Genomic DNA, 230,686 nt, shown 5'->3' on the forward strand with positions numbered 1-230,686 from the left:
GGCAACACCCGGTGCTCGGTCCGATTGGCCCAGACGAATTCATTCCGCTTGCCGAGCATTCCGGCGTGATCCATCCGCTGACCCGTTTTGTGCTGGATGAGGCGCTGCGCTGCCAGGCGCAATGGCGCAGGCAGGGCTTGGAACTGGGCATGGCGATCAATCTGTCCGCACTCGACCTCTCCGACCCTGGCTTGCCCGATTTCGTGCGTGACCGTCTGGAACAACACGCAGTGCCGGCGCAATCGATCACGCTGGAATTGACCGAAAGCGCCTTGATGCGCGATATCGAATCCGCGCTGCACATGTTGCACCAGTTGCGCAGTGTCGGTGTGCGCTTGTCCATTGATGACTTCGGCACTGGCTATTCCTCGTTGGCCCAACTCAAGCGCATGCCGGTAAACGAATTGAAGATCGACAAGAGCTTCGTCATGCAATTGGCCGAAGGCACTGACGATGCATTTATTGTGCGCAGCACGATTGATCTAGGCCATAACCTCGGCCTCAGCGTGATCGCTGAAGGTGTCGAGAACGCCACCGCGTTGGCGCTGTTGCGCACCTATGGCTGCGACATGGTGCAAGGCTATCTGTACGCGCCGCCGTTGGAAGACGCACCGCTGGTAGCCTGGTGCATGCGCCAGCTGGGAATGCCACCGGCAGCACAGGTAGGAGCGCAACGATGAAGTACTACCTACGCGTCGCGCTGGTTGCCGCGGTATTGGGCGGGGTGAGCACACCAACGTACGCAATTGCCGGGGACGGGCGTCTGCTCGCCACTGCCGGCGTATCGATGATTGAAGGCAGCAGCGGAGGTGGCATCGTGCCCTGGGCCACGTTGTCCGGCTATGGCACGCGCGATGAACTCGGCACCGTGCTGTTCGCCACGCATGTGGATAGCGGCGATTACCGGCTTGACGTGCAAGGTGCCGCGCTCACCGTCGGAAATCGGCTGGAACTCTCGCTTGCGCGTCAGCGTCTGGACCTGGGCACATTGCAGGATCGGCTTGGACTGCCGTGGAATGCGCTCGGCCAGGATGTAGTCGGCGCCAAGCTGCGTCTGTACGGTGATCTTGTGTACGGGCACGCGCCTCAAGTCAGTCTCAGCGTGCAGTACAAACGCCTGCGCGACGGCACGCTGCCCTTGGCCATCGGTGCGCGCGACGATCACGGCACCGATGTCTTCATCAGCGCCAGTCGATTGTTCCTGCAGGGGGCTGGCAGTTATCAGTTGCTGCTCAATGGCACGCTACGCGCAACGCGCGCCAATCAGACCGGCTTGCTGGGTTTCGGTGGCGATCGTCGCAACAGCTATCGGTTGGTGGCCGAAGCCAGTGCTGCCGTCATATTGTCGCCCTCCTGGGCGGTGGGCGTTGAATATCGCGACAAGCCCAATAATCTTGGCTTTGCGGGCGAACAGGCCTGGGCGGATGCCTTCGTAGCCTGGTTTCCCAGCAAACATGTGTCGTTGACCGCAGCCTGGGCCGATCTTGGCGATGTCGCTACGCTCAGTGATCAGAGCGGTCCTTATCTTTCCCTGCAGGTAGCGTTTTGATGAATCGATGGCTGCGCTGGTCTTTGTCGTGCGTGCTGGGTCTGATGAGCGCCTGCGCCACCACGCCACCGCGCCAGACGCTCTATGACGAGCTCGGCGGGCAGGCCGGGATCGAGTCGCTGGTGGAAACCATGTTGTCGCGCATTGCCGACGATCAACGCATCGTCGACAAGTTCGCGCGCGTTAACATCGTCATGCTCAATGAGCGCCTGGTGCAGAAGTTCTGCCATGTCGCCGATGGGCCGTGCCCGGATACCGCCAAGTCGATGAAACAGGCGCATGCGCATCTGGCGATTCGCGAGGGCGACTTCAACGCATTGGTCGAGGATCTGAACTGGGCGATGGATCAGCGCCACATCCCTCGTCGCACGCAGAATCGCTTGCTGGAGCGTCTGGCGGCCATGCATGGCGAAATTGTCAATCATTAACGTCGCCTGCGTGCGCGTTGTGCGATCACGCGTGCGCGACGTGCATGTCGAACTGGCTCAATTCAGCGGCCGGACGCGATGCGATGCGCGTGCCATCAGCCGCAGCGCAAACGCATGCGGCAACATGCGCAGCGCGGCGTTGACCAGCCGATAGCGCCAGCCCGGCACGGCCAGCACCTGGCCGCGTTCCAGTGCTTGGATGCCGTACTCGGCAACGTTATCGGCCTGCAACCACGCCCAGCGGGGCAGGGAGGTCATCGATGCGCGGGTGCCGGTCACGTCGTGAAATTCCGACCACGCAAATCCAGGGCACAGCGCGCAAACCTTGACCGCGCAATCGGCGTTTTCCAGCGCCAGCGATTCGCTGAAGCGCAGCATGAAACTCTTGCTGGCCGCGTATAGGGTTTGTCCATCGGCACCCGGTGTCAGCGCGGCAAACGAGGCTACGTTGAGAATGCAGCCCTGGCCACTAGCGCGAATCATCGGCAACAGTCGCCAGGTCAGCTCGCACACCGCGCCCACCATCACCTGCAGAAAGCGCGCATGCGTTGTCCAATCGTTGCGCTGGTAGCGGCCGGGAACGCCATAGCCAGCGTTGTTGACCAGGGTCCCGACCGTCCAGCCATTGCGCTGGATCTGCGCCACCAGAGCTTCCACCGCGGCTGGGTCGGCTAAGTCGGCCGGTAGCACTTTCACGAGGACCCTAGCACCCAATTCCTCAGCCAGCGCTTGCAGCCGGTCCACCCGGCGCGCGGTCAGGATCAGCGGTACGCCGCGCCTGGCGTAGGCACGCGCGATCTCGCGGCCAATGCCACTGGAAGCACCGGTAACCAGCGTGAAGACAGGCGAAACGGACATGGCAGGTTCCTGTTAAGTGAGAGATGGGACGCGCGGTGTACACAAGTGTGCCGGTTGCCGACAGGGCATGGGCTATCCTGTCTGCTGTCTTCAACTCAGGAGCCTGCGCCTGATGCGTCGAAAGATCGTTGCTGGAAATTGGAAGCTGCATGGCAGCCGCACCTTCGCCACCGAACTGGTGGCGAAGGTCGCCGCGCACATGCCCCTGGAGGGGGTCGATGTCGTCATCTTGCCGCCACTGCCTTACCTCGGCGACCTGATCGAGGATTTCGAGGCACATCACCTGTCATTCGGAGCCCAGGACGTCAGTAGCAATGAAAAAGGCGCCTACACCGGCGAGGTCTCGGCCTCAATGCTGGTGGATGTCGGTGCCGAGTACGGACTGGTCGGCCACTCCGAGCGCCGCCAGTATCACCAGGAGACCAGCGAACTGGTGGCGCGCAAATTCGTCGCCGCCATGCATGCAGGGCTGATCCCGGTGCTGTGCGTGGGCGAATCGCTGGAACAACGCGAGTCTGGTCAGACTGAGGCAATCTTACGTGCCCAGCTCGAGCCGGTGCTGGCGCTAGTGGGCAGCGAAGGCTTCGCCCGTGCCGTGATTGCCTACGAGCCGATCTGGGCCATTGGCACCGGCCGCTCCGCCAACCCGGAGCAGGCTCAGGCCGTGCATGCCTTCCTGCGTGGCGAAGTCGCGAAGGCGGATGCTAGAATCGCCGATCGGTTGCCCATCCTGTACGGGGGCAGTGTCAAGCCCGATAACGCCAGCGAGCTGTTCGCACAGCCCGACGTCGATGGCGGGCTGGTCGGAGGCGCTTCGCTGGTCGCCGAAGACTTCCTGGCTATCGCACGCGCGGCGGCCGCTTGCTAACTCATTAAGTTTTGTCCGGGGACGGATTTAGAAATGCTGATGTTGATCCTCAATGTGGTCTACGTGCTGGTCGCGCTGGCGATGATTGCGCTGATCCTGATGCAACGTGGCGCGGGTGCGGCAGCCGGTTCCGGCTTCGGCGCCGGCGCGTCCGGCACCGTGTTCGGTTCGCAGGGTGCATCGAACTTTCTGTCCAAGTCGACGAAGTGGTTGGCCGTTGTGTTTTTCAGCATCAGCCTGTTCATGGCGTGGTACGCCACACACGGTGCGCGTCCCACCGACCAGAACCTGGGTGTGATGTCGCAGGTGGCCACACCGGCGCCTGCTGCTGCCGGCGAGCTGACTCAGCCGCAAGCGCCTGCTGCCGGTGCTGTGCCAACCGCTCCGTCGCAGCCACCGCCTGCCGCCGCGCCAGCGCAGGCCGCACCCGCGCAACAAGCGCCTGCGGCGCGCGAAGAAAACGCTTCGGAACCGGCACAAAAACGCTGAAGCCGGTTACAATACGCCGCGCACTGGGATGCCCAGCGGCGCAAAGTATGCCCAGGTGGCGGAATTGGTAGACGCACTACCTTGAGGTGGTAGCGGCTTAGGTCGTAGGGGTTCGAGTCCCCTCTTGGGCACCATTGTTTGGCTGCAGTTCCTGCGCATCGCGACATGCCGCGCGCAGGGTCTGCCTATACCCCATCCGGCACGCGACGCGTGCGGGCAGAGGCAAGAGAGAATCGCTGTGCTGGCCGAATATTTGCCGAGTCTGCTGTTTCTGATCGTCGCCACCGGCATCGGCATTGCGTTGATGCTGATCGGTCGATTCCTCGCACCGCGTAGTCCGGATGCGCGCAAGCTCTCGCCTTACGAGTGCGGCTTCGAAGCGTTCGAAGATGCGCGCATGAAGTTCGACGTGCGCTATTACCTGATCGCGATCCAGTTCATCGTGTTCGATCTGGAAATCATCTTCATCGTTCCGTGGACACAGGTGTTCATGGAGATTGGCGCACGCTCGCTGGTCACCATGGGCTTGTTCGTCGGCATGTTGTTCCTCGGCTTTATCTACGTGTGGAAGAAGGGAGCGCTGGAATGGGAGTGATTCAGACCCTGGACCGTCTGATGACCAACCCGATGCCGGAAGGCCGGGTAGAAGACATCCTGCGCCCCGACGGCGAAAACCCGCTGCTCGAAAAGGGCTACGTAACCACCAGTGTCGATGCGCTGCTGAACTGGGCACGGACCGGCTCGATGTGGCCGATGACCTTCGGGCTTGCCTGTTGTGCGGTCGAGATGATGCACGCTGGTGCTGCGCGTCTGGATCTAGACCGTTATGGTGTGGTGTTCCGCCCGTCGCCGCGCCAGTCCGACGTGATGATCGTGGCCGGCACCCTGGTCAACAAGATGGCGCCTGCGCTGCGTAAGGTCTACGACCAGATGCCGGATCCGAAGTGGGTCATTTCGATGGGCAGCTGCGCCAATGGCGGCGGCTATTACCATTATTCGTATTCGGTGGTGCGCGGTTGCGATCGCATCGTGCCGGTGGACATCTATGTCCCTGGCTGCCCGCCGACCGCCGAGGCGCTGGTCTACGGCATCTTGCAGCTGCAGAAGAAGATCTGGCGTACCCAGACGATCGCGCGCTGACACCCGTCTTCTTCTACCGAGAGCAGCCAAGCCCCCATGGCAGAGCAAGCATCTTCCTTCACTGATCGACTTGCGGCACGTTTCGCCGGTGCGCAGATTGCCGTGGCACTGCCGCGCGGCGAAGTGACGCTGGAAGTCGCTGCGGCCGATTGGCACGCCACCTGTCTGGCCTTGCGCGACGAGTTCGGTTTCGAGCAGCTCAGCGATCTGTGCGGAGTCGATTACCTGGGCTACGGAAGCGGCGAATGGGACACCGCCGACGTGTCGTCGCAGGGTTTTAGCCGCGGCGTCGAAGGTCAGGCCGTCGGTCGTTTCGCCTGGGGCGAATTTCCCAGCCAGGAAACCTCCGATGGCGCGCAGCCGCAGCAGCTGCCGAAGCAACGCTTCGCAGTAGTCGCCCAGCTGATTTCTTATCGCCACAACCAGCGTCTGCGGGTACGTTGCTACGCGCCGGACGAACAGGTACCGGTAGTGGCGTCGGTGACCGATATCTGGCCGGGCGTGAACTGGTTCGAGCGCGAAGCATTCGATCTGTTCGGTATCGTATTCGATGGCCACCCGGATCTGCGCCGCATCCTGACCGACTACGGATTCGTCGGCCACCCGTTCCGTAAGGATTTCCCGCTGATCGGCAACGTCGAAGTGCGTTACGACGACGAGCGCAAGCGTGTGGTGTACGAGCCGGTGACGTCGGTCGAGCCGCGCGTTGGTGTGCCGCGCGTGATTCGCGACGACGCCCGTTATGAGACTGCCGCTGGTGAAGTGGGCAAGTCGGAGACTGCCAAGTGAGTGAGTTCCGCCAGGCAACCGATGCCTTCGCGAGCAATCCTGTCGAAAGCAAGCAGGAAATCCGCAATTACACGATGAATTTCGGTCCGCAGCATCCTGCGGCGCACGGGGTGCTGCGTCTGATCCTGGAAATGGACGGCGAAACCGTGGTGCGTGCCGATCCGCATATCGGTCTGCTGCACCGTGGCACCGAGAAGCTGGCCGAGTCCAAGCCGTTCAACCAGTCGATTCCGTATATGGACCGCCTGGATTACGTGTCGATGATGTGCAATGAACACGCCTACGTGCGCGCGATCGAGTCCCTGATGGGAATCGAAGCGCCCGAGCGTGCGCAGTACATTCGCACGATGTTCGACGAGATCACCCGCATCAAGAACCATCTGATGTGGGTTGGCTCCAACGCGCTCGACCTGGGTGCGATGGCGGTGATGCTGTACGCATTCCGCGAACGCGAAGAATTGATGGACGTTTACGAGGCGGTCAGTGGCGCGCGCATGCACGCAGCTTACTATCGCCCCGGTGGTGTGTATCGCGATCTTCCGGACTTCATGCCCAAGTACAAGGAATCCCGTTGGCACAAGGGTGGGGCATTGAAGAAGCGCAACGCTGCTCGCGAGGGCACGATGTTGGACTTCCTTGAGGATTTCACCAACACCTTTCCATCGCGCGTGGACGAGTACGAAACGCTGCTGACCGATAACCGTATCTGGAAGCAGCGTACCGTCGATGTGGGCATTATCAGCACGGATCTTGCGCGTGCCTGGGGCATGACCGGTCCGATGCTGCGTGGTTCGGGCATCGAATGGGATCTGCGCAAGAAGCAGCCGTATGCTAAGTACGACGTGGTGGATTTCGATATCCCGGTCGGCACCAACGGCGATTGCTACGACCGCTACCTGGTGCGTGTGGCCGAGATGCGCGAATCCAATCGCATCATCAAGCAGTGCGTGAAGTGGCTGAAGGCTAATCCTGGCCCGGTAATGGTGACTAATTTCAAGGTCGCTCCGCCAAGCCGCGAAGGCATGAAGGACGACATGGAAGCGCTGATCCATCACTTCAAGCTGTTCAGTGAAGGCTACTGCGTGCCGGCGGGCGAGACCTACAGCGCGGTCGAGGCGCCCAAGGGCGAGTTCGGCTGCTACTTGATGTCCGATGGCGCTAACAAGCCGTTCCGCGTGCATCTGCGCGCACCGGGCTTTGCGCATCTGTCGTCGATGGACGCGGTGGTGCGTGGCTATTTGCTGGCCGACGTCGTGGCGATGATCGGTACTTACGATTTGGTTTTCGGTGAGGTTGACCGATGAAGGCGACAGGTAATTTCGAGGCGGCGCGCGATGTCGATCCGCAGGTAGTGCTGAGCGAGAAGACGCGCGCGCACATCGATCATTGGTTGAGCAAGTTCCCGCCTGATCGCAAGCGTTCGGCAGTGCTGCAGGGCCTGCATGCTGCGCAAGAGCAGAACCAGGGTTGGTTGACTGACGAATTGATCGTTGGCGTCGCCAAATATCTGGAACTGCCGCCGGTGTGGGCTTACGAGGTCGCCAGTTTCTACTCGATGTTCGAGACCGAGCGCGTCGGCCGCCACAACGTGGCGTTCTGCACCAACATCAGCTGCTGGCTCAATGGCGCCGAAGATCTATTGGCGCACGCGGAAAAGAAACTAGGTTGCAAGCTGGGGCAATCGACGGCCGATGGCCGCGTCTACCTCAAGCGCGAAGAAGAGTGCCTGGCGGCCTGCTCTGCAGCGCCGATGATGGTCATCAACGGCCATTACCACGAGCACCTGACGAAAGAGAAGGTCGACGCGCTACTGGACGGGCTGGAGTAAGGCATGGCACATCATCACGCCTCCTCAGGCCCGGTCGGTTCGGCGCCGTTGCCGCATCAGGTCGTCTACACGACGCTGCATTACGATACTCCGTGGTCGTATGAGAGCTATCTGAAAAGCGGTGGCTACGCTGCGCTGCGCAAGATTCTCGAAGAAAAGATCGCGCCGGCCGATGTCATCGAGATGGTCAAACAGTCCAACCTGCGCGGCCGCGGGGGCGCAGGCTTTCCGACCGGTCTGAAGTGGTCGTTCATGCCCAAGGGCACGATGCAGAAGTACATCCTGTGCAACTCGGATGAATCCGAGCCGGGGACCTGCAAGGACCGCGACATCCTGCGCTACAACCCGCATTCGGTAGTAGAGGGCATGGCGATCGCCTGCTACGCCACAGGCTCGACCGTGGGTTACAACTACCTGCGTGGTGAATTCCACCACGAGCCGTTCGAAAACTTTGAACTGGCGTTGGCCGATGCCTATGCAAACGGCTGGCTGGGCAAAAACATTCTCGGCAGCGGCGTGGATATCGATATCTATGGTGCGCTGGGCGCTGGCGCCTACATCTGCGGCGAAGAAACTGCGCTGATGGAATCGCTGGAAGGCAAGAAGGGACAGCCGCGTTACAAGCCACCGTTCCCGGCCAACTTCGGCCTGTACGGCAAGCCGACCACAATCAACAACACCGAAACCTATGCGTCGGTGCCGGCAATCATTCGCAACGGCCCGGAGTGGTTCCTCGGGTTGAGCAAGACCAAGAATGGCGGTCCGAAGATTTTCTCGGTTTCTGGCTGCGTGCAGAAAGGCGGCAATTTCGAAGTGCCGCTCGGCACCACCTTCGACGAACTGCTAGAGATGGCCGGTGGCCTGCGTCCGGGTCGCAAACTAAAGGCCGTGGTGCCGGGTGGCGTGTCGATGCCGGTGCTCAAAGCTGAGCAGGTCGCCGATCTGCAGATGGATTACGACACCCTGCGTGCGCTGGGTACCGGCCTGGGTTCTGGAGCGATCGTGGTGTTGGACGACAGCGTCTGCTGCGTGCGTTTCGCTTGCCGCATCTCGCAGTTCTTCCACAAGGAATCCTGCGGTCAGTGCACGCCATGCCGCGAAGGTACCGGCTGGATGCATCGCGTGCTGGAGCGCATCGTCGCAGGCAAATCCACGATCGAGGATTTGCACCAGCTGCGCACCGTCGCCGGCCAGATCGAAGGGCACACCATCTGCGCCTTCGGTGAGGCAGCAGCGTGGCCGATCCAGGGGTTCTTGCGCCAGTTCTGGGACGAGTTCGAGTACTACATCGTCAACGGTCGTTCGATCGTCGACACGCAAGTCGGAGTGGCCGCATGAGCGCCCAACCAGTGAACCCGAACGTGCCACCAGACCATGTCACCGTCGAAATCGACGGGCAGTCCCTGGTAGTGCCGAAGGGCTCGATGATCATCCAGGCGGCAGACAAGGCTGGCATTCCGATTCCGCGTTTCTGCTATCACGAGAAGCTGCCGATCGCTGCCAATTGCCGCATGTGTCTGGTCGATGTCGAAAAGTCCTCGAAGCCTTCGCCTGCCTGCGCGACCCCGGTGATGGACGGCATGAAAGTCACCACGCGTAGCGAAAAAGCCCTGAAGTATCAGCGCAGCGTCATGGAATTTTTGCTGATCAACCATCCGCTTGATTGCCCAATCTGCGATCAGGGCGGCGAGTGCGAGTTGCAGGACGTCTCGCTCGGTTACGGCCGTTCGGTTAGCCGCTTCAACGAGCGCAAGCGCGTAGTGCCGGACGAGGACATCGGTCCGCTGGTCGCCACCGAAATGACACGCTGCATCCAGTGCACCCGCTGTGTGCGCTTCACTGCTGATATCGCCGGCACCTACGAGCTGGGTGGCATGTATCGGGGCGAGAACCTGCAGATCGGCACCTATGATGGTAAGCCGCTGACCACCGAAATTTCCGGCAACGTAATCGACGTTTGCCCGGTGGGCGCGCTGACCAACAAGGTGTTCCAGTTCCGTGCCCGCCCGTGGGAGCTGACCGCGCGCGAGTCGCTTGGCTATCACGATGCGATGGGCTCGAACCTGTTCCTGCACGTGCGTCGTGGCGAAGTGCTGCGCACCGTGCCGCGCGAGAACGAAGCGGTCAACGAATGCTGGCTGTCCGATCGCGACCGTTATTCGCATCAGGGCTTGTATTCGGAAGACCGTGCGGTCAAACCACTCAAGAAGGTCAACGGCGAGTGGACCGAGGTGAGCTGGTCTGAAGGGCTGGCTGCCGCCACTCAGATCCTGCGCGAGAATTCTGGTGATGCGCTCGGCGTGTTGGTGCATCCGTCCACCTCCAATGAGGAGGGCGCGCTGTTGGCACGCCTGGCCGAAGGCCTGGGCAGTGGCAATCTGGATCATCGCCTGCTCAATCGCGACTTCTCCGATGCTGCGGTGGCCGAAACTTTCGCCACGCCGCTTGCTGAAATCGAGCAAGCCGATGTAGTGGTGCTGTTCGGCACTAACGTGCGTCACGAGCTTCCGTTACTGCACGCGCGTTTGCGTAAAGCGCATATCCAGAACCGCACGCAGATCCATTCGGTCAATCCGGTCGATTTCGATTTTGCCTTTACCCAAGCGAGCCGTACGGTGGTAGCGCCGTCGCAGCTGGCTGGCGCATTGAACGATGCGTCCCTGCGCGATGCGGTCAAGGGCGCTACGCGCGCAGTGATCGTGGTCGGCGCACTGGCCGAAAATCATCCGCAGGCGGCCACGCTGCGTACTGCTACACGTGACTTTGCCGCCGCAACCGGTGCGTCTCTATGCCGGATTCCGCAGGGTGCCAACGCGGTGGGTCTAGTGTCGCAGGGTGTGCTGCCGACCGCCCGCGACGTCGCTGGCATGCTGGCGCAGCCGCGTCAGGCCTATGTGCTCTATGGCATCGAGCCGGGTCTAGATTTCGCCGATGCCGCCGCTGCACGCAGCGCGCTGGCCGGTGCCAAAGTGGTCGCTTTCAGTCAGTTCGCCTGCGCATCGACGCGCGATGTGGCCGACGTGATTCTGCCAATTGGCGCATTGCCGGAAATCGACGCATCGCTGACCAATCTCGATGGTCGCGTGCAGACCGCACGTGCCGCAGGCCGTTTGCCGGTCGAGGCGCGCGAAGGTTGGCGCGTACTGCGCGCGCTTGGTGGTGAGCTTGGTTTGGCCGGCTTTGAATTCATCGATCTGGTCGGCCTACGTGCCGGCATGCAGAACCGCAGCGTCAGCCCCGTAATGTCGGCACAGCCGGTGGCAGCGGGCGACGGACTGGAAGTGGCCGCAACTGTTGCGATCTACCGCACCGATGCCGTCGTACGTCGCGCTGCTGCGCTGCAGTCGCATCCGCTCAATATCGCGCCGTGTGTGGCAATGCACCCGGAGCAGGCTGTGCAGTTGCAGGTTGGCGAAGGCCAGATCGTCAAGATCGGTACCGATGTCGGTCGGGCGACGCTGCCGGTGGTGCTGGACAAGCGCGTCGCACCGGGCACGGTGTGGATTGAATGCGGCCATGGCGCAACCGCGCCGCTAGGTGCCGGTCGTGTAACGGTGGTGGCTGCATGAACGAATTGCTGTTGAACGTGGTCGACCCCCTCCACCAGTGGTTCCTCGGACTGGGCGATGGCGGCGTACTGCTTTGGACTGTATTGAAGATACTGCTGATTGCCGTGCCGGTGATCGTAACGGTTGCCTTCTATGTGGTCTGGGAGCGCAAGCTGATCGGCTGGATGCACGTGCGTCACGGGCCGATGTACGTGGGTATGGGTATTTTTCAGGCCTTCGCCGACGTGTTCAAACTGCTGTTCAAGGAGATCGTGCAGCCCAGCAGCGCGCATAAAGCGATGTTTATCATCGCGCCGCTGCTGACCCTGGCACCAGCCTTCGCGGCTTGGTCGGTGGTGCCGTTCGATGCGAAACTGGTGCTGTCAAACGCCAATGTCGGTTTGCTGTATCTGCTTGCGATGACCTCGCTGGGCGTATACGGCATCATCCTGGCCGGTTGGGCCTCCAACTCCAAGTACGCGTTCCTGGGCGCTATGCGCTCGGCTGCGCAGGTTGTGAGCTACGAAATTGCCATGGGTTTTGCGCTGGTAGGCGTGATGATCGCCTCCGGCAGTGTCAACCTTAGCCAGATCGTATTCGCGCAGGCAGGCAGCTCGGGCTTCTTCGACTGGTTCCTGATTCCGCTATTCCCGTTGTTCATCGTGTACTGGGTCTCCGGCGTCGCCGAAACCAACCGCGCGCCGTTCGACGTCGTGGAAGGCGAATCGGAAATCGTCGCCGGCCACATGGTGGAGTACTCGGGCGGTGCGTTCGCGCTGTTCTTCCTGGCCGAATACGCAAACATGATCCTGGTGAGCTTTCTGATCTCGATCTTCTTCCTCGGTGGCTGGCTGAGTCCGATTCAGGGCTGGGTCACTGCAGATATCTCGCCATGGATCGATTGGTTGTGGAACGGCGGTTGGCCTTGGTTGCTGATGAAGGTGTTCTTCTTCGCCAGCGCCTACATCTGGTTCCGGGCCAGCTTTCCGCGCTACCGCTATGACCAGATCATGCGTCTGGGCTGGAAGGTGTTCATTCCGCTCACGATCGTGTGGATCGCAGTGACGGCGTTGATGGTGTTTTACGGCGTGATCCAGAAGGGCGTGTAACTGATGAACAAGATCACCCATTACTTCAAGAGCTTGCTGCTGCTCGAACTGCTCGGAGGCTTGTGGCTGACGTTGAAATACACGTTCAAGCCCAAGTACACCGTGCTGTATCCGATGGAGAAGTTCCCGCAGTCGCCGCGCTTCCGTGGTTTGCACGCGTTGCGTCGCTACCCAAACGGCGAAGAGCGCTGCATCGCCTGCAAGCTGTGCGAAGCAGTGTGCCCGGCGCTGGCGATCACCATCGACTCAGCCAAGCGCGAGGATGGTTCACGCCGCACCACACGCTACGACATCGATCTGTTCAAGTGCATCTTCTGCGGCTTCTGCGAAGAAAGCTGCCCGGTGGACTCGATCGTCGAGACGCACATCCTCGAGTACCACTTCGAGAAGCGTGGCGAGAACATTGTCAACAAACCGCAGCTGCTGGCGATCGGGGACCGGTTCGAAACCGAGATCGCCGAACGTCGTGCTGCCGATGCTGCCTTCCGTTGAGGTCATGATGGACTGGGTTACTATTGCTTTTTACGCCTTCTCCGCCGTCTCGGTCGTGTCCGCCGGCGCGGTGATCAGCGTGCGCAACCCGGTGTATGCCGTGTTGTGCCTGATCCTCACTTTCTTCTCGATGGCGTGTATCTGGTTGCTGGTTGGCGCCGAGTTCCTCGGTGTCACACTGGTGCTGGTTTACGTCGGCGCGGTGATGGTGCTGTTCCTGTTCGTTGTGATGATGCTGGACATCGACACCAGCCGCCTGCGCGAGGGTTGGGTCAAGTACATGCCGGTCGGTGTCATCGTGGCGGTCGCCATGTTGGCGCAGATGGTGACCTTGATCGGCGTCAAGTCGCGCAGCGCTACGCCGTTCCCGGTCGACAACCCTGCTGCGCGAGCTGCCGATGTTTCGAACCTGACCTGGCTGGCCAGGAGCCTGTATACCGAGTTCCTGCTGCCGTTCGAGTTTGCTGCGGTGATCCTGACCGTAGCCGTGGTGGCTGCGGTGATGCTGACCCTGCGCAAGCGCACCGGCATCAAGATTCAGATTGCCAGTGAGCAATCCCGTGTGAAGGCTGGCGACCGCTTGCGCATGGTCAAAATGGCGGTTGAAAAGCCGGTACAGGTTGCGCCGCAGATTGATGCGGCGGACGGACAGGAGGTTAAGTCTTGATTACCTTGGGCCACCTGCTTGGACTTGGCGCGGTGCTGTTCTGCATCTCCTTGGCCGGCATCTTTCTCAACCGTAAGAACATCATCGTGTTGCTGATGTCGATCGAGTTGATGCTGCTGTCGGTCAACGTCAACTTCATTGCGTTCTCGCGCGAGCTCGGCGACACCGCCGGTCAGTTGTTCGTGTTCTTCATCCTGACCGTTGCCGCCGCGGAGGCTGCGATCGGCCTTGCGATCCTAGTGACTCTGTTCCGCACGCGCCGCACGATCAATGTGGCCGAAGTCGATACGTTGAAGGGCTGACCTGTAGATGGAAATCACTCTCTCCAAGAGTCTGTTGATTGCGGTGGTGCTTGCGCCGCTGATCGGCAGCATCATCGCCGGCCTGTTCGGTCGCCAGATAGGGCGTAAGGGCGCGCAATACGTCACCATTTTCGGTGTGTTGGTCGGCTGCGTACTGTCGTGCCTGACGCTGTATCAACTGGTGAAACAGGGCGCCAGCCCGTTCAACCAGAACCTGTACACCTTCTTCGATGTCGGTAACTACTCGGCGCATGTCGGCTTCATGGTCGACCGCCTGACCGCGATGATGATGGTGGTGGTGACCTTCGTGTCGTTGCTGGTGCACATCTACACCATCGGTTACATGGAAGAAGACCCGGGTTACCAGCGCTTCTTCAGCTACATCTCGCTGTTCACCTTCTCCATGCTGACGCTGGTGATGAGCAACAACTTCCTGCAGCTGTTCTTCGGCTGGGAAGCGGTGGGTCTGGTGTCGTACCTGCTGATCGGTTTCTGGTTCAAGCGACCGACTGCCGTGTTCGCCAACATGAAGGCGTTCCTGGTCAATCGCGTCGGCGACTTCGGCTTCATTCTCGGCATTGCCGGCGTGCTGTTGTGGTTCGGTTCACTGGATTACTCCACCGTGTTCGCCAACGCGACCACCTTGGCCGGTGCAAAGGTGCAGCTGTTCGCAGGCCACGAATGGAGTGTAATGACGCTGATCTGCATCTGCCTGTTCATCGGCGCGATGGGCAAGTCGGCGCAGGTGCCACTGCACGTGTGGCTGCCGGACTCGATGGAGGGACCGACTCCGATTTCGGCACTGATCCACGCCGCAACGATGGTGACCGCAGGCATCTTCATGGTCGCGCGCATGTCGCCGCTGTTCGAGCTGTCGGAAACAGCGCTCAATTTCATTCTGTTCATCGGTGCCACCACGGCCTTCTTCACCGGCCTGATCGGCATCGTGCAGAACGACATCAAGCGCGTGGTCGCTTATTCGACGCTGTCCCAGCTCGGCTACATGACCGTGGCGTTGGGTGTGTCGGCGTACTCGGCAGCCGTGTTCCATCTGATGACGCATGCCTTCTTCAAGGCGCTGCTGTTCCTAGCGGCTGGATCGGTCATCATCGGCATGCACCACGAGCAGGACATGCGCAAGATGGGCGGCCTGCGCAAGTACATGAAGGTGACCTACTGGACCAGCGTGATCGGTACCTTGGCATTGGTCGGTACGCCGTTCTTCTCCGGTTTTTACTCGAAAGACACCATCATCGAGGCGGCCACGCATCATGCTCATGAGTCGCATAGCTGGATCGCGACTTACGCTTACTGGGCTGTGCTCGGCGGCGTGCTGGTGACCAGCTTCTACAGCTTCCGTCTGCTGTTCCTGACCTTCCACGGCAAGGAGCGCTTCCGCGACGCCCATGCGCACGATTCGCATGGCCATCATGGCGGCGACAGCGTGCACATCGATGCCGAAGTGCAGGTCCACGCGCACGACAGTCACTTGTATGATGATCATGCACACGACACGCATGGCCACGATGATCACGGCCATGGTCACCACGGTGCCCACGAGCCGCATGAGTCCAAGTGGGTAGTGACGCTACCGCTCATCCTGTTGGCGATCCCCTCGATGGCCATTGGCTTCTTCACCATCGGTCCGATGTTGTTCGGTACCGATTGGCAGGGTCACCATGCGGCGCACGCGCTCAAGGGGCAGGCCGTGTCATTCTTCACCGGTATCGTCGATTTTTACGACCCGGCACGCGATACCGTTGGTGCGCTGGCCGAAGAGTTCCATGGCCCGGTCGCCTTCGCGTTGCACGGCATGATGGCGGCGCCGTTCCTCCTGACTGTTGCCGGTCTCTTGCTGGCCGCGCTGTTCTACCTGTGGAAGCCGGAGCTAGCCACCAAGTCGCGCAAGGCGTTCGCGCCGATCGTGTGGCTGCTGGAAAACAAGTACGGTTTCGACAAGCTCTGGATCAATGGCTTCGCCGGTGGCGGTGTTGTCCTTGGCAAGGCGTCACGTGCAATCGATACCTATGTGGTCGACGGCGTTGTCGTCAATGGTTCTGCCCGACTGATCGACCTGGCTGCAAATCTGCTGCGTCGCACGCAATCCGGTTTCCTCTATCACTACGCCTTCGCAATGATCATCGGTTTGATCGCCTTGTTGGCGGTACTGATGCATTTCTGGCGTTGACCTGTACGGAATAAGAAAACGTGTCGAACTGGCCTTTACTGTCTATCTTGATCTGGCTACCGATTATCGGTGGCGCCCTGATCCTAGCGTTGCGCAACGCCGAGACTGCCCGCTGGGCATCCCTGGCGGTGGCGGTGGCGACCTTTGTGCTGAGTCTGCCGCTGTTGGGCTACGACACCGCCAATGACGCCATGCAGTTCATCGAACTGCATGCCTGGATCCCGGCCTATAACATCGGCTACAACCTGGGCGTGGATGGCATCGCGGTCGCGTTGATCGTGCTGACCACGCTGGTGACGGTGCTGGCCCTGATCGGTGCCTGGCGTTCGATCGACAAGCGCGTCAATCAGTACGTGGCCGCTTTCCTGATCCTCGAAGGTGTCACGGTCGGTATTTTTGCTGCCACCGACGCGATGCTGTTCTACGTCTTCTTCGAAGCCATGCTGATCCCGATGTTCTTGATCATCGGTGTGTGGGGCGGTCCGCGGCGTATCTATGCGGCAATAAAGTTTTTCCTCTACACCTTCCTCGGCTCGGTGCTGATGCTGGTGGGCCTGGTCTACCTGTATTTGAAGTGCGGCAGCTTCCAGCTGGACGATCTCTACGCACTGCAGCTGACCACCAAGGAACAGACCTGGATCTTCTTCGCTTTCCTGATCGCCTTTGCGGTCAAGGTCCCGATGTTCCCAATGCACACCTGGTTGCCGGATGCGCACGTCGAGGCGCCGACTGCCGGTTCGGTGATTCTGGCCGCGATTGCGTTGAAGATCGGTGGCTACGGCTTCCTTCGCTTCAACCTGCCGATCGTGCCGGATGCGAGCCATGAGTTTGCCTGGCTGGTCATCGCGTTATCGCTGATCGCGGTGGTCTACGTCGGTCTGGTGGCGTTGGTACAGGAAGACATGAAGAAGCTGGTGGCGTATTCGTCCATCGCACACATGGGCTTCGTCACCCTCGGTACCTTCATCGCTTTCACGCTGGTGCGCGAGTACGGCAGCACCGACGCAGCTCGCCTGGGCTTGCAGGGTGCGATGGTGCAGATGATTTCGCACGGTTTCGTGTCAGGCGCAATGTTCTCCTGCATCGGCGTACTGTACGACCGCATGCATACGCGCCGCATTGCCGATTACGGCGGCGTGGTCAACGTGATGCCTTGGTTTGCCACGTTCGCCATGTTGTTCTTCATGGCCAATGCCGGTCTGCCGGGTACCAGTGGTTTCGTTGGCGAATTCATGGTGATCCTTGCCAGCTTCCAGAAGCATCCGTTGGTCGCCTTCGCTGCCGCCACCACGCTGGTAATCACTGCCGCTTACACGCTATGGCTCTACAAGCGCGTGTTCTTCGGCGAAGTGGCTAACGCACATGTGGCCGAGCTGAAGGACATCAATGGCCGTGAAGCCTTCGTGTTGGGGGTGTTCGCCGCTGGCGTACTGGCCCTGGGCCTTTACCCGAAGCCGCTGACCGACTTGATGGAACCATCTATCGCCAAGCTGGCTACCCAGATTGCCGCGACCAAGCTCTAACAGCTTGCCGTATGTTTTGATTTCCAGGATTTGATGATGACCACGCCAACGCTCGCGCCGTTGACCACCGCTGACCTTGCTCCGCTTGTTCCGGAGCTGGTGCTGATCGGCGGCGCCTTCGCTCTGCTGATGCTCGACCTGTTCGTGAGCCAGCGGAACAAGATCTGGACCCACCTGTTCTCTGTCGCCGTGCTCGCCGTGATGTTGGTGTTGTTGGCAACCGGCAGAGGTGGGCAGGGCGAAATCTTCCACGGCATGTTCGTGCGTGACACCGCTGCGGATGTCATGAAGACCGTGATCGTTCTGGTCAGTGGGTTAAGCCTGGTTTACGGCTGGACTTATCTGCGCGAGCGGAATCTCTATCAGGGTGAAATTCCGGTACTGGTGCTATTCGCGACCGCCGGCATGATGCTGCTGGCATCGGCCGGCAGCCTGCTGGTGGTTTACTTGGGCTTGGAACTGCTAGCGCTGTGTTCTTACGCCCTGGTCGCCTCGAACCGCGATAATGGCTTGGCCACCGAAGCTGCGATGAAGTATTTCGTGCTTGGCTCGCTTGCGTCGGGGTTACTGCTGTACGGCATGTCGCTGGTGTATGGGGCCACCGGCACCTTGAGCCTGTCTGGTATCCACGAGTCGATCGAAGGCACCAGCGAGCGCACGCTGCTGCTCACCGGCACCATCTTCATGATCGCAGGGGTTGCCTTCAAGCTGGGCGCTGCGCCGTTCCACATGTGGTTACCCGACGTCTATCAGGGTGCGCCCGCGCCGATTGCCTTGTTTATCAGTTCCGCACCCAAGTTGGCTGCTTTCGGTATGGCGTACCGCCTGCTGGAAGTGGGCATGGGGCCGCTATCGCCGCAGTGGCATTTGTTGATTGGCGGTTTGTCAGCATTGTCGCTGGTGGTCGGCAACCTGATGGCCATTGCGCAGAGCAATCTCAAGCGCATGCTTGCGTACTCGACTGTTTCGCACATCGGCTTTTTGCTGATGGGCATGGCTGGTGGTGGCGAAGAAGGCTACGCCGCTGCGATGTTTTATGCGGTCAGCTACACCATCATGTCCACCGCCTCGTTCGGCGCCATCATCGCGTTGTCGCGTAATGGCTTCGAAGCCGAGAACATCGACGATTTCAAGGGCCTCAGCGCGCGTAATCCGTGGATGGCCGGCCTGGTGCTATGCATCATGGCCTCGCTTGCCGGTATTCCGCCGTTCCTTGGCTTCTGGACCAAGCTGGCTGTGCTGGGCGCTGCGGTGAAGGGCGACATTCTGTGGTTGGCGCTGGTCGGCGTGATTTGCGCTGTAATCGGTGCCTACTACTACCTGCGCATCATCAAGGTCATGTATTTCGATGAGCCGGTGGGTGAGCCGTTGCCGGCCAATAACGATCGCGTGCTTGGCACCGTGCTCTGCGTCAATGCGCTCGCACTGCTCGCACTCGGTCTGGCCTGGAGCCCGATCATGGTGTGGTGCCAGCGCGCGTTTGCGGGCCTTGCGTAGGACCTGGGTCATGCATGATGTTGCATGCGTGCCTTACAGATCGCGCGTGACTGCATACTGAAATAAACTTGTGATTGGTGTTTCGTTTTTGTTGCACTGCGGTTATAATTTGCCGCTGCGTTGAGCAGCTTCAAGGGTTTCAACAGATGAAAAAACTAGGGCTTGCAATTGTTGCTCTAGTTCTTCATAATTTCGCTTCTGCTGCGGGGTGGAGCAGTCTGGCAGCTCGTCGGGCTCATAACCCGAAGGTCGCAGGTTCAAATCCTGCCCCCGCTACCAAGTTTTGAAGTATTGATTTAACGCGATCCGTTAGGGCATTACTTAAGATTCTTGGATCGCAAAGATGCATGTTCCCGTCTTTGTGCCGACCCTGAGAGGTCGGGCTTTTTAACGCAAGGGGCCCACTGGGCCCCTTGCTTTTTCCGGAACCGGAAAGTTTGCTGCCGGTTGCCGGGGTATTACTGGCAATCATCTGATCAGGGCAGTCTGTGAGCGAAAAAGCGACCGAAATCGCGCATCTGCTGAGTCCAACGGTTGAGTCCTTGGGCTTGAAACTGCTGGGTGTGGAATATCTTCCCGCTCCAGGTGGCGCCACTTTGCGCCTCTATATCGATGTGCCTCTGGCCGAGCATCCCGAGCGTGTCATCAACGTTGACGACTGCGAGCGCGTGAGCCGCGAAGTGTCGGCCCAACTCGATGTCGAAGACCCCATCACCGGCAACTACACGCTTGAGGTGTCCTCGCCGGGTGTAGATCGTCCGTTGTTCACACTGGAACAGTTCGCCCGTCATGCTGGCGAGTCCGCAAAGATCGTGTTGAAGCTGGCGCAAGAGGGGAGGCGCCGCTTCCAGGGTCAGATCCTGCGCATCGAATCCGAGGCCGACGCTGTGGTGTTCGCGATCGATGGCAACGACGTGCAGATCGGCTTCGACAACATCGACAAGGCGCGCATCCTGCCGGATTGGGTTGCCCTGGGCCTGGCTCCGCAGAAACCGAATAAGCCCGGCCCGAAAAAACCCGGGTACGAGAAGAAGAAACCATCCAACGAGTCGGCGGCTGGCAAGCTGCGCGCGGAGTGACGAAATGAGCAAGGAACTTTTGCTGGTAGTGGATGCTGTAGCCAACGAAAAAGGCGTGCCGCGCGAAGTGATCTTCGATGCGATCGAGGCCGCGCTGGCTTCAGCAGCGAAGAAGCGCTATCCCGACCAGGACGTGCTGACGCGCGTGACTATCGATCACAAGGACGGTAACTACGAAACCTACCGTCGTTGGGAAGTGGTGGCCGACGATGTGGTGATGGAATCGCCGGATCGCCAGGTGCGTCTGATGGATGCCATCGACGAAGCCGACGGCGTGGATGTGGGCGACTACATCGAAGAACAGATCGAGAACCCGGATTTCGGTCGTATCGCTGCGCAGGCTGCCAAGCAGGTGATCGTGCAGCGTGTGCGCGAAGCTGAGCGTCAGCAAGTGGTCGATGCGTGGAAGGATCGCGTCGGTGAGTTGATCACCGGTGTGGTCAAGCGCGCCGAGCGCGGCAATATTTTTGTCGACCTAGGTGGCAATGCCGAAGCCTTTATTCCGAAGGACAAGGGCATTCCGCGCGATGCGCTGCGTTCGGGCGACCGCGTCCGTGGCTATCTGGCTGAAGTGCGCTCGGAGCCACGTGGCCCACAGCTGTTTATCAGCCGCGCCGCACCGGAATTCATGATCGAACTGTTCAAGCTCGAAGTCCCGGAAGTCGGTCAGGGCTTGGTCGAGATCAAAGCCTGCGCACGCGACCCGGGCGACCGCGCCAAGATCGCCGTGATCGCGCACGACACCCGTACCGATCCGATCGGTGCATGCATCGGTATGCGTGGTTCGCGCGTGCAGGCGGTGTCCAACGAGCTCAATGGCGAGCGCGTGGACATCGTGTTGTGGAACGAGAACCCGGCCAACTTCGTCATCAATGCGATGGCGCCGGCCGAAGTGCAGTCGATCATTGTCGATGAAGACAAGCATTCGATGGACCTAGCGGTGGCAGAAGATCGCCTGGCCCAGGCGATCGGCAAGGGTGGTCAGAACGTGCGTCTGGCCAGCCGCCTGACCGGGTGGCAGCTCAATGTAATGACAGCCGACCAAGTAGCCGCCAAGTCCGAGGCCGAACAGGCATCGGCGCGCCAACTGTTCATGGATCGCCTGGAGGTGGACGAAGAAATCTCCGCGATCCTGGTGTCGGAAGGCTTCAACACGGTGGAAGAAATCGCCTACGTGCCGGTCGGCGAGTTGCTGGCAGTGGAAGGCTTCGACGAAGACATCGTCGAAGAGCTGCGTGCCCGTGCTCGCGATGCGCTGCTCAATGCCGCGCTGGCCGAGGAAGAAGGCCTGGAAGGAACTCAGCCCACCGAGGACCTGCTGGCGCTGGAGGGGATGAACGAGGAAACGGCCTTCGCTCTGGCCGAGCACGGCGTGCGCACCAGCGAGGACTTGTCCGACCTGGCAGCGGACGAGATCGTCGACTTCGGCATTGAGGGCATGACTCAGGAGCGCGCCTCGGCGCTGATCCTGGCGGCCCGCGCCGAGGAGATCGCCCGTTTGGAGCGCGGCGAATGAGCCGGCAATGAACCGCGCCCTGAACCCATCAGGGCTTAGAATCAGCGTTTCCCTTGCTCTGGGCGAGGGGAGCGCCAACCAGATCATAGGATCCGAATGTCGCAGCAAACCACCATCCGCAAGCTTGCCGAACTGGTCAATACGCCGGTCGATAAACTGCTGGTTCAACTGGCCGAGGCCGGAATGAAGTTCAGCGGTCCCGACCAGGTCGTGACCAGCACCGAGAAGATGAAACTGCTTGGCTTCCTGCGTCGCACGCATGGAAAGGCCGAGACGCCTGCCGAAGCGGCGAGCGAAGCAGCCAAGAAGATCACGCTCAATCGGCGCAAGCTGCAGGAAGTCACGGTCAGCGCCGGTCGCACCAAGACCACGGTCAACGTGGAAGTGCGGCAGAAGCGCACCTACGTGAGGTCCGAAAACGAAGGCAGCGGTCGTCCTGAGCGGATGACGCCGGACGAAGAGCGCGCCGATATCCTGCGCAAGCTCGCCGCTTCGCGTCAGCGTAACCTCGACGAGCAGCAGGCGCTGGCCGAGAGCGACCGCGTGCGCGACGAAGCGATTCAGCGCAAGCGTGACGAAGAGCAAGCAGCACGTGATCGTGTCCAAGCCGAGCGCAAGGCTGCCGAGGAAGCCACTGCGGCTGCCAGCGCGCCGGCGCCGGTCGCCGCTACTCCTGCTCCGTCTGCGGCACCTCCTGCCGCACGTGCGCCGTCGTCGCCATCTTCTGCTCTGCGTCCGGCCCGTCCGGGCAGCGCTTCGCCCGCATCGCGTCCGGCTACGCCGGCCCGTCCAGAGGACCGCTCCAATGCAGCCAAGCACAAGACGCGCGGTTCGCACGCCATGGTGGCCGGCGTCGAAGACGACGATGCGACCAAGCGGTTCGCCGGGCAGTTGCATCTGTCCGCGGCTGACCGTGCGCGTCGTTCCAACGTGCGCGGCAAGCCGACCGGTCGTCCGGGTTCGTCCTCCTCGCGCCGTGGCAACGATAGCGGCCGTGGCAACCAAGGCAATAGTGGTCCGCATGGATTCGAGCGTCCGACCGCGCCGGTGGTGCGTGAAGTGGCGATCGGCGAAACGATCACCGTGGCCGACCTGGCGCAGAAGCTCGCGCTCAAGGGTGGCGACGTGGTCAAGGCGCTGTTCAAGATGGGCGTCATGGCGACCATTACCCAGAGCATCGACCACGACACCGCAGCGCTGGTGACCGAAGAACTCGGCCACAAGGCCCTGCGTGCCGACAATGCCGACTTCGAAGATGCGCTGTTGGCGCATGCCGAAGTCGCGCAGGGCGACACCACGCCCCGTCCGCCGGTGGTGACCATCATGGGTCACGTCGATCACGGCAAGACCTCGCTGCTGGATTACATCCGTCGCACCAAGATCGCCTCGGGCGAAGCCGGCGGCATCACCCAGCACATCGGTGCGTACCACGTCGAAACCGGTCGTGGCGTCATCAGCTTCTTGGATACGCCCGGCCATGCCGCGTTTACCTCGATGCGTGCACGTGGCGCAAAGATCACCGACATCGTGGTGTTGGTCGTTGCCGCCGATGACGGTGTGATGCCCCAGACCAAAGAAGCGGTGGCGCACGCCAAGGCGGCGGGCGTTCCGTTGATCGTGGCAGTCAACAAGATCGACAAGGCCGGCGCGGATCCGTTGCGGGTCAAGAACGAATTGCTGGCCGAAAACGTGGTGGCCGAAGAGTTCGGTGGCGATACTCAGTTCATCGAAGTGTCGGCCAAGGTCGGTACAGGTGTGGACACGCTGCTGGACGCGATCTCGCTGCAGGCCGAAGTGCTGGAACTCAAGGCTCTGCCCGAAGGCCGCGCCAGCGGTACCGTCATCGAGTCGTCGCTGGACAAGGGCCGTGGCCCGGTCGCAACGGTGCTGGTGCAGCAGGGCGCGCTGAAGAAGGGCGACTACCTAGTGTGCGGCATTCAGTACGGTCGCGTGCGCGCGCTGTTCGATGAAACCGGCCATCAGCCAGCCTCGGCTGGCCCGTCGATCCCGGTGCAGGTGCTTGGCTTGTCAGGTGTGCCGGAAGCTGGCGATGACTTTGTGGTCGTCGACGACGAGCGTCTTGCCAAGGACGTGGCGCAGCAGCGCGAAACCAAGCGTCGCGAGTCGCGTCTGGTCGCCTCGGCCAGCAACCGCATGGAAGACATCCTGTCCCAGATGGGCAAGGGCGAAGGCCAGCAGGTTTTGAACCTGGTGATCAAGGCCGACGTGCAGGGTTCGGTGGAAGCGCTCAAGCAGTCGCTGGTGGCGTTGTCCAACGACGACATCCGCATCAACGTGATCCATTCCGGCGTTGGCGGCATTACCGAGTCCGATGCGAATTCGGCGGCGGCCTCCAAGGCCACGGTGATCGGCTTCAACGTGCGTGCCGATGCGTCGGCGCGCAGAATCGTTGAGTCCAACGGTATCGATCTGCGTTACTTCTCGATCATCTATGACGTGATCGACCAGGTGAAGCAGGTGGCCTCCGGTCTGCTCGGCGTGGAAATCCGCGAAGAGATTATCGGTATCGCGCAGGTTCGCGACGTGTTTCGCAGTTCGAAGTTCGGTGCGGTTGCAGGCTGCATGATCATCGAAGGCGTGGTGAAGCGCAGTAAGCCGATCCGCGTGCTCCGCGACAGCGTCGTGGTGTTCGAAGGCGAGCTGGAATCGCTGCGTCGTTTCAAGGAAAACGTCGAGGAAGTGCGCAACGGTACCGAGTGCGGTATCGGCGTGAAGGCCTACAACGACGTCAAGGCCGGCGATCAGATCGAGTGCTTCGAGCGTATCGAAGTCGCCCGTACGCTGTAACGGCTGCCGGAGCCTGCGGGCCCCGGTCTTCCGCACAGCGGATTCTGTAACGCAAGTTCTGCGAGGCAAGGGCAGCATGGCCGCTCGCGTTCGTTTTTGGCTTCGGTGCCATCTGGCCCTCCGAATCAACTAGGTCCACGACCATGCCAACCAAATCATTCCATCGCACCGACCGCGTTTCGGCGCAGGTGCGTCGCGACCTCGGCACCATCGTGCACGCGGCCGTGCGCGACCACGGCTTGCCGTCGGTCAGCGTTTCCGATGTCGAAATCAGCCGCGATCTGGCGCATGCCAAGGTGTTCGTCACCGCGCTGCAGCAGGAGCGTTCGGTCGAAGCGATCAAGGGGCTCAAGGAAATTGCCGGTCAGCTGCGTACGCAGTTGGCGCGGGCCATGAAACTGCGTCACGTGCCTGAGCTGCACTTCCATTACGACGATTCGGTCGATCGCGGCGAACGCATCGACAACCTGTTGCGTGATCTGAATGATGTCCGCCCCGAGGCTGCTTCCAGCGACGAAGACGCCGAACAGCGCTGAGCGCTGTATCGGGCTTGCCGCCTGCGGCCTCCGTTGCGGCCCTGATTCCCGCGGGCGCGTACAGCGCCCGATTCGAGCACTGATCTTTTGAAACCCCGCATCGTCTATCGCCCGTTGCATGGCATCCTGTTGCTGGACAAGCCAGCCGGACTCAGCTCCAACAACGCGTTGCAGGCCGCACGCCGTTTGTTGCGGGCAGAAAAGGGCGGCCATACCGGAAGCCTGGATCCGCTGGCCACCGGCTTGCTGCCGTTGTGTCTGGGCGAAGCTACCAAGATCGCCGGTCTGCTGCTTGGCTCGGTCAAGGCATACGACGCTGAGGTCGTGTTGGGCATGACCACCGAGACTGACGATGCCGATGGCGAGCGGTTGCGCGAGCGTGCGGTGCCGGAACTGAGCGAAGAAGCACTGCGTGTGGCGCTGGCGTCGTTTGTCGGCCGTATCGCGCAGCAGGTACCGATCTATTCTGCGCTCAAGCAGGGGGGCGAGCCGCTGTATGCCAAGGCGCGGCGTGGCGAAGCGATCGACGCGCCGGTGCGCGAGGTCGATGTGCATGCGATCGAACTGATCGGCTACAGCGCGCCGCGCCTGCAATTGCGCGTGACCTGCGGCTCGGGCACTTATATTCGCAGTCTGGCGCGCGATTTGGGCGAATTGCTCGGATGTGGTGCGCATATCGCATCGTTGCGTCGGCTGTGGGTCAAGCCGTTTCATGCTCCGCAAATGATCACGCTCCAAGCGCTGTCCACAGCGCTGGACGCAGGCATCGATGCGCAGGAGTTGTTGTTGCCGATCCAAGCCGGTCTGGCCGATTTTGCGCGGATCGTACTCGACCAGGCCCATGCGACCCGTTTCCGGATGGGCCAGCGCTTGCGCGATGCAGCATTTCCAGTCGGCCAGGTGGCGGTGTTCGGGCCCGATGGAATCCCTTCAGGCTTAGGCATGGTGGACGCGGAAGGGCGTTTGTCACCGCAGCGTTTGTTCAATGGACTGAACGAAGTTCAGGCTTATTAATTTTTAGTCAACTTGTTCTCGGGGCCGCGCGACGTTACAATTTTGCGGCCCTGATCGTGGCACATTCAGCGCCAAGCGCGCTCATCCCTAGCAAACGGCGAGTCCGACGGTGCGTCACGCACGTTCCTGTCCACTACGCATCTCTTGAGAAAACACAATGTCTGTCGACACCCAGAAAGTTATTGAGAACAACAAGCGCAGCGCCCAGGACACCGGTTCGCCGGAAGTGCAGGTCGCTCTGCTGACAGCGCGCATCGAACTGCTGACCGGTCACTTCAAGACCCATAAGAAGGATCACCACAGCCGTCGTGGTCTGCTGCAGATGGTCAACCGTCGTCGCAGCCTGCTCGACTACCTGAAGAAGAAGGACAACGAGCGTTATAAGTCCTTGATCGAGAAGCTCGGCCTGCGCCGCTAATCGAGTCCTACCGCCGCGGCGCAGCGATGCGCCGCGGTTTTGTTTTGGTCAGTCGCACTACGTCATTTGCACCATGTAGTTAATGGCCCGGAGCATCCCGGCCGCCCGTTCTCGGCATGGGTCGACGACGGTCCATTTGAAGACAGCAACACCTAAGGGAAAAACCTCCGTGGCAAAAATCACCAAAACCTTCCAGTACGGCAAGCACACCGTCACCCTCGAGACCGGCGAAGTCGCTCGCCAGGCGAGCGGCGCGGTCATCGTCAAGATGGATGACACCGTACTGCTGGTCACCGCCGTCGCCGCAAAGACCGCGCGCGAAGGTCAGGACTTCTTCCCACTGACCGTTGATTATCAGGAGAAGTTCTATGCCGGCGGCCGCATCCCAGGCGGCTTCTTCAAGCGCGAAGGACGTGCGACCGAGAAGGAAACGCTGATCTCTCGCCTGATCGATCGTCCGATCCGTCCGCTGTTCCCGGAGGACTATAAGAACGAAGTACAGATTATCGCGACCGTGATGTCGATGAACCCCGACATCGACGGCGATATCGCCGCGCTGATCGGTGCATCGGCTGCGCTGTCGTTGGCCGGTACGCCCTTCAACGGCCCGATCGGTGCCGCCAAGGTAGGCTACAAGAACGGTGAGTACATCCTCAACCCGACCATCGCCGAGCTGAAGGATTCGCAGCTGGAGCTGGTGGTTGCCGGCACCGCGAACGCCGTGCTGATGGTGGAGTCGGAAGCGGCGCTGCTGTCCGAAGAAGTGATGCTGGGCGCGGTCACCTTCGGCCATCGCGAACTGCAGAAAGTCATCAACGCGATCAACGAGCTGACCGTCGAAGCCGGCACCAAGCCCAGCAGCTGGGTTGCGCCTGTCAAGAACACCGCGCTGATCAACGCGCTCAAAGAAGCCGTCGGCACACAGCTGGCAGATGCTTTCCAGGTGCGCGACAAGTTGCAGCGTCGCGACGCGATCTCCGCGATCAAGAAAGACGTGCTGGACTCGCTGGCCGGCCGTGTTGCCTCCGAAGGCTGGAGCGCTGCTGAGTTGTCGAAGGAATTTGGCGAGCTGGAATATCACACCATGCGCGACTCGGTCCTAGAGACCAAGGTGCGTATCGATGGCCGTGCACTAGATACCGTGCGTCCGATCGATGTGCAGGCCGGCGTGTTGCCACGTACCCATGGCTCGGCACTGTTCACCCGCGGCGAAACGCAGGCTATTGTGGTTACCACGCTGGGCACCGCCCGCGACGGCCAAGTGATCGACGCGGTCAGCGGCGAGTACAAGGAAAATTTCCTGTTCCATTACAACTTCCCTCCGTACTCGGTAGGCGAGTGTGGTCGTTTCGGTGCACCGAAGCGTCGTGAAATCGGCCATGGCCGTCTGGCCAAGCGCGGCGTGCTAGCCGTGATGCCGAGCCTGGAAGAATTCCCGTACACCATTCGCGTGGTCTCGGAGATCACCGAGTCCAATGGTTCTTCCTCGATGGCATCGGTCTGCGGCAGCTCGCTGGCGCTGATGGACGCCGGTGTGCCGATCAAGGCGCCGGTGGCAGGTATCGCCATGGGCCTGGTGAAGGAAGATGATCGCTTCGTGGTGCTGTCCGACATCCTGGGTGACGAAGATCACCTGGGCGACATGGACTTCAAGGTGGCCGGTACTGCCGAAGGCGTGTCCGCGCTGCAGATGGACATAAAGATCGAGGGCATCACCGAAGAGATCATGAAGCAGGCATTGCAGCAGGCCAAGGCGGGCCGTCTGCACATCCTCGGCGAGATGGCGCATGCCCTGACCACGCCGCGTCTGGAGCTGAGCGATTACGCGCCGCGTCTGCTGACCATCAAGATCCACCCGGACAAGATCCGCGAAGTGATCGGCAAGGGTGGCTCGACCATCCAGGCGATCACCAAGGAAACCGGCACGCAGATCGACATCCAGGACGACGGTACGATCATCATCGCCTCGGTCAATGCCATCGCCGCACAAGCTGCGAAGTCGCGCATCGAGCAGATCACCTCGGACGTGGAGCCGGGCCGCATCTACGAAGGCAAAGTCGCCAAGATCATGGACTTCGGCGCGTTCGTCACGATCCTGCCGGGCAAGGACGGTCTGGTGCACGTCTCGCAGATTTCCAGCGAGCGCGTGGAGAAGGTTGGCGACAAGCTGAAGGAAGGCGATCTGGTCCGCGTCAAGGTACTGGAAGTGGACAAGCAGGGCCGCATCCGTCTGTCGATCAAGGCAGTGGAAGAAGGCGAGGGCGTGCCGGCTTCGGCCGAGTAAGCGCTGCTGTTTGATGCGTTACGAAAAAGCGGGCTGCGGCCCGCTTTTTTGTTGTCGGCTGGTAATCAGTCGTGCTTTATTCCTTCTTTCTTCGGGACATTGTCCCCTTTATGGGGATAAGGGTGCGCACAGCGCGGGTTGAAGGGTACGATCAAAGCCGCGCATTCTCGACCGCCCGTAAATGAATTCCCAACTGATTCTCTGGTTAAGAGTTTCTATTAAGAACGTCTAACAAAACCCCTTGAATCTTGTCTCGCCGGTGGCAAAATTGCGGACATGACACGTCGCAAAGAGATCCCCATTGCGCTGTGGAAGCGCATCGAGCCGCTGATTCCGCAAGTGAAGCGTTCGCCCAAAGGTGGACGGCCGCGTATCAGTGATCAGCAAGCCCTCAACGGCATCGTCTATGTCCTGCGCACGGGCGTGCCGTGGGAAGACCTGCCTATGGAGCTGGGCTACGGCAGCGGCATGACCTGCTGGCGTCGGTTGCGTGATTGGCAGGCCGCCGGTGTGTGGCATCGTCTGCATCAGGTGTTGCTGGCCGAGCTATGTCGCGCTCAGACGCTGGACCTGAGCCGAGCTGGTCTGGACGCCGCTAGCGTAGCCTCCCCCCGGGGGCCCATACACCGGGCCGAACCCGACCGATCGCGGCAAACTCGGCAGCAAACGGCATCTGATCGTCGATCGCAACGGCATCCCCTTGGCGGTGTGCGTCACCGGCGCCAATCGGCACGACTCGGTCGTGTTCGAGGAGTTGATCGACGCCTTGCCGCCAATTGGTGGCAAACCAGGGCGCCCGCGACGTTGGCCAGACAAATTGCACGCCGACAAGGCTTACGACATCGACCGCTGTCGCGCCTTCCTCAAGCAGCGCGGCATCATTGCGCGGATCGCACGCAAGGGGATCGCGCGCAACCACCGGTTGGGCCGTCATCGCTGGGGCGTCGAGCGCACCCATGCCTGGTTCGCAGGCATGGGCAAACTGCGCATCCGCTTTGAACGCCGCATCGATCTCCACTTGGCGTTGCTCTCGCTTGCTTGCTCCATCATCTGCTTACGGCTTCTTCCTGGGTTTTGTTAGCCGCTCTAAGCCTCCTGCACTCACCGCCAATTGAGCGCGGCCGGTGCTCGGAATCGGCATGTGCCACGCGTACATGCCGATTCCTTCGCGCCGTCCGCACCCACTTGGCGACTGCTTTAGATCCTGTTAACACACCGAAGCCCATCAGCGGCGAGTACGAAGTTGAGGAATCCACGGAACATGACGTCCAGCTTCTCAAAGGGAGTGAAAATGCGGCGATCGCCTTTCAAGCAACGGAACAACCTCCTGCCAGCAACAGACAGATCCACGACCAATGTGGTGTTGCAGTGAGCGCAGATCCCGCACACAAACAATCACAGCAGGCTGCCAGAGCTGCTGTTCGCACGCGTGAAATCAGCGCGGTGGCGGCGGGCCGAGTTTGAGCGACAGGTCCACCGCCTGCACGTGTTTGGTCAACCCGCCGATGGAAATGCAGTCCACGCCGTCTTCGGCAATTGCGCGAATGCCAGCCAGATCCACGCTGCCAGAGACTTCGAGCGGAATGCGTTGGTCGTGCGGCAAAGCGGCAACGAGACGGACTGCTTCGCGACGCATCGCCTGATCGAAGTCGTCGATCAGGATGCGCGTGCAGCCGACCTGCAATGCCTCGCGCAGTTGCTCCAGCGTTTCCACTTCGACCACCAGCGGCAACTGTGGTTGCTGCGCGCGTGCGGCATGCACGGCTGCGCTCAGCGATCCGGCTGCGCGGATGTGGTTTTCCTTGAGCATCACCGTATCGAACAGCCCGATGCGGTGATTGTCGCCACCACCGCAACGCACCGCGTATTTCTGTGCGGCGCGCAGGCCCGGCAGCGTCTTGCGCGTGTCCAGGATGCGGGTGTTGGTGTCAGCAACTGCAGCGACGTACGCAGCCGTAGTAGTGGCCGTGGCCGAGAGCGTCTGCATGAAGTTGAGCGAGGTGCGCTCGGCACTGACCAGACTGCGGCTGCGCCCATGCAGCAGGGCCAACACAGTGCCGGCGCTGACGTGCTGACCTTCGTGCACGTGCCAGTCGATGCGCACCTGCACATCGAGTGCACGATGCGCCGCGTCGAACCAGGGGCGGCCTGCGATCACCGCATTCTGCTTGCACAGCAGGTACGCGCTGTCGGCCTGATCGGGCAACAGCGCTGCGGTCACATCGCCAGTGCCGATGTCCTCGGCCAGTGCGCGTGCCACGTCGGCGTCAACCAGCGCGCTCGGTGGCGCCTCCGGCACGGTCGTGCGCACAGGAAGACTCACTTCTCGGGGAGGTCGGCGATCTGCTCAGTGCCGATGGCTTCTTCGGCCAGCAGCACTGGAATGCCATCGTCGACGCGGAAGATCTGCTTGCGGTCGCGGGTGATCAGCGCCTCGCGCAGCGGCTGTGCCTGCAAGGTGCCATCGGCACGCTGCAGGTTTCCGCCGGCAATGGCGGTGTTGAGTGCTTCCAGGCCTTTGCCGTCGAGCAGCGAAAGCGGCTGGCGGGTGTCGGGCGAGCACAGCAGGTCGAGCAATTTGCGATCCATCGAAGTCTTGTCTTGCGTGGAAGTTGGCTAGAATACGTCTTTACCGCAAGGCAGGGCCATGACCTCCAACCACTCCGCGCCGCTGGTCGGCATCGTGATGGGCTCCCGTTCGGATTGGGAGACCATGCAACACACAGCTCAGAAGCTGGATGCGCTGGGCGTGCCTTACGAAGTCAAGGTGGTCTCGGCGCACCGCACGCCCGATGTGTTGTTCAGCTATGCCGAGCAGGCTGGCGAACGCGGCTTGCGCGCAATCATCGCCGGTGCCGGCGGCGCGGCGCATCTGCCGGGCATGCTCGCCGCCAAGACCGCGGTGCCGGTGCTCGGCGTGCCGGTGCAGTCCAAGGCGCTCAACGGCATGGATTCGTTGCTATCGATCGTGCAGATGCCAGCCGGGATTCCGGTGGCTACGTTTGCGATCGGCAATGCTGGTGCGGCAAATGCGGCGTTGTTCGCGGCAGCGATGGTGGCACCGGAACAGGCGCAGATCGGCCAGGCACTGGCACAGTTCCGTGCCAAGCAGACTGACGATGTCATGGCTAGCGACGACCCGCGGCAATGACCACCGTCGGTATTCTGGGCGGTGGCCAATTGGCACGCATGTTGGTGTTGGCCGGCGCGCCGTTGGGCTTGCGTTTTGCGGTATTCGACCCGGCGGTTGATGCCTGTGCAGGTCAGGTGGCGCCGCTGCAGGTCGCTGCCTTCGACGATGCCGCTGCGCTTGACGCATTCGCCGCACAGGCGGATGTGCTCACCTTCGATTTCGAGAACGTGCCGGCTGCCAGTGCGCAGCAGCTCGCCGCACAGGTGCCGGTCTTTCCGAGTCCCGCTGCATTGGCGGTGGCACAGGACCGGCTCAGCGAAAAAACCTTGTTTCGCGAGCTCGGCATTCCGGTGCCGGAGTTTGCGGCCATCGACGACCGCGCCGGGTTGGATGCGGCGCTGGCGCGTATCGGTACGCCGTGCGTGCTCAAGACGCGTCGCTTCGGCTATGACGGCAAGGGTCAGTTCCGCATCAAGACGCTCGCCGATGCCGATGCGGCATGGGACGCGCTCGGCGCGCAGGCGGCCAAGGTCGGGTTGATCGTGGAGGCGTTCGTGCCATTCCAGCGCGAGGTCAGCGTGGTGGCAGTGCGCGGCCGCGATGGCGAGTTCCGCGCCTGGCCGTTGACTGAAAACTGGCATGTGGACGGCGTGCTGTCGGCCAGCCTCGCGCCGGCAACTGGGGATGCCGGGCTGCAGTCTGCCGCAGCGGCGCATGCGCGCGCGATTGCCGAGCGCCTGGAGTATGTGGGCGTTTTCGCACTTGAGCTGTTTGTGCGCGAAGGCCAATTGCTCGCCAACGAAATGGCGCCGCGCGTGCATAACTCCGGACATTGGACTATCGAAGGCGCAGAGACATCGCAGTTCGAAAATCACGTGCGTGCCGTACTCGGCTTGCCGCTCGGCAGCACGGCGATGCGTGGGCATGCCTGCATGCTCAATTGGCTGGGCGCTGTGCCGGAAGCTGCCGCATTTCTGGCGGTACCGGGCGGACATTGGCACGACTACGGCAAGCAATCGCGTGACGGGCGCAAGGTCGGCCACGCAACGTTGCGCGCAGACACCTCGCAAAGGCTGGCACAGGCACTGAACGATGCGGGCACTGCGTTGCTGCGTGGCACCCAGGTTGAGCCGGTGGTCGCGCGCTTGAGCGAAGGGTGATTCGCAAGACGCATTAACGCGGATGCGGCTACATGGCCGAGGCGCTAGTCCTTGATGAAGCCTTATCGCAGCGCTTGACTGCTTTCCGATGCTTACTTGCAGCAGATGAGCGATCTCTCCTTTGCTGCAACAACGGCGTGGTTAGCCCAACCGGCTAGCCACAAAATCCCAGTTGATCAGTTTCCAAAACGCGTCCACGTACTGCGCGCGATCGTGCTGGTAATCCAGGTAATACGCATGCTCCCATACGTCGCAGGCGAGCAGCGGCGTGTCCGCCCCGGTGACCGGAGTGGACGTGTTCGGTGTGGCGACGACCGCTAGCGTGCCGTCCGGGCGCTGCACCAGCCACACCCAACCCGAGCCGAAGGTGCCCAAGGCGACGCGGTTGAATTCCTGCTTGAAGTGCACGAAGTCGCCGAACGATTTGGCGATGCTGTCGGCCAGCCGGCCAAGCGGCTCGCCTCCACCGCGTGGACGCAGGCATTGCCAATAGAAATTATGGTTCCACACCTGCGCGGCCAGATGGAACAGCGTGCCTTGCGCTCGCGCGATGATCTCTTCCAGCGTCAGCTCGGCAAACTCGGTGCCTTCGATACGCACATTGAGCCGTTCGACCTCGTTGCGGTCGTAGACGCCGTGATGCGCTTCCAATGTCGCGGACGACAAATGCGGCTCAAGGGCGGCGCGGGAGTAGGGCAGTGCAAGATGTTCGATCGGCATGATGGCAAGGGCAGCGAAGGGAGTGCGGCGATAGGTCGCGCTGAAGGCTTACAATGCGCGCCTTTGCGGAAGTCTATCCGACTCGGCGGTCGGGCTTGCCGCTCCCAGTCAGGAGAGTCCAATGCCGGAAATGGAACGGATCCAGGCCGAAGTCGAACACCACCCGATCGTGCTGTTCATGAAAGGCACCCCGCAGTTCCCGATGTGCGAATTTTCCAGTCGTGCGGTGCAGGCATTGGTCGCGGCAGGTGCCGACCAACTGCGCACCGTCAACGTGCTGGAAGAACCCGAGGTGCGCGCGAATCTGCCGCGTTATTCCAACTGGCCGACCTTTCCGCAGTTATTCATTCATGGCGAGCTGATCGGCGGTTGCGACATCACGCTGGAATTGTTCGAGGCCGGTGAGCTCAGGCGTATCGTCAGCGAGGCCTATCAGCCGTGAGCGCGTTGCAGGACCAGTCGGACGCGGCTGCGCTGGCCGGTCGAGTGGTATTGATCACAGGCGCCGGCGGCGGCCTGGGCGCTGCTGCTGCACGGGCGTGCGCGTCTGCCGGCGCGACTTTGGTGTTGCTTGGCCGCAAGCTGCGTCCGCTGGAGCGTATTTATGATGCAGTCGCCAAGCTGGGGCCGGAACCGTTGCTCTACCCACTGGACCTGGCCGGCGCCACCCCGGACGATTATGCTGCGCTCGTGCAGCGGTTACAGTGTGAGCTTGGTAGGTTGAATGGCCTGCTGCATTGTGCGGCCGACTTTGCCGGCCTGACTCCGGCCGAGCTCGCAGCGCCTGCGGACTTCGCGCGCACCATCCATGTGAATCTCACCGCGCGTGCTTGGTTGACCCAGGCCTGTTTGCCGCTGTTGCGCCAGCAACACGATGCGGCAGTGGTCTTCGTCGTGGATGATCCAGCGCGGGTTGGGCAGGCGTATTGGGGCGCCTACGGCGCAGCTCAGTATGCGCAGCACGGCTTGCTCACCAGTCTGCATCACGAAACCGTCGCCGGCACGGTGCGCATCAGCGGCCTGCAGCCCGGACCGATGCGTACCGCGCTACGCGCACGTGCCTTCACGCACCACGAAGACCGCGACGCGGTCGATCCCGCGCGCGCTGCGTTGGCCTGCGTCGCCTTGCTGTCCATGGCGGGTGCCGCGCACCGCGGTGCGATCTGGAGTCCTTCCGCATGACCATCATGTCGGCAGCCTTGCTGCTGTTCCTGATCCTCGACCCGCTGGGCAACATCCCGGTGTTTCTCAGCGTGCTCAAGCCGCTGCCGCCGCGTCGCCAACGCTTCGTGCTCGCGCGCGAGTTGCTGATCGCATTGTTCGTGTTGATGGGGTTTCTGTGGGGCGGCAAATACGCGCTGGAGTTGATGCATCTGCGTCAGGAATCGGTGGCGATCGCTGGCGGCATCGTGCTGTTCCTGATCGGCATCCGCATGATTTTCCCGCGCCCAGAAGGCCTATTGGGCGAGATCCCCGATGGCGAGCCCTTCATCGTGCCGCTGGCGATCCCTCTGGTGGCCGGCCCGTCCGGCATGGCTGCGGTGATGCTGATGGGCAGCAATGAACCGACCCGGCTATGGGATTGGAGCCTGGCACTGATGATCGCCTGGATTGCTGCATCCACGATCCTGGCGTCGGCCCCGCTGCTGTACAAACTGCTCGGTCATCGTGCACTTACCGCGATCGAGCGCCTGATGGGCATGTTGCTGGTGGCTATCTCGGTGCAGATGTTCTTGGATGGCTTGGGGACCTACTTCAAGTTGCCGGTGTCGATTTAAGTCGTTTTTCGGTGCAGGGCGGTCTGGTGCACGAGAGGTGGGAACCGAGAGTTGGCAGCGGCCCGCGGCGTCAGTCGGATGGTGCTTGGGCGTGCTTTACGATCCTGCTTCCAGGTCCCAATCCTGTCCCTGCTGATCCGAGACATATGTCTTCTTTTGCCTGCGACTTTGCGCAGCATGGCGTTTACGGCGGCACATGCGAAGTGCAGGTTGCACTGCGCGAACGTTGTCACGTTTCCGTCACAACCGGGCCTTAGCGTGTTAATCTGTTGTTAACCGTTGCGGCAGCAACCGGCCGCGCGGCTAGGGACCCCAGATCATCTGCAGCCCACCCCCGGCAACGGTTGGGCTGACTGCGCCTCTTTGTCACAGCCCAACCTGTCTCAAGGCTACTGAAATGATCCATTCCAGTTGTCTGCGCATGTCCAAGCTGACTCTCGGCCTTGTTGCCGCACTTGCCGCCGCCCCCGTGTTCGCTCAGAGCACCTCTGCCGGGGTCGCTGGCGTGGTCACTAGCCGCGGCGGTCAGCCGGTGCCGAATGCCGACGTGACGATCATCCATGTTGAATCGGGCACCGTCAGTCGCGTCACCACCGATGCCAGCGGACGCTACAACGCGCGCGGTTTGCGTGTGGGTGGGCCGTACACCATCACCATCACCGCTTCTGGCGCGGGCAACACCACGCGCGAGGGCGTCTACCTGAACCTGGATAAGGTCAATCAGGTCGATGCGGCCCTTGGCGGCGACCTGGCCACTCTGGGCATTGTGCAGGCGATTGCCGGCAACTACGGCTCGGCCATCCTCAGCGCCAACAAGATGGGCACTGGCACCAACGTGACCCGCGAAGAAATCGAATCGCTGCCGTCGATCAACCGCAACCTGCAGGACTACGTGCGTCTGGATCCGCGTGTCGCGCAGACCGACAAGGCGCGCAACGAAATCTCCATCGCCGGCCAGAACCCGCGCTACAACGCGATACGCGTCGACGGCATCAGCACCAACGACGCTTTCGGCCTGGAATCCAATAGCCTGCCGACCCCGCGCCAGCCGTTCTCGATGGACGTCATCGACGAAATCTCGGTGGATGTGGCGAACTATGACGTCACTATCAGTGGTGGTACCGGTGGTGTGATCAATGCGGTCACCAAGTCGGGCACCAACGAATTCCACGGCTCTGTCTATGGCACCTATCGCAAGAACGATTGGTCCGGCAAGAACCAGAACGACATCCGCCCGCACTTATTCGATAACGAAGCGACCTATGGTTTGACCCTGGGTGGCCCGATCGTCAAGGACAAGTTGTTCTTCTTCGCCAATTACGAAAAGTACAAGGGCAAGGGTGTATTTACCGGTAATAGCGGTTACGGCCCGGTGGGTTCTGGTGCGAGCAATGAAGTCGGCATCACCCAGGCGCAAGTCGATCAGGTCATCGATATCTCGCGCGACGTCTATGGTTTCGATCCCGGCACCTTGACGCTACCAGCGCTGGACTCCGATTTGGAAGAGAAGGGCTTCAAGTTGGATTGGAACATCAGCGACAAGCATCGTGGTTCGTTCCGCTACGGCAAGTCCGAGCAGAGCACGGCCAACCTCAACGGGTTCGGAAACAATACGCTGGCGTTGAACTCGTACCATTACGTGCGCGACTTTGAACTTGAGACCTACACCGGCCAGTTGTTCAGTGACTGGACCGACACGTTCTCGACCGAAGCCAAGGTGTCCTACCGCGATTACTCGGCCGTACGTACCGCCGCATCGCAGCTGCCGGCAATCGCCGTGCGCTTCGGCAACAACACCTTGAACCTTGGCACCGAGGCCAATACGCAGGCCAACGAGCTGCGTACCGAAACCTGGAATGCGTTCTTCGCTGGAACGCTGTTCTTGAATGACCACACGGTCAAGTTCGGCTTCGATTACGAAGACAACGACATCTATAACCTGTACGGACCGCGCGTCTTCGGTAACTACACGTTCAATTCGATTGCCAATTATCAGGCCAATCTGCCGAACGCATATCGTTATTCGTACTCGGCCACCGGTATTGACGACATTGCTGCAAAGTGGGGCATGCGCAACGTCGGCGTGTTCCTGCAGGATTCGTGGGCTGTCAACAGCAACCTGACCTTGAACTTCGGACTGCGCTATGACGAGCCGATGGTGAAGAATTCGCCGCAATTCAACCAAGCTGCCTTCAATGCCTTCGGCGTGCGCAACGATGAAACGATCGATGGCAGTGGTCTGTGGCAGCCGCGCTTCGGTTTCAACTACACCTTCGACGCAGATCGTCCGACTCAGTTGCGTGGTGGCGTCGGCCTGTTCCAGGGTGCGGCTGCCTCGGTGTGGTTGTCCAACCCGTATTCCAATACCGGCCTTGCGTTCATCGATTATAACTTCCCGAATGCGTCCAACAGTGGCATCCGCTTCACGCCGGATATCAAAAATCAGCCGCGCGGCGTGTTGGGTCAAACGCAGTCGGTCGACTTCGTCGACAAAGACCTTGGCCAGCCTGCGGTGTGGAAGGCAAATCTGGCATTCGATACCGAGTTGCCGTGGTACGGCATCGTCGCGTCGATAGAAGGTGTAGTTACCAAGGTCAAGGAAGCGATCTATTACCAGCAGCTCAATCTGGGCGCCGCGACTGCAGTTGGCCAGGATGGACGCAATATCTATTGGAATCCCAACGGCCTTAACCCGGAAAACTGGAACGCCCTCGGTAACGCATGTCTTCGCGAAACCGGTGTGGCGCTGGATTCGTCATGTGAAAACAGCCGAACGGATATCCGCGCGCTGCGTGACGACCCTAACTTCAACGATGCCATTATCGCGCGTTCGACTGATCAAGGTGGCACGCAGAGCTTCACTGTTGGCCTGAGCAAGCCGTTCAACGACAGCGGCTGGTCTTCGAGCCTGGCGTATACCTATTCGAATGCGAAGGAAGTTAGTGGCCTGACCAACTCCACATCGAGCTCGCAGCTGCTCAACATGGCGACTTTCCAAGCCAACGAAGAAGTCAACGCGACGTCTGCATACCAAATCAAGGACAGCATCCTCGGTACATTGCAGTGGAAGCACAACTTGGTTAGCGACTACGCAACCAAGCTTGGCCTAATCTACCAGGGCCGCAGCGGTCGCCCGTACAGCTATACCTTCGACAACGACGCCAATGGCGATGGTCGCGCAAACGACCTGCTATACATTCCGGCAGTACGCGGCGATGTGTTGTTCCGCAATGCGGCCGAAGAAAATGCGTTCTGGAACTACGTCACTAACGACCAGTACCTTTCTACGCACAAGGGCCAGGTTGCGGGCCGTAACGCGGTGCGCAATTCGTGGGTCAACCAGTTCGATCTACACCTGGAACAGGAGCTTCCGGGCTTCTTCGACGGCAACAAGGCGCAGATATGGGTTGACGTGATGAATGTGGGCAACCTTCTCAACAAGAAGTGGGGCCGTGTCGACGAATACGCGTCCCCGGGCTTCAAAGGTGTGGCCGAGTACGGCGGTATCGACGCAGCGACGGGCAAGTACGTGTATCGCTTCAACCAGCCGGATGCCGCGACCGTCTACGACGACAAGGGCATCTCCAGCTGGGCGCTGCAGTTGGGCTTCCGCTACCAGTTCTAATCTCATTGGCGCGTCGAATGTTGCAAAAACGGCTGGGTTCTCCGTGCCGTTTTCTTTTGTGCGGGTGAGTACGCTAAAGTCCTGCAGACAAGACAGGAGCAAACTATGGAACTCAGCAGTACGGCAGCACGGGCGCTGCCGGTGGTGGATGCACGGATCTACCCACGTGGTGGTCTGGACGTATTGTCCAAGGCGGAAGTGGCCCGGTTGCGCGATGCATCCGGTGGCGGCATGCACGAACTGTTGCGCCGTTGCGCATTGGCGGTGCTCACTAGTGGCAGCGCCTCGGACGACCCGCGCGCCGCGCGCGATCTGTATCCGGATTTCGATATTCAGGTAAACCAGCAAGACCGCGGCATCCGCATCGATCTGGTCAATGCGCCGGCCATGGCGTTCGTTGATGGCGACATCATCCGTGGCGTGGCCGAACTGCTGTTCGCCGTCGTTCGCGACTTGGCCTACATGGCGATCGAGCTTCAAGCGCAGCGCGCCGATCTCGACACTAGTGAAGGCATTACCAATGCGGTGTTCGGTCAGTTGCGCAACGCGCGCATCCTGCAGCCGTCCGACCCTAATCTGGTCGTGTGCTGGGGTGGTCATTCCATCTCGCGCGACGAATACCTTTACACCAAGCAGGTGGGCTACGAGCTCGGTCTACGTGGCCTGGATATTTGCACCGGCTGCGGCCCGGGTGCGATGAAGGGGCCGATGAAGGGGGCCACGATTGCCCATTCCAAACAGCGCAAGCACCATACGCGCTACATCGGCGTCACCGAGCCGGGCATCATCGCTGCCGAGTCGCCCAACCCGATCGTCAACCACCTGGTAATCATGCCGGACATCGAAAAGCGCCTGGAGGCCTTCGTCCGCATCGGGCACGGCATCCTGGTGTTCCCAGGTGGCGTCGGCACGGCGGAAGAAATCCTCTACCTACTCGGCATCCTGCTACGCGAAGAAAACGCCGACCTGCCGTTCCCGCTGATTCTCACCGGCCCGACCATCGCCGCGCCGTACTTCGAGCAGATCGATCGCTTCATCCGGCTGACGCTGGGCGAAGCCGTCGCATCGCGCTACGAGATTATCGTTGGCGACCCGGTCGCGGTGGCGCGTCGCATGGCTGAAGGCATCAACGGAGTGCGCGCGCACCGTAAAGATCAGAAGGACTCGTACTACTTCAACTGGTCGGTGCACATCCCGCTTGAATACCAGCAGCCGTTCGAACCGAGCCACGAGGCCATGTCCGCGCTGGACTTGCACCATGGCCGCCCCGCACCTGCCCTGGCCGCCGACCTGCGCCGCGCGTTCTCTGGCATTGTCGCCGGCAACGTCAAGGAAGACGGCATGCGCCGCATCGAAGAGCTCGGCCCCTTCGAGATCCACGGCGACCCGGACATCATGCGGGCCTTGGACGAACTCCTGCGCGGCTTCGTCGAACAACGCCGCATGAAGATTTCGGGAGACTACCGGCCTTGTTATCGGGTGGTGACCTGACTGGAGGCCGCTTTGAGCGGCTATCAAAACGACTGCGCTCACCGCCAAGGCGGGCGCGGCCGGTGCTCGGAATCGGCATATACCATTCGCACATTGCGGTTGCTCCGCGCCGTCCGCACCCACCTGGCGAATGCTCGCTACGTGTGGTTGGCCACTCTTAATGCTTGGCGATGATCGGCAACTCCAAGGTACTGATGAAAGTTTCATCGGTCCGTTGGGTTGTCAGGCGTCCGCGGCCGGCTTCCTGGGTTTCCAGCCTGGCCTGCACGGCTCGCAGACCAAGGTGATGACCGCGATGTGCGTTTTCTTGACTCGGAGGGAGAGGGTTGGCGATTTCTACTAGTATCCTTTTTTCTTCCAGAACTACTTTGATGGAAAGGCGGCCACCATCAACCCGAGGCTCGATTCCATGCCGGATTGCGTTTTCTACCAATGGCTGAATCGATAGGGTTGGAAGCTGGATTGCCGGCAATGAAGAAGGCGCCTGCCAGTCGATTGTCAACCGACGTCCCAGACGCATCTGCTCGATTTCCAGATACCGCCGTGTCAGTCCCAGCTCTTGATTTAGGTCGATGTAATCCGAACTGCCCAACGCCGCGCGGAACAGGTCTGAGAGATCCAATAAAAGGCGTTCTGCTTGCTCTGGATGTACATGGACTAAAGCCGCTCCTGTATTCAATGTATTGAAAAGAAAATGTGGTCGGATGCGTGCGCGTAGCGCATCCAGCTGCGCCTGTTTCGCCTGCACAGCTAATTGTCGCGCTCTCCAGTGGTTGTGAAAGGCTAGCAAGCCCAAGGTCCCCACGGTCAAGGCAGTTCCTGTAATGCGGAGGACGCTCAACATCCACTCGCGCGAAGACATATTCCATGCCTCGTGCAACGCTACCCAAGAGGCGGCACATACCGCCCAGGTGCAGGCCAGCATGAGGCCGATTGAGAGTGTGGCGATATGAAGTGGCTTGAGATTCGTCAAGCGACGTCGCAACCCATAAAGGCATGCCAACGTCAATAGAGCGACCCATTGCACGGCCAATGAAGCAAGCCCGAAATAAACCCAGCGATTGCCGTCCAGCGTGGGCGCCAGAGCGAGCACGATCGCTACTCCCTCCCCGGCTAGCAGGGTCCAGACAATGACCGATGCTTGCCACAAGGTATCGAGAGGCTGCACGTGGGTGGGCGGACTAGACATTCGCTCGAAGACTCATGTTAAGGCGTGCGGACATGATGCACCGGTTCCATGGACGGCGGAGTGTCGTCCTTTCATTCCCCCATCGGTACCGTCCATCGGCCATCCGTTGCGTAACTCGATGACGGCCACTAGCGTTGGTCTGGGGAATAGAGAAGGCAGTCACAATGTGTGCGTCACGACGTAATCTGGGAGAAGTGCTGCGCCACGCTCGGTACAATGGCTTCAGTCTGATCGAATTGATGGTCACCGTGGCCGTGATAGCGATCGTAGCCGCGATTGCTATTCCAAGTTTCACGGGGTTGATCAACAGTAATCGGCTGACTGCGTCTGCAAACGAGGTGCTGGCATCGCTACAAATGACCAGGTCCGAAGCTGTGCGACGCAACCAGACAGTGCTCATGTGTCCCAGCAGCGACGCGTCCAGCTGCAGCAGCGGTTCATGGAATCAGTGGATCGTAATGGTCAAGGCAACCAACGAGGTCCTGCGAGTTGGCACAGCGAAGGCGCCAATGCTTGTGCAGGCCAGCCCTGCGATCGTCAGTAACGGAAACGCAATTGAGTTTCGGGCAGATGGCCTTGCACGCAGCGCGACAGGTGCCTTGCTCGTTGCTGCTGTTAGCTCCTGTCTGGTAACAACCAATCCTCCACAAAATGTCCGGATGGTTGTAATCGTCAGCGGAAGCCGTGCTTCGGTGCGTAGCAGTACCGGCGATGCTACGTGCGCAGCTCCGGTCGACACACCCACTACGCTGTAAAGCGGGGAAAATATGGAACTTAAACGTAAGTCGATGGCAGGCATTGGTTTGATCGAAGTACTGATCTCAGTCGTGGTCTTGGGGGTTGGTATGCTCGGTATCGCCGCAATGCAAGCAACAGCTCTGCGCAATAGTCAGAGCTCGCTGGAGCGGAGTCAGGCTGTAATACAGGCATATACCATCTTCGATGCAATGCGTGCCAATTCGGAGGTGGCGATATCTGGGGGCTACAACACTGCATCCTGTAGTGCATTCGCTGGGTCTAGCCTCGTCTCCAATGATATCAGTAGCTGGTTGCAAGGGTTAAAGGATTCAATTAACTCAACAGCATGCGGAACCATAACGTGCAGTGCTACGACCTGCGAAGCGATAGTCAAATGGGACGATAGTAGGGCAAAAAATGGAAGTGCTGTCCAGCAGTTTTCAATCAAGACAAGGCTATGAAAATAAATGTGCAAATGAACGCCAGACGCTCGAACATGCATGGCGTGACATTGATTGAACTGATGATTGCATTGGTACTGGGTTTGCTGGTTGTCGGTGCGGCTATTGGTATTTTTATTTCAAATCGACGCACTTATAGTGCGACAGAGGGGTTGGGCCGAGTTCAAGAAAACGTGCGAATAGCATTTGAGTTAATGGCGCGCGATGTACGCGAGGCATCTGGAAATCCATGTCTAAATAACGTGTCAATTGCAAACGTGGTGAATAACAAGGCTGCTAATTGGTACACGAATATCGATAATTGGACTTCTGGGATAACGGGGGTGGATGGTGCTTTTTCTTCTGGTTCGCCAAGTAATGGCACATCGGTGGGCGCGCGCGTCACTGGTACCGACGCGCTACAGATTCTTGGGGCTGGCTATGAAGTTGCGACAATCGCTTCGGATAACACCTCTGCTGCAACGCTGACGCTAAATATGACGGCTGCTGCCGCGGGAATTGGTACGGGCGACGTTGTTGTTGCCTGCAACGCACGACAATCTGCGATTTTTCAGGTCAGTTCGGTTGCTGGCTCAAACGTTGTGCACGCCGTCAGTGGTGTTTCTCCAGGTAACTGCTCTACAGGCTTGGCCATGCCGGTTTGTGCTGGCTCGCAGTTTGCATTCGTTGCTGCGGGTTCGGTGATTGCGAATCTGCATGCTGCTCGTTGGTTCATTGGGACTAATGCGCGCGGAACAAGATCTTTATATCAGTCGCAAATGATTTATTCGGGGGGAAGTCTGGCACAACGCAACGACGAAGTGCTGGAAGGGGTCAACAATATGCAGTTGCGGTATTTGATCAAAGGTCAAACGTCTTATGTGGACGCCAGTGCAGTCAGCGACTGGTCGAAAGTTACCGCCATCAGCATTCGCTTGGAGATGCTCGATTCAACTCGCGTCGGTGCTGGCGGCGAAACCATTAGTCGTACACTGAATCACGTTATTGCACTTCGGAACCGCAACGCATGAGGACTATCGGCCATACGCGCCAGCGCGGCGTCTCGCTCATCGTCGTTTTATTGCTTCTTTTGGTAATGACATTATTGGGATTGGCGGTACTGCGTAGTACAGTTCTTGAAGAACGAATGGCATCCAACTTGGTTGATCGCGGCCGAAGCTTCCAAGCTGCGGAAGGTGCGTTGCGCGAAGCCGAAGAACGTATCAAGGCCACAAAAACGCTAAGTGTGCCCAATAATGGATGCACAGATGGGATTTGTTCAACGCCGGTTTCTACAACCGCTGATCGCTGGCTTGTGGCGGATAGAGCCGGCTGGCGTACTGCCACACTGACGGTGACCTCAACAGCCTCACCGCAGTACATAATAGAGTATATGGGCGATGCACCTACTTGGCTTGCATGCGACCGCATTTCGCCAATACCGGCATTGTGCTTGGCACCAAGGTATCGCATTACCGCCGTCAGCGAAGGAGCTGGGCGTGCCCAAGTGCTTCTGCAGACCAACTACATTAAGCAGTAGGGCTTTAGCCATGAATACTCTCAAACATCCATTCCGTCGACGCCTGCATGCGTTGCACCAGATGCTCAGGGTGCCCATGTTGTCCATGGTTGCAACTCTACTTTCGTTGCCGGCCAATGCCGGCATTACATTGCCCACCGATCCGTTGACCACGGTAAGTCGCGTGCCTCCCAATATCATGTTTATTCTTGATGATTCCGGTTCAATGGCATTCGGGGATCTGGCCAACCCGGAGGTATCCGAAATCTGCCGACGTGGATCAGACGGTGCTTGCTTGACGAGTAATCGACAGGTGGTCTTTGACATTACCGACAGTGCTTATGTTGGAAATACTATTTACTATAACCCTGCTGTTGATTATAAACCCTGGATCAACGCTACGGGCGCATTGATGACTGGAGGTACCTCCTATGGAGCAGTCTACGGAGACTTTAATAAAGCCAGTGGAACGACAATCGATCTATCCAATAGCGCTAGTTGCGGAAGATTTGATCAAAACGGTAATGACAAAGGTACCGGTGCCAATGTGAATGTGTGTGGTGGTGTCCAGACATTCTATGTTCCAAAGGATGTCGGCAACAAGGCAATAAGCTATCTGGCTAATGCAGACAATTATTACCGGTATCAAATTTTTGATGCTAATACTGTCACTCGCAGCGAATTTGGTCCCGTTGGTGTGGTTGCCTCGGTGCCTGGATATCCTGTCTCTGATTCGGTAGCGTCAAATGCAGCCAAAACTTACAGAATTACAGTGCCGGCCAACGGGACTCTAACAGTTAATTTAAATACAACATCAAGTCGCGGCGTAATTTTGAGTGTTCGAAACATCTCTAATTCGATATTTGATTGCAATTCGGCCGTGGCGGGAAATTCATCTCAGTCATGCTCCGTTACTCCTGCATCAAACAGTACATATGAGGTGCGCGTTTCATTAATCTTCGGAGCGGCGACCTACTCTTTGTCTGCAAGTATCAATCGAGATAATAGATGCGTGTCAGGACCTTCTGCCGAAAATGATTGGATTAACTGCACTGCAGTAACTCCCACAGGCAGAAGCGCTTCTTTAGAAGCATCCAATTACGCTACGTGGTTTTCTTATCAGCGTACCCGCATCAAGGCGGCCAAGGCAGGTGCTGGCCTGGCCTTCAGCGATCTTGGCGCTAACGTGCGCGTCGGGTTCAGAACCATTTGGTCCAGAAATAACCTGGATATACCGGTAAATGACGGTAATCAAGGTCTGTTCATGGATCGCGCTGCTACCGGCGGCGGTGCAGTAATCAATGCGCGCACGAATTGGTATAACCGACTTTACGATGCGACTGGCTACAACGGTACGCCCTTGCTGAGTGCCTTGAACGGGGTTGGTCAGTATTATCAAAGTTCCGATGCGGCCGGTCCTTATGGCCCCGAAGCCGGTGTAGACCAGTATGCGTGCAGGCAGAATTTTGCGATCATGACAACCGACGGTTACTGGAACGGCGCTACCTCTGTCAATCCCGGTAACCAGGATGGAACCAATGGAGCCTCTTATAGCGGGCCCAACGGTGTGCCAGCTTCCTACGGTTACACGGCGAGTGCCCCGTATTCTGATTCTTACTCCAATACTTTGGCGGATGTCGCCATGTCCTATTGGAAAAGTGATCTGCGTGCAGATCTAGACAATGCTGTTCCTACGAGTAATGCTGATCCAGCGTTTTGGCAACACATGGTCACCTTTGGTATCGCCATCGGCGCGCGAGGCGTCCTCAATCCAGCGACCGATCTGGCGCGTTTGATGGCAGGGACTATCGGGTGGCCGGATCCCCAGCCATCTTATACGGGTAATAATGATATTTTGGCCCGAGTCGATGATCTGTGGCACGCTGCCATCAATGGGCGTGGAACATTTCTTTCAGCTGCCGATCCCAACGCATTCAAGGTTGGGCTGACTGCTGCGTTGTCAACGATTACCCAGCGCATTGGTTCTTTTTCAAATGTCTCTGCGACATCTAGCAGCCTTGATGGGGGAACACTTGTCTTTAGCGCCAGCTATGTTTCTGGAATTTGGACTGGTGAGTTAAGTGCTTATCCAGTAGTCGATGGGGCAGCGACGAGTGTTGCTACGTGGAGCGCCTCGCAAGGAATCCCTACTACCAACCGAAAAATATTTACCTGGAATGGCACAGCTGGCGCCGCTTTTCCGACGGCAGGTCAGATCACCTCATTGGCGCGTACCTCTGCGCCGGTTGTGACCGGTGAGGAGAATGCTGCCTACATTGCCGGCGATCGCAGCAAGGAGCAGATCAATAACGGTAATTTGCGTAATCGAACGTCCCTCTTGGGGGACATCGTGAATTCGTCGCCAGCGTATTCTTCGGAAACTGGGACGGTTTATGTCGGCGCAAATGACGGCATGTTGCATGCTTTTAACGCTACCACTGGAGTTGAACAATTTGCGTATATCCCGTCCTCAATCAACTTTCCCGACCTGGGGAGCCTAAGCACGCCCGCCTATAGCCATCGATATTTTGTTGATGGGCCTATCGTTCTTTCTACGCGCGCGCAAACGCCGGATAAGACAGTCTTGGTTGGAAGTCTCGGCAAAGGTGGAAAAGGTCTTTATTCCTTAGATGTGACAACGCCTGGCGGTTTCTCTGCAAATAGTGTGAAGTGGGAGCGCTACGGCGCGTCGGGTGATGCCGAAGCGGCAAATATTGGATTGGTCCAGTCCCGTCCTTTCATCGCCAAGCTTAACAACGGGTCCACCGCGCTGATCGTCGCCAATGGCATTAACAGCACGAACGACCAAGCGGTGATTTTGGTCTATAACCTGGAAACTGGTGCCCTTATCAAGCAAATCACTACTGCAGTGGGTTCATCCAGTGCGCCTAACGGGCTCTCCGGGGCAACAGGTTGGGATGCCGACGCCAATGGTTCTATAGATTATGTGTATGCAGGCGACGTGCGGGGCAACGTCTGGAAGTTTGACCTTTCTGGAGCTGCCGCGGCGGGTTGGGGCGTTGCAAACTCGGGTAGCCCAATTTTCACTGCGTCGTATCCCGTGGGTACGGGTAGTACGTTGCAGCCGATTACCGCCGACATGACGGTGGCATTGAATCCGCGGACCTATGAAACTTGGTTGTTCTTTGGGACCGGCCGTTTTATGACTGTTGGCGATCTGACGGATAAAAGTGGGCAATCGCTTTATGGAATCATAGATGCGACAACCTCCAATAGCTCTGCGACGTTGGCTCGAGCATCGCTGACAGCACGCTCTGTTAGGGTGGTGGGGACACAAAATGGATTTCCAGTGCGCGGCTTCGAGCGGAATTCGATCTTGCCGACTGGCTCCAAAGGTTGGTACATCGATTTGCTGAAGCCTGCTGCAAACGCCGGGGGCGTCGGAACCTTGGAGGGTGAACGGATCGTTAGCGAAGCGCAACTGTTCAGCAACACGCTAGTGGTGAGCAGCATTATTCCGACGGCGAGTGCATGTCAGGCCAATGGCATTGGTTATATCAACGCGTTGGATGCTTTCACCGGTACAAGCGGTACCGAGTCGTTCTTCGACCTGAATGGAGACGGCAGCTTCAGCGATGAGACGGTGGGCGGGGGCCCGGTGGGCTCGGTCAACCTGGGCGTGGGAATGCCGACGCTCGGGAAGGTCTTGCGCGGTAAGGTGGTTGTTGGTGGCTCAAGCGGAGGATTGGGTAGCCTGGACATTGCAGACAACCGCAATACGGGTCGGGTGTCATGGCGCGAAATTATCAAGGATTAATCCATGTATACGATGAGTCGCAAGTCTTACAAAATCGATTTTCCAAAATGTTCCGGTTTCAGTCTCATAGAGCTGATGATCGCTGTGGTAATTGTCGGCATTCTTGCAACGATAGCGATGAGCAGCTATCAATCATCCGTTATCAAGTCTCGCCGTGCAGTAGCGGCTGCTTGTCTGCAGGAGGGCGCCCAGACAATGGAGCGTTACTACACGATCAACACTACTTACGTTGGAGCCAGCATGGGCACCTGTAGTGCCGACGTCGCAAATTTCTATACGTTCTCTTCTGGTACGCCTACAGCGACAGGTTTTACACTGAGCGCGGCACCGGGTACACGGCAAAATGATTCTGCGTGCGGCACGCTGACGATCAATCAACTCGGTGTGCGGGGCGCTTCGGGCGCCGCCGGTGCAAGCCAATGTTGGTAATGAGTCGCCCCTGAAAAACCCCAACCACCCAACGACCGCAAGGCCTTGATGTCTGCACCGGCGTGCCAAAACTACCGGTGTTCGCTACGCTGAAGGCTGGTTTCTTGCAATTTTCAGTCATGCGTACACGCCGTCCTGCTGCCGAGCACATGCCTGCCGACGAGTTGTTTCGTTCGCGGCTGGAGAACCAGATCGATCTGCGTCATCCGCTGGCGCGGCTGAGCCAACGGATGCCGTGGACGGCGTTGGAGCAAGCACTTTCATCGCGCTTGCCGGCCACCCAGGCCGGTGGCGGTCGGCCGGCATTGCCGGTGCGGCTGATTGCCGGTTTGCTCTACCTCAAACACGCCTACGACCTGTCCGATGAAGCGGTGTGCGAGCGCTGGCTGGAGAATCCGTACTGGCAGTTCTTCACTGGTGAGGTCGTGTTCCAGACGCGTTTGCCGTGCGATGCCAGCTCGCTGACGCGCTGGCGGCAGCGCCTGGGTGAGGCCGGGATGGAAGAGCTGCTGGCGCACACCATCAACGCCGCGCATGCGATGCAGGCGGTGGACGCACGCGAGTTGTCGCGGGTGATCGTAGACACCACGGTGCAGGAAAAGGCGATCGCCTATCCGACCGACAGCCGTTTGCTGGAGGTGGCACGCAAGAAGCTGGTGTTACTGGCCAAGCGGCACGGCATCGGATTGCGGCAGAGCTACGCGCGGCAAGGCCCGGCCCTGAGCCGCAAGGCAGGTCGGTATGCGCATGCGCGCCAGTTCAAGCGGATGTGGCGCATCCTGCGACGTCAACGCACAGTGCTGGGACGGCTCGTGCGCGACATCCAACGCAAACTCGATCAGGTAAACACCGGCGTGCGCGAGCGCATCGCTGTCTGGCTGGAACGTACGCAACGGCTGTACACGCAGCGTCCGAAGGACAAACAAAAACTGTACGCATTGCATGCCCCGGAAGTGGAATGCATCGGCAAGGGCAAGGCGCGTCAAGCGTACGAATTCGGCGTCAAGGTCGGCATTGCAGTCACTGCCTGCAAGGGATTGGTCGTGGGTGCACGCAGCTTTCCGGGCAACCCGTACGACGGCGATACCTTGGCCGAGCAGCTGGAGCAGACACGCGGGTTGCTGCAGGATGTGAGCGTAGAACCGACGGTGGCGATCGTGGACCTGGGCGATCGCGGGCGCGAGGTCGATGGCGTGCAGGTCCTGCATCGCGGCAAGGCCAAGACGCTGACGCGACGGCAATGGCGCTGGATCAAGCGACGGCAGGCGGTGGAGCCGGTGATCGGACATCTGAAAGACGACTGCCGGTTGCGTCGCTGCAGGCTGAAAGGTGTCCAAGGCGATGCGCTGCACGTGCTCGGCTGCGCCGCCGGCTACAACCTGCGTTGGCTGCTGCGCTGGATCGCGTTTTTGCGTGCCTGGATACGGGCGATGGGATGGTCATCCTTGAGTGCCGTGCCGCTGTCACCGACGGCACTTGGCGGTTGAAGGGGATTTTTCAGGGACGACGAAAGAGTCATGGGCAACGTGTGTCCCGGTGGGAGTAGGGGGGCATCAGGCCGGGTCGCCCGAAAAATCAGCGCGGCGCGGCCGGGCTCTCCCAGGCGTCCTTGATCTGCAGGATCTGCGGCAATGCTTGGCGGAAATGCTGCACTAGGCGTGGTTCCAGCTGCTTGCCGGACATGCTGTCGAGCTTGCGCATGGCGTCTTCCACCGTCCACGCTGCCTTTGATGCGCGCCGCCCGCACAGCGCATCGAACACATCGGCCACCGCGACGATGCGCGCTGACTCGGGAATGGCGTCGCCGACCAAGCCGTTCGGATAGCCGCTGCCGTCCCAGCATTCGTGGTGATGCAGTGCGATTTGCGCGGCAAGTTGGAAGACCGGTCCGCGTCCGTGGCGCAGCAGGTCGTGGCCGACCTGGGGGTGCTGGCGCACCACCGAGCGTTCGTGTTCGTCCAGCGAATCGGACTTTTGCAAAATGCTGCCGGGCACTGCGATTTTGCCGGCGTCGTGCAAGGGTGCGGCGTCTTGCAGGGTTTGAGCCTGCTGCGGCGACCAACCTACTGCCTCTGCCAGGATGCGCGCATACACGGCCATGCGCCAGATATGCGCGCCGGTGTCGGCGTCTTGACCCTGGCCGGCGGTGCCGAGCAGATGGATCGCGTCGCGGTATTGCTGCGCCAGGCGCGCGTTTTCGGCCAGCTTCAACTGGGTGGCAATACGCACCTTGAGCAGCGCAGGCGAATAGGGCTTGCTTACATAATCGGCCGCGCCCGCTTCCAGCCCGGCGCGTTCGTCGTGCTCGCTGTTGCGCGAGGTCACGAACAAGATCGGGATGTTGTTGCTGGGCGGCTGCTGTTTGAGCGTGCGCGCCACCGCGTAGCCGTCCATGTCCGGCAATTCGACATCCAGCAGGATCAGTGCCGGCGTGTGGCGCGTCACTGCGTCCAGCGCTTCACCACCGGATTTGGCGAACACCAGCGCGAAATCGTCGCGCAGCAGCTGGCGCAGGGTCGCCAGATTGCTGGATTCGTCGTCGACACAGAGCAGGGGACGGGGTGGCATGGGTCGATCCTTGCCGATCGGCTCGGGGAGCGCGGTCAGCGTGGGTGAGTGGCTTGCCAGTCTCGCAGCGAGGCTTCGGCGCGACGGAAGTCGAAATCTTCGACCGCGCGTTGCAGTGCTTCCTGCAAGTTGCGCGATAAACGGGGCGCGCAGATCAGCAGCGCTTGGTCGATTTTGTCGGCATCGTCGCTGGCGAAGGCCGCTTCGAGAATCTGCACGCTGTCGGCGTCCAGTGCGATGCCCTGGTCTTCGGTTGCCTCGTCACTGTCGCTGCTGTGCAGAAACGCGTGGATTGCCTCGGCGGTGCGCTGCATGGTGTCCTTCAACGCAATCAATGAGCTGGTGATGTCCTGGCCTTCGTCGATACGTGTTTCCAGATCGCCGGCCGCACCAGCCAGCGCCGGTAGCGCCAGCGTGCCGGCGCCACCACGCAGCTTGTGCGCCATGGCGCCGATGGCCGATAGCTCGTTATTGCGTAGATGCTCGGCCGCCACCTCGGCTGGGTCCGGATTGTCGCGCAGCAACTTGAGCAGATAACGCGCGTAAGGCTCGCGTTCGCGCCACAGGCTGCGCGCACGTGTGGCATCCAGAAGTTCCGGATCGCTGTGCTCCCACTCCGGGCCGGCGTACCCCTCGGTCTCGTGGGGGAGCGACGGAATACGCGGCATGCCCGGTTGCAAAAAGTGGCGAATGGCGGTCACCAGTTCTTCGACGTTGAATGGCTTGGCGATAAAACCATTCATGCCGGCTTCCAGCGCTTTTTCCTGCTGCGGCCGGAACGCACCGGCGGTCAACGCGATCACCGGAAGGCTGGCCAGGGCAGGGATCTGCCGTAGCCGGCGCGTGGCCTCGTAACCATCCACCACCGGCATTTGTACGTCCATCAATACCAGATGGAACAGGTCCGGAGCGCGTTTGAGCGTGCTGACCGCCTGTTCGCCATCGTGCGCGACGGTGACCATGGCACCTTCGCCTTCGAGAATGCGCTGTGCTACTTCGCAGTTGATCTCGCTGTCGTCGACCAACAGCAGATGCGCGCCTTCCAGGCGACGCGCGGCAAAGGTGGGCGTGGCCAGCCGCGCGCCGGGGCGCTCGTCGACCAGTTGTTCGACCAGGCGATGCAACGCGGCGCTGGTCACCGGCTTGGTCATCACCGCATCCAGATCCTGTTGCTCGGGATGCTGTTCCAGCAGGCGGCGCTCGTAGGCAGTGACCATCACGATCACCGGATGCGGCCTCGGTACGGCACGTGCGCGGATCTGGCGCGCAATCGCCACGCCGTCGATGTCCGGCATGCGCCAGTCGAGCAGGAAGATGTCGTAGGGCTGGTTGGCCTGTTCGATCGCCTGCAACGCGGCCTGGCCGCTGGCCACTGCATCCACGCGCCAGCCGAGTTCGGTGGCGATCCTCACCAAGTTGTGGAGCGCGGCATCGTGGTCGTCGGCAATCAACGCACGTGGCATCGCTTCGGGCGGCAGCGCGGGCAGGTCGCGTTGTGCCTGCGGCGGCGCGGATTTTTCCAGCGTCACTACAAAATAGAACTCGCTGCCGCGGCCGGGCACGCTTTCTACTTCCAGCTCGCCGCCCATCAATTCGATCAGGCGCCGGCTGATGGTCAAGCCCAATCCGCTGCCGCCGTAGTGCCGGCTGGTGGAGGTATCGGCCTGAAGAAACGGGGAAAAGATCAGGCTCTGCTTTTCCTTGGAGATGCCGATGCCGGTGTCGCGCACCGAGAACAGCAGCTTGAGTTTGTTGGGATCGCCACTGGGGAAACGCCGCACCGACACCACCACTTCGCCTTGCTCGGTGAATTTGATCGCGTTGCCGACCAGGTTGACCAGCACCTGATTGATACGCAGCGCATCGCCAAGCAGCCAGCGGCTATCGCGCGGCAACGGTTCGACGATCATCTCCACCGGCTTGGCGCTGAGCGAGGAACGCATCAGGTCGGCGATGTTGTCGAACAGTTGATTGAGATCGAACGGTGCACGTTCCAGATCGATGCGGCCGGCTTCGATCTTGGAGAAGTCCAGGATGTCGTTAATGATTTCCAACAGCGTGCGCGCGGAGCGATCGATCTTGGTGACCATGTCCTGGGCGGCGCCGGGCAGTTCGCTACGCTGAAGCAGATACAGCATGCCCAGGATGGCGTTCATCGGCGTGCGGATCTCGTGGCTCATATTGGCCAGGAAATCGGACTTTGACTGGTTGGCGCTCTTTGCCGCATCCATTGCCAGACGCAGCTGTTTTTCGTGCAGCTTCTGCTCGGTGAGATCCACTGCCATGCCCAGGTAGCCGATTACCTGATCGTGATCGTCGCGCAAGGTGCTCAAGGTCAGCAGAACCGGCAGGCGGCGACCGTCCTGGCTGACATACGTCCACTCGCTGGTGTCGCTGCGGCCCAGGCTGGTCAGCGCGGCGACCGCTTCCAACGTATGCGCCACCGGGGTGCCGGTCTGGTCGGAGAGCATATGCGCGCGCTCCTGCAATTCTTCCGGCTCGACAAACTGGCTGGCCTTGCGCCGGCCAATGACGTCTTCGGCGTTGTAGCCCAGCAGTTTTTCTGCGGCGGGATTGAACAGTGTGACAAAGCCGCTGGAGTCGGTGGCGATGATGGCGTAACCGGCATGCGCCAGAATCGCGCGCTGCAGCACCGAAAACTTCACCAGCTCGCTGGTGCGTTCGGCCACCTGGTGTTCGAGTGAAGCGTTGAGATCGATGATGCGCTGATGCGAGCGCAGGCGTTCGGAGATGTCGCGGAAGAAATGCGAGTGCCCACTAAGCGTGCCTTCGCGTTCTATTATGGGCGCTTTGCTCGCTAGCACGTAGACTTGGTGGCCATTGCGATGACGCATGCTCTGCGCCGCAGCCACAGTCGCCGGATGCGCATCGTCGGCGTGGTCGATCTCCGGCACTGCATACGGTTGCGGCGAGAGTAGCGTCGTCAGGTCCTGGCCGATCGCTTCCTCGCAGGTGTAACCGAACATTGCCTCGGCAGCCGGGTTCCAATGTGTGATGCGCCCGTCCGGGGTTTCGGCAACGATCGCCTCGCTGGAATGGCTGACCAGTGCGGCCAGTTCCATCTGCTTGCGCAGCACTTCTTCGCGGCGCAGTCCGTTACTGAAATACAGCGCCAGCAAAGCGGCAAACAGCACCGATAAGGCCATCACCAACCCGCCGATCAGCCAGGGCGAAGTTTGATTGAGCGAGGCGACGAAGCTGGCGGTGGGGTGGGCGGTGATGACCCAGGTACGGCCGTAGATCCGCAACAACCGCACCACCGGCGGACGCCGTGCACTGTCGCTTGCCGGGGTGCCGCTGCGATAGAAATTGTGGGTCGGCTCGTTGCGGTCGGACAGATCCAGCGCCACATCATTGCGCTCGCCCAGCGCGCTTTGCACCATCTGCTCGACGCTGAAAGGCGCATACACCCAGCCGGTGGTGGCGACCATGCGGTTTTGCGGCGTCTGCAGCGGCATACCTTCGCGGTAGACCGCCAGCAACACCAGAAAGCCGGTCTCGCTGGGAACGCGGTAGCTAGACAGCGAGATCGGCGAGGTCATGATCGGCTCGCCGCTACGTGAGGCCTGCAAGGCCGCAGCGCGACGTCGGGGTTCGGAGGCGATATCCAGACCGAGCGGGTGGTTGCCCGAAGATTCCGGCTCGAAATACAACACAATGTAACGCTCGCCATCCCACGGCGCCAACGGACGCCGATGGATGTCCGGCGCGCCGTCGGCACGCGCGGCCTGCAGAAACGCCGCTTCGTCGGCGGGTGCGACACGATGGATATAGCCGTAACCCAACACCCCGGGAAACTCGCGCGGATAATCCCGCGAGCGGCTGTACAAGGTGAAGCGCTCTCGACTGATGACCCCGCTGCCGGCACCGATCACTGCACCGCGTGCGCCGCGCAAGCCGTGCTCGAACGTATACATGCGCTCGCTGATATTACGCGTCAGAGTGAGCACGACACGTTGAAAACGTTGCTCGCGCTCGAGCTCGTTATGCCGCTGCAGCGAAACCCCGGTGACGATGGCGGCAATCAAACCTGCGGTCAGGACCAGCAATGCACCAAAAAAAGACCGGCGCCCGTACTTCCTGTGCAGATCCCAGCTGCCATTCGGCATGTTCGATCCTTTGCCTTGCCTGTTGCGTGCCCAGTGCCTTGGCCGACAGTGATGTCGGCCTCGTGGTACCGCTTGACGATGATCTGTATGTGCGCAGCTTCCCCTATGCCTGCACACTAACCCGGTGTGCGATCAACGTCTTCAGTGAATCAGAACGACAGCCAGATCGACAGTGCGTGAAGAACAAGGCCAATCAATCCACCGACCAACGTTCCATTGAAGCGAATGTATTGCAGATCGCGTCCGACACCCAATTCCAATTGTTCGACGAGGTGACGTTCGTCCCAACTTTTCATCGTCGATGCAATATGTTTGGTCACCGATGTACGCAATCGTGCAGTGAGCTTGTCTGCGGCCTGCAACATATGCTGGTTAAGTGCTTCACGTAGAGACGGATCCTGCGACAAGGCCTGACCGAGCGATTGCATTGAGCGCTCCATGTGCGCGGCCATCGACGATTGTTCGCGCGCCAGGTCATTGCGCAGTGCGTCGCGAATCTCGCCCCACAGTCCTTGCACATACTCCTGCAGTGCCGGATGTTCGATCGCGCGTTGCTTGAGCTCTTCCACCCGCACGGCCATTTCCGGCTCATCGCGCAGGCGCGCGATGTAGCGCTGCAACCACGCTTCATAGTCGAGCCTGATCGGATGCTCGGGCGTTTTAAGGATGTCCTGCAGCTCTTCGATCGCAGCGCGCGCCATGCGATCGGCCAGGCTGTCGCCGATCTCTTCGATCGGCTTGACCCAGTTCACCGTGCCGACCAACTTGGGCCACTCGCGCCGCGCGTAACGCACGATCAGCGCAGAGGCGCGTGTCTTGACCTGTTCCTGGTCCAGCCATTCGCCCAGGCGCAGCAACACTTCGTCCAGCAGTTTCTGATGGCGCCCGTCAGTGGTGAGTAACGCCATGACATCGCCGACGGTGGCGGCAGCATTCCATTTGCGCAGACGGTCGACCACGAAGCTCTGAATGGCGCGCCGCACCGCCGCTTCGTCCAGCAGCTCCAGTGCCTGCAACATCCAGCTGCGTGCCATCTGCGCGAGCATGCGCGCCTGCTCGGGCTTTGCCAGCCATTCGCCCAAGCGGCTGGCTGGGTCGAAGATGCGCAGCTTTTCCATTAGTGAAGCCGGCGCCAGGAACTGGTCGCGCACGAACACGGCCAGGCCATCGGCAAGACGGTCCTTGCCACGTGGCAGGATCGCGGTATGCGGAATCGGCAAGCCCATCGGCCGGCGGAACAGCGCCACCACTGCAAACCAGTCGGCCAGTGCGCCGACCGTGGCCGCCTCGCAGAAGGCCGACACCCATGCCCACACGCCTTGTTCACCCATCAGGTGACTGACGACAAAGCCGGAGAACATCGCTTGCAGCAGAGCGACCGCCAACAGCTTCATGCGCTGCAGCTGGGCACGACGCGGATCGATGGGACTGGGAGTGCTAACGCTTGGTTCCATGCGCTAAGTGTACCTAGTCGCGTGCAGGCGGTATGTCCACGGCAGCGCGTTGCGCTGCGGGCAACACCCAACGGAAGCATGCTGTTGCCTCGCAGGAGCGCCCGTGACGCGATGGGGTGACCGAGTCGGCCTGGCAGCGGCTAGATGCGCTCCTACGAGCAGCTGCGTTGCTTGCGCCAGGCAGGCGATCGGTCGTGCCTAGCTGCGCAAACGCTCCAACTGCGATTGCAGCGCAGCAACGTTGGAGTGCAGTGCGGCGTTTTCATCTTCCAGCTCGGTGATGCGGCGCTGCAGGGCTTTCACGTCACAGTGTTCGGCTTCGCCACCGTCGGCCTCGTCCGGCTTGTCAGCGCCTCGTGCTCGTCGGGCGTCAGCGGGTCGATGTAGGCCTTGAGTTCTTCTTTGACAACGCTGTTCATGCGGCAACTGCGGTAAGTGCGGGGCGGGCATTGTAGTGAGCCACTACTTGATCCTGTCAGCTTCGGCGCGCATGCCGTTTGCGATGCGCTGGCGTCGGAGCCAAGCGGCGGTTCGGCTAGACTGGCGCCGGAACGTTCCATTGCGTTGCGCGAGGATGATGTTGGTATGGCAGACCCGTTCGATCAGGCAGTTCTCGACTATTGGCACAGCGTCGAATTTTTCAACGTCTACGATCTCGACGAGCAATTGGAGGAAGCCCGCAAAAGAGGGCCTGTGCATCTGCTTGGACCGGAACAAATGGTTGACGGCACGTGGCAATCGGCGAGCGATGCGCCGCGGCTGCTGTATCTGCTGCCTTTCCGCGCGACGGAAGCAACCCGGATTGTCGCAGCACAGCTTTCGGGGCCGGCACTGTCGTCCATTGCCCATGCGCGCGATAGTGAATTGTCTGCGGATGGCTACACATGCTTTGCGAAACTCAAGCTCAGTGCCGATGGGCGTCCGAACGTTGACGGAATCAGCTTTTCTGCATTGCCATGGGCCATGGGCCAGCTGCAGGCAGGATCGCTGGATCGTCTGTCGATGGATCAGTTCAAAACCGCCGCTGACGCGCTCACGTTCGAGCTGAAGCAGGTGCTCTGTGCCGGCACGGCGGTATTCGATGCGGCTGCGCTGTCGGCGTTGGTGGAGCGGCTGGTGCAGTGGGCGGGCTACCGGCCGCCCGCCGGCAGTGCATGGGCGTGGATTGTGGTGTTGCAGAAGCCGGCCCGGCCTGCCTCGTCCGCACCTCAGGCCGACTCCGCCGCTAACGACGACGATGCCTCGGGCGAAGACGAAGGTGAGGATCTGCCGATACTCAACAGTTTCTTCGTCCACGACCTCAATCAGGCCATGTGCGCGCTCAGGCAACCGGCGCCGCCGCGTGCATTGCGGGCCTATCTGGCTGATACCGATGTGCAAAAGCTGGATCTGGACAGTCCACAGGGGCAGTCGCACGTTCTGGAAACGCTGCGACCAGGCAATGCCATCGGCGGCCGTTGGCCATCGCTGCCGGGCCAATGCCAGTCGCTGATGCAGCAGTTCGCCTTGAACAAAATGAAGTCGCTCGAACCCGGCCAGATTCTGGCGGTCAACGGGCCGCCGGGAACCGGCAAGACCACGTTGCTGCGCGATCTGGTCGCGCATCTGGTGGTGGAGCGCGCCGGTGTGCTGGCAGGGCTGAGCAATGCTAGGCAGGGATTGTCGACCGAGACGTTGGAGATGGATGTGTTTGGCAAGCGCGCGTACAAACTGGCGCCCGCGTTGACCGGCTATGAAATCGTGGTCGCCTCCACCAACAACGGCGCGGTCGAGAATCTATCGTTGGAGCTGCCGCAATGCAGCGGCATCGATCCGGCGTTGCTTGACTCCTTGCGCTATTTTCAGCCGGTTGCCACCAAGTATGCCGGCAGTCATGCCAGCAAATGCTGGAAGGCTCCGCAGCCGTCGGTGTGGGGCCTGATTTCCGCTGCGCTTGGCAAGAAAGCCAACTGCGCGCGCTTCGAGGATATTTTCAGTTACCGCTCGGTCAAGCCGGACGAGCGGCCGCATAGCTATGTGCCAAAAGCCGCTGTGGATCATGCTGCCTGGGAGAAAGTCGATGCCCAGACCTATTGGCGCTACCGCAAAAAGCTCACTGCGCCAACGAGTTTCAGGGCTGCGCAGAAGAAATTCACCGACGCGCGGGCTGCATATGAGAAAGAACATGCAGCGCTCGTGCGCCTGGAAGCGGCACTGCGTCAGGTGCAGGCCGACTGGGAGCACGTGCGCGTTTTATGCGACGGTCTGCCAGAGTTTGATCCACTGCGCTTGACCGAACTCGCAGCAGCGGCAGGCGGTCTGGCGCAACGCGCGCAGGAAGACGCAGACAGTCTTGAGCGCCGCATGCCGCCGAAATGGTTGCGCTGGCTGTTGCAGATCTTCAACGCCAAGCGCTACCGGCAGTGGTGCGCGTATCGCGATCTTGCGCTGGCGCTGCGCCGGCTTGCGCAGGACACCGAGGTAGTGGCGCAGCAATGCGCAGCTGCCGATGTTGCAATCTGGGATGGCAATGCCCTGGACAGTCATGCCAATCAGGCCAACGCGTTCTGGCAAGGACCGCGCCTGAATCGGTTGCGCAATGCACTGTTCGCTGCTGCCATGGCCTTGCACGAAGCGTTCTTCCTGGAGGCGCAGCCATACATCGCCTCCGCGATTTCCGATCTTCCGTCACACCCGGCCGCATCCGGCAACGATGCAAAGGCGCTGTGGCAATGGTTGTTCATGCTGACACCGGTGGTGTCGACCACGTTTGCCTCGGTGCGTCGCCAGTTCGCCGGCATCGGCAGCGAAGACCTGGGCTGGCTGATCGTCGATGAAGCAGGCCAGGCGCCACCGCAGGCTGCGGTGGGCGCCATCATGCGCGCGCAGCGTGTGGTGGTGGTGGGCGATCCGCTGCAAATTCCGCCAGTGGTGACCCACAGCACGCGTTTGTTGCAGGTGCTTGGCGATCATTGGCTGAAGCAGCGGCATGCGCGGTATGCGATGGACAAGCATTCGGTGCAGACCTTGGCCGATCGAGGCTATGCCTTTGGCGTACGCCATCCCAACAGTCCGGAGAGTTTCATCGGCGTGCCGTTGGTGATGCATCGTCGCTGCGACGCGCCGATGTTCGGGATCGCCAATCAGATCGCCTATGCCAACCGGATGAAGCATGCCAAGAACGGCGGTGCCGCCGACCATCCGACGCTGGGGCCGAGCAGTTGGTGGCATGTCGATGCGATGAGCGAGGACGGCAGCAAATTCGTGCTTGCGCAGGCGCAACGACTGTTCGCTGCGCTGGTGGATCTGTACATCAGTCAGGCGACCACGCGCGATCAGCGCATACCGGATGTCTTCGTGATTACACCATTTCGGGAGGTCAAGCGAGGCCTGTGCGCGCTGCTCTGCGAGCGGGCCAACTGGGTCCAGGCGCTTGCCGGCAGATCGCTGCCGGCGCCGACGAAAGCAAATCTGGAGCAGCTGGCCTCTAACATCGGCACTGTGCACACCTTCCAGGGCAAGGAGCGCGACATCGTGTTCTTCGTGCTCGGCTGCGATTCAAGCCATTCCGGGGCGATCGATTGGGCCAGCAACGAGCCCAATATTCTCAATGTCGCAGTCACCCGGGCCAAGAAACATTTGTATGTGATCGGCGATCGCAAGCTTTGGGGCAATAAACGCTATTTCGATACCGCACTGGCCATGTTGAAGGACTTCCACGCTGGGTGTGCCGTTTGATTGCGGCATGCTGAACAGCAAGATCTGTTCGCAATCAAGTCCCTGCAATCGGAGCAAATTCAAACGGTCCTGCGCAGGATGGTGCTCAGCGTCTGGACCATCTGCCCGATCTGCTCGGGTGTGACGATCAGCGGGGGTGACAGCGCGATGACATCGCCAGTGACGCGCACCAGCAGGCCGCCGTCGTGGAAGCAGCGCTCGAACACCTCGTAGCCGCGTGCACCGGGTGCGCCGTCGCGTGGCGCCGGTTCGATCGCACCGATCAGGCCGATATTGCGGATGTCGATGACGTGCGGCAGGCCGCGCAGGCTGTGCAGCGCATCTTCCCACTGCGGGCCGAGCGAGATCGCGCGCGCGAACAGATCCTCTTCGGCATAGGTGTCCAGCGCGGCGATCGCCGCAGCGCAGGCCAGCGGGTGACCGGAATAGGTGTAGCCGTGGAATAGCTCGATTGCGTTCTGCGGCCCGTGCATGAAGGCATCGTGGATCGCATCGGCCACCAGAACCGCGCCCATCGGCACGGTGCCGCTGGTCAGCCCCGTGGCGGCGGTGATCAGGTCCGGCGTGACGCCGAAACGCTGCGCGGCGAAGGCCTCGCCAACCCGGCCGAAACCGGTGATCACCTCATCGAACACCAGTACGATGCCGTGGCGGTCCCAGATGGCGCGCAGCCGCTGCAAATAACCTTCCGGCGGCAGGATCACTCCGGCCGAGCCAGACACCGGTTCGACGAACACCGCCGCGATGGTGGACGCATCGTGCAGGGTGATCAGCCGTTCCAGACCTTCGGCCAGTTCCGCGCCATGGGTGGGCAGGCCGCGTTAGTAGGCATTGCGTTCGATGTCAGCGTGTGGCGCAGATGGTCGGTGCCGGCCAGCAACGCGCCGAACCACTTGCGGTTGTTGGGCAGCCCGCCGATTGACATGCCGCCAAATCCCACTCCGTGATAGGCCTTCTCACGGCCGATGAAGCGGGTGCGTTGCCCCTCGCCGCGCAGACGGTGATAGGCGAGCACGATCTTCATCGCGCTATCCACCGCCTCCGAACCGGAGTTGGTGAAGAACACATGGCCCCGGCCGGGTGGTGCGATCGCGGCCAGCCGCTGCGCCAGTACGAACGGCAACGGTGAGCCCATCTGGAAGATCGGGGCGAAATCCAGCGTGCCGGCCTGCGCGCGGATCGCCGCCACGATGCGTTCGCGGGCATGCCCGGCGTTGCAGCACCATAGCCCGGCGGTGCCATCCAGGATCTGGCGGCCGTCGACATCGCGGTAGTACATGCCGGCGGCCGAGGCCAGCAGGCGAGGGCGCGCCTTGAACTGGCGGTTGGCGGTAAATGGCATCCAGAACGCATCTAATTGCGCGGGTGTCTGCAGCGCGTGCGCTTCATCGTTGGGAAGGTGGTCGTGCATTGCAGACTCCATCGCTTGGGATGGCCCGACTGTACGGCAGCCATCGTGTCGGCTGTCACCACGGTGGACGCTGATTGCAGGTGCCGGTTTCGAGACGTATCTGGCGGGGTATGCGAGAACGCGTCAATGCATCGCAGCGTCGGCCGCTAACCTCAAGGAACGCTTGTGTAACGTGGGCTGTGGCAGTGCGTGCAACGCTGCGAAGCGGTGCCGAGCATTGCAAAGATGCGGGGATGGCCGATGATGCACCAGACCGCTGCCGGTCGGCGGCCGGTCGGGTCTGGTAGTCGCCGCTGCAGACGCGCAACACCTCGTTCGATCGCAGCTGCCAATCGTATCTAGAGCGACTGACAGCCCGTTGCCAGCGCCCGTGGGGCGGTCGCGTAGCCAAGGATGTCAGTTGCGATTATCGAAGTTCATTTTAGTTTTTTGGGGAATCACGAATGACGCAAGGGTCCACCGTTGCGACAGCCAACGGCACAGACGCCGGGTTGCTGTCCAAGGAGCGCATCATCGCGCGGCCGGGGTTCAATCGGTGGTTGGTTCCGCCGGCAGCGCTGGCGATCCACCTGTGTATCGGCATGGCTTATGGCTTCAGCGTGTTCTGGCTGCCGTTGTCCAAGGCGCTGGGTATCACCAAGGCGATTGCCTGCCCGGCCGATATGGGTTTGTTCGCGCGCATGGTCGCTACCACCTGCGACTGGAAGATCAGCGAGTTGCAGTGGATGTACACGCTGTTCTTCGTGCTGCTTGGCTGCTCGGCGGCGATCTGGGGCGGTTGGTTGGAACGTGCCGGCCCGCGCAAGGCCGGTGTGGTTTCGGCGATGTGCTGGTGCGGCGGTCTGGTGATTTCGGCGGCAGGCATCCACTTCCATCAGATCTGGATGCTGTGGCTGGGCTCGGGCGTGATCGGCGGCATTGGCCTGGGCCTGGGCTACATCTCGCCGGTGTCCACGCTGATCAAGTGGTTCCCCGACCGTCGCGGCATGGCGACCGGCATGGCGATCATGGGCTTCGGTGGCGGCGCGATGATCGGTAGCCCCTTGGCCGATGCGCTGATGCGCCACTTCGCTACGCCGATCTCGGTGGGCGTGATGGAAACCTTCCTGGTGATGGCGGCGCTGTATTTTGTTTTCATGACGGCCGGCGCGTTCGGTTACCGGGTGCCGCCAAGTGGTTGGACGCCGGCTGGCTGGACCGCGCCGGTGGCCAGTGGCAACGCCATGATCACCACCAACCATGTGCATGTGAGCAAGGTCTGGGGCATTCCGCAGTTCTGGTTGCTGTGGGGCGTGCTGTGCTTGAACGTCTCGGCCGGTATCGGCGTGATCGGCATGTCCTCACCGATGTTGCAGGAAGTGTTCGGTGGCCGTTTGATCGGTGTGGATGTGGGCTTCGGTAGCCTGGATCCGACCCAGCTGGCCAGCATCGCGGCGATTGCGGCCGGCTTCACCGGCCTGCTCAGCCTGTTCAACATCGGTGGCCGATTCGTCTGGGCCAGCATTTCCGACAAGCTCGGTCGCAAGAACACCTACACGCTGTTTTTTATGCTCGGCATCTGCCTGTACGCTGCGGCGCCGTCGGCTGGTGGCGTGGGCGGCATTGCGCTGTTCGCGGGCATCTTCTGCCTTATCCTGTCGATGTACGGCGGCGGCTTCGCCACCATTCCGGCGTATCTGGCCGACCTGTTCGGCACCCAGATGGTCGGCGCCATCCACGGCCGCCTGCTGACCGCCTGGGCCACAGCCGGCATTCTCGGCCCGGTGGTGGTGGGCTACATGCGCGAGTACCAGCTTGCTCACGGGAGCCCGCCGTCACAGGTCTACAACACCACCATGTACATCCTCGCCGGCCTGCTCGTGCTTGGTCTGATCTGCAATCTGCTGGTGCGCCCGGTTGCCGCGCGTCACTTCATGACGCCGGATGAGTTGGCGCGCGAGAAGCAGCTGGCTCACGAGAAGGTGGACCGCAGCGGGCATGGCGTGTTGCTACCGGAGCAACTGGCACGCATTGGGCACGGCGTCAATCCCGCATTGCTCGCGTTTGCTTGGTTGGCGGTGGGCATCCCCATGTTGTTCGGTATCTGGGTGACGCTGCAGAAATCCTTCGTGCTGTTCCATTGAGATGACCAGTCTGTCTTCCCGCTCCATGCGCCCCGGCAGTGTGCTGCGCACGGTTCGCCGCCATCGCGCAGGCCGTAGCACCACGGTGCAAGACATGGTGGCGGCCGAAATGCCGGTCGCCTTTATCTATAACGGTGTGCCGTTCGCGGTAATGATGGCCACCCCGGAGGACCTGGAGGATTTTGCACTGGGGTTCTTGTTGAGCGAGGGTATCGTCGATCACCCGCAGGACGTGCGTGTGATCGCGGTGGAGACGTTTCTGGAAGGTGCTTCGTTGCAGATCCAGATTCCACCCGAGCGTGCCGCCGTCTTGGACCAGCGGCGGCGCAATCTGGACGGACGCAGCGGCTGCGGGGTGTGCGGCAACGAATCGATCGAAGCGGTGCTGCGTGTGCCGCCGGTGGTGCAGTCGTCGCTGCAGATCGATGGAGATGCCTTGGCGCGAGCGCTGGATGCCTTGCACGCGCAGCAGCCGATTGCTGCGCAGACCGGCGCGGTGCATGCCGCCGGCTGGGCCGATGCGCGCGGTGTGGTGCAAGTGGTGCGCGAAGACGTCGGTCGGCATAACGCGCTGGATAAATTGATTGGTGCATTGGCGCGCAAACGTGTCGATGCATCGCAAGGGTTTGCGGTGGTTACCAGCCGCGCCAGTTACGAAATGGCCATGAAAGCCGCGCAGGCCAGGATTCCGCTGCTTGCAGCGATTTCGGCACCTACCGCGCTTGCGATCAGCCTGGCCGACAGTGCGGGACTGACCCTGATCGGGTTTGCCCGCGATCGCGATTGTGTTGTTTACAGCCATCCGCAACGCCTGAATCTGGGTGTTGCCGTGGGAGAGCCCGCATGAGCAAGAAAACCATCGAGCAGTACGACAATCCCGCGGGCGGCTGGGGCGCATTGCGCTCGGTGGCCAAGCACCTGATGGAACAGGACATCGCAGTGCAGGGCGCCAAGACGCTGCTGCACGCCAATCAGCCGGACGGCTTCGATTGCCCCGGTTGCGCATGGCCGGATCGCGATCACACCTCCACCTTCGAATTCTGCGAAAACGGCGCCAAGGCCGTGGCGGCCGAATCCACCGCGCGGCGTGCCGGGCCGGAACTGTTCGCCTCGCACAGCGTCAGCCTGTTATCGCAATACAGCGATTACTGGCTGGAAGGGCAGGGTCGCCTGACTCACCCGATGCGTTACGACGCAGCCACCGACCATTACGTGCCGGTGAGTTGGGATGACGCATTTGCGCAGATTGCCGGGCATCTCAACGCACTGGCGTCGCCGGACGAGGCGATCTTTTACACGTCCGGACGCACCAGCAACGAAGCGGCATTTCTGTATCAGTTGTTCGTGCGCGCGTTCGGCACCAACAACTTTCCCGATTGTTCCAACATGTGCCACGAGCCGTCCGGCATCGCGCTGCGTTCGCAGATCGGCGTCGGCAAGGGCACCGTGTCGCTGCACGATTTCGAACTGGCCGATGCGATTTTCATCTTCGGTCAGAACCCGGGCACCAATCACCCGCGCATGCTCGGCGAGTTGCGTCAGGCTTCCAGGCGCGGTGCGGCGATTGCCGCGTTCAATCCGCTGCGCGAGCGCGGGCTGGAGAAGTTCGCCGACCCGCAGGACACGCTGGAGATGCTGCATAACGGCTCCACGCGCATCGCTTCGGATTATTTTCAGCTCAAGATCGGCGGCGATCTGGCAGCGGTCAAGGGCATCATCAAGCACGTGCTGGAGCGCGACGCGCAGGCGCAGCGCGACGGTACACCGCGGCTGCTGGATCTGGAGTTCATCGACGCTCACACCGCCAATTTCAAGGCGTTTGCCGCCGATGTTCAGGCCGAAGCCTGGGACACCATCGTCGAGGAATCCGGTCTGGACGGAGCGGTATTGCGCAAGGCCGGCGAACTCTACCTAAACGCCGAGCGTGTGATCGCCTGCTGGGGCATGGGCATTACCCAGCACAAGCATTCGGTGGCTACCATCCACATGATCACCAACTTGCTACTGCTGCGCGGCCATCTGGGCCGGCCGGGCGCGGGCGTGTGCCCGGTGCGCGGTCATAGCAACGTGCAGGGCGACCGCACGATGATGATCTACGAAAAACCGCCGGCTGCGTTTCTGGACAAGCTGCAGGCGGTGTTCGGTTTTGCACCGCCACGCGAAGATGGCTTCGATACCGTCGGAGCGATAGAAGCGATGCTGGACGGGCGCGGCAAGGTGTTCTTCGCGATGGGCGGCAACTTCGCCGCGGCAACGCCGGATACCGATGCCACCCACCGCGCGCTGCGCAATTGCGAACTCACCGTGCATGTCACCACCAAGCTCAATCGCAGCCATCTGGTGCACGGGCGCGATGCGCTGATCCTGCCGTGCCTTGGGCGCACCGAAATCGACATCCAGGACGCTGGCTCGCAAGGGGTGACGGTCGAAGATTCGATGAGCATGGTGCACCTATCAGCCGGCATCAATCCGCCGGCTTCGCCGTACCTATTGTCCGAACCGGCGATCGTGGCACGCTTGGCCGAGGCGACGTTGGGCGCACGCAGTGCGATCCGCTGGCGTTGGCTGGTGGGCGATTACGGCCGCGTGCGTGACCTGATCGCGCAGGTGTTCCCTGACTTTGCCGACTTCAATGAGCGCGTGCGCACGCCGGGGGGCTTTCGTCTCTCCAACACCGCCCGCGATCGCCAATGGGTGACGCCGGAGCAACGCGCGGTGTTCAAACCGCATGCGGTGCCGACCGACAACCCGATCCACCGCGCCCGTCGCAGCCGCACCGATCAAATGGTATTCACGCTGGCCACCACGCGCTCGCACGATCAGTACAACACCACCATCTACGGCCTGGACGACCGCTACCGCGGCGTGTTCGGCGAGCGCCGCGTGCTGTTCATCAATGGCGCCGATATCGCGGCATTGAACATGAAGGCAGGCGATTGGGTGGACCTGGAAAGCCTGTGCGAGGACGGCGTGCACCGCGAGGCGCGGCGCTTCCTGCTGGTGGACTACAACATCCCGCGTGGCTGTCTGGCGGCGTATTACCCGGAAACCAACGCATTGGTGCCGCTGTCCAGTTTTGCAGACGAAGCGCGCACGCCGACTTCCAAGTCGATTCCGGTGATCGTGCTGCCGCATCGCGCCGAAACCGCCGACGCGGCGCCGCGCGACATCGGAGCGGTACTTGTCCGCTGACCCGCAACTCACCGCGCAGCTGCTGCGCGCGCTGGTCGACGCGCCTGGTGGCGTGTCGCTGCCGCGGCTGTGCAAAGAACTGGGCGTTCGCATGAGCGTGCTGCTGCGCACACTGGCCTGGCTGGGCGCTGCAAACCTGGATGGCCAACCTGGCCTGGACTGGATCCGGGTGGAAGAGCGCTGCGATCGGCAATTTGCGCTGCTGACGCCTGCCGGCGTGGCGGCGCATGTGCAGCGTGTGGCGAGATCGGAGCAGTCGCGCGGCTGAGTGACGCGTGCCGGCTGCGTGGTGCGCGCAAACCGCTGCGGTGATCTGCCAGAATCAGCCGCCTTGTTCTGGGATGCCGACCAACGATGACTGCCGACGCGCCGTTCGCCACTGCCACCAATTCGCCTGCGCGCGTGCTATTTGCCAGTCTGAATCTACGCCACTGCCGCGGTGTTGGTATTCCCCACGTTGTTCTTTCCCACAGGCGCTGGCAGTGCAGCGATGCTGCAGTCGTTGGCGACGTTTGCGGTGGCCTTTATCGCGCGGCCGGTCGGCTCGGGGGTATTTGGTCGCTTCGGCGATCGTGTCGGACGCAAGGCCACGCTGGTGGCGGCGCTGCTGACAATGGGCGTGTCCACGGTGGCGATCGGGCTGCTGCCCAGCTACGCACAGATCGGCGTGTTTGCGCCTGCGTTGTTGGCGTTGTGCCGCTTTGGCCAGGGTCTGGGGCTGGGGCTGCGAATGGGGCGGGGCGGTGTTGCTGGCCGCCGAAAACGCGCCGCCCGGCAAACGGGTCTGGTATGGCATGTTTCCGCAATTGGGCGCGCCGTTGGGCTTTTTGCTGTCTACCGGCACCTTTCTGGGCATGGGCGCGGTGCTTGACGATACTCAGTTCATGCAGTGGGGCTGGCGGGTGCCGTTTCTGGCCAGCGCGTTGCTGGTGCTGACCGGTCTGTGGGTGCGCCTGAGCATTACCGAAACACCGGATTTCCAAAAAGCCCTGCACCGCAAGACGCGCGTGCGGCTGCCATTGGCTACGGTAATTTCGCAACACTGGCCAGCATTGATTATCGGCACCTTGGGTGCACTCGCCACCTTCGTGCTGTTCTATCTGATGACCGTGTTCGCGCTAGGTTACTGATACGCCCAGGGTTTCCTAGACATCTCAAGGCCATGGAAAATGGTCAATTCGGAGGTGTCCATGAGCAGCAAGCGGTATACGGATGAATTCAAGATCGAGGCGGTCCGGCAAGTGACCGATCGTGGTTTCAAGGTGGCAGAAGTCGCGGAGCGACTAGGTGTCACCACGCACAGCCTCTACGCCTGGCTGCGCAAGTTCGGCAAGCCTGGCGTGGTGCAGCGCGCCGAGGTGGACCAGAGCGCCGAGGTTCGGCGGCTGAAGGCAGAGTTGCGTCGAGTGACCGAGGAGCGCGACATCCTAAAAAAGGCCGCCGCGTACTTTGCCAAGGGGTAAGGGCAAAGTACGCCTTCATGCAAGCCCACTGTGGGGAATTCAGGGTGTGTGCGATGTGCCGGGTATTGCGGGTCAACCGGTCGGGCTATTACGCCTGGTTGTGCTCGCCCAACAGTGAGCGCGCCAAGGAAGATGAGCGCTTGCTTGGACTGATCAAGCACCACTGGCTGGCCAGCGGCAGTGTCTGTGGGCATCGCAAGATCACCAGGGATCTGCGCGATCTGGGTGAGCGTTGCAGTCGCCATCGGGTGCATCGGCTGATGCGCACCGAGGGACTGCGTGCCCAGGTGGGCTATGGTCGCAAACCGCGCTTCCATGGAGGAATGCAGTGCAAGGCGGCGGCCAACCTGCTTGACCGACAGTTCGACGTGACTGAGCCGGACACAGCCTGGGCGAGCGATTTCACCTTCATCCGCACGCATGAAGGCTGGATGTACCTGGCTGTTGTGATCGATCTGTTTTCCCGGCAGGTCGTCGGCTGGGCGATGCGCGATCGGGCCGACACCGAGTTGGTCGTGCAGGCCTTGTTGTCTGCGGTGTGGCGGCGCAAACCCAACGCTGGTTGCTTGGTTCATTCGGACCAAGGGTCTGTCTACACCAGCGATGACTGGCGCAGTTTCCTGGCGTCCCATGGCGTGGTGTGCAGCATGAGTCGGCGTGGCAACTGCCACGACAACGCACCCGTGGAGAGCTTCTTCGGCCTGCTCAAACGCGAGCGGATCAGGCGGCGGACCTATTCCACCAAGGACGCCGCTCGCGCCGAGGTATTCGACTACATCGAGATGTTCTACAACCCCAACCGCCGCCACGGTTCAACTGGCGACCTGTCCCCTGTAGAGTTTGAACGGCGCTACGCGCAACGAGGGTCTTGAGTGTCTACGGAACCCTGGGCGTATCACCAGCCCCGATACCAGCAAGCAGAATTCTTCGCCGCCGAACCGCGCCACCAGATCCTGCGGCCGCGCATGCCCGGACACCGAGGCGGCCACCGCACGCAGCGCCTGGTCGCCTGCTTCATGGCCCCAGGTGTCGTTGATGTGCTTGAAGTGATCGATATCTACCATATCCACCATCGCCGCGGTGACCGTCTGGTCCTGCGTCAGCAATTCGGGGATCACCCGCTGACTCTGTTCCAGAAAGTAACGTCGATTCGGCAGGCCGGTGAGGAAGTCGCGGGTGGCCAGATCCTGCAACGTGCCGATCAACTCCAACTGGTCCACGTTTTGCGAGACGCGGCAGAAAAATTCTTCGCGCGAGAAGGGCTTGCGCAGGAAGTCGTTGGCGCCATTCTTCAAAAAGCGCGGGATCAGCGACGAGTCGCTGCTGCCGGAAATCCCAATCACCGCAACCTTGTCGCGTGAGCGGATCGCACGCAGCCGGCGGGTGAATTCCACGCCTTCCATGCCAGTCATTTCCTGATCGACGAGGGTCAGGCGGATGTCGGGGTCGCGTTCGATCGCCTGCAATCCGGCGGCACCATCGGCGGCGAGCACTACGCGGTAGCCATACATCGACAACAACGCCGCGGCATAGGTACGTGCAGACAGCGAGTCGTCCACCACCAGTGCAGCGATACTGCGATTGCGTTCCAGACGCTGTACCAGCCAGGCCAGATATTTGACGCTGCCCGGCGCGTTCTTGAGCACGTAGTCGATGATTTGTTGCTGCAGCACGCGCTGGCGTAGGTTCTCGTCATAAACGCCGCTGACCACCACGGTGGGCAGTTTGCGCGCCAGGAAAAATTCGACCACCTTATCGCGGTCGCCGTCGACCAGGACCAGGCCAGTCAGGACCAGGAACCAGCCATCTTCTTCGTCCAGCACGCGCGCCGCTTCGGCCAGGGTCGAAACGACCGTGACCGACAATTTCACGCGTTGCTCGATGGCTTCGCGCAGCATGCTAGTGAACGTGCGCGAGTTCTCCACCAGTAATACGCGTTGCGGCAGGACTGCGCTTTCACTGTCGCGGTGTAGAGGACCTGGGAATATCGGCTGGCCGTCTGAGTCGGTCTGTCAGGAGACTTAACTGCTTTGCTCGCCAAAGCTTGGGCACTTCATGGCAACGTGCGCAGAGCACGCACCGCTCACCACAGCGCATCACGCAGCCGATACCAACTCATCGCGGCCACCAACAGCGGCGTGCGCAGCCGCCGCCCGCCCGGGAAGGACCGGTGCGGGATGCGCTCGAATACGTCCAGCCGCCGGCTCTGGCCGCTGATGGCCTCGGCGATGACATGGCCGGCCAGCCCGGTGGCGGCGACGCCATGGCCGGAAAATCCTTGTGCGAAATAGACATTGGACGCCAGCCGGCCCCAATGCGGGGCCCGGTTGCGCGAGATATCGACATAACCGCCCCATAGCGTTTCCAGCGGCACCTCGTGCAGTTGCGGGAATACGCTGTGCATGCGCCGGGTCATCAACCGGTCCAGGCCGTGCGGCGGACGCGATGAGTAGCTGGCGCGGCCACCGAACAGCAGCCGGTGGTCGGCGCTGAGCCGGTAATAGTCCAGCGCCCAATTGGTGTCGGCGACCGCCATGTCGTTGGCGATCAACGCGCGTGCGCAGGACTCGCCCAACGGCGGCGTGGCGCCGACATAGGTGCCGACCGGCATGATGCGCTGCTCCAGCGGCGCGGCGATGCCCTGCAGCAAGGCGTTGCCGGCGATCACTCCGAAGTCGGCCGCGACACTGCCCTGGGCGGTGTGCATCACCACCGGCGTGCCGTCCTGCAGCCGGGTCACCGCCGAGTCTTCATGGATGCGCACGCCGGCCGCCAGTGCTGCACGTGCCAGGCCCAGCGCATAGGCCAGCGGATGCAGGTGGCCGCTGGCCGGGTCGAACATCGCGCCCAGATACAGCGGGCTGTCCAGCACTTGCCGGGTGCGCGTGCGGTCCCACCATTCCAGCGGGTAGTCGTAGCGCTCGGCCATGCGCACGATGCCGTGCTGCAAGGCCTGCACATGGCGCTGTTTCAATGGCACGTGCGCGTGCCCGTCGCGCCAATCGCAGGCGATGGCATGGCGCTCGATGCGCGCACGCAGCAGGCGCATGCCGTCGCGCGAGAAGTCGAACAGCAGGCGTGCGTCGTCATTGCCCACCAGTGCTTCCAGCGTTTGCTGCTCGCAACCGTAGCCGACGATGGCCTGGCCGCCGTTACGCCCGGAAGCGCCCCAGCCGACGCGTCTTGCTTCCAGCACGATGACCTTGTAGCCGGCCTCGGCCAGGGCGAGCGCGGCGGTCAGTCCGGTGTAACCGGCACCGAGGATGCAGACGTCGACTTGCTCGACGCCTTGCAGACGCGGCTGCTTCGGCAAGGCGGGCGTGCTGCGCGCGTACCAGCTGTCGGGATAGCCGTTGGCCGGCGCTTCGGTCTGCGGCAGGGGCGTGGCTGGGGTGCTCATCACACGGTCCGCAGGTACCGCGCGTAATCCAGATCCGGTATCAGCGCCTGGTAGTCGAGCAACTCGCGCTGTTTCTGCTGGCCAAACACATGCTGGAACTGCGCGCCGAACTGCGCGCCGATGAAGTCGCTGCCAAGCAACGCATCGACTGCGCCTTGCCAGGTGCGCTGCTGGAACACCGATTGCGTGTAGGCATTACCGGTGATTGGTGCAGTGGGCTCGGTGGGGTGTTGCAGGCCGTCCAGCATGGCGGCAAGCACGGCGGCAGCGGCAAGATACGGGTTGGCATCGGCGCCGGCAATGCGGTGTTCGATGCGGGTATTGCGCGCATCGCTATGCGGGATACGCAGCGCCACGGTGCGATTGTTGAAGCCCCAGCTCGCATCCAGCGGCACGAAGGCGTTGCTGACGAAGCGGCGATAGCTGTTGGCGTGCGGGGCAAACAACAACAGCGACGCTTCCGCATGCCGCTGTAGGCCGGCGATGGCGTGGCGCAAGCTGTCTGCCGGCGTATCGGCAGTGCTGGCAAACACGTTGTGCCCGTCGACATCGAGCAGGCTCACATGCAGATGCAGCCCGCTGCCGGCCTGACCGGGGAATGGCTTGGCCATGAAGCTGGCAAGCTTGCCCTGCTGTTGCGCAATGGCCTTGATGGTGCGCTTGAGCAGGATTGCCTCGTCGCAGGCCACCACCGCATCGGCGCGATGTTGCAGATTGATCTCGAACTGGCCAGGCGCGTATTCGGCCACGGCGGTGTCGGCCGGGATGCCTTGCTGGCGGCATGCAGCGGTGACCGCCTCGGTAAAGCCGCGTTGGTCGTCCAGATCCTGCAGCGAATACACCTGGTTGCTCTCGCTGCGCTCGCCGGTGACCGGGTTGCGCGGCGTCTGCGGTCGCCCCTGTGCATCGGACACCACATCGAACAGATAGAACTCCAGTTCCACCGCCATCACCGGGGTCAGGCCGAGTGCGGCAAAGCCGTGCAGCACGCGTTGCAGCGCCGCGCGTGGCGCAACCTCGAACAGGCTGCCATCCGGGTTGTGCATCGCCAGCAACAGCTGCGCCATCGGTTGCGGCGCCCACGGCACCGGGCGCAGCGACCCTTCGATCGGCCGACAGATGCGGTCGGCATCGCCGATGGCATATCCCAGCCCGGTCTCTTCCACGGTATTGCCGGTGATGTCGGTGGCGATTAGCGACATCGGCAGGCACACACCATCGTGGTAGACCTTGCTCAGCGCCTCTCCAGCGATGCGCTTGCCGCGCAGCACGCCGTTGGTGTCAGGCAATAACAGATCGACCGATTCGCAGCCGGCGATGCGCGCCAGCGTGGCGGCATCGGCAGCGGGCAGGGACGCGACAGAGTTCTCGGAAGCCATGGGCAGCACCTGCAAAGTCGCCGCGCAGATTAGCAAAGTGCGCGTGAGCAATTGCACTTGGCAACGCGTGCGTCTGCACGGTAAGTTCGAGCGTATCGAGGTTCAACGCAACGCATCGGGATGTCTGCATGGTTGACGTTGCGCTGGTCGGGTTACCGACTGATCGCATCCTGCAAGGGCCGCACCCGTTGCTCGAAGCCACCGCGCCGGACGGCCTGACCGAAGCCTTTCGCGGCACCGGGCCCGGCTTTCTGCTCGCGGTGCTAATGGCATCCGGAGTGGCGTGTCACACCGCATCCGTTCTACCGTGGCATCTTTCAGGCCTTCGGCGAGGCCTGTCGCCAATACGCCGCTCAACGCGGCCAGTGAGGTCGCATGTCCATCCGCACACGTTCGCGTCAATCCACGCCCAAGCAGCCGGAGAGCGCGCTGCGCCGCTGGCTCAAGGAGCGCAACATCACCGAGGTCGAGTGTCTGGTGCCGGACATCACCGGCAACGCGCGCGGCAAGATCATTCCGGCCGACAAGTTTTCGCACGACTACGGCACACGGCTGCCAGAAGGCATCTTCGCTACCACGGTTACCGGCGATTACCCAGACGATTATTACGAGCTGACCTCCCCGTCGGATTCGGACATGCACCTGCGCCCGGATGCCACCACCGTGCGCATGGTGCCATGGGCGGTCGACCCCACCGCGCAGGTCATCCACGATTGCTACACCAAGGACGGGCAGCCGCATGAGCTTGCCCCGCGCAACGTGTTGCGCCGCGTGCTGGACGCGTACGCCGAGGTCGAGCTGCAACCGGTGGTCGCACCGGAGCTGGAATTCTTTCTGGTGCAGAAGAACACCGACCCGGACTTCCCATTGTTGCCGCCGGCGGGTCGCTCGGGGCGGCCTGAAACCGCACGCCAGTCGTATTCGATCGATGCGGTCAACGAGTTCGATCCGATTCTGGATCTGATGTACGACTATTGCGACGCGATGGAGCTGGACGTGGATACCTTGATTCACGAATCCGGTGCCGCCCAGCTGGAGGTCAACTTCACTCACGCCGATGCGTTGTCGCGCGCCGATCAGGTCTTCCTGTTCAAGCGCACCATGCGCGAGGCGGCGCTGCGGCATGGCGTCTATGCGACGTTTCTGGCCAAACCGATGGAAACCGAGCCGGGCAGCGCGATGCATATCCATCAAAGCCTGGTGCATGCAGGCACCGAAAAAAATGTATTCAGCGGCAAGCGCGAAGGTGGCTTCAGCGACACCTTCGCGCATTATCTGGGCGGTCTTCAGAAGTACATTCCGATGGCGATGGGGCTGCTGGCGCCCAACGTCAATTCGTATCGACGGCTGATGTTCGGCGAGGTGTCGCCGAGCAATGTGCTGTGGGGTTTCGACAATCGCACCTGCGGGCTACGCGTGCCGATCGATGCGCCGCAGAACATGCGGGTGGAAAGCCGGTTTGCCGGTTCCGATGCCAATCCGTATCTGGCGATGGCGGCAACGTTGGCGTGCGGGTTGTTGGGCATCCGCGAGAAGCTGGAGCCGACGGCGCCGATCAGCAGTAACGGTAAGGAGCAGGGCTACGATCTGCCGCGGTCGCTGGGCGAGGCGTTGGACGGGTTGGAGGCCTGCGAGGCGTTGCAGGAGATATTAGGCCGGCGATTTGTGCGGGCTTATATATCGGTGAAACGGAAAGAGTATGAGACTTTTTTTCGGGTGATAAGTTCGTGGGAACGGGAGTTTTTGTTGTTGAATGTGTGAGAAGTTTGCGCCCCGCAGCGTGCTGCTTTGTTTCCTTTTCTCTATCGGAAAAAGGTACGCGAAGGGTGGATGAGGTGACGCAGCTCCATCGGTGCATGCCTTGCCGAGATCTGCGCTTGGCCTCCAGGCATCAACCACGCATCTGCTACAACAACTCTCTACATCCTCCACATCACGCCCTACAGCCGCAGGTATGCTCTTGACTCCCCCCATCTGGAGCAAGCCGTGGACCCTTCTGTGCTGAGTTCGTTGCAGCAACTCGATGCCGCCCATCATCTGCATCCGTTCAACGACAGCGCCGCATTGGCCGAGAAGGGCACGCGCATCCTGACGCGCGGTGAAGGCGTGTATGTATGGCGCGCGCAGGGCAACAAGTTGCTGGGTGCGTTTGCTGGCTTGTGGTGCGTCAATGCGGGCTATGGACGCAAAGAACTTGCGCAGGCGGCGGCCCGGCAGATGGAGCAGTTGGTGTACTACAACAGTTTTTTCCACTGCACGACCGAGCCCACCATCCATCTTGCAGCCAAGTTGGCGGAGTTGACGCCTGGTGACTTGAATCATGCGTTTTTCGCCAATTCTGGGTCGGAAGCTAACGACACCATCCTGCGCTTGGTACGGCATTTCTGGGCAGTGCAGGGGCAGCCGGAAAAACGCATCTTCATCGGCCGTCACGATGGCTATCACGGCACCACCATGGCCGGCGCCAGCCTGGGTGGCATCGAAGGGATGCATAAGCAGGGAGGGTTGCCGATTCCGGATATCCACCACATCGCGCCGCCGTGTCATTTCGGCGATGGTGCGGAGATGGATCCTGAGGAATACGGGTTGCTCGCAGCGCGCCGCTTGGAAGACAGGATTCTTGAGTTCGGGCCGCAATACGTGGCGGCATTTATCGGTGAGCCGATCATGGGCGCGATCGGGGTGTATATCCCGCCGCGCGGTTACTGGCCGACGACACCGCGCAGGCACTGGGCAAATAGCTGGGCAAACACAACCGCGGTAGGTAGGCTGGACGCTAGACCCGCCGCAACACCGCCCCGCCCCCACTGCGTTGCTCTGGAGACCCGCATGAAGCTGCGACTGCTCGCCCTGACGCTGTCCACCACCTTGCTGGCCGCCTGCGGTGGCGGCAACGCGCCAGGTAATGCCCAGGCGCAGGCAAAGGTGCTCAACGTCTACAACTATTCGGACTACATCGCCGAAGACACGGTGCCCGCGTTCGAAAAGAGCACCGGCATCAAGGTCACCTACGATGTGTTCGACAGCGACGAGATGGTGGAAACCAAATTGCTGGCCGGTGGCAGCGATTACGACGTTGTAGTGCCTACGCTCAACTTCTTCGGCCGGCAGATCCAGGCAGGCGTTTTCCTGCCGTTGGACAAGAGCAAAATCCCCAACCTGGTCAATCTGGATCCAGATGTGATGCGCCGCATTGCCGCGCAGGACCCTAACAACACCTACGGTGTGCCGTACATGATCGGCACCACCGGCATCGGCTACAACGTGGACAAGCTCAAGGCGGTCTTCGGTAGCACCGAGGTCGCCAACAGCTGGGATTTGGTGTTCAAGCCGGAGAATCTGTCCAGGCTCAAGGGCTGCGGCGTCACCATCCTGGACACACCCTCGGACATTATCCCGATCGCGCTCAATTATCTTGGGCTGGATCCGCGTAGCAGCGTGCCGGCCGAGATCGAAAAAGCGGCCGCGCTGATAAAGACCATTCGCCCGTATGTGCAGAACTTCCACTCCAGCCAGTATGTGACCTCGCTGGCCAACGGCAATACCTGTCTGGCAGTGGGGTGGTCGGGCGACATCATCCAGGCGCGCGACCGTGCGGCCGAAGCCGGTAACACCATCAAGGTGGCCTATTCGATTCCCAAGGAAGGCGCGCCGCAATGGTTCGACATGCTAGCCATTCCCAAGGACGCTAAACACCCGGACAACGCCTACGCCTTCATCAATTATCTGCTGAAGCCGCAGGTGGCCGCGGCCAATACCAACTTCATCCATTACGCCAATCCAGTGCGCACCGCCACGCCGCTGGTGGATGCGGCGATTCGCAACGACCCCACCATCTACCTACCGCCGGAAGTGAGCGCCAAGATGTTCACCTACGCGATCAATCCGCCGGAAGTGGACCGGCTGTATACGCGGCTGTGGACGGAGATCAAGACCGGTCGCTGATGGCCAGCGTGATGACGGGGCGCGCAGCCAGGTTGCCGTGCACCAGGCCGGGCGGTCCTAATAAAGCGCCAACAAGCCCAAGTGGCGGCTGACCAGCCTAGTCACGCAATCTGTACTGGACGGTTCAAATAATTGTATGGTTGCGCCGCCTTCGCCGGAGCCGCTGATGCGGTACATGGTTGGCACGCCTAACCCACGACACAGGACGCCTCATTTTGAGCAACCAAGACCACCGGTCCAACGACGGCCACGTTTCTGCGACGGATGCGCAGGGCGCAGACGCGCGCGACGAGCAGCAGCAAGCCAGGCCCTCACCGTTGAAAAACCCCAAGGTGAAGTGGACGCTGATCCTGGTCGGCGTGCTGGTGGCGATCCTGCTGGTGGTGTGGCTGGCCGATTACCTGATCAGGGGTCGCTACATGCAGGACACCAATAACGCCTATCTGCAGGCCGATTCGGTGGCGGTGGCGCCCCGCGTCAGCGGCTATGTGACCAAGGTGATGGTAGGCGACAACCAGATCGTGGATGCCGGCCAGCCGCTGTTGCAGATCGACGACCGCACCTACCAGGCGACCCTGCAGCAGGCCGATGCCGCGATCGCCGCGCGCCAGGCCGACATCGCCGCCGCCACTGCCAACGTCTCGGCGCAGGAGTCGTCGCTGGTGCAAGCGCGCACCCAGGTGACGTCTGCCGCCGCCAGCCTGACGTTTGCCCAGGCCGAAGTGAAGCGCTTCGCGCCGCTGGCCGCCTCCGGCGCCGACACGCACGAACACCAGGAAAGCCTGCAGCACGATCTGCAGCGCGCACGTGCCCAGTACGAGGCTGCACAGGCGCAGGCCAAGGGCGCACAGAGCCAGATCCAGGCCAGCAGCGCGCAGCTGGAACAGGCGCGGGCTGGCGTGAAGCAGGCCACCGCCGACGCCGATCAGGCGCGCGTAGCGGTGGAAGACACTCGTCTGACCAGCCGCATCCACGGCCGGGTTGGCGACAAGACCGTGCAGGTGGGCCAGTTTCTGGCCGCCGGCACCCGCACCATGACCATCGTGCCGCAGGAATCGCTGTACCTGGTCGCCAACTTCAAGGAAACCCAGGTCGGCCTGATGCGTCCTGGTCAGCCGGCCGAGATCCAGGTCGATGCGTTGTCTGGCGTCAAGCTGCACGGCAAGGTCGAAAGCCTGTCGCCGGGTACCGGTTCGCAGTTCGCGTTATTGCCGCCTGAAAACGCCACCGGCAACTTCACCAAGGTGGTGCAGCGCGTGCCGGTACGCATCCGGGTGCTGGCCGGTGAAGAGGCGCGCAAGGTGCTGGTGCCGGGCATGTCGGTCGAAGTCACTGTAGATACGCGCTCGGCCAGGGACGCCAAGCAACGTGCCAAGGAGGAATCCGATCGCGTGCAAGCACAGGAGCGCGCGCGATGACTGCAGCGGCAGCCACCGGGCAGGGTGCCGGCGGCAGCGTCCAACGCGAGAAAGCCGAGCCGGGCGCCTGGCTGGCGGTGCTGGCCGGCACCATCGGCTCGTTCATGGCGACGCTTGATATTTCCATCGTCAATGCGGCGCTGCCCACCATCCAGGGCGAGGTGGGCGCCAGCGGCACCGAAGGCACCTGGATTTCCACCGCGTATCTGGTCGCCGAGATCATCATGATCCCGCTGACCGGCTGGTTCGTGCGCACGCTGAGTTTGCGCAACTTCCTGCTGATCTGCGCGGTGATGTTCACCGCGTTTTCGGTGGTGTGCGGGCTATCGACTTCGTTGACGATGATGATCATCGGCCGCGTCGGGCAGGGCTTGGCCGGTGGTGCGTTGATTCCGACCGCGCTGACCATCGTCGCCACGCGGCTGCCGCCGAGCCAGCAGACCATGGGCACCGCCTTGTTCGGCATGACCGTGATCATGGGACCGGTGATCGGCCCGCTGCTGGGCGGTTGGTTAACCGAAAACGTGAGCTGGCACTACGCGTTTTTCATCAACCTGCCGGTCTGTGTCGGCTTGGTGGCCTTGCTGCTGCTTGGCCTCAGGCATGAAAAAGGCGATTGGGCCGGTCTGCTCAACGCCGATTGGCTGGGCATCTACGGCCTGACCGCCGGCCTGGGCGGGCTCACCGTGGTGCTGGAAGAAGGCCAGCGCCAACGTTGGTTCGAGTCCAGCGAGATCACCATGCTGAGCCTGATCTCCTTGAGCGGATTCATCGCCTTGATAATTGGCCAGTTTCGCCGACGCGCGCCGGTGATCCGCTTGTCGTTATTGCTGCATCGTAGTTTCGGTGCGGTGTTCATCATGATCATGGCGGTGGGCATGATCCTGTTCGGGGTCATGTACATGATTCCGCAGTTTCTGGCGGTGATCTCCGGCTACAACACCGAGCAGGCCGGCTATGTGCTGCTCTTGGCGGGCCTGCCGACCGTGTTGCTAATGCCGGTGATGCCCAAGTTGTTGGAAGCGGTGGACGTGCGCATCCTGGTGATCGCCGGCCTGATCTGTTTTGCCGCGGCCTGTTTAGTCAATCTATCGCTGACCGCTGATACCGTCGGCATGCATTTTGTCGCTGGCCAGTTGCTGCAGGGCTGCGGCTTGGCGCTGGCGATGATGTCGCTCAACCAGGCGGCGATTTCATCGGTGCCGCCGGAGCTGGCCGGCGACGCATCGGGTCTGTTCAACGCTGGCCGCAACCTGGGCGGATCGGTCGGTCTGGCGCTGATTTCCACCTTCCAGGAGCGTCGCATGACTTTCCACACCGACACCATCGGCAGCGCGATTACCGCCAATTCCACGCGCGCGCAGGACTTTCTTTCTGGCTTGGCTGCGCAGGTGCAGGGCAGTGCCGGTGGCGAGGCGGCCATTCGCTCGCTCGCGCAACTGGCGCGGTCGGTGCAGCAGCAGGCCCTGGTGATGACCTATAGCGATCTGTTCTGGATCTTCGGCTTGATCGTGGTTTGCACGATTCCGCTGGCCTTTTTGCTCAAGCCGTTACCCAAGGGGGCGCACCTTGCAATGCACTGATTCCATGCGCCTGATCCGCATGCCGCTGGCTGCGGCGTTGAGCACGTTGTTGCTCGGCGGCTGCATGCTCGGCCCCAACTACACCAAGCCGCCGGCAGTGGCCGATGCGGCGATTCGAGCGTCCGCATTGCATCGCGCCAGTGGCGTCGATGTAGTCGCTGCTACGCCGCTGAACCACTGGTGGGAGGAACTGCACGATCCGACTCTCACCCAACTGGTCAGCCAGGCGCTGGCCGACAGCCCCAATCTGCGTGCCGCGCAAGCGCGGCTGCGCGCCAATCGCGCACTGGCCCGGCAACGCCGCGCCGAGCGCCTGCCCAAGCTCAATGCCAGCGCGGTGTACGCGTATGCCCAACCTCCGCAAACCATCGTCGATACGTTGGGTGGATTGCAGCAGGGTCAGCAAGGCCAGTCGCCTGCAGCGGGCAGCCAGGCCCTAGATCTGGAAAATACCGAGATCTATACCGCGGGGTTCGACGCAAGCTGGGAGCTAGATGTCTTCGGCCGCCGCCGTCGCGCCGCCGAAGGTGCCTTGGCACAGGCGCAAGCGTCCGAAGCCGAGCTGGCCGATGCGCAGGTGCAACTGGCCGCTGAAGTGGGGCAGGTCTATCTCAATTACCGTGGGTTGCAGGCGCGCCTGGCCATTGCCGATGCCAAGCTGGACAAGATTCGTCAAACCCTGAGCCTGACCCAGCAGCGCCGGGAGCGTGGTGCGGCATCGGATCTCCAGGTCGAGCAGATCGTTACCCAAGTGCAGCAGCAGCAAGCGCAACGCCTGCCGCTGGACATGCAATCGCAGGAAGCGCTCGACCAATTGGCACTGATGGTAGGGCGCGAGCCTGGCGCGCTGGATGCGCAGCTGAGCACCCCGCAAGCGTTGCCGATGTTGCCCACGCAGGTACGCGTAGACGATGCCGGTGCGTTGATCCGCCGTCGCCCCGACGTGCGCAAGGCCGAGCGCGAGCTGGCCGCCTCCAGCGCGCAGATCGGCGAGGCATTGAACGGCTACTTTCCGCAGGTGACCTTGCTCGGTGGCCTGAGTTGGGTAGCGGGCTCGCCAAGCGACTTCAATTCCGACGCGTTGACCACGTTGGCGGTGCCGATGTTGCGTTGGTCGATCTTCGATTTCGGCCGCACCAAAGCACAGGTGGAGCAGGCGCGTGCCGGCAATGCCGGTCGCCAGGCCGCTTACGAAGGCGCTGTGCTGGCTGCATTGCAGGACGCCAATTCCGCATTGGCGCGTTTCGGCTCGGCGCGCAAACAGTTGGTGGTGGCGCGGCAGGCCGAAGCCTCGGCCACGCGTTCGGCCGTGCTCATGCAGCAGCGCCGCGATGCCGGCGCCACGTCGTCGATCGATCTGCTCGACGTGCAGCGCCAGCAATTGTCTGCGCAGGACGCCGCCGCGCAGGCGCAGGCGCAACTGCTAGTGAACTACGTCGCATTGCAGAAGAGTCTGGGATTGGGTTGGAGCGAGGCGGCGCAGCAAGCGCGCTGACGTCTCGCCGCGGCGGGCGCCAGCGCTGTAGCCGCGGTCGCGGTTTGCCATGATGCATGATGACGGGGGTGGTCGCTGCTGCAGCGCCCGCCATCAGGTGGCCAACAGAGGTAGCGAGTCGTCGTCAGGGTAATGCGGACGACGTGCTCCAAATTGAAATGTACCAGTGGTACCGGTCGCATCGAGCACCGGCTGCGCTGGCTTGTCGGCCACTGCAATGGCTGCTTCGCTACTTTTCGCAATTGAGAGGTTTCATGGCACTTTCCGAGGCTGCACCGTCGCAGCTTTACGCGGACGACCATGCTTATCTGAGCATCCACGAGGTCCGCAAGGAATTCGACGGTGTCGTTGCGGTCGACGACGTCAGCTTGCAGATTCGCAAAGGCGAAATTTTTGCGCTGCTGGGCGGCTCGGGTAGCGGCAAGTCCACGCTGTTGCGATGCCTTGCCGGTTTCGAGCGGCCGACAAAAGGAAGCATCGTGCTCGATGGGCAACCGATCGACGCGCTGCCGCCGTACGAGCGCCCGATCAACATGATGTTCCAGTCGTATGCGTTGTTCCCGCACATGAGCGTGGAGCAGAACATCGCATTCGGGTTGAAGCAGGAAGCGTTGTCCAGGGCCGCCATTGCCACGCGTGTGGGCGAGATGCTCGAATTGGTGCAGCTGCGTGCGCTGGCCAAACGCAAACCGCATCAATTGTCCGGTGGGCAGCAGCAGCGCGTGGCGTTAGCGCGCTCGCTGGCCAAGCGGCCCAAGCTGCTGTTGCTGGATGAACCGATGGGTGCGCTGGACAAGAAACTGCGAGATCAGATGCAGCTGGAACTGGTCAACATCATCGAGACCTCCGGGGTCACCTGCGTGATGGTCACCCACGATCAGGAGGAGGCCATGACCATGGCCACCCGCATTGCGTTGATGGACCAGGGCTGGATCCAGCAGGTCGGCACGCCCGACGAAATTTACGAACAGCCGGCCAACCGCTTCGCTGCCGATTTCATCGGCTCGGTCAATCTGATCGATGCGGCCATCGTCGAAGACGCGCCGGATTACGTCAGCCTCAAAACCGCTGCGTTCAATGCCAATATCCGCATTGGCCACGGCATCACCGGCTTCCAAGGGCAGGCAGTCGCGTTCGCATTGCGTCCGGAAAAACTCGCCATCGGCAAGGACGAACCCACACAGGCCTGCAACAAGGCGCAGGGCGTGATCGAAGACATCGCCTATTTCGGCAGCCACTCGGTGTATCACGTGCGCCTGCCCAGCGGCTTCAAGCTGATGGCCAACTTCGCAAACCGCCAGCGCTGTGCAAGCGAAGCACTCACCTGGGGCGATACGGTGTGGGTGGGCTGGGGCGATGACGATGGCGTGGTACTCACCGCATGATGCGGCGCCTGCTCCGCGCACTGCCAGGCGCGCGCTGGGGCGTGATCGCCGCACCGTCTCTGTGGCTGCTGGTGTTCTTCGCGATCCCGTTCCTGATCGTGCTGAAGATCTCGTTTGCCGAGCGCGCTACCGCGATGCCGCCTTACACGCCGCTATTTGCATACGCCGCCGATGGCGCGGTGAGCGTCAAATTGCATTTGGGTAATTATCTGGCCTTGCTGCGCGATAGCCAATATGTCGCCGCTTACCTGAGTTCGATCAAAATCGCGTCGATCTCCACTGCGTTAGCGCTGTCGATTGGTTATCCGATGGCGTACGTGATTGCACGTCTGCCGCTGGCCACGCGCAGTGTGGCGATGATGCTGGTGGTGCTGCCCTCGTGGACCTCGTTCCTGATTCGCGTGTACGCCTGGATAGGAATTCTCGATGGCAATGGATTGCTCAACCAGGCACTGCTGGCGCTAGGTGTGATCCAGCAGCCGCTGCAGCTGTTGTATACGCCGATCGCCGCCTATATCGGCATCGTGTACTGCTATCTGCCGTTCATGGTGTTGCCCCTGTATGCCAACCTGGTCAAGCACGACCAGCGCTTGCTCGAAGCCGCGTATGACCTGGGCGCGCGGCCGTGGCAGGCGTTTGTGCGCATCACCTTGCCGCTGTCGCGTAACGGGATTGTGGCCGGCTGCATGCTGGTGATAATACCGGCGGTGGGTGAATTCGTGATTCCGGAAATGTTGGGCGGCCCCGACACCTTGATGATCGGCCGCGTGCTCTGGGGCGAGTTCTTCAACAATCGCGACTGGCCGGTGGCCGCTGCAGTGGCGACAGTGATGCTTGTCTTGTTGCTGGTGCCGATCGTGATCTTCCACCGCTATCAACAGCGCGAGCTGGAAGGACGGCTGACATGATGCGTGCCTTTCGCGGCGGACGCATGCTCGGCGGCAGCGTATTTGCGCTGGGCTTCGGTTTTTTGTATTTGCCGATTCTCTTGCTGATGGTGTACTCGTTCAACGCCTCGCGCCTGGCTACGGTGTGGGGTGGCTTTTCGACACGTTGGTATGGCGAGTTGCTGCGCGATCGGCAACTGCTGGACGCGGCCTGGATCAGCCTGGACGTGGCGTTCTGGACCGCCTGTGCATCGACCATATTGGGCACGATGGCGGCGATGGCGATGGTGCGCATGCGGCGTTTCCCCGGCAAAACGCTATTCGGCGCGCTGATCACCGCGCCGCTGGTGATGCCGGAGGTGATCATCGGCTTGTCAATCCTTCTGTTGCTGGTGTCGATGGGCGGCGTGCTCGGCATCGCGCCGCGCGGGGCCGTTGCCATTTGGGTTGCGCACGTCACCTTCACAGTCTCCTTCGTCACGGTGGTGATTTGCTCGCGCCTGCAGGAACTGGATCGCTCGCTGGAAGACGCGGCAATGGATCTGGGCGCGACACCGCTGAAGGTGTTCTTCCTGATCACCTTGCCGATCATTGCGCCGGCACTGGCATCGGGCTGGCTGCTTGCATTCACGTTATCGCTGGACGATGTGGTGATTGCCAGCTTCCTGGCCGGACCCAGTTCCACCACGCTACCGATCAAGGTGTTTTCATCGGTACGGCTCGGCATCAGCCCCAAGATCAACGCACTCGCCACCGTGATGGTGCTGGCGGTGTCGGTCGCTGCGGTGATCGGTTGGTGGCTGCTGGCACGTAACGAAAAACGCAGGCAGCGTGACATGCAGTTGGCGGCGCAGCGCGAGGGCTGAGCGCGGTTGGCTGCGTCATGAATGGCCAGCGATTAGCAGACGATGCTGCATCGTCAGATGGGTCGGTGGTCCTGTCGAATCGAAACGTCACACATCGCTGCGATAGAACTGCTCAGTCGTAATGGTAGTGATTGGAGCTGACGCGCGTGCTGTGCGCTGCCGGTGCCTCGCGCAATGATAGCGGCTGAAAAAACGTAGCGAGCAGTTATCGACGCATGCCGACTGCGAGCACCTGGCGCGGCTGTCTGCTGGCCGCGCCGTTGTTTTGTTGGTCGTTCTTGGGCGAAAGCGCTGGTCATTGCGACGTCTGGTCGCGCTGCAAGTAAACACAGCGTTGCACAGAGTTGAAGCGGTTGTGACGCAGCTGCAACTCCCCGGCCACTAGCATGGCGAGCCTGTAACAGGAGACCGTCATGCCCTACGACACCGTCAACCCGGCCAACGGCCAGGTCGAGCACACCCAGCAAACCCTGGACACCGCCGCCATCGAAGTGCGTCTGGCGGCCTCCGCGAACGCATTCCCCAACTGGGCAGCACTACCGTTAGCCGAGCGGGGCGCGCTGCTGCACCGGGTCGGCGAAGAGCTGACCAAGCGACGCGACGACCTTCAGCGCATCATGACCGCCGAGATGGGCAAGCTGCGCCACGAGGCGCTGGCCGAGATCGACAAGTGCGCGCAGGGCTGCAGCTATTACGCCGAGCATGCGGCCGACTATCTGGTGCCGCGCGACATCCCAACCGAAGCGCAATCCAGCTATGTGCGTTACGAGCCGCTGGGCTGCGTGTTCGCGGTGATGCCGTGGAATTTCCCGCTATGGCAGGCATTCCGATTTCTCGCCCCGGCCTTGATGGCCGGCAATGTTGCGCTGCTCAAGCACGCCAGCAATGTGCCGCGCTGCGCCGATGCGATGAAGGAGGTGCTGGATGCCGCCGGCATTGCGCCCGGCGTATTCGACGTTCTGCATATCGACAACGACCAGGCCGCCGGTGTGTTGCGCGACGGTCGCATTGCCGCAGTGACGCTGACCGGCAGCGAATGCGCTGGCCGCTCGCTGGCTGCAAATGCTGGCGATCAGTTGAAGAAGTGCGTCATGGAACTCGGCGGCAGCGATGCCTTCGTGGTGTTGGAAGATGCCGATCTGGAGTACGCCGTGCAGTGCGCGGTGCAGTCGCGCTTCGACAACAGTGGGCAGACCTGCATCGCCGCCAAGCGCTTCATCGTGGTGGACGCGATCGCCGATCAATTCATCGAACGCTTCGTCGCCGCCGCGTCCAAGCGCGTGCTCGGCGACCCGCAACAAGACGGCGCCACACTGGCGCCGATGGCACGGGCCGATCTGCGCGAGGAACTGCACAAGCAGGTGCAGGCCAGCGTGGAAAAAGGCGCAAAGGTGCTGCTCGGTGGTGAACCGGTTCCGGGCTCACACGCCGGCTATCCGGCCACCATTCTCGACCAGGTTGCCCCCGGCATGCCGGCTTACGACGAAGAGTTGTTCGGCCCGGTCGCCTCGGTCATTCGTGTAGCGGACCAAGCGGAAGCGGTACGCGTGGCCAACGACACCACCTTCGGTCTGGGCGGCAGCGTATGGACGGCAGACGCCAAACGCGGCGAGCGCGTGGCGCAGCAGTTGCAATGCGGTGCAGCCTTCGTCAATTCTGTGGTGAAGAGCGACGTGCGGCTACCATTCGGTGGCATTAAGCGCTCAGGGTTCGGCCGCGAATTGGCCGAGCATGGCATCCACGAGTTCATGAACATCAAGACGATCTATATCGCCTGACGGCTGGGATTGGGAATTGCGGAATTTGCAATGCGCAGAAGCTCCAGCCACCGCCGCACGGCGCTATCAAGCAAGTCCTGGTTGCGGCATAACTGCGCCACGCTCAGGCCCTGCTCCCGGATCCTGCGCAACTGCAGCTTGAATCGGCCAAGGTGTTCCCGTCATACGGGTTGCCCGGAAAACTGCGCACTCCCACGATCGAGCGCCTTGCAGGCGCTCACCGCAATCTTGACCTTGACGCCGAATGCGTACGGCTGACGCGCTTTGCCCTTGCCAATGCAGTCCACTTTCGGCGCGTGCTGCAATGCGTCGATTTTTCGCTTGTGTTTGGGACGTGGCGCATGCACCTGTTGTGCGCGCTGCAACCAGACAGCGATGCGCTCGCGCACGCCGGTGTCTACCTGATCGAGCTTGCGTTTGATGTTGCGCAACACTCGTCCCAGCACTGTGCTTTGACGTCGCAGCATGCACCGCATCCGCATGAACTGGCTTGCGTCCACCGCCTTCATCGCATGGGCGGTATTGATCGTGTGCGCTAGCAGCTCTTCCATCCCGGCCTTACCCAAGCGCTGCCGCCAGCGTGTCAGCGAGCTCGGATCGCACGGCAAACGCGTCCGGAAAACGACCTCGCCAGTGAAAAACTGCCAGTACGGATTTTCCAGCCATCGTTCGCAGACCGCTTCATCGGAAATGAGGGCTGGCCCTGGATACCAGCGGCTCGCCTTGGTATCGCGATGCCGTTGCCGTGAGCCTCCAGAACAGATCTCCTTTGAGAGCGGTCTGGCCCGGCGGTCGTTAGCCTTTAGCAAGCAGCTGACGCCTCATCAAGGCGGTGCTTGGACACGGGAATTGAAATCGTACAACGCACACCACCGGGTCCCAACGCATAGGTTGTTTTAGCATTGAGCTGATAGGGCATGGCTCTTTCAATCAATTCGCGGCCGTGGCCACCGCTTGGCGTGGCCGACTCGCTCGATTGCATCGAGACTCCACTTTCTTGCCACTCAATGTGCAGCCATGGGGCTTGGTCCTTGGTTTCAGTGACTGACCAATGGATATCGAGACGAGCGCCAACCTGGCAGAGCGCACCGTATTTCAAGGCGTTTGTGGCGAGCTCGTGCAGCGCCATTGCGAGCACCTGTACAGTGGACGAGCGAAGGCGGATGCCACTTGGACCCTGTAAGGAAATCTGTTCGAAGTTGCCGTGAAGTGCTTCGAGCTCACTACGAATGAGCTCATCGAAATGGACGCGATCATGCTCGCTCAGCTTTGATAGCAGTCCTTGAACACGTGCAAGGGCCTCCAGTCGGTCGCTGAACACGTCTCCAAACTCGGACAGGTCCTGGCTATGGCGCAGCGTCTTGTCCGCGATCGATCGGACAACGGCGACCAGGTTCCGAGTGCGATGTTGCAGCTCCCCCACGAGCACCTTTTGATGCTCTTGTAGCTCACGTAAATCATGGACATCGGTTGAGGTGCCTAGCCACTCAACGACTGTTCCTTCGTGGCTCCTGACCGGTGCTGCCCGCGTCTGAAACCATCGGTAGTCGCCAGTTTCCTGGCAGCGGATTCGGAACTCGGTGCTGAGCGCGCCGGTCCTTGTTGCGTGATGCCAAGCTTCCGCAGCAGTTGCTCTGTCGTCCGGATGTAGCGCAGCGAGCCATCCATTGCCCTCCGCTTCGCAGGCCTGCTGCCCAGTAAAGTTCATCCACTGGGTGCTGGCCCATGTCCATGCGCCGCCATCCTTCGCGCGCCACACCAACTGCGGTATGCCTTCAACCAGCGTTTGAAGACGAAGCTGGGTGTGGCGTGCCTCGGTGAAGTCGTGGCCGATACCACCGATCATCACGACATTGCCGTGCTGGTCGCCGATGGGAAAGTCGGTGTTGCGAAGCCAGCGGACGGCGCCGTCGCTCGGCCGTATCACCCGATATTCCACTTTCATATGTTGTCCATTACGCACCTTGCGGATGGCATCGGTTGCCCGCTCTCGATCTTCGGGAACGATGAGGTCAATCCAGTCGCGATAGCTGTCTCCACTGAAGGCTGTGCTTCTACTCAGCCCATAGATCGCTTCAAACGCTGGCGTGAGATATACCAGTTGCAAGCTCTCTGCATCACGGATCCAAAGAATGTCCTGCGACGCTTCACCAAACTGCCGAAGGCGCTCTTCGCTTTCGCGTAACGCGATGTCGGCTTTGCGGCGTTCGCTGACATCGCGGCCCACGCCGACCCACTCAAGGATCTGCCCATCAGCATCGCAAAGAGGGACTGCGTGGGAGAGAGCCCAGCCGACTGTGCCGTCGGAATGCACGACGCGATGTTCTTTATTGAAAGGCGATTTCGATGAGATCGCTGCGTTGATTGCGCCGAAAACTTCTGCGTGATCCTCTGGGAGCAGGTATTTTTTTGCCCATGAATCCAAGGGTGTACCTGTGTCCGCAAGCGTGCCTTGTCCATCAAGTTGAAACATCAATTTCCAATCGGAGCTCATGCGATAGACCATCTGACTTCCGGTTGTGACCAACGCGCGGAAACGTGCCTCGCTTTGCCGCAGCGCCAATTGTGCATGCTCTCGATCGCTGACTTCCTTCAACAGCTGAAGAATGCCTGCAATAGCGCCTGTTTCATTGCGGACAGGAGAAAACGATGTATCGAAGACATGCGTGCTAGACGTTCCGTCAGGGCCGCTAAGAAGAACGGGATAACTGTTGAGTAACGCAGGCACATCCGCATGGATTTGCCTGATCAACGGGACAACAACGTCTTCATGGGCGTCCGGCCACCCTTGTGCAACAGGGCAGCCGAGCAGGGTAGGGTGCCGATGGCCCGCAATAGCGATATACGCGTCGTTGTAGATCTGACAATGTTTTTCACCCCACAGAAGCGTTGCTGGAGTGGGCAGGCCGAGGGTGATATCTACCGCTGTGCGTAGGCATTGCGGCCAACGGTCGCTAGCGCCCAATGGAGTCTTCGACCAATCAAGCTGTCGCACGCGCTCTGCCATTTCGCCACTGGCAAATGGCCAAGCGTCATTCGAAGAATGCATTGCCATATCCGCAATGAAACGAAGAAATTCTTGATGCCAACATTACTTCAGCTCACTCATCGACCAATGAGCAATGTGCGCTGGCATCCGTGATAAAAGCGTTTTGCGCGCATAAGTGATCAAACAGTCAAGCCGTCGCTCACGTTTACTACACCGCTCTTCAGCGCTTGTAGGCTCACTTCGAATGGATGGGCTTGGCGCACAAGCTTCGGTTGGCAATCTCCACAATCACGTCGATGACATAAGCCCTGGACGGGTAGCAATTTGTTGTCACTCACTGGTGCGCTAAGCAGCGTCCACTGCAACCCATGTTGCGTTGATTGAGAGCAATTTATCGTTGGACACAGCGCATGCTGCCATCCACCGCTTTGCATAGTCCTGCGCAGCATTGATGAAATACCCATCAAAAATCCTCCTTGATCGATGGTCGGGCACGCGACGCGACTGTTTTTGCCGAGCACAGGCGAAGCCGAGCCGGTGGTTGCCTTCAAATGTGCAGGAAGTCGGCTCGTGAAGCTGTCGGTGAAAGCCGGCTGGAGCTCAAAGCACCGCTGATCAAGTGCGCCATCCGGCCATATCGTCTGGCTGATGCAACAACTCGATCAGCGGTGCCTTAAGTGAACAGCATTACCGCATTGCCGGGCTTTTCGGTTTGCAAACAACGCCTGACTCAGCGATCCGGACGATGGCTTCCGGCGTCGCCCTGGTTGGCCAGGTATTGCTTGGATTGTTCGTCCAGTTTGTCGCCCAGCATGCGGCGCACCACCACGAAGAACAGTGGGATGAAGATCACGCCCAGTACCGTGGCGAACAGCATGCCGCCGATCACGCCGGTACCGATGGAGTGACGCGAGTTGGCGCCGGCACCGGTCGAGATGGCCAGAGGCAAAACACCCAAGATGAAGGCAAACGAGGTCATCAGAATCGGACGGAAACGCAGATGCGCCGCTTCTAATGTCGCCTCGCGCAGAGTCTTGCCAGCCGCCCGCTGCTCTACCGCGAACTCCACGATCAAGATCGCGTTCTTCGCCGCCAGACCAATGACCGTGATCATGCCGATCTTGAAGTACAAATCGTTCGGCAGGCCACGCAGCATCGAGAAAGTGATTGCACCCAGCACACCGATCGGCACCACCATCAGCACCGCGACCGGAATCGACCAGCTCTCGTACAGCGCGGCCAGGCAGAGGAACACCACCATCACTGACAACGCCAGCAACAGCGTGGCCGCATTACCGGCAATAATCTCCTGGTACGACATGCCGCTCCAGTCGAAACCGAAGCCCGGCGGCAGATCGTTATTGACGATTTCTTCCATCGCGGTCATCGCCTGGCCGGAGCTGCCGCCCGGGGCCGGGTTGCCGACGATGTTCACCGCTGAATAGCCGTTGTAGCGATTCAGTGCCGGCGAGGCGTAGGTCCATTCGGCCTTGACCACATTGCTCAGCGGAATCATCCCCGGCTGACCATCGGCACCGGTGGCCGTGGCGCTGGGGCTGAAGAAGCTGCGCAGCGACTCGGGGCCGGTACGGAACTGGTCGTCGGCACGGATGTTGACGCGCTTGATGCGGCCTTCGGAGAAGTAGTCGTTGACGTAGACAGGCGCCAACATCAGCTGGATCGAACTGTAGATGTCGCTGACGTCCAGGCCCATCGATTGTGCCTGCACGCGGTCCACGTGCAACTGCAGCTGCGGCGAGTTTTCCAGGCCGTTCGGGCGCACGCCCGTCAGGGTGTCCTGCTTTTCCGCTGCCTTGCCGAGCACGATGTTGCGCGCCTGGGTCAACGCTTCCTGGCCCGCACCGGAACGGTCCTGCAGCCACATGTCGAAGCCGCCAAACTGGCCCAGGCCCTGCACGGTGGGCAAGTTGACCACGAAGATCTGCGCACTCTTGATGCCGTAGAAAGCACCGTTGAGTTGCTGGATCAGCTGCTCTGCAGTGACGTCGCGCTCTTCCCACGGCTTGAGCCGGATGAAGCCCATGCCGACGTTTTCGCCCGAGCCAAGGAAGCTGAAACCGGCGATCTGCAACACGCCTTCCACGGCCGGCTGCTTCTCCAGCACCGCACGCATCTGCGCGAACGCTTCGTTGGTCCGGATCTTGGTCGCGCCCGGCGGCAGCTGCACGATAGCCACGGCGAAGCCTTGGTCTTCTGCCGGCAGAAAGCTGCCCGGCATGCGCGTAAACAGGAAACCGCACAGTGCCACCAGCACCACGAATACGATCATCCAAGGCGGCGAGCGCTTGAGGGTGTGGCCGACCACGCCGATATAGCGATGCGCTAACTTGTCGTAGTACTTGTCGAAGGTGCGGTAAACCCAATTCTTCTTGGTCGAATGGGTCGACTTCAGGAACGCGCCGCACAAGGCCGGGGTGAAGCTCAACGCCAGGAACGCAGAGAAGCCCATCGACATGGCGATGGTCAGCGCGAACTGCTTGTAGATCGCGCCGGAGGCGCCGGGTTGCAGCGAGGAAGGAATGAACACTGCCGCCAGCACAACGGTGATGGCCACCACCGCGCCGGTGATCTGGGTCATCGCCTTCTGCGTGGCCGTCTTCGGCTCTAGGTGCTCCTCGCTCATAATTCGTTCGACGTTCTCGATGACCACGATCGCGTCATCCACCACGATGCCGATCGCCAGCACCATCGCAAACAGCGTCAGCTGGTTGATGGTGAAGCCGATCAAGTACATGCCGAAGAACGTACCCAGCAGCGCGACCGGAATCACCAGCGTGGGGATCACGGTGGCGCGGAAGTTCTGCAGGAACAGCAGCATCACAAGGAACACCAGCACGATGGCTTCCACCAGCGTGTGAATCACTTCCTTGATGGAGATGCGCACGAAAGTGGTCGATTCGTACGGCGCGAACCAGGTCACGCCCTGCGGGAAGGTCGGCTGCAGTTCGTCAAGCTTGGCGCCGACCGCCTCGGACACGTTCAGTGCGTTGGCGCCCGGCAACAGCTGGATACCAAACGCACCGGTCGGCTTGCCGTTGTATCGGGTATCGAAGCCGTAATTGCTCGGCCCGACGGTGACGCGTGCGACATCCTTCAACCGCACCGTGGCGCCGTTGCCGTTGGTGCGTAGGATGATGTTCTCGAACTGGTCCGGCGAGCTGAAGCGCCCTTCTGCCGAGACCGTGGCGGTGAAGCTGATGCCTTCGGGCGTCGGGTCGGCACCGACCGAACCGGCGGCGAACTGCACGTTCTGGTTACGTATCGCAGTCAGCACCTGTGTGGCCGACAGGTTGTAGCCCTGCAGCTTCTCCGGGTTCAACCAGATGTTCATCGCGTACTCGGCGCCGAACTGGTTGGTGCTGCCCACGCCGGGTACGCGCGAGATCTGCTCGAGCACGCGCGAACCGACGATGTCGTTGAGCGCGTCGCGGTCGATCGACGGGTTGTCCGAGCGCAGCGCGGCCACCATCAGGAAGCCGGCGTTGGCCTTGGCCACCACTACACCCTGCTGGGTGACTTCCGACGGCAGGCGCGGTGTGGCCAGCGACACCTTGTTCTGCACCTGCACCTGCGCGATATCCGCATCGGTGCCGGTTTCGAAGGTCAGCGTGATGGTCACGCGGCCGTTGGCAGCCGACGACGAGTTGAAGTACAGCAGATGGTCGATACCGGTCAGCTGCTGCTCGATGACCTGGGTGACCGCTTTTTCGGCGGTATCGGCGCTGGCGCCAGGAAAGTTGGCGGTGACGGTGACCTGCGGCGGGGCGATCGTCGGGTAGGACTCGATACCCAGATTCAGGATCGAGATCACGCCCGCAAGCGAGATCAGGATCGCCACCACCCAGGCAAAGATCGGGTGTTCGATAAAAAATTTAGGCATGTCCGGGTTCCGTCACTGCTGCTTGGACTGGGAGTTGGCCGGCTGCGCTGCCGCATCCTGCTTGGGCTGTTGCTGCGCGGCCTGCGCGTTCCCGGCCTGACCTGCTGCCGGAGCCGTGTTCGGTGCACCCGGCTGGCCGCCTTGCGCCGGCTTGTTCGGATTCCACGGCACGCCCTTGGCCGGCTGCCCTTCCTTGGCCTTCTGCACGCCATCGACGATGACCTGGTCGCCCGGAGCCACGCCGCCGGTCACGATCCACTGGCCCTTCTGCTGGCCATCGACGGTGAGATTCTTGCGCACCACGTTGCCGTCCTTGCCCAGCACCAGCGCGTAGGCGCCGATGGCATCGCGCTGCACCGCCTGCTGCGGGACCAAATAGGCATTATTGCGCTGGCCCAGGCTGGCCTTGAAGGTCACGAATGCGCCCGGCAGCAATACCTGTTCCGGATTGGGCAGGGTGGCGCGTAGCGACACCGCACCCGTGCTCGGGTCCACCGTCACTGCAGAGACGTCCAGCGTGCCGGGGTGCGGGTACTGCGTGCCGTTGCCCAGTTCCACGTTGATGGTGGACTTGCCGTCGCCACTGAGCTTCACGTTGCCGCTGGTCTGCGCTTGCCGCATCGCGGCCAGCTCTTCGCTGCTCATGGCGAAATTCACGTAAAGCGGGTCGATCTGATCGACCGTGGTCAGCAAGGTGGATTCACCGGAGCCGACCAGGGCGCCCTCGGTCACGCGCTGGATTCCGGCACGGCCGGTGATGGGCGAGGTGACGCTGGCAAAACCGAGCTGGATGCGGGCGGACTCGACCGTGCCACGCGCCTGCTGCACGTTCGCACTGGACGAGCGCTCGTTAGCTTCGGCGGTGTCGATGTCGGCGCGCGAGACGTATTGCTGCGGCGCCAGGCTGCGCGCACGCGTCGCGGCGATTTTGGCGTTGGCATAGGTCGCCTCTGCGGCGGCCAACTGGCCCTGCGCCTGCAGCAGCGTGGCCTTCAGCGGCGCCGGGTCGATCTCGAACAGCCGCTGGCCTTGCTTGACTTCGGTACCTTCGGTGTATAGGCGCTTGAGCAGTACGCCGTCCACGCGCGCACGCACGTCGGCCGAGCGGAACGCCGACAGGCGGCCGACCAGGCCGCGTTCCAGCGGCAGCGTCTGCGGCTTCATTTCCAGCACCGACACTTCCGGCGGCGGCGGAGCCTGCTGTTGTTCGGGCTTGCTGCAGGCAGCGAGCGCCACAGTGATGGCACAGGCCAGGCCGAATATGCGGAGTGGGGCAATCATTAGGATGAACTCCGTTAGGGTCTTGAAGTGAGACGAGAAAGCGGGACCAACGTAGGCGCAGCAGCAGCGAACGCACGCAAGAAGGTGTCGACAGCGAACTGCGCCCACTGCTGCCTGGCGGGAAGGCCGGAACGATGGGGAACCTGAAACCGTTGGCGATCGAAATCCAGCCCGACGATCATGCTCAGCAGCAGCTCGGCCATGAAGTGCGGATCGTCACGGCGCAGCTGGCCGGCTTCGATCGCCCATTCAAAGCGCTGCGCCAGGCGCTGCTGCATGCAGACTACGCCGTGGTGGAAGATCTGCTGCGACTGATCGGGGAACCGGTGCGATTCCGCTTCGACCAGACGGCAGATCTGTAACACATCGGGGTGATTGAGTCGGTCAAGATGGGCCAGCGCAAATGCCAGCAGATCCCCGCGCAGATCGTCCGAGACGGTGGCTAACGGCACCGTGGCCAGATGCGCGTGACCCTGGAGCACGCCGCGCAGCAAGTTTTCTTTACACCCGTAATAACTGTAGAGCGTCTGCTTGGAACAGCCGGCACGCTCGGCCACCGCATCCATGCTCAGCCGCATGCCGCGCTCGGCAAGCAATGCGTGCACCGCCGCATGGATGCGGCGGTCGCAGTCTGCGCGCCGGGCAGCACGGTGGGAGCGATCAGTCATGGCGGTAGACTATACCGTCCAGTTTAGTTTTTAAACAGGTTTGACGATCCCGGTTCGGTCTGTACAACCCCTTAAATGCCAAGCATCCGGCCAGACTTTTCCGGTTATGGCGATCCATCTGCAGCACCAAGCGACCTCGGTAGAGGCACTGCATAGCGGTAAAGCTTTTGCCCAGTGTCCAGGCCGGCAGCGGGCTGAGCGTTTGCGCTATGCAGCACTGCGCTGTCGTGGCACCGGTACAATTGAGGTTTTCCACCGAGCATCCTAGCTCTCTCATGACAGCCAAGAAAGCCGCTTCGAAATCGCCCACGACGCCGGTCAAACCAGTCGCCGAACGTGCAGTCCCCGTGCTTGCCACCGAACCGCAGGCGGTCACCCTGGAGCGGGTGTTTGCGGCCTTGCGTAAACGCTACCCGGCTGCCCGACAGTCCGAAGTGCAGCTGTTTGCGGCCGACTTTTACCGGCGTATGGAAGAAGACGAGTTTCCCAACCATCCGCCGGAGCAGTGGGCGGCGCTGGTGGCCGACATGTTGGAATTTGCGCGTACGCGCAAGGCCGGCACGGTCAACGTACGGGTGTTCAACCCGACCTTGAAGAGCCAAGGCTACGAGTCGCCGCACACGCTGCTGCAGATCGTCAACGATGACATGCCGTTCCTGGTCGATTCGGTAAGCATGACGTTGTCCAATCTGGGCATCGGCGTGCACGTGCTTGGCCACCCGGTGCTGCGCATCGCGCGCGACAAGGCGGGCAAGCTGACCGCAGTCGGCGAGGGCAAGAGCGAATCGCTGATGGTGCTGGAGATCGACCGCCAGCCGCCCGAAGAAATGCCCAAGGTGGAAGCGGCGGTGCGCCAGGTGCTGGCCGAGGTGCGCGCCATCGTGCACGACTGGGCGTCGATGCGCGAAAAGATGGTGATGCTGGCCGACGACCTGGCCACCCGCCGCTTGCCGATGGATGACATCAGCCGCCACGAGGCGCAGGAATTCCTGCGCTGGGCGGCGGCCGACCACTTCACTTTCTTCGGCTATCGCGAATACCGCGTGGAAAAGCAGGACGGCCAGGATATGCTGGCGCCGGTAGAAGAAACCGGCCTGGGCTTGATGCGCGGCCACGACACCTCGCCGGCGCGCCCGGTGACCACGCTGGCGGCGCATGGCTTGAACACCTCGGCCAAGCTCAAGGACGCGCTGATTCTGACCAAGACCAATGCACGTTCGCGCGTGCATCGCGTTGGCTATATGGATTACATCGGCGTTCTGGAATTCGATGCCAAGGGCCGCATTGTCGGCGAGCAGCGCTTCCTGGGTCTGTTCACCTCCAGCGCCTACAACCGCCGTCCGTGGGAAATTCCGCTGGTGCGTCAGCGCCACGAATACGTGATGAGCAAGTCCGGGCTGACCCCGAACAGCCATAGCGGCAAAGCGCTAAGCCACATTCTTGAAACGCTGCCGCGCGAGGAGCTGTTCCAATCCAACGAAGAAGAGCTGTATCGCACCGCGATCGGCATTCTTGGTTTGCAGGAGCGTGTGCGTAGCCGCATGTTCCTGCGTTGCGACAAGTACAGCCGTTTTATCTCGGCGCTGGTCTATATCCCGCGCGAGCGTTTCAACACCGATGTGCGGCTGCGCATCGAAGCCCTGTTGAAGGACGCCCTGCACGGCGAGTACATCGACTCCAGCGTGGTGCTGGGCGAATCGCCGCTGGCGCAGCTGCATCTGATCGTGCGCCCAAAGAGCGGCGAGGCGCTGGAATTCGACACCACCGAACTCGAATCGCGCCTGGCGCATCTGCTGCGCAACTGGCGCGATGCCTTGCGCGAAGCGCTGGTGGCGCGGCATGGCGAGGCCAACGGTCTGCGCCTGGCCGCCAACTTCGGTCGTGCGTTGCCGGCTGGCTATATCGAAGATTCGTCAATCGAATCGGCGGTGTCCGACGTCGAACATCTGGCCGCGCTGGATGGCCCGGACGATCTGCATCTGAGCCTGCAGGAAATCCGTCGCGACGATGGCGTGCGCCTGGACGCCGGTAAAGGCTTGCGCTTGAAGCTGTATCGCCAGCTCGACGACATCTCGTTGTCGGATGCGATGCCGATGATGGAGAACATGGGCTTGCGCGTGATCTCCGAGCGGCCATATCGGCTGCAGGTGGGCGAAACGCCGGTCTATATTCAGGATTTCGAGGTCGAATCGACGTCCGGCAAGATCAATGCGGCCAATGCCGATGCAAGCTTCGGCGAAGCGTTCGAGCGCATTTGGAACGGCGATGCCGAGAACGACGGCTTCAACCGTCTGATCCTGGCCGCCGGCCTGCATTGGCGCCAGGTCGCGCTGCTGCGCGGCTATTGCAAGTATCTGCTGCAGACGGCGGTACCGTTTTCGCAGGCGTATGTCGAAGCCACATTTACCCGTTATCCGCTGCTGGCACGCTTGTTGGTGGAATTGTTCGAAGCACGCTTCGACCCATCTACCGGAAACGAAACCAAGGCGCAGATCTTCGCCGGGCAGGAGCGTCTGCGCGAAGAGTTGTCTGCGCTGGCAGGTGGCGACGAAGCGAGCCTCAAGGCGCTGGAGCCGGCGTTGCAGGCACGCGGCGGGGATCGCGATGCGCAGCAGGAGGCTACCCGCGCCGCATTGTTGAAGTTGATGGATCGCGTCTCCAGCCTGGACGAGGACCGCATCTTGCGCAGTTTCATCGATGTGATCGATGCGACGCTGCGCACCAGCTATTACCAGACCGACAAGAACGGCAAATACCGCCATTGCATCAGCTTCAAGCTGGATTCGTCGATCGTTCCGGACCTGCCCAAGCCGCGTCCGTACCGCGAAATCTTTGTTTACGGACCACGTGTAGAAGGCGTACATCTGCGCTTCGGCGCGGTGGCGCGCGGTGGCCTGCGCTGGTCGGACCGTCGCGAAGATTTCCGCACCGAGGTGCTGGGCCTGGTCAAGGCGCAGATGGTCAAGAACACCGTCATCGTGCCGGTCGGCGCCAAGGGCGGCTTCTACGTCAAGCGCTCGCCGGTGGGCAGCGACCGCGATGCGATCCAGGCCGAAGGCATCGCCTGCTACAAGCTGTTTATCCAGGGCCTGCTCGACATCACCGACAACATCGTCGGCGGCAAGATCGTGCCGCCGCCGCAGGTGGTGCGCCACGACCAGGACGACCCGTATCTGGTAGTCGCGGCCGATAAGGGCACTGCGACGTTCTCCGATATCGCCAACGGGTTGGCGCTGGATCACGGCTTCTGGCTGGGCGATGCGTTCGCTTCCGGCGGCTCGGTTGGTTACGACCACAAGGGCATGGGCATTACGGCGCGCGGTGCGTGGGAGTCGGTCAAGCGCCACTTCCGTGCGATAGGGCGCGATTGCCAGAGCCAGGACTTCAGCGTAGCCGGGATCGGCGACATGTCAGGCGATGTGTTCGGCAACGGCATGCTGTTGTCGCGGCATATCCGCCTGCTGGCCGCGTTCGACCATCGGCATATCTTCCTCGACCCGAACCCGGATGCAGCTGCATCTTTCGCCGAGCGCGAGCGTCTGTTCAAGCTGCCGCGTTCCAGTTGGGCCGATTACGAGGCCAAGCTGATCAGCGCAGGTGGCGGCATCTACCCGCGCACTTTGAAGTCGATCGACATCAGTGCGCCGGTGCGCGCGGCGTTGGGTCTGGAATCCAACGTCAAGCAGCTCTCGCCCAACGCGCTGATGAACGCCATCCTCAAGGCGCCGGTAGATCTGTTCTGGAATGGCGGCATCGGCACCTACGTCAAAGCGTCTAGTGAATCGCATGGCGACGTGGGCGATCGCGCCAACAACGGTCTGCGCGTCAATGGCGGCGAGTTGCGCTGCAAGGTGGTGGGCGAGGGCGGCAATCTGGGCCTGACCCAGCTCGGTCGTATCGAAGCTGCGCAGACCGGTGTGCTGCTCAACACCGACTTCATCGATAACTCCGCTGGTGTGGACACCTCCGATCACGAGGTGAACATCAAGATCCTGCTCAACGATATGGTGCAGGCCAAGAAGCTCACCTACGACGCGCGTAACACGCTGCTGGCGTCGATGACCGACGAAGTGGCCGATCTTGTGTTGTGGGACAACTATCGGCAGAACCAGGCGATCAGTCTGATGGAGCGGATGAGCGTCAAGCGCCTGGGCTCCAAGCAGCACTTCATCCGCACACTGGAACTGCAGGGCCTGCTCGATCGTCAGATCGAATTCCTGCCCTCCGATGCAGAACTGTCTGCGCGCAAGGCGCGCGGGCAGGGGTTGTCGCGTCCGGAACTATCGGTGTTGTTGTCGTACTCCAAGCTGGTGGCGTTCCAGCAGTTGCTGGAATCGGATATTCCCGAGGACCCGTATCTGTCCAAGGAATTGCAGCGCTATTTCCCCAAGCCGCTGCAGAAAAAGTACGCCGATGCGATGGAGCGTCACCGGCTAAAGCGCGAAATCATCGCCACTGCGGTGACCAACACCACTATTAACCGCATGGGCGCCACCTTCCTGCTGCGCATGCAGGAAGACACCGGCCGCAGCATCGGTGAGGTGGCCAAGGCCTATACCATCAGCCGCGAAACGTTGGACGCGCGGGCGCTGTGGACGCAGATCGATGCGCTGGACGGCAAAGTGCCCGAGTCGGTGCAAATCGATGCGTTGGAAGTGATCTGGCGCCTGCAACGCTCGTTCGTGCGGTGGTTGCTGTTCCGCCCCGGCCCGATGCCCGGCATCACTGCCGCAGTGGAGCGTTACCGCGGCCCGTTCAACGACATCCGCGTGGCCTCGGGTGTGCTCTCCGACACGCAGCGCCCCCAGTACGAGGCCAGCGTGCAGGAGTGGCATGACAAGGGCTTGACCCCGGCCTTGGCGCAGCAGTTGTCCGAACTGCGCTATCTGGAACCGGCATTCGACATCATCGAAACCGCACGCACGCGCAAGCTCAAGCCGGTGGAGGTGTCCAAGTTGCATTTCCGTCTGGGCGAAGCGCTGCGCCTGCCATGGTTGTTCGAGCAGATCGACGCGCTAGAGGTCACCGGCCGCTGGCACGCGGTGGCGCGTGGCGTGCTGCGCGATGAACTGGCCGCGCATCAGCGTGCGCTGGTGGGCCAGGTGCTGACCATGCCCGGCAGCAACGCCAAGGACAAAGTGGCCAATTGGCTGGCACGCGACGATTCCGGCCTGCGCTTCACCCTGTCCATGCTCACCGACGTGGCCGAGCAGAAGACGCTCGATTACCCGACGGTTTCGGTTGCAGTGCAACGGCTGGGACAGTTGGCTGCACACGGGTTGTAAGCACGAGTTGCAAGGTGATGACGAAGCTGGGCTTCGTCATCACGATGGTTGAGCTGATGCAGTCACGTCGTTGTTTGCTCATGCAGGGCGCCCAAGGCGATGCGCTGCATGTACTTGGCTGCGCCGCGGGCTACGACCTGCGTTGGCTGATTGGCTGGATCGCGTTTTTGCACGCCTGGATCCGGGCGATGGGATGGGCATCCCTAGAGCACCGATCACCGATCACCGATCACCGATCACCGATCACCGCTGACGATTGGTGCTTGAAAGGGAGTTTTTCAGAGACGACTTAGAGCGTCTAACAAACCCCCTTGAATCTTGTCTCGCCGGTGGCAAAATTGCGGACATGACACGTCGCAAAGAGATCCCCATTGCGCTGTGGAAGCGCATCGAGCCGCTGATTCCGCAAGTGAAGCGTTCGCCCAAAGGTGGACGGCCGCGTATCAGTGATCAGCAAGCCCTCAACGGCATCATCTATGTCCTGCGCACGGGCGTGCCGTGGGAAGACCTGCCTATGGAGCTGGGTACGGCAGCGGCATGACCTGCTGGCGCCGGTTGCGTGATTGGCAGGCCGCCGGTGTGTGGCATCGTCTGCATCAGGTGTTGCTGGCCGAGCGACGTCGCGCTCAGACGCTGGACCTGAGCCGAGCTAGTCTGGACGCCGCTAGCGTAGCCTCCCCCCGGGGGGCCCATATACCGGGCCGAACCCGACCGATCGCGGCAAACTCGGCAGCAAACGGCATCTGATCGTCGATCGCAACGGCATCCCCTTGGCGGTATGCGTCACCGGCGCCAATCGGCACGACTCGGTCGTGTTCGAGGAGTTGATCGACGCCTTGCCGCCAATTGGTGGCAAACCAGTGGTGGCAAACCAGGGCGCCTGCGACGTTGGCCAGACAAATTGCACGCCGACAAGGCTTACGACATCGACCGCTGTCGCGCCTTCCTCAAGCAGCGCGGCATCATTGCGCGGATCGCACGCAAGGGGATCGCGCGCAACGACCGGTTGGGCCGTCATCGCTGGGTCGTCGAGCGCACCCATGCCTGGTTCGCAGGCATGGGCAAACTGCGCATCCGCTTTGAACGCCGCATCGATCTCCACTTGGCGTTGCTCTCGCTTGCTTGCTCCATCATCTGCTTACGGCTTCTTCCTGGGTTTTGTTAGCCGCTCTTAAAGTGGCTAAAAAAACGTAGCGAGCAGCCGCCAGGTGGGTGCGGACGGCGTGGAGGAACGGCAGTGTACGCGTGGTTCATGCCGATTCCGAGCACCGGCCGCGTCCGCCTGGCGGCTGCGCAGCAGTTTTGTTAGCTACTCTAAATACTCAACGACCTCACGCTATGCAATGATCCTAGACGAATATCGCAGCCATCTATAGCTCAACCGCACTGGAAGTCAGGCAAATGCGGCCGGTGCTTGCAACCGGGTCTTATCATTACAAATCCGGTTAAGGCTATACATTCGCCGTCCGCATTTGCCTGGTGAATGAGCGATGCCGTTGATCGCATTTCCGATCTTGCACAAGACCGTCGCTCGATAACAGCACTACCTACGGATCCCCCTCAAACTTCTGAGGTTTTGTTTTATGTCTGCCTGGAAATTGTCCGAAACCGACTTCGGGATAGTCAGTCTCCCCGCCGGCACTCCGCCCGCGATTTCCATATTCTGGCGGATATCGCCTTTTTTTGCCTCCTCGTCCAATCGCTTCTCTTCATAAGCCAAGCCTGCGAGCACCGGCGTTTTGAGGATTTCAACCGATCTGCTAATGCCAGTGCCTACTACATAACCTTTAAGCAAACCACTGGCATCTGGCCTCTTGGCTGTGCCTTCGGCTGTCCCTCTGGCTGAGCCCTTGGCTGAGCCCTTGGCTGAGCCCTTGGCTGAGCCCTTGGCTGAGCCTTCGGCTGTCCCCTTGGCTACCCCCTTGGCTACCCCCTTGGCTCCGAGTCTGGCCGTGGGTCCACCGACGCAACCCACCGCTGCCCCGGCCATGTTTATGCCAGCTAATTTTAGCGCGAGTGACATGTCGCCACCGGTTAGTTTGGTGTCGATAAGCTTTGCTGCCTGCGCTTCGCTCTCAAGTGCCACTGCTACCGCGTCGGCAGCCTCGCCGATCACGGGGATAAAGTTGAGTGAACTGATTGCGACCGAGGCCCAATCCAGGATCTGAGAGTCCAACTTGAGGAACTCATGCAATCCCTTGCCGAAGGTACCGATGTCCTTTTTTTTCTGTTTGATCTCGGGTTGATCGGCTTTGCCCATCGACATGTCCGCGGCAGCACTCTTCTGGTCGGGCGATGTGGCCGCGTGCGTGGGCGATTTCTGCACTGTCTTGTTGGCCGCCGTCATATGATCGTAGAACTGCTGAAAATCCTTCTGGCTGATTTTGCCCGAGTCGACAACGTGGCCACCGCCGAAGAAGCTGTGGGGCTTCTTGTAGCCAGTGATCGAGTTGTTCAATAAGCCGAACAGCAGCGGGTCGCCCTGTAGTTGTTTGGCTGCGTCGCGAACTGCGGGGTCGGCTTTTTTGTCTTTGACGATCTTGTCGAGTTTGTCGCGTGTCACCTCTTTGCCGTCACCGAAGAATGCGTCTTGGTGCTTGTTGACGGTATCGAGCGTCTTCAGTTCGGGCGCGGTCAGATTCATCGACGATGAGGATTTCTGCAGGAAATCCACAGTGCTCATCGACTCCTTGTCGCCAGCGAGCGCTTTCCACTTGTCCGGGTGCTCACGAAAATACTGTGCAGCAGCGATCACCTGCGGCGGGGACTTCTTGGTCTTGCTGTCGCCTTCGACTATGTCTTTGAACGCGTCCTGGCTTAAATCCTTCGGCAGATAGTCCGAGTAGCGATAGAGTTCGCGCATCGCATCGCTTTCGGTCATGACCGTTGGCTCGGTCTTGTCCGGGCTGTCCGACGCCACATAGTTTTGCGTGTAGCCCTTGGCTTTCTTGGTGCCATACTCCGCCACCTGCGAGTGGCTGGCCGAGAACTTGGTGAGATCGCCTGCCTTGATCTTGCCGCCACACTTGCCATCGCCCTGCGAGCCGATGGCGAAGAACAGGCGCGGATTTTTTTGTAGTTCTGTCAATGCTTTCTTCAGATCCGGCGGTGTCGCGGGATCGTTGATTTTGGCATCGAGATCGGTCCAGGCGATCGGGAGCTTGTCCTTGTGACGATCGAGCGTGGTGACGGTCTCCAATTCATTCTGGGTGAGCGTTCCGCCGTTCCAGGTGACCGATGAGCCGTCCACAGCGGGAGGCGGGGTCGATCCCTTCAACTTTTCCGGATTGTAGGTCGCGTTCTTGCCGCCCAACGCTGTCACCTGCGAATGGCGGTCGGCAAAGTCATAGAGATTAGCGGCGATGAGCTTGCCGTTGCACTTGCCTTGGTCGTCTCCGTGGTGCTTACCGTGCCCCTGAGCCGCAATGGCGAAGAACAGGCCAGGATCTTTCTGCAGGCCTTGCAGCGCTTTTTTCAGGTCGGGCGGGGTGGCCGGATCGTTGATCTTTTCGTCGAGCTTGGCGAACTCGATCGGCATATTGTCTCGATGCTGATTGAGCGTGGAGACGATCTCAAGCTGGGACTGATTGAGCGTGCCGCCGTCCCAGGTCACCGAAGAGCCTTCCGCAGCGGGAGGCGGGGTCGATCCCTTGATCTTTTCGGGATTGAACTCGGCGTTTTTCCCGCCTAGATCAGTGACCTGCTGATGATTGTCGGCAAAATCCCAGAGGTCCTTGGCCTTGATCTTGCCGCCGCATTTGCCGTCGCCCTGTGAGCCGATGGCAAAGAACAGACGCGGGTCTTGCTTCAATCCTTGCAGCGCGCTCTTCAGATCGGGAGGTGTGGAGGGATTGTTGATCTTTTCATCGAGCTTGGCGAACTCGATCGGCATCTGATCCTTATGCTGGTTCAGTGTCGAAACGATCCGAAGCTCAGGCGGGGTAAGCGTGCCACCGTCCCAGGTAACCGAGGAACCCTCCACAGCGGGTGGGGCGTCAGACCCCTTGATGTCCTTGGGGTCGAACGGGCTCTGCAGTGCCGGCCAGGAGCCGTGCTCATCGCTCGGCTGAGTGGCTGGTGCCTCATTGCTCGGCTGAGTGGCCGGTGCTTCATTGCTCGGCTGAGCGGCTGGTGCGTTGCCGTAGTTGGCCGCGATCAAGCGGTAAATCTGCTGGAGAAAGAGGGCGTCGATCGCCACTAAAATGTTGGATTCATCCAGGGAGGAACCAGACTGCTGCAACTCCGGGGACGGCGAACCATCTGTTGGAGTGGTCAGAAACAGACCTGTATTGCCTCTGTTGGAAAGCGTGTTAAGCGACATATAGGCAGCCTCGCGGTGACAGAGCAGCGGCGTATAAGTGGGTGCTCATACGGCCGCACGGGCATCTCTTATGCGGCCAGCGTAATTTCGCCAATCCGACCGTTGGGTGCGTGTACCAACGAACTATTTTGGCGAAAAAAACGCAAAAACTGACTCGCCCCACACGTTATTTTTCATGTTGGTGAAGCGATTGCCACTAGCTCCGAAAGCGCTGACAGTGCATGGATATAAGTCTCGTATTCGCACCAGGTCTTCTCGTTATGCCCGCCGGTGATGGGCGATGTAAGGTCCTTAGTCGTCCCTGAAAAATCCCCTTCAAGCGTCAAGTGCCGTCGGTGACAGCGGCACGGCGCTCAAGGATGACCATCCCATCGCCCGCATCCAGGCACGCAAAAACGCGATCCAGCGCAGCAGCCAGCGCAGCAGCCAGCGCAGGTTGTAGCCGGCGGCGCAGCCGAGCACGTGCAGCGCATCGCCTTGGGCACCTTTCAGCCTACAGCGACGCAACCTGCAGTCGTCTTTCAGATGTCCGATCACCGGCTCCACCGCCTGCCGTCGCTTGATCCAGCGCCATTGCCGTCGCGTCAGCGTCTTGGCCTTGTGCACCTTTCAGCCTGCAGCGACGCAAATCGCCACCGTCGGTTCTACGCTCACATCCTGCAGCAACCCGCGTGTCTACTCCAGCTGCTCGGCCAAGGTATCGCCGTCGTACGGGTTGCCCGGGAAGCTGCGCGCACCCACGACCAATCCCTTGCAGGCGGTGACCGCAATGCCGACCTTGACGCCGAATTCGTACGCTTGACGCGCCTTGCCCTTGCCGATGCATTCCACTTCCGGGGCATGCAATGCGTAGAGTTTTTGTTTGTCCTTCGGACGCTGCGTGTACAGCCGTTGCGCACGTTCCAGCCAGACAGCGATGCGCTCGCGCACGCCGGTGTTTACCTGATCGAGTTTGCGTTGGATGTCGCGCACGAGCCGTCCCAGCACTGTGCGTTGACGTCGCAGCACGCGCCGCATCCGCTTGAACTGGCGCGCATGCGCATACCGACCTGCCTTGCGGCTCAGGGCCGGGCCTTGCCGCGCGTAGCTCTGCCGCAATCCGATGCCGTGCCGCTTGGCCAGTAACATCAGCTTCTTGCGTGCCACCTCCAGCAAACGGCTGTCGGTCGGATAGGCGATCGCCTTTTCCTGCACCGTGGTGTCCACGATCACCCGCGGCAACTCGCGTGCGTCCACCGCCTGCATCGCATGCGCGGCGTTGATGGTGTGCGCCAACAGCTCTTCCATCCCGGCCTCACCCAGGCGCTACCGCCAGCGCGTCAGCGAGCTGGCATCGCACGGCAAGCGCGTCTGGAACACGACCTCACCGGTGAAGAACTGCCAGTACGGACTCTCCAGCCAGCGCTCGCACACCGCTTCATCGGACAGGTCGTAGGCGTGTTTGAGGTAGAGCAAACCGGCAATCAGCCGCACCGGCAATGCCGGCCGACCGCCACCGGCCTGGGTGGCCGGCAAGCGCGATGAAAGTGCTTGCTCCAACGCCGTCCACGGCATCCGTTGGCTCAGCCGCGCCAGCGGATGACGCAGATCGATCTGGTTCTCCAGCCACGAACGAAACAACTCGTCGGCGGGTCTGTCTTCGGCAGCGGGACGGCGTGTACGCATGGGCGGAAATTGCAAGAAACCAGCCTTCAGCGTAGCGAACACTGGTAGTTCTGGCACGCCGGTGCAGACATCAAGGCCTTGCGGTCGTTGGGTGGTTGGGGTTTTTCAGGGGCGACTAGCGAGGCACGAGCGGGAACGCCTGCGGCGTAGACGCCAACTCCATGCACTTCTCGCGTAGCTCACGTACAAAGGACAGCGCCCGATGCGGGTTGTCTTGGGCGATGTAATCGCCAATGCGTTCAAGGTCGTCTTCGGCGTCCGCCGACAATTGCACAATCATGCGGGCGTTAGCCGGCTTGCGCGCGGTACTTCGCTTCAAGGCGGTCAAACACTTCTTCGGCAGGCTTTGTCCGCCCAGCCTCGACATCGGCCAACCCACGAGCGATTGAGGCATCCGGCGCTGCAAGCCGGGTTTCCCGGTCTTGGATCAGGCGCCCCCCTTCGCGCAGCACCTCGCTTTTTGAGCCATAGCGGCCCAAGGCAACGAGTTTCGCTACATAGTGTTCAAGCTGTTGGCCGAGGTCCGCGCTGATCATGAGATTCACCTTCGCTGGGAGGCTGTATCAGTATAGTCGCTTTGATAACTGTTATCAACGTGGCCCCAGCCCTTGCAGTTGGCCGCCTTTGAGGGCTTTGGTCTTCGATGTCAAATCGGTGGTCGTAGCGCGCCGCGGAGCGGCGTAAGAAGCGGGGAGGCTGGGGCGGTGGGCGAAGTGTGGGCAGGCGGGCGGGCGGCGCTTGCGCCGTCCATCGCCGTCCCCGGCCTGTCCACACGGTGCCGCGTAGCGGCATCGTCCACGGGCCCGGCCGGGGCTAGGAGGGGCGGTTATCCCCAGAATCCAGCGGACAACTACCGGATTACGTACAGGAGCTTCTACATACAGGTTTAGGGGAGTGGCGATTTCACGCGCTCTGGTGCGGATGCACAGTGGCGATATCACTCATCGGGGAGTGGTGATTTCACTCGGATAAGTCATTGTATTCACATGGTTTTCCACAGCATCGCATCAGTTGGTCGATTGATCATCCGCTTCGATCAAGGCAAGAACGGCTTCGACGTGCTTGCGGGCCATTGCCGGGCCGGCATCTAGCCCGTGCCCGATGAGGGCCAGTCGCGTCCCAAGCTCAAGGAACACATAGCTCGCGATTGGGACGGGAATGCGCAGCCCTTCCCGCATGTGTCGTTCGGTGATCTCCATCAGCTCATTGCGCATGATGTTCGTCCATTCCTGGACCTGAGCGAATGAAGGTGCTTCGTCGTGATCACTGGCCATATCAGATAGGGAGGTCAAAGCGTGGAGCAACGGGAGGCGGCGACTTCCTCAGTAGCAAGCCGCCGGCGACGAGATTAACGTTTGCTTTCGGGTACCGCTTCATCACCTTGGAAAGTGCTTCGCGAAATTCTTTTTTGAAGTTACTGCTGTCCTTATATTCCTGGCCGAACTGCGCCTTGATAGCTGGCCATGGCAGCATGTAAGGCCGGTTGCTCTCGATCCTGTAAAGACGATGAGTCAGCCACGTATAGATGTCCATCGCCAATGCCGATCCTTGGAGCGCCAAATAGTCGCGCATATCGATGGGGACACCGAGAGTTCGCAGCGAATCGTAGTAGTCTGTTGTCAAGACAACTACGCCGGGCCATGCAGATCGTTGCAGGCTTTCGTGCGTTAGCCAAGTATCGAAGTGGCCTACAGGCTGTCCATTGAACGTGCGTCCTTTGTAGCCGAGTTGTAGCCGGCATGCGGCGAGGGCGTGCATCTGTGTCCGTAATGCACGGTAGCGATGGCCATCACGGTCCATACCAAGATGCTCCAAGAAATTATTGGCGCTGCGGCCGATGGGAACTTCGCGGGTATTGTGTCGCAGCGCATAGCTGGTCATATGCACCAGTAACAGCCGAGACAATGATCCGTAAGGGATGGCTTGCAGAACAGGGCCGTCCCCGAGATCGGCATAGCCTGATTGTGCAATGAGCCATGCATCGCCGCTGGTGCGCTTGAAGACAGTGCCTTGCACTCGTTTTCGCGGGAGCCCCACATGCGAAAAGACGGCATGCACGCATGCAAAATCGTCGCCGGTTGGAGAATCGCAATCGATCAAGATCGATCGTTCCAGTTCCGCTATGCGTGGTCGGCGCCGGAGGTATGTTTTCTTATGTTTGGAGATGCCTTGAACTATGGATTGTTCGATCTGTTCGGCATCCCGCGACTCCTGCTCGTCTTGATGCCATTCGGCATCAAGACGGCCGTTGAGTTTCCGAGGGTCGAATTTCGACCGATCTTTCGCGCGTTCGAGGAAGCGCTCAACGTGCGCCGTGACTTGCTCAGCGCTAAAAGGGGTGCTCATGTGGCATCCCCTTTTCCTTGGCTGGCTGCCCAGCGCTGACGTTCCAATTGCTCCCTTTTGGTTGGGCGGCCTCGACCTCGTCGCTTTGGGGGAGGAAAGACTGGGGTTGTTGCTGCAAGCCACTGCGCAACATCGTCTTCGTACCAAACGAGCCTAAGAGAGCCGGGCAGTTTGTACGGCGGAGGGATTAGGTGCCGGTAGCTATCGCGTCGGCTGACAAAAGTCCGGATGGTGCTGGGAGTCTTGCCGATCAGCGGCGCCAGGTCTTCGATGTAGAGCAGGCGGAGAGAGGGCTTTTGGCTTAGCGTTGAACGCTCGAACAGTGTGTCGCTCGTCTCTGGGAGATGAGGTGCAGACATGGGCAAGGGCCTCGTGCGCGAGCCGCCGAAGCGGCTCGAACAGCGATCTGCAATGAGGATGAGTGCAGGCTAGTTGGGACCCGGGAGCAGCGAAGGATGCTCACAACACGTACTGGTCCGACAACACTGTGATCAGTCAAGTCCCGACCAGCCTAGCCGGGAACTGTGCTTGAAGTGTCGCGCTATCGCTTGGTTGCGCGAGGGACTTGCTGACGCATCCTTCATTTCCGCCGGGCGAGGGCCACCAACCCACATCGCCACGCCAGCCACACAGTCTGATTCTTCATGAGTAATCTACGGACTCCTTAGAGCCTGTTCACGATCTTTTGAGTAGAAGCGCCAAGAAGGCCAGATGGATGAACTGCAAGCTGGTGTTGAGTTTGCGCTCGCAGTTCTTCCACAGCCTTCGGTTTTTCTCCAGCCAGGCAAAACTGCGCTCGACGATCCAGCGCTTGGGCATGACCTTGAAGGTGTGCAGTTCGCTGCGCTTGGCAATCTGCACCGTGAGCTGCTCGCCTAGAATCTCTCGCACGCCTTCGGCAAACGGTACTCCGGTGTAACCACTGTCGCACAGCAGGCTTTGTACATGCGTCAAGTTTGACTGACAGCGCTCCAGCGCCCGCAGCGCACCTTTGCGGTCGGTCACCTCCGCCGTCGTCACCGCGATGGCATGGAGCAACCCCTGGGTATCAACAGTGATATGCCGCTTGATGCCCGACACCTTTTTGCCCGCGTCATATCCCTTTTGCCCGGCTGTGTCCGTGTTCTTGACGCTCTGCGCGTCCACGATCAAGAACCTGCTGAAGATGTTGCGCTCCTGTTTCTGGCGGGCCACGCCAACCTGATTTTTTGAGCGCCCGCTCCAGCAGGCTCACTCCTTCATCGTCGCACTCGCTCCACTTGGCAAAGTACGAGTGCACGGTCCGCCACTTCGGAAAGTCGCTGGGTAGCGCTCGCCATTGGCAACCGGTTCGCAGCACGTACAACACTGCGCACCACACCTCATACATATCCACTCGGCGTGGTTTGGTGCGCTTGCGCGCTTGTTCTAGGATCGGGAGGATGTGTTCGAAACGCTCCCGGCTCATGTCGCTCGGATAGGTTTTTTGGCGCATCCGCAGAGTCTGCACCAATCAGGAAAGATCGTGAACAGGTTCTTACGCGCAGGTCAAGTGTCAGTGCCTTGCAAGTCAAGGGGTTAGCTTTCGGGAGGCGAGACATTCGCGAGACATCCAGAAGGTAAAAATACTCATTTCTGCTCATATATGAGCGATTGTGAGTAAAGATGGATGGATAGTAAAAAGGCCCGAAAAACCTTATATCAAGGGACTTCCGGGCCTTTTGCCGTACATCAATTGGTCGGGGAGACAGGATTCGAACCTGCGACCTCTACGTCCCGAACGTAGCGCTCTACCAGACTGAGCTACACCCCGAAGGAGCCAACCATGATACATGCTGAATGAGGAATCGGCAAGCATCTTGCGAATTTATTTTACTGACGTGGGAGACCTCGAAGCGCATTGCGACGGCAATGCATGCGGGCGCTACCTTCGCAGTGGGCGAGCTCAGTACGCGTTGTGAGATGACGCCGATGACAACGCGAACAGGATCAGAAGCATCTTGACCGCGATGACCAGCAGCGTGGTGTAGAGCGCGGTGAAGCCAAGCAGCGTCCACGATCTCGTGCAGCTCCAAGCCCGATGCAGCGTAGACGGCAGCACGCGCGGCACCGTGTCCATGGCGGCTTGCGCGATCTGTTCCAGCGTTGCATTCCCGATATCGTCGCGGTAACGCTTGAGCAGCAGGCCGTGGCCCAGATCCTGCCAGTGCGCGTCGAAGACCTTGCGTGCCTCGGCTCGTCCTTGTCTGCGCGGATGCATTGCAATGCGCCGTAGGCGATCTGACCGCTGCGTATGCGGTGCTCGGCACGCCCGACCAGTTCCAAAATGCCGGGAATCAGCTCATCCAGCGAACGCGTAGCGATCAAGCCAGTGGCGATCGTGATCCACAGCGCCGACAAGTTGCTGCCCGGTGCACGAGCCAGGTGGTGACCAGATGCGCCACCTTGGTCAGGCGGTTCCAGCCCAGCAAGAACAGGCCCAGGAAGGTCGCTTCTAGGAAGAACGCTATTCGCCTTCGTCGCCGGCGCCAGTGGTGTACCGACGATATCGCCGGCGTAGTCGCTGTAGTACGAGCAGTGCATGCCGAACTCGAAGTCCATGACGATGCCGGTGCTGACACCCATGGCAAAGTTGATGCCGAACAGCACGCCCCAGAGCATGGTCAGCCGCTAGGGAACCTCTGAACAACGCACTTCAAATGCGCGACACTACACACCTACGTTGAGGAGTCATCCATGCAACTGACGTTCGGTGACGCTGAAGGTTTGGGCAAGCGCAAGCAGACTCGCCGCGAGATCTTCCTGGCCGAGATGGAGCAGGTGGTTCCGTGGAGGCATTTGCTCGGACTGATCGCGCCGCACTATCCGGTGTCGGGGCGGCCTGGTCGACAGCCGTACGCACTGGCGACGATGTTGCGGATTCATTTGCAGCAGCAGTGGTATGCGTTGAGCGATCCGGCGATGGAAGAAGCGTTGCACCAGATCCCGACCTTGCGCCGTTTTGCCCGGCTCGGCGGTTTGGACAATGTTCCCGACGAGACCACGATTCTCAACTTTCGCCGCGTGCTGGAAACCCATGGCCTTGCAGCGCGGATGCTGGAGGCCGTCAACGCGGATCTGGTGCGCAAGGGTCAGAGCCTGCGGTCCGGCACGATCGTCGATGCAACCCTGATCGCTGCGCCCAGTTCGACCAAGAACACCGACCGCGCGCACGACCCTGAAATGCATCAGACCAAGAAAGGCAATCAGTGGTATTTCGGGATGAAGGCACACATCGGCGTGGATGAGTTTTCCGGGCTGGTGCACTACGTCCGTTGTACGGCTGCCAATGTGGCCGATGTCACGGTGACCCACGCATTGCTGCACGGCAAAGAAGACAGTGTGTTCGGCGACAGCGGCTACACCGGTGCGGACAAACGCGAAGAACTGCAGACCTGCAAGGCTGGTTTTTTCATTACCGCCAAGCGTTCGACGATTCAAGCCATTGGCAACAAACGCGAGCGCCGCCAGGAAGAACGTTGGGAATACTTCAAAGCAAGTGTGCGTGCGAAGGTGGAGCATCCATTCCGCGTGATCAAACGCCAGTTTGGCTACACCAAGGTCCGCTATCGCGGCTTGGCCAAGAACACCGCGCATGTGCTGACCCTGTTCGCACTATCCAATCTGTGGATGGTGCGCCGGCAGTTGCTGCCGGCCAGGGGATAATGCTGTCTGGCGCCAGCCAACGCCGCAAGAAACCGTAGAAATCGTATCGTACGCATCAACTCTGTGCGCTATTGGCACGCAGCAGGCTCGAATTTTAGAGGTCTGGTGCGTTGTTCAGACCTTCCCTAGATCTGCTTGCCGGTCATTACGTAGACGCTTTTCATGATGCCGAGCAGGAACGACAAGTCCATGGTGAGCGGCGTAAAGATGAAGTGGTACATCGCGACGACTGCGAACTGCAGCCGCGACAGTTAACAACTGATACGCCCAGGGTTTCCTAGACATCTCAAGGCCATGGAAAATGGTCAATTTCGGAGGTGTCTATGAGCAGCAAGCGGTATACGGATGAATTCAAGATCGAGGCGGTCCGGCAAGTGACCGATCGTGGTTTCAAGGTGGCAGAAGTCGCGGAGCGACTAGGTGTCACCACGCACAGCCTCTACGCCTGGCTGCGCAAGTTCGGCAAGCCTGGCGTGGTGCAGCGCGCCGAGGTGGACCAGAGCGCCGAGGTTCGGCGGCTGAAGGCAGAGTTGCGTCGAGTGACCGAGGAGCGCGACATCCTAAAAAAGGCCGCCGCGTACTTTGCCAAGGGGTAAGGGCAAAGTACGCCTTCATGCAAGCCCACTGTGGGGAATTCAGGGTGTGTGCGATGTGCCGGGTATTGCGGGTCAACCGGTCGGGCTATTACGCCTGGTTGTGCTCGCCCAACAGTGAGCGCGCCAAGGAAGATGAGCGCTTGCTTGGACTGATCAAGCACCACTGACTGGCCAACGGCAGTGTCTATGGGCATCGCAAGATCACCAGGGATCTGCGCGATCTGGGTGAGCGTTGCAGTCGCCATCGGGTGTATCGGCTGATGCGCACCGAGGGACTGCGTGCCCAGGTGGGCTATGGTCGCAAACCGCGCCTCCATGGAGGAATGCAGTGCAAGGCGGCGGCCAACCTGCTTGACCGACAGTTCGACGTGACTGAGCCGGACACGGCCTGGGCGAGCGATTTCACCTTCATCCGCACGCATGAAGGTTGGATGTACCTGGCTGTTGTGATCGATCTGTTTTCCCGGCAGGTCGTCGGCTGGGCGATGCGCGATCGGGCCGACACCGAGTTGGTCGTGCAGGCCTTGTTGTCTGCGGTGTGGCGGCGCAAACCCAACGCTGGTTGCAAGGACGCCGCTCGCGCCGAGGTATTCGACTACATCGAGATGTTCTACAACCCCAACCGCCGCCACGGTTCAACTGGCGACCTGTCCCCTGTAGAGTTTGAACGGCGCTACGCGCAACGAGGGTCTTGAGTGTCTACGGAACCCTGGGCGTATCAATCGCTTGGCAACGGATGATCACCGCCGCAATCAAGGAAGGCGTTATCACTGCCGAGGAGCGCTTCTCGATGCACGGACTCAAGCATCGCGGCATCACCTGACACGCATGGGACGCCGGCACACAAACAGCAAGCCGCCGGACATGTCACGCCTGCGACAATCAACCGATACGATCATGAGCTCCACGTGGTGCCGCCCCCTCAGCTGACCGAAAAGAAGAGCTGGCGCTAGCCTGTCAGCGAGCAGTGGAACACCGCGCGGCTCGCTATTTTTCCCACGAATTTTTCCACTGGCAACAAAAAAAAAGGGCTCGCGAAATTCGCAAGCCCTTGATTTTTATGGCGCCCGAAGTTGGACTCGAACCAACGACCCCCTGATTAACAGTCAAGTGCTCTAACCGGCTGAGCTATTCGGGCAAGGGAGACGAATTATAGGGAGTGGTTCGCTGCTCTGCAACCCCTACCTGACCAATTTTCAAACCGGACACGGCTGGGGCGTTGTCAGCAGCCGGGACCTAGGTCGGCCCGATGCGCTGACGATCACTTGGCCCCTGAGGTCACCGCGACTGCAGATATGGAAGGTCAGGTTGCTGCCTAGTACTCTGCCAAGTGAGCCATAGCGTACCTGCGCGCGCCCTGCGGTTGTATGGATCTTGAGTTCTGACGAGGTCCTCTGGGAGCTGGTCGAGATGACATCGTCGCTCTTGTCCGGTCTTCTATTGCCGTCTGTATCTGAATAGATGAGCCAGCCGTCAGTCCAGTCGCTTCCAGTGATGCAGTCCGATGCTGAAGAGCTTGGACACACGGCGACGGGAGCCCCTCGCGTGATGGATGCTGAGCGCGCGATTGCAAGGGTGGACGTAAGCTCGAACATGATCGCTCGCACGTGATTCGCTTGGCGAAGCTCAGCAAAGGACGGCCAAGCAATGGCAGTGAGTAGCGCAAGCAAAGCTGTGGTCACCAGGATCTCTATCAAGCTGATCCCCGAGTGATGATACGTCCCGTCCATGTTGTTCGGTGCCCCGTTCTGTGAAGTTGAAGCTTCACGTAAGTCCGTAGGCCCGACGATCAGTTCGTTGCCGGCAGTGGGGTAGGGGAACCACGAACATAGCCATCATCCAGCCTCGCTATACTGGCAAGTCGCCTGTAGGTAGCGACTCCATGACCGACCGTTTTCAGCTAGTCTCCCCATACGCTCCAGCCGGTGATCAGCCGGCGGCCATCGACAAGTTGGTGGCCAACTTCGAGGCCGGCCTGGCAAAGCAGACCTTGTTGGGCGTGACCGGTTCGGGCAAGACCTACACCATCGCCAATGTGGTTCAGCAGGTGCAGAAGCCGACGCTGGTGATGGCGCCAAACAAAACGCTGGCGGCGCAGCTGTACGGCGAGTTCAAGTCGTTCTTTCCGCACAACGCGGTGGAGTATTTCGTCAGCTATTACGACTACTACCAACCCGAAGCCTATGTGCCGTCGTCGGACACCTTCATTGAGAAGGACAGTTCGATCAACGAGCACATCGAGCAGATGCGGCTGTCGGCGACCAAGACCTTGCTGTCGCGGCGCGATTCGCTGGTCGTGGCCACGGTATCGGCGATCTATGGCTTGGGTGCGCCTGAGGACTATCTGTCGCTGCGTTTGATCCTTTCGGTCGGCGAGCACATCGATCAGCGTCAACTGATCCGCCATTTGACCGATCTGCAGTACACGCGCAACGAATTCGAGCTGACGCGTGGCGCGTTCCGCGTGCGTGGCGAAGTGCTGGATGTGTTTCCGGCCGAGTCGGATACCGAGGCGTTACGTATCGAGTTATTCGATGGCGACATTGAGCGGCTAACCTTGTTTGATCCGCTCACTGGTGAGACATTGCGTAAGCTGCAGCGCTACACCGTGTACCCGAAGACGCACTACGCGACTACGCGCGAGCGCACGCTAAGCGCGGTGGACACGATCAAGGAAGAGCTGAAGGAGCGGCTGGAGCAGTTGTATTCGCAGAACAAGCTGGTCGAGGCGCAGCGCTTGGCGCAGCGCACTCAATTCGATCTGGAAATGATGGCCGAAGTCGGTTTCTGCAACGGCATCGAAAACTACTCGCGTCACCTCACCGGCAAGGCGCCTGGCGAGCCGCCGCCGACGTTGTTCGATTACTTGCCGCCGGATGCATTGCTGGTCATCGACGAGTCGCACGTGACCATTCCGCAGATCGGTGCCATGTACAAGGGCGACCGCTCGCGCAAGGAAACGCTGGTAGAGTTCGGCTTTCGTCTACCTTCGGCATTGGACAACCGCCCGTTGCGTTTTGAGGAGTGGGAGGCGCGTTCGCCGCGCAGCATTTATGTGTCGGCGACGCCTGGGCCTTACGAGTTGCGCGAATCTGCCGGCGAGATTACGGAACTGGTGGTGCGTCCGACCGGATTGATCGATCCGGTAGTAGAGATCCGTCCAGTAGGCACGCAGGTCGACGACTTGATGTCCGAGATCCACGAGCGCATCAATCTCGGCGATCGTGTGTTGGTGACTACGCTGACCAAACGCATGTCCGAAAATCTCACCGAGTACCTGGGCGAGCACGGTATTCGCGTGCGTTACTTGCACTCCGATATCGACACCGTCGAGCGCGTGGAAATCATCCGCGACCTGCGCCTTGGCAAGTTCGATGTGCTGGTCGGCATCAACCTATTGCGTGAAGGTCTGGATATGCCGGAAGTGTCGCTAGTAGCGATCCTCGATGCGGACAAGGAAGGATTTCTCCGTTCGACCGGCTCGCTGATCCAGACCATCGGTCGTGCCGCGCGCAACCTGCGCGGCAAGGCCATTTTGTATGCCGACAAGATGACGAGTTCGATGCAAGCCGCAATCGATGAAACTGATCGCCGCCGTGAGAAGCAGGTCGAATACAACCTGGAACATGGCATCACACCGAAATCGGTGGTGCGCTCGATCTCCGACATCATGGAAGGCGCGCGCGAGGATGCGGCGGAGAAGAAGGCCGGCAAGGGACGTTCGAAGTCGCGCCAGGTGGCCGAAGATGCTCCCGACTACCGCGCCATGAAACCGGCAGAGATTGCTGGCAAGCTGAAGAGCCTGGAGCAGAAGATGTACCAGCACGCCAAGGATCTGGAGTTCGAGGCGGCGGCGCAGATCCGTGACCAGATCCAGAAGTTGAAGGCAGCGAGCTTGGGGTAGGGCACGTCACCATGCTGGTGCAGCGAAGGCTTGTGGCCGACGAAAACCTGCGCTACAATTCGCGCCCTGCATAGCGCAACGCTGGCGCAAGAAGCGGGCGGTTAGCTCAGCGGTAGAGCACTACCTTGACATGGTAGGGGTCACAGGTTCGAACCCTGTACCGCCCACCACTTTAAGTCCAGATAGCACAGCGACTTGAGTGGTTTTAACAGAATCATTTTATCTTGCAGCTGACTCAATATGGCATCAGCCCACATGTGAATGTCGTTGTTGCATGTTGTGGTCAATTCTCATTAGCTCTCAGCACCTCTGGCTTCAGCAGCAAGGCACACTTCCAATGTGGGTAGGGTGGCCAGCTTGTGGTGCCGTCTCACGGGAGGCATGGTCCACCCAAATCAGTACGTCTTAAAAGGTGGGCGATGGACGAGTATCAGCACACCGTGCTGACCAGGGTGGGCTGTAAGGTGTATGCGCCCGACGCAGTTGTGGCCCATGCCGTCGTGACGGATGCTGGGGCACGGATAACGCCAGACCTTTCTTCGAATCAAGCCAAAGTCTGGATCGACTCGCTCGTTGAAAGCGAAAGCGGTGGAGGCGAGTCCGAACCTAAAACTATCGCGATCGCCATAGCAGTGGCGGTGCTCGTCGGATACGTCCTGTCCGGATATCTGGCGCTGCTGTTGTAGCGGCGCGAAACTGGTGTGTACGCGTAGCCAGCTACTACCGCTACTTCAGCGCACCTGGGCTGCCAAAAGTTTCGCCTTATGCGACGAAGATCAAGATGTCCAGGTGCTTGGATTCGGTTTGCCGACATTTGTATAGGCCATCACAGTTGTTCTCATGGTGAAGATCCGGTGAAATGCGACAAGATCTGCTACTTATGAAGATCGGTATCCCACCGTGCAGCTGCTTCCCAAGACAGAAGTGAAAACGTTTCCTATAAAATAGTGACGGGCATTGCAAAAAAAGATATCAAGAGGCGCTGGTAATTCTTGACTCATGAGTCCGTTACGGGCACAGTTGCCTGGAATTCGCGTAATGTTGATTTTTTGTTAAGGACACGGCGCCGGGCAGGGTCGTATAGGAATTAAGGCTATGGATAGTGCTTCTGCGTATTCATTTTCACCGGTTGCGCGTCTGCGCGATGCTGACTGGCCTGTTTTGGCTAGCTCCGGCTTACACGCGCCCTCAAATGGTTTGTCAAAAGCACATCCCCTCCGTCACCTGCAGGTGATCGGGGCCGTAGTGCTGTCCGTCTTAAGCCCGAAATTTCATGAGTTGGAGAAGTCCAGAGTGAATCCGATGTATGTGTCCAAGCTGTCGCTGGTCTTGGTAGTCGCTGTGATGGTTGGCGCCTGCGCGACCAAGCCTGCTCCCGACTTTGGTGGACGTTGGAAGCACGTCAATCACTTTAACGAAGCCCCCACCGAAATTCCGCTCTACACCTCCTACACGTATCAGGCCACGCAGATGGACGGCACGCTGAAGACCATGCTGGAACGGTGGGCCGCGGATTCCAACATGCAGCTGTCCTACAACTTGCCGTCGGATTACACCCTGATCACCCCTGTCTCCAATATCAGTACTACCAGCGTGCAGCAAGCTGCCACCGAGCTGAGCGCGGTATATGCAGCTCAAGGTATTTCGGTGTCCGTCTCTGCTAACAAGCTGCTGGTACAGCCGGTGCCTGTGTCGTCCGGAGCCAAGCTCTAAGGGCTGACTGCTGATTTGATGCTCTCAAGCATTTGGTCGGCGAATCAGCTCAAGCTCCCATGTGTCCGCGCTCGTCGCGGCAATAGTTTCGGGCCTGACAAGGCCCCACGGTGACGGATCTAGACATGTTGCGTAAGAAGGTCAGTGAAAAGGACGGTTCTGCCCAGGTGGGCGCGGCCGTCCAGAAAGCGGTGAACTACGAGGTCAGCATTGCCGACCTCGCACGCCGCAGCGAAAAGCGTGCATGGATCGTGGCGATCGTTTCCATGCTCATTACCGTCATGACGGCGGGTGGCTACTACTACATGTTGCCGCTGAAGGAGAAGGTTCCGTATCTGGTGATGGCCGATGCATATTCCGGCACCAGCACCATCGCCAAGCTCGAAGCGAATTATGGCGGACGCACCATCAGTACCAGCGAGGCATTGGCGCGCAGCAATATCGCGCGTTTCATCCTGGCGCGCGAATCATTTGATGCGTCCACGATCCGTGATCGTGATTGGAACACTGTTGCCGCGATGGCAGCCACGAATGTGCTTGCCGAGTATCGCTCGCTGTACGCCGGCAATAATCCAATGAGACCTTTCAACACGTATGGAACGTTGCGTGCGATCCGTATCAATATCCTCAGTATCACCCTTATCGGTGGCGAGGGTAAGGCGTACACCGGTGCGACGGTACGTTTTCAGCGGAATGTCTACGACAAGAGCTCCACTGTAACCACGCTCCTGGACAATAAAATTGCGACGATGGGGTTTACCTACCAGGACAACCTTGAGATGAGTGACAGTCTCAGGGTGGAAAATCCCCTGGGTTTCCGGGTGACCGATTATCGCGTCGATAATGACTATTCGGTCTTGCCTGCAGCGCCTTCCTCGATCAGCACGCCGCCGCAGGCCGCCGCATACCAGCAGCAGATGACTCCAGGCATGGTCGATCCGAATGTAGCTGGCGCTGCACCGCAGGCCGGTGTCCCGGTACAACAGGGTATGCCGGTGGCTCCAGGTAGTGCGCCGGTGCAACAGGTGCAGCCTGGATATTCTGGCCAGGCGCAGCATGCCGGCCGAACTAAAGCTCAGCCCACGATCCAACCCCAAGGGATGCCGAACAATGTCAATGGAGCAAGCGGTCGATGAAACCCTCTAACCCCTACAGGGCGGCATTGGCTGCAGCATTGCCACTCGTATTGTGCGCATTCTCGGCCTCCGCTCAGGTCGTACAGGAATATGAGTACGCACCTGATCGTATCTATCAGGTGCGTACCGGTCTGGGTATCACAACCCAGATTGAGCTCAGTCCGAATGAAAAAATTCTCGATTACAGTACGGGTTTCACCGGAGGCTGGGAGCTCACGCGTCGTGAGAATGTCTTTTATTTGAAGCCGAAGAATGTCGACGTCGACACGAATATGATGATTCGTACGGCCACGCACTCCTATATTCTTGAGCTCAAGGTTGTTGCGACCGACTGGCAACGCCTGGAGCAGGCGAAGCAAGCGGGCGTGCAGTACAAAGTCGTATTTAGTTATCCAAAGGATACGAGTTTCAATAACGTCGAGGATGCAGCTGCTGCCAAGAATGGTCCCCTGTTGAATGCCAAGATTCTCAAGGATCGACGCTACTACTACGACTATGATTACGCGACGCGGACCAAGAAGTCCTGGTTGATTCCGAGTCGGGTCTATGATGACGGTAAGTTCACTTATATCAATATGGATTTAACGCGATTCCCCACGGGCAACTTCCCGGCGGTTTTTGCTCGGGAGAAGGAGCATAGCGAGGATTTTCTCGTAAATACGACCGTTGAGGGTAATACCTTGATCGTGCATGGAACTTACCCTTTCCTGGTAGTTCGTCATGGCGATAATGTCGTCGGTCTGCGAAGGAACAAGCAAAAGTGAACTCGAACATTCCAAACAGCCCTGATGAGCGCTCCCACGACAACCGAGGGGACGAACGCTCGACTAACGAGCACGACGAGCGCAGTAATCCCTACTTTGCACGTCAGCAGGCGGCTGCGGAGCCGGATCTCGATGCGAACGAGCCTGTACTGCGATCCAGCGATATCAAGCGGTTGAACCGGAAGGCATTGGTTTTTCTCGCGCTGATCGCCGGTGTATTGCTTTTGGCTATTTTTTGGTTGGCAAATCACGACTCTGGCGACTCAGCACCGGTCAAGCCGCGTGCCGAGACGGTCGTCGCACCGGCGCTTCCGCAGAATATGGCTGATCCCGTGGAGCCGGCTCCGGTGCCTCTGGCGCAGCAGCCGAATTTGCCGCCGTTGCCGCCCATGCCTACCGGTGACAGCGATAGCACGGCTTCCGCCCCGGAGCGTCCGCGCGGCCCGACCTTGTTGGAGCGCCGCATTCTGGCCGAGCAGTCCGCCGAGGCTGGTGGTTCTGGTGTTCCCGGCATGCCGGGCCAGCTTGGTGCACAGCCTGCTGCCCAAGAACAGGAGCAGGTAACGTTGGCCAAGCCAATCAGCAATCCTGACGGTTTGCTCGTGCGTGGCACCTACATTCGTTGCATTCTGGAGACGCGGATCGTTTCCGATTTCGGCGGCTACACGTCCTGCATCGTTACCGAACCGGTTTACTCGATCAACGGTCACAACCTTCTATTGCCGAAGGGCTCCAAAATGCTGGGTCAGTATGGTGCTGGTGAGCCAACGACCCGGCGTCTGCAAGTTGTCTGGGATCGAGTGACCACGCCCACAGGGCTCGATGTCACTCTGGTCGGCCCAGGCATTGACACGCTCGGCGGCGCTGGTCATCCGGGCCAATACAACGCCCACTTGGGAAACAAGATCGCTTCGGCGTTGTTCATTAGCCTCTTGAGCGATGCTTTCAAATACGCGGCTGCAGAGTATGGTCCTGAAACGACCACGATTGGCGTAGGCTCCGGGACCATCACGCAGCAACCATTTGAGAGCAACACCGCACAGAGCATGCAGCAGCTCGCCCAGCAGGCTGTGGAAAAATCCGGGCGTCGCCCTGCAACGCTGACGATCAATCAAGGGACAGTCTTGAACGTTTACGTCGCAAAAGATGTCGATTTCTCGGCGGTGCTACCCAAGTGAGCGCGACGACTGCCATGACAATCGACGATTCCCCGACTGCGCGGATCTCGAATGATTTCCTGGATTATCAGTACTCTGTGCTGGGAATCCTGGACTATCTGAATTCTCCCGAAGTCACAGAAATCTGTATCAATCGTCCTGGCGAGCTCTATCTGGAAACGATCACCGGTTGGCAGCGCATGGAGGTGCCGTCGCTGACCTTTGATCGGGCCAGGCAATTCTGCACCGCGGTCGTCAACGAAAGTAATACCGGGCAGCGCATCACCGATGCCGATCCGGTGGTCTCGCTGACCTTTCCCACCGGCCAACGTGCGCAGTTCGTCATTCCGCCTGCGTGCGATGCCGGTAAGATCTCGATCACGATTCGCCTGCCGTCCAAGCACACCAAGACGCTTGAGCAATACACCCGCGACGGGTTTTTCGACCAAGTGCTTGAGCAGGCTGCCGATGTCAGCGACCACGATCGCGAACTGCTTGAGTTGCGTCGCAATAAGGATTACTCGGAATTCTTCAAAAAATCGGTGCTTTATAAGAAGAATGTGGTGGTGGCTGGTGCGACCGGTAGCGGCAAGACCACCTTCATGAAAGCCCTTGTCAATCATATTCCGAACGAGGAACGCCTGGTCACCATCGAAGATGCCAGAGAGCTATTCATCAGCCAGCCCAATTCGGTGCACCTGCTTTACTCGAAAGGCGGCCAGAGTGCGAGTAATGTGACTGCCAAGACTTGTATGGAAGCTTGTCTGCGTATGAAGCCGGATCGGATCATCCTCGCCGAGTTGCGTGGCGATGAATCGTTTTACTTTATTCGCAACTGCGCGTCTGGCCATCCCGGTTCGATCACCAGCTGCCACGCCGGCAGCGTTGATCAAACCTGGGATCAAATGGCGCTGATGGTGAAGGCTTCCAATGAAGGTTCCGGCTTGGAGTTTGAGGTGATCAAGCGGCTATTGCGCATGACCATCGATATCGTGGTGCATATCAAGGCGCATGCCGGGCGCCGCTTTATCACCGGGATCGATTTTGATCCGGCAAGAACTCTGCGTGGCGGCTGACCAGCCGCCAATGATTGACGTTGATCTGATTTTTAAGGAGACCGCTATGCTGCCTGGCATGGAATTGATGGGGTGCACTGGACTTGCCGTTCCCGGCGAGGTCATGCAGCACGTCGTCCGCGTGGAGTCCTCGCGCAATCCGTACGCCATCGGTGTGGTCGGCGGTCGGCTGGTGCGTGAGCCGCACGGGCTGGAAGAAGCGGTTGCTACGGCCAAGATGCTGGAGCAGAAGGGCTACAATTTCTCGCTGGGACTTGGTCAGGTCAATCGCTACAACCTGCAAAAATACGGGCTGACCAGTTACGAAATGGCATTCGCCAGGTGTCCCAACCTGGTGGCTGCATCCAGAATTCTGGCCGAGTGTCACTCGCGGTCCGGCGCCAACTGGGGCAAGACTTTTAGCTGCTATTACTCGGGTAATTTCGAGACCGGCTTCAAGAACGGTTATGTCCAGAAGATCTATGCCTCCATTCGTCAGTCGGTGGCATCTTCGGGGGCTGAGCCCATCGCCTTGGTTCCGAATCGACCAATCAAGATACGTGTCGAAAATCCCATGCGGCAGGCAGCCGCCGAGCTGGCCGATGCGATCGTGGCGCGTCGGATTCGGGACCTGGCGAGCCCGGGGCGCACAGAGGCTTCACAGCAAGGCTCTATGCTTCCGTCTCTTGCGCCAGCAACGCTGCCGCCCCTGGCATCCCCGGCCCTTTCATCCGACGACGAGCTGTATGTCGTCAAGGCAATAGGGCAAGGACGCGGGGTCGCCGTTCCTGCTGCAGGGCAAAAAAATCCAGATGCCGGTAATCAGGCATCAGGTGTTGTGCAGACGCCGCGGCCAGCGCCTGTCACTCAGCCAACAGACACGGCTTTTGTTTTTTAGGATGCAAAACTGCCAAGGATATGGCTGCTAGATCCCCCCTGTTCTCAAGGAGTTAGACATGAAATTTGAAATCGACAAGAAAATGGCTGCCGATGCCAAGATGATCGGGACTCAAGCGATGAAGGCATTGCTCTTCACATCGTTGCTGTTGGTTGCAGGTGCTGCGGGTGCGGCCGACGAAGGTATTGAATTGACCAAAGGCAAAATGTGTGGCTTCCTGACAGGTGTGGAGAAGCTGCTGAATATTGGATCAGCCGTGGTGGTGACAATCGCAGTGATCGTTGCCGGCTACCAGATCGCCTTCGCGCACAAGCGTATTTCCGAGGTTTCCCCAATCCTTATCGGCGGTGTCCTGATCGGTGCAGCTAGTCAGATTGCAGCCATGGTGATCGGCGGTAGTGAAAGCAACGATACTTGCCGAGAGGCTGCCATGACGCTGCTGAATTTCACTCAGTATTATGCATAAAGACGTGCTCTTCCGTGGGTGCACCCGTCCGGCGATGTTTTTGGGAGTGCCCTATATCCCATTCTTCATCGGCGCGGGCGGTGGCCTGCTGTTGGGGATGTACATCAATCTTTGGTATCTACTGACGATTCCCGTCATCATCTTCGTCATGCAGCAGATGGCCAAGCGGGATGAGATGATTTTCAGATTACTGGGTTTGCGCTGGTTGTTCCGTATGCGTGTTCGGAATGCCCAGCGTTATTCGGGAATGTGGGTGTTTAGTCCCAACGAATATCGAAAGAATCCCCCGAAAAATCGTCAGTGAGCAAGTGAAAGTCTACCAACCCCACGCGCGCAAACCGCGTGGGGCTGGTGTTTGGCACGACAATATTGGTGTGATGCTTCCTTCTTAAAATGGTAAGACCATGTTCAGCCCAGATAGTCCGATCAGCGAATTTATCTCCGTTTCGACCCATGTCGCGCCGTCCGTTCTCAAAACGACTGATGGCGACTATCTGCTGATCTGGCATCTGGCGGGTCTGCCCTTCGTCGGACGCGATGAGATCGAACTTGAGCAGCGGCATAACACGTTCAACCGTCTGGTACAGACCCTGCGTGCGCCGGATTTCGCCAACGTGGCGTTTTGGGTGCACGATGTCCGTCGTCGTCGCAGGATCGGCAACTCCAGCCGTTTCAATCAGTCGTTCAACCAGACGCTGTCCGATGCGTATTACGCGTCGTTGTCGTCGCAGAAAATCATGCAGAACGAGCTGTATTTCAGCATGATTTATCGCCCGGTGGTCACTGGACGTCGATTGATGGAAAAGTCTGGCGATCCAGACAAGATTCGGATCGAAGAAGAGCAGGCGATCGCCAAGGTGATCGAGTTGGCCACCAACGTGGAGGCCGTGCTGAAGGATTATTCCCCCTATCGACTTGGCATGTACGAAGCCAAGAATGGCATTGTGTTTTCGGAGGCGCTTGAGTTTCTCGGCTATCTACTCAATCGCATCGACGAGCCGGTGCCGGTGCTGCAGGCGCCGGTTCCGGCGTATTTGCCTGTCAGCAAGCATATGTTTGCCAACAAGACCGGGGATTTTGTCATCCGCACGCCGGATGGGATCAATCATTTCGGCGCGATCCTCAACGTCAAGGAATACGCCGATGGGACCTATCCAGGCATTCTTAATGGTCTGAAGTATCTGGACTTCGAGTATGTGGTCACCCATTCCTTCAGCCCGGTCGGTCGCCACGACGCGCTGAAGGTGCTGGAGCGCACCAAAGGCATGATGATTTCCTCGGGCGACAAGTCCTCCAGCCAGATCCGCGACCTGGACCTGGCAATGGACGATGTGGCGTCGGGCAACTTCGTACTGGGCGAGTATCACTTCACCCTAGCAGTGTATGCCGACAGCCAGGACAAACTTGCCAGGCAGATCGCGACCACGCGTGCGGAGCTGTCCAACGCCGGTTTCGTGTCCTCCAAGGAAGACCTGGCGATCGCCTCCTCGTTCTATGCGCAGCTGCCGGGCAACTGGCGCTTCCGGACGCGCCTCGCCAACCTGAGTTCGCTCAACTTTTTGGGGCTGTCGCCGTTGCACAACTTCGCGCAGGGCAAGCAGTACAACAATCCGTGGGGGGAGTGCGTCACCACGCTGCAGACCACCAATGGTCAACCGTATTACTTCAACTTCCACGCCACGCACCCGGCGGAGAATTCGTTGGGCGAGAAGGCGATCGGCAACACGATGGTGATCGGCAAGTCCGGTACCGGCAAGACCGCGCTGATCAACTTTCTGTTGAGTCAGGTGCAGAAGTTCGACCCGGTTCCGACGATCTTCTTCTTCGACAAGGACCGTGGCGCGGAGATCTTCGTACGCGCCTGCGGCGGCAATTATCTGGCACTGGAAAACGGCGCACCGACCGGCTTCAACCCATTCCAGTGCGAGCGCAACGAGGCCAACACGCAGTTTCTGTCCGAGCTGATCAAGGTGCTGGGCGGCAAGGCCGATTACAGCTCGCGCGAGGAAGAAGACATCTACCGTGCAGTGGAAGGCATGCTGGACACGCCGATGCACTTGCGCAGCATGAGCAACTTTCGCAAGAGCCTGCCCAACATGGGCGACGACGGGCTGTATGCACGGCTGCGTCGCTGGACCGCCGGCAACTCGCTGGGCTGGGTGTTCGACAACCCGGTGGACACGATCGATCTGCAAAACGCCTCGATCATTGGTTTCGACTACACCGATGTGATCGACAACGCCGAAGTGCGGGTGCCGGTGATCAATTATCTGCTGCACCGGTTGGAAGCGCTGATCGACGGGCGTCCGCTGATCTATGTGATGGACGAATTCTGGAAGATCCTGGACGGCAAGGGCGGCTTGAAGGACTTTGCCAAGAACAAGCAGAAGACCATCCGTAAGCAAAACGGTCTGGGCATCTTTGCCACGCAAAGCCCGGAGGATGCGCTTGCCAGCGACATTGCCGCGGCGCTGATCGAGCAGACGGCCACGATGATCCTGTTGCCCAATCCGAGCGCCAGCCGCAGCGACTATATGGAAGGGCTCAAGCTGACCGATGCGGAGTATCGGGTGGTGGCGTCGTTGGACGAGCGCTCGCGCTGCTTTCTGGTCAAGCAGGGCCACGCCTCGGCGGTGTGCCAGCTCAACCTGCGCGGCATGGACGATGCGCTGTCGGTGATTTCGTCGTCGACCGACAACATCGAGATTCTGCATCAGGTGCTGGCGCGCCAGGCTGGCCAGCTGGGGGTGAGCGTGGAGCAGCTGACCCCGGAGCAGTGGCTGGAGGCGTTCTACGCCAACCGCAAGGGCTCGGGCAAGCGCACCTCGGCCAAGGACAAGGAGGTCGAAGATGCGTAATGCCCGCATCGATCGACAGGTTCACCCGGCAACCCATCCGTTAGTGTCACAGGAGGCGAAGAACACCATGACAACCAGGTTCAGACAGTTTTCTCGAGTATGTGCGGGCCTGGTGCTGCTGTGCCTTGCGGGCGCGGCCAGTGCGCAGTGGGAGGTGGTCGACAAGGCGCTCAATGAAAAGGCCGACGCAATTCGCAAGAACCAGGCGATCAATCATGGCGATGGAGAGCAGTCCAGTGGCGAAGAAGTCGCAAAGCCCAAGGAGAAGCTGGGGAGGATTCCGGACGATCAAGGCGTTGCGGCCTGTGCTGCCACCACCACTGGTACGCCGGTGTCCGGTTCGCAGAAAGAGTCCTGCGAGTTGGTCCAGCGCACGCTCAATGCGCAGTACAACTATGTGGTGGCGATGTATGAGATCACGAATGAGCGGCTGAAGCGGCTGCGCAAGATCGAGAAAAACCGGCAGGAGATCGGCGGGCAGAATATCGGCTTGCTGGAAAGCAACACCAACCAGCTGCTGGCGTTGAAAGCGATGATGGAGATCGACCGGCAGCAGATGGAATCGGCGATGTTCGCCTACGACAAGCGGGTAGCGTATCTGACCGGTCAACAGACGGCCGCGGCCAAGGCGGCGATGGCCGGCAAGGAAGCGCCGAATACGAATAATCGCCCCTTCTGGATTCCAACGTGGGTGCCGGATAACCTGCTGAATCTTGGCCAGACGATCGTGGCGGGTGTGGCGATGGAGGTGGCATTCAAAGCGATCAAATCCAAAAAGCCAGATGGAATGCGAGAACTGGCGATCGACAAGGACTGAGGCGCCTTGACGATGGCGCAAGCGCGTATGCAATGGACTCAATTTCGGGCAGCAACTGCCCTACGGCGCAGCCGTCTTAGTGGATGTGGTGACTTATGAGTATCACTGTTTCTGTGAGTATCACCGATTTTTTGACGAATATCGGCAATTACAAATTCTTTCGTCTGATCAACGATTACCTGCGCGACGAGATTGCGATTTTCCAGTGGGAATTGTTGCAGCGCACGACCGCATGGGTGGGGGTGATGGCGCTGACGCTGCTGACGCTGTGCATTCTGATCCAGGGGTATCGGATTGTGACGGGCCAGTCGCGTGAGGCGGCGATGGGGCTGGTGGTGACGGCCCTGCGTGCGGCGTTGATCATCGGTGTTGCCACGAGCATGGCCAAGGGCTCGCCGCAGCTATATTGGACGCTGACCGACGGGATCAGCGAGGCGATCACCCAGACGGTGACCGGCGACTCCGACAGCCCGTACGAAGCGATCGACAAGAACCTGATGCTGATGCAGGTGGCGATGTCGGGTCTTGACCAGATCAAGACCGGCGGCGATGCCGAAAGCGATAGCGCCAAGGAGCGTGCGCGCTGGTTTACGGGCATCGGCATGGCGGGGCCTGGCGTGGTGGCGGGCTCGATGCTGCTGCTGAACAAGATAGCGATGGCGCTGGTGGTGGGGTTTGGTCCATTATTCATCCTGTGTCTGTTATTCCAAGCCACGAAGTCGCTTTTCAGCAAGTGGTTGTTGTACGGGGTCGGCACGATGTTCTCGTTGTCGGTGCTGACCTTTACGGTAAGCTTGGCGACGAAGGTAGTGGGTGCGGTAGGCGCGGCATTTTTGATGAAGTTTGCAATAAACGGCGGCACCGGCGAAGGCATCAGCAGCATGGCGCTGCAACAAGGAGGATTAGGCTTGGTACTGACGACGTTGATCATCACCGCACCGCCGATGGCTGCATCTTTCTTCCAGGGCACGCTGGGCCAGTTCACGGCGTACTCGGCGCTGGGGCAGCTGGATCGGGCGAGCCAGGATGGTAGTAGTGGGCGGTCGCAGGCGGTGCCGGTGCCGGCTAATGATGATGTGCGTTCTGTAAATGACCAAAGAAGGGCCAGTCAAGTTAATACGAGAAGCAGTGGTAATGAGACGCCTACTTCCACAGTAAGTACAGGTGCTCGCGGAATAGCTTCCAATAATCAGAATACTTAAATTCAATAAGGCAAGATATATGCGAATTTTATATATATTATTTTTTTTATTGGCTTTTGTGGTTAATGCAGATGCTCAAACTTCTTGCCCTGTCGGCGTGGCGCCGGGTAGCCCGCAATGTGGACCCGATTCCGGGACTTCTAGGGGCGATAGCCCAATGCCTCCACCTAGGCCTATAGGCGAATGGATTAAAACTTGGGGAGCTATTGTCAATGCAGAAGATAGTTCCGAGGCTTGGGCATCCACAGGAAAGACATCAAAAAAAGATGCGGAGGCTGACGCAATAGATCAATGTCAGGTTGCAGGGTTTCATGGCTGTACTGTTACTTTCACTTATCGGAATCAATGTGTTGCACTTGCATCCCCAAGCTCGACGCAGGGTAGATCAGGGGTGGCAGGTGGGCCAAGTATGGCTCTTGCAGAAGGCGACGCAATAGATATGTGTAGGAAAAAGGGCGGATCAAATTGTTCTGTTATTTATAAAGATTGTACTAAGCCGATATTTAAAAACTTTTAGAGCTCTCCTTGATTTAACTGATTGTAAAAGAATTTTCGGTTTTGATGCGTCTGTTTTGCATTAGGGAAGGTCTGAACAACTCCCTCTGATCCTGCGACAATCGTATAGAGCCAACGGAACGATAACGATGCAACTGTCTTTTGGCGACGCGGAGTACAACGGCAAGCGCAAGCGGACACTGCGCGAGGTGTTCTTGTCGGAGATGGATCAGGTGGTGCCGTGGAAGGACCTGCTGACGCTGATCGCGCCGCACTATCCGAGGTCGGGGCAACCGGGGCGACAGCCGTATCCGCTGGAGACGATGCTGCGCATCCACTTTGTGCAGCAGTGGTACGCACTGAGCGATCCGTCGGCAGAAGAGGCCCTGTACGACACGGTGTCGATGCGTCGTTTCGCCAAGATCGGCAGCTTGGACGAGGTGCCGGACGAGACCACGATTCTCAACTTCCGTCAGTTGCTGGAGCGGCATGATCTGGCACGCAAGCTATTCAACCGGGTCAACGCTCACCTGTCGCGCAAGGGACAGCGCCTGCGAGGCGGCACGATCGTGGACGCCACGATCATTGCTGCGCCTAGAGCGTGTTATGAACTTTGAAAGAGGGTGGCTGCATTTCCAAGCATCAGGATCGTGAAGACGACGAAGTGCAAACCGGCCAAGGTTTCCGGCAATCGCTCGTAGTCGCGTGCCAGCCGTCTGAAACGATTGGCCCATCCGAAGCTGCGCTCGACAACCCAACGGCGCGGCAGCAAGACAAAGCCTTTTTTCGCTTCTTGCAGCTTGATCACTTGCAACTCAATGCCTTCTTCCGTGGCCGCCTGCGCCGGTTCTTGACCGGTGTAGCCCTGATCAACAAAGGCGATCTTGACCGTTTCACCGGTCACGTGTTGTACCTCTTGTGCCAACGATCGGACTTGCGCGCGCTCCTGCTCATTAGCCGGCGTCACCTGGACAGCGAGCAGATGTCCAAGCGTATCGACGGCCATGTGTACCTTGCTGCCTTTCTTGCGTTTATAGCCATCGTATCCAGCACGCGGCCCGCTTTCGCAGGTGGACTGCAGCGTGCGAGCATCGAAAATGACCGCGCTCGGCTGGCCTTTTTTCCCTTGCGCCACACGCAAGAGTGAGCGCAGATCACTGACCATGGCCTCAAAGCAGCCCGCTTGCAGCCAGCGCTGTGTTTGCTGATACACCGCTTCCCAGGGCGGAAAATCGTTGGGAAGCAATCGCCATGGTGCGCCGGCGCGCGCGATCCACCGCAGTGCGTTGAACATCGCGCGTAGCTCATACTTGCGCTGCGGTGCCTGCACGTCCATCAGCGTCAAATAGGGAGCCGCAAAGGCCCATTCTTCGTCGGAAATATCGGTGGAATAAGGCTTACGAGGCTTCATCCGTATACGTTAGCGTGACAAGGGCAAAGTTCATAACACGCTCTAGTTCGACCAAGAACAAGGCCGGCGAGCGCGACCCGCAGATGCACCAGACCAAGAAAGGCAATCAGTATTACTTCGGGATGAAGGCGCATATCGGGGTAGACGATGCGTCCGGCCTGGTGCACCACGTGGAATGCACGGCGGCCAACGCGGCCGACATCACGCAGGCACACAAGCTGCTTCACGGCAAGGAGGACACGGTGTGCGGCGATAGCGGCTACACCGGGTTGGACAAGCGCAAAGAGATGGCGAGCAAGCGCAAGCTGCGCTACCTGATCGCGGAGAAGCCCTCGAAGCTACAGCAGATCAAGAGCAAGCGCGAATTGAAGTGGGCCCAACGCTGGGAGCACACCAAAGCCAGCCTACGTGCGAAGGTGGAACACCTGTTTCGAGTGATCAAGCGCCAGTTTGGCTACGTCAAGGTGCGCTATCGCGGCCTGGCGAAGAATACGGCGCAGGTGCTGACGCTGTTTGCGATGTCGAACCTGTGGATGAAGCGAAAGCAGTTGATGCCTGCCGTGGGGAAGGTGTGCCTGTAACCCGGGCAACACCCCGCAAACGCGCCGGAAACGGCGAAAAACCGAGGATCTGAGCGTCGTTGGCGTGACCGATGTGGCTTGCCTCATCCTCTGACCGCGTTGATCAGACCATCCTTAGCTCAGTTGACGGCGTGCTCAATACTGGAAGGCGTGGGTTAGGATGGTATTGCCTTAAAGCCGTAGTCGGATGTGCCGGCCATAAACAATCGGCCTGCAAGTAATGAGGGTTAATATGGTGGGTGGCTCCTATACGCTAGGCTAATATCTATATAATTTTTATTATATTTTATCTATCTTAATTATATTGGCATTGATGAGGGGTTCGGAGTGATTGAAGTTTCAAGAAGCTTATACTTAGCATTAATTGTCGCGGTATTGTCGTGTCTGAGTGCATGCAAGCAAGAAAGTCTACAGCAGCAGAAAACCGTTGCGAGCCAATCGCAAAATTCGGGTGAAGGTGAAAGTAATCCTGTTCTTCAAGGTCAGAATCCAAAAGGAAGTGAAAATTCAGAAGCTTCTTCTGCCGCTAAGGAAAATGCAGGTACAGCTTCCAGTCCTGAATCGGTTGATATTGAAAAGCTCGCAGTTGGATTTAAAGAAGGTATGCCATACGGTGATCTACGCAGAAACGTGATTTCCAGCAACTGGAAGCCAAAGGTTCATCCGGAATGTAAAAAAAATGTAATTGGTGATGACTTTGAAAGTATATGCTCAAAGGACCCCCAGCAATGTATGGTCTGTGACGAATTACCGGAACTGAATGTCTGTAGCGGTGATGGTAACTGCATAACAGAATTCTCCAGTAACGATGGTCGTAAAGTCTTGAAAGTATCCACCTATGGTGAGATTCAGGACGGTTTGGTGGAAGGTAAAAAGTCCCGGCTTTTTGTTTCTTGGTGGGATGTTTCATCCAGTGGCAACTGATTGAATTCAGTTTTTTCAACTTCACAGGAGGTGCGAGATATGAGTAGTCCCTTAGCAGATTTGATTCAGCGCGGTGAGTCTGGGCGTAGCAACTACAATGCTTATAACCGAGGCACCTATGTTGGAGCTGATGAGCGAGAGCATATCCGCGGAAGCACAGGCTCCTTGGATTTTTCATCCATGACCGTTGGTGATGTCATGGATAGTCAGGCTTTGCCTAGAGGCGATGAAGATCGGCTTTTTGCGGTGGGGCGCTATCAGGTCATATCTTCTACAATGAGCGCTGCTGTAGATAAGCTGGGTCTTGATCGGTCTCATGCTTTTACGCCAGAGGTTCAAGATCAGGTATTTTCTGACTACCTGATAACGCACAAGAAGTCTGACGTTCGCAAGTACATTACCGGTGAGCCCGGTTCATCGTTACATGATGCACAAAATGCTCTCTCGCAAGAGTGGGCGAGTATTGCCGATCCAGATACTGGAAAAAGCTACTACGACAAGCCCGGTGGCTCGAATCATGCCTCGATCACCAGCGCAGAGACAGCGCAAGCCTTGAACACTATGCGCCAGTCATACCGCGAAGCAATTGAAAGCGGTGTGTCACCTGAGCAGGCTTGGAAGCAAATCAATTCCCAGCCTTCCCAGCAGCTTGCTGCACCTCAGCAGCCAAGACGCGACGCGTCGCACTCTGCACAGCTGGACAACGGCGAGCGCGGCCAGTCAATCAAGCAACTGCAAAGCCAGCTAGCCCAACTCGGCTATCAAGGCCGCGACGGCAGGCCGTTGCATGCCGATGGCGACTTCGGCGCCAACACCAAGCACGCCGTGGAGCAATTTCAGCGTGAGCACGGTCTGCATGTGGATGGTGTGGTGGGACGACAGACGCATGCTGCTTTAGGCCAAGCGCTGTCGCAGCACACCGCCAAACACGTCGAGCAGACCGCCGCTCCAACTGTGCCTGCACTGGCGGGCGTGCTTTTGCTGTCCGATCCGCGCCACCCAGACAGCGCGATGTATAACGGCGCGGTCAGCAAGTTGGAAGCACTGGGCGAACGTGGCGGTTTCTCCAACCGGCAAGAGCTCCAGCAAGCGGCTGGACAGCTGGTGTTTGAAGCCAAGGTGGATGGTCTAAAACGCATCGACCACGTGACGCTCAGCAAGAGCGGTGATAGGTTTTTTGCCTTGCAGGGCGAAATGACCGACCCGGCGATGCGCCTGGTATTTGTGGATCGCGATCAGGTGCAAACTCGGCCGTTGGAGCACAGCAGCCGGCAAGTGGCCGAGGAAAATCAGCGGCAGGCGCAGCAAGCGCAGACACAGCCGCAGACGCCAGACCCCGGTACGCGCGGCCTAACGCTCTAGAACGTCGTTACGCCAAGTCGTAACGCTCAACTGACAACTGATGGCCTTGGTATCTGCCAGGGCCATCGTGCTTTTGGCGCTTTTATCTGGCACTGGAAAACGGCGCACCGACCGGCTTCAACCCATTCCAGTGCGAGCGCAACGAGGCCAACACGCAGTTTCTGTCCGAGCTGATCAAGGTGCTGGGCGGCAAGGCCGATTACAGCTCGCGCGAGGAAGAAGACATCTACCGTGCAGTGGAAGGCATGCTGGACACGCCGATGCACTTGCGCAGCATGAGCAACTTTCGCAAGAGCCTGCCCAACATGGGCGACGACGGGCTGTATGCACGGCTGCGTCGCTGGACCGCCGGCAACTCGCTGGGCTGGGTGTTCGACAACCCGGTGGACACGATCGATCTGCAAAACGCCTCGATCATTGGTTTCGACTACACCGATGTGATCGACAACGCCGAAGTGCGGGTGCCGGTGATCAATTATCTGCTGCACCGGTTGGAAGCGCTGATCGACGGGCGTCCGCTGATCTATGTGATGGACGAATTCTGGAAGATCCTGGACGGCAAGGGCGGCTTGAAGGACTTTGCCAAGAACAAGCAGAAGACCATCCGTAAGCAAAACGGTCTGGGCATCTTTGCCACGCAAAGCCCGGAGGATGCGCTTGCCAGCGACATTGCCGCGGCGCTGATCGAGCAGACGGCCACGATGATCCTGTTGCCCAATCCGAGCGCCAGCCGCAGCGACTATATGGAAGGGCTCAAGCTGACCGATGCGGAGTATCGGGTGGTGGCGTCGTTGGACGAGCGCTCGCGCTGCTTTCTGGTCAAGCAGGGCCACGCCTCGGCGGTGTGCCAGCTCAACCTGCGCGGCATGGACGATGCGCTGTCGGTGATTTCGTCGTCGACCGACAACATCGAGATTCTGCATCAGGTGCTGGCGCGCCAGGCTGGCCAGCTGGGGGTGAGCGTGGAGCAGCTGACCCCGGAGCAGTGGCTGGAGGCGTTCTACGCCAACCGCAAGGGCTCGGGCAAGCGCACCTCGGCCAAGGACAAGGAGGTCGAAGATGCGTAATGCCCGCATCGATCGACAGGTTCACCCGGCAACCCATCCGTTAGTGTCACAGGAGGCGAAGAACACCATGACAACCAGGTTCAGACAGTTTTCTCGAGTATGTGCGGGCCTGGTGCTGCTGTGCCTTGCGGGCGCGGCCAGTGCGCAGTGGGAGGTGGTCGACAAGGCGCTCAATGAAAAGGCCGACGCAATTCGCAAGAACCAGGCGATCAATCATGGCGATGGAGAGCAGTCCAGTGGCGAAGAAGTCGCAAAGCCCAAGGAGAAGCTGGGGAGGATTCCGGACGATCAAGGCGTTGCGGCCTGTGCTGCCACCACCACTGGTACGCCGGTGTCCGGTTCGCAGAAAGAGTCCTGCGAGTTGGTCCAGCGCACGCTCAATGCGCAGTACAACTATGTGGTGGCGATGTATGAGATCACGAATGAGCGGCTGAAGCGGCTGCGCAAGATCGAGAAAAACCGGCAGGAGATCGGCGGGCAGAATATCGGCTTGCTGGAAAGCAACACCAACCAGCTGCTGGCGTTGAAAGCGATGATGGAGATCGACCGGCAGCAGATGGAATCGGCGATGTTCGCCTACGACAAGCGGGTAGCGTATCTGACCGGTCAACAGACGGCCGCGGCCAAGGCGGCGATGGCCGGCAAGGAAGCGCCGAATACGAATAATCGCCCCTTCTGGATTCCAACGTGGGTGCCGGATAACCTGCTGAATCTTGGCCAGACGATCGTGGCGGGTGTGGCGATGGAGGTGGCATTCAAAGCGATCAAATCCAAAAAGCCAGATGGAATGCGAGAACTGGCGATCGACAAGGACTGAGGCGCCTTGACGATGGCGCAAGCGCGTATGCAATGGACTCAATTTCGGGCAGCAACTGCCCTACGGCGCAGCCGTCTTAGTGGATGTGGTGACTTATGAGTATCACTGTTTCTGTGAGTATCACCGATTTTTTGACGAATATCGGCAATTACAAATTCTTTCGTCTGATCAACGATTACCTGCGCGACGAGATTGCGATTTTCCAGTGGGAATTGTTGCAGCGCACGACCGCATGGGTGGGGGTGATGGCGCTGACGCTGCTGACGCTGTGCATTCTGATCCAGGGGTATCGGATTGTGACGGGCCAGTCGCGTGAGGCGGCGATGGGGCTGGTGGTGACGGCCCTGCGTGCGGCGTTGATCATCGGTGTTGCCACGAGCATGGCCAAGGGCTCGCCGCAGCTATATTGGACGCTGACCGACGGGATCAGCGAGGCGATCACCCAGACGGTGACCGGCGACTCCGACAGCCCGTACGAAGCGATCGACAAGAACCTGATGCTGATGCAGGTGGCGATGTCGGGTCTTGACCAGATCAAGACCGGCGGCGATGCCGAAAGCGATAGCGCCAAGGAGCGTGCGCGCTGGTTTACGGGCATCGGCATGGCGGGGCCTGGCGTGGTGGCGGGCTCGATGCTGCTGCTGAACAAGATAGCGATGGCGCTGGTGGTGGGGTTTGGTCCATTATTCATCCTGTGTCTGCTATTCCAAGCCACGAAGTCGCTTTTCAGCAAGTGGTTGTTGTACGGGGTCGGCACGATGTTCTCGTTGTCGGTGCTGACCTTTACGGTAAGCTTGGCGACGAAGGTAGTGGGTGCGGTAGGCGCGGCATTTTTGATGAAGTTTGCAATAAACGGCGGCACCGGCGAAGGCATCAGCAGCATGGCGCTGCAACAAGGAGGATTAGGCTTGGTACTGACGACGTTGATCATCACCGCACCGCCGATGGCTGCATCTTTCTTCCAGGGCACGCTGGGCCAGTTCACGGCGTACTCGGCGCTGGGGCAGCTGGATCGGGCGAGCCAGGATGGTAGTGGTGGGCGGTCGCAGATGGTGGCAGAGCCGGTTCTTAGAAATGAACCTAGGGCCAATGAAATAGATAAGCTTGGTTATCGAGTGTCTGGAAGTCCACAGCAAGAAGTTGCTCACAATCAAGGCCGCTTAGGAAAAGCTAATGTTTGATTTAGGTATAATGAGCAGGCGTGCTTGCTTCTTGCTAATACTGATTAGTCTCAGCTGTTGTTTCGGTGCGCAGGCGCAAACTGCTTGCCCAAACGGTGTTGCTCCAGGTAGTCCGCAATGCGGGCCTGATTCTGGAACATCTAGGGCTGATTCTCCTCCGCCTCAGCCGACTGGTAAATGGATTAAAACTTGGGGTGCCCTCGCAAAAAATGCTTCTGGCGACATGGGTTTTGCTAGCGGAAAAATTAGTAAGAGCGATGCCCAAGCTGAAGCTGCAGAGCGCTGCGAGTCATTTGAATCGGGAGAGTGTAAAGTATTTGAAATATTTTATAACGAATGTATTTCTACGGCGGTTTCAGCTTCTGGACACGCGGGAATCGGAGTTGCGGGTAGTAAAGAGCAAGCTTCAACCTTAGCGATCAAAGAGTGCGAGGGTGGATTTGGAGGAGTATGCAAGATAACTCTTGCTGAATGCAGTCGGCCAGTTTTTCAGAATTTCTAGGGATGTGATGTATATGAGGCTTGGTGTCGCTAGTGACCGCCGTGCTAATTGGGTAGATTTTTTTCCCATCAATTTTTCTATGATGTTAATTGCTATATTATTAGCGGTTCTCATAAGTGGGTGTAATATCCAAAATCAGGGAAATATTGATGACGGGAATTTGAATCTAGAAAAATCTAGAATCGCCAATAAATTCGATGCTAACGTAAAGGGTAATCGAAGGGCTGCTGAAATTGAAAAAAATTCTGCTGTTGAAGCGGAACAAAGACGTATTGTTCGGGAGCAAGATAAGTTATTAGAGAAGGCGCTCAACGGCGAGACGCAGCAGCAGCGTGGCGAGCTGGCGAAAAGCGTGCAACTGCGCTTCTCCTATCGGCAGTGCGTTAAGAATTCAGACGCAGTCATGCCAGTATTGATGAACTGCAACAATGAAGAATATGAGTATCAGGATGCCCGTCTAAACAAGGTCTATCATCGCCTATTGAGTAAGTTGCCGGCGGACGAGAAAGTTGCACTCAAGCAGGAAGAGCGAGATTGGATCAAGCAGCGTGACGCGCTTTGCCAATCAAATGGATCACTTGGTGGTGGGCAGGCTGAAGAGTTGGAGGACAGGTCTTGCGAGTTGAACGCAACAGCGAAGCGTGCCGATGAGCTGGAGAGCCGTTAAATCCACTTGATTTATATAGCAAATTGAAAAAATTTGAGGATTCAATAATGGCGACTATGGATGGATGGCACTTGGGAATGACTTCTGCGCGGCGCGAAAGCGGCGGGTGCGGAGTCGAAGCAATTTCAACGGGTAAAGGTGATCACGGTGGCGTTTCTTATGGCGTTTACCAACTGGCCTCCAATTCTGGAACGTTGAGGGAGTATTTAGATCGGTCGCGTTATGGCAAGGATTTTTCCGGGTTGTCGCCTGCTACTGCCGCCTTCAATGAGAAGTGGACCCAGCTTGCACGTACCGACCCAGCGTTTGGGCAGGACCAGCATGATTTCATCAAAAGTACGCACTACGACAAGCAGGTTGCGTCCCTGAAAGCGGGTGGGCTTGATCTGAGCGACCGTGGGCCTGCTGTTCAGGACGCAATCTGGAGTAGCTCAGTGCAGTACCGTGGCTTGACTCCGTCGTTATTTCGGGAGGGGCTGACAGAGAAATTTGGCAAAAACTATCAACTCGCTGATTTATCGGATAAGCAGATCGTCGAAGCAGTACAAGACTACAAGTACTCTCATACCGAAACGTTATTCAAGAGTTCGCCCACTCAATGGGACTCCCTGCGTCATCGTGCTCTTAATGAAAAGCAGGATTTAGTTGACCTAGCCGAAGGTCGGCTGCCAACTCAAGGCTCGTCAGCTAGGCATTACAGCGCTCCACAGTCGCACGACGAAAAGCTGGACAACGGCGAGCGCGGCCAGTCAATCAAGCAACTGCAAAGCCAGCTAGCCCAACTCGGCTATCGAGGCCGCGACGGCAGGCCGTTGCATGCCGATGGCGACTTCGGCGCCAACACCAAGCACGCCGTGGAGCAATTTCAGCGTGAGCACGGTCTGCATGTGGATGGTGTGGTGGGACGACAGACGCATGCTGCTTTAGGCCAAGCGCTGTCGCAGCACACCGCCAAACACGTCGAGCAGACCGCCGCTCCAACTGTGCCTGCACTGGCCGGCGTGCTTTTGCTTTCCGATCCGCGCCACCCAGATAGCGCGATGTATAACGGCGCGGTCAGCAAGTTGGAAGCACTGGGCGAACGTGGCGGTTTCTCCAATCGGCAAGAGCTCCAGCAAGCGGCTGGACAGCTGGTGTTTGAAGCCAAGGTGGATGGTCTAAAACGCATCGACCACGTGACGCTCAGCAAGAGCGGTGATAGGTTTTTTGCCTTGCAGGGCGAAATGACCGACCCGGCGATGCGCCTGGTATTTGTGGATCGCGATCAAGCGCAGACTCGGCCGTTGGAGCACAGCAGCCGGCAAATGGCCGAGGAAAATCAGCGGCAGGCGCAGCAAGCGCAGACACAGCCGCAGACGCCAGACCCCGGTACGCGCGGCCTAACGCTCTAGGGAAGGTCTGAACAACGCACCAGACCTCTAAAATTCGAGCCTGCTGCGTGCCAATAGCGCACAGAGTTGATGCGTACGATACGATTTCTACGGTTTCTTGCGGCGTTGGCTGGCGCCAGACAGCATTATCCCCTGGCCGGCAGCAACTGCCGGCGCACCATCCACAGATTGGATAGTGCGAACAGGGTCAGCACATGCGCGGTGTTCTTGGCCAAGCCGCGATAGCGGACCTTGGTGTAGCCAAACTGGCGTTTGATCACGCGGAATGGATGCTCCACCTTCGCACGCACACTTGCTTTGAAGTATTCCCAACGTTCTTCCTGGCGGCGCTCGCGTTTGTTGCCAATGGCTTGAATCGTCGAACGCTTGGCGGCAATGAAAAAACCAGCCTTGCAGGTCTGCAGTTCTTCGCGTTTGTCCGCACCGGTGTAGCCGCTGTCGCCGAACACACTGTCTTCTTTGCCGTGCAGCAATGCGTGGGTCACCGCGACATCGGCCACATTGGCAGCCGTACAACGGACATGGTGCACCAGCCCGGAAAACTCATCCACGCCGATGGGTGCCTTCATCCCGAAATACCACTGATTGCCTTTCTTGGTCTGATGCATTTCAGGGTCGTGCGCGCGGTCGGTGTTCTTGGTCGAACTGGGCGCAGCGATCAGGGTTGCATCGACGATCGTGCCGGACCGCAGGCTCTGACCCTTGCGCACCAGATCCGCGTTGACGGCCTCCAGCATCCGCGCTGCAAGGCCATGGGTTTCCAGCAAGCGGCGAAAGTTGAGAATCGTGGTCTCGTCGGGAACATTGTCCAAACCGCCGAGCTGGGCAAAACGGCGCAAGGTCGGGATCTCGTGCAACGCTTCTTCCATCGCCGGATCGCTCAACGCATACCACTGCTGCAGCAAATGAATCCGCAACATCGTCGCCAGTGCGTACGGCTGTCGACCAGGCCGCCCCGACACCGGATAGTGCGGCGCGATCAGTCCGAGCAAATGCCTCCACGGAACCACCTGCTCCATCTCGGCCAGGAAGATCTCGCGGCGAGTCTGCTTGCGCTTGCCCAAACCTTCAGCGTCACCGAACGTCAGTTGCATGGATGACTCCTCAACGTAGGTGTGTAGTGTCGCGCATTTGAAGTGCGTTTGAAGTGCGTTGTTCAGAGGTTCCCTAGATGCGCAAGCCAAGCTCTATGAGCAAGAATACGATCCCGATACGAAAGTGGTGGCCAGAGCACAGCGGCGCTTGGCGCGAACGAAGAGGCATGTCTCCCCGCGCATCCAAGCGATCCAGCAGGGACGGATCAAGCGGGCTCGAAAAGCGATGGTGGAGGCGGGCGGAGCCTGTAAACGCCCTCAGACAACCCCTTGAACCTAAAGAAATTTGGGTCCAACAGATGTGCCTGCTTTGATACCTCGAATGATACCTCGAAATGGGGGGAGAAGATGCGCCCAGATGCCGCGAGGTGAGTAGACAATTCGACCGGCTCAGCAGACATCAGGTTTTTCCTACGACCCAACCGGCCAAATTGGTGGCACACTCGGGTGAACTGCCAAGGCGGAGCCTTGGGACACGGAGTCTGTGGCGTCATCCAGGGGGGAGAGACGTTCAGGGGGGAGAGACGTTGGCTACATTTACGATCTATTTGCTGCGTGAGTCTGTCAAAACGGCACGAGATGCTGTCATCGATGGTGCCAAAGAACATCCCATTGAAGATGGGCTTTCAAAATATGGACAGCTGTTCGTCAAAGACACAAAGCCTAAGCCACCCAAATGGGCTGAGCTGTTCGAAAGCTACATCGATAAAAAGCTTCTTGGGACCGTCCAGTCCTCTTCGGCAGCTTTTATAATTCCAGTCGATCAGCGTCTTTTTGCCCTAACTTTTGGACAAGGGCGTTTCTTGCTTCATCCGGATGCCTATGAAGAACGGTTCGGATTGATCGTAACGCTCAATTCAATTAATTCCGATGCGCTGCGAAGCATTGATAAGCGGGCATTTGTCGAAGACCAAAATAGCAGAGTCCAAACAGCACAAGCCGCGTCAGCGTTAAGTTTTGGAGTTGATATCGAACGCGATTTAGTTCGCGGCATTGTGGGTCGCCCAGTGGATTTCAGACTTGGGAGAAGGTTGGCCGGTGCTGATGCTTTAACCGTCACCTCTGACGTCAGAGTTCCTGGCCTCAGAGCTTTATTGCGGCGTTATCTCAAAAAATTCGAGTCCAAAGACTACCAAGCCAATTTCCCGTGGATTGACCAAGTCCGCCAGCTGATCCCCAAAGGAACAATTGCCACCAAGTTAGATGCCATGCTTGTCGATAAAGTAAAAGAAGCTTGGCACAACAACGGTGTTGTTGATGGTTGCTGGCTGGCAGTTCCCGATATTGTGGATTGGGAAAAGGTCGATGGGTTTAAATTCACAAGCGCAAAGGGAGAGGGTGTGTGGAGTGATCTACGTTTTCGGGCTCTGATTGCTGCGCATCCTGGCGAAGAGCCTAGTCTTTCTTTTCTCCGTAAACATTATGCGATGTCTGTTGATGAAGACGAAAAAACAGTGGACAGATGGGCGCTTTATCGCTGCATTCATTGTGAAATTGATGATGATGGGAAGTCTTACATTCTTTCAGCTGGGCGCTGGTTTGAAGTTGACAAAGACTTTGTAAGCGCAGTAGAGAGTTCCTTTAAAGACATCGCGAAATATCCCGGCTCTCTACCTGTCTATAATCATGAAGACGAAGGGCAATACAACGAGTCCGCAGTGGCTGGAAGTGGTGGCCGCTGGTGTCTGATGGATAAAAAGATGCTCCGCGTCGGAGGAATTCACGACAAGGTCGAGTTTTGCGATCTCTATGGCAGTGGAGAAATCATCCATGTCAAGCATTACGGAAGTTCTGCTGTCCTAGCCCATTTGTTCAATCAGGGCCTTGTATCTGGTGAACTACTTCGTTCGCATGAGCCGTATGTTTCCCTCGCCAACAAAGAGCTTTTAATGACTCACCAGCTTTCGCTAGATCCTGCTGGTGAGAAGTTCTCTGTTCGGGATGTAGCACCATACACCATTGTTTTTGCAATCATTAGCCAGTCGAATAAGCCAGACCTCCACCTACCTTTTTTTGCAAAGGTGATCCTAAAAAGCGTTCATGCAAGGCTAGTTGAGCTGGGATATGCAAATGTGATGTTAGCCAAGGTGGATTGCAGCACTGGTGTTTCCAGTGCAAAGGTCAAGCCTACTCCAATAAGAAAGAGGCGTGCCAAGCGATCCAGTCTACGTCGTGCAGGATAATGCTGTGAAAGAAGTAATCACTTGTGAGTTATTACGCTCGGGTTTAATTTATTTTCTACTTTCAGCCCTATCCAAAAACGACGCCATTCCATCCGCAAGGCTCTTTCGACCAGGAGCGGCGGAGGCACTTTTAGATATTTTAGCCTGAGCAGCAGTGACGTTTACAATAATTTTAGGTAAATTACTCTCAGAGAGGGCTATTTTAAAATCGTCCATTGAAGCGTAGCCCATTTTAGCAGCAAGAAAGTCTGTTGTTGCGCCCGCTACTAAGTCAGCGAGTTGAAGCCCTGGATGGTTCTTAGAGTCCTCAAATGAGAGGCTTGATACTCTAAGAGGAAGATCCATTTCTCGGCCGGGATAGCCAAAATTCGTTGGCGTTGCATCCGAATCCATTAGTAAACGAAGCATGTCCTCCTGTTTCCTAAGTGGTTTTGAAACATCATGGATAACGCTGAACCGATTAGGAGTTCGCATCATCAGATGGGAAACAAGCAAAACAAAGCTATCGACCGCAGGATCAAAGGCTGTATTGCTCTCGAACACTTGAAGACGTTCTTCAAGTGTTCCGAGGCCGGCAAGTAAAAATTTCTTGATGCTGAATCTTGGATTCTCGAACTGAACTATATCTAACAAGACTCTGTAAAATTTGTCATAGTATTCGGTGGAGTGATGAAGTAATGCATTGCCGAAAGCCCGAAGAAATTCATCCCATCTACTATCAGGGAATGCGTGGGGGCCAGCATAATGGAGCATCGCGGCTAAATTTGCGGCCATATCGTTGGCATACATGTCAATGCCATCTTTATGAAGCGAGGGTTCGATTATTTTATCTACGAACTGAGCGACAATAGTGAATCTTTTGTCCGCTGCTGATACCAAAAAATTTTCTTGTGAGATAATATCCAGGTTTAGAAAGTCGATAACGGATTTTCTTCCGGATGCAGAATGTTTGAGTTTTGAATATTTTACTTATGCCTGACTTTGCCTAAGCAAAGGCGGTGTCAGAGCTTTTGCACTGTCGGGACTAAGGGTTGTGCAGGCTAGCGCAAATATAGGCTGAGCTTGGTGTAAGAAATCCGCACCTGTGTTGCCAGATTCATCGAAAAAAGCGGTATTAATCATGGGCTCCACTAAATATTCAGAAATTAAAATTTCGATTTAGTATAATCAGGTCAAATCTTTAATGAATTTGGGTTCTACATAGACAGTATGGCAGCGTTTTTGGTAAGCCGGCCTGCCGATTTGGGCAACAACGCTCCAAACGGAATTGGCAGGTAGACCTGACTTACAGTATCATTTTTGAAATTGCTATGGACGAAATTTTTTGCCTTACCGCTGTTAAAATGAGTGGTGCAATCAATTTTGAATACTTTTTAATCACACTGGATATCAGCAAATGATTAAGCAAACCCTCGATTCAATTGCCTCAGCCAAAGCCAAGCTTGCGGAAGAGCTAAGAAAGTTGGAAGAGCAAGAGGCCAATCTGCTGCAAGAAGAAGCAGCGAACGCTTTTCAGGAAGTGTCAGATCTGCTGAGCCGCTTCGGCCAGCACTTTACCGCCAAGCAGAAAGCAGATCTCGCAGCTCAGCTTGGAGCTTCTGCTGGCGGACCTGGCCGTCCGAAGAAAGCAGCCGGCACTCGTAAGGAAGTGGCTCCCAAGTATTGGCTTCCCCACACGCAAGAAACTTGGTCTGGTCGTGGTAGGACCCCACGTGCTTTTGCAGCTTACGAAGGATCGGCGGCTTATAAAGAATGGAAGGCAAAGCATCCGGACGAAAAATTCCCGAAGTTTCCGGGATAACGAAGAGCCCCGCATCGCGGGGCTATTTTTTGAAGCATTTTCTGTCGGATAGCGCTTTTGCAAATTGCCCTGGCGTATAGATCGGGATCTCAATGCCGGGATTGAACTTGGCAAGTGTCTCCGCACACGCGCGTAACTCGGGCGGGCATTCGTTCCGATCAATATACGACTGCAAGCCCGGAACCAGAACACTTTCTGACGCAGAACCGATCACCTTGTGTCCGGTCAACGCCGCGATTTGAACTGCTCCGACTTTCTCACGAGTCAAATTTGTGGCGAAGGTGTGTCGGAAAATATGAGATCCGATGCCCGTCTTAAACCCTCGTTTTTTCAGATATCGGCCAAACTGTTGAACCATCGCGCTCCCGTAACCCTTCATGTATGCCTCGCCATCGTAGACTGAAATTGTAAGCGGCAGATGCGGGAATAAGCGGTCTTGCCCCGTGGATTTGACCTCATTGACGTAAGTAAGAATGCCGGCGTCGAGAAGCGGTTGAGCAATAGGGATGACTCGAATTGACGAAGCGTTTTTAATGCGCTGATCTTTGGTCGTCACGCGGAAACAAAAACAAGAAATGCCGTCGATGGTGACAATGTCTGAGATTTTAAGCTGTGCAATTTCGCCTGCTCTGGCACCGCTATAAAGCGCGATCATCGGTGCCCACCATCGGTGGGGCATATCCTTGCTCCATTGGGCGTAGGGTTCTAATTCGAAAATGCGGGCTAGGTCATCTCTGCTGAGAGGTCGGCGAGTTTTGACCAATGTCGAGGTATCCACCTCAACAGCAATGCCTTTCGCGGGTGAGCGTTCAATGTGTTCGGCATCAAGCTGCATATTGAAAAAGGCATTAATCCGCTTAACGTGATTGTTGTAGGTTGCAGCGTTTATGGATGAATGCTTTTCCTTTCTGCCTATTTCCAGAATTTCCTGGAAGCTTAAATATTTGTAGGCTTTTTTTCGCCTGGCATTTTTGGGCCAAAACTTATAGCTGTCCAACGCGGCACGAATATCGGTGTCTGTGACTGACGCTATTTGTTTATCGCCAATGGCCGCAAGCATGACACCAAGCGTTTGCTCATTGGATTGAATGTGTGTGAGCGTCATTTTTGTCCGTTTCAGATCGGAGATATATCCCGTGATCTCATCCGAAAGCATGCGCACTTTGAGAGTTGGCTTTTCTTCGCTGTAATCAGACTTCTTGCGCCTAGCTCTTCGCGTGAGCGTTTTCAGCACTTTGTCAAAGCACTCGGCTGCATCTACCCCCTCAACAATAATCTCACCGATGACGGTATTTCCGAGGGGCAAATTTCTAATGATGCATCTGCAAGATGTGCTTTGTTTTGTATGATCGGGCATGGAGTTTCCTTCTGCACCCGACACTAACGTCGAGCAGATGGCTGTCAATACCCATGTCGAAAACACTATTTTTGATGCAGTTTGTTTTGTTGCGCTAAATTTAAAATCCCCAGCAGTGTAAGGAGTCGCGAACAATGTTATATAAGTGGGTTAGATTTGTTGCGCTGTTCAATCACTTTGAAGTGAGAGCGTTCAAGAGCACGCTTAGCTCTTTATCGCTAATCAGGCCATCGACATAAAGCTGGGAGAGGTGCTTCACGCGCTTAGGCGGGCGGACCTTATTGGCTTTGAGGACTTGATAAGTTGTTTCTACCATTTTAGTGCGGAACGCGCGCTCTTCTTCGTCAAGAAGAGGCTCGGCGAGGTGATAATCAGTCGATGTTGTTTTTTTACCCATGCCACATTTATAATCGGGGATCAACTTCAGTCAAGGTGATTCCTGAGCCAGTATAAGAATCGCGGGGGAGCAGCACGCCCAACCTGATTCTTATGGATTAGGTATCATCTACGGCCCTCTACGGAGCTTTCATATCTTGGATACCCCGTGCTCCCTTTATCAATTTCTTGAAGCTGCTTCCGATTGCGCAAAAGACGCAATTCAATCGAATGCAAGCGCGGTAAGGCGATGCGCTGAGCTGGACGCCTTCATCGAGAAGTCAGCAGCAGCTCGTTTGCAAGTGCCCGTTGCGGCCCTTCTGCGGTTGAGTGCCAGAGGCATGTTTTGTGCATCGGTCAACACTGCTCTCATTGGATACCGTGCAGCGATCTTTCCGACTCTCAGAGCGTGTCTTGAAGCGGCTTGCTACGCACAACTCATCGAACAGAAGCCAGAGCTTGGCGACGTATGGGTTAAACGGCATCGAGACCAGGATGCTCGAAAAAGGTGCCGAGTTGAGTTTAACGATGCAGTCAAGAAAACATGCAAGCGTTTCAGTAAGTTGATGCCAGAAAATGCGGGTCTCATCACTGCCATGTATGACTCAATGATCGATGACGGTGCTCATCCTAATGTCAGGTCGATCGTTCCTTCCATCAAAATGGAGGAAACAGACACACATTTTGAAGTAGGGCTTGGCTTAGTTTTGCCTAGTAGAGTTGAGACTTCTCTCTTCTGCTGCTTTGAGATTGGCCTGTTTACATCATGGCTTATGACCGACTTGAACGCGGTAGATGAGAATTTTTGGATTGAGGCTGCAAATTTGAACGACATGAAGAACGAGTGGGAGAAAGAAATACTAGGCGGCCGTGCGGGTTGACGACCTTGTTCAAATTAAAAGAAAGGCCCCGACTGGGGCCCACTTTTTAATGCGTCAATTTAAATTAAAGCTTCAAGCCCTCATTAACGGCTTGTCGAATAAGCTCATACCACTTATCCATCTCGCGTTCATTTCCAAAACTGATCGTCCAACTCGGGTGGTCAATGTCTCGAACACTCACGCTGATCGTTCCCTCGTGCTTCGAACGATGCCAATGCTTATCCCAGGAGCGAATGTCTGAGAATTGATAGGACTTAATGGTGCTACCCATTTTAAATTTAATGGAAGAGCGAGTAGTTGAAATGGCAATCGCAGTGCGCTTGTTGAAATGGGTCCGCTGATAATTTTCTTTGAAGGCCGCACGCTCACCATGCAGCTTCAAGGCCACCACAGATCCAATCATAATAAAAAGCGCACCACCAACCAACAGGAGAAGGAGGAAAGTCCAGATCGTCATCGAAGTTCCAAGGCGGGGGAGGGCATACCAATGAGAAGAGGATTACTGGATGCGACCGGTGACCTTCCAAACTCCGCCAATTTCGGAAAAGGTGTAGACACCATCCATCTCATGGCCAAACTTTCGGCCCATGGCTGTGACTTCTGCACTTACGTCACAGACATAGCTCGGAGCGCCTTCTGCCTTCGTGCATTTGCCACTCTTGAAGTCTTCAATCCGGGCGTCGTCACTGCCGTTGTCTTTCACATATTGCAAGAACGCATGCTCTCTCTCCGTCTCTGCTGGGCCGCCTGAGCAGGCCGTCAGACCGGCAATGAGCAGGATGATGAGTGCGACACGAAGCTTCGACATGGTTGGGTCCTTTGCCTTGGGTGGGTGCAACCACAAGGGTTGCAACGAAGCAAAAGATACGCTAAACGTAACATACGGGCAACGTAATTTACGAGCAACGTAGCTTACGTTCATCCTTGGGGTATGACTTCTCCCAACGCCCGCAGTGTTCGTGTCGTCTTCGCCGCCCGCATGAAGAAGCGGAGGAAGACACTTCGGCTTAGCCAGAAGGCGTTAGGAGTGCTCATGGGACTACCAGAAGATGTTGCAGCCGTTCGAATCAATCGATACGAGCGGGCAGTGCACGAGTGCGACAGCGAGACCGCCCAGAAGATGGCTGATGCGCTGGGCGTCTCTCTTGCCTACCTCTATGCAGAGACGGAAGAACTAGCAGAACTCATCCAGGAGTTCATGCAGCTTCCCACCAAAGATCAGCACGCGCTTTTGGCTGACATCAAGTCACGCTCGCAACTGTCGCGGAAAAAATAGTCCAGGGACGGCTGGCGCATCGTTGGGTAGGGGAATTCTGATAATCGATAGGATTTTGGATCAAACGTGAAGATGGTCACGTTACCCTCGATTGCAGACTTGTGGGACATCACCATACATTTTGTTAAGCCGACGGTGATTGCGCGGTCTTATGGTGACACCGCTCGGAACTTCACTATACTGACGACGGGCGCAGCGTCAGGACAATAGCGCGACCCATCCCCCGAAATCGTAGTCCACTGGAAGGATATCGAAATGAAAGTTGGTCTTACAAAAGCCTCGCTGCATAGCATTGCCGTTGTTTTCATGCTTTCCCTGAGTGGCGGCGTTTTTGCTCAGGAAAAGGTGTTGCAAGAAAATATGACCACAGGACAGAAAAGGCAATTGGAGTCGGATCTGACTGGGTTGGTGCAAGACGTATTAAATGAAAATAATTTCAAGTATGGGCCTTCAAGAAAAACTAAATTTAAGCTGACTTACGACCAGCTGAAAGATACGATCTATATCGATTTCGATAAATCTGCGATCCCTAAAGAACACACCCCTTCATTCGACGAAGATTTGCAACTCATTTTTCAAACCGTCAGTGATGCCGTAGGCCAATCTGTTCCCGTGTCCGAGATTAAGTTTCTCTTCGGCGGTTTTGATATCTATCATTATTTTCCCGAAGATCGCATTCCGGTGGAAAATCCAGGCAAAGGCATGGCGGCTCGCTCACAGAAATCTGCCGCAAACCCAGTGATGCTCATTTCAGCAGGGCATGGGCTTGTGCTGGTCAATGCCACCAATCCTGCCAAAGCCGCGTGGGCATACCAGCGGCCTACAATCAACAATCAGATTGAAGATCTGCAAACATCTGTTCTTGCATCAGCAGTTGCAACGAGCGTTTCTGCACGCAGTAGCAACGTCACACAGTATCTTGCAAGATCTACTTCAAACGACGCTTATAACGAGGCATGCTCTGGGACCCCTGTGGTCTGCCCGCCTTTCAAAAATATGGCCGGCAGATACTATATCAAGAGTTTGCTGCCGGATAACCCGGAGATCTGGAACAGCTATTCTGCGGAAAACAAGCGGAACTCCAAAGATCATGAATATGATGACATCCGTTCGCGAGGCTTGTATGCGAATCATGTTCAAGCTGACCAGATGATCACCATTCATACGAATGCAGCATCCAAGGAAGGCACTCCCCAGACCACTGCCTCAGGTAGTCGCTTATTTTATAATAGTAGTAAAGCCGGTGCTTCCACGTTGGCATCAAATCTTACTTGTGCCATGAAAGAGATCATCAATTCGAATTCGACATATGCAAATTGGGCTGTTACGACTCAACAGCCGACGACTCTTTACGGTGAGAATAACTTCGCAAATCTTCCGGCAGTGGTCGTTGAGGTAGGCTTTAAAGATAATGTCAACGACGCAACTGCGATGGCCGACACAGTGTTTCAAGGGCTGATGGCTAAGGGTATTGAGAAAGGTGCGCGCCTTTCAAGAGAGTCAAAAGTCTGTAAGCCATTTAAGTTGCTCAGCGCTGCCAACATTAGTGGTCCCAATAGAACTCGTCCGCCGGTCGTAGTAAAGTTCGAAGGCTTTCCACAATATCCGATCAAAGTCCATGCCCATGTGGCCAGCTGTCCGACTGGCACTTGCAATGATGCAGACTTTACTATTAATTCAACAACTGATAATACGTTCACTTGGAACTTCGGGTGTAACTCATCCGCGTCGGCTGCATCCATCACCTACGGCGTCGAAACAACAGCGGTGGATGCTGATGGCGTCAAGGTGGCTGCCGTTAAATCCAATGTCACGTGTCAAAAAGTTGTCGCTAGCAGCTAACAAAAGATGTTGGGCTTGCAGCGCCTCGACTGACACCGCGTCTAAAAGCCGCATAGTTTGGACAGTGCTACGCCCTAAGCTGAATTAGAATCAGAAATATAAAATGAGGAGGCGAGGCCCTCCTCATTTTTTTGCGCGGGTTTAAGCTAGATGCGATGCTATTGGCTTGTGCCCAGCTGACGCTCTTCTAGAAGATCTCTAAGTTTATTTGCAGAGATCAACTCTCTACATATGGTATAGAAGAGCCAAGCGCACCATAGCAAGACCGGGAAGGCAAACAGTGACGCACGCTTTTGCTTAGGCACTTCTTTCGCTAAATGTGATTTGAGGACAGGGTCTTTCCACACCTCGCAAAGGATTTTAAGATCTCTCGGGTCGAATGTGGGCGGGATGACTTGTTTGTCGGCAGTGTTTTTGCACTGTTCGATAGTTAAAGTGTCGCTCCTGCTTGAAAAAAGCCCTGTCGTTTTTGCCTCAGTTTCTGAAATATATAAATCGGTCCCTGTCTCTTTCAAGCTAACCAATAAGCTATCTTTTGTTGCAATCACACCCAAGACGACAGCAAGAAAAATCGATGCTGCGAGAGGGATGAATGGAAGAATCACCCACCACTTAGAGTGAACTCGCTTCGGGTGGATGACATGGCTTTTGAGATCAAATGCCCAGCCGGCATGCCCAATGAGTTTGAGCGGGATATTGTGCAAATCCGAAAAACCAATCAGGGCCTTGGCGTCTCTAAGCGTTTGGACGCGAATTTGATGTGCCATTCGAAATCCAGCAAGTGCGGAGTGATCCGCCAAATTCTTCCGAATGACTTCGTCTTCGATGTCGTCTTTACTGATAAAAAGACGTAGCACACGGGTGTTGATAGGATGAAGAGAGCCCGAGCGCCAGGATGCAAATACAGCTGCCGAAAGAAGAGCAATGATGGAGCCAGCAGCGATCTCGCCTGTTAAAAATTTAAGCCATTCCATTTTTTGTAGCTGCCTTCTGGTTGTGATTGGCGGTCTTTGTTTGCCGTTTGATTGCGGCAATTGGGATCACATTATACCCAGTCCGTACAGGTTTGGTTCATGTTCATTTCATCTTGGACGCTGGCCATCTGCGCCCTGTGAAATATGTTTTAAATTCACACCTAATATTCCCTAGGACAAATACCTAAAAAAGAGAAGGTCAAGGGCCCACATATGGTTATTTGCTCCGCAAAAACCGTGGGCATCGCTTTCGCGATGAAAAGCCGCTGCTTGCGCATCGAGTTGGCCTAGAAGCTCTGCTTAGAAATGACCAAAACCCCGTGATTTATCTCTCAAAAACGGGTCGAGTGGTTTGATCTGGACAAAAGAAAGTTTAGCCATTTTGTTATTCCCACTATCAACCAACCTCAACCGGGAAATCAATGGCAATTTATCATGTCAGCATCAAATCGTTTAGTCGTGGAAAAGGTCAATCGTCAGTCGCAGCGGCTGCTTATCGTGCAGGGATCAATCTGCGGGATACAGCTCACAAAACGACGCACAAATATGGGAAAAGATCGGGCGTTGTCTCACAACAAATGCTTGCTCCCGATGGAGCACCGAGATGGTGTTTCGATGTTCGAAGCTTCTGGGATATTAATGAGCAACAAGAAACGAGAGCAAATGCTCGGGTGGCGAGGGAAGTCGAAGTTTCCTTACCCAACAGTCTAGATGCTCCACAGCGCAGAATGCTTGCCCTCGATCTTGGTCAGCTTCTTGTCGATCGCTATCAAGCGGCTGTGCTGGTGGCTGTTCACTTACCAGGGAGAAGGGGAGACCAACGCAATCATCATGTGCATCTACTCATCTCCGCCAGGAAGGTCGATGCCAACGGGTTAGGGGATCGAGCTTGTGCTGAGTTCGATGCAAGGCGGGGAGCAGGGGCAACGGAGATGAAAGTCCTGCGTGGGAAGATCGCATCAGTGATCAATGCGCATCTCATCATGGCCGGAGTTGAAGCACGAGTGGACCACCGAACACTGAGGGCCCAAGCGCAAGATGCGTTCAAACAAGGCGATTACGAGAGGGCCAGAGCGCTCACCAGAGCACCTAAAAAGCGCATCTCGCGGGGAGAGTTCTTCCAAGCCAAGCGCCATCAGAAAGCTGTGGCCTTGGGGGAAAAGGTCTCGCCAGCGGATCGGCGCTTTGCTCAAATTTTAAAAGAGTGCCAGTCTTCCCGGGAAAACCGTCTAGTCCATGATGTGCCTGCCAGCCACAATCATGACGCAGCGCTCCGTGATCGAGCCAGAGAGAAAGGGCAGAGGAGCTTTGCCGAACAGGAGAATCGTCGCTTCGATGATCAACTCTATCCCAACGGCCAGAGGCCAAGTCAGCAGGTTCTAAACCGCATCCATACTCGATACAGCCCATTGACCAGACAAGCCAGTAAAGTCACACGACTGGCAAGAGCCACAGGCAAAGATGCAGAAATTTTAAATCAACAAGCGGAGCTGATTGAGCAGTGGTTAGAAGCTCAGCATGAAACCGCTCGGCAAGCGTTGGACATTCTCAACAGCCTTCCGGGCATCCAAATTGAAGATTGCTTTAACCAAGCCTATGAGGTCCTAATGTGTCGCAGAGTAGATCACTACGCGACAAAGCCATTTCTCTTCGAGGATACGGAGCTGTTGGGTAAATCCATGCTGCGCTATGCGCGTATGCTCGTGAGTCCATACCGTGCGCAATGTGACTACCTTGCCGCAAAGGCTAGGCTCTCGGAGTTCGATGGTGAAGCGCCAACGGCTGAATCTGCGTTGGCCGCTCGACAAGCTCAAAGGGCAAAGCACCTGATCTCCAAGCGAGTGATGAAGTTAAGGGAGTGGCGGATTAAAAAAGCACGATGTGCCATGGATGAAGCGAGAAAAAGTTTCGAGAAAAACTTCAAAATTGATTTGCCAATCGCGCCGGGTCCTCAAGATCATTCATCAAACAATACGTTAGATTCTAACGAGTCCGGCCAGTGGCAACTTAGGTTCAAGCCGCCGCGATTGTGATTTTTGTGATGGCGAATAACGGCGAGGCTCAACGCCTCGCTTTTTTGCGATTGGCACTTGACCTTTCGAGCCAGCGGCTTACTGTATGCTCTTACTTGCACGGCGATATGACATGTCTAATAAAATGCTGCGTTGCGGTGATGATATCGATAAAAGCTGTCACGATATTTGGCTAGCGGTCTACATCAAAGAGGTCGCAAGCCAAGATCAACAGCGTGCGGAAGAACTGGCTCAAAGCGCGGTGGAAAATTATCTAAGTCGTTGGGTTCTTGATGTTCCATGTGGCGAGGACAAGCAGCTTTATTTAAATTCAATCTTGGCGATGGAATATGCTAAAAATCGACACCCGGAGTGGCTGAGGGAACAGGCTGCCCGATCCGCGGAATAATTTATTTTAGTTCTGATTTTAATTTTGCATTAGGGTTGGGCTCGATTTCCTGGAAGGAAGCAACCAGCTTATGGAGGGAATTTGTTTTTCCTGAGAATGCTATTAGTTTCCCGCTCGTTGTTTTAATTAGCGTCTCAATTTCTTCAGTTTTGCCGTCACATAGAAAATCCACGTATATCTGAAATTGCTTCAAAGGGACGCCTAGGGAGATGATGGTATTGGGCGGGCTTACTTCGTGTATTTCAACGGTTTTTTGATAAAGTTGCTGTATCAGGAAACGACTGATTTTTTTGCTAAAAATGCAATCGAATAACTCAAATTTTTTAGATGCTCGCAGGCCACGGAGGAGTCTAAGCTTTTGCTGGTCCGTTCTTGTTACTCCATATTCTGCTCCTTCATTTTCTTCAAAACCACCTCTTATTTGAGTGGCTAGAGCATAGGGTTCCATGGCAAGTTCATGCTCCCCGGCCGCAAAGGAGTAGTAAAGAAAATGATGGGCTGCTAATGAAATATTAAAGAGATTGAGGTAATCTGGCGAGGATTTTCCTGGCAATCCCTCAATGATTTCGCGGACTTTCCTGTGTGCATGTTTCCTCGGAGTCGAGGAGCCCCTCTGCCATTCCTCCCATATTTCAACTGATGTAGACTTGGCCTCTATCAAATAAAATTTTTCATCTCTTGAAAATTTGACATCGCCAAGCTTCTTATCAGTGTTGCCTGATAACGATACAAATAGATCAGGTTTGCAGCCATGGGCTTGGGCTATATCCCATTGTGTGTCTCTGAGTGCAATAACAACGGAGCTTTCGGCAAGACGGGCCATTTTCATACTCGCGAGATTGGTAACGGGGTTTTGCTGAATCTCAGATATCCAGCAGCTTGAAGGGATGTGATTTAAATTCAATTTTTTTCAATAAGTTGTTGCCTATATGGCCACATGATTAGCCGCAGTAGTGCCCACCAAAGCACGATCGTTGCTGTTGATGCAAGGTGCTCATCTTTAATTAGCCCATGGCCATAGAGATTTCTTAAATTGTGACCCGATCGGTGCGTGAGAATGGCTTTTAGCTCGATTACGATGTCTTCGTGGAACACCTGAGCAATGTCTTCATGGCCTAACAAATCACTCAAAGATTTCTCTTCCTCTATCCCATCTTTGACGGCAAGCGTGTTGATGTTTCTACGTTTAAACGCTGCACGCACAAAAGGCTCAGCTTGTGGGATAAGAAAGATGGCTGCTTCTTCCCAGTCGTGTTCCAGTCCCGCCAGAAGGCCTCTTGCCAAGGACCACTCGTGCCCCTCCGGAACCATAGGGGACGCATGAGTAAGGGCCAGCAGATCATTGAGCGTGGGCTCACACCGATTGCGAACCAAGCTGGTGGCATGCATGACAGCAACATTTGCAAGCAGCGGATGATAATATCGGCAGATGTTTTCGATCATGTGTTGCTCTAAATTAGCTGGATCTTTGGCATCGAACGCATCTCCTCGTTCGACTGGCACGCCTTCATCGTTGTAGACCACCCTCGCAAAAAGATGCTGGAAAACATATTTCTTGGACGTCTCGATGACTTCCGCTTTGATTTTCTCGACCGAGGTGAAGGTTGAGAATGCAAACGCGAGTTGGAAGAGTGCCGTAGGCAGTTCTGTGCTGGTGACTTGCTGCTCGATGAAAGCAATCAGACCTCTGGTGTCGATCTCGTGGCTGACTGAGTGCATCTCATCCGAGATCGTCCTTCGGATCTCGGCTAACTCCGATTGCAGCTCTTTAATTTTGGTTCGGTCGCCTCTGTGCCGGCGAAGCAAAGCAATGCCTTCTGCCATCCAGTCCGCTCGCACCATGGCCTGTCGGTCGCCACGAGCTTTTTTTATCAGTGCATCGGCAGATTTGTGATAGCACGCCTCAGATCGAGCAGTGTTCTTGGCGGCATGCCACAGTCTTGCGGCTTTTTTATAGAAGCTTGGAATGTTATCGACCACTGCTTCTTGGTCATCGCCAAACCATGAATCGGCAGCTTTCTCCAACTTTTCAGCGATTGTTCCAGCTAGGGAATGTTGTCTTTGGATAATCTCTTCTGCAAGTGTTGAAATTATACCAAGCCGTTTTTTATTAATTGCATGGTCGATTGCGTTGGTGGCCGTCATCCACACATCTTCTCGGAACGCGTCATCCTTTCGACGGTATTTCCAACCCAAATGCATCGCTCGTTGCAGACATTGCAAAGAGTCCATTGCTTTAATTGACTCATTCCCAGCGAGAAATTCCTTCGCATGATCCAAGTATGCTTGGGCGGCGACTGCTCCCATTTCTCCCATTCCCCGGCCCTTTAAGCCAACCGATGGCCCTGCCACGCACGCCACATCCGCCAAGCGCGCTTTAAGCCAAGCATTTCTCGCGGACTTGGCCATGGCTTGAAGAAACTGCACATCCAGTTGTCCAAGGTGCTGCGGAGCGGGTGTGCAGCGATTACCATCCTGCCACATTGGTCCAAATGGCTCTGGCAAGTTTCCACGGAAGTGCATTGATATGACTGCACTAAGCAACTTCAAAACCAATGCTTCTTCTTCATGGCCTTCCTCAGCCAAATTTTTAGATCTTTGATCCGTCAGCTGGGATGCACCCCAGCGGTGATTTGTCCAGTCGTGATCGGCGAGATGGGCCTCCCAATCCAGATCATCCAAGATTGTCAGCGGAACAGGCTTGTCGATGATTGATGGCAGTGTCTCGGATTCGCTTGCCGCTTCCTCTTTTGCCGCTTGATCTTGACCGTCCATGCGCAAATCCTCGTGTCTAATTTTTCCAACCAGTTTTATTTTTCACCGCAATAGCTTCTTGCTTTGCAGTCTGTCGTCGCCGTTCCATGTGGCGAACCTGTTTAAACGAAAGATCAAATTGCTTAGGCTGATAGGCTGGCAAATCAACGGGTGGACCAAACTTTTCCAAGGCTTGCAAACGGGCTGGGACCGTGGGCGGATCAACATAATGTTTAAGCCCCGGTGGGAGCGTCAGATCATGCCCTGTGATCTGCTGAGCTGTCATCACCGAAACGCCATGCTCATTGATCAACGCATTGGAAAGGGTGTGGCGGAAGCAGTGGAAGCTTTTGAGCCGTTGTGTTAATCCGCATTTCTTGGCATACGTTCGGAATTGGTCGCCCAACGCATCCCCGTAACCATGTTCACTGTGATACGGCAGATGGGGAAACAGTCTGTCAAAGCCAGCTGCCTTGACCTCATCTCGATAGACCAAAATTCCTGCTTCAATCAGTGCAGAGGGAAGTGGCACAAAGCGGGAAGAATGCGGATTTTTCAAGCGCTGATCGGCTCGTGCTGCACGAATGTGGATGCCCCAACATCCTCCCACTTGATCGAGATCATCCACATAAAGTTGCGCAACTTCATTGATGCGGGCACCTGTTGTTAATCCCAACAAGGTGCCAAACCAGCGATGGGGATACTTCGAAGCCCACATTTTAAATTTTGAAGGCTCAAACAACGCGTTGAGTTCTTCTTTTGAAAATGGATTGCGACTTGGCTCATCGGTGGTTGCCTTCGACCGATTGAGGATTGCCTTATGAGGAGCTTTGCTGATCAGATCTTCGCTGGCCAACGCATTAAAAAATGCTGCCAAACGATCTCGATGCTTTTCCTTCGTGCGCATCCCAAGTTTGGCGTAGCTGCCTTTTTTGGCTTTCTTCAAGATGTCGGCAGGGGCCAGCTGCGCAAACTCTGCCTTCTTGCTCGCGTTGCTGGGGTAGTGCTCGATGGCTTCCAGGAAGCTCCGCACATCATCGGCTTTGTAGTCTTCAACAGGCTTGTCACCGACCAAAGCAACGAACAATCCGAGGCTGTATTCGGTGTCGAAGATGTTGGTCGCACTTCGACCGACTCTTTTCATCTCACGAACATGGATGGCTGCGCGTTCAGAAAACAACGGCCCGGCCTTCTTCCTCACTTCGGTGGAAGAGGGCAGCGGGAGATTTTTCAACGCTTCGAGCAGCCGAGCATGGTCTTCGGCTCCGTCAGCAGACAGTTCCATCCCACCCACCTTGATGGTGTAGGGCTGAGCTTCGTTGCCTTGCAATGCGGCCAAAGCCTGGCTCAGCAAATCGTCCTTCATGCTGCTTGCCCCCCGCCGCATCCGATCGAATGCTTCCGAGAGTGCCACAGCAGTTCGAGCTACGGCCAGTCGGGCAGCATCACCCAGGGACAAGCGAACGGGACGGACAAGGTAGCGCGAGCCAATGATGGCTTGCAGGTCGGTCGGGACGAAGAAGCGCACGTAGAGCCCAGCAGGGCGGCGCAGAAAATAAGGCTTCGGCACGGGGTTTGATACCTCGTTTGATACCTAACGCAGGCTCAAACTGAACATCAAACCCCGGGCCGAACCTTCGCAGAATCAAGCACTTACTGCTCTCTTCCGCGTTCAGATGGTGGAGGTGGGCGGAATCGAACCGCCGTCCGGAAGCACTCCATCCCCAGCACTACATGCTTAGCCCTCCGTTAGATCTCATCTCCAGGCAGCACGGCTGGCAAAGCGCACCTGGAGACCAGCCTGCTTTATCTAACCGGTAGCTGACAGGCAGCCACTACCGATGGTTCCGTGATAATGACCCTACACCTACGAGCACGGGCACAAGTAGGTTCGGGGGTTCGCCTTAGGCGGCTGTAGAACTACAACTAAAGCTGATTAAGCAGCGATAGCGAAGTCCGAACCGTAGTTGTCATCGTTGGCAACTAAAAGTTTGCTGCTGGATTAACGAGGAAAGCTGCCCCCTCGGCATGCGCCAAGCGACTTCGCGACCCCCGTCGAAACCAGTGCACCCCCGGGGAAAGCATCAAAACGCCGACAAGACCAGTGTAGGGAACGGCGCGCCCTGTCACAAGTGGCGAGATACGCAGCGCTTACAGTGGCTTCAGTGCCGTGCCGGGCGGCACAATCTATAAATGAAGGAGCGAAGCGATGGCGACAGGCAAGCCCCCCCCGTCCACGGCCCGCGCGCGCTGCGCCGCGCAAGTCAGCAAAAAGCGCTGAAAAACCGGTGCGTCAGCGTGAAAAGCATCTACCGCAGCCGGGGGCGCAGGCGCCCGCGTTGACCCGGGTGCAGGGCAGGGCGCGCACCGTGATCTACATCCACGGCATCGGCAACAAGCCGCCAGCCGAGGTGCTGCGCTGCCAATGGGACCAAGCGCTGTTCGGGCGGCCGATGGGCGAGCGTACGCGGCTGGCGTATTGGGTCAATCGCGAGCGTTATCCGTTCGCCGAGCCGGGCAACTGCGATGCGCGCGACGTCGGGCCTGCGATCAACCAGAGCGTGCAACGCACCTTGAGTACGCTTGGGTTAGTGCCGGGCGAGCAGGATCTGCATCTGCTGGCCGATGCGTTGGCGCAGAACGAACAGGAACGCGCGGATCTGCATCGGCTGCTGGATGAGTTGGATGGCGCGCGTGCCCTCCGCAGCGTGCATGCCAAAGGATCCATCGATGCGATCAACCGGCTGCTGCTGCGGCTGATTTCCGCTGCGTTGCTGCAGGACGTGCACGACCTGTTCTTCGTGCCGGAGCGCGCGGCGCTGATGCGCGAAAGCCTGGCACAACGGTTGCGCTCGGGCGGCGGGCCATTCGTGGTGGTCGCACACAGCCAGGGTTCGATGATCGCCTACGACGTGCTGCGCCAACTACAGGCCGCGGACTGCGAGGTCACCTTGTTCCTTACCCTGGGCTCGCCACTGGGCTTGCCGCAGATGCGCAGCATGTTCAAGCGCTGGACAGGTGCGCGCAAACTGCCGTTTCCCGACTGTGTGCAGCGCTGGTTCAATGTGGCCGAAACGCGCGACCCAGTCGCGCTTGATTCGGATCTCACCGGCGACATTGCCAATGCCAAGGGGCGCTTCGAGAATCTGTCCGGCGCACGCCTGAATCCGGATTGGCCGTACAACGCGCATTCGGGTTCGGGCTATCTAACGATTCCGCAGGTGCGTGCCGCAGTGCGCGAGACGGTTGGTGTCGGCTTCGATCAGCCAGTCTCCAATGTGGTGTTGATCAAGGATCTCAGCGAGCAACTCGAAGCGCACGGTCCAGAGTATCGGCATGAGGTATTGATCTAGCTGGATCGGCGGTTGCCGGGCAACGACCCGGCTGGTGTTCGCGTGCTGCTGTTGTCGGAGTTACGCGATACCGCAGCACGTAGCACCGGCCTGGGTGGCGACGCGTTGGATGAAGTGATCGAACTGGAAGACAGCTTGCAGCGCTTCGTGTCGGTGCGGCTGACGCGCTTCGAGATTGAATCGCTGCAGGATCGCTATCGCGCATTGGGGTTCCGGCGCGTGTGGCGCGATGCTGGCAAACGTGCGCTGATCCACGCCTCCGGCAACGTGTTGCATGCCGATGCCGCACGCACCGCGTATCACGCGCGTGGGCAGCAGATCGGTTGGGCGGTGCTGGATACAGGCATCGCGGCTGACCATCCGCACTTTTTCGTCAAGGGTGAACGCGACAACGTGGTGGCGCAATGGGATTGCACGCGACGTGGTGTGGCCAAGCGGCTTACGCGCGCGGATGGCGATGCGTTTGCCAAGCTCGATCGACATGGGCACGGCACGCATATCGCCGGAATCATTGCCGGCCAATGTCGTGCTGTGATTCCTGATGCACAGAGCAATCCCGGCAGCCCGCTGGAGTTTGCCGGCATGGCGCCAGATACCCAGTTGTACGGCTTCAAAGTGCTCGACGATGCAGGAAACGGCCGCGATTCGTGGATGATCAAGGCGGTGCAGCAAGTGGCCGCGATCAACGAGCGCGCCAGCCAGTTGATCATCCATGGCGTGAATCTTAGCCTGGGCGGCTACTTCGACCCGGAGAGTTGTGGCTGCGGCTTTACGCCGTTATGCAACGAATTGCGGCGGCTGTGGCGGCTGTGGCGGCAGGGCGTGTTGGTGGTCGTCGCCGCAGGCAACGAAGGCCTTGCCTGGTTGATGCGCAACGATGGCGATGCCCATCCGGTGAATATGGACCTCTCGATCAGCGACCCGGGCAATCTTGAAGACGCCATCGTGGTCGGCTCGGTGCACAAGAGCAGTCCGCACAACTACGGCGTGTCGTATTTTTCGTCGCGCGGGCCGACAGCCGATGGCCGTGGCAAGCTCGATGTGGTCGCGCCAGGCGAGAAGATCCTGTCGGCCTATTACGGCTTCGATCCAAAAGATCCGGCTAGCCTGATGGTGGAGATTAGCGGCACCAGCATGGCTGCGCCGCACGTCTCCGGCGTACTGGCCGGCTTTTTGTCGGCACGCCGCGAGTTCATTGGTTTCCCGGATCGGGTCAAGCAGCTGCTGCTGGAAACCAGTATCGACCTGGAGCGCGATCGCTATGTGCAGGGCAGGGGGCTGCCGAATTTGATGCGGATGCTTGAAAAGACGTGAGGAATCGGCACTAGGGAATCGGAAATCGTAAAAGCACGGCGCCGCGCGCGGACCCAGTTCGTGCTCCGGCAGCAATATGAGCTAAGCACGAAGCAGGCAACGAACCCGGCTCTTGCGATTCCCCATTCCTGATTCATGCATCGCGATTATGCCGGCGCATCACGCGCTGCTTGTCGCGCTGCCAGTCGCGGTCCTTGGCGGCGTCGCGCTTGTCGTGATTCTGCTTGCCCTTGGCCAGGGCGATTTCCAGCTTGATCTTGTTGTTGCTCCAGTACAGCGCGGTGGGCACTAGGGTGTAGCCGTCGCGTTCGACGCTGCTCAGCACCTTGTCGATTTCCCGGCGGTGCAGCAGCAGTTTGCGGGTGCGTCGCTCCTCGGGAATCGTGTGCGAGGAGGCCTGGATCAGCGGGGTGATCTGCGCACCGATCAGGAAAATCTCGCCAGACCGCACGTACGCGTAGCCGTCGACGATATTGGCGCGGCCAGCGCGGATCGCCTTGACCTCCCAGCCCTGCAGGGCCACGCCGGCTTCATAGCGCTCTTCCAGGTGGTATTCGTGACGCGCACGCTTGTTCAGCGCGATCGTTTTGGTGGCCGTCGCGCCGTTTGCTTTATCCTTGGATGGTTTCTTGCTCATGCCGCTATTGTCGCCGATTCGGTGTCGTCAAACGATCTTCTGTCTTTCACAAGTTAGAGAATGCCTACCATCCGTCGCAGCGCCCTGGTCGAACACAGTACCTCCCGCATGTTCGATCTGGTCAATGATGTCGCCGCCTATCCGCGCCGCTTCGGCTGGTGCGACGCTGCCCATGTGCTCGAACAGGACCGGGCGCATATCGTGGCACGCCTGGATCTTGGGCTGGGGTCGTTCCGCACTTGGTTCACCACCGAGAACATCCTGGAGCGCCCCGGGCGCATCGTCATGCATCTGCGCGACGGCCCGTTCAAGCGCTTGGAAGGGCTATGGGAATTTCAGTCGTTGGGCGAGAATGCCTGCAAGGTCAGTCTGACGATGGAAGTGGAGACCAGCTCGCGGCTGTTGGGACCGGCGCTCGCACTGGGTTTCCAGGGTTTGGCGGATCGCATGGTCAACGATTTTGTGCGGGTCGCCGATCGCGGCGACGTTTAGGGCGCGCCTGAGTCATGCGCGTTGAAGTTGTGCTGGCCTGGCCGGACCGTTGTCATTCGGTGCTGCTCGATCTGCCCAAAGGCGCCACGGTTGCCGAGGCGGTTGCAGCGTCTGGCTTGGCGATTGAGCAGGCGCCTGCAGCGCATGCGATCTACGGCTTGGTCGCTAGACCAGAGCAGGTATTAGGCGAAGGAGACCGGGTCGAGTTGCTCAGGCCGCTATTGCTGGATCCAAAAGAGGCGCGTCGCCGACGTGCTGGGCCCGGTAACAAAGCCGGCCGCGACGTTTAGCGATCTTGGGTAGTTGCAGCATTGGTGCACGTCAATGAGCGGACTCTTTCAGCAGCGGCGCTGAAAAAAAACTTCTGTTTTCTAGCGGGCTCAAGCAACAAGCAAGGCGCTGTTCGCGTAGAGTGAAGTGCAGTCTTGCGCAGGTCGTGCACGCACAGCAGATCATGCACATCCAAGCTGCCGCCGAGCGGAGACAATCGCACGCGCATTTGCTCAACAACATTATCGACGTAAAAGCCTGACCCACCAGCACTATTGGCGTAAGCAAAAGCAATGGTCTATAGATCAGGCCTCAGCAACAGCCAGCTGATCGCAGGCGACTGACCGCATGCATCAACGGCCGCGCTGCTTCTTTTTGTCGCGTGTCAGATTGCGGCCGAACTGCTTGGGGGCCGATTTGGCCAACTGCTCGTCCTGGGACGGGAAATAATCGCCTTCCCAGCGCGCAACCTGCTCATTCTCGAAGAACACGGTGAAGTTCTTGACCTCAGTGTGCGCCAGACGGTCCACGCGCTGGGTGGACGTATAGTCCCAACGCTGCGCATGGAACGGATCGGGGATCGAGGGGGTACCCAGCAACGCGCTGACCTGCTGCTTGCTCTGGCCTACCTGCAGTTGCTCCACGGCGTTCTGTTTGATCAGATTGCCCTGGTAGATCGGCTGCTTGTAGATGATGCCGCAGCCAGCGGTGGAGAGAGCAACGGCGGCGACCAGCAGGAGATTGCGCATCGGGGAGTAAGTGCTGAGGAAATCATGCCGATGATACACTCCCGCCGGTCGCCGCGACCCGTTTGAAGGCAGCTGGCGCTAAATCGCCAATGAACGGAGAACGTATGGAAACCCACGACCTGCGCAAAGTCGGGCTCAAGGTCACTCACCCGCGTATGCGGATCCTGGAACTGCTCGAGCAAAAGAGCAATCACCACCACCTCAGCGCAGAAGACATCTATCGCCAGCTACTCGATCACGGCGACGAAATCGGTCTGGCCACGGTCTACCGGGTGCTGACCCAGTTCGAGGCCGCCGGCTTGGTGCTGAAGCACAATTTCGAAGGTGGCCAGGCTGTATACGAGCTGGATCGTGGCGGCCATCACGACCATATGGTCGATGTGGATACGGGTCACGTCATCGAGTTCGAGAGTGAAGAGATCGAAGCGCTGCAGCGTCAGATCGCGGCCAAGCACGGCTATGAGCTGGAAGAGCATTCGCTGGTGCTGTACGTGCGCAAGAAGCGTCCACGCTAAAGGCAACGCGTAGCAACTGCGACGACGACAAGGCGGCTTCGGTCGCCTTGTGCGTTTGAGAAATCGCTTGTATTTACGCCGGCGGCAGCGGCCGTGCCGTTGTTGCACTGCTGTCATCGGTTTGGCAGCTGGCCGTTAGCAGTTAGCGCGTTCCACTAAACTACGTGTCCCAAGTCGCCCACGATATCGCGCCTTTGGTGCCAGAATTTGCAAGCCGCCTCACGCGCAAATAGGCCACGGCTCAGTATCTGGTCACGCCAGCCGGTCACCTGAGCCAGCAAGGCCAACCGGGCGCCGGAACGCCGACCCTGGCCGACGAACCTTGCCGATCAAGCGCTCTGCAATAGCTTGCGTGCTGCGGCGCGGGCCTGTTTGCTGACTTCCACGCCGCCCAGCATGCGTGCCAGCTCTTCTTGGCGGGCCTGCGGGCCGAGCAGTTCGACCGCGCTCTGCGTCATGCCGTCCACCGGCGCCTTGCTGACCCGGTAGTGGGCATGGCCCTTGGCAGCGACCTGCGGCAAATGGGTCACGCACAACACCTGGCGCTGTTCGCCCAGGGCGCGCAGCTTCTGCCCGACGATGTCGGCCACTGCGCCGCCGATGCCGGAATCGACCTCGTCGAACACCATGGTAGGCACGCTGTCCAAGCCGAGCGCGGCCACCTCGATCGCCAACGAAATCCGCGACAGCTCGCCACCGGAGGCGACTTTTCGCAATGCGCGCGGCGGCTGCCCTGCATTAGCGGCGACGAGGAATTCCACCCGCTCGGCGCCGTGCGGGTCCGGCCGCAGTGTTTCCTGCGGCAGCAACTGGATCAGGAACTGCCCGCCGCCCATGCCTAGCTCGCCGATCAGCGTGGTAGTAGCGGCCGAGAGGGCTTCGGCAGCGGTCTTGCGGCTGTCACTGAGGACGTCGGCGGCGCTGCACCACACGCCGGTGGCGGTGTCGATGTGCTTGTCGAGTTGCTGCAAGCGTTCATCAGCGCCGCGCAGGCTCTCGACCTCGGCGCTCAGATGGTCGCGGTGCGAGGCCAGTTCGTGCGGAGCGACGCGGTGCTTGCGCGCCAAGTCGTGCAGGCGGCCGAGTCGGCGTTCCATGGCCTCGAACTGTGCCGGGTCGGCTTCCAAGTCGTCGCGCACGCGGTCGAGCAGGGCCAGCGCTTCTTCGATCTGGATCACGGCGCTGTCCAGCAGTGCCTCGACGTCGCCCAGCCGCGGTTCGTGCTCGGCAACGCGGGCCAGGTCGTGGCGGCTGTCTTGCAACAGGCCAAGCGCCGAGGCGCTGTCGTCGCCATTGAGTTGCTGGGCGACGCTGTCGCAGGCAGCGATCAGTGCGGTGGCATGCGCCTGACGACGATGGTTGACGTCCAGCGCGGCGATGGCGGCCGGGTCGAGGTCTTCGCGCTCCAGTTCGCCGAGCTGATGTTCCAGAAAACCGATGAGATCGGAAACATCGCCTTGCGCCGAAAGCGCATCGCGCTCGTCCAGCAACGCCTGCCAGCGTTGGCTGGCCTGACGCACCTGGTCGCGTTGTGCGCTGTTACGGGCGTAGGCGTCGAGCAGGGCGAGCTGGCTGTGACGCACCATCAATGCCTGGTGCTCGTGCTGACCGTGGATCTCCACCAGTCGCGATGCCAGTTCTGCCAATTGCGACGAGGTGACCGGACGGCCGTTGATCCAGGCCCGCGAGCCGCCATCGGCGCGGATGATCCGGCGCAGCTGGCATTGCGCGTCGTCGTCCAGTTCGTTGTCAGCCAGCCAGCTCAGGCCTGGATGCGCGGCCGGCAACTGGAATTCGGCCGACAGCTCGGCGCGGTCGGCACCATGGCGGACCACGCCGCTATCGGCGCGCAGGCCGGACAGAAAGCCAAGTGCGTCCACCATCAGCGACTTGCCGGCGCCGGTTTCGCCCGACACCACGGTCAAGCCTGGCCCGAATTCGAGTTCGCTGGCGCGAACAACGGCGAAATCCTTGATCGAAAGATGTCTGAGCATGGGGTCGAGTGTGAACGCTATAAGCAAGCTTTAGGGTGGGAGAGCGCAGGCGGGGAATTGGACGCTTGCCATCCCCGGGGCCAGACATTATCTATGCCCAGTCTCACCGGATGATCCCATGCGCGCGTCCCAGTCCCCAATGCTCGACCCCCGCGCTCGCCAATTGCTGCGCACCTTGATCGCGCGCTACATCCGCGATGGCGAGCCGGTGGGCTCCAAAACGTTGGCCCAGCATGCGGGGTTGGACGTCAGCCCGGCGACCATCCGCAATATTCTTGCCGATTTGGAAGACGCGGGTCTGCTCAGCTCCCCGCATACCTCGGCCGGGCGGGTGCCCACCGCGCATGGCTACCGGGTGTTCGTCGACAGCTTGGTGCAGATGCAGCCGCCGGGCGAAGAAGAAGTGCGCCGCCTGCGCGCGGAGCTGGCCAGCGGCAACGGCACGCAGTCGTTGCTGGGCAGTGCCTCGCAGATGTTGTCGGCGATGAGCCATTTCGTCGGCGTGGTCAGCGCGCCGCGGCGCGAGCAGTTCGCGTTTCGGCATATTGACTTCGTTTCACTGGACGCACGGCGGGTGCTGGCGATCTTGGTGTTTGCCGACAACGAAGTGCAGAACCGGGTGATCGAGCCGCGCCGCGCGTACGAGCCGGCCGAATTGGAGCGGGTGGCCAATTATCTGAATGCGCAATTCGCCGGGCGCGCGCTGTCGGACATCCGCGCCTCGCTGCTGCGCGAGCTGCGCATGGCCAAGAACGAGATGGAACAGTTGCTTGCGCATAGCGTAGATCTGGCCAGCGAGGCGCTGGTGCCCGCCGAGGCCGACGACATGGTGATGGCCGGGCAGACCCGGCTGATGGGTGTGCAGGACTTGTCGGACCTGGACCGGCTGCGCGAGCTGTTCGAGGCCTTCGCCAGCAAGCGCGAGATTCTGCAGCTGCTCGAACGCACCATCCAGGCGCCGGGCGTGCGCATCTTCATCGGCGAGGAAACCGGCATGGTGTCGCTGGACGACGTCTCGCTGGTCACCGCGTCGTATACCGCCAATGGCCAAGTGCTGGGCGTGCTGGGGGTAATCGGACCCAAACGCATGGCCTACGACCGGGTGATTCCGCTGGTGGAGACCGCTGCGCAGGTGCTGGGCGCGGCTATGGATCCGCCCGGCACGCGATAACCGGGATCGATCGGCATGATCGTTTTGTCGGCGTGATCGTTTTGCTTGAAACGCGCGCGAGCGCCCATATACGGGGTGACGTTGGGGCGGGCGTTCCGCTTGCCCGGGAACTGCATATGAACCAAGACCACCCGGAATTCGACTCCGAAGACCTGTCGAAGAACCCACCCGAGGCCGATCCGCTCAAGGCTGAGATCGAGTCGCTGCGCAGCGAGATCGCGCTGGTCAAAGCCGAGGCCCTGCGCGAGCGCGCCGACCTGGAAAACCAGCGCAAGCGCATCGCGCGCGATGTCGACAACGCGCGCAAGTTCGCCAACGAGAAGCTGCTAGGCGAGCTGCTGCCGGTGTTCGATAGCCTGGACGCGGGCCTGACTGCTGCTGGTACCCAGCCCAGTCCGCTGCGCGATGGCCTGGACATGACCTACAAGCAGTTGCTCAAGGTCGCTGCCGACAACGGCCTGACCCTGCTCGATCCGGTCGGCCAGCCGTTCAACCCGGAGCAGCACCAGGCGATCAGCCAGGGCGAGGCCGAGGGCATTGCACCTGGCCACATCGTGCAGGTGTTCCAGAAAGGCTATCTGCTCAACGATCGACTGCTGCGCCCGGCCCTGGTGGTCGTGGCTAGACACGACTGAGTGGCAGTGCCCGGCTGAACTGCCAGGCGCTCGCACGGAACCCAGATTCGCACAGGTGGCTTGAACACCTGCGCACCACCCCCACATCTCAGCCAGGCCCGGCGTTGCCGGACACAGCTAGAGAATCATCAGGAGCGTATCCATGGGCAAGATCATTGGTATTGACCTCGGCACCACGAACTCGTGCGTGTCGATCATGGACGGCGGCAAAGCCCGCGTCATCGAAAACTCCGAAGGCGATCGCACCACGCCTTCGATCGTCGCCTACACCAAGGACGGCGAAGTGCTGGTCGGTGCCTCGGCCAAGCGCCAAGCGGTGACCAACCCGAAGAACACTTTCTACGCGGTGAAGCGCCTGATCGGCCGCAAGTTCAACGACGCCGAAGTGCAGAAGGACATCTCGCACGTGCCGTACGGCATTCTGGCGCACGACAACGGCGATGCATGGGTGCAGACCAGCGATGCCAAGCGCATGGCGCCGCAGGAAATCTCTGCGCGCGTGCTGGAAAAGATGAAGAAGACCGCCGAGGATTTTCTGGGTGAGAAGGTCACCGAAGCGGTGATCACGGTGCCGGCGTACTTCAACGACAGCCAGCGTCAGGCCACCAAGGACGCCGGCCGCATCGCTGGTCTGGACGTCAAGCGCATCATCAATGAGCCGACTGCTGCGGCCCTGGCCTATGGCCTGGACAAGAACGGCGGCGACCGCAAGATTGCGGTGTACGACTTGGGAGGCGGCACCTTTGACGTGTCGATCATCGAGATTGCCGAAGTCGACGGCGAGAAGCAGTTCGAAGTGCTGGCCACCAACGGCGACACCTTCCTGGGCGGCGAAGACTTCGACAACCGCGTCATCGAGTACCTGGTTGACGAATTCAACAAGGATCAGGGTATCGATCTGCGTAAGGATCCGTTGGCACTGCAGCGCCTGAAGGACGCTGCAGAGCGCGCCAAGATCGAGCTGTCGACCAGCCAGCAGACCGAAGTCAATCTGCCGTACGTCACCGCCGATGCGTCAGGCCCGAAGCACCTCAACATCAAGGTGACCCGTGCCAAGCTCGAAGCGCTGGTGGAAGATCTGGTCAAGAAGTCGATCGATCCGTGCCGCACCGCGTTGAACGATGCCGGCCTGCGTGCCAGCGACATCAACGAAGTGATCCTGGTCGGTGGTCAGACCCGCATGCCTAAGGTGCAGCAGGCGGTTGCCGATTTCTTCGGCAAGGAACCGCGTAAGGACGTCAACCCGGACGAAGCCGTGGCTGTCGGCGCTGCGATCCAGGGCGGCGTGCTGACCGGCGACGTCAAGGACGTGCTGCTGCTGGACGTGACCCCGCTGTCGCTGGGTATCGAGACCATGGGCGGCGTGTTCACCAAGATCATCGAAAAGAACACCACCATCCCGACTAAGGCGTCGCAGACCTTCTCCACTGCCGAGGACAACCAGTCGGCCGTGACCGTGCACGTGTTGCAGGGTGAGCGCGAGCAGGCCCGCTTCAACAAGTCGCTGGCTAAGTTCGATCTGTCCGGCATCGAGCCGGCACCGCGTGGCATGCCGCAGGTAGAGGTGTCCTTCGACATCGACGCCAACGGCATCCTGCATGTGTCGGCCAAAGACAAGAAGACCAACAAGGAACAGAAGGTCGAGATCAAGGCAGGTTCGGGTCTGTCGGATCAAGAGATCCAGCGCATGGTCGCCGACGCGGAGGCTAATCGCGAAGAAGACAAGAAGTTCCAGGAGCTGGTGCAGACCCGCAACCAGGCCGATGGCCTGATCCACTCCACCCGCACCGCGATCACCGAGCATGGCAGCAAGGTCGGCGGCGATGTGATCGGCAAGGTGGAAGCGGCGTTGTCGGATCTGGAAACCGCCATGAAGGGCGACGACAAGGCGCAGATCGAAGCCCGCAGCAAGACTCTGGAAGAAGCCGGTCAGGCGTTGTACGCAGCGGCTGCGGCAGCAGAACAGGGCGGCGCTGCAGATACAGCGAGCGGCAATGCGCAGGCCTCCAAGGCAGCCGATGACGTGGTGGACGCCGAGTTCACCGAGGTCAAGGACGACAAGAAGTAAGCCGTGATTTGGGAGTCGTGAGTGGGGATTCGCACGCCGTTGTGCGTGTGGGTCCCCGCCCGATGTCCTCTACGCGTCGCGTCGCCAAGGCGGATCAGCGCACGCTGTCCGCTTTCGCGTTTTAAACGAATCACGAAACCCAAAATCCCCGCTTATGAGCAAACGCGATTACTACGAAGTGCTGGGCGTGGCCCGTGGCGCCAGCGACGATGAGCTGAAGAAGGCGTATCGGCGCTGTGCGATGAAGCATCACCCGGACCGCAATCCGGGCGACGCTGCTTCCGAGGCGATGTTCAAGGAGTGCAAACAAGCCTATGAAGTATTGTCGGACGGCCACAAGCGCCGCGCCTACGATACGCATGGTCACGCTGCGTTCGAGCACGGCATGGGAGGCGGTGGTGGCGGTGGGCCGGGTGGCCCGGATATGGGAGATATCTTCGGCGATATCTTCGGCAATATTTTCGGCGGTGGTGCCGCCGGTCCGCGCGCCGCGCGCCGTGGCGCCGACGTCGGCTACGTGTTGGAGCTGGATCTGGAAGAAGCCGTCGCCGGCATCGAGCGACGCATCGAGATTCCGACTCTGATCGAGTGCGAACCCTGCCACGGTAGCGGTTCGGAAGACGGCAATGTCGACGTGTGTGGCACTTGCCATGGACGCGGCCAAGTACGTATTCAACGCGGCATCTTTGCGATGCAGCAGAGCTGCCCGCATTGCGATGGGCGCGGCACGTTGCTCCAGAATTCTTGCAAGACGTGCCATGGTGCCGGTCGCGTGGAAGAACACAAGGTGCTGTCGATCAAGGTGCCCGCCGGTGTGGATACCGGCGACCGCATCCGCCTGGCGGGCGAAGGTGAGGCCGGCCCGGCCGGCACGCCGCCAGGCGATCTGTATGTGGAAGTGCGCGTGCGTGAGCATGCAATCTTCCAGCGCGATGGCGACGATCTGCATTGCGAAGTGCCGATCCGCATTTCGCAGGCGGCACTTGGCGACACCGTGCGCGTGGCGACCTTGGGCGGCGAAGCGGAAATCCGCATTCCGGCCGAGACGCAGACCGGCAAGTTGTTCCGTCTGCGCGGCAAGGGCGTGCGTTCGGTGCGTAGCCGTGGCGAAGGCGATCTGTATTGCCGCGTCGTGGTCGAAACGCCGGTGAATCTGACTGCCGATCAGCGAGAGCTGCTGCAGCAGTTCGAGGCGACGTTCACCGGTGAGGATGCACGCAAGCATTCGCCCAAGTCGGCCACGTTTATCGATGGCGTCAAGGGGTTCTGGGATCGGATGACGTCTTGATCCAGGCGTCCTGATCCAACAATGGCCCGGCATGCAGCAAGCTGCGCACCGGGCCATTTCATGTTGAGCTGCGTGCTGGCATTGCGCCTGGCAATGCAGCGATGTGCTGCTTTGGCATGGCACTGTTTCGACGTCGTGCCGTTTTCCTCCGTGCCGCCTTCCGCCATTCTGTTCTAGTGCGTAGGGTTTTTATGGTGCGTTGTGTTTACAGCATGCTTTCGGCGTTGCGCGGATAATGGCGCCATCTCTTCCAACACGACCGCCACCATGAGCGATGCAACCGATAGCCACCTTGTCCACGGTCGCCGTCAGCGTCCGGATGGTCCTTCGCCGATCGATGTGATTTCGGTGCAGTCGCAATTGGTTTATGGCCATGCCGGCAACAGCGCTGCCGTGCCACCGCTACGTGCGCTCGGGCTACGCGTGGCGGAAGTGCCGACAACGCTACTGAGCAATGCGCCGTTCTATGCGACCTTGCGCGGCCGCGTCCTGCCTGCCGACTGGTTGGCTGATCTGTTGCTCGGCGTTACCGAACGCGGCCTCCCACAGCGTGCGCGCATGCTGGTGTCCGGCTACTTCGGCAGTCTGGCCAATGGCGAAGTCTTCGCCGATTGGCTCGAACAGACCTTGCCGCAGACGCCGCAGCTACGTTATTGCCTGGATCCGGTGATCGGCGATACGCACACCGGCCCGTATGTCGAATCCGGACTGGAGCGCGTCTTCGCCGAGCGACTGTTGCCGCATGCCTGGCTGGTCACGCCCAATGCTTTCGAACTCGGGCGATTGACCGGATTGCCGAGTCTGGAGCAGCACGATGCCATCGTCGCTGCACGCGCTTTGCTGGCGCGCGCCCCGCAGTGGGTACTCGCGCACAGCGTCGCCGGTGCGCCGGGGGAGTTGGTGACCTTGGCGGTCAGCAATGATGCGGTGTATCGCTGGGCCACGCCGCATTTGCCGGTGGATGTCGCCGGTACCGGCGATGTGTTGATGGCGCTGCTGATCGGTTTCCTGCTGCGCGATATGCCGTTCGATCAGGCGGTGGGTTACGCGCTCAGTGGCGTGCATAGCGCATTGGAAGCAACATTGGCTGCCGGTTTCGAGGAGTTCGATGTGCTGGCTGCTGCGCCGGCCGCGCTCGCAGGTGCACCACATTTTGCAGTCGAGCGCTTGGCATGATGGCGCAGCCGGTGGTCGGTATTGTCGGCATTGCCGGCGCTTACGGACGTTGGTTGGCGCAGTTTCTGCGCACACACATGCAGCTGGAAGTGATCGGTTTTGATCCGACCGATGGCGGGGGCATGGACGAGGCCACGCTGGCGCAGCGTGCGGATGTGCTGATTTTTTCTGCGCCGATTCGGCATACCGCAACGTTGATCGAGCGCTATGTCGAACTCGCCGGCCCACGCGCGGCATCGCAGTTGTGGATGGATGTCACCTCGATCAAACAGGCGCCGGTCGCTGCAATGCTGGCATCTCAGGCAGAGGTCGTCGGTTTGCACCCGATGACCGCACCGCCCAAATCACCGACCTTGAAGGGGCGGATGATGGTAGTCTGCGAAGCGCGCTTACGGCACTGGTCAGAATGGGTGCAAACGCTGTGCGCCGCGTTGCAAGCCGAATGCGTGTACGCCACTCCCGAGCACCACGACCGCGTCATGGCCTTGGTGCAGGCGATGGTGCATGCCACCCATCTGGTGCAGGCCGGCACCTTGCGCGATTACGCGCCGCTGCTCGGCGAACTGCGCGCGCTGATGCCGTATCGCTCGGCATCGTTCGAGCTGGATAATGCGGTGATCGCGCGCATCCTCTCGCTCAATCCGTCGATCTACGAAGACATCCAGTTCGGCAACCCGTATGTCGGCGAGATGCTCGATCAGATGCTGCTGCAATTGCAGCAGCTGCGCGCACTGGTCGCACAAGGCGACGACGCGGCGCGCGCGCAGTTTCGCAGCCAGTTCCTGGATGACAACGCACAGGCGCTGCAACGCGAGTCGCTCACTGCGGGCAACTACACCTATGAGCGTGTGGGCTACCTGCTGGCCGATCTCACCGAGCCGCTGGCGCTAAGCGTGTATCTGCCGGAAGATCAGCCCGGTTCGCTACGCGCGCTGCTGCATGTGTTCGAGCAGCACGGGGTCAATCTGTCGTCGATCCATTCCTCGCGTACGCCAGCGGGCGAGCTGCACTTCCGCATCGGCTTTGAGTCCAAGAGCAATCGCGCGGCAGTGGCGAAGGCGGCAAATGAGATCGACCGCAGCGGCATCGGGCGGGTGCTGGAACGTTCTGGCCAGGTTGATTGACGGTGTCAAAGAGTGTGCGGCGGAGTGGACCACTCAGGGCTGTGGGCACACGCGCGTGCGGTGAAGCTGTGCAGTCACGCACCGGCAAGCGGGCGCTGCCAGCTCAGATCGATCGACTATCGTGCCGTGCCGCACCTTGACGAATTCATCCACACCCGATGTGGATGAAAGTTGCACGAGCAGGTGGATAACCGAGCACAGTCCTTGCAGTGCAAGGGCTGTGCTTTGAGTGGTTAAAAATGACGAATGTCATTTCAGGGCGTGGAAAGGCGCAGTTCCCCACCTTCGGTAACAAAGCGCTGGCCTTGCCGTCGCAGGTAGCGGCCATCTGGAAGTTCGTAACGTGGCGCGGCCTGCGCGTGCAAATGGGGTTGCTGTTCGTCGCGAAATTCGATGATGACGTAAGGCTCGCCATCTGCATCGATCGCGGGAAATTGCCGGAAAGACATAGGCACCTCCGAATGATCCAAGGTTGCAGTGCGGATCGCTAGGGATCCCACCACCGGCGCCGGGCCGGTGAGGCGAGCATGTGCGCGCAGGTGTTACCCAGGCGTCATTGCGGGATGGACTGCAATTCGGGCGGTTCAAGTCGAACTCGTCAGCATGCAGTGCGTCTTCGGCAGTAGTTGCGCGCGTGTTCGATGCGTCATGTGCCATTGAGAATCGGAGCGTGCTGCACCGGATGAGAGCGGGTCTAGCATGCTCAAACAGACAAACTAGGTTCACCAACCCAGTGCAGCCGGTATCGCGCTTGGCAATACCGGCCTTAAGCAATTTTGCGCAGTGATACCTGCTTGTCGCGATAACAACAGCTCGCTTGGAGCGAGGATCGGAGTTAGGCGTCGCTGATAACCAGAGTAACCAACCACGCTCAGTTAACAACACTCAGCTAACCAGCATCTACTGCTCTGCAAGGCAGTCACTGACCACTCAGCGACTCAGCTGCAGCGCATCCCTGTCGGCGGTTGCCGCTGCCAGTTCGGCGCGTGCCGAGGCAATGCGCGCCTGCGCATCGATCAGGCGCAGGCGGGCGTCGTTGGCGGTTTCTTCGCGTTGGTTGACCAGAAAAAAGTCGCCAGATCCCAGTTCGAAGCGGCGTCGTTCGGCCGCAGCAAGACGGTCTGCCAAGCTGCGTTCTTCGTCGGCGATCTTCGCCAGCCGCTCGGCTGCGTTGAGCGAGATCACGACCGACTCGACCTCTACCGAGATCTGGTCGCGCAAGAAACGGCTGCGTTGATCCAGTGCTTCGATCTCGGCGCGCGCTTCGGCAACGCGACCTTTGGCGGCACGGTTTTCCAGCGGCACGCTGAAACGGAAGCCGATGACGGCATCGGTTGGCGAGCGGTTCGGGCCGCCGACGCCGGGTGCGCCCAGATCCTTGCTGACTTCGACACTCACATCCAGCCGTGGTTTCAGATCGTTCTGCGCCAACATCAGCCGCGCGGTGGCCTGGTCGATTCGGGTCAGCACGGCACGGTAATCGGGGCGTTCTACCGGCGCGGTGATCTTGCTGGCGCCGGCTAGGCCCTCCAATGACGAGGTGTCGGCCGGAAGGCGCTCGGCGGAGACGATCAGCGGCATACCGGCTTCGTCGCGCAAATATAGCGACAAGGCATTGGCTGCAGTGGCGAACTCCTGTTCCGAACGCACCACCAACGCGCGTCGACGCACCAAGTTCTGGTCGTTTTCGGTCAGCAGGATGGTGGGCCGCGCGCCCAGCGTCACCTGCCGGGATATGGCGTTGCGGCGTTGCTCGGCCAATTGCAGCAGGTCGTTGTATGCGTGCAGCTTCAGGCCCGCTGCAACCCAGCTCTGGTAGGCGTCCACCGCGCGCCGCTGCACGCCGATGGCAACCATCTCCGCTTCGTATTGGGCGACATTGATATCGGAGCTGGCGACGCTGCGGCGGCTGCGGCGTTCGTCGACCACGCGGTCGCGCAGTAGCGCGTACAGCGCGCCCACTTTTACTTCGCCGCCGCGGTCGGTGTAGGACTTGTCTTCGTAGACCGGGAATGCGCCACGCGAGGACCGATAACCACCGTAGTAATAGCCACCGTTGTTATCGAACGGTCGCTTGATGCTGCTTTCGATCGCTGCGCCGTCATAGTAGCCAGCCTCGCGCGAGCGAGCGTCGATGTCGAACACGGTGTCGAATGCGCCATTGGCCGACATCCCTTTGCCTTGGGCCTGACGGACCTTCGCCAGCGATTCGACAATCTGCGGCGCGGTGCGGGCCGAGGACTGCAGCACCTCGGCTAGGGTCAGCGGAGTGGTGTGGGCGAGCGCCACGCCTGGCGCGAGCGCGATCAGCAAGACGACAAGACGGCGAATCATTTCTTGCCCGTCGCGTCGTCTTCGGCCTTGGACGCTGCCGGTTTGGCCTTGCCCTCATCCTGCGTGGTCGCGGTGGGGCGCCGGCCGAATTCGAGCGGGAAGTTGTTGAGCTGGCGCCATAGTTCGTAGCCGACCCGTACCGTCTCGCCCTGCACCCAGCCGCGCACCCTGCCGCCCTGGCGGGCGAACTCTTGCGCTGGCCAAGCCGGCTTGCCCGGTGCAGGCTCGACCAGAATGCGGAACAGGCCATCGTGCGCGGCATTGGGGTCGATCGCGCGCACGCGGCCGTCGAACATGCCGTGCGCCACCGACGGCCAGCCGCTGAACTGGATTGCTGGCCAGCCTTCGAACTCCAGCCGCACTGGGTGGCCAGGGCGGATCAGCGGCACGTCACGGCCGTCGATATACAGCTCTACCGCGCGCTCCACCCGTTCCGGGGCGATGACTGCGAGCACAGTGCCGGGCGAGACCATCGCGCTGCCGCTGGCGGCGTTGAGCTGCTGCACGCGGCCGTCGCGCGGTGCACGCACCAGCTGTGCGGATTGGCGGTTCAATTGGATGTCGATGCGGGTCAGTTTGGCGCGCGACTCGGCCAATTTCGCATCGGTTTCGGCGACCTTGATCTGGGTCAGCTCGTAGTCGCGGCGGCCGGCCAGCCCTTCGGCAAGCAATTGCCTGCTGCGTGCCACGTCGATGCTGGCGATCGCGCGCGATTGCTGGATGGCGGCGATTTCGGCCTGTACCTGCGCACGTTCGCTGGCCAGGCGGGTGAGCAGGTCCGGATCCAGATCGCCGACGCGCGCGATCGGGTCGCCGCGCGAGACATGCTGACCATCGTGCACGTACCAGGCCTCGACACGGCCGGGAACGAAGGCGGTGACTTGCTGCTGCCGATCGCCCGGGTCGAGCGACACCACTTGGCCCTTGCCGCTGGCGGTCTGCACCCACGGCGCCAGCGCCAGAATCGCACCGGCGATGCCGATACCGATCAACAACATCCACGCCACTGCCTTGGCGATGCTAGGCGGTCGCATTGCGGCCAGGGTGGGGAAGTGCGCGATCCGATCAGGGGCCTGCCGCATCGTTGGCCTCCTGTGTCGACGCGATCAGTTCGGCACGCGTGGCATAGCGCTGCTGCCGCTCGGGCTCCAGGCGGAACCAACCATCCAGGGTGATGTCTTCTGGTCTGCCGGTGCACAGCAGCGCGGTGGTTCCGGTCTCCTTCAAACGGCGCAGCACCCTGGTCAGGCGCTCGGCCGGAATTAGGTCGTACAGCTGCGACAGCATCAGCACGCGCGGGCGCACCAGCAGCGCATTGGCCAGCTTCAACGCCATGACTTCGCCGATCCACAGTGGATAGCCCGACGCCGCCAACCGCGTATCTAGACCGTGCGCAAGCGCAGCGATGCGGCTGCGCAGCCCGACCGCATCGATCGCCTCCAGCATCGCCTCGGAGCTCACGTCGGCCGAGGCCATTGACAGATATTCGCGAATGGTGACCTCGACTATAGTCGGTCGGTCCAGCACCGTCACTTCCGAGCGCAACAAGTACATGTCAAAGGTCGCCATGTCCGCGCCGCCCACCATCACCAAGCCGCGATCGGGTACCACGTGGCGCTTCAGCACCATCGCCAGCAGTCGCTCCGCGCCGCCGTCGGCCAGCATGACCAACTGTTCGCCGGCAGCCAGCGAAAAGTCGAAACGCGCACCGTCGATCACCACGCCATCCAGCCGCACCGCACTGTTGCCCGGCGTCTTTCCCGACGCCACCACAGCGCGTTCCTGCGGGATAGCGAACAGCAGCGACAGCTCTTCGGAACTTGCCACCAGGTCGTAGAACGCGTCCAGATACCCGCCAAGTTGTGAGATGCCGTAGAAGACCGCGCTCAGGATCAGCTCAGCCGCCACCAGCTGGCCGATCGATAGTTCGCCGCGAAGGATCAGGTTGCCACCCAGCGCCAGTAACGCGGCGCTGGCGATCGCATAGACCAGCAGAAATGCCGCCGTCTGGGTGAAGCTGTAGCGGAAATGGCGCCGATGCCGATCCACATACGCGGCAGTGACGGCCTCGGAGCGATCCATCGCGAAATCGAGATGACGGCTGGATTTGTAGAAACCATTCGAGCCGCCAACACTTTCCAGCCAATGCGCGGCCTCGTGTTTGGCATGGCTCAGATCGACTGCGGTGCGAATCGAGCCCCGCGACCAGATCATCCAGATGCCAAGGATAACCAGCAGCAGCAGCGCGTTGAAGCCAAGAAAGAACGGGTGGTAGAAGCTGGTGACGATTAACCCGACCGCCGATTGCAGCACGATGGTGAAGGCACCAATCGCCAGGCTGGGCACGGCTTTCTGCACCACCACCAGATCGAAGTAGCGGTTGAACATGTCGCCGCGGTTCTGGTCGGCGAAGAACGGGTTTTGCGCATGCACCGCGCGCACCGTGATCTCGGCCACCACGCGCGAAAACAGCCGGCGCTCGAACAGCGCCATGATCCACACCCGCGTCGCGCTCAGGCCGGCGACCAGCAGCAGCAGGCCCAGCAACAGGCCCGATAGCGTCCACAGCGGCGTTGGCAGTGCGGTGTTGGCAACGCTGTTGATCAGCAGCTGCACCGAGATCGGTGTGGCCAGTGACAGCAGGCTGATCGCCACGCCATACACCATGGCCAGGCGCACATAGGGCATGTCCGGCCCGACGATTTCCGCCAGCCAGCTTCCCGCTTCCCGCCATCCGATCCGCTTCGCTGCCATTCGACTTCCGTTGATGAGTTCAGTTAAGCATTGACCAGTTGCAGGTATTGAACAAGGCCGGAGCGCTTATTCGACGCATAGGATTTTCCTGTGTGGCGACCGCACGCAGTAGATTGGCGATCAAACCGGAGGCCGGCGCGCGTCCTGCGCCTTGCGGCCACAGCAGACCCATCTCCCTATAGTAGCGTCCGCCGTTGATGGGCCAGACGACCACATCGTCGGCCTCGCGGATTTCCAGGCGCAGATGCAGGGCTGGCAATAATGCAAGGCCCATGCTCCTACCGGCCATTTTGACCGATCGCATCCAGACTGGTGCCTTCGTAATTGCGCAGGACGTTGGCGCCGACTTCCATGGCGATTGCGGCGACCTGTTTGGCCAACCGGTACTCGGGCGGCAAGGTGGGCAAATTGGCGCCGCGCAGATCGGCCAGGGTGATGAAGGCTTTGGTGCGCAGCGGGTGATCGGCGGCCATAGTGACATGCAGCGGTTCGCGGAACAGCCGTTCACTGTGCAGGCCGCGGCCGGCCACCGGCAGTTGCGCAAGGATCAGACCATGCATGCCGCTGGCCAGACCGCTGACGAGCGCGGTTGGCAAGCTTTCGCGCGCATGCACGCGCAATGCCGGATGTTCGCGGTGCGAACGCCACCATGCCAGGCATCAGGTAGGCACTGAGTGTGGGCGGCGGCGGGTGTCAGCCGGGCGTCATTGATCGATGAACTGCAAGCGCGCCAGTTCTGCATAAAGCCCTCCCTCGGCAACCAGTTGCGCGTGCGTGCCCTGCGCGACGATGCGGCCGGCATCCATCACCACGATGCGGTCGGCCTTGAGCACGGTCGCCAGACGATGCGCGATGACCAGCGTGGTACGCCCCTCCATCAGTCGGTCCAGCGCCTGCTGCACAGCGCGCTCGCTCTGCGCGTCCAGCGCGCTGGTGGCCTCGTCCAGTAACAGGATCGGCGCGTCCTTCAGCAACGCCCGCGCAATCGCCACACGCTGCTGCTGGCCGCCGGACAAGCGGGTGCCGCGCTCGCCGAGTTCGCTGGCGTAGCCTTGGGGCAGGGCGCGGATAAAGATAGCGGCTTCGGCGGCTGCGGCTGCGGCTTCCACCTCGGCGTCGCTCGCTTCCAGCCGCCCGTAGCGGATGTTGTCGGCAGCGCTGGCGGCAAACAGCGCGGGTTGCTGCGGCACCAGTGCGATCCGTTCGCGTAGCAATACCGGGTCGGTGTCGCGCAGATCCACATTGTCGATGCGCACCTTGCCGCTGACCGGATCGTGGAAGCGCAGCAGCATCGACAACACCGTGCTCTTGCCGGCCCCCGATGGGCCAACCAGCGCCACGGTTTCGCCGGGGCGGACATGCAAGTCGAAGCCATCCAGCGCCGGCGCATCGGGACGCTGCGGATAATGGAACACCACCTGATCGAATTGGATTGCACCGCGTAGCGGTTGCGGCAACGGCTGCGGTGTGGCTGGCGCCACGATCGCCGACTGCTCGTCGAGCAAGTCGCCGACCCGGCCCATGCCGCCGGCAGCACGCTGCAATTCATTCCACACCTCGGCCAACGCACCGACCGAGCCACCGCCGATCAAGGCATACAGCACGAACTGGCCCAGCGTGCCGGGCGTCATGCGCCCACCGATCACATCGTGTGCGCCCAGCCACAGCACAGCGACGATTGCGCCGAAGATCAGCATGATCGCCACTGCTGTCACGGTGGCCTGGGTGCGGATACGCAGCTTCGCCGTATCGATCGCTGCGAACAGCGCCTTGTTGAAACGCTGGCTCTCGTAGCGCTCGCGCGCATGCGCCTGCACCGTGCGCACTGCACCCAGTGTTTCGGCTGCCAGCGTATTGGCATCGGCTACGCGATCCTGGCTTGCGCGCGAAATCTTCTGCAGGCGCCGCGCGCCCAGCACGATCGGCAGCACCGCAAGCGGAATGCCGATCAGGGTGAATCCGGCCAGACGTGGACTGGTGACGAACAACATCACCATGCTGCCGATCACGGTCACCGAACTGCGCAACGCCACCGACATGGTGGTACTGATCACCCCGCGCAGCAATTCGCTATCGGCCGACAGGCGCGAGACCAGCTCGCCGCTGCGGCTGCGATCATGAAAGCCGGCATCCAGCCCGATCAGATGCGCATACAGGCGGCCGCGCAGATCGGCAACGACTTTTTCGCCCAGCAATGCGACAAAGTAAAAACGCGCGGCGGTGGCCAGTGCCAGTACCACGGCGACCGCAAACAAAAGTGCGAACGCCTGGTTGATCTGCGAGCCACCAGAGAAGCCGTGGTCGATCATCTGTTTGACCGCTGCCGGAAGGCTCAGCGTGGCGGCGGATGAAATCGCAAGCGCAATCAACCAGGCGGCGAACAGACCGCGCTGGCGTTGTACGAACGGCCAAAGGGTGCGCAGGCTGCCAAGCTTCCTCAACGGGTTGTGGCTAGCAGCGGCTGGCTGATTCATGCAGCTTCCGGTGTTGAGATGTGTACACGATTGCCAGTGGCGTCGCACAGGCGGGTTTTAAAGCCGGCGAGCTGATCTGCAGGCAATTGCACTTGCAATGCAGCAGCGGTCGCGTCGAAATGTTCACCCAGTTTGTCGGCATGGAAGGCAGCAAGCGCCGCGTGCACCAGGCTTAGGTTGTCGAACCGGCATTGCAGCTCGGTCAGCGACAAGGCGATCAATGGCTGCAGTGTTGCCAGCCGCAGCCATTCGGCTGCCGTGCCTGCGTAAGCACGCACCACGCCGCCGACACTGAGCTTGATTCCGCCGTCCCAGCGCGTATCAACCACGACCACACGGTCATCGCCCTGGCCGTCGGCGGCCGCCAGGATCGGCCGGCAAGCGGTGCCGCTGTACTCGCCATCGTCGCTGGCGCGGTCGTCCTGACCAAACCGGGATGACCGGCAATCGTGCGTGGCGCCCGGCACCGACACGCGCTGCACGGTCTCCCGCGTATGCGCGGGATCGTCCAGTGCAGCAGCGTGGGCCAGAAAGCGACTGTGCTTGATGTCCAGGCTATGGTGCGCGTCAGCGGCGAGGGTATCGAGCATCGCCGCCATTCTATGCGAGTCTACGCGAGGCGGTGATGCCGATTGCTGCGGTCACCGTGACTGCCGTTGCAAGCTGGCAGATCAGCGCTGTGTAGGCCGGCTAGATGGCGCGCTCTGCGGCGTGGTGAGTGCGCGATAGGCGCCATGCGCAAGTGCAGTCTGTCGCACAGTCGCAAGGTCGCGCTGTCGTCGGCATCGGTTCGTTGACTATCCAGCATCGCGCAGCCTGTCTGTGTCGTGACATGCCCCGCCGCACGCGGCATCTCAGTGCGGTGATCGTCTCTGAAGTGTGCAACGACTACCGCTTTCTCCGACCACGCCTCACATCGTGGAGTACGCACAGTGATGCAATAGCCGGCATTGGCTGCTGAAAGCACACAACGCTTTAAGAAAGTAGCTGCACGACGCGAAGGTGAAGTCTTGCTGCAGCATCGATGTACGGCTGCTGGTACGCGCCTTACAGGACGCGTGACCCCGCGTAACCCGCAGTGGGGCAGGTAAGCGTTATTCGCCCGGGATTACACCAAAGTGGAACGACGCTTTTCGTCGATCCACTTCGAGGCCTGAGCCGGCGTGTAATGCTGCATCCACCTCAGCATCTGCTCGATATCGGCGCCGTACCACAGGTCGGTGCGCTGATCCGGATGCAGGAAGCGCTCCTCCACCATGCGATCGATCATGCCGATCAGCGGGGCGTAAAAGCGGTCGACATCCAGAAACGCACACGGTTTGTTGCCGATGCCTAGCTGACGCCAGGTCAGCATCTCGAAGATCTCTTCCATCGTGCCGAAACCGCCGGTCAGGGCGACGAATGCATCGGACAGCTCGAACATGCGCATCTTGCGCTCGTGCATGGAGCCGACGATCTCCAGCGTGGTCAGCCCACGATGCGCTACTTCCCAATCGGCCAACTGCTGCGGAATCACTCCGGTGACTTCGCCACCTGCGGCGAGTACCGCATTGGCCACAGTGCCCATCAGCCCGACGTTGCCGCCGCCATAGACCAGCCGCAAGCCTTGCTCTGCGATGCGCTGCCCCAGCGCAGTGGCGCGTTGGGCATAGGCGGGTTTGTCGCCGGCATTGGAACCGCAGTAGACGCAGATGGATTTCTTGGGGGATGGGAATCTGGAGTGGGGGAATCGGGAATGGATTAAAGCAGAAACGGAGGCCGGAACGCATGACGCCGGATCTAGGTACGGCGTCATGCATTGGGAGCTAAGTGATGGGAATGCTCTTACGATTCCCGATTCCCGATTCCCGATCAGTTAGCCTTGTGGATCGCGCGCTTGCTCACCGCCATCGCGGCATCATGGATCGCTTCGGATAGCGTCGGGTGCGCGTGACAGATGCGCGCCAAGTCGTCGGCGGAGCCGTTGAACTCCATCGTCAGCACACCTTCGTGCACCAGCTCGGAAACGCCCACGCCGACCAGATGCATGCCCAGCACGCGATCGGTTTCAGCATCGGCGATGACCTTGACCAAGCCGGCCGGCTCGCCCATGGCAACGGCACGACCGATCGCCGCGAACGGGAAGCTGCCGGACTTGTAGGCGACGCCTTCGGCCTTCAACTGCTGCTCGGTCTTGCCGACCCAGGCAATCTCAGGCTCGGTGTAAATGACCCACGGAATGGTATCGAAGTTGACGTGACCCGGCAGACCGGCGATCAGTTCGGCCACTGCAATACCTTCCTCGAAGCCCTTGTGCGCCAGCATCGGGCCGCGCACACAGTCGCCAATCGCCCACACGCCGTCGACGCCGGTGTGGCAATGCGCGTCCACTTCGATCTGGCCACGCTCGCTGAGCTTGACGCCGGTGCCCTCGGCCAGCACGTTTTTGGTTGCCGCCTTGCGGCCCACGGCGACCAGCAGTTTGTCCACGGTGAGGGTCTGTTCGCCGGCGGCGTCGGTGTAGCTGACCACCACCTGCTTGGCATCGCCGCTGCCGGTGATCTCGGTCTTGCTGACCTTGGCGCCGAGCTTGATGTCCAGGCCCTGCTTCTTGAATTCCTTCAACGCGGTCTTGGCCACTTCCGCATCGGCCAGCGACAGGAAGTCCGGCAACGCTTCGAGGATGGTGACCTCGGCGCCCAGGCGCTTCCACACGCTACCCAGCTCCAGCCCGATCACGCCAGCGCCGATCACCGCCAGACGCTTGGGAACGGCGGTGAAATCCAGGCCGCCGACGTTGTCGACGATGGTGTCGCCATCGAACTTGGCAAACGGCAGCTCGATCGATTCCGAACCCGGTGCCAGCATCACGTTGGTGCCCTTCAGCTCGATCTCGCCGCCTTCGTGCTGGGCAACCCTGACGACGTTGCCCGGCAACAGCTGGCCGAAACCGTAGTACGGGGTGATCTTGTTCGCCTTGAACAGCATCGCGATGCCGCCGGTGAACTGCTTCACGATCTTGTCCTTGCGGCCGATCATGGTGGGCACGTCCATCTTGGCGTCGTTGAAGCTGATGCCGTGGTCGCCGAACAGGTGGCCCATGTTCCAGAACTGGCGCGAGGAATCCAGCAGTGCCTTGGAGGGAATGCAGCCCACGCGCAGGCAGGTACCGCCAAGGGCCGGCTTGCCGTCCTTGCCGATTGCTGCGTCGATGCAGGCAACCTTCATGCCAAGCTGGGCCGCGCGAATCGCTGCGTGATAACCGGCCGGACCGGCACCGATGACGACGACGTCGAATTGTTCTTGTTCGCTCATTCTTCGCTCACGAGATTAGGAATTGGGGATTCTTGAAAAGCAGGATGCCTCGGGACCGGGTCGCTCTCGCCAATCCGCAATCCCGAATCACCAATCCCGGCTTTCATCACAGACCGAACAACATCCGGCCCGGGTTTTCCAGCTGATTCTTGATGTCCACCAGGAACTGCACCGAATCCTTACCGTCGATGATGCGGTGGTCATAGGACAGCGCCAGATACATCATCGGTGCGATCACGACCTGGCCGTTCTCGGCGATCGGGCGCTCCTTGATGGCGTGCATGCCCAGGATGGCGCTTTGCGGCGGGTTGATGATCGGGGTGGACAGCAGCGAGCCGAAAGTGCCGCCGTTGGTCACGGTAAAGGTGCCGCCCTGCAGCTCTTCCAGGCTCAGCTTGCCGTCGCGCGCCTTCCTGGCGTAGTCGGCGATGCCTTGCTCGATCTCGGCGAACGACTGGCGCTCGACGTTACGCAGCACCGGCGTGACTAAGCCCTTCTCGGTCGATACGGCGATGGAGATGTCGCTGTAGCCGTGATATATGATGTCTTCGCCATCGATCGAAGCGTTGACCAGCGGAAAGCGCTGTAATGCATTGGCAGCAGCCTTGACGAAAAAGCTCATGAAGCCGAGCTTGATGCCGTGCGTCTTCTGGAACTCGTCCTGCAGTTCCTTGCGCGCAGCTGAAACCTTGGCAAGGTTGACCTCGTTGAAGGTGGTCAGCATTGCAGTCGAGTTCTTCGACTGCATCAGACGCTCGGCGATGCGCTTGCGCACGCGGGTCATCGCCACGCGCTCTTCAGGACGTGCACCGCCGGCCCTGCCGACGCCGCCATTTTTGGCAAAGTTGACGATGTCTTCCTTGGTCACTGCGCCACGACGGCCGGTGCCTTCGACCTGCGATGGATCCACGCCCTGGGTGATCGCGGAGAAGCGCGCACCCGGGGGTAGGGCATCGGCCGACGACTTGGAAGCGGTCGGCGTAGCGGCAGCAGCTGGTGCTGAAGCCGCGGCTGGCGCAGCAGCGGCAGGCGCCGGTGCACCAGCCTTCTTCTCTTCTTCGGCAGGTGCAGCAGCAGCCACAGCGCCTTCTTCGATGATCGCCAGGATCTGGTTGCTGGTGACCGTGCTGCCGGCTTCGAACCTGATTTCCTTCAGCACGCCGTCGACCGGCGAAGGAACTTCCAACACGACCTTGTCGGTTTCCAGGTCGACCAGATTCTCGTCGCGCTTGACCGCTTCACCAGCCTTCTTGTGCCAGCTGGCGATGGTGGCGTCGGAAACGGATTCGGGCAGTACCGGAACTTTGACTTCGGTGGCCATTCGGGGAGCGTCCTAGGGTGTTCGTTTTTTGGGAAGAGGAGTTATTCAGCGACTTGGTCGTTGAACGGATTGAGTAGCGCATCGGCGACCAGCTTCTGCTGTTCGGTGATGTGGTCGGCCATATGGCCGGCAGCAGGCGAGGGCGAACGGGCACGGCCGGCGTAGTGCAGGCTCTGACCGCTGGACAGGCAGGAGTTCAGATGGTGGCGGATCTGGTACCACGCGCCCTGATTCTGCGGCTCTTCCTGACACCACACCACGTCGGTGGCATTGGCATAAGCCTTGAGTTCGGCGGCCAACTGCGCACGCGGGAACGGATACAGCTGCTCCGCACGAAGAATGGCAACGTCGTCCTGGCCACGCTTGGTCTGGTCTTCGAGCAGGTCGTAATAGACCTTGCCCGAGCACAGCACCACCCGCCTGACCTTTCCGGCATCGGCCTTGGCATCTGGAATCAGATGCTGGAACTCACCGTCGGCCAGTTCTTCCAGGCTCGACACCGCCAGCTTGTGGCGCAACAGCGACTTCGGCGTCATCACCACCAGCGGCTTGCGGGTCGTCATGCGCATCTGACGACGGATCATGTGGAAGCACTGCGCCGGGGTGGTCGGCACGCACACCAGCATGTTTTCCAGCGCGCACAGCTGCAGGAAGCGCTCCAGCCGCGCGGAGCTGTGCTCCGGACCCTGGCCTTCGTAGCCGTGCGGCAGGAACAGCGACAGGCCCGCGATGCGGCCCCACTTGGCTTCGCCAGCGGCGATGAACTGGTCTATCACCACCTGCGCACCATTGGCGAAGTCGCCGAACTGCGCTTCCCATATGCATAGCGCATTCGGGTCGGTGGTGGAGTAGCCGTATTCAAAGCCCACCACCGCTTCTTCGCTGAGCAGCGAATCGATCACGGTGGCGTCTTCCGGGTTCTGCACCAGCTGGCGCAGCGGCAGGTAATAGCTGTCGGTCTTCTGATCGTGCAGGATCGCGTGACGGTGGAAGAACGTGCCACGACCGGCGTCCTGACCAACCAGACGCAGCTTGTGGCCTTCGGCAAGCAAGGTGGCGTAGGCCAGGTTTTCGGCAAAGCCCCAGTCGCCTAGCTGATTGCCGGCGGCCATCTTGACGCGGTCCTCGTAGATCTTGGACACGCGTGCATGCAGCTCGACGCCTTCCGGGATTGTGGTGATCAGCTTGGCCAGACGGTCCAGCTGATCGCGCTTGACGCGCGTGTCTACCGGATTGGCAGGGGTGCCGACCAGATACCTGGACCAATCGATGGCGAATTCGTCCGGCTTGCGCTTGGCTAATTCGGTGGTGTATTCGCCCGAATCGAGCTTGTTGCGGTAGCCGTCGACCAGCGCCCTAGCCTCATCAGCACTCAGCACGCCGTCGCTTTCCAGCTTGGCGGCATAGAGCTCGCGGGTGGTCTTGTGTTTGCGGATGGTCTGATACATCACTGGTTGGGTCGCTGCCGGTTCATCGGCCTCGTTATGGCCCCAACGGCGGTAGCAGACCAGGTCGATGACCACATCTTTCTTGAACTTCTGGCGGAATTCGTACGCCAGCTTGGACACGAACATCACCGCATCCGGGTCGTCGCCGTTCACGTGGAAAACCGGCGCGCCGATCATCTTGGCAACGTCAGTGCAGTACAGCGTGGAACGGGCGTCGTCGCGGGCGCTGGTGGTGAAGCCGATCTGGTTGTTCACCACGATGTGCACGGTGCCGCCAACCGCGAAACCACGTGCCTGCGACATCTGGAACAGCTCCATCACCACGCCCTGGCCAGCGAATGCGGCATCGCCGTGGATCAGGATCGGCAGCACGGTCTTGCGCTCTGCATCCCCGAAACGTTCCTGACGTGAACGCACGCTGCCGACCACGACCGGGTCGACGATTTCCAGGTGCGACGGGTTGAACGCCAGCGCCAGGTGCACCTGCGTGTCGCTACCGACGGCGATGTCGGCCGAGAAGCCCATGTGGTACTTGACGTCGCCGGTGTGCGCGCGGTCGTCGTGGGCGTGCTCGAACTTGCCTTCGAACTCGTCGAACAGCTTGCGCGGGTTCTTGCCCAAGGTATTGACCAGCACGTTGAGGCGGCCGCGGTGGGCCATGCCGATCACGATGTCCTTGACCTGATCGTTGCCGGACTGGCGAATGATCTCGTCCATCATCGGGATCAACGCATCGCCGCCTTCCAGCGAGAAGCGTTTTTGACCGACGTACTTGGTATGCAGGTAGCGCTCCAGGCCTTCGGCGGCGGTGAGCCGCTCTAGCGTGCGCTTGCGGCTGGCAGCGTCGCTGGCGATCTTGCCGCCGGCATCTTCCAGGCGCTTGTAGATCCATTGGCGCTGGTCGAATTCCTGAATATGCATGAACTCTGCGCCGATGGTGCTGGCGTAGGTCGCTTTCAGGCGAGCCAGCAGATCCTTTAGCTTCATCCGCGGCTGACCACCGACACCGCCGGTACTGAACTCGCTGTCCAGATCCGCCTGCGACAGGCTGTGGAACGGTAGATCCAGATCGGGCGGATTGACCGGCGGAGTCAGACCGAGCGGGTCGAGCTGCGCGCCGAGATGACCGCGTGCGCGATAGGCAGTGATCAGACGGCCGACATTGCGCTCGCGCTCGTCACTGGCGCCAGTGCCGGTCCCCGCATTGGTTGCTTGCCTGGAAGCAGTGAGGATGTGGGCAATAGCCGCCGAATGCGGTACATCACCAGCATCGCGACCTTTGAAGCCATCGAAATAGCTCTTCCACTTCGGATCGACACTGTCTGGGGCGACGAGGTACTGCTCGTACAGATCCTCGATATAGGCGGCGTTGCCGCCGGCGAGCTGCGATGACTGCGCGAACTGCTTTAGGAGATTATCCACGATGGTAAGTCGGGTCTGCTGTGGGGATCATTGTGCGGAAGCGGCAGGGCGAGACGCCCTATCGGTCGGTATCAAATCTCGAAAAAGTATACCCCCTTGCGCCAGTTAGCGGGCGTCTGCGAGCTGACCGGCGGAGTAGACCAATTGGCGTCACGCCAATGTGCGAAGGGAGCTGCGGTGTCAGATACCGAGTGCGCGCGGTTCGCTCCAAAGCGCGCTGCGCTCCCATATCTGAGCGAATTCGCGCTCCAGCTGGCGACTGCGCGCCGCGCCGGACAGCCAGGTTTCACCACCGTCAAAGCGATGACCTATTGGACGAAAATAGTAGGCGTCATCGCCCACGACATAGGCCGACGCATGGCTGGTATCGACCGGATCGCTGACCGCACGGAAGCGAAACACGCTGGGTAAACGCTGCGCTAGGCGCAGCATCGCGCTGCTATTGGCGCTCGCGCCTGCGGTGTCCTGCACCAGTACACGCAAGCGTTTGTCGTGGCGGTCGGTGGCGAAGCGGCGCAACGCATCGAGCACTGCGGCGCTGTCGAACAACGGCGGATCCAGTGTGCGGGTATAGATCAGCACCTGGCGACGTGTGGCGCACAGCAGCGCGGTGGTGGCGGCCACGGCCGCGCTCAGGTCGTCTACCGCCATTGGGCCGTCGAGGCGACGGTGCAGGGGGTTCCCAAGTGGATTGCCCGCATCGCGCTCAGTGTGAAATTCGGAAGCGGTATCCGGCAAGAAACCGAGGCGTGCGAACACGGCCTCTGCGTTTGCGTTGACCCGGGCCTGCAGGCTGGGCCAGCCGCGTTGTCGGGCGTTGTCGACGGCAGCTGCAACCAGTTGGTCGGCCAGGCCGCGGCGGCGCCAGTTGGGCAGGACGCCGAGTTTGTCGATGCGGCGATCTGGGGTCAGCCGCACCGAGGCGATCAGCTGGCCGTCCTCGCAGCACGCGGCCAATTGCAAGCTGAGCGGGTCCAGTGCATCCCACTCGGCATCGCCGGTGTTCCCAGCGGTGTCGGTGGTGCAGGCCAGGCGCAGCGCACGCAGAACCTCAGCGTCGGAGGCCGGGTGCAGCGAGACGATCTGCGTCCTGGCTTGGGGGGTCATACGCGTTTGGGAGCCTCGTCGCTGTCGTCTGATGCCTCGTCGTCGGCGATGTCGCTGTCATCGTCCTGCTCTGCGTCGACTGCTTCGGCCGGGCTGTCTGCCGTGTCCGGCACCTCCTCGACGTTGGCCTCGGCGTCGATCTCCTCGTCCGTATCCGGTGTGTCGGTCTCGGCATCGTCGTGGCTTGTCGACAGCCTCAGCGCATGTGCCTGGTCGTCCTCGATGTGCTCGATGTCGTCGTCCGCCTCCTCGTGGGCGCGCTGGTAGTGGCCTTGCGCCAGCAACTCCAGCACGGCCTCGCGGCCGCGCGTAGACAACTGGGCGTATAACGCGCCGTCGACCTCTTCGGCCGCTGCCAGGCGGGCCGCGTCCTTGGTCGATAACGCAAATTCCAGGCCGCTGCAGAACAACGTGGCACCTCGCTTGGCACGACGCCAAGCCAGTCGCGACCACGGATGACGATGCAGCAGCACGCCTTCTTCAAGTGCTTGTTCGACCGCTTCGCGCGGAATCGGCTCCGCTGCCGGCACCACGTCGCCGGAGGCGCGGTAGGTGGTTATGAAGCGGCCGAACCAGTCGCCCAGGCGATCCGGGTCGTTCATGCGCAGCGCGTTGAGCGCTTCGACCACGCGGTTCATCGCGGTAACGTCGATCTCGTACGGATCGGCCGGCACTTTGAGGTCTTCGTCGTGGTAGCGCACGGCCTCGTCGGCGTCGGCGATCAAGGTGTCCAGATAGTCGCCGATCAACTCGGCCGATGACGGCGCGCGGGTGCCGATCGAGAAGGCCAGGCAGGCGTCTTCGGCCACGCCGTGGTGCGGCACCAGCGGCGGCAAATACAGCATGTCACCCGGGCCCAGTACCCAATCGTGGGTGGGCTTGAACTCGCGCAGCAGCTTGAGCTCGACATCGTCGCGGAATGCCAGCGGCGCGGCCTTGCGGCCCAATTGCGCACGCGCATCGACCTGCCAGCGGCGGTGGCCCTGGCCCTGCAGCAGGAACACGTCGTAATGATCGACATGCGCGCCGACCGAGCCGCCGGTCGCGGCGAAGCTGATCATGATGTCGTCGAGGCGCCAGCGCGGCAGGAAGTGGAACCGCTCCAGCAATGCGCGCACATCTGCATCCCATTTGTCCACGTCCTGTACCAATAAGGTCCAATCATGGTCGGGCAGGTCGGGGAAATCGGTTTCCTGGAACGGGCCGGTGCGCACGTTCCAGTTGTCTTTGGCGCGGTCGTGGCTGATCAGTCGCGCCAGCACACCATCTTCGCAAGCCAGGCCGGCCAGGTCTTCGGGCTGCAGCGGCGACTGGAAATCGGGGAACGCATTGCGTATCAGCAGCGGGTACTTGTGCCAGTAATTGCGTAGGAAGCGCTCCACCGGCATGCCCAGCGGCTGGTCGCGCGTGGCATGGATCTCGAAGGGCAGGTGCGCGCGCTTTGGGGCGACAATCTTTTTTGCGGTGGTTTTTTTCATTGCGTCACGGTTCCGACCAGGAAAGCCGGCGCTGCGCGTCCGGCGAAGTGATTGAGGCTAACAATGGAGTGAGCAGGTGTCAGGCGGTTGCAGATGGTGCGCTCAGGATCGCAGCGTACGAGTGATGCAGTGGGCGCAACGCCAAGCCAATCTCCGGACAGTTGGATACAGCACAGTGGTGTGGTTTGCAGTGATGCGGGCCGATTAAATGCCGCGCGCCAGTTGCTCGGCCAGACCGGTGTAAGTGCCCGGGGTCAGCGCACGCAGGCGCTGCTTGTCGGCTTCCGGCAACTGAAGGCTTTCCACGAAGGCCTGCATCGACGCTGCAGTAATGACCTGGCCGCGCGTCAATGCCTTCAATTGCTCGTACGGATTGGGCAGGCCATGACGGCGCATCACCGTCTGCACGGCCTCGGCCAGCACTTCCCATGCCGCATCCAGATCGGCGTCCAGACGCTCGGAGTTGACGGTCAGCTTGCCCAGACCCTTGGCCAGTGAATCCAGTGCGACCTGGGTATGGCCGAACGCGGTGCCCAGCGCGCGCAGCACCGTGGAGTCGGTGAGGTCGCGCTGCCAGCGGCTGATCGGCAATTTGGCGGAAAAATGCTCGAACAGCGCATTAGCGATGCCGAAATTGCCTTCGGCGTTTTCGAAGTCGATCGGGTTGACCTTGTGTGGCATGGTCGAGGAACCGACTTCGCCTTCTTTGAGCTTCTGCCTGAAGTAGCCCAGCGAGATATAGCCCCAGATGTCGCGCGACAGGTCGATCAGGATGGTGTTGGCGCGGCGGGTGGCATCGCCGATTTCGGCCATGTTGTCATGCGGCTCGATCTGGGTGGTGTACGGATTGAACACCAGGCCCAGGCTTTCGACGAAGCGCTGCGCGAACGCCGCCCAGTCCAGCTCCGGATACGACACCAGGTGCGCGTTGTAGTTACCGACCGCGCCATTGACCTTGCCGGTGAGCTCGACCGCGGCGATCTGCTTGCGCTGGCGCTGCAGCCGCGCGACCACGTTGGCGATTTCCTTGCCTAGGGTGGTCGGCGAGGCGGTCTGGCCATGCGTGCGCGACAGCATCGGCTGGGCCGCTTGCGCACGGGCAAGATTGCGCAGCGAGGCAGTGATGCCGTCCAGCGTCGGCAGCAACACCTCGCGGCGGGCCTGTTCCAGCATCAGGCCGTAGCTGAGGTTGTTGATGTCCTCACTGGTGCAGGCGAAATGCACGAATTCCAGCGCCGGACCCAATTCCGCATCGTCTTTGAGCTGCTCCTTGATGAAGTACTCCACCGCTTTGACGTCATGGTTGGTGGTGCGCTCGATCTCCTTGACCCGCGCGGCATGGGTCACGCTGAAGTCGTCGGCCAGCCGGCGCAGGGTCTGCGTGGAGGCGGTCGAGAACGGTGCCAACTCGACGATGCCCGGCTCGGCGGCCAGTGCCAGCAGCCATTCGATCTCGACCTTGACCCGCGCCTTGATCAGTCCGTATTCGGAAAAGATCGGGCGCAGCGCATCCACCTTGGAGGCGTAGCGGCCGTCGAGCGGAGACAGGGCGAGCAGGGCGGAATCCGACATGGGCAGGGCACTGGGAAGCTGGGGGGGTGCATATTCTACGCTGCCTCGGCGCTCGCTTCCCCCAGTTGGCGGACCGTGATCGCCTTGCTGCGGCGCACGGTCAGTGCGTGGCCGTCCAGTTCGAGGGTTTCGCTTTCTTCGGGCAGCCGTTGCTGAATGCGCGTGTGCGGCGTTGTGGATATGTAGCGAAGAAAAGCGCAAGCGGTGCGTTTCTACAGTGAGGGCCGTCGCTCATCGCAGCGTGGTACCTCATATGGATCGAGTGTGAATCTAGCCCACGGCTTGCAACGACATGGTTGCAACGCCGCGAGCGAGTATCGTAGGTGTCCTCGCCAGCGTGGGTACGCCCGTTGCCAGCCACCCATCGCCACGGATCAACAATGTGCGGAGAGTGCAGATGAGCGAACGTTTCAGGACCGAACACGACAGCATGGGCGAATTGCAGGTGCCTGCCGACGCGTTGTGGGGCGCGCAGACCCAGCGTGCCGTGCAGAATTTCCCGGTGTCCGGCCAACCGATGCCGCGTGGGTTTATCTGCGCGCTGGGGTTGATCAAGGCGGCTGCGGCCGGCGTCAACGCCGAGCTTGGGTTGTTGCCGAAATCGATCAGCAAGACGGTGCAGGATGCCGCATTGCAGGTGGCTGACGGTACGCACGATGCGCAGTTTCCGGTCGATGTCTATCAGACCGGTTCGGGCACCTCGTCCAACATGAATGCCAACGAGGTGATCGCAACGCTGGCCACGCGCGCCGGCAAGGATGCAGTGCATCCAAATGATCACGTCAATCTCGGGCAGAGTTCCAACGATGTGGTGCCGACTGCCATCCGCGTGTCTGCATTGCTCGCGGTGCAGGAACAGTTGCAACCGGCGCTCAAGCATCTGCGCAAGACCATCGACAAGCGTGTCAAGAGCCTGGACAAGGTGGTTAAGACAGGTCGCACCCATCTGATGGATGCGATGCCGCTGACATTTGGGCAGGAGTTCGGTACGTGGTCGGCGCAGCTGAGTTCGGCGCAGGATCGCATCGACGATGCGCTCAAGCGCTTGCGGCGGCTGCCACTGGGCGGCACTGCGATCGGTACCGGCATCAATGCCGATCCACGCTTCGGCGGCAAGGTGGCAAAGGCTTTGTCGAGCTTGAGCGGGGGCAAGTTCGAGAGTGCAGAAAACAAGTTCGAAGGCTTGGCCGCTCAGGACGATGCAGTGGAATTGTCCGGCCAACTCAATGCGCTGGCAGTTGCGCTGATCAAAATCGCAAATGACCTGCGCTGGATGAATGCCGGTCCGTTGGCGGGCTTGGGCGAGATCGAATTGCCGGCGTTGCAGCCGGGCAGTTCGATTATGCCAGGCAAGGTCAACCCGGTAATTCCAGAAGCCACCGTGATGGCGTGCGCGCAGGTGATTGGCCACCACACCGCAATCACTGTGGCCGGGCAGACCGGTAACTTTCAGTTGAACGTGACGCTGCCGCTGATTGCCTACAACCTGCTGGATTCGATCACGCTGCTGAGCAATGTCTCGCGCCTGTTGGCAGATACCGCAATTGCCGGCTTGAGGGTGCGTCAGGAGCGCGTACGCGAGGCATTGGATCGCAATCCCATTCTGGTCACCGCGCTGAACCCGATCATCGGCTACGAAAAGGCTGCTGCAATCGCCAAGCGTGCCTACAAAGAGCAGCGCCCGGTGCTGGATGTGGCCATGGAGGACAGCGGGCTCAGCGAAGCCGATCTGCGGCGGTTGCTAGATCCGGCCGCGTTGACCCGTGGTGGGATCCAGGCGGGCGGCGGCGGTGGAGGCGGTGGCTGATCACTGCTTTTGTAGGAGCGCACTGGTGCGCGATGGGCCGTTATTAATCCCGCTTCATCGCGTACAGGCGTACTCCTAGGGAACCTCTGAACAACGCACTTCAAATGCGCGACACTACACACCTACGTTGAGGAGTCATCCATGCAACTGACGTTCGGTGACGCTGAAGGTTTGGGCAAGCGCAAGCAGACTCGCTGCGAGATCTTCCTGGCCGAGATGGAGCAGGTGGTTCCGTGGAGGCATTTGCTCGGACTGATCGCGCCGCACTATCCGGTGTCGGGGCGGCCTGGTCGACAGCCGTACGCACTGGCGACGATGTTGCGGATTCATTTGCTGCAGCAGTGGTATGCGTTGAGCGATCCGGCGATGGAAGAAGCGTTGCACGAGATCCCGACCTTGCGCCGTTTTGCCCAGCTCGGCGGTTTGGACAATGTTCCCGACGAGACCACGATTCTCAACTTTCGCCGCTTGCTGGAAACCCATGGCCTTGCAGCGCGGATGCTGGAGGCCGTCAACGCGGATCTGGTGCGCAAGGGTCAGAGCCTGCGGTCCGGCACGATCGTCGATGCAACCCTGATCGCTGCGCCCAGTTCGACCAAGAACACCGACCGCGCGCACGACCCTGAAATGCATCAGACCAAGAAAGGCAATCAGTGGTATTTCGGGATGAAGGCACCCATCGGCGTGGATGAGTTTTCCGGGCTGGTGCACCATGTCCGTTGTACGGCTGCCAATGTGGCCGATGTCACGGTGTGATACGCCCAGGGTTTCCTAGACATCTCAAGGCCATGGAACATGGTCAATTCGGAGGTGTCTATGAGCAGCAAGCGGTATACGGATGAATTCAAGATCGAGGCGGTCCGGCAAGTGACCGATCGTGGTTTCAAGGTGGCAGAAGTCGCGGAGCGACTGGGTGTCACCACGCACAGCCTCTACGCCTGGCTGCGCAAGTTCGGCAAGCCTGGCGTGGTGCAGCGCGCCGAGGTGGACCAGAGCGCCGAGGTTCGGCGGCTGAAGGCAGAGTTGCGTCGAGTGACCGAGGAGCGCGACATCCTAAAAAAGGCCGCCGCGTACTTTGCCAAGGGGTAAGGGCAAAGTACGCCTTCATGCAAGCCCACTGTGGGGAATTCAGGGTGTGTGCGATGTGCCGGGTATTGCGGGTCAACCGGTCGGGCTATTACGCCTGGTTGTGCTCGCCCAACAGTGAGCGCGCCAAGGAAGATGAGCGCTTGCTTGGACTGATCAAGCACCACTGACTGGCCAATGGCAGTGTCTATGGGCATCGCAAGATCACCAGGGATCTGCGCGATCTGGGTGAGCGTTGCAGTCGCCATCGGGTGCATCGGCTGATGCGCACCGAGGGACTGCGTGCCCAGGTGGGCTATGGTCGCAAACCGCGCCTCCATGGAGGAATGCAGTGCAAGGCGGCGGCCAACCTGCTTGACCGACAGTTCGACGTGACTGAGCCGGACACGGCCTGGGCGAGCGATTTCACCTTCATCCGCACGCATGAAGGCTGGATGTACCTGGCTGTTGTGATCGATCTGTTTTCCCGGCAGGTCGTCGGCTGGGCGATGCGCGATCGGGCCGACACCGAGTTGGTCGTGCAGGCCTTGTTGTCTGCGGTGTGGCGGCGCAAACCCAACGCTGGTTGCTTGGTTCATTCGGACCAAGGGTCTGTCTACACCAGCGATGACTGGCGCAGTTTCCTGGCGTCCCATGGCGTGGTGTGCAGCATGAGTCGTCGTGGCAACTGCCACGACAACGCACCCGTGGAGAGCTTCTTCGGCCTGCTCAAACGCGAGCGGATCAGGCGGCGGACCTATTCCACCAAGGACGCCGCTCGCGCCGAGGTATTCGACTACATCGAGATGTTCTACAACCCCAACCGCCGCCACGGTTCAACTGGCGACCTGTCCCCTGTAGAGTTTGAACGGCGCTACGCGCAACGAGGGTCTTGAGTGTCTACGGAACCCTGGGCGTATCAGTGACCCACGCATTGCTGCACGGCAAAGAAGACAGTGTGTTCGGCGACAGCGGCTACACCGGTGCGGACAAACGCGAAGAACTGCAGACCTGCAAGGCTGGTTTTTTCATTGCCGCCAAGCGTTCGACGATTCAAGCCATTGGCAACAAACGCGAGCGCCGCCAGGAAGAACGTTGGGAATACTTCAAAGCAAGTGTGCGTGCGAAGGTGGAGCATCCATTCCGCGTGATCAAACGCCAGTTTGGCTACACCAAGGTCCGCTATCGCGGCTTGGCCAAGAACACCGCGCATGTGCTGACCCTGTTCGCACTATCCAATCTGTGGATGGTGCGCCGGCAGTTGCTGCCGGCCAGGGGATAATGCTGTCTGGCGCCAGCCAACGCCGCAAGAAACCGTAGAAATCGTATCGTACGCATCAACTCTGTGCGCTATTGGCACGCAGCAGGCTCGAATTTTAGAGGTCTGGTGCGTTGTTCAGACCTTCCCTAGCTGGTTTTGCACGAAGCTGGGGTTTCCGCGCAGCTTCGCTTGCTGATCAATGCCGCTCGCCCTGCACGTTGCTGAAGCTCTCGCGATACGGTTGCAACGATGGGATTTCATCCAGCAATTCGCCGCTGAGCTTCTGAATCTCAGGCGTGGCTATCAGCTTGATCGACTTGTATTCGGGGTCCGGGTCAGCCTCGTTGACCGCCTGCTGACGCAGTATCTGCAGATGCCCGAACAGCAACTGCAACTTGGCGCGCGTCGGCTCTTTCTGCGGCAACGCGATATCGTCGATTTTGAGCGTGCCGTCCGGAGTGATTTCCGCATTGGCAGCCGGTGGGCGGCGGATCATCACCGCTTGGGTGGTGATCGCAACGCGTGGCTTGCCGCGTTCGGCGCGCCGGGACGACTGGTCGCCGCAGGCGGCAAGGGTGCACAGCACTAGCGCCATGCAGAGCATCACGAACTTGTTCATGGGGTCGACGGGTCGAGTGGAGCGCATTAGTGTAATCCCGCCCCGGTCTAGTGGCCGGGGCGGGCGGTATGTGAAATCGCAAGCGTGTGTCGCACGCCAGCCTCAGGTGCGTGATGGGGCGCCGAAACCATCGTGATCATGCGATCCATCCAATAGCGATCAGCGGCTGCGCAATTGCGATAACGACCGTGCTTATTTACGGCAATCGTCGACGTCGTGCTCCGTGAGGATTGAGTGCGGTACAAATGCCGGCAACAGTTGCGCGGTCGCATCCTGTGCGGTGCGCTGCCTTAGTGCCTTAGTGCCTTAGTGCCTTAGAGCGTCTAACAAAACCCCTTGAATCTTGTCTCGCCGGTTGCAAAATTGCGGACATGACACGTCGCAAAGAGATCCCCATTGCGCTGTGGAAGCGCATCGAGCCGCTGATTCCGCAAGTGAAGCGTTCGCCCAAAGGTGGACGGTCGCGTATCAGTGATCAGCAAGCCCTCAACGGCATCGTCTATGTCCTGCGCACGGGCGTGCCGTGGGCAGACCTGCCTATGGAGCTGGGCTACGGCAGCGGCATGACCTGCTGGCGCCGGTTGCGTGATTGGCAGGCCGCCGGTGTGTGGCATCGTCTGCATCAGGTGTTGCTGGCCGAGCGACGTTGCGCTCAGACGCTGGACCTGAGCCGAGCTGGTCTGGACGCCGCTAGCGTAGCCTCCCCCCGGGGGGCCCATATACCGGGCCGAACCCGACCGATCGCGGCAAACTCGGCAGCAAACGGCATCTGATCGTCGATCGCAACGGCATCCCCTTGGCGGTGTGCGTCACCGGCGCCAATCGGCACGACTCAGTCGTGTTCGAGGAGTTGATCGACGCCTTGCCGCCAATTGGTGGCAAACCAGGGCGCCCGCGACGTTGGCCAGACAAATTGCACGCCGACAAGGCTTACGACATCGACCGCTGTCGCGCCTTCCTCAAGCAGCGCGGCATCATTGCGCGGATCGCGCGCAACGACCGGTTGGGCCGTCATCGCTGGGTCGTCGAGCGCACCCATGCCTGGTTCGCAGGCATGGGCAAACTGCGCATCCGCTTTGAACGCCGCATCGATCTCCACTTGGCGTTGCTCTCGCTTGCTTGCTCCATCATCTGCTTACGGCTTCTTCCTGGGTTTTGTTAGCCGCTCTTAGTCATTAATCGCCTGATCGCAGATTTGCCTGGTTTTCTGCTTGAAGGTTTCTGCCTTGGCTCGGATGTTGTCGCCCATCTGAAATGCGAACAGGATGGCCAGACTCAAATGCAGGCCCATGGTGTGTCCTCAGGCGTCCGAGCGCCGACGACGCAGATAGATGGACGCGGCAATCAGCGCGCTACCGATTGCGGCACCGATCCAGATATCCGGGCTGCCGTAGACCCGCGCGCTGTCGGTGTGCAGCAGCGCCCACTGCACCAGATCGCTGGGGTGTTGCATGCTACTGCTGTCCAGATTGCCGCTGACGGCAAGCGGCGACCAGCTGCCGGGCAGGGCGCTGAGCAGGCCGCGATAGCCGACGATGTACCAGATCCAGCCTATCGGCAGCGACACGCCCGGCATCGCCGAGACAATGCTCAGCATCACGCAGGCCAGCAGCGGAAACAGCGCCGCCCACAGGAACGGCTTGCTGTTGGCCCAGGCCGAGCAGAACATCAGCCAGCCGATGGTCGGCAACGCCCACAGCAAGCTCATCGGCACGGTTTTCAGCAACAACCACAGCAGCGAGAACGGGTGCGAATGGGTCGCCATCGCCCAGGGGGCGGGGACACCGGCGATCAATGCACCACCGATCGCGATCAACCACAGCGCCAGCCCAACCGCCGCACCGATCACGATGGCGATCAACGGCGCAAGCAGCAGCGCCCACGTGGCCTTGGACAGCACGGTCTGCACGTCCGATACAGGCAGCGATTTCCAGAACAGCACGCTGCGGTCGCGGCGGTCGTCGTACAGGCTGCCGAGTGCGTAGAAGAACACCACAAACGCCAGCACCACAGAGGCGATGCCGATGCCGCCGAGCAGCAAGCTGTCACCGACCTGGCCCAGCGTGTGCGTGTATTTGGCCATGTCCGACATCGACATGCTGTTGCCGAGCGTGCTGCGGCGGGCGGTGATCCCACCGATGACCGCGCCCAGCAGCGCGAAGAACACCGCGATACCGCCGGTGATGATCTGTGCCCACACGAAGCCGCCACGGTGTTCCCAATATTCGCGTTTGAGCAGCCAGGCGAAAATGCGTGCGGGAGATGCTTGGTTGGTCACTGCATTCATGCGTAGGTCTCCTTCATGACCGCAACGAACAGGTCGGCTAAGCCGGGATTGCGGGTTTCACCGAAACGGGCGAGCTGCTCTTTCGGCACGCCATCGAACAGCATCACGGTCTTGCCGAACGGCAGGCTGCGCTCGTCGGTGGGTTTCAGTTCCCGGGCCGCATCGAGATGTTCGGCACTGACCAAGACTTCGGTGTAGCGCTCGGCCACGCCCTCCATGTCGGTGGTCAGCACGATGCGGCCCTCGCGGATGAACATCACATCGGTGAGGATGTGTTCGATCTCTTCGACCTGGTGAGTGGTGACGATGATGGTCTTCTGCTCGTCGAAGTAATCCTCTAGCAGGCGCTGGTAGAACTGCTTGCGATAGAGGATGTCCAGGCCGAGAGTCGGTTCGTCCAGCACCAGGATGCGTGCGTCGATCGCCATCACCAGCGCCAGGTGCAGCTGCACGATCAAGCCTTTGGACAATTCGCGCACCCGCGATTTGCGGTTGAGCTGCGTGTTGGCCAGAAAGCGCTCGCACTTGGCGCGATCGAAGCGCGGATGCACGCCGGCAACGAAATCCATCGCCTCGCCAACCCGCAGCCAGCGCGGCAGCACCGCAACATCGGCAATGAAGCAGACCTCGTTCATCAGTGCGTTGCGCTGGATACGCGGATCCATGCCCAGCACATGCAGATCGCCGTCGAAATCGGTCAACCCCAGCACCGCCTTCAGCGCAGTGGTCTTGCCAGCGCCGTTGGGGCCTATCAATCCAACGATGCGGCCGGCGGCAATGGTGAAGCTGGTGTTGTCCAGCGCGAGCCGATGCTTGTAAGCCTTGCGCAGGCCACGCGCGTCGACCACATGGTCGGAGGAGACGGCGGTCATGATATTTTTCCCTGTGGCAACAGATCGTCGATGGACAGGCCAATACGCTGAATACGTTCCAGCACCGCGGGCCATTCTTCGTTCAAGAAACGCTCGCGTTCGCTGCTGCGCAATTTCTGTGCGGCTTCTGTGGTCATGAACATGCCCAGGCCGCGCCGTTTCTCCACCAGGTTCTCGTCGGCCAATTCCTGATAGGCGCGCGAGACGGTGATGGGGTTCAATTGATAGTCGGCCGCCACTTGCCGTACCGAGGGCAGGGCGTCGCCAGGCTTGAAGATTCCGTCGAGCATCATGGCAATGACCCGTTCCTTGAGTTGGCGGTAGATGGGAGCGCCGTCGCTCCATTGAATGTCGTTCATAGTCAGCTCCGTGGGCGCAGAACTTGCGCGAAGGAGAAGTCGGGCATCCACAGTAAAGCGCGCAGATGCAGGCCAGCCCAGGTGCGTGCACCGGAGAAAGTTGTCTCGTTTTCCGTAACCGCCTGCGGCACGTCATAATCGGCGCCGGACTTCGTCACCTGGCTGGAAGCAGCTCCCAGGCAACCAATGGCAAACAGGGTGTTGCCGAACAGCAGCAGAACTGGTCGCGTGAAGCGTGGGCTGTTCATGCTTCCCCTGCGTTGGATTCCTAGTGTAGTATTAAACTATAACACCGGCGCGCGGGCAGTCAACTGTCTGTCGTACCCACTGATGGCACCCCGCAACGGCGGGTGGCCTCAACCTAATTGAAGGGCGTTGCTCATGTTGCTCAAGCGTCTGCTCGTTGTTGTATTTGTTGGATTTTTTTCTGCCTCGGCGGCAGCTGCCGGAAACCCGTTGCTGGACCTTGACTATCGGCCGCTGGCAGGCAAGGCGCCAATCAACCTGAACCGTATCTACGGCGGCAAGGTCGTGATGGTGGTCAATACCGCCAGCAAGTGCGGTTACACCCCGCAGTACGAGGGGCTGGAGGCGCTCAACCAGCGCTTCGGCAGCCGCGGTTTTGTGGTAATGGGCTTCCCGTCGAACGATTTCCAAGGACAGGAACCCGGATCTGAGAAGCAGATTCAGGAATTCTGCACGCTGACCTATGGCGTCAAGTTCCCGATGTTTGAGAAGGTGCATGTGCTTGGTAAGGAAGCAACGCCGCTGTATCAGCGGTTGACGCAAGCCACGGGTGTGGCACCGGGTTGGAACTTCCACAAGTATTTGATTGGTCGCGATGGACGAGTGGTGGCGCAGTTCCCCAGCAAGATCAAACCGGACGATACGAGCGTGTTGGCCGCAATCGAACGCGAACTCAAAGCGCCGTCGCGCTGAGCGCGGTTCTCGCATCGCCGCGCGCGCATGCGACAATGCGCATTCAGCGCCGTCGGTGGCGCGTCTTTTCACTCTCGGGAAGTGCATCGAATGAAGATGGGAAAGCGCGGCGCGGCGGCGTCGCTACTGATGGTAGCAATGTCGACATCGCTGCCGGCGATGGCGCAGCAACCGGCCGCAGCGGCTACCAAGGAGAAGCCAGTTTTGAACGCATCGTCTGAGAAAAGCACGCGCGACAACGTGAGCTACGCCATCGGTATGGACGTAGCGCGCTCGTTCGAGCCGATTGCCCAGGACATCGATCTGAGCGCCATGCAACGCGCCATCGAGAATGCATTCAACGGCGGTAAGCCGCTGTTGTCGGAAGAGCAGACCCAGGCCACCGATACCGGGCTGCGCACGGCAATGGCGGCGCGTAACGGCCAGCAGGTACCGGGCATGGCGCCGGGCAGCGCGCCAGTCGCGCCATCCAAGGAAAATGTTGGCCTGATGCTCGGCGATCGCGCTATCGGCCCTTCGTTGGCCGGCATCAAGGATGAGATCGATCTGTCTATCCTGATGGAAGCGGTGCGTACCGTATTTGCCAAGGGGACCACGCGTCTCACCCAGCAGGAAGCCGCGGCCACCATGCAGGCGTTTGCCTCTGCCAAACAGGGCGCTGCCGGTGCCAAGAATCGCGAAGAAGGCAACGCCTTCCTCGCCAAGAACAAGGCCGAGAAGGGCGTGATCACCACCGCGTCGGGCCTGCAGTACATGGTGATGCGTCAGGGCAGCGGCGACCGCCCGATGCCCACCAACAAAGTGCGCGTGAACTACGAAGGCAAGCTGCTCAACGGGCAGGTGTTCGACAGTTCCTATCAGCGCGGTCAGCCGGCCGAGTTCGGTCTTGATCAAGTCATTCCCGGATGGACCGAGGGCGTCGCGTTGATGCCGGTCGGTTCGAAATATCGTTTTTGGATTCCATCCAACTTGGCCTATGGCCCGAACGGCACGCAGGGGGGGCCGATCGGACCAGATGCAACGTTGACGTTCGATGTCGAACTGATGGGTATCCTTCCCTGATCCCCCACAGGAGTACCACCACCCATGCGAGTTGCGATCTTTGGTACCGGCTATGTTGGTCTTGTCACCGGTACTTGTCTTGCCGAAGTAGGTCATCACGTCATCTGCGTGGATATCGACCAGGCGAAAGTTGATGGTCTCAATCGTGGGGTGATTCCCATCTATGAACCCGGCTTGGAGCCGATGGTGAAAGCCAACCATGCCTCTGGCCGGTTGCGCTTCACCAGCGATGCCGTCGAGGCGATTGCGCACGGCGAAATCACCTTTATCGCCGTGGGCACGCCGCCGGATGAAGACGGTAGTGCCGACCTGCAGTACGTGCTGGCTGTTGCGCGTACCGTGGGTCGCCACATCGAAGGCCCGTCCGTGATCGTCAACAAATCCACCGTGCCGGTCGGTACCGCCGACAAGGTGCGCGTTGCAATCCAGGAAGAGTTGGATGCACGTGGCGTGGATCACGAGTTTGACGTCGTCTCCAACCCTGAGTTCCTCAAGGAAGGCGACGCGGTGGCCGACTGCATGCGTCCGGATCGCATCGTGATCGGAGCCAAGAAGCCGGCAGCCATTGCACGCATGCGTCGTCTGTACGCGCCGTTCAATCGCAACCGTGATCGTATCGTCGAGATGGATGTGCGTTCGGCCGAGCTGACCAAGTACGCGGCCAACGCGATGCTGGCAACCAAGATCAGCTTCATGAACGAGATCGCCAACATTGCCGAGCGTGTCGGTGCGGACGTCGAGCACGTGCGCAACGGTATCGGCTCGGATCCGCGCATCGGCTGGCACTTCATCTATCCAGGTGCCGGTTACGGCGGCTCGTGCTTCCCGAAAGATGTGCAGGCATTGGCCAAGACCGCCGAGCAATACGGCATGGAGCCGACCCTGCTCAACGCGGTGGAAAGCGTCAACAACGCGCAGAAGGGGCACTTGTTCGAACTGGTGCAGCGTCACTACGGCGCCGAAGGTAACGGCAGTATCGCGGGCAAGACCTTCGCGGTATGGGGCTTGGCGTTCAAGCCCAATACCGACGATATGCGTGCAGCGTCCAGCCGGCGTTTGATGGCGCAGTTGTGGGAGGCCGGTGCCACTGTGCGTGCTTACGATCCGGAAGCCACGCATGAAGCCAAGCGCATCTTCGGCGAGCGCGACGATCTGACCTTCTGCGACGACGCATTTGCAGCACTGGAAGGTGCCGATGCACTGGCTGTGGTTACCGAGTGGAAGCAGTTCCGTAGCCCGGATTTCGGCAAGATCAAGCAGGCATTGAAGGACGGTGTCGTGTTCGACGGTCGCAACCTGTATGACCCGCAAGAAATCGAAGCCGCAGGTCTGGCTTACTACGCCATCGGACGAGGCCGTTCGTTGCATGCATGAGCGACTCTCGCCGCGCGACCAGGAACTGGACGCGCGGTTGGTGGAACTGGAAACGCGCCTCTCCTTTCAGGAGCAGGCGCTGAACGAACTGAGTGAAGCGCTTGCGGACGCCCGTTTGACGGGCGCCCGCAATGCCGAATTGATCCGCCACCTGCTCGAGGATCTGGGCAAGGTGCGCTCAACGTTGTTTGCCGATGCAGCGGATGAACCGCCGCCTCCGCACTATTGATTGCAGATTGCCGCCGCCATGAGCGATACCTTACGTGACCAGTTGCTTGGGTTGGGCTTCAAGTCCTCACCCAAGCCCGAACGCAAAACCGACGCACGGCCTGCCGCGCGTCCGCATGGCAACAAGCCGGGCCAGCGCAGGGGGCCGCAGCGGCCACATGCCGCTGCGGCGACCGATGGCAGGAGCGAGCGCAAAAACGATGGCCGGCCCGATCGTGGCAACGACGGCAAGCCTGCAACGTCGACGCGTCCGCCGCATGCCACTACCGACCGGCGCGGTCCCAAGCCGGCCCGCATTCGCGAAGACATCGATCTGGCCAAGGCCTATGCGATCCGTGCGCAGCGCGAAAAAGACGAGCGCATCGAAGCCGAGCGCGTCAAGCAGGAAGAAGCACGCCTGCGTCGCGAAGCCAAGGCCAAGCTCGAAGAGCTGCTCAAGGACAAGGGCTTGAATCATGCCGATGCAGATATCGCCCGGCATTTCCCATACGGCGGCAAGATCAAGCGCATCTACGTGACCGTCGATCAGCTCAAGGCGCTCAATGCAGGCGAACTGGGTGTGCTGCAACTCAAAGGTCGCTATCTGTTGGTTACCGCCGAGGTGCTGGCCGAAGCCGAAGCGGTGTTCGCACCATCGGTGGCATTGAAGGTGGACCCGAACGCGCCTGCAGGCGACGACCCGTATGCAGACCCTCAGTATCAGGTGCCCGACGACCTAGTTTGGTAACACCGAATTATGCCCTGTCGACTGCCCGTGGCATGGTCAGCTAAGTGTTCAAATACTGATTTTTCCAAGTATCAGCAAATATTCAGAATGACGCCACTGATCGACGCAGTCGGGCTTATGGTCTGTTGCGTTGTCGCTCCCTCCCTACCGATGGTGCCGCGCATGTCCATGTCGTCGAAAGTGTTGAAGTCCTGCGCCGCTACGTCGGTAGCGTTCGCCGCGCAGAACGTTTGGCGTTTACACGCAGCTCGCTCCATGGCGTTGGTCGCAGCCATGCTCGCGTTGTGCGTCGTGAGTCAGCAGGCGGCTGCGCAGTCGGAAGACGCGCTGGCGTTCGATCGCCCCGGCATTCCGTTTGCCGCCGACGTTCTGCAGCCTGGCGCGTTTGCCTGGGAGCAAGGCTTGCCGGACGCGAGCACCGATCGCAGCGACGGGCAGCGGACCACCCAATACACCGCCGATACGTTGCTGCGTCTGGGCGTGTTCCAGAACGTCGAGCTGCAGGTAGGGAGCGATAGCTACAATTGGCAGTACGGTGCTGCGCGTGTACGCAGCGGTGGCGACAGCCATGTCGGACTGAAGGTGGCATTGCCATCGCGCTCGGACAGTTTCCATTGGGCCGCGCTCGTCAGCTACAGCGTGCCGACCGGCAGCCCGGCTTTCAGCAATGGCTACGCGCGCGAACTTGGCGTGACCGCATCCTGGGATCTTGCGCAGGAGCGCGCGTTGGCGGTGTACGTCAACTATGCACGCAACGATGACGGCCACAACTGGACGTTTTCGCCCAACTACACGTTCTTTTCCGGCGAGCATTTCAGCAGCTATGTAGAAGCGGGCTTTGACACCGATAGCGAGCATTCGCGCGTCGCTGGCGCTGGCGGCGCGTGGCAGCTTCCGCATGCGATGCAACTGGATGTTTCGGTGTTGCGCGGACTGACATCGGAAAGTCCCGAGTGGCAAGGTGGTATTGGGTTGTCTATCGCGTTTCAGTGACGTGTCTGCGGTTGGAGTCGATGGGCGGGCGCCTAGTTACAGTGTTGCCCTACGCGTTGATGGCTCATGGCGGGCCTCCGGTATGTTGCACTGCCGCATGCATTGATTGCCCGGAAAAGGCTTAATTGGATCGATCCAATCAACGCCGGATGCATGCGCATGTTTTCCCCCGCAACGCCTACAACGTGACGCATGCCAAACCGACGCCCGATGTTCCGGATAATGCCGATGCGCGTCGCGTGCGTCGCGGTGCGGTGACGTTGCGCGATATCGCCGGAGCGATCGGCGTCTCCCGCGCGACGGTGTCCCTGGTGCTGCGTGGCAGCCCGCTGGTGCATGCGACCACGCGCGCGCGCGTGGAGGCCGAACTGGATCGGCAGAATTACGTTTACAACCGTGCCGCAGCCAATCTGCGCCGCCGTACGTCTTCCAGCATTGCGTTGGTCATCAACGATCTGTCCAACCCGTTCTTCGCCGAATTTGCCGCTGGCGTGGACGAAGCACTGGGCGCGGCCGGTTATGTGACCTTGCTCGGCAGCACCGGCGAATCCACCGAGCGTCAGCAGGCGGTGCTGAGCTCGCTGATGGAACACACGCCGGCGGGGATCATCTTGTCGCCGGCCGAAGGCAGCCAGGCGCAGGCGCTGACGCAGGTACTCGGGCGCCAGCGCAACGTGGTGTTGTTCAACCGCGAAGTAGAGGGCGCGTCTTGGGATCTGTTGGCGCTAGACAACGCGCAGGGCGCATTGCTGGCCGGCGAGCATTTGATCGCGCAAGGTCACCGGCGCATCGTTTTTTTCGGCGGACATGCCGAATCCAGTTCCTGCCGCCAGCGTCGGGCCGGCTATGCACGTGCGATGACGGATGCAGGGCTGGCCGTGCATTACGTTGAATCTGCGCCCAATCGTCAGGACGCCGCACTGTGTGCTGCGCGCATGCTCGACAGCGCTGCGCAGAATGCTACTGCCGCGGTTTGCTACAACGACAGCGTTGCGCTGGGGTTGATGGCCGCGCTGACGATGCACGGGATTGTCCCCGGTCGTGATTTTGCGGTGACCGGCTTCGACGACATCGCCGAGGCTGCCTTGTTCACTCCTGCATTGACCACGCTTGCCGCCGACCCGCGTGCGCGTGGCGGGCAAGCCGCACAACTGGTGCTGCAGCGAATCGGCAGCCCTGAGCTTGATTCTCGGCGTTTGACCGCTGCCGTCGAATTGAAGATGCGTGCGAGCAGCGCCTACGCGCCAACAAAACTGCGTCCGCTTCATCCCGCGATCGATTCTACCGCCCATTCTCCCACCAAGGCCTCAGGCCGCTGACCAGGCAATTTCTATGGTTTCCCTTTCCACGCAATCCGCTGTGCCCAGCGGCCACAAGGCGCCCGTCAAAAACGGTGTCGCGTTGTCGGTCGTCACCACAATCTTTTTCATGTGGGGCTTTCTTACCTCCCTCAACGACATTCTGATTCCACATTTAAAGGCCGTGTTCGAACTCAACTTCGCGCAGGCGATGCTGGTGCAGTTCACCTTTTTCGGCGCGTACTTTCTGATGTCGGTGCCGGCCGGTTGGTTGGTGGCCAGGTTGGGCTACAAGCAAGGCATCGTGGCCGGTTTGGCAGTTGCTGCGGTCGGCGCACTGGGCTTCTGGCCTGCAGCGGAATTGCGTATTTACGGCGCATTTCTCGGTGCGTTGTTCGTACTCGCCACCGGCATCACCATCTTGCAGGTGGCGGCCAACCCGTATGTCGCGCTGCTGGGGACGGAGCGTAGCGCGTCCAGCCGCTTGACCCTGGCGCAGGCGCTCAATTCACTGGGGACCGCGATCGCGCCGCTGTTCGGTGGCTGGCTGATCCTTTCCAACGCCGTGATGAGCGGCGATCAGCTCAAGGTGCTGCCGGAAGCCAAGCAGCTGGCCTATCGCGTGCAGGAAGCGCAGGCAGTGCAGGGTCCGTATATCGGCCTGGGCATCGTGCTGTTCCTGTTGGCGATCGTCGTGTTTCTGTTCCGTCTGCCTGCACTGATCGACGCAAACGCGCAGAGGGACGAGAGCAAGCATTCATTACTCGATGCGTTGCGTCACCCGCATGTGCGCTTTGGTGTGCTGGCGATCTTTTTCTATGTCGGTGCGGAAGTGGCGATCGGCAGCCTGATGGTCAATTACTTCTCGTTGCCGCAGATCGGTGGTTTTACCGAACGCGAGGCGACCCATTACGTGTCGGCATACTGGACGCTGGCGATGATCGGTCGCTTCATCGGCTCGGTGTTGCTGGCCAAATTGTCGCCACGCGTGCTGCTGTCGGTGTTCGCTGCGATCAATGCGCTGCTGTTGGGCCTGACCATGGCCAGCGGCGGCATGCTGGCCGTGTACGCACTCGTGGCGATCGGCCTGTTCAATTCGATCATGTTCCCGACCATTTTCGCCCTGGGCATCGAGCGCCTCGGCCCGTTGACCGACCGTGCTTCCAGCCTGTTGATCATGGCCATCGTCGGCGGCGCCATCGTGCCGTATCTGCAGGGGCTGCTTGCCGACAACGTCGGCCTGCAGGGGTCGTTCGTGCTGCCGCTGCTGTGCTATCTGTACATCGTGTTCTACGGTATCTGGGGCTCGCGTCTGCGCGGCGCACTGGCGGAGGCACGCGCATGAATGCAGCCAAGAATCAGGTCGTGTGTTTTGGCGAGGCCTTGATCGACATGCTGGCGTTGCCGTCAGCTGGTCTGGACGAGGCGCGCACCTTCGCGCAATACGCTGGCGGTGCACCGGCCAATGTCGCCGTTGCGGTGGCGCGACTGGGCGGCGCGGCGCACTTTGTCGGTATGCTCGGGCGCGACATGTTTGGCGATTTCCTGCTGCAGAGCCTGCAACAGGCCGGGGTCGTCACTGACGGCATCGTGCGCACAGATCAGGCCAAGACCGCACTGGCCTTCGTTGCGTTGGACGAGGCGGGCGAGCGCAGCTTCAGCTTCTATCGCCCGCCGGCAGCGGATCTGTTGTTCCGCCCCGAGCATTTCGCCGCGGACGGTTTTGCGCAGGCAGCCGTGTTGCATTTGTGCTCCAACAGCATGACCGAGCCGAAGATTGCGCAGTGCACGCTCGATGGCATGCGCCGTGCGCGCGCCGATGGCGCTATCGTCAGCCTGGATTTGAATCTGCGCCCGATGCTGTGGCCGCAGGATGTGAACCCCTCACCGTTGCTCTGGGACGCGTTGGCGTTGGCCGATGTAGTCAAGCTCTCGCGTGAGGAGCTTGATTACCTGGCTGGCACACTCGATGGCGATGCCAGCGCGGTCACGCAAAAGCTGTGGCAAGGCAAGGCCAGCTGGTTGCTGGTCACCGATGGTGGCGGGCCGGTGCATTGGCAGACGCGCAACGATTCCGGCCAGGTGCCGGCATTCCACGTGCAGGTGCGCGATAGCACAGCAGCTGGCGATGCATTCGTTGGCGGCTTGCTGTATCAGCTGGCTGCGCGCGCATCCACGCTTGAGCAATTGAGTGCCGATGCGGCCGCGATCACCGAGGTGATTCGTTTCGCCGCTGCAGTTGGTGCGTTGGCGGTGACGCGCAAGGGCGCGTTCGCCGCGATGCCGAGCGTTGATGAGGTCCATTCCTTGATCCAGGAACAATCATGAGTCGTTTGCCTGCGACCCCCGCCCCCAACTTCCGCTCGGCTGATGTAGTGCGCCAGCATATCGCCGACACCATGGCGTTCTACCATCCGCACGCGATCGACCTGAAAGGCGGATTTTTCCAGTATTTCCGCGATGACGGTTCCATCTACGACGCCGGGCACCGGCATCTGGTGAGCAGCACGCGCTTCGTTTTCAACTACGCGATGGCCTATCGCGAATTCGGCAACGCCGAGTACCTGCAAGCTGTACGCCACGGCCTGGACTATCTGCGTAATGTGCATCGCAATCCGGGCACCGGCGGCTATGCATGGACCTTGCGCGATGGCGTGGTCGAAGACGCTATGAATCATTGCTACGGCGTTGCGTTCGTGCTGCTGGCGTATTCGTGCGGATTGAAAGCCGGCGTCGATAAAGCACGCACGTGGATGGGCGAAACCTGGCAACTGCTGGAAAAGCATTTCTGGGAGCCGGAGTTCGGCCTGTATCGTGACGAGGCCGACGCGCAGTTCAACTTCACCAGCTACCGCGGCCAGAACGCCAACATGCACATGTGCGAGGCGATGATTGCTGCGTACGAAGCGAGCGGTGAGCAGCGCTATCTCAACCGCGCGTTGTTGCTGGCCGACAACATGACCCGGCGTCAGGCGGCCAAGGCAGATGGCCTGGTGTGGGAGCACTACGATCTGCAATGGAACATCGACTGGGACTACAACCGCGACAATCCCAAGCATCTGTTCCGCCCGTGGGGTTTCCAGCCGGGCCATCAGACCGAATGGGCCAAGCTGCTGATGCTGCTGGATCGCTACGCACCGGCAGATTGGTTGCTGCCGACAGCGCAGCATCTGTTCGATGTGGCAGTGGAGCGTTCATGGGATGCGCAGCGTGGCGGTCTGTATTACGGCTTCGACCCTGACGGCAATGTCTGCGATGACGACAAGTATTTCTGGGTGCAGGCAGAGTCGTTGGCCGCTGCCGCGTTGTTGGCGCAGCGCAGCGGCGAAGAGCGTTATTGGCACTGGTACGACAAGCTTTGGGGTTATTCCTGGAAGCACATGATCGACCACCGCTATGGCGCGTGGTATCGCATCCTGGATGCAGACAACCGCAAGTACAGCGATGAGAAAAGCCCGGCCGGCAAGACCGACTACCACACCATGGGCGCATGCTACGAAGTTTTGAACGTGTTGCGGCCGGCTGCGTAATACGATGAGCTCGGCAAGGTGTGATGACCTTGGAGTTGAGATCGCCGAGTTATGCTCGGCGATCTTTCGTCAGGGTACACGGACGCAATTTGCTGTTTAGCTTGCAGCTTGCGAGCGACCGTCGCAATCCCTGCAAGGCATTAATGGATACGCTTGTGTTGGTGTCTTGCCGGCGCCCCCGGTCGCGCCGAAAGGCAGTCAGCGCACCGGAAGGGTGGCGCATCAATAGCAGGCTCGCATACCAGCGAGCCTGCGCATTGCAGACGATTGATTATTCGGGGTCGTAGTCCAGATTCGATGCCAGCCAACGTTCGGCCAATGCCAGCGTGATGCCCTTGCGTTTTGCGTAGTCGGCGACCTGTTCCTTGCCCAATCGCCCGACCACGAAATACTGGCTTTTGGGATGGCTGAAGTAATAACCGGACACCGCTGCGGTGGGCAGCATCGCGAAACTTTCGGTCAGTGTCATCGTGGTGTGGCGCTCGGCATCGAGCAAATCGAACAATGTGCGCTTCTCGCTGTGCTCGGGGCAGGCGGGATAACCCGGCGCCGGACGGATACCACGATAGCGCTCGGAGATCAGTGCTTCGTTGTCGAGGCTTTCGTCGTCGACATAACCCCAGAAATCGGTACGCACGCGTTGGTGCAGGCGCTCTGCCAAGGCTTCGGCCAAGCGGTCGGCCAGCGCCTTGAGCAGGATGGAGTTGTAGTCGTCGTGCGCTGCTTCGAAACGGGCAACATGCGGGTCGATGCCGATGCCGGCGGTGACCGCAAACGCGCCGATCCAGTCCTGCTTACCACAGCTCTTGGGCGCGATGAAGTCGGCCAGGCAGAAGTTGGGGCGGTCGATGGGTTTGTCGACTTGCTGGCGTAAGAAATGCAGGGAATGGGGAATAGAGAATCGGGAATGGTCGAGCGCTTGCGCACTGCGTTGCGATTCCCGACTCCCACTTCCCGATTCCGCAGGCTCGGTCAACAGCTCCACATCATCACCGACACTATTCGCCGGCCACAGCCCGACCACTGCTTTGGCGGTGAGCCACTTCTCTTCGACGATGCGCTTGAGCATGCGTCGCGCATCGCGATACAACTCACTCGCCTGCGTGCCGACCACTTCATCGCTGAGGATTGCCGGGAACTTGCCGGCAAGTTCCCAAGCCTGAAAGAACGGGGTCCAGTCGATCAGCTCGATCAACTCCTGCAGCGGGTAATCGTCGAACACGTGCACGCCTGGCTGACGCGGAGTGGGCGGGGTGTAGGTGTCCCAATCGCCATCGAAACGTTGTGCACGTGCTTTCTCCAGCGACACCAGTCGCTTTGCATCGCCGCGATTGCGGTGGCGCGCGCGAATCTCTGCGTAGTCGGCATTATTGGCGGCGACGAAGGCCTGGCGCAGGTCGCGCGAAATCAGCGATTGCGCAACGCCCACCGCACGCGAGGCGTCCTTCACCCACACGGTCGGCGCGGCGTAATGTGGGTCGATCTTCAACGCGGTGTGCGCCCGCGAGGTCGTGGCACCACCGATCAACAACGGAATCTCGAAACCTTGCCGCTGCATTTCGCGCGCCACATGCGACATTTCTTCCAGCGACGGCGTGATCAGGCCGGAAAGACCAATCAAATCCGCATTTTCCGCACGCGCACGGTCCAGGATCACCTGCGCCGGTACCATCACACCCAGATCCACCACGTCGAAGTTGTTGCATGCCAACACCACCCCGACGATGTTCTTGCCGATGTCGTGCACATCGCCCTTGACGGTGGCCATGATGATCTTGCCGTTGGACTTGCCGACATCGCCGGTGCGCAGCTTTTCCGCCTCGATATACGGCAGCAGATACGCCACGGCTTTTTTCATCACGCGCGCGGATTTGACCACCTGCGGCAGGAACATCTTGCCGGCACCGAACAGGTCGCCAACCACGTTCATGCCGTCCATCAACGGACCTTCGATGACATCCAGCGGGCGCGTGGATTGCTGACGAGCTTCTTCGGTATCGGTTTCCACGAACGCATCGATGCCATGCACCAGGGCGTGCGCCAGGCGCGCACGCACCGGCTTCTCGCGCCAGCCCAGGTCCTTGATTTTCGCCGCTCCCTTGCTGCCCTTGTAACGTTCGGCGATTTCCAGCAGACGCTCGGTGCCATCCTTGCGGCGGTTGAGGATCACGTCCTCCACGCGCTCGCGCAGCTCCGGGTCCAGTTCGTCGTAGATCGGCATGCCGCCGGCATTGACGATGCCCATGTCCATGCCGGCCTTGATCGCATGGAACAGGAATACCGAATGGATCGCCTGGCGTACCATCTCGTTGCCGCGGAACGAGAACGACACATTCGAAACGCCGCCGGAAATATGGCAGTGCGGCAGCGTGCGCTTGATCGCGCGCGTGGCTTCGATGAAGTCCACCGCGTAGTTGCCGTGCTCCTCGATGCCGGTGGCAACGGCAAAGATATTCGGGTCAAAAATGATATCTTCCGGCGGAAAGCCGACCTGTTCGGTCAGCACCTGGTAGGCACGCGTGCAGATCTCGACCTTGCGTGCGCAGGTATCGGCCTGGCCCACTTCATCGAACGCCATGACCACTGCAGCGGCGCCATAGCGCAGCACCTTGCCTGCCTGCTCGATAAAGACCGCTTCGCCTTCCTTGAGCGAGATGGAGTTGACCACGCTCTTGCCTTGCAGACACTTCAAGCCTGCTTCGATCACGCTCCACTTGGACGAATCGACCATCACCGGAATGCGCGCAATGTCCGGCTCGGACATGATCAGATTGAGAAAGCGCGTCATCGCCTTTTCGGAGTCGATCAGGCCCTCGTCCATGTTGACGTCAAGAATCTGCGCACCACTGGCGACCTGCTGGCGGGCCACGTCCACCGCTTCTTCGTAGCGTTCTTCCTTGATCAGCTTGCGAAACTGCGCGCTGCCGGTGACGTTGGTGCGCTCGCCGACGTTGACGAACAACAGGTCCGGGGTGATGACCAGTGGTTCCAGGCCGGACAGGCGGGTGTAGCGGGGAGTACTCATGTAATGCCCAAACAGGAAGGCTGCCGCGCGCGCAGCCGGACAAAGAGTGATCGGCGCTGCCGGCTGGCCCTCATCCGGCGCTGCGCGCCTGCTACAAGCGGCGTCGCGCCGTTTCCTTCTTCGGCGCGCGCGAGAAGGTGCCCGCAAGGCCGACGGTGGCGTGCGTGCTGCATCACGCCGCCAGGTCCTGCAAACCAGGCAACTGCCGCGGCGGCAGATCGGCCACCGCTTCGGCGATCGCGCGGATGTGGTCGGGCGATGTGCCGCAGCAACCGCCGACCAAATTGAGCAAGCCGGCTTGGGCGAATTCGCGCAGGGTTTCAGCCATTTCTTCCGGCGTCTCGTCGTACTCGCCGAATGCATTCGGCAGGCCGGCGTTTGGATGTGCGCTGACGTAGGCGTCGGCAATCTGCGACAGCGTCTCCACGTGCGGGCGCAGATCCTTGGCGCCGAGCGCGCAGTTCAGGCCTACCGATAACGGCCGTCCATGCGCCACCGATGCATAGAATGCTTCGGCAGTCTGGCCGGACAAGGTACGACCGGACGCATCGGTGATAGTGCCGGAGATCATCACCGGCAAACGTCCGCCGCGCGCTTGGAACACTTCTTCGATCGCATACAGCGCAGCCTTGGCGTTAAGCGTGTCGAAGATGGTTTCCACCATCAGTGTGTCCGCGCCGCCGTCGATCAAACCGTCGATGGCTTCGCGATAGGTTTCGCGCAAGGCATCGAAACTGGTGTTGCGGTAACCGGGGTCATTGACGTCGGGGCTGATCGAGGCGGTGCGGCTGGTGGGACCCAGCACACCAATCACAAAGCGCGGCTTGTGCGGCGTCAGCGCTTGGACTTCATCGCAACACGCACGAGCGACCTGTGCGCCGGCCTTGTTCAATTCGTAGACCAAGTGTTCCAGATGATAGTCGGCCTGGCTCACCGAGGTCGCATTGAAAGTGTTGGTTTCCAGCAGATCGGCACCTGCATCCAGATAGGCGCGATGGATACCGGCGATGATCTCCGGGCGCGACAGCAATAACAGGTCGTTGTTGCCCTTGAGATCGTGGCCTTCCGGGGCATGCGCGTGATCGCAACCGGGGCCATGCACATGCGCGCTGTCGTAGCCATCGGCAAACCTGGTGCCGCGGTAATCGGGCTCCTGCAGGTCGTGGCGCTGGATCATGGTGCCCATCGCGCCATCGATGATGAGGATGCGTTCGCGCAGCGCAGCGTTGAGCTCGGCAGCGCGCTCGGGATGTAGCCAAGGTAATGAGAATGAGATTGGGGAGTGGGCATTAGGGAGTTGTGCAGGCGTCATGATCCGGTTCTCTGCGAGGCAATGCGCTTGTTTTCATCCAATCCAGCATCTCGATTTCCGATTGCCGGCTTCGTCGCAATCAACGAGATCACTTCGAAATGCGGTGGACGCTTTTCGCGCGTCACCGTCTCCAGGCTGGACACCTCCAGCCCGGCTTTCTCGGCGAACTTGCGCAATTCCTTGGCCGCAAAGCCGAGATTGACGTGGCCATAGGCATGCACGGCCGCGCGATGTTCGTGTTTGGCCAGGCTGCACAACAGCAGCCGGCCGCCGGGGCGCAGAACGCGCGCGGATTCGGCCACCGCCTGCGCTGGTTTGGCCGCGTAGGTGAGCGCGTGCATCAATACCACCAAGTCGAAGCTGGCATCCGGGAACGGCAACGCATGCATATCGCCTTCGCGCACTTCCACATTTCGCAGCTTGCGCAAGCGCTCGCTGGCGGCGGCAACAACGCGCGCGCTGGTATCGATGCAGATGTAGCGGGTGGCGTGCGGTGCCACCAATTCCGCCAGCACGCCGTCGCCGGAGGCGATGTCGAGCACGTCGCCGGTTTCCAGCAAGGGTAGTGCAGTGCGCGCCAGCGCTTCCCAGGTGCGGCCCGGGGAGTAATGCCGCTCCATGTCGCCGGCCACCGAATCGGCCCAGTTCTGGTCGGCGGCGCGGTTGGCCAGCACCGCGGCCACGCGCTCGGCGTCCTGGCGCAGCAGTGGGTCGTCGCTGCCTGTGCTCAGCGCCAGCCACAAGGCACGCTGGGCCGGGTCCAGCGACACTTCGTCGAACCGGTAATAGGCCGACACGCCAGCGCGGCGGTCGCGCACCAGCCCGGCTTCCTTGAGCTTGGCCAGATGCGTGGACACGCGTGGCTGGGCCAGACGGGTTATGGCCGACAGCTCGGCCACGGTGAGTTCTTCCTGCTCCAGCAAGGTCAGCAGGCGGACTCGGGTGGCGTCGGCAAACACTTTCAGGCGGGCCGACCAGTCTTCCAGATCCATGAATATCTCTATATCGCGATATGGAGATATTTTCGACCGGGCAGCAGGTGCGGTCAACTGCATACGCATGCGAATGGTTGGCGTTACAATGGGGCTCAGCTCAAGCCTGGAGGGGTGCGCCGTGGATTTCAGCTTTACCGAAGAACAATTGATGATCCAGGATGTGGCGCGCCGCATCGCGCAGGAAAAGATTGCCCCCAGCGCCGAGCAGTTCGACCGCAGTGGCGAATTTCCGCTGGATAACATTCGCCTACTCGGCGAAAACGGCCTGATGGGCATTGAAGTACCGGCCGAGTACGGTGGCGCCGGCATGGACCCGATCAGCTACGCGCTGGCGATGATCGAGATCGCCGCTGCCGATGGCGCGCACTCCACCATCGTGTCGGTCAACAACTCGCTTTTCTGCACCGGCATTCTCAAAAACGGCAGCGAGGCGCAGAAGCAGTTGTACGTGCGCGCGATTGCCGAAGGCACGCATATCGGCGCATTCGCCCTGACCGAGCCGCAGTCTGGTTCGGATGCGTCGGCCATGCGTTGCCGCGCGGTGAAACACGCCGACGCCAGCTTCGTGATCAACGGCAAGAAAAGCTGGATCACCTCCGGCCCGGTGGCCAGGTACATCGTGTTGTTTGCGGTGACCGCGCCGGACGAGGGCACGCGCGGCATCACTGCGTTTATGGTCGACACCGACCGCGCCGGTTTTCACCGCGGCAAGACCGAGCCCAAGCTGGGCATCCGTGCCTCGGCCACCTGCGAAATCGAGTTTGCCGATTACATCGCTCAGCCCGATGAGGTACTTGGCGTGGAAGGCGAGGGTTTTAAGACCGCAATGAGCGTGCTGGATGCTGGACGTATCGGCATTGCCTCGCAGGCGGTGGGGATCGCGCGTGCTGCATACGAGGCCACATTGGCCTACGTGAAGGAGCGCAAGGCCTTCGGTGCGGCGATCGGCACTTTTCAGATGACCCAGGCCAAGATCGCCGACATGAAGTGCAAGCTGGACGCAGCGTTGCTGCTGACGATGCGCGCGGCCTGGTTGAAGGGTCAGGGGCAGAAGTTCGGTACCGAAGCGGCGGTGGCCAAGCTCACTGCCTCGGAAGCGGCGATGTGGATTACTCATCAGGCGGTGCAAATCCACGGCGGCATGGGCTACTCGAAGGAAATGCCGCTGGAGCGTTATTTCCGCGACGCCAAGATCACCGAGATTTATGAAGGAACCTCGGAAATCCAGCGGCTGGTGATTGCGCGCGGCGAGACCGGTCTGCGCTAAATGCGCATGTTCCAGCGCACTGCGGAGGTGGTGTTGCTGGAGCGTGCTGCCTGATGGTGTGAGGCACGTGTTTCTGCACATGCATGTGGACGACCCAGTGATCGGCTGATCGCCTGCCGAAATCGATCAGCGTCGAAGTGCTCGCTCACAAAGGGGCCAGGGCGGCGGGGCGGTATCGACACATGTACGATGCGCTTATCGGCGCGCGCCGCCGCCGCTTGTGGCCGCGCACAGAGGCAGACCATAATCGGCTGGCTCCCGATCAGCCGGTGTGCTCATGTCCCTGCTCTCGTATTTGCTTCGTCGCCGTGTGCGGTCGGCCGTCTTGGCGGGCTTCGCCGCATGCATATGCTTTTTGGGTATCGCCATGCCGACACTTGCGCACCCCCTGCCGCCTTCGATTGTTCCGGCCGACCGTTTGCAGGAAGCCTGGTGGGCGCAGCGGCATGCGCAGGTGCTGGAAGAGGTCAAGCGCCATCCAGACACGCCGCTGCTACTGATCGGCGATTCGATCACCCAGAACTATGAAAAAGCCGAAGCACCTGACGAAGACTTCCAGCCGACCTGGCAGACTTTTTACGGCAGCCGTGGCGCACTCAATCTGGGCTTCAGTGGCGACGGTACCGAAAACGTGTTGTGGCGATTGGCCAATGGTGAAGTCGACGGTCTGCAACCCAAAGTTGCGTTGGTGCTGATCGGTACCAACAACACTGGCCATCTTGGTCAGACGGCAGAGCAGGCCCAACTCGGCATCGACGCGGTGGTCGCGGCGATCGAGCAAAAATTGCCGAGCACGCACATTCTGTTGTTGAGCGTGCTGCCCAGCGATATTTCTAGCGAAAAGTCGCGCCGCGATGCGCAGATCAACCAGGGCTTGGCCGTGCGTTACGGCGACAACCCGCGCGTGAGCTATCTGGATGTCGGGTCGGTCTTTTTGCGCGACGGCAAGCTGCGCACTGAATTGTTCTACGACACCCGATTCCGCCCACCAGCCGGCGCCTTGCATCCGGACACGCAAGGTCAACGCATGCTGGCCGAAGCGGTCGAGCCGACCTTGGCACGCTTGCAGGGCGAACCGCCGGTCAAGCCGGTCGCCGAACTGGGCCGGGATTTTGCGACCTCGCTGTTGCCGGTCGATTGGCTGGAGCGGGATTCCTACGATTGGTATGCACGCCACCATGCTGCGCTCGCCATAGCGCTTACGTTGAAGCCTGAGGTGGTGATGATCGGCGATTCGATTACGCACTTCTGGGCCGGCCCGCCGCAGGCCACCCGGGTCAGCGGCGCGCATTCTTGGCAGTGGTTATACGGCACGCGGCCGGTACTGAATCTTGGCTTTGGCTGGGACCGCACCCAGAACGTGCTGTGGCGGATTCGTCAAGGTGAGCTCGACTGCCTGGATCCGCGCTGGGTCGTGCTGCAAATAGGCACCAATAATCTCGTCGGCACTGCGCAATCGCGTGCGAGTACGCCGGCCGAAACCGCACAGGGCGTGGAGGCCGTGGTAAACGAGGTGCACCGCCGCCTGCCTAATAGCAAGCTGATTTTGATGGCGATTATGCCGCGCGGCCGCAACGCCAGCGATCTGCACCGCGCGCCGATCACCGAAACCAATCGGCTGCTGGCCGCGCGTTACGGCAATGACCCGTCTGTGCGTCTGGTCGATATCAGTAACCAATTGCTGCAGCCTGACGGCACCTTGTCCGAAGCGCTGATGCCCGACGGCACGCATCCTAGCGAGGCGGGCTACAAGATCTGGGCACAGGCGCTGCGTGAGGCGGGGATCACGGCCTCGCCGTAAAAAAAGTGACCGCAGCGTGGTATACGGCGTTGTTGTCGCGCTGGGCCGCATTCGGCGGCGCGGTGACTAACCCCGGCAGTCCTAAGGTCGAATCTTTGCCTTCTTGGTCGATCAGGTCGCTCCAGCAGACCGGCGACACATGCAGCCCAACTATTCACACCCCAGAAACCAGAAGACCCCCGATCGCTCGGAGGTCTGTTTAAGCTGGTGCCCAGGAGAGGACTCGAACCTCCACGAAGTTACCCCCGCTAGCACCTGAAGCTAGTGCGTCTACCAATTCCGCCACCTGGGCAGGTGAGCCGCAAATCTTGCAGGCTCCTGGTGGGCTTGTCAACGGTTTGCGAGCGGCAATCGTCAACGGCTAAGCCGGCCTTGCTGCCCATGTCGCTGCTGCAAGGGTTACCATGTGGGCAATGACAAAGAAAAATATTCCAGATTCCGATCGGCCCAGTCGCCGCACATCCACCAGCCCGGGCGAGTCCACCACCGCCGAGAAACAGAAGTTGCCGGGCTGGATGCCGGACTTCCTGGTCCGTGCCGCCGCTGGCGCGTCGACCAAGTCCGCGAACAAGCGCGCTGCCGACAAAGCCTTGAAAGCCGCCTCGCCGGAGCTTCCGGCAATGCCGCCGCTGCCGCCAGCGCCACGCGCACCGCATCCGCGCAAGAGCGGCCCGCCTGCACCGCCGCCGGAAGGGTTGCAGCCCGCTGCTGCGGAATTCAAAGATCCGCACGCTGACCGCGAGGCATTGCGTTACGCCGAGCCGATCGCAAGCCGTGAAGCCATTCTGCAGTTGCTCGAAGCCTGCGATGGCCCGCAGACCGCCGAGGAAATTGCCGAGCAATTGAATCTGAGCGACCGCATCGATGCCCTGGGCAAGCGCCTGGCTGCGATGGTGCGTGAAGCGCAGCTGGTGCAGAACCGCCGCGGCGGCTACGCGCCGGTGCAGCAGACCAGTTTGATTGCCGGTGTGGTGATCGCCAATCCGGAGGGCTTCGGGTTCCTCAAGCCGGACGAAGGTGGTGACGATCTGTTCCTGCCGCCGTTCGAAATGCGCAAGGTGATGCACGGCGATCGTGCACTTGCCAACGTTACCGGCATCGACCGCCGCGGCCGTCGCGAAGGCGCAATTGCGCGTGTGATCGAGCGCCGCATGTCGCGCATGATCGGGCGCTTTTTCTATGAGCACGGCGTGGCCTACGTTGACCCGGACGACAAGCGTGTGCAGCGCAACGTGCAGATCGCCCCGGATGGTATCGGCGAGGCGCGCGAGGGCCAGTTGGTGGTGTGCGAACTGATCGCGCCGCCGGACGCGCGTCGCCCTGCGATCGGCAAGATCATCGCGGTGCTCGGCGACAAGCTGACCCCGTCGCTGGTGGTGGAAATGGCGATCCATGGCCACGAACTGCCGCACGAATTTCTGCAGGAAGTGCTGGACGAAGCGGCCGCCGTGCCGTTGGTGGTCGAGCCCGGCATGATCGGCGGGCGCGTGGATCTGCGGCAGATGCCGCTGGTCACCATCGATGGCGAAGACGCCAAGGATTTCGACGACGCGGTGTATTGCGAACCCAACGCCGACGGCTTCCGTCTGGTGGTGGCGATTGCCGACGTGTCCAACTATGTGCGCCCGGGTACGACGCTGGACGACGAAGCACAAAAGCGTGCCACCTCGGTGTATTTCCCGGGTTTTGTGGTGCCGATGCTGCCGGAGACATTGTCCAACGGCATCTGCTCGCTGATGCCCAAGGTCGATCGCATGTGCTTCGTCTGCGACATGCAGGTGGGACGCGATGGTGAAGTGACCGGCTCGCGCTTCTACGAAGCGGTGATGAATTCGTATGCACGGCTGACTTACACCCAGGTCTGGAAGGCGGTCGGCGAAGACGACGCCGATACCAAGGCGTTTATCGGCCCGTTGTTGCCGCAGGTACAGCGTTTGCATCAGCTGTACAACGTGCTGTCGAAGGCGCGCGCACATCGCGGCGCGATCGAGTTCGAAACCTCCGAAGTGCGCTTCGTGCTCGACAACACCGGTGAGGTCACCCAGGCCGGCATGCTGGTGCGCAACGATGCGCACAAGCTGATCGAAGAATGCATGATCGCCGCCAACGTCGAGGCGGCGCGCTATCTGCTGAGCATGCATGTGCCTGCACCATACCGCGTGCATGAGCGACCGCCGGAGAGCAAGTTCGAAGACCTGCTGGAATTCCTCAAGGAGTTTCAACTGAGCCTGCCTGCGTGGAGCAAGGTGCGCCCTGGCGACTACACCAAGCTGCTGAAGAAAGTGCGTGCGCGTCCCGACGCGGCGTTGCTGGAATCGGTACTGCTGCGCAGCCAAAGCCTGGCGGTGTATTCGCCTGAGAATAACGGCCACTTCGGTCTGGCGTTGGAGGCGTATGCGCACTTCACCTCGCCGATCCGGCGTTATCCGGATCTGCTGGTGCATCGCGCCATCAAGCATGCGTTGACTGGGGCCAGCCCGGAGAAGTTCATCTACACCCCGCGCCAGATGGCGGCATTGTCGCTGCAGTGTTCCGAGCGTGGGCGGCGTGCCGACGAAGCCGAGCGCGAAGTCGACGAGCGCTATCGCGCCGCGTGGATGGAGAAGCATGTTGGTGGCCAGTTCGATGGCGTGATCAGCGGTGTGACCGGATTCGGTCTGTTCGTGGAGCTGACTCAGTCCAAGGTCAACGGCCTGGTGCATGTCACCCAGTTGCCGCAGGACTACTACCAGTTCGATCCGATCCGCAAGACACTCAGCGGCGAGCGCCGTGGCCGCGCGTTCCGTCTGGGCGACCCGGTGCGTGTATTGGTGCTCAAGGCCAGCATGGAAGAGCGCAAGATCGACTTCCGTCTGGCAGAAGATCGTGGCGACGCGCCCGAGCCGCCGCCGCTACCGCGCGCGCAGCCGTCCAAGCGCAAGAAGAAGCCATACTGATAGATCGCATTGCGAGCAGCTAGGTAACGGCTGCTCGTCGCATGCTGGAGTGTTGAGTACGCTTTCATGCCGATGCGAGCACCTAGCTCGCATCGGTTGCCGTACTAGGTATCTCGCATCGAGATCACGATGGACACACAAGCCGAATACAGCGATGGCTGCCAATGCGGCGCAGTGCGGTTTCACGCGCGCGGCACGCTGTCAGACGCCTCGATCTGTCATTGCCGCATGTTTCACACATACAGCAGCGCTGCGCAACACGAGGTAGCCGCCAGTGCGTGACATAGCTTGGGCGCGTCCACCGTGGCATTCGACAGTTCCTCTTTCGCGTGCCTTCTGTCACTGCGCACAGGTTCGCAAGCCCTGGCCGTGACGTGGCCGGCTGCAAGCCCTACCATTCCCGTTTATCTCTTTGTATACGCGCGCAATGAGCAAGCAGAATCAGTGGATCGTCGGTGTCAACGCCGTCGCCTCGTCCGTCGAGAACGACGCCGACAACGTGCGTGAGGTGTTGATCGAGGCCGGTAGCAAGAATCCGCGTCTCACCGAGATCGAGGAACAGGCGCGCCGCAAGGGCATCGATGTGCGCCGGGTCAATACCCAGGCGCTGGACGGTGTGGGTGGGCAGGTGCGCCATCAGGGCGTGGCTGCGCGCTACGCTGCCGCGCGTCTGTGGGCGGAGAACGAACTGGAGGGCCTGGTCGAGGCAGCAGAAGGCCGTGCGTTGGTGCTGGTCCTGGACGGCGTGCAGGATCCGCACAACCTCGGCGCGTGCCTGCGCAGCGCGGCGGCAGCCGGTGTCACTGCGGTGGTGATCCCCAAGGACAAGTCGGCGACGGTCAACGCGACGGTGCGCAAGACCTCGGCCGGTGCAGCCGACCGCATTCCGGTGGTGGCGGTGACCAATCTGGCGCGCTGCCTGCGCGATCTCCAGAAACAGGGCGTTTGGCTGTATGGCCTGGCTGGCGAGGCTGAGGCGTCGTTGTATAGCGTCGATCTGCACGGCAATGTCGGGCTGGTGCTCGGTGGCGAGGCCGATGGTCTGCGTCGTCTCACGCGCGAGCATTGCGATGGTCTGGTCAAGATTCCGATGCCGGGCGATATCGAAAGCCTCAACGTCTCGGTCGCGGCCGGTGTGACCTTGTTTGAAGCCGTGCGTCAGCGCCTGGGCGCCTGATCGCGCTTGCGCGCGATGGCTAAGGCGCACGCGCGCATCGACCGGCATATCGAAAGCGCATCGTCCGGCCGAGCGCTGGTCTACACGCTTCTACAAACCACCCACACAGCGCGGATTGTCTTGCCGATGCATTGGTACTCGCACGCGCAGGGCGTTTCATAAAAACTTTCGACAGCGTGCGCATCGGTCGCCGAACGCGTGCCCGCGTTTTTGCCTACCGTATCGCTAGCAAACGGCGTGGTGTGTCTGATGAACTACGGGCTGGGCGCTTGGCAAACGGGCGAGGGCAGATGCGATGTCCAGGCGTCAGAACGACGAGATAGGCCGTGGCGGCGTTGGCTCAGCGTTGGCGCCTGCCTGCTGTTGGCGTTGTGCTCGCTTGCTGCACCCGCACCCGCACGATCATGCGATCACGCGAGCGACAGCTGGAGCTCGCACAACGGGTTGCCGCACAACTCTATACGCGATATCGCGCAGACCCGCGACGGCAACCTATGGTTTACCACCTGGGAAAGCCTGGTGCGCTGCAACGGGATGGAATTCAGTGTCATCGATCGCAATACGCGCCCAAGTCTGCCCGCGCATGTGACGTGATTACGCATCAAGTCTGACATCTTCGAGCGCCAAGCGCACGAAGATGCGTTGACCGGCCTGCCCGATCGTCGTCACTTCGACCAAGCACTGGCGCGCGACATCAGTCATGCACGTCGCAGCGGTCGGCCGTTAGCGTTGGCGATTCTGGATATCGATCATTTCAAGCGCATCAACCACCATTAGTCGCACGCCAGCGGGCGACCGCACGCGCCTGGGCGGCGAAGAGTTCGTCTTGCTGTTGGCCAACACCACCCTGGACGAGGCAAAGGTGCTGTGCCTGCGTATCCGCACGCTATCCCATAAGCGCCACGACTGGAGCGGCGTGGACGAATTGCAGGTGACGTTTTGCGCCAGCCTGGCTGAACTACACGATGACGACACCGGAACGTCGTTGATGCAGGGCGCCGACCATGCCTTGTACGACGCCAAGTGTGCAGGGCGCGACCGGATTTGCGTGGACTAGGCTGGGAAATCGGAAATCGGAAATCGGAAATAGTAAAAGCGAGGTGCCTTGCACCCCCTCCTGCGGGACATTATCTCCTTATGGGGAGAAGGTGCTCGGAGGGCGGATGAGAGTACGGCCCAACGGGGCGGTGCAGCCCAAAGCCAACTGCTATTCGGTTGCAGCTTCAGCAGGAAGGTATTTCAACCCGTAAAAACACCGTGCCTTTGTCAATCTCCAATGCCAAATCCCAGCTCAAACAGACCCCGGCCAGGCATTGGCGATCGTGCAGAACAGCCGTGCGGTCTGTTCGGTGTCGTAAACCGCGCTATGCGCATCGGCCGCGTTCCAGTCCAGCCCCGCTGCTTGCGCTGCGCGTGCCAGCACAGTTTGTCCATACGCCAGACCGGCCAAGGTCACCGTATCGAACACGCTGAACGGATGAAATGGATTGCGTTTGTGACCAACGCGCGCAACTGCCGCGTTGAGAAAGTTCAGATCGAAATGCGCGTTGTGGCCGACCAGGATCGCGCGCTGGCAGCCGTACTTCTTCACCGCTGCACGCACTGGCGCGAACACATGATCCAACGCGTCTTTTTCGTGCTTGGCAAAGCGGAACGGGTGATCGAGCACGATGCCGGTGATTTCCAGCGACTTCGGGTCGATTTCCAATCCAGGCGCGGGCACCAGATGCGCACTGGCGGTTTCGCCAGGGAAAAAGCGCCCCTGAGCATCCATTTCGATCGGCACGCAGGCAATTTCCAACAGCGCGTGCTTATTCCAGTCGAATCCCCCCGTTTCCACATCCACCACGACGGGTAGATAGCCGCGAAAGCGCCGCGACATGGGTAAAAAGGAGGTGGCAGGCTGCAGATCGACCGGTTCGTTCATCCACATAGCCTAGCAGGTCGCACGCCGGGCTCTGCCATAGCTACATAACCAGCCGCATTAGACATCCGTCGCTGCCGCGATGGTTCAGTTGCCAAGCGCTCGCAGCGACGATAAGGAGGGGGCATGGCGGTAGTTACTGGAAGCTGAAATACGTGATGAAATAAAGCGTGGTAGCCGGTTTTGTCGCGTGCCGACAACGTCATCGACACGCCGCTGTCGGTCAGATGACGCCAGTTGTGCTGGTGTCGTCGCGCTTCAGTCGCGGCGGCAGCGGCTGCTCGCCATGCACCAGGAACCAGACGTTCTCGGCGATATTGGTGGCGTGGTCGCCGATGCGTTCCAGATTCTTGGCCATGAACAGCAGATGCGTGCACGGGGTGATATTGCGCGGATCTTCCATCATGTAAGTCAGCAATTCGCGGAACAGCGCAGTGTATTGCGCGTCCAAGCGCGCATCTTCGTCGCGTACACGGATGGCCGCATTGGCGTCCTTGTCGCGATATGCCTGCACAGCGTCGCGCACTGCGGTGGCAGCCATCTGACCAAGTGCCCGAAGGCCGACCGTCTGCGGCAGGGGCGGTGCGGAATTGAGCGCGATCGAGCGCTTGGCCACGTTGGCCGCGTAATCGCCGATGCGTTCGATATCGGCCGGAATGCGCAGGCCGGCGAGAATTTCGCGCAGGTCGCGTGCCATCGGACCACGCAGGGCCAGACGCATCACGTCATGGCTGATCGCATGCTCGAGCGCATCGATCGCTTCGTCGTTGACCACAATGCGATGCGCTGCATGGTCATCGCGACGTTCCACCACATCCAGTGCGGCCTCCAGCTGCGCCACCGCTGTGTCGCCCATGCGCAGGATCTCGGCGACAAGACGGTGCTGCTCCTCGTCGTAACTTTTGACGATATGGTCGTTGAGGTGCTGGGTCATCGTGATCTCGATTCGTGGCAGTGGTGGATGTCCGCCGCTATCTTGGCGACATTGCACGCGGTGGGCGTTGTGCAGGCGAGGGTGCGGCGGAGCTGCTTCAATGCAACGCTGCGATGAATCGCCTTACATCAACCGAAGCGGCCGGTGATGTAGTCCTCGGTTTGCTGCTTGGACGGTTGGGAAAAAATCGTTCCAGTGCGGTCGTGTTCGATCAGATCGCCCAGATACATGAAGGCAGTGTAGTCGGACACGCGCGCAGCCTGCTGCATGTTGTGGGTCACGATCACGATGGTGTACTCGCGCTTGAGCTCTTCCATCAACTGCTCGATGCGGCTGGTAGAAATCGGATCCAGCGCCGAGGTCGGTTCGTCCAGCAACAACACGTCCGGACGCAGCGCAACCGCACGTGCAATGCACAAACGCTGCTGTTGACCGCCGGACAGCCCCAACGCACTTTGCCCCAGCTTGTCTTTGACCTCGTCCCACAGCGCGCCTTGACGCAGTGCCTGCTCGACACGGTTCTGCATGTCGGCCTTGGACAGTTTTTCGTGGTGACGAATGCCGTAGGCGACGTTTTCGAAGATCGTCATCGGAAACGGCACCGGCTTCTGGAACACCATGCCGACCTTGCTGCGCAAGCGGTTCATCGGGTACTTCGGCGACAGGATGTTTTCGTTATCCAGCAGCACTTCGCCACGCGCCTCCATCTTCGGATACAGCGCGTAGATACGGTTGAAGATGCGCAGCAACGTCGACTTGCCGCAACCAGAGGGACCGATCAACGCGGTGACGCGCTTTTCCGGAATCTCAATGTTGATGCTCTTGAGCGCGTGGTATTTGTCGTAATAAAAATCCAGATTGCGTGCGGCCACCTTCACCGGCGCCTGCGCCGTCGGCGCCCCCTTGGCGGCCCGAACAGCGATGCGATGCATCGGCTTGGCGTTTTGGAGATCGTTCATGTCTGGTGTCCGGAGGGAAAGGTCAGTCATTGGAAATCTTGTTGCGCAAGAGCAGAGCACGTGCACCCAGGCTCACCAAGAACACGAACACCGTCAACACCAGTGCACCGGCCCAGGCCAGGGTTTGCCAGGTTTCGTAGGGGCTACCGGCGAACTGATTCATGATCACCGGCACGCTGGCCATCGGCTGAAAGATATTGCTGTTCCAGTATTGATTGCCGAAGGCGGTGAACAGCAGCGGCGCGGTTTCGCCGCTGATGCGTGCCAGCGCAAGCAGGATGCCGGTGAGGATGCCGGCCGAGGCGCTGCGATACAGCACCTGCACGGTGACCTTCCACTGCGGAATGCCCAGCGACAACGCCGCCTCGCGCATCTGCGCCGGCACCAGCCGCAGCATTTCGTCTGTGGTGCGTACTACTACCGGCAACACGATAAAGGCCAGCGAGAGCGCGCCAGCAAACGCCGAAAAGCGCCCGCCGGTCTGCATCACGTACAGCGTGTACACGAACAGGCCGAGCACGATCGACGGCGCCGACAACAGAATGTCGTTGACAAAGCGCACCACCAAACCGGCCTTGCGTGCATTGCCGTACTCGGCCAACCAGGTGCCTGCTGCAATACCCAGCGGCGTGCCGATCGCCAGCGCCAGGCCGCACATCACCGCACTGCCGAAGAAAGCATTCAGCAAACCGCCTTCCTGCATCGGCGGCGGAGTCATCTTGGTAAACAGATTGAGGTCGATGCCCGGCACGCCTTTGGACAACAAGGTCCACAGAATCCAGGCCAGGAACAACAACCCGAACAACGCGGTGACGCACGACAGCAGCAGCGCAACGACATTGGTCACGCGGCGGCGGTTGTAGAGGGATTGCGAGACAGACGACATCAGTTGCCCTCCCGACGCGACAGCTGCATCAACATGAAGCGCGCAATCGCCAGCACGATAAAGGTCACGATGAACAGCACAAAGCCCAGCAGCAACAAGGCCGAACGATAGGTCTCGGTAGCCTCGCCGAAATCATTGGCGATCAACGCAGCAATGGTGGTGCCGGGCTCCAGCAGCGACGGCGACAACCGCACCGTGTTGCCGACCACGAAGGCCACCGCCATGGTTTCGCCGAGCGCACGGCCTAGGCCCAGAAATACGCCGCCGATCACCGCAGAGCGGGTGTAAGGCAGCACGATGTCCCAGCTGACTTCCCACTTGGTCGAACCCAGCGCATACGCCGATTCCTTCAAACGCGTCGGCACTGTCAGGAACACTTCGCGCATCACCGAAGAGATAAACGGAATCACCATGATTGCCAGCACGAAACCTGCGGTGAGCAAACCGATCCCCAGCGGCGGCCCTTGAAACAGCGGGCCAATCAACGGCAATGTTCCGAGGTGATCGTTGAGCCATGGTGTCACGTGCTCTGTCATCACCGGCACCAGCACGAACAGGCCCCACATGCCGTAGATGATCGAAGGGATGCCGGCCAGCAATTCGATCGCCGTGCCGACCGGGCCGCGTAACCAGCGCGGCGAAACTTCGGTGAGGAAGAATGCGATACCGAAACTCACCGGTATCGCGATTACCATCGCGATCAACGCGGTGACCAAGGTGCCGTAGATCGGCGCCAGTGCGCCGTATTTGTTTTCGACCGGATTCCAGTCGGCAGAATAGAAAAAGCTCAGGCCCTGCATCTGCAGGACATGGCGCCCGCCCCACAGCATCGATAGCGCAGCGCTGCCGAGCGCCAACAGGACGAAAACGACCGTGGTGGCCAGCGCAAGCTTGAACAGGCGATCTGCGCGTGCATCGCGCAGATCGCGGCCGCGTGGCGCGGTCATCGCTTCAGGAATTGCGGTGGCATTCATTCGATTGGACTCGTCACCGCGCAACGGCGGGAGCGTGAGACAGCAGGCACGGTGAGGCACCTGCAGGTACCTCACCGCAGCGCAACCCGCCGCATCGGCGGGTGCAGGGCATCACTTGAACTCGCTGCCCCAGTAGGCCTCGATCTGCTTCACCAGCTCTGGCGGCAGCGGCACGTAATGCAGTTCGCTGGCCTGGGCTTGGCCGTTTTCCAGCGCCCACTTGAAGAAGTCCAGCGTCGCCTTGCTGCGCGCGGCATCCTTGGGTTGCTTGTGCATCAGCATGAAGTTGGTCGCGGTGATCGGCCATGCCTTCTGGCCTGGTGCGTTGGTGATCACCAGGTTGAAATCCTTGGCGTTGGCCCAATCGGCGCTGGCAGCCGCGGCTGCAAAGCTCTCGGCATTCGGTTCGACCCACTGGCCGGCTGCGTTTTGCATCGAGGTATACGGCATCTTATTCTGCAGCGCGTAAGCCAGTTCGACGTAACCGATTGAGCCCTTGATCTGCTGCACGTACGAGGCCACGCCTTCGTTACCCTTGCCGCCAACGCCACCCGGCCACTGCACGGAGGTGCCTTCGCCGACCTTGCTTTTCCACTCCGGGCTGACCTTGGACAAGTAGTTGGAGAAGTTGAACGTGGTGCCCGAACCCTCCGAGCGATGTACCAGATTGATCTTGGTGGCCGGCAGGGTCACGCCCGGATTGGCTGCGACAATCGCCGCGTCGTTCCACATGGTGACCTTGCCCAGGAAGATGTCGCCCAGCAGCGCGCCGGTCAGCCGCAGCTTGCCCGGTGTGATGCCTTCCAGATTCACCACCGGCACCACGCCGCCGATCGCCGACGGGAACTGGCCCAGGCCGGCCTGCTGCAATTCGGTGCTGTCCAGCGGCTTATCGGTCG

The 230,686-nt window shown here is 59.9% G+C and carries 179 protein-coding genes, 6 tRNA genes, 4 other RNA genes and 27 pseudogenes (2 of these 216 only partly in view); 135 read left to right on the forward strand and 81 right to left on the reverse strand.

All coding sequences use genetic code 11. The features are described from left to right. The 3 genes in view from PD885_RS07710 to PD885_RS07720 are tightly spaced (each overlapping or abutting the next) and all read left to right on the forward strand, a layout consistent with a single transcriptional unit that may run on beyond the window. Nucleotides 1-680 carry the end of a putative bifunctional diguanylate cyclase/phosphodiesterase gene (locus PD885_RS07710; protein WP_002810255.1) on the forward strand. It extends 1,684 nt beyond the left edge of the window, so the window shows 680 of its 2,364 coding nt (coding positions 1,685-2,364); the start codon falls outside the window, past its left edge; it ends in the stop codon at nucleotides 678-680. Beyond that, nucleotides 677-1,549, forward strand: coding sequence for a DUF3034 family protein (locus PD885_RS07715; RefSeq protein WP_002810253.1), 873 nt, complete (start codon nucleotides 677-679; stop codon nucleotides 1,547-1,549). Before PD885_RS07710 ends, PD885_RS07715 begins: the two co-directional genes overlap by 4 nt. Beyond that, complete coding sequence (locus PD885_RS07720) at nucleotides 1,549-1,977, forward strand: group I truncated hemoglobin (RefSeq protein ID WP_002810241.1); 429 nt, start codon at nucleotides 1,549-1,551, stop codon at nucleotides 1,975-1,977. Before PD885_RS07715 ends, PD885_RS07720 begins: the two co-directional genes overlap by 1 nt. Nucleotides 1,978-2,034: 57 nt before the next feature. Here PD885_RS07720 and PD885_RS07725 read toward each other — a convergent pair whose 3' ends face one another. Further along, the gene (locus tag PD885_RS07725; RefSeq protein ID WP_002810239.1) at nucleotides 2,035-2,835 is read right to left on the reverse strand and encodes an SDR family NAD(P)-dependent oxidoreductase; all 801 of its coding nucleotides are present in this window, start codon (nucleotides 2,833-2,835) and stop codon (nucleotides 2,035-2,037) included. A 112-nt stretch (nucleotides 2,836-2,947) separates the two neighbouring features. Here PD885_RS07725 and tpiA point away from each other — a divergent pair, with 112 nt between their 5' ends. The 27 genes from tpiA (at nucleotide 2,948) to PD885_RS07860 (ending at nucleotide 30,143) form a co-directional block, all read left to right on the forward strand. Continuing rightward, the gene (gene tpiA / locus PD885_RS07730) at nucleotides 2,948-3,703 is read left to right on the forward strand and encodes a triose-phosphate isomerase (protein ID WP_002810237.1); all 756 of its coding nucleotides are present in this window, start codon (nucleotides 2,948-2,950) and stop codon (nucleotides 3,701-3,703) included. A 33-nt stretch (nucleotides 3,704-3,736) separates the two neighbouring features. Continuing rightward, on the forward strand, nucleotides 3,737-4,192 hold the full coding sequence (gene secG, locus PD885_RS07735) for a preprotein translocase subunit SecG (protein ID WP_002810234.1): 456 nt from the start codon (nucleotides 3,737-3,739) through the stop codon (nucleotides 4,190-4,192). A gap of 49 nt (nucleotides 4,193-4,241) precedes the next feature. Continuing rightward, nucleotides 4,242-4,326: transfer RNA gene (locus tag PD885_RS07740), tRNA-Leu, on the forward strand. Nucleotides 4,327-4,430: 104 nt separating this feature from the next. Further along, nucleotides 4,431-4,787, forward strand: coding sequence for an NADH-quinone oxidoreductase subunit A (locus PD885_RS07745; RefSeq protein ID WP_002810231.1), 357 nt, complete (start codon nucleotides 4,431-4,433; stop codon nucleotides 4,785-4,787). Further along, nucleotides 4,778-5,332, forward strand: coding sequence for a NuoB/complex I 20 kDa subunit family protein (locus PD885_RS07750; RefSeq protein ID WP_002810229.1), 555 nt, complete (start codon nucleotides 4,778-4,780; stop codon nucleotides 5,330-5,332). The genes PD885_RS07745 and PD885_RS07750 overlap by 10 nt, the downstream gene beginning before the upstream one ends. 36 nt (nucleotides 5,333-5,368) lie before the next feature. Beyond that, complete coding sequence (locus tag PD885_RS07755) at nucleotides 5,369-6,121, forward strand: NADH-quinone oxidoreductase subunit C (RefSeq protein ID WP_002810226.1); 753 nt, start codon at nucleotides 5,369-5,371, stop codon at nucleotides 6,119-6,121. After that, nucleotides 6,118-7,425, forward strand: a complete 1,308-nt coding sequence (locus PD885_RS07760) for an NADH-quinone oxidoreductase subunit D (protein WP_002810223.1) — start codon at nucleotides 6,118-6,120, stop codon at nucleotides 7,423-7,425. Before PD885_RS07755 ends, PD885_RS07760 begins: the two co-directional genes overlap by 4 nt. After that, nucleotides 7,422-7,949 carry an NADH-quinone oxidoreductase subunit NuoE gene (gene nuoE, locus PD885_RS07765; RefSeq protein ID WP_002810220.1) on the forward strand — a complete coding sequence of 176 codons (528 nt, stop codon included), beginning with the start codon at nucleotides 7,422-7,424 and terminating at the stop codon, nucleotides 7,947-7,949. The genes PD885_RS07760 and nuoE overlap by 4 nt, the downstream gene beginning before the upstream one ends. A 3-nt stretch (nucleotides 7,950-7,952) precedes the next feature. Beyond that, complete coding sequence (gene nuoF / locus PD885_RS07770) at nucleotides 7,953-9,287, forward strand: NADH-quinone oxidoreductase subunit NuoF (protein ID WP_002810217.1); 1,335 nt, start codon at nucleotides 7,953-7,955, stop codon at nucleotides 9,285-9,287. Further along, complete coding sequence (gene nuoG, locus PD885_RS07775; protein WP_002810214.1) at nucleotides 9,284-11,518, forward strand: NADH-quinone oxidoreductase subunit NuoG; 2,235 nt, start codon at nucleotides 9,284-9,286, stop codon at nucleotides 11,516-11,518. The genes nuoF and nuoG overlap by 4 nt, the downstream gene beginning before the upstream one ends. Then, nucleotides 11,515-12,606 carry an NADH-quinone oxidoreductase subunit NuoH gene (gene nuoH, locus PD885_RS07780; protein WP_002810208.1) on the forward strand — a complete coding sequence of 364 codons (1,092 nt, stop codon included), beginning with the start codon at nucleotides 11,515-11,517 and terminating at the stop codon, nucleotides 12,604-12,606. Before nuoG ends, nuoH begins: the two co-directional genes overlap by 4 nt. Nucleotides 12,607-12,609: 3 nt before the next feature. After that, nucleotides 12,610-13,098 (forward strand): NADH-quinone oxidoreductase subunit NuoI, encoded by a 489-nt coding sequence (gene nuoI, locus PD885_RS07785; protein WP_002810206.1) that lies wholly within the window; start codon nucleotides 12,610-12,612, stop codon nucleotides 13,096-13,098. Nucleotides 13,099-13,102: 4 nt separating this feature from the next. Continuing rightward, nucleotides 13,103-13,765 (forward strand): NADH-quinone oxidoreductase subunit J, encoded by a 663-nt coding sequence (locus tag PD885_RS07790; RefSeq protein WP_162597152.1) that lies wholly within the window; start codon nucleotides 13,103-13,105, stop codon nucleotides 13,763-13,765. Continuing rightward, complete coding sequence (nuoK, locus tag PD885_RS07795; RefSeq protein ID WP_002810203.1) at nucleotides 13,762-14,067, forward strand: NADH-quinone oxidoreductase subunit NuoK; 306 nt, start codon at nucleotides 13,762-13,764, stop codon at nucleotides 14,065-14,067. The genes PD885_RS07790 and nuoK overlap by 4 nt, the downstream gene beginning before the upstream one ends. A gap of 7 nt (nucleotides 14,068-14,074) precedes the next feature. After that, on the forward strand, nucleotides 14,075-16,255 hold the full coding sequence (gene nuoL, locus PD885_RS07800; protein ID WP_088056765.1) for an NADH-quinone oxidoreductase subunit L: 2,181 nt from the start codon (nucleotides 14,075-14,077) through the stop codon (nucleotides 16,253-16,255). A gap of 20 nt (nucleotides 16,256-16,275) precedes the next feature. Then, a complete protein-coding gene (locus PD885_RS07805) occupies nucleotides 16,276-17,778 on the forward strand; it encodes an NADH-quinone oxidoreductase subunit M (protein ID WP_002810201.1) in 1,503 nt (500 codons plus the stop codon). A gap of 36 nt (nucleotides 17,779-17,814) precedes the next feature. After that, nucleotides 17,815-19,275, forward strand: coding sequence for an NADH-quinone oxidoreductase subunit NuoN (gene nuoN / locus PD885_RS07810; protein WP_002810200.1), 1,461 nt, complete (start codon nucleotides 17,815-17,817; stop codon nucleotides 19,273-19,275). Nucleotides 19,276-19,477: 202 nt separating this feature from the next. Then, nucleotides 19,478-19,554 (forward strand) — tRNA-Met (locus tag PD885_RS07815). Nucleotides 19,555-19,763: 209 nt separating this feature from the next. Beyond that, on the forward strand, nucleotides 19,764-20,354 hold the full coding sequence (rimP, locus tag PD885_RS07820; RefSeq protein WP_002810199.1) for a ribosome maturation factor RimP: 591 nt from the start codon (nucleotides 19,764-19,766) through the stop codon (nucleotides 20,352-20,354). A gap of 4 nt (nucleotides 20,355-20,358) precedes the next feature. Beyond that, nucleotides 20,359-21,870, forward strand: a complete 1,512-nt coding sequence (gene nusA / locus PD885_RS07825) for a transcription termination factor NusA (RefSeq protein ID WP_002810198.1) — start codon at nucleotides 20,359-20,361, stop codon at nucleotides 21,868-21,870. Between the two features lie 96 nt (nucleotides 21,871-21,966). Beyond that, on the forward strand, nucleotides 21,967-24,678 hold the full coding sequence (gene infB, locus PD885_RS07830; protein ID WP_088056767.1) for a translation initiation factor IF-2: 2,712 nt from the start codon (nucleotides 21,967-21,969) through the stop codon (nucleotides 24,676-24,678). Nucleotides 24,679-24,821: 143 nt separating this feature from the next. Continuing rightward, on the forward strand, nucleotides 24,822-25,214 hold the full coding sequence (gene rbfA / locus PD885_RS07835; RefSeq protein WP_002810196.1) for a 30S ribosome-binding factor RbfA: 393 nt from the start codon (nucleotides 24,822-24,824) through the stop codon (nucleotides 25,212-25,214). A gap of 87 nt (nucleotides 25,215-25,301) precedes the next feature. Then, complete coding sequence (gene truB, locus PD885_RS07840) at nucleotides 25,302-26,228, forward strand: tRNA pseudouridine(55) synthase TruB (RefSeq protein WP_002810195.1); 927 nt, start codon at nucleotides 25,302-25,304, stop codon at nucleotides 26,226-26,228. A 157-nt stretch (nucleotides 26,229-26,385) separates the two neighbouring features. After that, nucleotides 26,386-26,646 (forward strand): 30S ribosomal protein S15, encoded by a 261-nt coding sequence (gene rpsO, locus PD885_RS07845; RefSeq protein ID WP_002810194.1) that lies wholly within the window; start codon nucleotides 26,386-26,388, stop codon nucleotides 26,644-26,646. A gap of 169 nt (nucleotides 26,647-26,815) precedes the next feature. Continuing rightward, the gene (gene pnp / locus PD885_RS07850; protein WP_002810193.1) at nucleotides 26,816-28,930 is read left to right on the forward strand and encodes a polyribonucleotide nucleotidyltransferase; all 2,115 of its coding nucleotides are present in this window, start codon (nucleotides 26,816-26,818) and stop codon (nucleotides 28,928-28,930) included. A 276-nt stretch (nucleotides 28,931-29,206) separates the two neighbouring features. After that, nucleotides 29,207-30,011, forward strand: a protein-coding gene (locus tag PD885_RS07855; RefSeq protein WP_088056769.1) for an IS5 family transposase whose coding sequence is annotated in 2 segments (ribosomal slippage) — nucleotides 29,207-29,538 and nucleotides 29,537-30,011 — 807 coding nt in all. Because the reading frame shifts where the segments join, the coding sequence is not laid out codon by codon here. 58 nt (nucleotides 30,012-30,069) lie between these two features. Next, nucleotides 30,070-30,143: non-coding RNA, sX9 sRNA (locus PD885_RS07860), on the forward strand. Between the two features lie 2 nt (nucleotides 30,144-30,145). Here PD885_RS07860 and PD885_RS20600 read toward each other — a convergent pair. The 3 genes and pseudogenes from PD885_RS20600 to PD885_RS07870 form a co-directional block, all read right to left on the reverse strand. Next, nucleotides 30,146-30,256, reverse strand: a pseudogene (locus tag PD885_RS20600) (IS5-like element ISCARN85 family transposase); the annotation flags it as partial. A gap of 109 nt (nucleotides 30,257-30,365) precedes the next feature. After that, on the reverse strand, nucleotides 30,366-31,253 hold the full coding sequence (gene nadC / locus PD885_RS07865) for a carboxylating nicotinate-nucleotide diphosphorylase (protein ID WP_040762776.1): 888 nt from the start codon (nucleotides 31,251-31,253) through the stop codon (nucleotides 30,366-30,368). Then, the gene (locus tag PD885_RS07870; protein ID WP_002810189.1) at nucleotides 31,250-31,519 is read right to left on the reverse strand and encodes a Trm112 family protein; all 270 of its coding nucleotides are present in this window, start codon (nucleotides 31,517-31,519) and stop codon (nucleotides 31,250-31,252) included. The genes nadC and PD885_RS07870 overlap by 4 nt, the downstream gene beginning before the upstream one ends. A 58-nt stretch (nucleotides 31,520-31,577) precedes the next feature. Between PD885_RS07870 and purE the strand changes: the two genes are divergently transcribed. Both purE and PD885_RS07880 read left to right on the forward strand, forming a co-directional pair. Further along, on the forward strand, nucleotides 31,578-32,081 hold the full coding sequence (gene purE / locus PD885_RS07875; protein ID WP_002810187.1) for a 5-(carboxyamino)imidazole ribonucleotide mutase: 504 nt from the start codon (nucleotides 31,578-31,580) through the stop codon (nucleotides 32,079-32,081). Beyond that, nucleotides 32,078-33,223, forward strand: coding sequence for a 5-(carboxyamino)imidazole ribonucleotide synthase (locus PD885_RS07880; RefSeq protein WP_088056771.1), 1,146 nt, complete (start codon nucleotides 32,078-32,080; stop codon nucleotides 33,221-33,223). Before purE ends, PD885_RS07880 begins: the two co-directional genes overlap by 4 nt. 141 nt (nucleotides 33,224-33,364) lie before the next feature. On the opposite strand, the gene PD885_RS07885 is transcribed toward PD885_RS07880, so the two are convergent. Next, complete coding sequence (locus tag PD885_RS07885; protein ID WP_002810184.1) at nucleotides 33,365-33,943, reverse strand: superoxide dismutase; 579 nt, start codon at nucleotides 33,941-33,943, stop codon at nucleotides 33,365-33,367. Nucleotides 33,944-34,064: 121 nt separating this feature from the next. Here PD885_RS07885 and grxD point away from each other — a divergent pair, with 121 nt between their 5' ends. The 6 genes from grxD to PD885_RS07915 all read left to right on the forward strand — a co-directional run bounded on the left by grxD (nucleotide 34,065) and on the right by PD885_RS07915 (nucleotide 40,990). After that, complete coding sequence (gene grxD, locus PD885_RS07890) at nucleotides 34,065-34,385, forward strand: Grx4 family monothiol glutaredoxin (RefSeq protein ID WP_002810182.1); 321 nt, start codon at nucleotides 34,065-34,067, stop codon at nucleotides 34,383-34,385. Continuing rightward, entirely contained in the window at nucleotides 34,382-35,125 is a 744-nt protein-coding gene (locus tag PD885_RS07895) for an SDR family NAD(P)-dependent oxidoreductase (RefSeq protein WP_002810181.1), read from the forward strand. Before grxD ends, PD885_RS07895 begins: the two co-directional genes overlap by 4 nt. Then, entirely contained in the window at nucleotides 35,122-35,721 is a 600-nt protein-coding gene (locus tag PD885_RS07900) for a YhgN family NAAT transporter (protein WP_002810180.1), read from the forward strand. Before PD885_RS07895 ends, PD885_RS07900 begins: the two co-directional genes overlap by 4 nt. Before the next feature lie 397 nt (nucleotides 35,722-36,118). Then, nucleotides 36,119-39,346, forward strand: coding sequence for a TonB-dependent receptor (locus PD885_RS07905; protein ID WP_002810179.1), 3,228 nt, complete (start codon nucleotides 36,119-36,121; stop codon nucleotides 39,344-39,346). A gap of 105 nt (nucleotides 39,347-39,451) precedes the next feature. Further along, nucleotides 39,452-40,837: a nucleotide 5'-monophosphate nucleosidase PpnN gene (gene ppnN / locus PD885_RS07910; protein ID WP_002810178.1), complete on the forward strand. Its 1,386-nt coding sequence runs from the start codon at nucleotides 39,452-39,454 to the stop codon at nucleotides 40,835-40,837. Between the two features lie 77 nt (nucleotides 40,838-40,914). Continuing rightward, nucleotides 40,915-40,990, forward strand: a non-coding RNA gene (locus PD885_RS07915) — sX9 sRNA. 4 nt (nucleotides 40,991-40,994) lie between these two features. Here PD885_RS07915 and PD885_RS07920 read toward each other — a convergent pair. Next, nucleotides 40,995-42,026, reverse strand: coding sequence for a sensor histidine kinase (locus PD885_RS07920; protein WP_088056773.1), 1,032 nt, complete (start codon nucleotides 42,024-42,026; stop codon nucleotides 40,995-40,997). A gap of 239 nt (nucleotides 42,027-42,265) precedes the next feature. Between PD885_RS07920 and PD885_RS07925 the strand changes: the two genes are divergently transcribed. From PD885_RS07925 to PD885_RS07955, 7 genes are all read left to right on the forward strand, one after another. Then, complete coding sequence (locus tag PD885_RS07925; RefSeq protein WP_052032153.1) at nucleotides 42,266-42,781, forward strand: GspH/FimT family pseudopilin; 516 nt, start codon at nucleotides 42,266-42,268, stop codon at nucleotides 42,779-42,781. Between the two features lie 12 nt (nucleotides 42,782-42,793). Further along, a complete protein-coding gene (pilV, locus tag PD885_RS07930; protein ID WP_082244292.1) occupies nucleotides 42,794-43,225 on the forward strand; it encodes a type IV pilus modification protein PilV in 432 nt (143 codons plus the stop codon). After that, a complete protein-coding gene (locus PD885_RS07935; RefSeq protein WP_231892727.1) occupies nucleotides 43,222-44,235 on the forward strand; it encodes a PilW family protein in 1,014 nt (337 codons plus the stop codon). The genes pilV and PD885_RS07935 overlap by 4 nt, the downstream gene beginning before the upstream one ends. Continuing rightward, entirely contained in the window at nucleotides 44,232-44,744 is a 513-nt protein-coding gene (locus tag PD885_RS07940; protein WP_002810171.1) for a pilus assembly PilX family protein, read from the forward strand. The genes PD885_RS07935 and PD885_RS07940 overlap by 4 nt, the downstream gene beginning before the upstream one ends. Nucleotides 44,745-44,754: 10 nt before the next feature. Beyond that, the gene (locus tag PD885_RS21710; RefSeq protein WP_231892728.1) at nucleotides 44,755-48,501 is read left to right on the forward strand and encodes a pilus assembly protein; all 3,747 of its coding nucleotides are present in this window, start codon (nucleotides 44,755-44,757) and stop codon (nucleotides 48,499-48,501) included. A 3-nt stretch (nucleotides 48,502-48,504) separates the two neighbouring features. Continuing rightward, the gene (locus PD885_RS07950; protein WP_386270685.1) at nucleotides 48,505-48,930 is read left to right on the forward strand and encodes a type IV pilin protein; all 426 of its coding nucleotides are present in this window, start codon (nucleotides 48,505-48,507) and stop codon (nucleotides 48,928-48,930) included. A gap of 119 nt (nucleotides 48,931-49,049) precedes the next feature. Continuing rightward, nucleotides 49,050-50,417, forward strand: a complete 1,368-nt coding sequence (locus tag PD885_RS07955; RefSeq protein WP_088056774.1) for an IS5 family transposase — start codon at nucleotides 49,050-49,052, stop codon at nucleotides 50,415-50,417. An 88-nt stretch (nucleotides 50,418-50,505) separates the two neighbouring features. Here PD885_RS07955 and PD885_RS07960 read toward each other — a convergent pair whose 3' ends face one another. The 4 genes and pseudogenes from PD885_RS07960 to PD885_RS20605 form a co-directional block, all read right to left on the reverse strand. After that, nucleotides 50,506-51,498 carry an HD-GYP domain-containing protein gene (locus PD885_RS07960; RefSeq protein ID WP_002810158.1) on the reverse strand — a complete coding sequence of 331 codons (993 nt, stop codon included), beginning with the start codon at nucleotides 51,496-51,498 and terminating at the stop codon, nucleotides 50,506-50,508. 35 nt (nucleotides 51,499-51,533) lie between these two features. Further along, on the reverse strand, nucleotides 51,534-55,628 hold the full coding sequence (locus PD885_RS07965; RefSeq protein ID WP_088056776.1) for a CHASE domain-containing protein: 4,095 nt from the start codon (nucleotides 55,626-55,628) through the stop codon (nucleotides 51,534-51,536). A 149-nt stretch (nucleotides 55,629-55,777) separates the two neighbouring features. Continuing rightward, entirely contained in the window at nucleotides 55,778-57,082 is a 1,305-nt protein-coding gene (locus PD885_RS07970) for a DUF445 domain-containing protein (RefSeq protein WP_002810149.1), read from the reverse strand. Between the two features lie 198 nt (nucleotides 57,083-57,280). Further along, nucleotides 57,281-57,427, reverse strand: a pseudogene (locus PD885_RS20605) (plasmid replication/partition related protein); the annotation flags it as partial. A 240-nt stretch (nucleotides 57,428-57,667) separates the two neighbouring features. On the opposite strand from PD885_RS20605, the gene PD885_RS07980 reads away from it, so the two are divergent. Continuing rightward, complete coding sequence (locus tag PD885_RS07980; RefSeq protein WP_002810142.1) at nucleotides 57,668-60,799, forward strand: AAA domain-containing protein; 3,132 nt, start codon at nucleotides 57,668-57,670, stop codon at nucleotides 60,797-60,799. 59 nt (nucleotides 60,800-60,858) lie between these two features. On the opposite strand, the pseudogene aptA reads toward PD885_RS07980, so the two are convergent. Further along, nucleotides 60,859-62,222: pseudogene (gene aptA, locus PD885_RS07985) on the reverse strand (omega-aminotransferase AptA). A gap of 431 nt (nucleotides 62,223-62,653) precedes the next feature. Between aptA and PD885_RS07990 the strand changes: the two are divergent. From PD885_RS07990 to PD885_RS08015, 6 genes and pseudogenes are all read left to right on the forward strand, one after another. Then, nucleotides 62,654-64,333 (forward strand): OFA family MFS transporter, encoded by a 1,680-nt coding sequence (locus PD885_RS07990; protein ID WP_002810139.1) that lies wholly within the window; start codon nucleotides 62,654-62,656, stop codon nucleotides 64,331-64,333. 1 nt (nucleotide 64,334) lies between these two features. Then, nucleotides 64,335-65,180, forward strand: a complete 846-nt coding sequence (fdhD, locus tag PD885_RS07995; protein WP_002810136.1) for a formate dehydrogenase accessory sulfurtransferase FdhD — start codon at nucleotides 64,335-64,337, stop codon at nucleotides 65,178-65,180. Further along, nucleotides 65,177-67,525 (forward strand): FdhF/YdeP family oxidoreductase, encoded by a 2,349-nt coding sequence (locus PD885_RS08000; protein ID WP_002810133.1) that lies wholly within the window; start codon nucleotides 65,177-65,179, stop codon nucleotides 67,523-67,525. The genes fdhD and PD885_RS08000 overlap by 4 nt, the downstream gene beginning before the upstream one ends. Continuing rightward, entirely contained in the window at nucleotides 67,515-67,793 is a 279-nt protein-coding gene (locus tag PD885_RS08005) for a hypothetical protein (protein WP_002810130.1), read from the forward strand. Before PD885_RS08000 ends, PD885_RS08005 begins: the two co-directional genes overlap by 11 nt. An 86-nt stretch (nucleotides 67,794-67,879) precedes the next feature. Continuing rightward, nucleotides 67,880-68,652 (forward strand): annotated as a pseudogene (locus PD885_RS08010) (MFS transporter); the annotation flags it as partial. Nucleotides 68,653-68,715: 63 nt separating this feature from the next. After that, a protein-coding gene (locus PD885_RS08015; RefSeq protein WP_088057113.1) for an IS3 family transposase occupies nucleotides 68,716-69,860 on the forward strand; the annotation gives its coding sequence in 2 pieces (ribosomal slippage) (nucleotides 68,716-68,953 and nucleotides 68,953-69,860; 1,146 coding nt in all). Between the two features lie 27 nt (nucleotides 69,861-69,887). Here the strand turns inward: PD885_RS08015 and PD885_RS08020 are convergent. The 3 genes and pseudogenes from PD885_RS08020 to PD885_RS08030 form a co-directional block, all read right to left on the reverse strand. Then, nucleotides 69,888-70,976, reverse strand: a pseudogene (locus PD885_RS08020) (diguanylate cyclase); the annotation flags it as partial. Nucleotides 70,977-71,071: 95 nt separating this feature from the next. Beyond that, complete coding sequence (locus PD885_RS08025; RefSeq protein ID WP_002810123.1) at nucleotides 71,072-72,388, reverse strand: NAD(P)/FAD-dependent oxidoreductase; 1,317 nt, start codon at nucleotides 72,386-72,388, stop codon at nucleotides 71,072-71,074. Beyond that, entirely contained in the window at nucleotides 72,388-73,767 is a 1,380-nt protein-coding gene (locus PD885_RS08030) for a glutamine synthetase family protein (protein ID WP_002810119.1), read from the reverse strand. The genes PD885_RS08025 and PD885_RS08030 overlap by 1 nt, the downstream gene beginning before the upstream one ends. A 188-nt stretch (nucleotides 73,768-73,955) precedes the next feature. Between PD885_RS08030 and PD885_RS08035 the strand changes: the two are divergent. The 11 genes and pseudogenes from PD885_RS08035 to PD885_RS08085 form a co-directional block, all read left to right on the forward strand. After that, a pseudogene (locus PD885_RS08035) lies at nucleotides 73,956-74,136 on the forward strand (gamma-glutamyl-gamma-aminobutyrate hydrolase family protein); the annotation flags it as partial. Nucleotides 74,137-74,142: 6 nt separating this feature from the next. Next, nucleotides 74,143-75,528 (forward strand): glutamine synthetase family protein, encoded by a 1,386-nt coding sequence (locus PD885_RS08040; RefSeq protein WP_002810118.1) that lies wholly within the window; start codon nucleotides 74,143-74,145, stop codon nucleotides 75,526-75,528. A gap of 225 nt (nucleotides 75,529-75,753) precedes the next feature. Then, nucleotides 75,754-76,491 (forward strand): annotated as a pseudogene (locus PD885_RS08045) (aminotransferase class III-fold pyridoxal phosphate-dependent enzyme); the annotation flags it as partial. Between the two features lie 105 nt (nucleotides 76,492-76,596). After that, on the forward strand, nucleotides 76,597-77,712 hold the full coding sequence (locus tag PD885_RS08050; protein WP_002810117.1) for a polyamine ABC transporter substrate-binding protein: 1,116 nt from the start codon (nucleotides 76,597-76,599) through the stop codon (nucleotides 77,710-77,712). A gap of 215 nt (nucleotides 77,713-77,927) precedes the next feature. Beyond that, nucleotides 77,928-79,130, forward strand: a complete 1,203-nt coding sequence (locus tag PD885_RS08055) for an HlyD family secretion protein (protein WP_002810116.1) — start codon at nucleotides 77,928-77,930, stop codon at nucleotides 79,128-79,130. Next, nucleotides 79,127-80,713, forward strand: a complete 1,587-nt coding sequence (locus PD885_RS08060; protein WP_002810115.1) for an MDR family MFS transporter — start codon at nucleotides 79,127-79,129, stop codon at nucleotides 80,711-80,713. The genes PD885_RS08055 and PD885_RS08060 overlap by 4 nt, the downstream gene beginning before the upstream one ends. A gap of 4 nt (nucleotides 80,714-80,717) precedes the next feature. Continuing rightward, a complete protein-coding gene (locus PD885_RS08065) occupies nucleotides 80,718-82,208 on the forward strand; it encodes an efflux transporter outer membrane subunit (protein WP_002810113.1) in 1,491 nt (496 codons plus the stop codon). A 254-nt stretch (nucleotides 82,209-82,462) separates the two neighbouring features. Continuing rightward, nucleotides 82,463-83,593, forward strand: coding sequence for an ABC transporter ATP-binding protein (locus PD885_RS08070; protein WP_002810098.1), 1,131 nt, complete (start codon nucleotides 82,463-82,465; stop codon nucleotides 83,591-83,593). Then, a complete protein-coding gene (locus PD885_RS08075) occupies nucleotides 83,590-84,501 on the forward strand; it encodes an ABC transporter permease subunit (RefSeq protein ID WP_002810095.1) in 912 nt (303 codons plus the stop codon). The genes PD885_RS08070 and PD885_RS08075 overlap by 4 nt, the downstream gene beginning before the upstream one ends. Then, complete coding sequence (locus PD885_RS08080) at nucleotides 84,498-85,346, forward strand: ABC transporter permease subunit (protein ID WP_002810093.1); 849 nt, start codon at nucleotides 84,498-84,500, stop codon at nucleotides 85,344-85,346. The genes PD885_RS08075 and PD885_RS08080 overlap by 4 nt, the downstream gene beginning before the upstream one ends. Nucleotides 85,347-85,759: 413 nt before the next feature. Continuing rightward, a complete protein-coding gene (locus PD885_RS08085) occupies nucleotides 85,760-87,124 on the forward strand; it encodes an NAD-dependent succinate-semialdehyde dehydrogenase (protein ID WP_088056778.1) in 1,365 nt (454 codons plus the stop codon). Between the two features lie 142 nt (nucleotides 87,125-87,266). Here the strand turns inward: PD885_RS08085 and PD885_RS08090 are convergent. From PD885_RS08090 to PD885_RS08110, 5 genes and pseudogenes are all read right to left on the reverse strand, one after another. After that, a pseudogene (locus PD885_RS08090) lies at nucleotides 87,267-87,816 on the reverse strand (transposase); the annotation flags it as partial. 110 nt (nucleotides 87,817-87,926) lie between these two features. Further along, nucleotides 87,927-90,173 (reverse strand): PAS domain-containing sensor histidine kinase, encoded by a 2,247-nt coding sequence (locus PD885_RS08095; protein ID WP_159087644.1) that lies wholly within the window; start codon nucleotides 90,171-90,173, stop codon nucleotides 87,927-87,929. A 670-nt stretch (nucleotides 90,174-90,843) separates the two neighbouring features. Continuing rightward, nucleotides 90,844-94,014 carry a multidrug efflux RND transporter permease subunit gene (locus PD885_RS08100; RefSeq protein ID WP_002810074.1) on the reverse strand — a complete coding sequence of 1,057 codons (3,171 nt, stop codon included), beginning with the start codon at nucleotides 94,012-94,014 and terminating at the stop codon, nucleotides 90,844-90,846. Nucleotides 94,015-94,026: 12 nt separating this feature from the next. Further along, on the reverse strand, nucleotides 94,027-95,295 hold the full coding sequence (locus PD885_RS08105; protein ID WP_002810071.1) for an efflux RND transporter periplasmic adaptor subunit: 1,269 nt from the start codon (nucleotides 95,293-95,295) through the stop codon (nucleotides 94,027-94,029). A 14-nt stretch (nucleotides 95,296-95,309) separates the two neighbouring features. Beyond that, nucleotides 95,310-95,963 (reverse strand): TetR/AcrR family transcriptional regulator, encoded by a 654-nt coding sequence (locus PD885_RS08110; RefSeq protein WP_002810070.1) that lies wholly within the window; start codon nucleotides 95,961-95,963, stop codon nucleotides 95,310-95,312. A 275-nt stretch (nucleotides 95,964-96,238) separates the two neighbouring features. Here PD885_RS08110 and PD885_RS08115 point away from each other — a divergent pair, with 275 nt between their 5' ends. The 3 genes and pseudogenes from PD885_RS08115 to PD885_RS08125 all read left to right on the forward strand — a co-directional run bounded on the left by PD885_RS08115 (nucleotide 96,239) and on the right by PD885_RS08125 (nucleotide 102,413). Beyond that, on the forward strand, nucleotides 96,239-101,248 hold the full coding sequence (locus PD885_RS08115) for an NAD-glutamate dehydrogenase (protein ID WP_002810068.1): 5,010 nt from the start codon (nucleotides 96,239-96,241) through the stop codon (nucleotides 101,246-101,248). 68 nt (nucleotides 101,249-101,316) lie between these two features. Then, nucleotides 101,317-101,541: pseudogene (locus tag PD885_RS08120) on the forward strand (hypothetical protein); the annotation flags it as partial. Between the two features lie 53 nt (nucleotides 101,542-101,594). Continuing rightward, nucleotides 101,595-102,413: pseudogene (locus tag PD885_RS08125) on the forward strand (IS5 family transposase). Nucleotides 102,414-102,426: 13 nt separating this feature from the next. On the opposite strand, the gene PD885_RS08130 reads toward PD885_RS08125, so the two are convergent. From PD885_RS08130 to PD885_RS22695, 12 genes and pseudogenes are all read right to left on the reverse strand, one after another. Further along, nucleotides 102,427-102,502, reverse strand: a non-coding RNA gene (locus PD885_RS08130) — sX9 sRNA. 289 nt (nucleotides 102,503-102,791) lie between these two features. After that, on the reverse strand, nucleotides 102,792-105,569 hold the full coding sequence (locus PD885_RS08135) for an HrpF/NolX family T3SS translocon protein (RefSeq protein WP_088056782.1): 2,778 nt from the start codon (nucleotides 105,567-105,569) through the stop codon (nucleotides 102,792-102,794). A 315-nt stretch (nucleotides 105,570-105,884) separates the two neighbouring features. Continuing rightward, nucleotides 105,885-107,234, reverse strand: a pseudogene (locus tag PD885_RS08140) (IS5 family transposase). Between the two features lie 115 nt (nucleotides 107,235-107,349). Continuing rightward, nucleotides 107,350-107,514, reverse strand: a complete 165-nt coding sequence (locus PD885_RS08145) for a type II toxin-antitoxin system RelE/ParE family toxin (RefSeq protein WP_002810061.1) — start codon at nucleotides 107,512-107,514, stop codon at nucleotides 107,350-107,352. A gap of 7 nt (nucleotides 107,515-107,521) precedes the next feature. Further along, the gene (locus PD885_RS08150; RefSeq protein ID WP_002810060.1) at nucleotides 107,522-107,770 is read right to left on the reverse strand and encodes a type II toxin-antitoxin system ParD family antitoxin; all 249 of its coding nucleotides are present in this window, start codon (nucleotides 107,768-107,770) and stop codon (nucleotides 107,522-107,524) included. A 471-nt stretch (nucleotides 107,771-108,241) separates the two neighbouring features. Next, complete coding sequence (locus PD885_RS08155; RefSeq protein ID WP_145954054.1) at nucleotides 108,242-108,448, reverse strand: hypothetical protein; 207 nt, start codon at nucleotides 108,446-108,448, stop codon at nucleotides 108,242-108,244. 61 nt (nucleotides 108,449-108,509) lie between these two features. Next, complete coding sequence (locus tag PD885_RS08160; RefSeq protein ID WP_082244289.1) at nucleotides 108,510-109,580, reverse strand: replication protein RepA; 1,071 nt, start codon at nucleotides 109,578-109,580, stop codon at nucleotides 108,510-108,512. Nucleotides 109,581-110,255: 675 nt separating this feature from the next. Next, nucleotides 110,256-111,054 (reverse strand): IS5 family transposase gene (locus tag PD885_RS08170; RefSeq protein ID WP_088056783.1). Its coding sequence is split into 2 segments (ribosomal slippage): nucleotides 110,256-110,784 and nucleotides 110,783-111,054, totalling 801 coding nucleotides; the frame shifts between segments, so codons are not numbered across the junction. A gap of 241 nt (nucleotides 111,055-111,295) precedes the next feature. After that, nucleotides 111,296-111,372, reverse strand: a tRNA-Pro gene (locus PD885_RS08175). A 132-nt stretch (nucleotides 111,373-111,504) separates the two neighbouring features. Next, nucleotides 111,505-111,819 carry a hypothetical protein gene (locus tag PD885_RS22685; RefSeq protein ID WP_002810045.1) on the reverse strand — a complete coding sequence of 105 codons (315 nt, stop codon included), beginning with the start codon at nucleotides 111,817-111,819 and terminating at the stop codon, nucleotides 111,505-111,507. 103 nt (nucleotides 111,820-111,922) lie between these two features. Then, nucleotides 111,923-112,030: a hypothetical protein gene (locus PD885_RS22690; protein ID WP_386270677.1), complete on the reverse strand. Its 108-nt coding sequence runs from the start codon at nucleotides 112,028-112,030 to the stop codon at nucleotides 111,923-111,925. Further along, nucleotides 111,987-112,220 (reverse strand): annotated as a pseudogene (locus PD885_RS22695) (cytochrome ubiquinol oxidase subunit I); the annotation flags it as partial. The gene PD885_RS22690 and the pseudogene PD885_RS22695, both read right to left, overlap by 44 nt. 75 nt (nucleotides 112,221-112,295) lie before the next feature. Here PD885_RS22695 and PD885_RS08185 point away from each other — a divergent pair. Continuing rightward, nucleotides 112,296-113,264 (forward strand): IS5 family transposase, encoded by a 969-nt coding sequence (locus tag PD885_RS08185; RefSeq protein ID WP_088056784.1) that lies wholly within the window; start codon nucleotides 112,296-112,298, stop codon nucleotides 113,262-113,264. A gap of 128 nt (nucleotides 113,265-113,392) precedes the next feature. Here PD885_RS08185 and PD885_RS08190 read toward each other — a convergent pair. Continuing rightward, a pseudogene (locus PD885_RS08190) lies at nucleotides 113,393-113,485 on the reverse strand (hypothetical protein); the annotation flags it as partial. 102 nt (nucleotides 113,486-113,587) lie between these two features. Between PD885_RS08190 and PD885_RS08195 the strand changes: the two are divergent. Both PD885_RS08195 and PD885_RS08200 read left to right on the forward strand, forming a co-directional pair. Further along, nucleotides 113,588-114,555: pseudogene (locus PD885_RS08195) on the forward strand (IS3 family transposase). Nucleotides 114,556-114,584: 29 nt separating this feature from the next. Further along, nucleotides 114,585-114,813: pseudogene (locus tag PD885_RS08200) on the forward strand (integrase); the annotation flags it as partial. A gap of 108 nt (nucleotides 114,814-114,921) precedes the next feature. Here the strand turns inward: PD885_RS08200 and PD885_RS08205 are convergent. Next, nucleotides 114,922-114,998, reverse strand: a tRNA-Asn gene (locus PD885_RS08205). A gap of 58 nt (nucleotides 114,999-115,056) precedes the next feature. Further along, nucleotides 115,057-115,590 carry a GspH/FimT family pseudopilin gene (locus tag PD885_RS08210; protein ID WP_002810034.1) on the reverse strand — a complete coding sequence of 178 codons (534 nt, stop codon included), beginning with the start codon at nucleotides 115,588-115,590 and terminating at the stop codon, nucleotides 115,057-115,059. A 152-nt stretch (nucleotides 115,591-115,742) separates the two neighbouring features. On the opposite strand from PD885_RS08210, the gene uvrB reads away from it, so the two are divergent. From uvrB to PD885_RS08290, 16 genes and pseudogenes are all read left to right on the forward strand, one after another. Next, nucleotides 115,743-117,764, forward strand: a complete 2,022-nt coding sequence (gene uvrB, locus PD885_RS08215) for an excinuclease ABC subunit UvrB (RefSeq protein ID WP_002810028.1) — start codon at nucleotides 115,743-115,745, stop codon at nucleotides 117,762-117,764. Nucleotides 117,765-117,859: 95 nt separating this feature from the next. Next, nucleotides 117,860-117,934: transfer RNA gene (locus PD885_RS08220), tRNA-Val, on the forward strand. Nucleotides 117,935-118,183: 249 nt separating this feature from the next. After that, the gene (locus tag PD885_RS21995; protein ID WP_002810025.1) at nucleotides 118,184-118,450 is read left to right on the forward strand and encodes a hypothetical protein; all 267 of its coding nucleotides are present in this window, start codon (nucleotides 118,184-118,186) and stop codon (nucleotides 118,448-118,450) included. Nucleotides 118,451-119,066: 616 nt separating this feature from the next. Then, nucleotides 119,067-119,477 carry a TcpQ domain-containing protein gene (locus PD885_RS08230; protein WP_088056786.1) on the forward strand — a complete coding sequence of 137 codons (411 nt, stop codon included), beginning with the start codon at nucleotides 119,067-119,069 and terminating at the stop codon, nucleotides 119,475-119,477. A 125-nt stretch (nucleotides 119,478-119,602) separates the two neighbouring features. Further along, nucleotides 119,603-120,613, forward strand: a complete 1,011-nt coding sequence (locus PD885_RS08235) for a type IV secretion system protein (protein ID WP_002810020.1) — start codon at nucleotides 119,603-119,605, stop codon at nucleotides 120,611-120,613. Then, complete coding sequence (locus tag PD885_RS08240) at nucleotides 120,610-121,377, forward strand: TrbG/VirB9 family P-type conjugative transfer protein (protein ID WP_088056787.1); 768 nt, start codon at nucleotides 120,610-120,612, stop codon at nucleotides 121,375-121,377. Before PD885_RS08235 ends, PD885_RS08240 begins: the two co-directional genes overlap by 4 nt. Then, nucleotides 121,374-122,555: a TraB/TrbI/VirB10 family type IV secretion system protein gene (locus tag PD885_RS08245; RefSeq protein ID WP_088056788.1), complete on the forward strand. Its 1,182-nt coding sequence runs from the start codon at nucleotides 121,374-121,376 to the stop codon at nucleotides 122,553-122,555. Before PD885_RS08240 ends, PD885_RS08245 begins: the two co-directional genes overlap by 4 nt. A 14-nt stretch (nucleotides 122,556-122,569) precedes the next feature. Then, complete coding sequence (gene virB11, locus PD885_RS08250; protein WP_002810007.1) at nucleotides 122,570-123,610, forward strand: P-type DNA transfer ATPase VirB11; 1,041 nt, start codon at nucleotides 122,570-122,572, stop codon at nucleotides 123,608-123,610. Nucleotides 123,611-123,668: 58 nt separating this feature from the next. Further along, complete coding sequence (locus PD885_RS08255) at nucleotides 123,669-124,487, forward strand: lytic transglycosylase domain-containing protein (RefSeq protein WP_040762794.1); 819 nt, start codon at nucleotides 123,669-123,671, stop codon at nucleotides 124,485-124,487. Between the two features lie 58 nt (nucleotides 124,488-124,545). Continuing rightward, nucleotides 124,546-124,953 (forward strand): TrbC/VirB2 family protein, encoded by a 408-nt coding sequence (locus tag PD885_RS08260; RefSeq protein WP_002810001.1) that lies wholly within the window; start codon nucleotides 124,546-124,548, stop codon nucleotides 124,951-124,953. Next, nucleotides 124,946-125,257, forward strand: a complete 312-nt coding sequence (locus tag PD885_RS08265; RefSeq protein ID WP_002809996.1) for a VirB3 family type IV secretion system protein — start codon at nucleotides 124,946-124,948, stop codon at nucleotides 125,255-125,257. The genes PD885_RS08260 and PD885_RS08265 overlap by 8 nt, the downstream gene beginning before the upstream one ends. A 100-nt stretch (nucleotides 125,258-125,357) precedes the next feature. After that, nucleotides 125,358-127,811: a VirB4 family type IV secretion/conjugal transfer ATPase gene (locus tag PD885_RS08270; RefSeq protein WP_002809993.1), complete on the forward strand. Its 2,454-nt coding sequence runs from the start codon at nucleotides 125,358-125,360 to the stop codon at nucleotides 127,809-127,811. Next, complete coding sequence (locus PD885_RS08275; RefSeq protein WP_231892730.1) at nucleotides 127,804-128,628, forward strand: hypothetical protein; 825 nt, start codon at nucleotides 127,804-127,806, stop codon at nucleotides 128,626-128,628. The genes PD885_RS08270 and PD885_RS08275 overlap by 8 nt, the downstream gene beginning before the upstream one ends. A 95-nt stretch (nucleotides 128,629-128,723) precedes the next feature. Then, on the forward strand, nucleotides 128,724-129,830 hold the full coding sequence (locus PD885_RS08280) for a TrbL/VirB6 family protein (protein WP_088056789.1): 1,107 nt from the start codon (nucleotides 128,724-128,726) through the stop codon (nucleotides 129,828-129,830). A gap of 157 nt (nucleotides 129,831-129,987) precedes the next feature. Then, entirely contained in the window at nucleotides 129,988-130,347 is a 360-nt protein-coding gene (locus tag PD885_RS08285) for a DUF4189 domain-containing protein (RefSeq protein ID WP_323193939.1), read from the forward strand. A 127-nt stretch (nucleotides 130,348-130,474) separates the two neighbouring features. Next, nucleotides 130,475-130,921: pseudogene (locus tag PD885_RS08290) on the forward strand (IS5 family transposase); the annotation flags it as partial. Between the two features lie 8 nt (nucleotides 130,922-130,929). Here the strand turns inward: PD885_RS08290 and PD885_RS08295 are convergent. Beyond that, a complete protein-coding gene (locus PD885_RS08295) occupies nucleotides 130,930-131,736 on the reverse strand; it encodes an IS5 family transposase (protein ID WP_002802516.1) in 807 nt (268 codons plus the stop codon). 38 nt (nucleotides 131,737-131,774) lie between these two features. On the opposite strand from PD885_RS08295, the pseudogene PD885_RS08300 reads away from it, so the two are divergent. The 9 genes and pseudogenes from PD885_RS08300 to PD885_RS22500 form a co-directional block, all read left to right on the forward strand. Continuing rightward, nucleotides 131,775-132,317, forward strand: a pseudogene (locus PD885_RS08300) (IS5 family transposase); the annotation flags it as partial. 327 nt (nucleotides 132,318-132,644) lie between these two features. Continuing rightward, nucleotides 132,645-133,241: a hypothetical protein gene (locus tag PD885_RS20620; RefSeq protein WP_145954055.1), complete on the forward strand. Its 597-nt coding sequence runs from the start codon at nucleotides 132,645-132,647 to the stop codon at nucleotides 133,239-133,241. A gap of 165 nt (nucleotides 133,242-133,406) precedes the next feature. Next, a complete protein-coding gene (locus PD885_RS08310) occupies nucleotides 133,407-134,603 on the forward strand; it encodes a peptidoglycan-binding domain-containing protein (protein ID WP_231892731.1) in 1,197 nt (398 codons plus the stop codon). Between the two features lie 83 nt (nucleotides 134,604-134,686). After that, nucleotides 134,687-135,670, forward strand: a pseudogene (locus PD885_RS08315) (TraG/VirB4 family ATPase); the annotation flags it as partial. Then, a complete protein-coding gene (locus tag PD885_RS08320) occupies nucleotides 135,663-136,487 on the forward strand; it encodes a hypothetical protein (protein WP_231892730.1) in 825 nt (274 codons plus the stop codon). The pseudogene PD885_RS08315 and the gene PD885_RS08320, both read left to right, overlap by 8 nt. Before the next feature lie 95 nt (nucleotides 136,488-136,582). Next, the gene (locus PD885_RS08325; protein ID WP_231895771.1) at nucleotides 136,583-137,668 is read left to right on the forward strand and encodes a TrbL/VirB6 family protein; all 1,086 of its coding nucleotides are present in this window, start codon (nucleotides 136,583-136,585) and stop codon (nucleotides 137,666-137,668) included. Then, nucleotides 137,661-138,170, forward strand: a complete 510-nt coding sequence (locus tag PD885_RS08330) for a DUF4189 domain-containing protein (RefSeq protein WP_082244237.1) — start codon at nucleotides 137,661-137,663, stop codon at nucleotides 138,168-138,170. The genes PD885_RS08325 and PD885_RS08330 overlap by 8 nt, the downstream gene beginning before the upstream one ends. Then, entirely contained in the window at nucleotides 138,133-138,837 is a 705-nt protein-coding gene (locus tag PD885_RS08335; protein ID WP_002806086.1) for a lysozyme inhibitor LprI family protein, read from the forward strand. The genes PD885_RS08330 and PD885_RS08335 overlap by 38 nt, the downstream gene beginning before the upstream one ends. A gap of 47 nt (nucleotides 138,838-138,884) precedes the next feature. Beyond that, nucleotides 138,885-140,228: a peptidoglycan-binding domain-containing protein gene (locus PD885_RS22500; protein WP_040762542.1), complete on the forward strand. Its 1,344-nt coding sequence runs from the start codon at nucleotides 138,885-138,887 to the stop codon at nucleotides 140,226-140,228. Between the two features lie 125 nt (nucleotides 140,229-140,353). On the opposite strand, the gene PD885_RS08345 is transcribed toward PD885_RS22500, so the two are convergent. Next, nucleotides 140,354-141,322, reverse strand: coding sequence for an IS5 family transposase (locus PD885_RS08345; protein ID WP_088056790.1), 969 nt, complete (start codon nucleotides 141,320-141,322; stop codon nucleotides 140,354-140,356). A gap of 73 nt (nucleotides 141,323-141,395) precedes the next feature. Here PD885_RS08345 and PD885_RS22505 point away from each other — a divergent pair. Continuing rightward, a pseudogene (locus PD885_RS22505) lies at nucleotides 141,396-141,578 on the forward strand (MobA/MobL family protein); the annotation flags it as partial. Between the two features lie 271 nt (nucleotides 141,579-141,849). After that, nucleotides 141,850-143,505 carry a DUF6119 family protein gene (locus PD885_RS08355; RefSeq protein WP_159087649.1) on the forward strand — a complete coding sequence of 552 codons (1,656 nt, stop codon included), beginning with the start codon at nucleotides 141,850-141,852 and terminating at the stop codon, nucleotides 143,503-143,505. Nucleotides 143,506-143,553: 48 nt separating this feature from the next. On the opposite strand, the gene PD885_RS20625 is transcribed toward PD885_RS08355, so the two are convergent. Next, a complete protein-coding gene (locus PD885_RS20625; protein WP_108780192.1) occupies nucleotides 143,554-144,294 on the reverse strand; it encodes a DUF3800 domain-containing protein in 741 nt (246 codons plus the stop codon). A gap of 607 nt (nucleotides 144,295-144,901) precedes the next feature. Between PD885_RS20625 and PD885_RS08360 the strand changes: the two genes are divergently transcribed. After that, on the forward strand, nucleotides 144,902-145,306 hold the full coding sequence (locus PD885_RS08360) for an H-NS histone family protein (RefSeq protein ID WP_076036043.1): 405 nt from the start codon (nucleotides 144,902-144,904) through the stop codon (nucleotides 145,304-145,306). A 22-nt stretch (nucleotides 145,307-145,328) separates the two neighbouring features. Here the strand turns inward: PD885_RS08360 and PD885_RS22000 are convergent, their stop codons facing one another. Together PD885_RS22000 and PD885_RS08370 are read right to left on the reverse strand one after the other, a co-directional pair. Beyond that, entirely contained in the window at nucleotides 145,329-146,663 is a 1,335-nt protein-coding gene (locus PD885_RS22000) for a site-specific integrase (protein WP_231895772.1), read from the reverse strand. Nucleotides 146,664-146,835: 172 nt separating this feature from the next. Beyond that, nucleotides 146,836-147,060, reverse strand: coding sequence for a hypothetical protein (locus PD885_RS08370; protein WP_088056792.1), 225 nt, complete (start codon nucleotides 147,058-147,060; stop codon nucleotides 146,836-146,838). A 136-nt stretch (nucleotides 147,061-147,196) separates the two neighbouring features. Between PD885_RS08370 and PD885_RS08375 the strand changes: the two genes are divergently transcribed. Beyond that, nucleotides 147,197-147,919, forward strand: a complete 723-nt coding sequence (locus PD885_RS08375; RefSeq protein WP_088056793.1) for a hypothetical protein — start codon at nucleotides 147,197-147,199, stop codon at nucleotides 147,917-147,919. Nucleotides 147,920-147,983: 64 nt separating this feature from the next. Here PD885_RS08375 and PD885_RS08380 read toward each other — a convergent pair whose 3' ends face one another. Together PD885_RS08380 and PD885_RS08385 are read right to left on the reverse strand one after the other, a co-directional pair. Beyond that, nucleotides 147,984-148,376, reverse strand: a complete 393-nt coding sequence (locus PD885_RS08380) for a hypothetical protein (RefSeq protein ID WP_088056794.1) — start codon at nucleotides 148,374-148,376, stop codon at nucleotides 147,984-147,986. A 42-nt stretch (nucleotides 148,377-148,418) separates the two neighbouring features. Continuing rightward, nucleotides 148,419-148,727, reverse strand: a complete 309-nt coding sequence (locus tag PD885_RS08385; RefSeq protein ID WP_088056795.1) for a hypothetical protein — start codon at nucleotides 148,725-148,727, stop codon at nucleotides 148,419-148,421. Between the two features lie 171 nt (nucleotides 148,728-148,898). On the opposite strand from PD885_RS08385, the gene PD885_RS08390 reads away from it, so the two are divergent. Together PD885_RS08390 and PD885_RS08395 are read left to right on the forward strand one after the other, a co-directional pair. Beyond that, on the forward strand, nucleotides 148,899-149,195 hold the full coding sequence (locus PD885_RS08390; protein WP_076037734.1) for a helix-turn-helix domain-containing protein: 297 nt from the start codon (nucleotides 148,899-148,901) through the stop codon (nucleotides 149,193-149,195). 255 nt (nucleotides 149,196-149,450) lie between these two features. Then, nucleotides 149,451-151,037 (forward strand): N-acetylmuramoyl-L-alanine amidase, encoded by a 1,587-nt coding sequence (locus tag PD885_RS08395; RefSeq protein WP_088056796.1) that lies wholly within the window; start codon nucleotides 149,451-149,453, stop codon nucleotides 151,035-151,037. Nucleotides 151,038-151,195: 158 nt separating this feature from the next. Here PD885_RS08395 and PD885_RS08400 read toward each other — a convergent pair whose 3' ends face one another. Beyond that, a complete protein-coding gene (locus PD885_RS08400) occupies nucleotides 151,196-152,011 on the reverse strand; it encodes a DUF6216 family protein (protein ID WP_172404508.1) in 816 nt (271 codons plus the stop codon). A gap of 422 nt (nucleotides 152,012-152,433) precedes the next feature. On the opposite strand from PD885_RS08400, the gene PD885_RS08405 reads away from it, so the two are divergent. Next, entirely contained in the window at nucleotides 152,434-154,044 is a 1,611-nt protein-coding gene (locus PD885_RS08405; protein ID WP_088056797.1) for a MobA/MobL family protein, read from the forward strand. A gap of 112 nt (nucleotides 154,045-154,156) precedes the next feature. After that, the gene (locus PD885_RS08410) at nucleotides 154,157-154,432 is read left to right on the forward strand and encodes a hypothetical protein (RefSeq protein WP_088056798.1); all 276 of its coding nucleotides are present in this window, start codon (nucleotides 154,157-154,159) and stop codon (nucleotides 154,430-154,432) included. Nucleotide 154,433: 1 nt separating this feature from the next. Here the strand turns inward: PD885_RS08410 and PD885_RS20635 are convergent, their stop codons facing one another. The 4 genes from PD885_RS20635 to ssrA all read right to left on the reverse strand — a co-directional run bounded on the left by PD885_RS20635 (nucleotide 154,434) and on the right by ssrA (nucleotide 159,260). Beyond that, a complete protein-coding gene (locus PD885_RS20635) occupies nucleotides 154,434-155,255 on the reverse strand; it encodes a hypothetical protein (RefSeq protein WP_145954096.1) in 822 nt (273 codons plus the stop codon). 77 nt (nucleotides 155,256-155,332) lie between these two features. Further along, nucleotides 155,333-157,207 (reverse strand): DUF4209 domain-containing protein, encoded by a 1,875-nt coding sequence (locus PD885_RS08420; protein WP_088056800.1) that lies wholly within the window; start codon nucleotides 157,205-157,207, stop codon nucleotides 155,333-155,335. Nucleotides 157,208-157,223: 16 nt separating this feature from the next. Further along, nucleotides 157,224-158,756: a site-specific integrase gene (locus tag PD885_RS08425; protein WP_088056801.1), complete on the reverse strand. Its 1,533-nt coding sequence runs from the start codon at nucleotides 158,754-158,756 to the stop codon at nucleotides 157,224-157,226. 107 nt (nucleotides 158,757-158,863) lie between these two features. Continuing rightward, nucleotides 158,864-159,260: a transfer-messenger RNA gene (gene ssrA, locus PD885_RS08430) on the reverse strand. Nucleotides 159,261-159,395: 135 nt separating this feature from the next. Between ssrA and PD885_RS08435 the strand changes: the two are divergent. Continuing rightward, nucleotides 159,396-161,853 (forward strand): annotated as a pseudogene (locus PD885_RS08435) (S8 family serine peptidase). 133 nt (nucleotides 161,854-161,986) lie between these two features. Here PD885_RS08435 and smpB read toward each other — a convergent pair. Continuing rightward, nucleotides 161,987-162,490 (reverse strand): SsrA-binding protein SmpB, encoded by a 504-nt coding sequence (smpB, locus tag PD885_RS08440; protein WP_002804345.1) that lies wholly within the window; start codon nucleotides 162,488-162,490, stop codon nucleotides 161,987-161,989. Between the two features lie 60 nt (nucleotides 162,491-162,550). Here smpB and PD885_RS08445 point away from each other — a divergent pair, with 60 nt between their 5' ends. Further along, complete coding sequence (locus PD885_RS08445) at nucleotides 162,551-162,982, forward strand: type II toxin-antitoxin system RatA family toxin (RefSeq protein ID WP_002804347.1); 432 nt, start codon at nucleotides 162,551-162,553, stop codon at nucleotides 162,980-162,982. Nucleotides 162,983-162,996: 14 nt separating this feature from the next. Continuing rightward, entirely contained in the window at nucleotides 162,997-163,272 is a 276-nt protein-coding gene (locus PD885_RS08450; protein ID WP_002804349.1) for an RnfH family protein, read from the forward strand. 333 nt (nucleotides 163,273-163,605) lie between these two features. Here PD885_RS08450 and PD885_RS08455 read toward each other — a convergent pair whose 3' ends face one another. Next, complete coding sequence (locus PD885_RS08455) at nucleotides 163,606-164,001, reverse strand: outer membrane protein assembly factor BamE (protein ID WP_002804351.1); 396 nt, start codon at nucleotides 163,999-164,001, stop codon at nucleotides 163,606-163,608. Nucleotides 164,002-164,105: 104 nt separating this feature from the next. Between PD885_RS08455 and fur the strand changes: the two genes are divergently transcribed. After that, nucleotides 164,106-164,516, forward strand: a complete 411-nt coding sequence (gene fur / locus PD885_RS08460) for a ferric iron uptake transcriptional regulator (RefSeq protein WP_002804358.1) — start codon at nucleotides 164,106-164,108, stop codon at nucleotides 164,514-164,516. A 329-nt stretch (nucleotides 164,517-164,845) separates the two neighbouring features. Here fur and recN read toward each other — a convergent pair whose 3' ends face one another. Next, complete coding sequence (recN, locus tag PD885_RS08465) at nucleotides 164,846-166,510, reverse strand: DNA repair protein RecN (protein ID WP_002804360.1); 1,665 nt, start codon at nucleotides 166,508-166,510, stop codon at nucleotides 164,846-164,848. 139 nt (nucleotides 166,511-166,649) lie between these two features. Between recN and hrcA the strand changes: the two genes are divergently transcribed. From hrcA to PD885_RS08495, 6 genes are all read left to right on the forward strand, one after another. After that, entirely contained in the window at nucleotides 166,650-167,681 is a 1,032-nt protein-coding gene (hrcA, locus tag PD885_RS08470; RefSeq protein ID WP_002804361.1) for a heat-inducible transcriptional repressor HrcA, read from the forward strand. A 116-nt stretch (nucleotides 167,682-167,797) separates the two neighbouring features. Then, the gene (gene grpE, locus PD885_RS08475; RefSeq protein WP_002804362.1) at nucleotides 167,798-168,316 is read left to right on the forward strand and encodes a nucleotide exchange factor GrpE; all 519 of its coding nucleotides are present in this window, start codon (nucleotides 167,798-167,800) and stop codon (nucleotides 168,314-168,316) included. Between the two features lie 142 nt (nucleotides 168,317-168,458). Continuing rightward, nucleotides 168,459-170,384: a molecular chaperone DnaK gene (gene dnaK / locus PD885_RS08480; protein ID WP_002804363.1), complete on the forward strand. Its 1,926-nt coding sequence runs from the start codon at nucleotides 168,459-168,461 to the stop codon at nucleotides 170,382-170,384. A gap of 154 nt (nucleotides 170,385-170,538) precedes the next feature. Next, a complete protein-coding gene (dnaJ, locus tag PD885_RS08485) occupies nucleotides 170,539-171,672 on the forward strand; it encodes a molecular chaperone DnaJ (RefSeq protein ID WP_002804364.1) in 1,134 nt (377 codons plus the stop codon). Between the two features lie 267 nt (nucleotides 171,673-171,939). After that, nucleotides 171,940-172,848: a pyridoxal kinase gene (pdxY, locus tag PD885_RS08490; protein WP_002804365.1), complete on the forward strand. Its 909-nt coding sequence runs from the start codon at nucleotides 171,940-171,942 to the stop codon at nucleotides 172,846-172,848. Then, nucleotides 172,845-173,972 (forward strand): prephenate dehydrogenase, encoded by a 1,128-nt coding sequence (locus PD885_RS08495; protein WP_002804366.1) that lies wholly within the window; start codon nucleotides 172,845-172,847, stop codon nucleotides 173,970-173,972. Before pdxY ends, PD885_RS08495 begins: the two co-directional genes overlap by 4 nt. Nucleotides 173,973-174,226: 254 nt before the next feature. On the opposite strand, the gene PD885_RS08500 is transcribed toward PD885_RS08495, so the two are convergent. From PD885_RS08500 to purB, 14 genes and pseudogenes are all read right to left on the reverse strand, one after another. Continuing rightward, nucleotides 174,227-174,421 (reverse strand): hypothetical protein, encoded by a 195-nt coding sequence (locus PD885_RS08500; protein WP_002804368.1) that lies wholly within the window; start codon nucleotides 174,419-174,421, stop codon nucleotides 174,227-174,229. A gap of 481 nt (nucleotides 174,422-174,902) precedes the next feature. Beyond that, complete coding sequence (locus tag PD885_RS08505) at nucleotides 174,903-176,306, reverse strand: TolC family protein (protein ID WP_002804370.1); 1,404 nt, start codon at nucleotides 176,304-176,306, stop codon at nucleotides 174,903-174,905. Beyond that, nucleotides 176,303-177,388 carry an HlyD family secretion protein gene (locus PD885_RS08510; protein ID WP_002804372.1) on the reverse strand — a complete coding sequence of 362 codons (1,086 nt, stop codon included), beginning with the start codon at nucleotides 177,386-177,388 and terminating at the stop codon, nucleotides 176,303-176,305. Before PD885_RS08510 ends, PD885_RS08505 begins: the two co-directional genes overlap by 4 nt. Further along, nucleotides 177,372-179,060, reverse strand: a complete 1,689-nt coding sequence (locus tag PD885_RS08515) for an ATP-binding cassette domain-containing protein (protein ID WP_088056802.1) — start codon at nucleotides 179,058-179,060, stop codon at nucleotides 177,372-177,374. The genes PD885_RS08510 and PD885_RS08515 overlap by 17 nt, the downstream gene beginning before the upstream one ends. Before the next feature lie 94 nt (nucleotides 179,061-179,154). After that, nucleotides 179,155-179,741 (reverse strand): annotated as a pseudogene (locus PD885_RS08525) (LysR substrate-binding domain-containing protein); the annotation flags it as partial. 23 nt (nucleotides 179,742-179,764) lie between these two features. Beyond that, nucleotides 179,765-181,534, reverse strand: a complete 1,770-nt coding sequence (locus PD885_RS08530) for an ABC transporter transmembrane domain-containing protein (RefSeq protein WP_065975178.1) — start codon at nucleotides 181,532-181,534, stop codon at nucleotides 179,765-179,767. Further along, nucleotides 181,531-182,133 (reverse strand): IMPACT family protein, encoded by a 603-nt coding sequence (locus tag PD885_RS08535; protein ID WP_088056803.1) that lies wholly within the window; start codon nucleotides 182,131-182,133, stop codon nucleotides 181,531-181,533. Before PD885_RS08535 ends, PD885_RS08530 begins: the two co-directional genes overlap by 4 nt. Nucleotides 182,134-182,642: 509 nt before the next feature. Further along, nucleotides 182,643-183,275 (reverse strand): LOG family protein, encoded by a 633-nt coding sequence (locus PD885_RS08540; RefSeq protein ID WP_052032106.1) that lies wholly within the window; start codon nucleotides 183,273-183,275, stop codon nucleotides 182,643-182,645. 110 nt (nucleotides 183,276-183,385) lie between these two features. Continuing rightward, nucleotides 183,386-184,828: a dihydrolipoyl dehydrogenase gene (lpdA, locus tag PD885_RS08545; RefSeq protein ID WP_002804379.1), complete on the reverse strand. Its 1,443-nt coding sequence runs from the start codon at nucleotides 184,826-184,828 to the stop codon at nucleotides 183,386-183,388. Between the two features lie 106 nt (nucleotides 184,829-184,934). Then, nucleotides 184,935-186,149, reverse strand: coding sequence for a dihydrolipoyllysine-residue succinyltransferase (gene sucB, locus PD885_RS08550; protein WP_002804380.1), 1,215 nt, complete (start codon nucleotides 186,147-186,149; stop codon nucleotides 184,935-184,937). A gap of 41 nt (nucleotides 186,150-186,190) precedes the next feature. Next, entirely contained in the window at nucleotides 186,191-189,019 is a 2,829-nt protein-coding gene (locus PD885_RS08555) for a 2-oxoglutarate dehydrogenase E1 component (RefSeq protein WP_002804381.1), read from the reverse strand. Between the two features lie 180 nt (nucleotides 189,020-189,199). Continuing rightward, entirely contained in the window at nucleotides 189,200-190,126 is a 927-nt protein-coding gene (locus PD885_RS08560) for a GNAT family N-acetyltransferase (protein ID WP_002804383.1), read from the reverse strand. Then, nucleotides 190,123-191,604: a ribosomal protein uL16 3-hydroxylase gene (locus PD885_RS08565; RefSeq protein ID WP_002804386.1), complete on the reverse strand. Its 1,482-nt coding sequence runs from the start codon at nucleotides 191,602-191,604 to the stop codon at nucleotides 190,123-190,125. The genes PD885_RS08560 and PD885_RS08565 overlap by 4 nt, the downstream gene beginning before the upstream one ends. 204 nt (nucleotides 191,605-191,808) lie before the next feature. Then, the gene (purB, locus tag PD885_RS08570) at nucleotides 191,809-193,176 is read right to left on the reverse strand and encodes an adenylosuccinate lyase (RefSeq protein WP_088056804.1); all 1,368 of its coding nucleotides are present in this window, start codon (nucleotides 193,174-193,176) and stop codon (nucleotides 191,809-191,811) included. 397 nt (nucleotides 193,177-193,573) lie between these two features. On the opposite strand from purB, the gene PD885_RS08575 reads away from it, so the two are divergent. The 4 genes and pseudogenes from PD885_RS08575 to PD885_RS08590 all read left to right on the forward strand — a co-directional run. Next, entirely contained in the window at nucleotides 193,574-194,983 is a 1,410-nt protein-coding gene (locus PD885_RS08575; protein WP_002804390.1) for a class II fumarate hydratase, read from the forward strand. Nucleotides 194,984-195,124: 141 nt separating this feature from the next. Next, nucleotides 195,125-195,736: pseudogene (locus PD885_RS08580) on the forward strand (IS5 family transposase); the annotation flags it as partial. 63 nt (nucleotides 195,737-195,799) lie between these two features. Further along, nucleotides 195,800-196,944 (forward strand): annotated as a pseudogene (locus tag PD885_RS08585) (IS3 family transposase). Nucleotides 196,945-196,964: 20 nt separating this feature from the next. After that, nucleotides 196,965-197,330, forward strand: a pseudogene (locus PD885_RS08590) (transposase); the annotation flags it as partial. 175 nt (nucleotides 197,331-197,505) lie between these two features. Here PD885_RS08590 and PD885_RS08595 read toward each other — a convergent pair. Beyond that, nucleotides 197,506-197,928 (reverse strand): hypothetical protein, encoded by a 423-nt coding sequence (locus PD885_RS08595; protein WP_040762340.1) that lies wholly within the window; start codon nucleotides 197,926-197,928, stop codon nucleotides 197,506-197,508. Between the two features lie 192 nt (nucleotides 197,929-198,120). Further along, nucleotides 198,121-198,213: pseudogene (locus tag PD885_RS22700) on the reverse strand (DUF2884 family protein); the annotation flags it as partial. Nucleotides 198,214-198,299: 86 nt separating this feature from the next. Between PD885_RS22700 and PD885_RS08605 the strand changes: the two are divergent. Then, a protein-coding gene (locus PD885_RS08605; protein ID WP_088056805.1) for an IS5 family transposase occupies nucleotides 198,300-199,090 on the forward strand; the annotation gives its coding sequence in 2 pieces (ribosomal slippage) (nucleotides 198,300-198,630 and nucleotides 198,630-199,090; 792 coding nt in all). 6 nt (nucleotides 199,091-199,096) lie between these two features. On the opposite strand, the gene PD885_RS22400 is transcribed toward PD885_RS08605, so the two are convergent. Genes PD885_RS22400 through PD885_RS08625 form a run of 5 tightly spaced genes read right to left on the reverse strand, consistent with a single transcriptional unit; the run spans nucleotide 199,097 to nucleotide 201,694 of the window. Next, nucleotides 199,097-199,219, reverse strand: a complete 123-nt coding sequence (locus PD885_RS22400) for a hypothetical protein (protein WP_257784597.1) — start codon at nucleotides 199,217-199,219, stop codon at nucleotides 199,097-199,099. 9 nt (nucleotides 199,220-199,228) lie between these two features. After that, nucleotides 199,229-200,215 (reverse strand): hypothetical protein, encoded by a 987-nt coding sequence (locus PD885_RS08610; RefSeq protein ID WP_002804397.1) that lies wholly within the window; start codon nucleotides 200,213-200,215, stop codon nucleotides 199,229-199,231. Then, nucleotides 200,212-201,087: an ABC transporter ATP-binding protein gene (locus PD885_RS08615; RefSeq protein ID WP_002804398.1), complete on the reverse strand. Its 876-nt coding sequence runs from the start codon at nucleotides 201,085-201,087 to the stop codon at nucleotides 200,212-200,214. Before PD885_RS08615 ends, PD885_RS08610 begins: the two co-directional genes overlap by 4 nt. Further along, the gene (locus PD885_RS08620; RefSeq protein WP_002804400.1) at nucleotides 201,084-201,446 is read right to left on the reverse strand and encodes a GntR family transcriptional regulator; all 363 of its coding nucleotides are present in this window, start codon (nucleotides 201,444-201,446) and stop codon (nucleotides 201,084-201,086) included. Before PD885_RS08620 ends, PD885_RS08615 begins: the two co-directional genes overlap by 4 nt. 2 nt (nucleotides 201,447-201,448) lie before the next feature. Beyond that, nucleotides 201,449-201,694: a hypothetical protein gene (locus PD885_RS08625; RefSeq protein ID WP_002804401.1), complete on the reverse strand. Its 246-nt coding sequence runs from the start codon at nucleotides 201,692-201,694 to the stop codon at nucleotides 201,449-201,451. A gap of 133 nt (nucleotides 201,695-201,827) precedes the next feature. Here PD885_RS08625 and PD885_RS08630 point away from each other — a divergent pair, with 133 nt between their 5' ends. The 8 genes from PD885_RS08630 to PD885_RS08660 all read left to right on the forward strand — a co-directional run bounded on the left by PD885_RS08630 (nucleotide 201,828) and on the right by PD885_RS08660 (nucleotide 208,088). Next, nucleotides 201,828-202,385 carry a glutathione peroxidase gene (locus PD885_RS08630; protein WP_002804403.1) on the forward strand — a complete coding sequence of 186 codons (558 nt, stop codon included), beginning with the start codon at nucleotides 201,828-201,830 and terminating at the stop codon, nucleotides 202,383-202,385. 35 nt (nucleotides 202,386-202,420) lie between these two features. After that, a complete protein-coding gene (locus tag PD885_RS22005) occupies nucleotides 202,421-202,606 on the forward strand; it encodes a hypothetical protein (protein ID WP_231892768.1) in 186 nt (61 codons plus the stop codon). After that, on the forward strand, nucleotides 202,524-203,447 hold the full coding sequence (locus tag PD885_RS08635) for an FKBP-type peptidyl-prolyl cis-trans isomerase (protein ID WP_231892735.1): 924 nt from the start codon (nucleotides 202,524-202,526) through the stop codon (nucleotides 203,445-203,447). The genes PD885_RS22005 and PD885_RS08635 overlap by 83 nt, the downstream gene beginning before the upstream one ends. 24 nt (nucleotides 203,448-203,471) lie before the next feature. Beyond that, complete coding sequence (locus PD885_RS08640; protein WP_002804407.1) at nucleotides 203,472-204,821, forward strand: UDP-glucose dehydrogenase family protein; 1,350 nt, start codon at nucleotides 203,472-203,474, stop codon at nucleotides 204,819-204,821. Further along, nucleotides 204,814-205,050: a SlyX family protein gene (locus PD885_RS08645; RefSeq protein ID WP_002804408.1), complete on the forward strand. Its 237-nt coding sequence runs from the start codon at nucleotides 204,814-204,816 to the stop codon at nucleotides 205,048-205,050. The genes PD885_RS08640 and PD885_RS08645 overlap by 8 nt, the downstream gene beginning before the upstream one ends. 18 nt (nucleotides 205,051-205,068) lie before the next feature. Then, complete coding sequence (locus tag PD885_RS08650; protein ID WP_002804409.1) at nucleotides 205,069-205,776, forward strand: DUF2058 domain-containing protein; 708 nt, start codon at nucleotides 205,069-205,071, stop codon at nucleotides 205,774-205,776. A gap of 255 nt (nucleotides 205,777-206,031) precedes the next feature. After that, entirely contained in the window at nucleotides 206,032-206,769 is a 738-nt protein-coding gene (locus PD885_RS08655) for a transporter (protein ID WP_002804411.1), read from the forward strand. A 149-nt stretch (nucleotides 206,770-206,918) separates the two neighbouring features. Then, nucleotides 206,919-208,088, forward strand: a complete 1,170-nt coding sequence (locus tag PD885_RS08660; protein WP_002804413.1) for a LacI family DNA-binding transcriptional regulator — start codon at nucleotides 206,919-206,921, stop codon at nucleotides 208,086-208,088. Here the strand turns inward: PD885_RS08660 and PD885_RS22405 are convergent. Further along, a complete protein-coding gene (locus PD885_RS22405) occupies nucleotides 208,077-208,199 on the reverse strand; it encodes a hypothetical protein (protein ID WP_257784601.1) in 123 nt (40 codons plus the stop codon). The two genes, PD885_RS08660 and PD885_RS22405, sit on opposite strands and share 12 nt — an antisense overlap. Here PD885_RS22405 and fucP point away from each other — a divergent pair. From fucP to PD885_RS08675, 3 genes are read left to right on the forward strand one after another with little or no spacing between them, the layout of a single operon-like run. Next, entirely contained in the window at nucleotides 208,171-209,412 is a 1,242-nt protein-coding gene (gene fucP / locus PD885_RS08665) for an L-fucose:H+ symporter permease (protein WP_231895723.1), read from the forward strand. The two genes, PD885_RS22405 and fucP, sit on opposite strands and share 29 nt — an antisense overlap. After that, nucleotides 209,409-210,395, forward strand: a complete 987-nt coding sequence (locus PD885_RS08670; protein WP_172404509.1) for a carbohydrate kinase family protein — start codon at nucleotides 209,409-209,411, stop codon at nucleotides 210,393-210,395. Before fucP ends, PD885_RS08670 begins: the two co-directional genes overlap by 4 nt. Then, a complete protein-coding gene (locus tag PD885_RS08675; RefSeq protein ID WP_088056808.1) occupies nucleotides 210,392-211,597 on the forward strand; it encodes an AGE family epimerase/isomerase in 1,206 nt (401 codons plus the stop codon). The genes PD885_RS08670 and PD885_RS08675 overlap by 4 nt, the downstream gene beginning before the upstream one ends. 271 nt (nucleotides 211,598-211,868) lie before the next feature. Here PD885_RS08675 and metH read toward each other — a convergent pair whose 3' ends face one another. The 3 genes from metH to PD885_RS08690 form a co-directional block, all read right to left on the reverse strand. After that, nucleotides 211,869-214,622, reverse strand: a complete 2,754-nt coding sequence (metH, locus tag PD885_RS08680; RefSeq protein WP_002804417.1) for a methionine synthase — start codon at nucleotides 214,620-214,622, stop codon at nucleotides 211,869-211,871. A gap of 172 nt (nucleotides 214,623-214,794) precedes the next feature. After that, nucleotides 214,795-215,934 (reverse strand): homocysteine S-methyltransferase family protein, encoded by a 1,140-nt coding sequence (locus PD885_RS08685; protein ID WP_002804418.1) that lies wholly within the window; start codon nucleotides 215,932-215,934, stop codon nucleotides 214,795-214,797. Beyond that, nucleotides 215,931-216,926 carry an ArsR/SmtB family transcription factor gene (locus PD885_RS08690; RefSeq protein WP_002804419.1) on the reverse strand — a complete coding sequence of 332 codons (996 nt, stop codon included), beginning with the start codon at nucleotides 216,924-216,926 and terminating at the stop codon, nucleotides 215,931-215,933. The genes PD885_RS08685 and PD885_RS08690 overlap by 4 nt, the downstream gene beginning before the upstream one ends. Before the next feature lie 88 nt (nucleotides 216,927-217,014). Here PD885_RS08690 and PD885_RS08695 point away from each other — a divergent pair, with 88 nt between their 5' ends. Next, complete coding sequence (locus tag PD885_RS08695) at nucleotides 217,015-218,196, forward strand: acyl-CoA dehydrogenase family protein (protein ID WP_082244205.1); 1,182 nt, start codon at nucleotides 217,015-217,017, stop codon at nucleotides 218,194-218,196. 367 nt (nucleotides 218,197-218,563) lie between these two features. Continuing rightward, the gene (locus tag PD885_RS08700) at nucleotides 218,564-219,997 is read left to right on the forward strand and encodes a platelet-activating factor acetylhydrolase IB subunit (RefSeq protein ID WP_088056809.1); all 1,434 of its coding nucleotides are present in this window, start codon (nucleotides 218,564-218,566) and stop codon (nucleotides 219,995-219,997) included. 205 nt (nucleotides 219,998-220,202) lie between these two features. Here PD885_RS08700 and PD885_RS08705 read toward each other — a convergent pair. Continuing rightward, nucleotides 220,203-220,289: transfer RNA gene (locus PD885_RS08705), tRNA-Leu, on the reverse strand. A gap of 121 nt (nucleotides 220,290-220,410) precedes the next feature. Between PD885_RS08705 and rnr the strand changes: the two genes are divergently transcribed. From rnr to PD885_RS08730, 5 genes and pseudogenes are all read left to right on the forward strand, one after another. Continuing rightward, on the forward strand, nucleotides 220,411-222,933 hold the full coding sequence (gene rnr / locus PD885_RS08710) for a ribonuclease R (protein WP_088056810.1): 2,523 nt from the start codon (nucleotides 220,411-220,413) through the stop codon (nucleotides 222,931-222,933). Between the two features lie 129 nt (nucleotides 222,934-223,062). Continuing rightward, nucleotides 223,063-223,164, forward strand: a pseudogene (locus PD885_RS08715) (GFA family protein); the annotation flags it as partial. 196 nt (nucleotides 223,165-223,360) lie between these two features. Next, nucleotides 223,361-224,110, forward strand: coding sequence for a 23S rRNA (guanosine(2251)-2'-O)-methyltransferase RlmB (rlmB, locus tag PD885_RS08720; protein WP_002804425.1), 750 nt, complete (start codon nucleotides 223,361-223,363; stop codon nucleotides 224,108-224,110). 249 nt (nucleotides 224,111-224,359) lie between these two features. Continuing rightward, nucleotides 224,360-224,704: a two-component regulator propeller domain-containing protein gene (locus tag PD885_RS22705; RefSeq protein WP_040762347.1), complete on the forward strand. Its 345-nt coding sequence runs from the start codon at nucleotides 224,360-224,362 to the stop codon at nucleotides 224,702-224,704. After that, a pseudogene (locus PD885_RS08730) lies at nucleotides 224,705-225,167 on the forward strand (GGDEF domain-containing protein); the annotation flags it as partial. A 234-nt stretch (nucleotides 225,168-225,401) separates the two neighbouring features. Here PD885_RS08730 and rnt read toward each other — a convergent pair. From rnt to pstS, 6 genes are all read right to left on the reverse strand, one after another. Further along, on the reverse strand, nucleotides 225,402-226,043 hold the full coding sequence (gene rnt / locus PD885_RS08735) for a ribonuclease T (protein ID WP_087946418.1): 642 nt from the start codon (nucleotides 226,041-226,043) through the stop codon (nucleotides 225,402-225,404). Between the two features lie 214 nt (nucleotides 226,044-226,257). Continuing rightward, nucleotides 226,258-226,968, reverse strand: coding sequence for a phosphate signaling complex protein PhoU (gene phoU, locus PD885_RS08740; protein WP_002804427.1), 711 nt, complete (start codon nucleotides 226,966-226,968; stop codon nucleotides 226,258-226,260). Between the two features lie 128 nt (nucleotides 226,969-227,096). After that, nucleotides 227,097-227,927, reverse strand: coding sequence for a phosphate ABC transporter ATP-binding protein PstB (gene pstB / locus PD885_RS08745; protein ID WP_002804428.1), 831 nt, complete (start codon nucleotides 227,925-227,927; stop codon nucleotides 227,097-227,099). Nucleotides 227,928-227,949: 22 nt separating this feature from the next. Next, a complete protein-coding gene (pstA, locus tag PD885_RS08750) occupies nucleotides 227,950-228,813 on the reverse strand; it encodes a phosphate ABC transporter permease PstA (RefSeq protein WP_002804429.1) in 864 nt (287 codons plus the stop codon). Next, nucleotides 228,813-229,787 (reverse strand): phosphate ABC transporter permease subunit PstC, encoded by a 975-nt coding sequence (pstC, locus tag PD885_RS08755; protein WP_002804430.1) that lies wholly within the window; start codon nucleotides 229,785-229,787, stop codon nucleotides 228,813-228,815. The genes pstA and pstC overlap by 1 nt, the downstream gene beginning before the upstream one ends. Nucleotides 229,788-229,898: 111 nt before the next feature. Continuing rightward, nucleotides 229,899-230,686, reverse strand: the 3' portion of a protein-coding gene (gene pstS / locus PD885_RS08760) for a phosphate ABC transporter substrate-binding protein PstS (protein ID WP_002804432.1). It continues 304 nt past the right edge of the window; only the last 788 of its 1,092 coding nucleotides appear in the window; the start codon falls outside the window, past its right edge — the gene reads right to left on this strand; the stop codon is at nucleotides 229,899-229,901.

The organism is Xanthomonas fragariae (assembly GCF_900183975.1).
Taxonomy (GTDB): domain Bacteria; phylum Pseudomonadota; class Gammaproteobacteria; order Xanthomonadales; family Xanthomonadaceae; genus Xanthomonas; species Xanthomonas fragariae.

Coding starts and splice junctions, on each gene's coding strand:
- PD885_RS07715 (WP_002810253.1), top strand. CDS start 677: ATGAAGTACTACCTACGCGTCGCGCTGGTTGCCGCGGTATTGGGCGGG.
- PD885_RS07720 (WP_002810241.1), top strand. CDS start 1,549: ATGAATCGATGGCTGCGCTGGTCTTTGTCGTGCGTGCTGGGTCTGATG.
- PD885_RS07725 (WP_002810239.1), bottom strand. CDS start 2,835: ATGTCCGTTTCGCCTGTCTTCACGCTGGTTACCGGTGCTTCCAGTGGC.
- tpiA (WP_002810237.1), top strand. CDS start 2,948: ATGCGTCGAAAGATCGTTGCTGGAAATTGGAAGCTGCATGGCAGCCGC.
- secG (WP_002810234.1), top strand. CDS start 3,737: ATGCTGATGTTGATCCTCAATGTGGTCTACGTGCTGGTCGCGCTGGCG.
- PD885_RS07750 (WP_002810229.1), top strand. CDS start 4,778: ATGGGAGTGATTCAGACCCTGGACCGTCTGATGACCAACCCGATGCCG.
- PD885_RS07755 (WP_002810226.1), top strand. CDS start 5,369: ATGGCAGAGCAAGCATCTTCCTTCACTGATCGACTTGCGGCACGTTTC.
- nuoE (WP_002810220.1), top strand. CDS start 7,422: ATGAAGGCGACAGGTAATTTCGAGGCGGCGCGCGATGTCGATCCGCAG.
- nuoF (WP_002810217.1), top strand. CDS start 7,953: ATGGCACATCATCACGCCTCCTCAGGCCCGGTCGGTTCGGCGCCGTTG.
- nuoG (WP_002810214.1), top strand. CDS start 9,284: ATGAGCGCCCAACCAGTGAACCCGAACGTGCCACCAGACCATGTCACC.
- nuoH (WP_002810208.1), top strand. CDS start 11,515: ATGAACGAATTGCTGTTGAACGTGGTCGACCCCCTCCACCAGTGGTTC.
- nuoI (WP_002810206.1), top strand. CDS start 12,610: ATGAACAAGATCACCCATTACTTCAAGAGCTTGCTGCTGCTCGAACTG.
- PD885_RS07790 (WP_162597152.1), top strand. CDS start 13,103: ATGATGGACTGGGTTACTATTGCTTTTTACGCCTTCTCCGCCGTCTCG.
- nuoL (WP_088056765.1), top strand. CDS start 14,075: ATGGAAATCACTCTCTCCAAGAGTCTGTTGATTGCGGTGGTGCTTGCG.
- nuoN (WP_002810200.1), top strand. CDS start 17,815: ATGACCACGCCAACGCTCGCGCCGTTGACCACCGCTGACCTTGCTCCG.
- nusA (WP_002810198.1), top strand. CDS start 20,359: ATGAGCAAGGAACTTTTGCTGGTAGTGGATGCTGTAGCCAACGAAAAA.
- infB (WP_088056767.1), top strand. CDS start 21,967: ATGTCGCAGCAAACCACCATCCGCAAGCTTGCCGAACTGGTCAATACG.
- rbfA (WP_002810196.1), top strand. CDS start 24,822: ATGCCAACCAAATCATTCCATCGCACCGACCGCGTTTCGGCGCAGGTG.
- rpsO (WP_002810194.1), top strand. CDS start 26,386: ATGTCTGTCGACACCCAGAAAGTTATTGAGAACAACAAGCGCAGCGCC.
- PD885_RS07870 (WP_002810189.1), bottom strand. CDS start 31,519: ATGGATCGCAAATTGCTCGACCTGCTGTGCTCGCCCGACACCCGCCAG.
- purE (WP_002810187.1), top strand. CDS start 31,578: ATGACCTCCAACCACTCCGCGCCGCTGGTCGGCATCGTGATGGGCTCC.
- PD885_RS07880 (WP_088056771.1), top strand. CDS start 32,078: ATGACCACCGTCGGTATTCTGGGCGGTGGCCAATTGGCACGCATGTTG.
- PD885_RS07885 (WP_002810184.1), bottom strand. CDS start 33,943: ATGCCGATCGAACATCTTGCACTGCCCTACTCCCGCGCCGCCCTTGAG.
- grxD (WP_002810182.1), top strand. CDS start 34,065: ATGCCGGAAATGGAACGGATCCAGGCCGAAGTCGAACACCACCCGATC.
- PD885_RS07900 (WP_002810180.1), top strand. CDS start 35,122: ATGACCATCATGTCGGCAGCCTTGCTGCTGTTCCTGATCCTCGACCCG.
- PD885_RS07905 (WP_002810179.1), top strand. CDS start 36,119: ATGATCCATTCCAGTTGTCTGCGCATGTCCAAGCTGACTCTCGGCCTT.
- ppnN (WP_002810178.1), top strand. CDS start 39,452: ATGGAACTCAGCAGTACGGCAGCACGGGCGCTGCCGGTGGTGGATGCA.
- PD885_RS07920 (WP_088056773.1), bottom strand. CDS start 42,026: ATGTCTAGTCCGCCCACCCACGTGCAGCCTCTCGATACCTTGTGGCAA.
- PD885_RS07925 (WP_052032153.1), top strand. CDS start 42,266: ATGGTCACCGTGGCCGTGATAGCGATCGTAGCCGCGATTGCTATTCCA.
- pilV (WP_082244292.1), top strand. CDS start 42,794: ATGGAACTTAAACGTAAGTCGATGGCAGGCATTGGTTTGATCGAAGTA.
- PD885_RS07935 (WP_231892727.1), top strand. CDS start 43,222: ATGAAAATAAATGTGCAAATGAACGCCAGACGCTCGAACATGCATGGC.
- PD885_RS07940 (WP_002810171.1), top strand. CDS start 44,232: ATGAGGACTATCGGCCATACGCGCCAGCGCGGCGTCTCGCTCATCGTC.
- PD885_RS21710 (WP_231892728.1), top strand. CDS start 44,755: ATGAATACTCTCAAACATCCATTCCGTCGACGCCTGCATGCGTTGCAC.
- PD885_RS07950 (WP_386270685.1), top strand. CDS start 48,505: ATGTATACGATGAGTCGCAAGTCTTACAAAATCGATTTTCCAAAATGT.
- PD885_RS07955 (WP_088056774.1), top strand. CDS start 49,050: ATGCGTACACGCCGTCCTGCTGCCGAGCACATGCCTGCCGACGAGTTG.
- PD885_RS07960 (WP_002810158.1), bottom strand. CDS start 51,498: ATGCCACCCCGTCCCCTGCTCTGTGTCGACGACGAATCCAGCAATCTG.
- PD885_RS07965 (WP_088056776.1), bottom strand. CDS start 55,628: ATGCCGAATGGCAGCTGGGATCTGCACAGGAAGTACGGGCGCCGGTCT.
- PD885_RS07970 (WP_002810149.1), bottom strand. CDS start 57,082: ATGGAACCAAGCGTTAGCACTCCCAGTCCCATCGATCCGCGTCGTGCC.
- PD885_RS07980 (WP_002810142.1), top strand. CDS start 57,668: ATGGCAGACCCGTTCGATCAGGCAGTTCTCGACTATTGGCACAGCGTC.
- PD885_RS07990 (WP_002810139.1), top strand. CDS start 62,654: ATGACGCAAGGGTCCACCGTTGCGACAGCCAACGGCACAGACGCCGGG.
- fdhD (WP_002810136.1), top strand. CDS start 64,335: ATGACCAGTCTGTCTTCCCGCTCCATGCGCCCCGGCAGTGTGCTGCGC.
- PD885_RS08000 (WP_002810133.1), top strand. CDS start 65,177: ATGAGCAAGAAAACCATCGAGCAGTACGACAATCCCGCGGGCGGCTGG.
- PD885_RS08025 (WP_002810123.1), bottom strand. CDS start 72,388: ATGAGCACCCCAGCCACGCCCCTGCCGCAGACCGAAGCGCCGGCCAAC.
- PD885_RS08030 (WP_002810119.1), bottom strand. CDS start 73,767: ATGGCTTCCGAGAACTCTGTCGCGTCCCTGCCCGCTGCCGATGCCGCC.
- PD885_RS08040 (WP_002810118.1), top strand. CDS start 74,143: ATGTCCATCCGCACACGTTCGCGTCAATCCACGCCCAAGCAGCCGGAG.
- PD885_RS08050 (WP_002810117.1), top strand. CDS start 76,597: ATGAAGCTGCGACTGCTCGCCCTGACGCTGTCCACCACCTTGCTGGCC.
- PD885_RS08060 (WP_002810115.1), top strand. CDS start 79,127: ATGACTGCAGCGGCAGCCACCGGGCAGGGTGCCGGCGGCAGCGTCCAA.
- PD885_RS08065 (WP_002810113.1), top strand. CDS start 80,718: ATGCGCCTGATCCGCATGCCGCTGGCTGCGGCGTTGAGCACGTTGTTG.
- PD885_RS08070 (WP_002810098.1), top strand. CDS start 82,463: ATGGCACTTTCCGAGGCTGCACCGTCGCAGCTTTACGCGGACGACCAT.
- PD885_RS08075 (WP_002810095.1), top strand. CDS start 83,590: ATGATGCGGCGCCTGCTCCGCGCACTGCCAGGCGCGCGCTGGGGCGTG.
- PD885_RS08080 (WP_002810093.1), top strand. CDS start 84,498: ATGATGCGTGCCTTTCGCGGCGGACGCATGCTCGGCGGCAGCGTATTT.
- PD885_RS08085 (WP_088056778.1), top strand. CDS start 85,760: ATGCCCTACGACACCGTCAACCCGGCCAACGGCCAGGTCGAGCACACC.
- PD885_RS08095 (WP_159087644.1), bottom strand. CDS start 90,173: ATGCATTCTTCGAATGACGCTTGGCCATTTGCCAGTGGCGAAATGGCA.
- PD885_RS08100 (WP_002810074.1), bottom strand. CDS start 94,014: ATGCCTAAATTTTTTATCGAACACCCGATCTTTGCCTGGGTGGTGGCG.
- PD885_RS08105 (WP_002810071.1), bottom strand. CDS start 95,295: ATGATTGCCCCACTCCGCATATTCGGCCTGGCCTGTGCCATCACTGTG.
- PD885_RS08110 (WP_002810070.1), bottom strand. CDS start 95,963: ATGACTGATCGCTCCCACCGTGCTGCCCGGCGCGCAGACTGCGACCGC.
- PD885_RS08115 (WP_002810068.1), top strand. CDS start 96,239: ATGACAGCCAAGAAAGCCGCTTCGAAATCGCCCACGACGCCGGTCAAA.
- PD885_RS08135 (WP_088056782.1), bottom strand. CDS start 105,569: ATGTCGCTTAACACGCTTTCCAACAGAGGCAATACAGGTCTGTTTCTG.
- PD885_RS08145 (WP_002810061.1), bottom strand. CDS start 107,514: ATGATTGTGCAATTGTCGGCGGACGCCGAAGACGACCTTGAACGCATT.
- PD885_RS08150 (WP_002810060.1), bottom strand. CDS start 107,770: ATGATCAGCGCGGACCTCGGCCAACAGCTTGAACACTATGTAGCGAAA.
- PD885_RS08155 (WP_145954054.1), bottom strand. CDS start 108,448: ATGCGCAATGAGCTGATGGAGATCACCGAACGACACATGCGGGAAGGG.
- PD885_RS08160 (WP_082244289.1), bottom strand. CDS start 109,580: ATGAGCACCCCTTTTAGCGCTGAGCAAGTCACGGCGCACGTTGAGCGC.
- PD885_RS22685 (WP_002810045.1), bottom strand. CDS start 111,819: ATGCATCCGCGCAGACAAGGACGAGCCGAGGCACGCAAGGTCTTCGAC.
- PD885_RS08185 (WP_088056784.1), top strand. CDS start 112,296: ATGCAACTGACGTTCGGTGACGCTGAAGGTTTGGGCAAGCGCAAGCAG.
- PD885_RS08210 (WP_002810034.1), bottom strand. CDS start 115,590: ATGGACGGGACGTATCATCACTCGGGGATCAGCTTGATAGAGATCCTG.
- uvrB (WP_002810028.1), top strand. CDS start 115,743: ATGACCGACCGTTTTCAGCTAGTCTCCCCATACGCTCCAGCCGGTGAT.
- PD885_RS21995 (WP_002810025.1), top strand. CDS start 118,184: ATGGACGAGTATCAGCACACCGTGCTGACCAGGGTGGGCTGTAAGGTG.
- PD885_RS08230 (WP_088056786.1), top strand. CDS start 119,067: ATGTATGTGTCCAAGCTGTCGCTGGTCTTGGTAGTCGCTGTGATGGTT.
- PD885_RS08235 (WP_002810020.1), top strand. CDS start 119,603: ATGTTGCGTAAGAAGGTCAGTGAAAAGGACGGTTCTGCCCAGGTGGGC.
- PD885_RS08240 (WP_088056787.1), top strand. CDS start 120,610: ATGAAACCCTCTAACCCCTACAGGGCGGCATTGGCTGCAGCATTGCCA.
- virB11 (WP_002810007.1), top strand. CDS start 122,570: ATGACAATCGACGATTCCCCGACTGCGCGGATCTCGAATGATTTCCTG.
- PD885_RS08255 (WP_040762794.1), top strand. CDS start 123,669: ATGGAATTGATGGGGTGCACTGGACTTGCCGTTCCCGGCGAGGTCATG.
- PD885_RS08260 (WP_002810001.1), top strand. CDS start 124,546: ATGAAATTTGAAATCGACAAGAAAATGGCTGCCGATGCCAAGATGATC.
- PD885_RS08265 (WP_002809996.1), top strand. CDS start 124,946: ATGCATAAAGACGTGCTCTTCCGTGGGTGCACCCGTCCGGCGATGTTT.
- PD885_RS08270 (WP_002809993.1), top strand. CDS start 125,358: ATGTTCAGCCCAGATAGTCCGATCAGCGAATTTATCTCCGTTTCGACC.
- PD885_RS08275 (WP_231892730.1), top strand. CDS start 127,804: ATGCGTAATGCCCGCATCGATCGACAGGTTCACCCGGCAACCCATCCG.
- PD885_RS08280 (WP_088056789.1), top strand. CDS start 128,724: ATGAGTATCACTGTTTCTGTGAGTATCACCGATTTTTTGACGAATATC.
- PD885_RS08285 (WP_323193939.1), top strand. CDS start 129,988: ATGCCTCCACCTAGGCCTATAGGCGAATGGATTAAAACTTGGGGAGCT.
- PD885_RS08295 (WP_002802516.1), bottom strand. CDS start 131,736: ATGAAGCCTCGTAAGCCTTATTCCACCGATATTTCCGACGAAGAATGG.
- PD885_RS08320 (WP_231892730.1), top strand. CDS start 135,663: ATGCGTAATGCCCGCATCGATCGACAGGTTCACCCGGCAACCCATCCG.
- PD885_RS08325 (WP_231895771.1), top strand. CDS start 136,583: ATGAGTATCACTGTTTCTGTGAGTATCACCGATTTTTTGACGAATATC.
- PD885_RS08330 (WP_082244237.1), top strand. CDS start 137,661: ATGTTTGATTTAGGTATAATGAGCAGGCGTGCTTGCTTCTTGCTAATA.
- PD885_RS22500 (WP_040762542.1), top strand. CDS start 138,885: ATGGCGACTATGGATGGATGGCACTTGGGAATGACTTCTGCGCGGCGC.
- PD885_RS08345 (WP_088056790.1), bottom strand. CDS start 141,322: ATGCAACTGACGTTCGGTGACGCTGAAGGTTTGGGCAAGCGCAAGCAG.
- PD885_RS20625 (WP_108780192.1), bottom strand. CDS start 144,294: ATGTATGCCAACGATATGGCCGCAAATTTAGCCGCGATGCTCCATTAT.
- PD885_RS08360 (WP_076036043.1), top strand. CDS start 144,902: ATGATTAAGCAAACCCTCGATTCAATTGCCTCAGCCAAAGCCAAGCTT.
- PD885_RS22000 (WP_231895772.1), bottom strand. CDS start 146,663: ATGCCCGATCATACAAAACAAAGCACATCTTGCAGATGCATCATTAGA.
- PD885_RS08370 (WP_088056792.1), bottom strand. CDS start 147,060: ATGGGTAAAAAAACAACATCGACTGATTATCACCTCGCCGAGCCTCTT.
- PD885_RS08380 (WP_088056794.1), bottom strand. CDS start 148,376: ATGACGATCTGGACTTTCCTCCTTCTCCTGTTGGTTGGTGGTGCGCTT.
- PD885_RS08385 (WP_088056795.1), bottom strand. CDS start 148,727: ATGTCGAAGCTTCGTGTCGCACTCATCATCCTGCTCATTGCCGGTCTG.
- PD885_RS08390 (WP_076037734.1), top strand. CDS start 148,899: ATGAAGAAGCGGAGGAAGACACTTCGGCTTAGCCAGAAGGCGTTAGGA.
- PD885_RS08395 (WP_088056796.1), top strand. CDS start 149,451: ATGAAAGTTGGTCTTACAAAAGCCTCGCTGCATAGCATTGCCGTTGTT.
- PD885_RS08400 (WP_172404508.1), bottom strand. CDS start 152,011: ATGGAATGGCTTAAATTTTTAACAGGCGAGATCGCTGCTGGCTCCATC.
- PD885_RS08405 (WP_088056797.1), top strand. CDS start 152,434: ATGGCAATTTATCATGTCAGCATCAAATCGTTTAGTCGTGGAAAAGGT.
- PD885_RS08410 (WP_088056798.1), top strand. CDS start 154,157: ATGTCTAATAAAATGCTGCGTTGCGGTGATGATATCGATAAAAGCTGT.
- PD885_RS20635 (WP_145954096.1), bottom strand. CDS start 155,255: ATGGCCCGTCTTGCCGAAAGCTCCGTTGTTATTGCACTCAGAGACACA.
- PD885_RS08420 (WP_088056800.1), bottom strand. CDS start 157,207: ATGGACGGTCAAGATCAAGCGGCAAAAGAGGAAGCGGCAAGCGAATCC.
- smpB (WP_002804345.1), bottom strand. CDS start 162,490: ATGAGCAAGAAACCATCCAAGGATAAAGCAAACGGCGCGACGGCCACC.
- PD885_RS08445 (WP_002804347.1), top strand. CDS start 162,551: ATGCCTACCATCCGTCGCAGCGCCCTGGTCGAACACAGTACCTCCCGC.
- PD885_RS08450 (WP_002804349.1), top strand. CDS start 162,997: ATGCGCGTTGAAGTTGTGCTGGCCTGGCCGGACCGTTGTCATTCGGTG.
- PD885_RS08455 (WP_002804351.1), bottom strand. CDS start 164,001: ATGCGCAATCTCCTGCTGGTCGCCGCCGTTGCTCTCTCCACCGCTGGC.
- fur (WP_002804358.1), top strand. CDS start 164,106: ATGGAAACCCACGACCTGCGCAAAGTCGGGCTCAAGGTCACTCACCCG.
- recN (WP_002804360.1), bottom strand. CDS start 166,510: ATGCTCAGACATCTTTCGATCAAGGATTTCGCCGTTGTTCGCGCCAGC.
- hrcA (WP_002804361.1), top strand. CDS start 166,650: ATGCTCGACCCCCGCGCTCGCCAATTGCTGCGCACCTTGATCGCGCGC.
- grpE (WP_002804362.1), top strand. CDS start 167,798: ATGAACCAAGACCACCCGGAATTCGACTCCGAAGACCTGTCGAAGAAC.
- dnaK (WP_002804363.1), top strand. CDS start 168,459: ATGGGCAAGATCATTGGTATTGACCTCGGCACCACGAACTCGTGCGTG.
- dnaJ (WP_002804364.1), top strand. CDS start 170,539: ATGAGCAAACGCGATTACTACGAAGTGCTGGGCGTGGCCCGTGGCGCC.
- pdxY (WP_002804365.1), top strand. CDS start 171,940: ATGAGCGATGCAACCGATAGCCACCTTGTCCACGGTCGCCGTCAGCGT.
- PD885_RS08495 (WP_002804366.1), top strand. CDS start 172,845: ATGATGGCGCAGCCGGTGGTCGGTATTGTCGGCATTGCCGGCGCTTAC.
- PD885_RS08500 (WP_002804368.1), bottom strand. CDS start 174,421: ATGTCTTTCCGGCAATTTCCCGCGATCGATGCAGATGGCGAGCCTTAC.
- PD885_RS08505 (WP_002804370.1), bottom strand. CDS start 176,306: ATGATTCGCCGTCTTGTCGTCTTGCTGATCGCGCTCGCGCCAGGCGTG.
- PD885_RS08510 (WP_002804372.1), bottom strand. CDS start 177,388: ATGCGGCAGGCCCCTGATCGGATCGCGCACTTCCCCACCCTGGCCGCA.
- PD885_RS08515 (WP_088056802.1), bottom strand. CDS start 179,060: ATGGCAGCGAAGCGGATCGGATGGCGGGAAGCGGGAAGCTGGCTGGCG.
- PD885_RS08530 (WP_065975178.1), bottom strand. CDS start 181,534: ATGAATCAGCCAGCCGCTGCTAGCCACAACCCGTTGAGGAAGCTTGGC.
- PD885_RS08535 (WP_088056803.1), bottom strand. CDS start 182,133: ATGGCGGCGATGCTCGATACCCTCGCCGCTGACGCGCACCATAGCCTG.
- lpdA (WP_002804379.1), bottom strand. CDS start 184,828: ATGAGCGAACAAGAACAATTCGACGTCGTCGTCATCGGTGCCGGTCCG.
- sucB (WP_002804380.1), bottom strand. CDS start 186,149: ATGGCCACCGAAGTCAAAGTTCCGGTACTGCCCGAATCCGTTTCCGAC.
- PD885_RS08560 (WP_002804383.1), bottom strand. CDS start 190,126: ATGACCCCCCAAGCCAGGACGCAGATCGTCTCGCTGCACCCGGCCTCC.
- PD885_RS08565 (WP_002804386.1), bottom strand. CDS start 191,604: ATGAAAAAAACCACCGCAAAAAAGATTGTCGCCCCAAAGCGCGCGCAC.
- purB (WP_088056804.1), bottom strand. CDS start 193,176: ATGTCGGATTCCGCCCTGCTCGCCCTGTCTCCGCTCGACGGCCGCTAC.
- PD885_RS08575 (WP_002804390.1), top strand. CDS start 193,574: ATGAGCGAACGTTTCAGGACCGAACACGACAGCATGGGCGAATTGCAG.
- PD885_RS08595 (WP_040762340.1), bottom strand. CDS start 197,928: ATGAACAAGTTCGTGATGCTCTGCATGGCGCTAGTGCTGTGCACCCTT.
- PD885_RS22400 (WP_257784597.1), bottom strand. CDS start 199,219: ATGGGCCTGCATTTGAGTCTGGCCATCCTGTTCGCATTTCAGATGGGC.
- PD885_RS08610 (WP_002804397.1), bottom strand. CDS start 200,215: ATGAATGCAGTGACCAACCAAGCATCTCCCGCACGCATTTTCGCCTGG.
- PD885_RS08615 (WP_002804398.1), bottom strand. CDS start 201,087: ATGACCGCCGTCTCCTCCGACCATGTGGTCGACGCGCGTGGCCTGCGC.
- PD885_RS08620 (WP_002804400.1), bottom strand. CDS start 201,446: ATGAACGACATTCAATGGAGCGACGGCGCTCCCATCTACCGCCAACTC.
- PD885_RS08625 (WP_002804401.1), bottom strand. CDS start 201,694: ATGAACAGCCCACGCTTCACGCGACCAGTTCTGCTGCTGTTCGGCAAC.
- PD885_RS08630 (WP_002804403.1), top strand. CDS start 201,828: ATGTTGCTCAAGCGTCTGCTCGTTGTTGTATTTGTTGGATTTTTTTCT.
- PD885_RS22005 (WP_231892768.1), top strand. CDS start 202,421: ATGCGCATTCAGCGCCGTCGGTGGCGCGTCTTTTCACTCTCGGGAAGT.
- PD885_RS08635 (WP_231892735.1), top strand. CDS start 202,524: ATGTCGACATCGCTGCCGGCGATGGCGCAGCAACCGGCCGCAGCGGCT.
- PD885_RS08640 (WP_002804407.1), top strand. CDS start 203,472: ATGCGAGTTGCGATCTTTGGTACCGGCTATGTTGGTCTTGTCACCGGT.
- PD885_RS08645 (WP_002804408.1), top strand. CDS start 204,814: ATGCATGAGCGACTCTCGCCGCGCGACCAGGAACTGGACGCGCGGTTG.
- PD885_RS08650 (WP_002804409.1), top strand. CDS start 205,069: ATGAGCGATACCTTACGTGACCAGTTGCTTGGGTTGGGCTTCAAGTCC.
- PD885_RS08655 (WP_002804411.1), top strand. CDS start 206,032: ATGGCGTTGGTCGCAGCCATGCTCGCGTTGTGCGTCGTGAGTCAGCAG.
- PD885_RS08660 (WP_002804413.1), top strand. CDS start 206,919: ATGCATGCGCATGTTTTCCCCCGCAACGCCTACAACGTGACGCATGCC.
- PD885_RS22405 (WP_257784601.1), bottom strand. CDS start 208,199: ATGAAAAAGATTGTGGTGACGACCGACAACGCGACACCGTTTTTGACG.
- PD885_RS08670 (WP_172404509.1), top strand. CDS start 209,409: ATGAATGCAGCCAAGAATCAGGTCGTGTGTTTTGGCGAGGCCTTGATC.
- PD885_RS08675 (WP_088056808.1), top strand. CDS start 210,392: ATGAGTCGTTTGCCTGCGACCCCCGCCCCCAACTTCCGCTCGGCTGAT.
- metH (WP_002804417.1), bottom strand. CDS start 214,622: ATGAGTACTCCCCGCTACACCCGCCTGTCCGGCCTGGAACCACTGGTC.
- PD885_RS08685 (WP_002804418.1), bottom strand. CDS start 215,934: ATGACGCCTGCACAACTCCCTAATGCCCACTCCCCAATCTCATTCTCA.
- PD885_RS08690 (WP_002804419.1), bottom strand. CDS start 216,926: ATGGATCTGGAAGACTGGTCGGCCCGCCTGAAAGTGTTTGCCGACGCC.
- PD885_RS08695 (WP_082244205.1), top strand. CDS start 217,015: ATGGGGCTCAGCTCAAGCCTGGAGGGGTGCGCCGTGGATTTCAGCTTT.
- PD885_RS08700 (WP_088056809.1), top strand. CDS start 218,564: ATGCCGACACTTGCGCACCCCCTGCCGCCTTCGATTGTTCCGGCCGAC.
- rnr (WP_088056810.1), top strand. CDS start 220,411: ATGACAAAGAAAAATATTCCAGATTCCGATCGGCCCAGTCGCCGCACA.
- rlmB (WP_002804425.1), top strand. CDS start 223,361: ATGAGCAAGCAGAATCAGTGGATCGTCGGTGTCAACGCCGTCGCCTCG.
- PD885_RS22705 (WP_040762347.1), top strand. CDS start 224,360: ATGAACTACGGGCTGGGCGCTTGGCAAACGGGCGAGGGCAGATGCGAT.
- rnt (WP_087946418.1), bottom strand. CDS start 226,043: ATGTGGATGAACGAACCGGTCGATCTGCAGCCTGCCACCTCCTTTTTA.
- phoU (WP_002804427.1), bottom strand. CDS start 226,968: ATGACCCAGCACCTCAACGACCATATCGTCAAAAGTTACGACGAGGAG.
- pstB (WP_002804428.1), bottom strand. CDS start 227,927: ATGAACGATCTCCAAAACGCCAAGCCGATGCATCGCATCGCTGTTCGG.
- pstA (WP_002804429.1), bottom strand. CDS start 228,813: ATGTCGTCTGTCTCGCAATCCCTCTACAACCGCCGCCGCGTGACCAAT.
- pstC (WP_002804430.1), bottom strand. CDS start 229,787: ATGAATGCCACCGCAATTCCTGAAGCGATGACCGCGCCACGCGGCCGC.